The sequence below is a fragment of the [Clostridium] innocuum genome, assembly GCA_012317185.1.
Lineage (GTDB): Bacteria > Bacillota_I > Bacilli_A > Erysipelotrichales > Erysipelotrichaceae > Clostridium_AQ > Clostridium_AQ innocuum.
Window position 1 is genome coordinate 1730147 of record CP048838.1, and the last position, 230686, is coordinate 1960832.

The window sequence follows — 230686 nt, forward strand, 5'->3', positions numbered from 1 at the left end:
CTGTCTGGCCGTTACACCGTCTTTGAAGAAATTTGGTATTTCCGGAAGAGCAAGACTGTTTGAGGTTATTCAAAAGGTGAATGAAGTTAATGCACAGCGTAAGCAAAAGGCCCCCGGATGTCGTTTTACTGGAGAATCCTATGACGAAACAGAGCTGAGGAATAATCCGAATCTTGCCATGAGCTATCTGGCTGTACCTCCGCGAATGGCGTATTATTTGGAAAAAAGCACGAAGATTTATAATATATATCTGAACTATATATCTGCAGACGATATCCATGTGTATTCAATCGATGAGGTTTTTCTTGATGTGAGCGGTTATCTTAAAACCTATCAGACAACACCGCGGGAGCTTGCGAAAAGCATTATATCTGATATTCTGAAGGCAACAGGTATTACCGCCACTGCGGGAATCGGTACAAATTTATATCTCTGCAAGGTAGCGATGGATATCGTGGCCAAGCATATCAAGGCAGATCAGGATGGGGTGCGAATTGCGCAGCTTGATGAAATACGATATCGAAAGCTGTTGTGGAATCACAGGCCGATTACCGACTTCTGGCGGGTTGGAAAAGGGTACGCCAAAAAGCTGGAACAGATTGGTTTATATACAATGGGTGATATCGCGAAATGCTCGCTTGGTACGAGCGAGGATGCATATAATGAAGATCGCTTATATAAGCTGTTCGGGATAAATGCAGAGCTGCTGATTGATCATGCGTGGGGATATGAGCCCTGTACGATGGCAGATATCAAGGCCTATAAACCCGAGCATACCAGTATTGGTACGGGGCAGGTGCTGAGCTGTCCTTATGATTTTGAAAAAGCAAGGCTGATTGTCAAGGAAATGCTGGATCTGCTGGCACTGGCGCTGGTTGATAAAGGGCAGGTAACGGATCAGATTGTGCTGACAGTAGGCTATGATATAGAAAATCTGGAAAAGGCCGGTGCCTATCTGGAAGAAATCACAATCGACCGGTATGGTCGTAAGATACCGAAGCATGCCCACGGCACGGCGAACCTTAAAGGGTATACGTCATCTTCAAGACTGATGATCGAGGCTGTAATGAAGCTGTTCGACAGAATTGTGAATCCGCATTTAACAGTGAGAAGAATCAATATCTCTGCCGGTCACGTACTAGCTGAATCACAGGTTAAACGGAAAACGACAGTCGCACAGATGGATCTGTTCGTGGACTATGAGGCGTTAAAACAGCAGGAACAGAAAGAACGCGAGCTGCTTGAGAAGGAAAAAAAGCTGCAGCAGGCAACGCTAAAGATCAAAAAGAAATACGGCAAAAATGCGGTTTTAAAAGGAATGAATCTGGAGGAAGGTGCAAATACAATCAAGCGTAATCGCACCATCGGAGGGCATAAGGCATAGGAGGTACACACAGTGAATCAACAGAACATACACAGCTATGACGATATTATCCATCTTTCACGTCCGATATCAAAAAAGCATCCGCAAATGCCGATAAGAGATCGAGCTGCCCAGTTTGCGCCATTTGCTGCATTGACAGGACATAAGGAAGCAATCAGTGAAACAGAGCGGCTGACGGATGCAAAAAGAATTCTGGATGAAAACAGAAATATGCTGAACAATGAGCGTCTGCAGGAAATTCTGCTGCATATCAAGGAACAGCCTAAGATCAGGGTTACCTACTTCAAGGCGGATGAACGAAAAGAAGGTGGTGCATATCTTACTCTGATTATGAATCTGAAACGCATTGATGACTATAACCGCAGACTTATTTTCAGCGACCACTCCTGGATACCGCTGGATGATATCTATGAAATCGAGCTGATAGGCCGGTAGCTTGTACGATTGCTTCTTGTGAAAAAGGCTCTGCGTCCGTCGTATTGCATAGTGTTATATGTCTGTAAGAGCGTTTTGCTATCACATATTTCGTATATGCAATTACTTCTCATAGACTGCAGGAATCATGCAATGCGCAGGGGATAAGTCCATCTGTCCATGTACCTTATGCAAGCCTGTTGAGAGCAGTTGTATTTGCTTTTACAATATAAAAAACATGGAAGATACCTATAGTATCTTCCATGCATTACATAATATCCTTTTACGATATCCATGGCAGGAAACGGCCTGCTTTTTTTGTTGTGGAGGATATGCAGAACAGCTATTTCTGAAATCTCACATTGATATCGCCGTATGCCAGATTGATTTGCAGCTTGCGACCGGTTTTGTTTTCATATTTTGTTGGCAGCGTATTTTCTCCATGCTCTGCCTCGGAAAGAATACTGAAATCCTCAATACTGCCTTTTACAGCAGCTGTAAAGCTTCCGTGCTCACCCTCGGTAAAGATGCTTCCGGCATCTGCTTCTGAAAGCACGGTATCCCCATAAGCGGTTTCCATATGCAATTCCTTTGCTGAAAGCTTTTGCAGGGTGATATCGGAATGTTCAGTTGAAAATATCGCTTTTTCCGCAATTTCAAGCCTTGTGCTTCGGATATCCCCATAAGCGCTTTCTATCCGCAGTGCATGTGCCTTTAGATTTCCGAGATTGATAGGCGCATGTTCATGAAAAAGCTGAAAATCTTGTGCTATCACCGTATCATCCATGCTGATATCCGTATATGCGGAGGTGATCATCGCCTGCTTTGCCTGCAGCTTTTTGGTGATGAGGTCCCCGTGCTCACTCTCAATCTGCAGCATCTGCTGACAGCTTGTATCATCCAGTAACAAACTTCCATATGGAACATCCAGTGTCAATGCTTCTGTTTGCAGCTTTGCAAGGTTTACATTTCCGTGTGCGTTGCTGATGGTGATATCCTGAAACGACAGATCATGCACTGTCACATTGCCATAGGAAGTATCCACCTCCAGCTTGCTGAGAAGTTTTTTCGGCAGCTTTAAAGTGATAGGTACCATAATGTCCTGTTGAAAATCAAACCAGCGAAACTGAAAGGTGGGAGATTCCCTTTTCAGCCGCAGGACAGAGGAATCTGCAGTAGCACGGATTGGATAATCCTCATTTTCCTCGTATTGTACGTGTATTTCGCTGTCTTCGGAGGGAAGGATATTGATTTCACTGTAATGAGTGTCGATTTGAATATAGGCGAGGTTGTCCGCAGAAAAGGTCTTTTCTTTTTTGATAAATGGTTTCTGCTCTACAGTTCGCATGTTCTCCATTTTAAAATCAGCCATTGCAAAGCCTCCGCCAATCAGGAGTACCCCCAGCAGGATACACAAAACAGGAATGGCTTTCAGCAGCTGCTCTTTATTGTATTTCATTTACTTCACCGCCTTTGCAAATGTGTGCTTTATCATGCCGATCCAGATGATCGTCTTCTGCTTTAGCCAGATAATTGAAACCCTCAGAAGCCTCCAGCACAGCGGAAGCAATCCGATGCAAAGAAAGAGAGTGCCGAGCAGGACGAGTCCGGGTGCGGCGTTCGCTTTCCAGATTGGAATCAGATTCCAAATGCCTCCAAAGATAAAGCAGGCAAATGCCAGCATACTGCAAAACAATAAGGCAATCAGTGTCCAAAGCAGCAGATATATCATTGCGAAGACGCAAAGCAGTGTTGCCCAGAATGGAGATAGCAGCACGATCAGGACAATCCTCCATCTTTGCCGACTGTGTGCGGGCTTTTCTTCCTCTTTGAACGATACAGCGCGCTCGCTGTATATCTGCTTCACGATATCTTCAACGGAATCCAGACTTGCTACAGCCTCTGCTTCACTCATGCCGTCCTCGATGCGATCCTCAATCGTTTCATTGTAATAATTTAAAAGATGCTCCTTTTCCACCTGCGGAAGCTCAAATAATCGCTTTTCCAGCAGTGTTATAAATTCCTGTTTATTCAAATCCATCCCCTCCTTTGATAAATTCGTAAATATTCAGCATGGATTGCCATCCCGCCAGAAAATCCTGAATGCGGGCGATACCGATGTCTGTAATCCTATAATATTTTCTCAGACGTCCGCGGTGTTCAACGGAATAAATACTGAGGCATTTGCTGTTTTCCAGCCGTCTTAGTATGGGATACAAGGTTGATTCCGAGATTTCTATATATGGAGAAATATCCTTTACGATCTTATAGCCATAGGAATCCTCTTTCTTCAATGCAGCAAGGACGCAGATTTCCAGCAGCCCTTTTTTCAGCTGTGTATCCATCGTAACACCTCCTTATACGTTATACTATACAATACATAGTATAATGTGTCAACTGGTATTCCGGAATATATTTTATCATCAGAGCCTTAAAGGTGTTGACATAGTACACTAAGTATACTATCATAATATAGTAAATGAGATGTACTAAATGAAGGGAGAAGCTTATGGATGTTATGATGAACGCAATGGAGCAGGTATCATTATTTTGCCGACTGAATATGAACACCAGACGTGCGCTGCCCATTCGCTCCAGTGAAATGGGAATGCTGATCTATCTCGTGAAAACCGATGGTGAAAAAACAGCAAAGGGAATCGCTGATTTTTTCAAGGTGACAAAGGCGATGGCAACCAATATGAGCTCTGCACTGCTGAAAAACGGCTTTCTTGAAAAGCAGCAGCAGGAAAACGATAAGCGCAGCTTTCTTTTATTGCCGACAGCGAAAGCAGTGCAGCTGGTAAATGAAACATATGAGGAATATATGAAGGAAATGCATATTTTGAAAAAGAATATGGGAGGAGATGCATTTAACAGCTTGATCGCTCTACTGGAACTGGCAAATGACATATTACTGGAGGAAAAGAGCAATGGGTAAAATACTGGTAAGCGGAGCATCCGGGAATGTTGGCAGATATGTTGTGAAATATGCTCTGGCGGCAGGACAGGAGGTCAAAGCGGCCGGTACGGATGTAAAGCGTCTTGCGAAGCTGTTTCCGGATGTGGAAGCAGTGGAGTTTGATTTTATGAAGCCATCCACGTTTGTATCTGCCTTGCGGGATGTGGACAGGGTGTTTATTATGCGTCCACCGCATCTTGGCAATCCAAAGGATCTAAAGCCTTTCATTGATGCGTTGCAAAAGCAGAGGTCTATTCAGCTTGTAAGCTTTCTTTCCCTTATGGGAGTGGAGAAGAATCCCGTGCCGCCGCATCATAAGATTGAAAAGTATATCGAGCAGGCGGGACTGCCGTATTGTCATATACGCCCAAGCTTCTTTATGCAGAATATCAGTGGCGTTCATGCTTTTGAAATACAGCATTTCAACAGGATTGTTGTTCCCGTAAAGCATGCCGTAACAAGCTTTATTGATGCCGAGGATATCGGAGAGCTGACAGCAAGGGTGCTATGTGATGCGCCCAAGCATCAAAATACAAGCTATACCATAACAGGTGCTGAAGCGATAGATTATTGGGAGGTGGCCAGGATTTTATCGGAGGAGCTGGGAAGAAGAATCGTCTATACGAATCCAAAGCCGTCATTTGCTAAAAAGTACTGGATCAGCGTGCGAGGTCTGGAGAAAAAGTATTGCACGGTGATGGGGATGCTCTATATGATGACACGGTGTAAAGGTGCAAAAAAGGTCACTACTGATTTTGAAGAGGTTATGCAGAAAAAGCCGAAAAGCTTTCGTCAGTTTGTCAGAGATAATGCTGAAGCGTGGGAATAGTGGTGTAAGACATCTATTTGAAATAGGGGAAACGGGCGCAGAGAGCGTTAAATACATATGAAAACGGATAGGAATATTCTTGATTGGGTGTACACTTCAGATGCTATACTGAATTTATAAGGAGGAATGTATATGCATATAAGCGCAATCGTACACTGCAGCTTATCTACCAGTGAAATCGTTTTGGGCTGTGAAGGTTTTCATAAAGAGCAGATGGAGCTTTCCCGGCTATTGTCACTGGCTAAAAGTACGGAGTCAATCAATTGCTTTGTACTCGCAGAATCCTGATATGCAAAGATGATTAGGCGCAGCACTGATGAAGGGACAACCGGTTTTGCCATCCTGGAATCGAGGTGCCAACACCTTCCGTAAGCAATGAATGCTTGGACCCGGTACGTGATGAAGTGTATGGTAAATTGAAATGAGCTGAGTCTGTATCAGCATTTTAAATTGACATGGGATGCTTTCCTCGTTACAATATGCTTCGTAATTGCAAAGGAGAACGAAAATGGTAAAACCAAGAAAGATGCTGGGGGATGCTGCATCGCCTCAATGTCAAAAACTGATGCGATTGATTGAAACACAGAGTAAACCTACACTGGCGTTATGGGCGCTACAGCTAGCTGAGAAGAGATATCTGCCAATCTATACAGCAGCATATCCAAAGGATAAACGTGCTTTGCAGGCCATCCGTATTTGTAGGGAGTGTGCCAGAAACAGTGGTTCTGTGAAAGAGATAAAACCGCTGTTGAAGGAGCTGATACAGCTTGCCCGTGATGAACTTGCGGAACCGGCAGTAGTTTGTGCTGTACGTGCGATAGCGACGGCATGCAATGTTTTACAGACTCCGACCAATGCACTTGGCTTTCTGTTTTATGGTGCGGCGGCGGTGGCGTATACTGCGGTTGGAGTGACACAATCCAGAGCTGTTTATGAACATCTGGCTGAAGAGGAATTCGAGCATGCGCTTGCAGCCTTACAAGAGGCGGCCATTGCAGATGAACAGCATCCTGTGAAGGTGAACTGGAATTGCTGATATTCTGATAAAAGCAGTAATATAAGGCTTTCGAGCTGAATAGCACGAGGGAACATATAGGAAAAATGGGGGATACTGAATGGGAAAGGAAGCAGTGCGGATAAAAGCAGTCTGTATCTCAAAGGACGATAGTGCGATTCCAAGCGCTACGTAAACTTTAAACTAAGGGATTCAATCCGTTAAGCTCTGCTGTCAGTTTTTAATTGCGGAAGCATTCGAAGATAATGGATTGCTTGAATGCATTTGTATAAAGCTTACAGGAAAAGTCTTTTGGTAAAAAGAGCAGGCAATAGCGGATATTTGCGAAATTACGATAAAGATTCTATGCGGTAAAGAAGATAGAGTCAAAGGTTTATGGGGTTTTTCATATCAAATTGAAAAGTATAATAGAAAAATTGATATAATCCTATACGATTAAATAAACGAAGATTATCCGATGCTGATAATACGAATGTACTTCTATCCCTTATTTAATGAACTCTTATTTCATCTTTATTTAAGATATGTGTGAATAATTTGAATCCCATAGCTTTTTTACTCGACAGTTTAAAATTGTTTTATGAATTTTGAATGAAAGCGTTGACATAACACTGATTGTTTGCTATTATGTGAGTGGGTTGTTACTGATACCAGGCAATACCTAGACTGAATCATATACATTTTATGTATATGGGTGGTTTAGGTATTTTTTATTAGAAGGGAGGAGTTTTATGAAAATCACCCAGGTGTTTAATAACAATGTTGTTCTAGTCTGCGCAGACAAAGGGGAAATGGTTGTTTTAGGAACAGGCATTGGTTTTCGAAAAAAGGCTGGGGATGAAATTGACACTTCATTGATTAAAAAGAAATTCATTCTTGAAAAAACACAGCAGTTTAATGAAATAGCTAGCGTTTTTGAAATGCTGGATCAGGAGGAATTGGAAATAATCTTTGAAATCGTCAATGATGTAAAACAACGACTTGATCTGAAAATCAGTGACAGCATATATCCTGCTCTTGCAGATCACATTCATTATGTGATACAAAGAGCTCGATCCAACATGTCGTTGAAGTGTCCCTTAAGTAATGAGGTAAGATATTTATATCCACAGGAATATAAGGTATGCTTAGACTATGTTGTTTGGCTGAATCAAAAATTCGATGTTCATTTAAAAGAAGATGAAGCATGTTCCATAGTTTTACATCTCTTCAATGCAGAGCGTGACGATGTCACATTTGATCAAACAGTAAAAGAAACTAAGATTATGAAAGACATTGTTGATATTGTCCGTTTGAATTATGGGATGGAATTTGATGAACATAGCTTTGTATATCACCGTTTTATTCTACATCTTCAATATTTCGCAAAACGAATTTTACATCAGGAAACATTTGAATCAAATGATATTTCTCTTGTAGAACTCGTTAAAACAAATTATCAGAAGGCATTCAACTGTGTTGAGAAAATTGCGGATTATCTGATGGATACCTACAGTTATAAAATCAGTAATGATGAGTTTGTATATCTTACAATACATATTAAAAAAATTACAGAAAAATGAACCTTGGGGTGTCACTGGTAATGCAGGCAATACCTGAGCGATGTACGTTTGTGCATGGTTTAGGTATTTTTTTATGAAAGGAGCATATGTATGCACGATTTAGCAAAAGAAATTATTAAATTAGTAGGTGGTAAAGAAAACATAAACAGCTTAACACACTGTGCGACTAGATTGCGTTTTCGCCTTGTAGATACAAAGAAAGCGAATGGAACCGCGATAAAAAATCTGGATGGAGTACTTACTGTTGTTGAAAGCGGTGGACAATATCAGGTCGTGATTGGAGAAAAAGTTGCTGAAGTATATGATGCAATCATGAATGAACTAGGTTATTTGAATCCATTGGATGAAAGTCAGAAAAAGAAGTCAAAGAATATTTTTGGAGCATTTTTAGATTTGGCTTCCGGCGTATTCAATCCGACGCTTGGTGTTCTTGCGGCTGGTGGTATCATTCGTGGTATTCTCGCTTTAGTGGTAGCTTTAGGCTTATTAGATACAGCGTCCGGTACCTATGTGATATTAAATGCAACAGGCTATGCAGTATTCTATTTCTTTCCAATATTTCTGGGATACTCAGCCGCAAAGAAATTTAAAATTGATCCCTTACTTGGCATGGCTATAGGAGCTGCCTTGGTATATCCGGATATGGTTAACGGTACCTCATCAGATGCATTGTACCAATTGTTTACAGGATCTTTATTGCAATCTGATGTCCAAATGGAATTTCTGGGGATACCGGTTATTCTGATGGATTATACATCTACTGTGATTCCAATCATTGCTGCTACATATTTTGCAAGTAAACTACATGGCTGGTTGAATAAAATTTTGCCTACACTTGTCAAAAAGGTTTTTCTTCCCTGCTTTGTTTTGGTAATTACCGTCCCGCTGGCTTTAATTGTAATAGGACCGATTTCCACATGGGCATGCTCTGCTGTCGGGAATGCAGTTTCCTTCCTCTTTGAAATTAATGGTGTTATAACATCTGCGCTATTGGGCTTCTTCTGGCAGATTCTAGTTATGTTTGGTTTACACTGGGGCTTGCTGCCTGTCGCAATGAACAATTTAGCAGTAAACGGTTATGATTATATTTTTCCAGTAGCATCCATTGCCGCCTATGCTACAGGAGGAGCTGTACTGGCTGTTTTCTTCCTTTCAAAAAAGCCGGAAACAAAAGAGCTTAGTTTAACTTCATTCTTCCCGGTTTTATTCAGTGCTATTACAGAACCGGCTATCTATGGTGTAACCATCCCGTTAAAAAAACCTTTCATGGCTGCGAATATTGCAACAGCTTTAGGAGGGATTATCTTAGGATTATTTCACACGAAGACTTATTTTATGGCATCGGACAGTTTCTTCGGGGCTCCTTCCTATATTGAACCGGACGGAACGTTTGGAAGTGGATTCTGGGGACTGATTATTGCATGGATTGTTGTTATGGTTGCTGCATTTATTCTGACTTGCATCTTCGGTATCAAGGAAGATGAAGTGAGTGTTAAGGAACAGGGAAAAAAGAAAGAGAAGGAAAAAACAGCAGCATTGCAAAGGATTCAAGTTTTTGCACCGGTTAAAGGTAAGGTGATTCCATTACAGGAGATACATGACGAAGTATTTGCCAGTGGCTCTATGGGAGAGGGGATTGCCATCCTACCGGAAGATAACAAAATATGTTCCCCGGTTAAAGGAACTGTGAGTTTCCTGTTTCCAACCGCCCACGCTATTGGTATCCAATCGGAGGATGGTGCAGAAATCCTGATTCATATCGGTATTGATTCTGCTGAACTGCAGAATATATTTACAGCTTGCACAAGTGTTGGACAAGAGGTAGAACAGGGGGATGTGTTGATAACCTTTGATCTGGATAAGCTGAAAAAAGAATGCAAAGAAGCAGTTGTACCGGTTATAGTAACAAATTCAAAAAGTTATCTGGATATATTAAAAGAGCAACAGAATTGTGTAAATCAGGATGAGCTGATGTTTACACTTGTACGATAGGAGGATATACAGATGGGATTTCCAGAAGGTTTTTTATGGGGCGGAGCAACAGCCGCTAATCAATGTGAAGGTGCATGGAATGAGGATGGCAAAGGAATTAACTCTTCAGATGTTATGACAGCAGGGGATGTAAATAAAAAAAGAGAAATAACAGAAGAAATAAAAGAAGGTACATATTATCCAAGTCATAACGCGATTGATCACTATCACCATTATAAGGAAGATATTGCATTATTTGCTGAAATGGGGTTTACTTGTTATCGTTTTTCTATTAACTGGACCAGGGTATTTCCTAATGGGGATGACGCTGCTCCAAATGAGGCAGGCTTACAATTTTATGATCGAATAATTGATGAATGCCTTAAGTATAAGATTACACCGCTTATTACGATATCACATTATGAAACACCGCTTGGTTTACTGAAATACGATTCCTGGATAGGAAGAACAACCGTCGACTGTTTTCTTCGTTATTGTGAAACGATTTTCAAAAGATACAAAGGAAAAGTAAGGCATTGGCTGACTTTTAATGAAATCAATTGTATGTCTTCCACTCCCTGGACAGCTGGTGCGGTTCCTAAACAGGATGAAGCATCCGTCATGATTGCAGCTTATCATCAGTTGCTTGCCAGCGCAAAAGCTGTAAAGCTGGCTCATGAAATAGACCCTGAGAATAAGGTTGGAATGATGTATGGCGGTTTATTTTCCTATCCATATAGCTGTGATCCGGATGATGTTATACGTAATATGGAATATATGCATGAACAGTTGTTCTATTGCGACGTGCAATGCCGCGGCTATTATCCGGCATATAAAAAGAAAGACCTTGAAAAGAAGGGGATTAGTTTACCTATATGTGAAGGGGATGAGGAGGCTCTTAAAAAGGGAACGGTGGATTTCCTGTCTTATAGTTATTATTTCTCTCTTGTGAGTGGGAAAAATACAGAATTAAAGGATGCATTTGATACAGGATATAGAAATCCTTATTTAAAGGAAACACCTTGGGGCTGGTCTATGGATGAACAGGGTCTTCGTTATTCCTTAAATTTATTATATGATCGTTATCAGATTCCGTTAATGATAGTGGAAAATGGTATGGGAATGTATGATAAACTTGAAGAAGATAAAACAGTTCATGATCCTTACCGCATAGATTATTTAAAGCGGCATATCAAAGAGATGGAAAAAGCAATTGACCTTGATGGAGTAGATGTAATGGGTTATACAACATGGGGATGTATTGATCTGGTGAGTGCAGGAACGGGACAGATGGAAAAGCGTTACGGATTCATTTATGTAGATGTAGATGATCAGGGAAATGGATCGTTTGAGAGGTATCGCAAGGATTCCTTTTACTGGTATCAAAAGGTAATTGCAAGTAACGGTAAGGAATTGGATTGATAAAATGAAAGAATTTCAAATACTGGAAAGTAATCACGTCTACAATAGCTGGCAAATATTAGATCATACAGGTACACGATGTACCTCTTCCTTACGCACACATAAACAACGATCCATTCTGGATGATTTGCATGAGAAAAGAGTTTATGAAAAAGCAGGACATCCATTTGACATCATTTCAATTACGGGAAAGCGGTATAAGCATCTTCCTGTTCACGAAGCGATTCCAAAATCGTTTTCTGATGAAGTTTGTAAGTCACTGCAGGAAGAAAACCTGGTGCTAATACCACATGGTTATTGTGCATATGCACCGGCAGTTATTGGCGGTATGCAACGGGCATATGGTCCACAGGCAAGAATAGGAGTTATTTGGATAGATGCTCATTATGATAATGTAATACTGGAACATACAAAAGAATTTCCAGCGACATTTGTGAGTATACCTTTATCAGCAATCTGTGGATGTACGATGCAGGACTGGTGCAGAGATAGTTGTGGAATGAAAACATGGATACCCGGAGAAAGAATACTGGCAGCTGATGGCAGATTAAGTGATGAAGAAGCAGAACAGAACAAGGAAATTATGCAGATTCACAATGTAAATGCAAAGCAATTCGAAGATTCTGAAACATGGCTGAATGCAATAGACCAAATTTCAATGCAAACGGATTTTCTGTATGTCATGATAGATGCAGATATATTGGCAGAAGAGTATGTTGCCGGTTATTATGAATCTGAGCCAGGAGGGCATTCCCTGCGTAGGGTTGTACATAATTTGAAAGATGTTCTTCAGACTGGAAAAGTAAAGGTTTTATCATGCTTCTGCTTTGATTTTGATAAGTATGAGCAAGGTGGAAATGTTAACAGTCTGTCTGAGATAAAAATTATTGAAACTGCATTCAAAAACTGGAAATAAAATGGTTTTAATTGGATATGATTACTAAATTTTTTTTGCGGCATGGATGTTCTGTAAAGAAATTCCATTTGACTTGTGGATGGGGGTATGTAATAATTAGCCATGTATGACATCCTGCTGAACAGGCAGGTCGTCGGTGAATCAATGATAACAAACTGTGAATACATGATGCAGGTGATGCAAAGGCTTTCGACCTTCTTCTGGTTTTGTATGATACGTTTGAATAACATTCACAAGCAAGAAGGAGAACCATCATATTCATGAAAACCATATCCATTGTATTAACTAATTATCCGAGTCATCTTTCCAGCTTTATGGAAACGGTGTACGGATATGAATATACGCATGCATCCATCTGTCTGGATGCGATGAATGAGAAGATGTACAGCTTTAACTATAAGGGCTTTTGTATGGAAACGGTATCCAAATACAAACGCCACGGCGTGGAGAAAAGCATCAGCTTCCAGCTACAGGTAACGGATGCGGCCTTTGAGCGGCTGCAAAATAAAATCGAGCAGTTTGTGGAAAATCGCGAGGACTTCTGTTATTCCAGTATCGGAGTGGTATTCTGCTTTGTCCATATACCATTCAAACGAAAGAAGCATTATTTCTGTTCACAGTTTGTTGCAGAGATTCTTGCGGAATCCGGAGCATTGAAGCTGAAACGGCGTCCCTCCCTGTATCTGCCCAATCATTTTTACCGGGAATTAAAGGAAGCTGCGGAGCTGCAGGAAATTCAGTACGATATTTTGCCGGAGGCAGTTTAAACGAAGTAGAGCGAAGTCAGAGCAATTCCTTGTTCTGGCTTTTTTTAGAACATCATGCATTGAATACAAAGCTTTTTTACCTGACAGTCACCGCTATATACGCGTGGAATAGGAGGAAGTGCAATATGAAGGAAAACAGATATTTTCAAATGATTTATCTTTTATTGGATAAAGGACAAATGACTGCACCAGAGCTGGCAGATTATTTCGAGGTGTCGATCAGAACGATATACCGTGATATTGACATTCTGAGCGCAGCTGGGATTCCGATTTATGCTACACAGGGAAAGGGGGGAGGCATAGCGATTCAGGACAGCTATGTTTTGAAGAAATCACTTCTCAGCGAGCAGGAACAGAAGCAGATTCTCATGGCCCTGCAGGGCATCCGTGTGCTGGAGGATGAGCAGATAAATATGCTGTTATCCAAACTGAGCGGCGTATTTCAAAGACAGCAGGGAAACTGGCTGGAAATAGATTTTTCAACCTGGACAAAAAGTGGCGCGGGAAAACATAATTTTCAATTACTGCAAAGCGCCATATGGAAAAGCAGAATCGTTTCCTTTTCTTATTACAGCGGAAAAGGAGAACAAACCAAACGGATTATTGAACCACATAAGCTTGTTTTCAAGACCTCTGACTGGTATCTGTATGGTTACTGCACGCTGCGTAAGGATTTTCGATTCTTCAAATTAACACGGATAAGAGATCTAAAGCTGCAGGATGCGGAATATATGCGGGAAACACCGGAGCATATCTTTGAAAGATCGGACGAATTTGAGATGAAAACCGTGCAGGTTACCCTTTTGTTTGATGCGGGGATGTCCCATGAGGTATATGAAAAATTCGATGAGGAAGTAAGCGAGCAGGAGGATGGCAGCTTACTGGTGACTACGATTTTACCGGATAATGAGCTATTATACAGCTATGTCCTTTCCTGCCGGGAAAGGGTTGAAGTATTATCACCTCCGTATGTACGTGATAACGTTAGGAAAAGAGTTGGAAAAATGCTGGAAATATATAAAACATGACACCGTGTTGCAGGTTATGAATGGTATGATGATGGCAACATAGGGAGGCGAAATCATCTGCAGAGTCAGGGAACATACTGTGCCGCAGAAGCTGAAGGAGGAATGTATGTCAGGCCTTCCGCAGCAGGCCAGTTTGAGGATTTGTGCAGATTGAACAGCCGTATATGTTTGTTATCAGATACCTGTATGACGGGCATACGATAACTCGAAAGGAGTAACATATGGATAAAGCTTTGATTGTAATTGATATTCAAAATGATATCACCAAAAATTATAAGGAGATCATTGATAATATCAACAGCGCTATCGACTGGGCGGTGGCGCATGAAATTCCGGTTGTTTATATACGGCATGAGAATTTATCACAGGGAACAAGAACCTTTAAGCCCAATACGCGTGGTTCTGAATTGGCCTGTGATTTAAAGATTGTATCCGATCGTATTTTCACAAAATACAAGGGGAATGCATTAACCAGTGAAGCATTTTCTGACTTTGTGCGCAAGCATGGAATTACTGATTTTTATTTAACAGGGGCGGATGCCTGCGCGTGTGTAAAATCAACCTGCTATAATTTGCTGAAGGATCACTATAAGGTCACGGTTCTGTCGGATTGTATCACAAGCTATGATAAAAGAAAGCTGGATGAAATGCTGCAATATTACGAGAAAAAAGGCAGTACGATTGCCACACTGCAGGAGCTACAAAAAGCATAGGCAGATAAGTGCAGCTTTTCAGGTAGGATGTAAGCTTTCTGTAAAAAGGTAGCGGACAATAGCTTCTATGTACATTGCATTGCATGGGACAATAGCCATACAGCATACGGAGAGGGCGTGAAGCCATTCCTGAGCTGCATCAGGCAAAGCGGGTCTAACAGTCTGAATTTTTAAAAAGCAACGAGAAAAGAAAACGCATCATTCAGGAGCACGGCTCTCATGTGATGCGTTTTTATTTCAGCTTAGCGGTAATGTCCCCTTAACACAGCCTGCTGCAGGATATGTTGTTCCATAGCTGCCAGCAGATGCTTCTTTCTCGCAGTAGGTGGCAGTGTCAGGACAGTATCCAGAACATATACGGTGAATTGATAGGTATGCGACCAGTGGAACGGCGGCTTTGGCCCTCTATAGGCATGCCTGCCATATCCAATCCCCTGTCTTGCACCCGACAGGCTTGGCACCTGTGCCCCGCGGGGAATATTCCCCGGGATGATTGACATCACAGGAAGATTCCAGATTACCCAGTGATTATATGCCGGTATCGGATGATCCATATCATTCAGAATAACTGCCAGGGATACTGCCTCCTCGCAAAGTCCGTGCAGCACCAGCTCCGGCGATTGATCCGCGCCATATCCGGTATGTATAACAGGAATCAGCGCACCATCCGTAAAGCTGGGAGAAGATATTGTCAGTGTTTGCATAAAAGACCTCCATTTTTAATGATATAAGATTAACATAAACGCATTCTCAGTGCAACCGGTTGAATGACACATGAACGAAGATTAAAAAGATTCCCCGAAGCAGCGTGCAATTGCTTGGGAATTGCTACATTTTATCTTGAAATATATGAAGGAACCCTCTAAAATAGAAGAGCTGTATAATTAAGGGAGGATTTATTTGTGCAGAAAAACAGAGGAGAGTGGTCTAACCACCTCGGATTTATCCTGGCAGCTACCGGCTCGGCAGTAGGTCTGGGGAATATCTGGAAGTTTCCAGGAAAGCTTGGGGCAAACGGAGGCGGTTTGTTTCTGTTGATTTACATAGTGGTTGTAGCAGTGATCGGTCTGAGCATTATGCTGGCAGAGCTGGCGATTGGTAGAGCAACGCAGAAAAACGCTGTTGGAGCATTTCGCAAGCTTAATAAAAAGTGGATGTTTGCCGGTGTGATCGGCATGATCACCTTGTTTGTTATTTTATCCTATTACAGCATCGTTGGCGGCTGGATCATGAAATATATTGCCGTTTATTTCGGCGGTGCACATTTTTCCGGAGCTGCAACGCAGTATCAGGATTTCTTTACCGGCTTTATCACGGATCCGATAGAGCCAATTTTGTGGGGACTGCTGTTTCTTGGCTTGTGTATCTTCATTATTTTAAAGGGCGTTGCAGAGGGTATCGAGAAAATCAGTAAGGTTTTAATGCCGGCTCTCTTTCTTTTGCTGATTGCGACGGCGATTCGCTCGGTTACTTTGCCGGGCGCTATGGAGGGTGTGCGCTTCATGCTGCATATCGATTTCTCTACCTTCCATACAGATATGCTCGTTGCGGCAGTAGGACAGGCCTTTTTCTCGCTCTCCGTGGGAATGGGCATCCTTATCACCTATGGCTCGTATGTGGGGAAGAAGGAAAATCTGATGAAAAGTGCGGTCTGGATATGTGTGCTGGATACCCTGGTCGCCATTCTGGCAGCCTTTGCCATCATTCCGGCAGTCTTTGTGACCATGGGAGCTGAAGGACTTGGTATGGGCGGAGGATTTGCATTTATGGCACTGCCCAATGTGTTTGCTTCCATTCCCGGAGGTGTTATCTTCGGTGCGGTCTTCTTTATACTCTTGTTTCTGGCAGCATTGACAAGTGCCATCAGTATACTGGAGAGCATCATCGCCTGTATGAGTGAGGAATTTCATATCACGAGGAGAAAGGCTGTAGTCTGGCTGTTTCTGCCGCTCATGATTTTAGCCGCCGGCTATTCCCTGTCGCAGCTGGAGTCACGCGGATTGAACCTGCCCTGGTTTGATATGCGAAACGGGTTACAGCTGCTGTCCATGAATGCTGTGATGGAGAAATTTACAGATAATCTGATGATTCCCCTTGGCGCACTTTGTTTCTGTATATTCACGGGATGGGTCTGGGGAGTTCATGAAGCTACAGACGAATTCGAGAATGAAGGTACACTGCGGTTTCGCTGGAAAAAGCTATGGTCCCTTGCTATCCGCTATCTGGCACCGGCAGCGATTCTGATTATTCTCTATTTTACGATTTGTGAAGGAATGATTCTGTCCTGAAAATCAATTGCCTGTCTTAGTACAGGCTTTTTTTCTGCGAGTATTTAAATCAAATTTTCCTGGACAAACAGCATCTGCACAGCAGCACGGCATGGAGACTTATCAATATTTTTCAGCAAGGAGTGCAAAGTGATTACTTACCTTATGGCAAAGAACATCCATACTGGAAATATTTAACCTCTATTTCCTGAAAACAAGGAATGTTGCTTTTGATAAATAGATGGTATAATTGAATACGAATTGTGAGTGCTGCATGTAAATTATAAAATCAGTTTTTACAGCAGGCCTTTGCAGTTGGCTGTCCCTATGCGGTGCTGTACAGAAACTAAAATAGTAGAGAAATTCATATTGTGATGGAAAGTGATTCTGCAGGGATTATACAGGAGAATTCATCCTTTATTTTATATGTATTCCTCAGCCGGATGCTTATCAGGAGCTTACCACATGTTATTCTAGGAGGATATGGAGTGTAAGAAGAATGTATTGCAGGGTGAACAAATCAAGGAGGTATTCTGCTATTGATTGGAAAGGAGCGGCTATATGAAAAATAAACGTGTGCAAAAGCTGTCAGAACAAAAGCTGCTGCAGTATGGATGTAGTAAGGAAGGGATGACATACCGCTGTATCCGGAAGCTGAAGGCTCCGGATTTTTATGCGGTTATCACGTATGAAGGGCAGGAGCTGCATGCTGAAGTATACGATGCGCAGCTAAGGGAGCCCTATACACCATTTCACGTACCGGGGGCAAATGGCAGCTTTGTATCATCGATTCGTGAGGAGGTTGAGGAACTGCTGGAGGACATGGTGCAGCAGTGTATCGATGGAAATCCATATCGTACGCGCATTCTGGATTATGTTGCTGAGCGTTATCAGAGCTATCCCCAATTTCCCTGGAAGAGTGCTCCGGAGCATGGAACCTTAAAGACAGCTAAGGGAAAGTGGTACGGTGTTATCATGCATATTCCCTATCGAAGTCTGGGTATTGATGTCGATGGTATGACGGATGTCTGTAACTTGAAAAATCGTCCGGAATTCATTCAGGAGCTGATTGATTATAAGTGTTTTTATCCTGCGTATCATATGAATAAAACATACTGGTTTACGATTCTGCTTGATCAAAAGCTGTCCTGGATGCAGCTTCAGGAGCTCATTGATGAAAGCTATCGGCTGGTGAGTGCTGGTAAATAGCGTTGGAATCAGTGAAAAAAAAGAGAAGTCATAGAAAAGGAGCTGCTATCAAATGGAATGGATGGAACGATTGAATGAGGCAATCGCATATATGGAAGAGCATATGCAGGAGGAGATCAGCTTTGAGGAGGTCGCAAAAATTGCGTGTACATCCTCCTATAATTTTCAGCGGATGTTCTCTTATATGACCGGTATTTCCCTATCGGAGTACATACGCAGAAGAAGGATGAGTCTTGCAGCAGAGGAATTGCAGCAGGGGACGGATAAGATTATAGATATTGCATTGCGTTATCAATACGCATCTCCAACCGCTTTTAATCGGGCATTTCGCTCTGTCCATGGCATTGCACCATCTCAGGTGCGCAATGCACAGGCTGCCGTAAAGCTGTATCCGCCGCTTCACTTTCAGCTTTCTATCGCAGGAAGCAGGGAATTGAATTACAGAATTGTAAAGAAGGATGCCTTTCGCGTTGTCGGAGTTTGCCATGAGCTGGAAAAGGAGCTGGAGAAAAATTATGAGGTGGTTCCCAATCTCTGGCGGACAGCGGCAGAAGATGGAACGATTGCAGACCTTTCTGCACATATCGACGCAAAGGAGCCAAGCGGTCTGTTGGGAATCAGTATGTGTCAGGATTATAAGGACTGGAAGTTCTGGATTGGAGTGGCGAGCGAAGAACCGCTGAACGGATATGAAGAAATTCAGCTACCTAAGGCATCCTGGATCGTTTTTCAATGCGAAGGAACGCATGCGTCCATTCAGGAGCTGGAGCGCAGAATCTGGACGGAATGGTTTCCATCAACCGGCTATCAGTATGTAAACGGACCGGTGATGGAGGTCTATCTGGACCCTGATCCTAGCTCCTCAAGGCTTGAGATGTGGCTGATGATCACTGACATGTGAAAAGCACGCAGTATCGGACAGAGAAAGAGAGGATAGAAAGGACATAAATTTATATACTAATACCATACAAAGCAGGAGGAATCAAATATGAGCGAACCGTTTCATATCGTAGAAAGAGAAAGCTTTCGTGTTGCAGGCTATTGCATACATACGACAAATAAGAGAAAAGAAGGACAGAAAGCAATACCCCGGCAATGGGAGGAGCTTCAAACACAGGGACAGCAGAAGGAATTGATGTCCCATATGAATCAGGAGCCCTTTGGTCTGTTTGGTATCAGTGTTTATAATACAGCAGCAGATGACAGTCGTAAATTCGATCATTGGATTGCTGTTTCCAGCGATCATGCAGTTACAGGGGAGCTGGAAGAATATATCGTGCCCGCTGCAACCTGGGCAGTATTTCCCTGTACATTGGATACCATCGGAAAAACAGAGGTGCAGGCAATCATGAAATGGCTACCGAAATCTGATTACAAGCCGCTGAATTCCGGATACATCACCGGAAGGATGAAAGCAAAGGCGCCGGATATCACATATTACGGAGAAAATGATCTGGTTGAGGTATGGGTGGCAGTGGAAAAGAGATAAAAAAACTGACAACTAACAGCTTATCGATGCATGAGGAATTCTTACTTTATGCATCTTTTTATTTAAGCCGGGGGGACGTTAGAGTGTTAGGAACGGTTAAGTCTATCATAATTCATACTAAAAATTTCCAATGATTGACGATGGTTTCAGCATCCGCTATAATCAAACCATAGAGAAGGCAGTCAAAGCATAATTAAGCAAACAGATAAAAGCCAATCATCTTCTTGTTACTTCTCATTGCAGCAATAGAATCACAGCGCTATTTGTCTGTTCAGGCTTTATATTGTGTTAAAATGAAGTGTGCGACAATTATGAAGATAAAACAGCCGATGTGATATGAAGGAGGTACTAGGATGCATAAATTAGAAAAAAAGGTAATTCTGATCGATGTGGACGGAACGCTGGTGGATTATGAAAATCATCTTCCGCCTTCCGCAGTCAAAGCAATACGTATGGACAGAGCACTAGGACATCTGGTTTATATCTGTACGGGTAGAAGCCGCAGCGAGGTGTATGACGAAATTTGGAATATCGGTCTGGATGGTATGATTGGTGCAAATGGCGGATATATTGAGCATCACGGGGAGGTATTGTTTCATGCACATTTAAAAAAAGAACAGTGCAGTGCAATCGTAGACTGGCTGCATAGCCGCAATCTGGAATTTTATCTGGAAAGCAATACGGGTTTGTATGCCAGTGAACATTTTGAAGAAGCGGGAGAACCCGTTATGCAGAAATATATGCAGCGCAAGGGAAACGGGCAGGAGAATATCCATATATGCGCACAGTATCCGGATATGGTGTTTGGAGAAAATCTGTATCGGGAGGATGTGAATAAAATCAGCTTTATTCTAAATTCCTATGCAGATGTGACTGCCGCAGCGCAATGCTTTCCGGATCTAAAAATCAGCACCTGGGGTGGCAAGGGAGAAACAGCTCTTTTTGGTGATATCGGAATACAGGATATTGACAAGGCAACAGCGATCTCTCTTCTGCTGAAGTATCTTCATATGGGGCAAAAGGATACGATTGCTTTTGGAGATGCGGCGGTGGATATTCCTATGTTGGAATACTGCGCGTTGGGTATCGCAATGGCTAGTGGAGGTAAGGAAATTAAAGCCATGGCGGATGATATTACAGCTGCCGTGAATCAGGATGGACTATATAAGGCATTTTTAAAATACAATTTACTTTGATGCACTGATAATACGGAAAAGATATTGCACCCATCTGCTATCTGTTTGTTTACACTGGAAACAAATCACTACAGTCTCTTCTGCAGACAAAAACAGAATGTCAATTTTTATACAAAGAGCTGCGGGTTTCATCTGTGTAGAAAAATAATGGATAGTGATATGGAAATGGCAAGCTTTTATAGAATTGATCCTTTGAGGTCTCCTCTTTCCGCGCAACTTTGGCGGGAGATGGAGCCTTTTTACGTCAGCGTGGGCAAATGCATTGACAGCACTCCTTTACATGCATATACTGTTGTTAGTTAGATGAAGATAACTTTTAACATCAAAGGAGGAGTCACAAATGAAGCTTGTATTGATTCGTCACGGAGAGAGTGAATGGAATAAATTAAACCTGTTTACCGGGTGGACAGATGTTGATCTGAGTGAAAAAGGACATGAAGAGGCCAAAGCGGCAGGGAGACTGCTGAAGCAGGAGGGATTGGATTTTGATATCTGCTATACCTCCTATTTAAAAAGAGCTGTGCATACACTGGATCACATTCTGGATGAAATGGATCGCACATGGCTTCCTGTTGTAAAGTCCTGGAAGCTGAATGAGCGACATTACGGTGCTTTGCAGGGCTTAAATAAAGCGGAAACCGCTGAAAAATACGGAGAGGAGCAGGTCAGGGAGTGGCGGCGTTCCTACGATATCCTCCCACCGGCGCTGAACCAAAACGATGCGCGAAGTGCTGTTGCACAGAGTATGTATCGGGATGTGAATCCGAATGAGCTGCCGAGCAGTGAGAGCCTGGAAACGACGGTTGCACGAGTAGTGCCGTATTTCAACAAGGTCATTAAAAAGGATATGATGGCAGGAAAACGCGTCATCATCGCGGCACATGGAAATTCTCTGCGTGCATTGGTGAAATATTTTGATAAGCTCAGCGAGGAGGATATCGTAAATGTGAATATTCCAACAGGTGTTCCGCTCGTGTATGAATTTGATGCACAGGGCAATCCTTTGCACCATAGATACCTTGGTGATCCGCGGCTTTTAAAGCAGAAAATGGAGGCTGTTGCCAATCAGGGAAAAAAAGCAATCGGCGTGTAAAGGAAAACAACATGATCATATGCATAGGGAAAAGAGATCCGCTTAATACCGTAGGGGTACAGAACCAATCATTTCATGTATGTCTTCTTTTTACAATTCACATCCCCTGCCCTCTGGTATAATAACTGCATTCACAGGGAGGTAGCTGTATGAAATACATGGGAAGCTTATATGCAGTAGATGATAAAGAACGCACGATCGCTTTTTATAAGGAGGTGTGCGGTCTGCGCGTGATACAGGATTTTGGTACAAACTTCACGATGACGGGAGGTATATCCTTTCAGACGAGAGAAAGCTGGAGTGGTTTTCTGGAGAAGCAGCCCTCGGATATTCATTACGGCGGCAATGATGCGGAGATTTATCTGGAATGTGAGGATCTGGACGCTTTTGTAAAGCTGTTAAACAGTCGAACGGATACCAAACTGCTTCATCCTGTAAAGGAGCATGACTGGGGACAAAGAGGCATTCGCTTTTACGATCCGGACATGCATATCATCGAAGTCAGTGAACCACTGCCTGTTGTCGTCAGCCGCTTCACACAGCAGGGGATGAGCCCCTCGCAGATATCTGAGAAAATGGGGTTGTCTGAACGCATGGTGAACCGCATGCTGAAAAGGCACGAAAAAAATTCATAGTATGAAGGCTGTCCAGCGGCAGTCTTTTTTGCATAAGAAAATCAAAACTCGTTCGAAAGCTCAGGATTGCGTATTGCTGATAACCCGGATGCAGGAAATAAAGCACAGGACATAGTGAATAGCTGAATGAAAAAGGATACATAAACGCAGATACATAGGGGTCAGCTGCATGCGGGAAACAGAAGTGTATAAATAAATGAACGATGAAAATGACAAGAAAAGAAAACAAAAAGCCGATACCTGCAGGAAATATCACCTGCCGCACCGGCTTTTTCATAACCTCTATTACATAATCACAGGAATATAAGCGTTGGACCGCGGCAATCATTATCTGGCTAGAATATGCTTTTCCAGATACCAGGCTACACCGTCCTCTTCGTTGGAAATTGTCTGGGCATCCGCATGGGCAAAGGTATCCATGGTGCCGTTGCTCATCCATACGCCGTGTCCAACTTCCTTTAACATTTCGTTGTCATTGCTTGTATCACCAAAGGCAAGCACCTCATCCATGGTAATTCCGATATCCGCACACAGTTGACGAAGCCCGCTGGCCTTATTCACCCGCTTATCCACGAATTCAAACAGGGTGGGATCGGAACGAAAGGCTGCACAGGTTGAAAGATTAAGCTTTCTTGCACGCTGTTCCACCATATCCATATCCTCCGGCCGACATTCCACAATCAGCTTCTGTCTAGGCTGATTACAGAGCGCATACAAATCTGTGATCTGTTCATCCTCGTGATATAAGGCAGCCTTTGCACGGGTTGCTTCAGTTCCCTTGTTCACATAGCGCTTTTCCTTTTCAAAAATCCAGAAGCGCACCGGCATATCCCGATATTGATCCATAATATGCTTTAACAGTTCTCCGTCTATGGTATAAAAGTTTTTCTGTGCATCCTTTGCTTTATCATAAATGCACCCGCCGTTCATACCGAGTACATAATCCACAAGCTCCTCCATTTCCCATTGCTTGATGAGGGAGAGAATCGGATACAGCGGCCTTCCACTGGCAATCGCAAAGGACATTCCCTGTTCCTTTGCTTTGCGAATGGCGTCCTTATTTATATTGCTTACAAACTTCTGCCCATTTAACAGCGTTCCGTCCAAATCACTAACAATCAGTTTATATTTCATAATCATCACCTGCGGGAATCATACCATAAAATAAGATAAAGGAAAAGATGACAAAGCAGGTCTATTGTTATATCCGCATGATGACTGTGTATTCTTTGTTATGTTCGGTTGACAAATTGCTACCCTGCATGGATAGCATTTCCTCCTGCATTCCTGTTTAGTATAGTCATACGATGAGGTGATGAGGATGAAGGATATCGTGATAACAAATGCTATGCAGGGAAACCTGAAATGGGCTTGATGCGTAAGCAATGCTTTTGTGCTCTTTACAAATCAAAACGGATAAATAATTTTTTTAAGTCAGAAATGAAATGACAATGCTTAAGGGAAATGATATAATGACAAAAATATAATTGAAAATGAGAGGAATTTAGAAATGAAGTCAGTTTTACTAATAGGACAATCAAATATGGCAGGGCGTGGATTTTTAAACGAGGCTACGCCAATATATAATGAAAATATTTTCATGCTAAGAAATGGCAGATGGCAAATGATGGCAGAACCTATCCACTTTGACCGGTCAGTTTCCGGTGTTGGACCGGCGGCGTCATTTGCACAGGCATGGTGCAACGCAAATAAAAATGAACAAATCGGACTTATCCCTTGTGCGGAAGGAGGCAGTTCCATCGATGAATGGGATAAGGAAGGTGCTCTATTTCGCCATGCAGTCAGTGAGTCAAAATTCGCCATGGAAAACAGTGAGTTGATTGCAATTTTGTGGCATCAAGGAGAAAGCGACAGTCATAGCGGAAAATACAAAAATTATTATCAAAAACTTAATGTTTTAGTTAATTCGTTCAGAAAAGAACTGGAAGCTTTGGAAGTTCCGTTCATTGCTGGCGGTTTAGGAGATTATTTAGGTAAGTCTGGATTTGGAAGAAGCTGCGTAGAGTATGACTTGATTAACCAGGAATTACTCAAATACGCAGAATATAACAGAAATTGTTATTTTGTAACAGGGGAAAAATTATATCCTAATCCAGATGGTATCCATATCAATGCAGAGTCTCAGAGAATACTGGGTATTAGGTATTTCAAAGCTTACCAGACCAAATCAAATGTTGTAGAGCCGTTAGATAATGAAGCGAACATGGTAAAGGAATTGTGTGAAAGAGAATACACTATAGCAGAAAAAAGATATATAACACTAGAACAATTTACATTAGGAAAAAGTTCCATGGAAGAAGTGTTGAAATTTTTAAAGTAGAGACATAACTTCCAGTTTATGTAGGAAATAAGCTGAAAACCTCACAAACCCACGGTATGATCCGCCACGGAGGTGGCTGCAAGGCATTAGCTAAGCTGGCGTGAGGGGTGATTTCCTTTGTCGGTTCGGCGATTCCAGAAACAAAACGACTGAAACAGTTTAGCAGTCTTTGTGGTATTGGTGTAGAGTCTGCTGGGAGGAAGCGTATAGCCAATTGCACAGCAGCCCTTTGATACTGCCAGTGATCTGATTGACTGGACTTCTGCCTGTTAATTGTTAAAGGATATGCGGTATCACAGCTATCTAAAAAAATGAGAAAATAAAGCAGGCAGGTAAAAGAAGGCGTTTCCTCTTTGAGATTGTCAAGGAACAAGCTTACATGCTATTTTATCTTTTGCTTTTCATGATGGTGTATCCTGTTCATTTTTGAATAAGGGGCAAACAGCAGCTTTCAGCATTTTCCGGTTTGGAATACCGGAAAAGAAAAGAGCGATACAGATTTCTGATTCTAGTTGGATTGAACAGGCGGTGAAGGAATGAATTCAGCACTGCTGTTTATGAAGGAATGTATATAAAGGGAGGCTTATCGTGATGTGAAGAAACAATGTGGAAGGAAGGCGGTAACATTATGAAACGGCTATGGGAAGCAGGTGCATTGTTGAATAAACGGTATTTTCTATTCATTATCCTGCTGCATAGTGCTGTATGTGCGATCATCGTACAAAATGGCCTGGCTTTTGTCCTGAATCTCGGGCTTGCTTATTTTGTACGCGGTTTTCTGTCACTGCATTTCATCGTCAATGGTGTGGAGTCTTATAAACCCACGCGTAAAATTGGTCCCTTTTACATATTGGGTGATGATCATTATATTTTTTACGGTTATCCGTTTCGTCGCCGTATTTCTCCTGTAACCGGCTATCTTGTTAACTTTGGAATCGCGTTTCTCCTATATCTGTTCTCCATGAGTCAGCTGCTTTTACGCAAATATGAGAATATCTGGCTGGCCTGTGCAACAGGTGTTTTACTGGGGACTGTCCTTGGCTTTTTAAAGATTTCAATGCAGGCAAATCATGCATATCAGGAAAATATGAAAACGGCCAAACAGATGTTTATGGAGCATTATGGTAATCTGAAAGAATTATCTAAAATTGAAAAATACCGTCAGCTGAATCCCTCCACCTATTATGAAACAAAATGGATGAAGGAAATGCTGCATACAGATAGTGAGGAGGGCAGGGATGGCTAGCTTCTGCACACTGTCCTTTTTTTCTTAAGGCCCTGGATGTGTGAAACATTATACTCTGCTTTTTATAAGAAGGTATTATAAACGGTAAGCTGCTGTTTGGATTTCATAAAGATAAGTACCTGTTTCATAAATATGATATATATAGGCTAAAGTACCTCTGCAATCGCTGTTATACTGATACAGGGTGATGGCAATGAAACAGGGTAAATTGAAAATATTCTTCGGATATTGCGCAGGCGTGGGAAAAACCTATGCCATGCTGGAGGCTGCTCATGAGCGGAGGCGGGAAGGCATGGATGTGGTTATCGGCTACATCGAAAAGCATGATCGATTAGATACGATTGCATTGATGCAGGGACTGGAGTGTATAGCGTTAAAAGCGATTATGTATCATGGGATTACGCTGGAGGAATTTGATTTGGATCAGGCATTGCAGCGGCATCCGCAGCTGATACTGGTTGACGAGCTTGCGCATACGAATGTACAGGGGGCCCGGCATCCCAAGCGCTACAGCGATATACAGGAGCTGCTGCATGCAGGAATTGATGTGTATACGACTGTGAATGTACAGCATTTGGAAAGTCTGCAGGATGTGGTTGCAGGTATCACCAGAGTACAGGTACAGGAGCGTATTCCGGATGCTGTATTTGATGAAGCAGATCAGGTGGAGCTGGTGGATATTGAACCGGATGAGCTGCTTGAACGTCTGAAAAGGGGGAAAATCTACCATAAGACTGCCGCACAGAAGGCGATGCATAATTTTTTTGTAAGAGATAATCTTATCGCACTGCGTGAAATAGCCTTGCGCCGTTGTGCAGACCGGGTGAATAAGCGGGTCAGTTTAAAGGATCGCAAGTCCACACGGGAGCATATCCTTCTCTGTCTTAGCCCGTCCCGCAGCAATGCATTGGTCATCCGTACCGCCGCACGCATGGCAAGTGCTTTTTTCGCAGAGTTCACGGCACTGTATGTTGAAAATGTAAACGAGGAGCCGCTTTGTCGCGAGGATTTGGAACAGCTGGAACAAAACCGCCGTCTGGCGCAGCATTTTCATGCAAATATCGTATCTGTGGCAGGAGAGAATATTGCACAGCAAATCAGTGAATATGCCAAAATCAGCGGAGTTTCCAAGATTGTTATCGGCCGTTCCTCCCCCCGTCCGCACTCCCGTGCGAGAACCCTGATCGATCAGCTCACTCTGCTGGCTCCCGACCTTGAAATCTATATCATTCCGGACGCAAATGTGGAGCCTGTGAAAAGGAAACGGCATAGGCTTACACATGCACATGTATTCCGTCATCGCGACTTCATGCTTACGGTACTCCTGTTTCTGGGAGCGACCGGGATCAATTTGCTCATGTACCATTTTCAGCTTCCGGAAGCAAACATCATCATGGTCTATCTTTTGGCAATCGTTCTGATTTCCTATAACACCAGCTCCAGTGTTTACGGACTGGGTGTTTCTCTGCTGATTGTTGCCGTATTCAATTTCTTTTTCACAGCACCCCGCTTTTCCATGGAGGCATATGATCCGGCATATGCAATGACCTTCGCCGTCCTGTTTATCGTTTCCTTTATCATCAGTACCCTGACTCGGACAATGCGTATGCAGCTCAAGGTAAATGCCATGCAGGCACATCGCATGGAGCTGTTGCTGGAGACCTCCCAGCAGCTGCAGCTGGCAGAGAATATGGCACAGCTGGGTGAGGAGGCAGTCCGGCAGCTGTATAAGCTGCTGAACCGTACCATCATCATTTACAGTGTAAGGAATAAAACCCTGCAGGAGCCGATCATTTATCATGAACATTTAAATGAAGAAGAGGAACAGAAATATCTAACTGAGAATGAACGTGCAGTTGCACAATGGGTGTTAAAAAACAATCGCAAGGCCGGTGTTTCAACCAGTACGTTGCCGTATGCAAAGGCCCTGTATTATTCGATCCGGAAGAAAGATCGGATTTATGCTGTGGTCGGAATCGCCCTGCAGCAAAAGGAGGTATTGTCACCGTTTGAGCGCAGTATGCTGGCAACCATGCTGAATGAGATTGCTTTGGCAATGGATTCCATGCGCAAGCAGAATCACAGAAGAGTGAATCGCTAATATGTAATTAACAGGGCAACAGAACGAAAAATCGGTTGTCGGTTTATCGCTTTTGGAAGGCAGGAAAGAGGAGGTTTAAAAAAAACTTCCTTTTTTATATCCGGGATTTTGCTGAATTCCTGCACATAAGTCCTTGCTTTGCTTTGAACTTGCGGAAAGCATGGAAAACGCATGACGCAGCTTGCCTTGGATGATATAATAGGCATGGAATGCCGCTATATTGCATAGGAGGCGGTAGCTGTACATGTGATCCGTGTTGATACCGATGCGCATAATAAGGGGATGCAGTATATTTTACAGTGAGATGAATGTCTATATTGCGGCACTGTGATTTTCCAAAATGGTCCCAAGCTTGCCTAGGGGCTTATGTTTTCGGAAGATTGTATCTTACAGACATGACATTGCATGAAAAGCAGCAGGGGGGGCAGCTTATAGAATTGATGCGAAAGTATGTGAAAAAAAATCCGTAAGCTGTATGCTTGCGTTCGGGTGTGCTGAGCGCTGAATGAGTCAGGATTTGATACGCAAAGGTTTACAGGCAGTAGGGGTACTGTGGAGGTAATCACGAAGAAGTGTAAGGCAGGGTGAAGGATATTGAAAGAGAATTCGTTACGCATGATTTTGAAAAAAAGGGCAAGACAGCTGAAGCAGGATTTGCCGATTATCTATCTGGTATGGAAGGATAGGGATACGCCGGTGTTAGCGAAGGCACTTGCGGCTATGACGGCGGTATATGCACTTTCTCCGATTGATTTGATTCCTGATTTTATACCGGTGCTTGGCTTGCTGGATGATGTGATCCTGTTACCGGCACTGATTGTATTGACCTGTAAACTGATCCCCGATGAAATCTGGGAGCGAAATCGTTGGCTATGCGAAGACATACAGGAGAAGAAGCAAAGGAAATGGTATTATGCGGTTCCGATTGTCGTCATATGGCTGCTGATGATCTGCCTGATTGTTAAAGCGGTGCTCTAGGATGGCTTCTGGCCTTGATATAGAAATATATCGGTTACCTGTAAATGAAAAAGGAGAAGTGAAGGATGTACACTAGGTTTGAGGATACACAGGAAGCGGTGATCAACCCGTAGGATATTGTAAAAAGAAGAGCGGATTGTCCAAAGGTAGCTGTAACCTGCTTCGCACATAATCTGATTGCATATGCAATAGAAAAATACCAAGCGCAGGTTTATGATTATCTGCATACAACCAATGGTGATAAACCAATATATGTGTGCAAAATTGAAAGTCGTCGTATTGCTCTGTTTATGAGTGGAACTGGAGCCAGTGCTGCAGTGAATGAATATGAGGAATTATTTGCCCTCGGAATAGAAAGCATCGTTGTGTTTGGTACCTGTGGTGTGCTGGATTCATCAATCAAGGACTGTGCAATCCTCCTTCCAACGCTTGCTTATCGTGATGAAGGAACAAGCTTTCATTATGCACAGGCAAGTCAGACAATCGCAGTCAATGTAAATACGCATACTCAGATGAAGCAATTCTTTCAAACACATGCGATCGCTTATCGGGGAGCAAAGGTATGGACTACAGATGGATTTTATCGTGAAACGAGGAACAAGGTTGAACGAATGAAGGCGGCCGGTTATACCTGTGTGGATATGGAGTGCTCGGCATTGGCTGCCCTTGCTCAATTTCGCAGGAAAAGGATAGCACAGTTTTTTTATCTAAAAAGCAGGCAAAATACCCCCATCTCAGTGGCCGATGAACAGGTGGGGGATGAATGCAGCCATATTTCATCCTTGTTTTCTTTCTGTTTTTCACGAATCTTTCCTTAAATTTCTCTTGCGTTCGTGGTATAATGATGCCAACAAAAGGAGGGTTTCCAATATGAAATCATATCGTACATATTCTAGTATCCTATCTGCTAATCATCCCCAAAACCCCCGGCTTTTCTGCTCTTACGCATCGTGCTAAAAATCTGTACAACGTTGCTTCGTTCTATATAAGAAATGCGTACAGTGCTTCCATCAAATCAAATGAGGATCGCTTTCCACATGAGTTACAGGTCCTGGAAGAACTCAATGGTGTCGTTGATGAATTGAATGTCATACGGCAAAAGCATCATAGCACACCAATCCACATCATTGATCATGATCATCGCTTTGTTTCCATGCAGCATCTGGATGGTTTTTTTAAATTGCGTGACCAGATCGATTACCGTGCTCTTCCTGCGCAGGCAAATCAGAATGTTTTGCATATGCTGTATCGTGACTGGAAAAGCTTTTTTGCTGCTTTAGCTGATTACAAAGCACATCCAGACAAATATGAAGCAATCCCCCATATCCCTCGATATGCAGACAAAGACGGTTATAAACCCTTGATCTTTACCAATCAGATATGCAAACTGAGAAAAGACAAACATGGTTGGTATGTAAAGTTTCCTAAGGCAGTGCTGCAGGCAGGGTGTGTACGTGATCGATATGATCTTGGTAAGATGGATCTGCATGAACAGAAGCTGAAGGAAGTACGTCTGATTCCCAATGGAGATACTATCAAGCTTGAAATCGTATGCGAGATAGAAATCAAGGAACCGACGATTACAATCCATGAGGCAACCAGAGTAACCGGCATTGATATTGGTGTCGATAATCTGATGGCGATTGCGTTTACGAGTGGACACCACCCTGTGCTGATAAAAGGAAATGAAATAAAAGCAGTCAATCAATTCTACAACAAACAGATCGCACATTACCGTTCACTGCTAAGAACTGGAAAGAAGGATAGCAAAGGGATCCATCAAACAAAACGAATGAAACGTATCAGCGAAAAGCGAAATCGACGTGTAAAGGATATCCTGCACAAGGCATCAAGAAAAATAATAGATCTATGTGTGGAGGAAGGAATTGAAGTTATCGTCGTAGGGAATAATGCGGGTTGGAAGAAGCGTATCCATATGGGGAAGAAGAACAATCAGACATTTGTGCAGATACCGTTTCGTACGCTGATCGAAATGATCAAATACAAAGGAGAAGCGGCAGGGATCAGAGTAGTGGTCTGTGAAGAAGCAATACAATCGAAGGCTAGTTCCATTGACGAGGATCAAATACCAGTCTATGGAAATGATGTAACACACGCTTTCTCAGGTAAAAGAATCAAGCGAGGATTGTACAGAAGCAAAAACGGCATTCTAATGAATGCCGATATCAATGGGGCAAGCAATATCATACGAAAAGTATATCCATGTATGCCAGAGCGAGAGCGATGGAGTAGAGGTACGGTGAACGTACCAGTTACGTGTATCTGAACACGAACAAAAAGTTTTGATGAATGTGCAAGCATTTATTGGAAGCCGCTTGCTCTATAGCTGGCGGTAGTTCACTCAGCAGATAATCTCGATCAAAAGCAATGGGATAAACGAAGTCTGGGAAATGCTGAAAACATCGAAGTAAAGAAGAATATTGTCGATATCGCAATGCAGCTGTCTCTGTAGCTTGCAAGTGAGTAAACGTGGTTGTTAAATGGAATGTAATAATGACTAATTGCTGTACATCATATTTATATATCCTAGCGGTCAACACTCTTTCATAGCTTTCATCATTTAGCTGTCAGATAGATATGCAGTTATCTGTTTTTCCTTCGATTGATGATGTTTGTGAGAAAGGCGTGGCAAAGATAACTGCGGCGTCCTCCTTTTAAAGGCAGTAGCTGTTATTGATGTAGAATTCATAAAACACGTATACATAACACTGTTAATGAAGTAAAAACAGTATGAGAAAAAGGGTGGTCATTTTTACAATTTATGAAAAATGTTACAGAAAACTTTGTGATTCAGGAAGACTGAGCATGGAAACCTTTACCAAAAAGTGTTATAATGAAGCACATAAGGAGTGTGAATCATTATGAAGATTGGAATCCCTAAAGAAATAAAAAACAATGAAAATCGTGTATCCTGTACACCTGCGGGTGTATTTGCATTGTGCAAGGCTGGACATGAGGTGTATGTGGAAACAAATGCCGGAGCAGGAAGCGGCTTTTTGGATAAGGAATATGAAGAGGCCGGTGCACAGATCAAAGCGGCCGATGAAGTATTTGCTTTGGCTGATCTGATTGTGAAGGTCAAGGAATATCTGCCACAGGAATATCATTATCTGCGTGAGAATCAGCTGGTTTTCACGTATCTGCATATCGCGAATGATGAAGCCTTTGCGAACGCATTGCTGGAATCAAAGACAACCTCCATTGCCTATGAAACAGTACGTGACAGAAAAGGCGGACTTCCGCTGCTGACACCGATGAGTGAGGTAGCGGGGCGCATGGCGGTTCAGGTCGGAGCAACAATGCTGCAGAAAAACAACGGAGGACGCGGGTTGCTGCTGGGGGGAGTTCCCGGTGTATTCCCTGCCGAGGTTGTGGTGATCGGCGGAGGTACCGTTGGTCTCAATGCGGCAAAGATTGCCTGCGGCTTAGGCGCAATCGTAACAATCTTCGATATCAGTGCCGATCGTATGGGCTATATTGATGATATTTCCGGAGGAACGATTCATACAGCCTACAATAATGAATATAATCTGCGCAGAGCGCTGCGCACAGCGGACCTCGTTATCGGGGCAGTGCTTGTACCGGGCGCAAAGGCACCGAAAATTGTGACCGAGGATATGGTCAAAACAATGAAGCCTGGAAGTGCGATCGTCGATGTGGCGATTGATCAGGGTGGATGCATTGAAACAAGCGATCATATCACAACACACGATGATCCGTATTTTGAACGCTATGGTGTTATGCATTATTCTGTGGCTAATATGCCGGGTGCGGTACCTCGTACCTCAACGATGGCTCTTTCCAATGCAACGCTGCCGTATATCTTAAAGCTTGCGGAAAAGGGTGTGGATGCTTTGAAGGAGGATGCAGGCTTCCTTGCTGGATTGAATACATGCAAGGGGCATATCACCTGTCAGGGAGTCAGTGATGCTCTGCAGCTGCCGTATGCTGCTCCCATGGAGCTGCTGTAGGCACAGAAAGGATAAAACAAGTATCATGCATGTTGAGAATGGCTTTGCTTAAGGCTGTTCGTCAGCCTTCCTTATCAGATACAGATGGCATAAGAATTCAAATCAGGTGGGATTTGGATTCTTTTTTTATTTGGGGAGGAAAGGACAGTATGTATTGTTTCATGAATTTCTATCGTAAATTGCATTGCACTTCTTTAAAAAAGTTAACAATTTCCATATGTATGCTGTTCTCTATATGATTCCTTAACAGAAAAGCTGCAAAATCTTTATATTCTTAACGGAAATACCATCACTCTTAATGCAGTCTTTATACGTTCTTAACATTGGCTGCGGTTTGCTTACACTGTCTTTATATGCAACCTGTTACTATAGGGGTGGGAAGAAAAAGGTAAGAGGTGTTTATTATGTTTACAAGAAATCAATTAAGAAATCAGAAGGTGCTGGTTGCAGGCTGTGGAAGATTTGGAGCCTGCCTGGCTGCGGCATTGAGTGAGGCGGGGTATGATATACTGGTGATAGATAAACAAAAAAGTGCCTTCAGGCGTCTTTCTGACAGCTTTCAGGGCTTTGAAATCGAAGGGGATGCTGCGGATGTGAATGTGCTGGAAGCCTGTGATATCAGCCATTGCAATATTGTGCTGGTGGCAACGGACAATGACAATACCAACTGCATGATTGCCCAGATTGCCGCAACGATTTATCATATTGAGCAGGTGTATATCCGATTGAATGATCCCGACAAGGAAAAGCTGCTGGAGCAGACCTCCATTCGAGCAATTTATCCTGCACGGCTTTCCGTACAGGAATTTGAACAAATCAGCCATATCGCATTAAAAGGAGCTGCTGTTTTATGAAAATCGTTGTAGCCGGAGGACGCAGCAAGGCGGATTTTTTAATCGGATCTTTGCTGGAAAAGAAGCACGAGGTAACGGTAATCAACGATGAGGAAGCATATTGCCGGTATCTTTCTGAAAAATATAATATCCCGGTCGTTGTGGGAAATCCCTGCAAGCGGTATGTGCTGGAGGAGGCGGAAATCGATCATGCGGACATTCTCATAGCACTTCGCCCCGGTGATCCGGATAATCTGGCAATCTGTCAGACTGCAAAAAAAATATTCCATGTGAAACGGGCAGTGGCAACCGTTTCCAATCCCAGAAATGTTTCTGTCTTCAAAAAGCTCGGTGTAAATACGGCCATATCCGCAACGTATACGATTGCAAAGATTATTGAACAGGCAAGCACCATCGAGAATCTGGTCAATTCACTGTCCATAGAGCAGGAAAATATCGTGTTGAGCGAGCTGCTGCTGACCGGAAAGTGTGCGGTAGTAAACAAAAAGCTGAAGGAGCTGACCCTGCCAAAAAACGTTATCATCTGCTGTATCCTGCGCAATGTGGATATGATCGTACCAAATGGGGAAACCGTGCTGCAGGAGCATGACAAGCTGCTGCTTCTTTGCCCCACTGCTTTGCAGGAGCGTGTGCTCGATATGTTGACAGCGCAAGGGTTGGCATCATGAAAGAAAGGCTGCTACTGAAACAGCATGAGGTAACCGGATTTGGGCTGATGCTGGGCTATATCGGGGTTCTGCTGATGCTGATTGGAGGCATTGTACTGCTGCCGCTGCTCACGTTATTATGGTACCCAGAGGAGGCGTACGAGGCGAAGTACTTCATACTGCCCGGTATCGGAAGCATTCTGCTTGGCTATCTGCTATTCTATAATATCCGGGGAAGAGAAACAGGACGGCTGCAGCGCAATCAGGACGCCGTTATCGTTGTGACCTGCTGGATTCTGGCAATCATGATCTGTGCATTGCCCTTTCTGTTGAGTGGTAACTATACGTTCACGCAGGCGGTTTTTGAAACAACCAGTGCCTGGAGCACCACGGGATTGAGCGTTGTTGATGTGGAGCATACCTCCCACCTGTTTCTGATGCACCGCAGCACCATTCTGTTTTTCGGAGGTATCGGACTTGTGCTGGTCATGCTTTCCGTCTTATCCGACACGTATGGGATGCGCCTGTATGCGGCTGAGGGTCACAATGACCGCCTTCTTCCCAACCTGTTAAAATCTGCACGCATCATACTGACGATGTATCTGTGTTACATCCTGTCCGGAGTCGCATTGTATTGTCTGTTTGGTATGCCGCTGTTTGATGCACTGATTCATTCCATCGGAGCCTTATCAACGGGCGGCTTCTCCTCACATGCACAGAGTATCGGATATTATGATAATATCTGGATTGAAATGATTACAATCGTATTGATGCTGCTTGGCAATATCAATTTTCTGGCGCATTTGTTTCTGATTCGCGGTAAGCTGAGAAATTTCTTTCAGTATTGTGAAATTCGTTTTTCCTTTCTTGTGATTGCACTGGCTGTACCGGTTTTTGGATTCCTGTTATGCGCGGGTATGGGGACCGCCCTGCCGCATGCGCTGCGAACTGCATTGTTTCAAGTCGTATCCGCATTAACGACAACCGGCTTTCAAACGGTGGACACGTTTGTGACGCTGCCCTCCGCAGCCCTGCTTTTATTGATTGTACTGCAGCTGATCGGTGGAGGCATCGGATCAACTGCAGGCGGAATCAAGCAGTATCGCATCTATGCGCTATGCAAGGGCATCTGGTGGAATATAGAAAGTCAACTGCGTTGCGGAAATGTGATTCGTTCCCATAAAATCAACCGTGTTGATAAAAAGGAGGCTATCAGTCCTACCGAGCTTTCGCAAATGGGGCTGTATGTAGTGCTGTATTTCTGTTTGTTTCTTCTGGGAAGCTTTATCCTGTGCTGCTATGGTCATCCGCTTGCATACAGCATGTTTGAATTCTCCAGTGCACTTGGCACCGTTGGACTTTCCGCTGGCATCATGACCTGTGATGCACCTTCTCTTGTCCTGTGGACAGGAACGATTGGGATGTTTATCGGCAGGCTGGAAATCTATGTTGTACTGCTTGCGGCAGCAAGGCTGGGAAAAGATATCTGCAGCTATGTAAGGCGTAGGAAAACGGCATGAAATCTGCTATAATTGGAACGGAAAAGAGGGGTCTGATGAAAAACAGTCATATATGGAAAAATCTGTGTATTACGACAGTGATACTGTTTCTCTGCACACTGGTATCCTTTGTCTTTGATGATATAGAAATACGCACCGAAAACATCATGCTGATCTATCTGATCGGGGTACTGCTGATCGTTGTGGAAACCGGAAGCTTTCTGTGGGGCATCACCTCCAGCCTGCTGAGTATTCTTACCTTTAATTACCTGTTTACCAATCCGACATTTTCATTGCAAATTGACGATTTCAATTATATTATCACGATTATCGTGTTCCTGATCGTATCCTTTGTGACGGGCTCTCTTGTCAATAAGCTGCAGCAGCATGCCCATAAGGCCAGAAGCAGTGCACGTCAAACCAGTGCCTTATATGAAATTACGAGAGCCTATCTAACCCTGTCCGGTGTGGATACGATTCTGCAGCATACGATTCGCTCACTGTATACTGCCCAGCAGACCATCTGTACCGTTTACTATACAGATGGGGAAGCCTTAAAGAAAATACGGGAGCCAATGGATACAGCTGCTGAGCCGGATGACGGTATGGCGGCGTGGTGTATGGAAAAGGACTGCGACTGCGGCAGGGGAACCTCCTTTTATGAAGAACAGGCCTGGACCTATCATCCCATGCACTGCAACAACCAGCTGATGGGTGTGTATGCGCTGTATGAGGAAACCTCCCTGCGTGAGGAACAGCGTCTGTTTGTTCATACGCTGATTTCACAGATGATGATGGCAGTGGAACGGGAGATGCTGTATGCGGAGCAGGAGCAAAGCAGGGTCGAAATAGAAAAGGAAAAGCTTCGCAACAATCTTCTGCGCAGTATCTCCCATGATCTTCGCACCCCCCTGACCGGTATTGCAGGAAGCAGTACGCTAATCTGTGAAAATTATCAGGATCTGGATGATGATACCATCTATCATCTGGTGAAATCCATCAGCAGTGATGCCCTGTGGCTCAATCAGCTGGTGGAGAATCTATTGAATATGACAAGGATTCAGGATGGAAAGCTGCTGCTGAAACAGCAGGAGGAGGTTGTGGATGATATCATCTGTGAGGCCGTATCGCGATGTGAAAGCAGAAAGCGGGAGCATACGCTGAAGGTGACGCTGCCGGATGAGGTTTTGCTTGTGGAAATGGATGGACGGCTGATCATACAGGTGCTGGTCAATATGATTGATAATGCCATCAAGCATACACCGGATGCGACAATGATCGATATTCGCTGCTATAAGGACCACGGCTGGGCGGTGTTTGAAGTCATTGATCAGGGAGAAGGCATTGATGAATCCATCCGCGAGCATCTATTTGAAAGCTTTGTGACCACCAAGAGTGAGTGCAGCGATTCCAGACGCGGAGTGGGTCTTGGCTTGACCATATGCAAAAGCATTGTAGAGGCACACCACGGTGAAATCTTTGCCTATAACCGTAAGGATGTGCAGGGTGCAGTGTTCGGCTTTCAGCTGAAGCTGGCCACAGAAAGGAAGGAATACCATGCATGATAAAATATTGCTGATTGAGGATGATGCCAGCATTATCCGATTTCTAAGCCTGTCTCTGGATAAGAACGGATATAAGGTGATAGAGGCACGAAACGGCATTGAGGGAATTTCATTATTCATGAGCGATAATCCGGATTTGATTCTGCTGGATCTGGGACTGCCGGATATTGACGGCAGCGAGGTGCTGCGTCAGATTCGTTCCCAAAGTGAGGTGCCGATTCTGGTAGTATCTGCCAGAGGGCAGGAAAGGGAAAAGGTGGAGGCACTGGATCTGGGGGCGGATGATTATGTTACCAAGCCCTTTCATATCAATGAGCTGCTTGCCAGAGTACGGGTGGCACTGCGTAAGAAAACACCGCGTGTTGTTAAGGAAAAGGTGTTTGTGCTGGATGGTCTGCGGGTGGATTTTGAAAAATACAAGGTCTATGTGGAGGACCGGGAGGTGCATCTGACACCAATCGAGTTTAAGCTTCTGGTGTTACTGATTGAGCATGCGGGCAAGGTGCTGACCCACAGCTTTATCATCCGTAATATCTGGGGGTACAGCTCCTGTGAGGATTCACAATCCCTGCGTGTCTTTATGGCAAATATCCGCAGAAAAATTGAAAAGGACAGCTCACATCCCCGCTATATACTGACAGAGGTAGGCGTAGGATATCGTTTTGTCGATGAATGACCGGTACAAACCGGTTTTTTCATTTCATAAGCATCCCGCTAAAACAGATGGCAATGTGCCATATCAGAGGACGTTGTAAAACTCCATGCACATGTTCGAGCTGTGCAATTACCTATTGATGCAGGGACTATGCAAAACTCATAAAAAAACGTATTGTGCAATGAAATATGCAAAGCAATGACCATACGGAGGGCCGCACAAAGCTAACGCTGTATCATTATGCACCTTACAGCAGTATGCAGCACACGAAACTGCATGGCATATAAAGACCATTTCTAAACCGCCTTCTTATCCGTGAGGGTATTTCCCACACATCTTCCACATCATGAAGAGAGATTGCATTTACAGCAAGGTTCTTTCTCGATTGTGGGGAAACCTAACATAGGGAGACTTCCATACGATTGTAGTTATCAATAGAAGCTGAAGTCTCCCTTTTGCAAACACCCTAAAGTGAGAAAGAACCTACAGCAAGCAACCCTCTTTTTATCTATCTTTCTCCAATCGCATCCCCTCTTGTTCCTGCCCTTTTCATTTTGCTTGAGCGGATTGTCAGGCGCAATCGCTTTCATAAAAAATCCTTACAGCTTCTTAACATTCGCCCCTTGTTCTTTACACCTGCTTTATATGGGATTCGCTATAATGGAACTCGTTAAGAAAGGAAGGGTTTGGATATGGAAATGATCGTTATCTTGTTTTATGGCGTTGCCATTGTCCTGTTAGCATATTTGTTTTACATGCTGTTTAAGGGTGAATCCATATGAACAGCGCATTGATTTTGCAGGATGTCGTTTATGTCGTGGCACTGCTTGCCATCGGATATCCGCTTGGCTGTTATATCTACAAGATTTATAACGGGGAGCGTGTAGCTCTCATGCGGATTTTTGCACCGCTGGAGCAGCTGCTGTACCGTGTGATGGGAGTCGATGAAGAACAGCAGATGTATGCGAAAAAATACGCATCCAGCGTTCTGTGGTTTTCGCTTTTCGGTTTTCTGATCGTTATGGGGCTGCATCTGGTACAGGCATGGCTGCCGCTGAATCCGGAGCAGCTGGAAAACACTAGTGTGCATCTTGCCTACAACACAGCCGCAAGCTTTGTATCCAATACAAACTGGCAGGCATATTCGGGAGAAACCACACTGTCCTATCTGACGCAGATGGCAGGACTTACCGTACAGAACTTTGTATCTGCGGCTACTGGAATCGCTGTTTTGTTTGTCCTGTGCAGAGGCTTTGTGCGCAGGGAAACAAAAAATCTTGGAAACTTCTGGAGTGATCTTGTAAAGATTACACTGTACATTCTGCTGCCTCTGTCCGTCGTGGTATGTCTGATCCTGGTCAGTCAGGGGGTTGTACAGACACTGGATCCGTATGCATCCTATACGACACTGGAAGGAACACAGGGTGTGTTGCCGCTGGGACCTGCGGCCAGTCAGATTGCCATCAAGCAGCTGGGCACCAACGGCGGCGGCTTCTTCGGTGTCAATTCGGCATTCCCGTATGAAAATGCAACACCGCTGTCCAATATTATTGAAGCGCTCTGCTTACTGCTGATACCGGCTGCTCTGTGCTTCACCTTTGGAAAAGCGGTCAAGGATACCCGGCAGGGAAAGACGATTCTTATTGTTATGACGGTAATCTTTGTCGCTGCACTGGTGGGCCTGAGCTGTGCGGAAATCTTCGGTGCCCCATCGTGGGATAGCGTAGCATCTCTTGGCGGAAGCATGGAGGGAAAGGAAACCCGCTTCGGTGTCGGCGGAAGCTCTTTGTGGGCTGCGGCAACAACTGCCGCAAGCAATGGCTCGGTCAATGCAATGCATGATTCTCTGACTCCCCTTGGCGGCATGATCACCATGTTTCTAATGCAGCTGGGCGAGGTCGTTTTTGGCGGTGTGGGCTGCGGCTTGTACGGTATGCTGGCCTTTGCCCTGCTGACGGTATTCATGGCGGGGCTGATGGTCGGACGCACACCGGAATACATCGGCAAGAAGATCAATGCCTTCGACATGAAGATGGTCTGCATCATTATTCTGGTACCGCCGCTGTGTCTGCTGCTGGCAACCGCAATCACCACCCTTTTCCCGGCAGCACAGCAGCTGCAGGCTGACGGCGGGTGGCTGAGCAACACCGGAAGTCACGGCTTCTCTGAAATTCTGTATGCCTACACCTCCATGGCGGGGAACAACGGAAGTGCCTTTGCCGGCTTCCAAGCCAATACGGTGCTCACCAATGTGATGGGTGGTACGGTGATGCTGCTGGTACGCTTTCTTCCCATGGTTGCGGTTATCTATCTGGCGCAGAGTCTGGCCAGCAAGAAATATGTACCGGCCGGTTCGGGTACACTTGCGACAACATCCCCGCTGTTTGTCGGATTTCTGATTGTGATTGTGCTGATTGTCGGAGCGCTGACATTTTTACCGGTGCTGGCGCTTGGCCCGCTTGCGGAATTCTTTACGCAGCTGCATGTACTCGGTTGAAAGGGCAGGTGATATGCTATGAAGCAGGTAAATAAACAGGCAGTATACAGGGATTCCATACTGCAGGCATTAAAAAAGCTGGCACCCGCTGTTCAGGTGCATAATCCGGTTATGTTTATCGTATATATCGGGGCAATCTTTACTACCATATTGTTCATTGCCAATATCGCGGGGATAACGGATGAACCGTCCTGGTATGTATTCGTTATCGCGCTGATTTTATGGTTCACCGTGCTGTTTGCCAATTTTGCGGAGGCAATCGCAGAGGGCAGAGGACGGGCACAGGCGGAAAGCTTGAAAAAGTCAAGGAAGCAGGTAATTGCACATAAGCTCTCAAGCATTGCAGAGAAAGAAGCATATACCGATGTATCCTCCTCTGAATTGCAGGTGGGTGATATCTGCTATGTAAAAACAGGAGAAATAATACCGATGGACGGGGAAGTGATAGAGGGGATTGCTTCTGTCGACGAATCGGCAATTACCGGAGAAAGCGCACCGGTAATACGGGAATCCGGAGGTGATCGCAGTGCGGTGACAGGAGGCACTACCGTTGTCAGTGACTGGATCGTACTGCGGGTTACTGCCGCAAGCGGTGCGTCCTTTCTGGATAAGATGATTGCCATGGTTGAGGGAGCGGCACGAAAAAAGACGCCCAACGAAATCGCTTTGCAGATTCTGTTGATCACTTTGACCATCATCTTTCTGATGGTTTGCGCAACGCTGCTTCCGATTTCCCGGTATGTGAGAGATATGGTGGGACAGGGATCGGCAGTATCCCTGAGCAATGTGGTTGCCCTGCTGGTGTGTCTTGCCCCGACAACGATCGGTGCCCTGCTGTCCAGTATCGGCATTGCCGGCATGTCCAGACTGAATCAGGCAAATGTACTGGCAATGAGCGGACGTGCCATTGAAGCAGCCGGTGATGTGGATGTACTGCTGCTGGATAAAACCGGTACGATAACGCTGGGAAACCGGCAGGCAGTTGCCTTTCGGCCCGTACAGGGGGTGCAGGAGCAGGAGCTTGCGGAAGCAGCTCAGCTTTCCTCTCTGGCGGATGAAACTGCTGAGGGAAGAAGTATCGTTGTACTCGCAAAAAAGAAATTCAATATCCGTGAGCATTCCATGCAGCAGCTTCATGCCAGATTTATCGAATTCTCCGCAAGAACCCGCATGTCCGGCATTGATATGGACGGCGGTATGGAAATTCGCAAGGGTGCGGCAGATGCGATCAGAAGATACGTGGAGGCCGGTGGGAACACATATCCGAAGGAGTGTGAAGAAGCGGTTCAATCCATAGCCGAGCAGGGGGGAACACCGTTGGTTGTCGCTAAAAACCATAGGGTGCTCGGTGTTATCTATCTGAAGGATATCGTAAAGGACGGTATACAGGAAAATTTTGAAGCGCTGCGCAAAAGCGGTATCAAAACGATTATGATAACCGGGGATAATCCGATGACCGCCGCAGCCATTGCAGCGGAAGCAGGCGTGGACGATTTTGTCGCTGAGGCAACACCGGAAACCAAGCTGGAGCTGATTCGGGAATATCAAAGAAAGGGGCACTTAGTTGCTATGACCGGGGATGGGACAAATGATGCACCGGCCCTTGCACAGGCGGATGTCGCTGTGGCGATGAATTCCGGTACACAGGCAGCGAAGGAAGCAGGCAATATGGTGGATCTGGACTCCAGCCCGACCAAGCTGATTGAGGTTGTTCGCATCGGAAAACAGCTGCTGATGACACGCGGGGCACTGACCACATTTTCCATTGCCAATGATGTAGCGAAGTATTTCGCCATCATACCGGTGCTGTTTATGGGAATCTTTCCAAATCTGGCGGCTCTGAATATCATGCATCTGACAAGCACGACCACGGCTATTCTTTCCGCGGTTATCTACAATGCCTTTATCATTATCGCATTGATTCCCTTATCCCTGCGCGGCGTGAAATATCGGGAGCTTCCGGCGGATAAACAGCTGCGGCACAATCTGATGATATATGGTGTCGGAGGAATTATCCTGCCATTTATCGTTATCAAGCTGATTGACATGGCACTTACCATGTGCGGCATTGCTTAGGAGGTAGAAAGATGAAAAAAGGAAAAAAGACATGGATCGCAGCATTGCTCTGTATGTTGTCGATGACGCTCATTTGCGGATTGCTCTATCCGCTGGTCATGACTGTCTCGGCATCGCTGCTCTTTCCCGAACAGGCCAATGGCAGCCAGCTTACGGTGACAAGGAATGGCAAAACACAGAATGTGGGATCCGCCCTGATCGGACAGTCCTGGACAAAGCCGGAGTATCTGATCGGACGACCAAACAGCGGCGCACCGACAAACCGCAGTGCTGTTTCCGACGAGCAGCAGCAGGCGGTTGCTGATTCTGTGGCATGGTGGCATGCATTTGATCCTCAAACCAGGGGAAAGGATATACCGGAGGATCTGGTAACGGCATCCGGCAGCGGTGTCGATCCAGAAATCAGTCCGCAGGCTGCCTATTTTCAGGTGGAGCGCATTGCCCGTGTACGAAAGATATCACAACAGAGTGTTCGCAAGATTATCGACAAATACACCACAGGCAAAACCTTCGGATTTCTGGGAGAGGAACGCGTCAATGTGTTAAAGGTCAATCTGGAGCTGGATGGTTATACGATCAGTGAGTAAAGGTATTTGCATCATCTTAACATCACCTCCTATCTGCTAACGGCACATTAACCTGACCGCTGTTAGAATATAGGTGTAAGGAAGGTGATGGATATGTTGAGTACCATCGATATCGTAATCAGTGCGGGAGGTATTCTGCTTGCGGCTGGTCTGCTGTATGCAGCCTACCGTCTTATGAAATCTGCCGTTGATACCAAGCAGTGCCATATGCACTGAAGTAAGACATTTTAAACAAAGCAACAACGATGTAAAGGAACCCTGGCGGTACCTGTAAAAGTAGCGTGTAAGCACACAGTGTGCTACATGCTCTAGCAGGTACCTTTTTTTATAGAAATCTGCTGCAGCTGAAAAACAGCACGGATAAAAGAAAGCGCCCGCATCTTGTCGAGGAACAGAGAAAACCCTACTTGTTCATTTCATTTTATACTGAAAAAAGCACCTGATCGTATCGGTGCGTTCATTCACCGTACGTACAGGTGCTGATTGAAAACAGTGCTGCGGTTTCCCTGTTTTTTGGATGATCATCTGCCATGGCGGTATGCACGCTCCATCGCTGTATACGGTGCACCTTTCGCGCTGTACCTGCAAGCATGTAAATCACGATTACGATCACGATGCCCAATACAAGGCAGAACAACCGGTTTTCGATGGCTGTTTTGGTGTCCAGAATGACAAGGGATGCATTCAAGGCTGAAATGGCATTGATTACCTGCTTGTATTTGTATTCCGGTAGAAAGAAGCCGATATAACCCAGAAGCATGATGACCAGCATTGCATACTGCTGAGGAATCAGCAGCTGGAAAAAAACAAAGAACAGCACGATCCCGGCCAGTGTACCGATGAAACGGTGGCGTATCCTTTCCAGTGTTTCGGAAAATTCCAGCTGTGTCAGGGACATCACGACGATGCTGATCCATAACGGCTTGGAAAGCTGGAGGATGGAGGCAATGAGCATGGCAAGCGATATTCCCAGCGACATGCGAAGAATATAGCTGCGATGCACCCTACTGCGCTGAAACTGCTTTTTCAGGGTACAGCCGTTTCTGCCGATGCCCTTTCGTTTCCAGTTCAGGACGATACAGCCGCAGATCAGCAGTGCTCCAAAGCTCACGCATGCCAGGCGTGCAGGAAACTGCGTCCAGGGAACATAGGTGGATTGTGAAAATACAAAGCAGAGCAGAAAGGAGATGTTCGCCTTCATTTCCATTGGCTCACTGATGAGTGCCAGCAACAAAACGAGAAACCAGAAATTGATGAGGAAAGCGAGAGCGGGGTGCAGCAATGCACTCTGCGCAGCGATTCCCCCGCCGATATACAGCAGCAGAACAATGCAGCACATAGCGCCGGGGCGTATATGCAGCTCGCTGTTGGGTAGCATGGTGAAGCCTACGGACAGGGCTACGGCAGTCAGCGTATTCTCCGCATGAAACATCATTTGAAACAAAAAGATAAAGCCGACATTGATAACAAACCGAAAAGCATTGTAGAGCGCTTCTTTAGCAAAGGACATACTGATTCTGCGCATGATATCACTCCTTTTTCTACCTTTTCTTGCTTTTTTACAAAGTTTCCGTTATGATGTGCATATAGTAAATACCAATGAATAGTACATAATTATGTACTAAGTGTATTGTATCTGTTTTTGAAAATATGTCAATACCAAACGAAGGAGGATAACACCATGAACCACACGACTTCCATGCAGGAACTGATTCGATTGCTGCCGCACTGGCACTATAAAGTAGAGCGCAGCATCCGCCGGCAACAGAAATCAAGACAGATCAGCTATGAAACTTATTTCTGTCTGATGACGCTGAAAAACTGCGGACAAATGAAAATGGGAGAGCTCGCAAAGGCAATGCGTCTCAGCAAGCAGCAGGCTACCCACATGATCGACAGTCTGCATCGCTATGGTCTTGTGGAACGAAGTGAAAATCCCGGCGACCGGCGAAGCATCTATATAGGAATCACAGCACAGGGCTTTCGCTTTCTAAAGGAAAATGCGCTGGATGCCACAGCATTATATGAACAGATGCTGCAGAAGCTCAGCGACAGGGAAATCGCAGCTTTTGAACAAGCCGTCCATACCATGCTGGAGGTACTTACAAAGCTGGATTAGCAGGTAAGTGCTGAATACAAATAGTTGCAGCGCAGCATTTCCATATAGAATAGAAACCGGTTACTTTATGAAGCTATATCAAAATGGGGAAAGGAAGCTGATCACCGGTGTAAACCATCATTCGCTTCCTTCTGCATGGGCTGAGGCATTTCAAGCAAGAAGCCTTTAGCCACAATGAAAACAAAAGTTAAATGCTGTTTCAGAGCTGGAAAAAAAGCGTGTAAAACGCAGGCGATCGTTAAAGCAAAAGAAAAAAGACGCTTCATGATTTCAAGTTCTTTCTAATTTAGGGTGTTTGCGGACAGAGGAAATTCAGCTTCCATTGATAAAAGTGTTGAATCTCCTGTTTAAAGTTACCCAAATCGATTAAGAACCGATAGCAGATGAAACGCCTTTTTTTAATGCTGCTTGATAAATCGAAGTCCTACGAAATCCACCCGAATTTCAGGCATGCCTTATAGATACCGTCATCGACATTGCGCTCGGTAACGTAATCCGCCTTTTTCTTCAGCGCATCGCAGGCATTGCCCATAGCAATACTGAACCATGCATCATCAAACATAACCAGATCGTTATAATCATCCCCGAATACGACAACATCCTCCACAGGGCCGCCAAGGCGCTCCATCATATCCAGAATGCCTTCCTTCTTGCGGTCATGCTGAAACATCAGATACGTCTCGACAAAGCGAAGATTCCCCAGCGTATCCTTTTTCGTAAGTCTGTGCTCCTCCTCTTTGGGAACGGATATGTAAAGCTTATAAATATCCTTTACCTGATCAATGTCAAAGTCCGCATGGAATATGTAATTGGTTGGTTCCTTCCGCTCACCGCACTGCCGCAAGAAACGATCATCCACATCGTACACATCGATCGAATCATCCAGCATCACCAGTGCACCATAGCCCAGAGCGCGTGCTTCCTTATAAACTGCGATTGCCTTCTGCCGGTCTAGCGGTGTATTCATGATCAGCTCATCATTGATCACCAGACCATTCCCTCCGCAGCATACCATGTTATGCAAACCCGAAGCTTCCATAAAGCCCCTTGCTTTATAGTGTGCCCTTCCTGTGGCGATTGCGACAAAATGTCCGGCCTCCTGCAGACGATCCAGCGTCTTTTGGGCACTGGGAACGATTTTCTTCGTCTCATTATCCGTCAGCGTGCCGTCAATATCGAAAAACATATACTTCTTCTTCATGAATTCCATCCTCCTGTATCGTCTTTATCATAACGGCTATAAGGGAAATTGACAAGAAAAAACGATGCCGGGAAGCGATCGCATGCTGCAGGACTTCCCTTAATGGCAACTGCAGGCAGCCTGTTTTTCAGCGTCTGTTCATAATTATTCAGCTCATGCACAAGCTAAGTAAAGAGAAAAGGAGTTGTGTATATGAAAATCGGTTACGCCTGTATATGTCTTGACCCGCAATTTCATTTTGAAACCTGCATACAAAAATTCGCGACAGAAAGCCGGCTGCGCAATATTATCCGTGCAAATCTGGCAACGCTGCAAAAGCTGCTGGAATATAATGCAGGGCACAGCATCCGGATGTATCGTCTGTCCTCCGACCTGATTCCCTTTGGCTCCAGTCCGGTCAATACCATCCCCTGGCTGGAGGAATTCGCTGCGCAGTTTCAAAGCCTGGGGGACTATGTACGGGAGCACGGAATGCGTGTATCCCTGCATCCGGGTCAGTATTGCGTGATCAATTCACCGCGTGAGGAGGTTGTAACACGCAGTATCGATGAGCTACTGTATCATGCGTCCATTCTGGAAGCGATGGGATTGGATGCGACACACAAAATGATATTGCATGTCGGTGGCATCTATGGCGATAAGCAGCAGGCGATGCAGCGCTTTGCAAGGGTATACCGGCGTTTGGACCCCATCATTCAGAAGCATCTCATCATAGAAAATGATGATCGCTATTATACAATAGAGGATGTTTTGTATTTATCAGCGCAGCTTTCGATTCCTGTGGTATTCGATAATCTGCATCACGCCATACTTCCTCCTGCACTAGAGCGCTCACAGCTGGAATGGCTTTGGCTGGTAGCCGACACATGGAAAAAAGAGGACGGCATCATGAAAATACATTTTTGCCAGCAGGATGTGAAAAAGCGTAAGGGAGCTCATGCGATGCACATTGATGCCGATACATTTCTGGAATTTATCCGCGAGCGGGAAGGGCTGGATATGGATATCATGCTGGAGGTAAAGGATAAAAACATATCCGCAATCAAATGCAGGAATCTGTTAGAGAAAACGCTGCAGGATGCACAAGCGGAGTGGAAGCGATACCGGCTGTTGTTTTTACTCGACAGTACCCGCCTGTATGAGGTCTGGAATACGCTTATGCACAGCAGCTGTGGGATTCAAAGTCTTGATTTTTATCATGTATGCGAGGATATCGGCAGAAGAGTGCACACCGCTTCGGATGTTTTGCGTATGCTGCAGCATGTAATACAGAATATGGACTGGACACAGCGTACAGCCAATCTGCTGCTACGTGCTGTAACGGCATATGAAGCCCGGGAAAAAAGCCTGGAGCAGCTGCTGGACACCCTGCTTCGAGCGTGCGAGCGTGAACAACGGTATGACCTGTATGATGCGGTGCTGCTTCTGAAAACCTATGAGGTATAAAACCGTAAGGATGAGACATACTACCTATGACAGGAGGCTGGAATATGAATAAACTAGTACAGAAAGCAGCGTGTATCGCGCTTTTGGCTGCACTGATGGGCGGCTGCAGTATGAATGACAAGAAGGATGCAAATACGAAAACAAACGAGACCAAGGAAGCTGCGGAAAAAAGCGTAAAGGACGCCAAGAACAAGACGGAAGACAGCATTGATAATGTCATGAATTATTTCAAGGATAAAGGTCTGAAATATGAAAATTCCAAGGCGATCACCGATATTGACTTTGCGGCTTATGAGGGCAGAAGCTTTGATTACAACGGAAGCACCGGGTATTTGTATCGCGTGAAATCCAATGATGACAATATGAAAAAGGTCCTGAAGGAAGCAAAGGATAACGGCAAGGTGAAGGTCAGCATCAATAATAAGGAACAGGAATACGGTGCCAAGGTAAACGGTGATTTCCTATTCCTCTACGATACCAATGCAGACTGGAATGATGTTGTCACGGCATTCCCGAATTATACCTATGCAGGTACGGGGACAACCGGAACCAACGGAACAAATGGTGTAAGCGAGCCCTCCAATCCGGGGACTACGAAGAATGCGAATGAGCAGAACAGCAATGTCAATACACCAAATGATGCCAAAAACGGAATGGAAGACTAAACAGCTTACATAGAAAAGCGGATGCACCTCATTGTGAATCTGCTTTTTTTATACAGCCATCGTATGAATCTTTCAAAGATAGGGTAGGGAAGCTCACTTGCAGTAATAGCATGCATTTTTTTATATAGGACAGCGTATAGGGTAAGCCGCTATGCTGATGATATTGCTGTGTTCCCATATTTTTATAGATAAATTGCATTGTTACATGTATAATGTAACAATAGGGCATATCATAAAGACATCAAGAAAGGATGTGCCTTATGATGAGTGATAGAAAACTGGCAACAATGATGTTGAATGCTGTATGGAATGAGGATGTCAGAGGTCTGCGTCGCGTACTTCGCATGGGAGCGGATCCAAACTGGATATTCAATGGATATCCGATTCTGATTCATGCTGTTTTCACAAGAAATGAAAAAATTATGATGCTGCTGATCAAGGCAGGGGCCGTGCAGGTTGAGGAGGCACTGGGCTTTGCACTGGATCGCTGTGTGGGAGAGATGATATTTCCGCTGGCATTTCTGGGAATCGTGCCAAAGGAGGAAGAGGTCAAGGAGGAATTCGGACCTTACCCGTCCCGGTACTGTCCGCTCGATTATCCGCTGCCCGCACGAGCATAGACGGGAGGAATTATGAAACGATGTGCTGCCTGTATCCGTATGCTTCAGCTATTGCGTTCCCGCGGGTTTATGACACGCGAGGAGCTGGCACAGGAGCTGGATACCAATGTCAGAAATATTCTGGAATATCGCAAGGAGCTGGAGGAAGCGGGCTATGTGATCGAAGGGACCACTGGGAAATACGGCGGTTATCAGCTGAAATCGGGAACGCTTCTTCCGGTGGCGGGGCTGTATGAGGAGGAGCTGCGCTCCCTTCAGGAATCCAGACGCTATCTGGAAAGTCACCGTGACTTTCTGCCTTATGCAACATATTGCAGAGCAATTGATAAATTTCTGGCAACAACCACGCTGCAGGTGCGGGAAAGCGGCGTGTATGTGGAAGAGAGCGCGGATGTAACCGGTACAATGATATCGATGATACGCATCTGTGAGCAGGGAAGAGATGCCCTTTTTGCGGTGGAGCTGCAGTATAAAAGTCTTCATGCTTCTGATTTTGAAACCATCGTCATTCAGCCCTATGAGATCATTAATGTAAAGGGCAGCTATTATTGTCTTGCATATTCGCTGAAGGCCAGAGCTTATCGAAACTTCAAATTCAGTGAGGAGCGTATGCGGAATGTGCGGCTGACCAGACGTCCGTTTGTACGGGATGCGGACTTTCATATCCGTGATTATATCGGGAAGACAGGATTGATCCGTGATGAAATCATCGAGCTGAAGCTGTATGTCTATGGAGAAAGCGCCCGCCTGATCAGTGAAAAAAAGCCCGGTATTTCTCCGGTGCTGGAATGGGTGGATGAGCAGACACTGTATCTGACCACCATGATGGAGGGAAGAATCAGTGCGCGTAATTTTCTGCTGTCGCTGGGAAACCAGTGCCAACTTGTCAGTCCGCAGGACCTGAAGCAGGAAATCCATGCGATTGCAAAAGATATGCTCGCTTTATATTCCTAATTTCTCTTACATCTGGTATAATTTTACCTGGAGAGTGAGTTGATACGCAATGCTGCATCTTACAGATATAAAGAAATATGAGCGCTGTCCCAGAGCCTTCTGGCTGTCACGGCGCCAAAAAAAGGAATTTGTTCCCTTTGTAAATTATAATGAAAGCATGAGCGAGCTGGTAAAGCAGCTGCTGATGATCCGCGAAGAGGATGCGTTCGTCGGAAAGGCGAATGACAGTGGGGAACTTGCATTACAGGCGCTGCATGAGAAAAAAGTGCTCATCCACGCCCGCTTTGTCTATGAAGATTTAAGAATCAACGTACCGTTTCTGGTACAGGAGGATGGCAGGCGTATTCTTTATTTCACCTATCGCAGCTGTTTTCCCAAGGAGCATGAGGCTGTCCGTATGGCACAGTATCTGGCGGTGCTGGAAAAGCTGGGGGTCTCGATTGATGCAGTGTATGCCATTCATCTGAATGCGGCGTATGTCCGAGGAAAAGAGCTGGATGTCAGACAGCTGCTGATCGTTGATGAATATTTATACAACGGTAAGAACAAGGCGCACAAAACGATTCGGGAATTGCTGGATAAGCAGGAAATCGATTTGGATGCCATGCTGGAAAAGCTGCATGCCTGTGAGGCTATGGACGATATCCCCGTGAAGCGAAGTCATGTGTGTACACGCGGCGGCAAGTGTATGTATTATGACGACTGCTTCCCGGAAGAGCCGGCGGATGATTCCATTTTGAATCTGGTGCAGGCTGCTCAAAAATATGATATGCATGAGGAGGGGATCACCACCCTGCGGGATGCGGATATCGATCGAATCGAGGGAACACGTCATCAGTATGCGCAGATCATGGCGGCCCGCAATCACGGACTGTATGTGGATAAGGGAGCGCTGCGCTGCTGGAAGAAGGCACATATCCAGACACCGGTTTCCTATCTGGATTTTGAATGGGAAACCTATGCGTTTCCTCCGTATGAGGGTATGAAGCCCTTTGATGTCCTGGTTTTCCAGTATAGTCTGCATATTGAGGAGCAGCAGGAGCTGCGTCATGTCGGCTTTATCGGAGAGAGGGACTGCCGCAGGGCTTTCCTTGAGCATCTGCTTGCCCATATTCCGAAGACGGGAACGATTCTCGTCTATAATATGGAGGGGGCGGAAAAGCTGCGTCTGGTACAGCTGGCACAGCAGTTTCCGGAATATGAGGAGCGTTTGCGTGCTGTGTGGGAGCGTATGGTTGATCTGTCACTTCCGTTTTCAACCGGAAATGTCTATGATATCCGGATGGCAGGCTTTTACTCGCTGAAGAGGCTGGTACCTGTATTCTCTGATTACAGCTATCAGGATCTGGAAATTTCCTATGGTATGGATGCGGTTGAAAAATGGAGGGAATACTGTACGGCTGACGCAGAAAAAAAGCAGGAAATCTATGGGCAGCTGGAGCAATACTGTGCCATGGATACCTATGCTGAATATATCGTGTATCATGCCCTGGAGGATATGATGCGTGACTAAGCGACATATGGGAGCCTATTTGTGTGCCATGCTGTTATTTGGCACACTGGGCCTGTTTGTACGGCAGGCGCATGTCGCAGGTGATGTGCTGGCCTTTCTGCGAACGCTCATCGGTGCCGCGTTTCTGGGTGTTCTTCTTTTGCTTCAAAGACATCGCATACAGAAAATCGGTGGCAGGCAGCTGCTGTATGTACTGCTGTCTGCCGCCTTTCTGGGCTTTAACTGGGTCTTTCTGTTTGAAGCCTATGCCGCAGCTACGATTTCCATTGCAACGGTGATATATTATACAGCACCGCTGCTGGCGCTTCTGGCGGCGGTCTTCCTCTTTCATGAGTCTGTAACTTTGCGTATTGTATTGGGCATCGTACTGACGATGGGAGGCCTTTTGTGCATAACGCAGGTAACGGGCACTGCTGTGCAGCTCAAGGGAATACTGTTTGCGGCTGCCGCTGCACTGTGCTATGCGGGTGTGTTGCTTACAAATCAGTTCCTTCATGATATCGACGGTCTGTACTTTACCTTTTTGCAGCTGCTGTGCTCTGCAGGTATTCTGTTTGTTTATCTGCTGCTGGAAGGACGCATTCATCTGATACCAGAGCTTCCGGCAGCCTCATGGCCCTGGATCATGTGTATCGCCGTGGTGCATACCGGAGTTGCCTATGCGCTGTATTTTACTTCACTGCATCATCTTACCAGCTCGCAGGCAGCCGTTGGCAGCTACCTTGATCCCTGTATAGCGCTTCTATTGTCGATTTTTCTTCTGCGTGAGCCGTCCACCCTGATGCAGGGAATCGGAATTGCTGCCATAGTAGGCGGTATTATAATCAGTGATTCATCAGCATGAACCGTGTCTGGTGAATTTTTTTGTCAGCAGTCTTTCTGCCACTGCAGTTTCTTTGACAAAGGCTATACAGCGGGTGAAGACTGCCTGTGCTGTTCATAAGGGCTTTTCATCAAAGAGCTGCTGATACAGCTGCACAGTGAATACGGGCGGTACTGCCGTAACTTCAGGCAGATGTATCACCTGCAGAAGCAGGGACTTCCATGGACATAAGAGCCTTGTTTCCTATGAACGCTGTAATCCTCCGGACAAAGGCGGACAAGGGTCACAGGTATACTCTTTCAAATTCCGCCAAAGCTGTGGTACAATAAGCAAAAGGAAGTGAGCATATGCTGTATGATCTTTACCGGAAGCAAAAGACTTCCCCACAGAAAGCAATGGAAGGTCAGTTTCTGTTTGGCATATACAGGCTGGAGGAATGGAAGGGTCTTGTAGAAGCCTTCGGGTTTTCACCGGGGACCCTTGTGGAGCTGGATCACATGGATGAAAGCCGCACACTGCATAAGCTGGACAGCTATTACGGCTACTGCTTTGGCTTTGTACATCCGCTGAAAGTCCGCAAGGAAGCCGCAGCAGGTATAGGTTTATACTGCCGGCAAAGGGAAGTGATTCTAATCAGTGAGAATACGGATCAGCTGCTGGATTTTTTTCGACTGCTACAGCAGCTGCCGGCAGCACAGCTCAGTGCAGAGCATATTCTTTCGCTGTTTTTTGAATACCTTTTGAAGAAGCATAAGGAGGAGCACGATCAGCTCGAGGATTTGATTGAGGAGCTGGATAATGATATTCTGAATGATAATCTGCAAAATTTCAATCAGCGAATCACCGGAATCCGAAACAGGATTCGCTACCTGCTGCAATATGATGAGCAGTTCAGCGATGTATGCGAGGAGCTGCTGGAGGATGAAAACGACCTGTTTGCCCGAGAGCAGCTGCACCATCTTCGCATCTGTTCCGATCGGGTGGAACGACTGGGACAGCATACCCGCACCCTGCGCGATTACAGTGTGCAGGTTCGTGAATCCTATCAGGCGCAGGTGGATATCCGCTTGAATCGCATGATGTATATATTCACGATCGTTACAGTGATTTTCCTTCCGCTGACACTGATTGTCGGCTGGTACGGCATGAACTTCACAGGAATGCCGGAGCTGCATTGGAGGTATGGATATCCCTTTGTCATCATTCTTTCTCTTGTTTCCATCGGCATCTGTGTATGGTCTATTTACCGAAAACGGATACGAAAATAAGAGGGAGGCAGACATCACGGATAGCGTATGCGCGTCACTCTGGCTGTATTGCATAGGGGAAACGTATGAGGTGGGGCGGTATGTGTAAGGATTTAGACAGGCTTTGCAGGGGACAGGTCATGGATACTCATCGGTTGTCTGTTATAGGCCTTGTGGGACATCGGTAGAAACAACGATATAGAAATTACTGCCACTCATATATTTGTTTTCGCTCTTATCCAAGCTGTTTTAAAGATATAAAGCGGTGAAGGGTAACGAAACATAGGAAGGAATGTGTAAAAAATAGCGGAAATAAGTTGACAAAGGCTAACAAATTGCATATACTAAAGGAGAAGTTAGACAAATATAACAAGATTGTGGTACATTCCTTCTCACGTACTGTATTCTTTTTCCTCTATAACTTTACAACCCAATAATAATCAGCTCTGACTTCTATTTATAAAGGACGGTTCCTCGACCGTCCTTTTATCTGGAAGACGTGGAATTCAAATGGTGAATTCCACAATGCAACGCCCGATCAAATGCTTAACCAGACTCGTGAACTTTCTTTTGGACGCAGGACTCTATATTTCATTGTAAGATAGATACGCCTGCTTCCCGGAAGATATGGTGTAATTTTTAAAATAAAAGTTGACAAAGGCTAACACATGGTGTATTCTATAGGAGAAGTTAGATAAAACTAACAAGACTGCAGAGCGTTCCTTTCTCACGTGCTGCTGTATTGTATCCTCTATAACTTTACAACCAATACTATCATCTGACTTCTTTTCTGAAAGGCGGTTTCCTCGACCGTCTTTTTTTAGTCCCTTTAAGAAACCATGCAGGCAGCCAGACGGGATTAGCATCCTGTCTTATCTCTGGGACAGGCAAGTGTAAGGGCTATCTTAAAAAACATCATCAAAAACACGTAAAATCCGATGGGAGAAGCCGTAAAAGTATGGTAAGATTATAGCGCAAGTGAGGAGTGTGTATTGCTATGGCTTTTTTACCAACGACCAGAGAGGAAATGCTGGAGCAGGGATTCGAGAGTGTTGATTTTGTTTATGTGAGCGGAGATGCCTATGTGGATCATCCGTCCTTCGGCTGTGCAATTATAACGAGAACATTGCAGGCATACGGCTACAGCTGTGCTATTCTGCCGCAGCCCGACTGGCACAACGATGAGGAATTTACACAATTCGGTGAGCCGCGTCTGGGGTTTCTTGTATCTGCCGGAAATATTGATTCCATGGTGAATCATTATTCTGTCAATAAGCGAAGAAGAGATAAGGATTCCTACAGTGATGAGGGAGTTATGGGAAAGCGGCCGGATCGCCCGACCATTGTCTATACGCAGATATTAAAGCGTCTGTTTCCGCATAAGCCGGTTCTGATTGGCGGTATTGAGGCAAGTCTGCGGCGTCTTTCCCATTATGATTACTGGGATGATAAGGTGCGCAGAAGCATCCTCATCGATTCACAGGCTGATTTATTGATGTATGGGATGGGAGAAAACACCATCATCGAGGTTGCCGATGCATTAAACAGCGGATTGCGGGCAGAGGATCTCTGCTATATCCGGGGAACCTGCTGGAAAACCAAAGCTCTGGAATACCTGAGCGATTATGTGCTGCTGCCCTCCTATGAAGCGGTGTGTGCAGATAAGCATACGTATGCAAAGAGCTTTCACATACAGCATGAAAACATTGATGCCATCGCAGCCAGTGTGCTGGTGGAGCCGTATGACGGCTGGTATGTCGTACAGAATCAGCCTCCGCTGCCGCTGACGCAGGAGGAAATGGATTTCACCTATTCGCTGCCCTACGAGCGCACCTATCATCCTCGCTATACATATATTCCTGCGATTGAAGAGGTACAGTTTTCCATTGTCAGTAACCGCGGCTGTTTCGGCTCCTGCGCTTTCTGTGCCATTACGCATCATCAGGGACGCGTGATTTCCACAAGAAGCAGGGATTCCATCGTCGATGAAGCGAAGCGTATTACGGAAATGCCGAATTTCAAGGGCTATATTCATGATGTCGGAGGACCGACTGCCAATTTTTCAAGAGAAGCCTGCGATAAGCAGCGGGAATACGGCGCGTGTAAGAATCGGGAGTGTCTGTTTCCCAAGGGCTGTGCAAATCTGAAGGTGGATCACAGCCGCTATCTGGAAATTCTTCGGGCAGTGCGCGCACTTCCAAGAGTGAAAAAGGTGTTTATCCGTTCCGGTATCCGCTATGATTACCTGATGTATGATAAAAATGATGAGTTCTTCGATGAGCTTGTACAGCATCATATCAGCGGACAGCTGAAGGTGGCTCCTGAGCATATCAATGCGGCAGTGCTGGATAAAATGGGGAAGCCGAGAAAAGAGCTGTATCTGAAATTTGTGGATAAATTCAAGCAGAAGAATGAGCAGTTCAACAGGAATCAGTTCATTGTTCCCTATCTTATGAGCTCTCATCCCGGCAGTGATCTGCAGGCGGCGATCGAGCTTGCCTGCTATCTGAAAAAAATCCACTATACGCCGAAGCAGGTTCAGGATTTCTATCCGACTCCGGGGACACCGGCAACCTGTATGTATTATACCGGTCTGGATCCGAAGACGATGCGTCCGGTTTATGTTGCACGAAGCTATGAGGAAAAAGCGATGCAGCGGGCACTGATGCAGTTTACCTATCCGCAAAATTATGATCTTGTCTACAAGGCGCTGAAGACAGCCGGCCGTATGGATCTGGTGGGGAATTCACCGAAATGTCTGATACCGTATCGCAAGGGGCATACCGGAAATAAGTTTGCAGGAGGAAGACAGAAGGAGCAGCACAGAAAGCCCTATGCAAATAAAGCTTCGAAACCGCAGCGAGGGGGGAAACGCTCATGAAAATCTTTCGTGAGGTACTCGTGATCTTCGGACTGTATTATGTCGGAGAGCTGATCAGTACGACGTTGTCCCTGCCGCTTCCCGGAAGTCTGGTCGGTATGATTCTGCTGTTTGCGCTGCTGCAGCTGCATATTGTTGAGCTGGAACAGATCGCGACGGTTTCCGATTTTCTACTGGGACATCTGCCGTTTTTCTTCCTTCCTGCCGGTGTGGCGCTGATGGCCAGCTTTTCTGCAATGAAGGGCTTATGGATCTGGATGCTGGTCATCTGTCTTGTGACAACGATCATCACGATGGGCTGCAGCGGGCGTATCATCCAGCATATGATGGAAAGGAAATCAAAGCCATGAAAGAGCTGCTGAAAAATCCGATGTTCGGCATCCTGCTTTCGCTGGCAGCCTTTGAGGCAGGACTCTTGCTGCAAAAGAAGACAAAGCTGATTTTCCTCAATCCGCTGCTTACCGCCATCATGATGGTCATCGCCATGCTCATGATGAGTGGAATCGGGCTGGAAACGTATCAGCTGGGCGGTGATATCATTTCCTTGTTTCTTGGTCCTGCCACCGTGGTTCTGGCTGTTCCGCTGTATCAGCAGGTGCACAGCCTGAAAAACTATTTTGTTCCGATCATGGTAGGTATCGTCTGTGGAATTGCTGTCGGACTGGTATCCACGCTGCTGTGTGCCTGGCTTGTACGGATGGAGCCTGCCATCATTGCCAGTCTCGTGCCGAAATCCATTACAACGCCGATCGGCATGGAGCTGAGTGTTGAACTGGGCGGTATTCAGGCAATTACCGTACTTGCTATTCTGGTCACCGGAATCATCGGTGCCGTTGTGGCTGAATTTGTTTTCCGTGTTTTTCGCATCGAGCATCCGATTGCGCGGGGAATTGCACTGGGCTGCAGTGCCCATGCGATCGGAACCAGCAAGGCTTTGCAGCTGGGGCATGTGGAAGGCGCAATGAGCTCTCTTGCGATCGGTGTATGCGGAATTCTCACGGTTTTTCTCGCACCGCCGGTATGGCGTCTGGTATCCGCTTTACTATAATTCCATAACTGCATTGCATATGTATAAAAGGCAGGCACACGCATAGTTCGCGAGCCTGTCTTTTTCGTATCGGTATGCTTATATGGGAGGAATATTCAGCTCTTCACTGATTTCAAGCAGTAATCTGCAGTCACGATTATGCAGTGTGCCATCAATGGGAAGTGCAAGCAGCCTTTGGAATGCACATACATTTTCTGTAAAGGAGGCATTGCTTTGGCTCTTGTTATAGGCCTTCAATACCTTCCTTAGCAGCATCTCCATGTCCGATTCCTTCAGCTGTTCACATAAGGCAGGGGGCTCACGCTTCAGAATATCAGCATCCTGCAGGCTGTGGTACAGGTGTTTTGCTTCCTTTTTCAATACCTGCTGCCATTCCGCTTTGGAAGCAGCTGTCCTGCTGCTTTGGCACTGGGCGAGCCAGGCATACAGAAGCGATTTTCCAAGAAACAGCTTCAGTATTTCATAGCTGCCATTTGTCTCTTGCAGCAGCAGCTCCCATGCATCCCATGGCAGAAGCTGTGAAGGCTCCTTTGGCAAAGCATTTACAAGCGCCTGCAGTGCGCGCTTCCTGCTGTTGATTTTATCCTTGGCTGCGGCACTGTCTGCACCGCCGGCTTCTATATGAAGCTGGTTGTACAGCGCAGCTTCGCTTATCTCCTGCTCATCTGTTGCACATACGGGAACACAGGTCTGAAGAAAACGCTGCCACTGTTCTTGCTCGTGTGTCGTGGAAGAGGCTGTCCCGCAGGCAGCACTCGACATAGAGCAGGACATATGCTTCTCAAAAACCTCCTCAGCGATTTTATATACGCGCTGATGAAGGAGAAGCCAGGGCGGCAGGAACGCCGGATTCGTCTCCCTTGAAAGCTGCATCCAGATATCCTCCGCGCGCTGACGGAGCAGCTCCGCCGGCAAGGTAGGATTCAGATAGCGCAGAGCATACAGGAAGGCTTCAAAGGAAAACGACGGTTTGTTTTTTTCATGCAGCTTGTGCAATGATTGTAGCATTGGCTGAGTCTGTATATGCAGCTTTGGCATCATATAAACGATGAGCTCACTGTGTACACACGGATACAGGGGCAGGACGATATGAGCGGCATGGAAGTGCTTTGCACGGATATCGATTTCATATCCGGCAGTCTGTGTTTCGTCCACATACAATGGGATTTCAGGTGTTCTTCCATCCTCTTTTGTCATGAAGAAATCTTCATAGACAAGAACGCTGTTGTGCTTCATTGTAATGCGGAGCATGGCATTCGGTATATTGAAAAGTCCCAGACCACAGGTGGCATGGATCTGTAACGTACCTGTTGCGATAGTATCACCCCCTACTTTACGGTATGTGAATGCAAAGAAACGGCATGGTGGTTTCGCCTACATCTTTATGTGAATTATGGGATGATTGCATGGAATTATGGATTTCAAAGTACAGCTGTTGACCATCCAGGGCTTCCGTATTATAGTATGTGTAAATATTTCATGCAGGGAATATGAAAGGCAAAGGTACGTGCTTTTATAACAAATGAGGAAGTGATTGCTCATGTACTTCGCTGCAAAATAGCAGTCTCATGGATACGATAAATCCTTTGTGCACAAAGGAACTGCGCATGAAAGAAAAGGCGAAGCACAGGATGATGAAGCACTCGATCATCCGTTTTTATAAAGCGTATGGTGTTACACAGACTACATTTGAAGAAGACACAGCCGGCAGGCTGAGCGACTTGTTTATCGAGCAGACAGGAAGCTCCACCAGACTCTTTATTTCAAAAGCTCAAAGAACGCCGGATTACGGAATTGCGGATTCCTGGCGGCTGCCGGGGTCCTGCATCAGGAGGTGCAAACATGAATAAACAAAAGAAACCCTTATATTTTTATTATCTGCTGATACTGATTGTCATTGTTGCGGGAAACATGCTGTTTTCCGCAATGGAACAGAGTCGAATCAAGGATGTCAGCTACAATACCTTTATTAAACAGACAGAACAGAAAAAAATCGACAAGGTGGAAATCGGTGATCAAAGCATCAGCTATACGCTGAAAAAGGATGAGAAGACGATTTATCAGACGGAAACGATGGAAACGGATACCGCGCTGTCTCAGCGGCTGTATGATGCCGGGGCAACCTTTACAAGAGTACACACGAAGGAAATGAATCCCTGGCTGTCCTTCCTGATAACGGGTATCCTGCCGATTATTCTGCTGTTCTGGTTCGGTAACCACATGTTTAAGAAGATGCAGAAGAAAATGGGCGGTGATGCCATGAGCTTTGGGGGAGGCGGCTTAGGCGGCTTTGGAAAGAGCGATGCGAAAATATATGTAAAATCACAGACAGGGAAAACCTTTCTGGATGTGGCTGGACAGGAGGAAGCCAAGGCTGCGCTGCAGGAAATGGTGGAATTTCTCAAAAGTCCCCAACGCTATACCCAGATTGGTGCACAGATGCCAAAGGGAGCTCTGCTTGTCGGGCCTCCGGGTACCGGGAAGACACTGCTTGCGAAAGCGGTGGCAGGGGAAGCAAATGTACCGTTTTTCTCAATCAGCGGTTCGGAATTTGTCGAGATGTTTGTCGGGCGCGGAGCTGCCAGAGTCCGTGATCTGTTCAAACAAGCCAGAGAAAAGGCACCGTGTATCGTGTTTATTGATGAAATCGACACCATAGGAAAGAAGCGGGATGGTGCAGGTGTGGGTGGTAATGATGAACGGGAACAGACGCTGAATCAGCTGCTGGCGGAAATGGACGGCTTTGACGGAAGTACCGGCGTCATCCTTCTAGCTGCTACCAATCGCCCGGAATCTCTGGATCAGGCACTGCTTCGTCCGGGACGCTTTGACCGGCGCATACCGGTGGATTTACCGGATCTTGCCGGGCGTCAGGCCATTTTGCAGGTACACGCCAAGGATGTTCGCATGGGCAAGAATATTGACTTTCGTGCAATCGCAAGAGCGACTGCCGGTGCGAGCGGTGCGGAGCTGGCCAATATTATCAATGAAGCTGCCCTGCTTGCGGTCAAGGATAACCGGACACAGGTCATCCAAAAGGATTTGGAGGACAGCGTGGAAACGGTGATCGCCGGATATGAACGTAAAAACGCTGTCATATCAACCAAGGAAAAGCTGATTGTATCCTATCATGAAATCGGCCACGCACTGGTTGCGGCCAAAGCGAAAAACAGTATGCCGGTAACGAAAATCACGATCGTACCGCGAACAAGCGGTGCACTTGGCTATACCCTGCAGGTTCCGGAGGAGGAAAGTAACCTGATCACCAAGGAGGAGGCATTCACCAAAATCATGACCTGCTGCGGCGGACGTGCTGCAGAGGATCTGGTGTTCCATTCCATCACCAGTGGAGCCAGCAATGATATCGAGCAGGCAACCAAGATTGCCAGAAGCATGATCACGCGTCTGGGAATGAGTGAAACCTTCGGGATGACAGCACTGGAAACTGTGAATAATAAATATCTGGGCGGCGATACCTCGCTTGCCTGCAGCGATCAGACAGCAACCCGTGTCGATGAAGAGGTCGTCAGGCTGATACAGCAGGCCTATGAGGAAGCACGCCGTATTCTGGAGGAGAACAAGGAGAAGCTGCATGAGCTGGCAAAATTCCTGTATGAGCGTGAAACGATAACAGGAGAGCAGTTTATGGAAATCGTCAATCGCGTTCCTCAGCTCGAAACAGCACAGAATTTGTAGAAAGAAAGCGAAAAGCAGCGCTTTCTTTTGCGTTATGAAAGGCGTGCTGTGCTATAATAGAGTATGTAAATACATGAAGCAAGCACAAGGAGGGTTCTATGCCAAATATTATTACACATAAGATTTTTGCGGAAGAAGTGCTGAAGAGCATGACCAAGCACGATATCCGTTCCATGATAGAGCGTCATCCGCAGATATTCTATATCGGCAGCAATGGTCCTGATTTCCTGTTCTTTTCTCATATCAAACCATGGGAATCCTATAAAAGTCATGCGCTGAACAGGCTGGGCAGTGCCATGCATGCACATGGTATCAATGCGTTTTATGAAACAGCAATCGAATGCATCCGTGCACAGAAGCATGAGGATGTAAAGGAGCTGATGAGTGTTTATCTGTTTGGTCACCTGTGTCACTGGGCGCTGGATAAGACGACACATCCCTATATTTTCTATCGTACAGGGAACTGCCGGGGTGTCAGTGCAGGTCTGCATCACCGCTTTGAGTCTATGATGGATACCATGATGCTGGAAAAATACCGCGGCTTGAGTATCCGGGATTATCCGTGCTATGAAATCTGTGCATATGATGAGGATATTCTGAAGGCGATCGCCCGCATATACGTACCAGCTGCACGCAAGGTTTATCACCATGAGGTTAAGGTACACGATATCAGGGAAACCCTGAACTCCTGGTATGATGTACAGAAGCTGCTGTATGATCCTGCAAATATCAAATATCCGCTGTTAAAGGGCTTTGAGACGCTTGCACGCAAGCCCTGGGCTGTCAGCGGCAACGTTGTCCGTCCGTCTGTGGATGAGCGCTATGATGTATTGAACGAAGAGCATGCGATCTGGAAGCATCCGTGTGATGATACGATCACATCCAACGCTTCTTTTATTGATATGTTCAACGAGGCAATTGAAACGGCTGTTCGTGTAGTTGACAAGGCATACGGCTGTATAGAATACGGAGCTGACAGTCAATCTGTGCTCGAGCTTCTGCAGGATGCCGCCTACGATACCGGAATGGACGGCAAGCGGGATATGAAGTATTTCGATATTATCTATGACTGATGTAATTGCTGGTAAGGGGCATGTCCATGGTGCTATACATACGACATGCTCTTTTCTATAGGAGAGCTGTCAAAGATTGTGCATATACTGAAGGAAGAGAGGAGAATGTACTATGAAGCTGTTTGATTTGCATGCGGACATCGGATACGATGTCATGCAGAAGAAGCACACGGAAACAGATATACTGAACCGCTTTCATCTGCAGAAGTTTTTAGAGGGTGAGGTTTCTTATATCGGTATGGCATCCTTTTTTGAGGGAAGTGAAACGTGGGACTATATGCAGGATATGGTTTTGTCCCTGAAAAAGGAAATCGAGCATTGCGAGATGATCGATTTGGTGCTTTGTGGTGAGGATTTAATTGAAAACGGACATATCAAGGCAATACTGACTGTGGAGGGAATGTGCGGTATCAAGGAGCATGCCAGAGAAAAAATCGAGTGGCTGTATGCGCAGGGTGTACGCATTGCCTCCTTTTGCTGGAACGAGGAAAATCTGCTGGCAACCGGCGTAAAGGGGAATCCGGAGCATGGCCTTCATCCGCTTGGGGAAGAGGCACTGCAGGCAATGATTGACTGCAATATGCTGGTGGATGTATCCCATGCCAATGAGCGAACCTTCTGGGATATTATGGCACATCCCTCAGCACGAGTTATCGCCACGCATTCCAATGCGAGAGCGTTGTGTGATCATCCACGGAATCTTTGGGACGATCAGATTATCGCTATCGCAAAGCGGGGGGGAATCATCGGTATGAACAGTGCACCGGCGTTTGTTCATGAGCGTCCTGAAAAACGCGATATCCCTCATCTGGTTGCTCATATGCACTATATAAAGCAGCTGGCAGGAATCGAAGCACTGGCACTGGGGCTTGATTATATGGATTTCTATGAGGGCTGTGAGGAGCTGCATACAAAAAATCTGGAGGATTGTTCAAAGAGCCAGCGTTTGATTGAGGGAATGCTGACCCGGAATTTCAGTGAGGAAGAGGTAAGATTGATTGCCAGTGAGAATGCTCTGCGTAAGCTGAAAGAGGTTTTGTAAAGAAAGTAAAAAAAAGTTTTGGGCGCCCCTGAGCGCTTTTTTTTATCCTTTCAACTGCTTGAAGTCCTTTGTTTCTCATCGTATGCAAGGCTTGCGTCACATAAGAATAACACGATAAATACTATGCTTGCTCGTAATGGTACTTGTTTTTATATAAGAGAAAAAGTATAATAAACACGACTTTTGTAAAATATTGTATTTGCGGTTGGAATACCGTTTAACATTATGCAAAGGGAATGATGGAAATCGTGAAAATGGCGGGATAAGGGATTTCAGGAGGATGATGGTTATGGTTAGAGGTATGAAACGTCTGATGGCATTTTTCGTAGTATTTACACTTTTGTTTCAAATGACAGATATGCCGCTGCATGCGGAAAACAGCAGGGATGTCAGTGCTTTACTGACAGTTAAGGAAGCGTATATTGAACAAAATCATAAGGATGTTGTGGAAAACAGCATGTTGACAGATACCGATCCGGTATCTGTATCTGTTAATTTTAAGGTGCCCGTTTTAGGAGACGGATTGACAGAAGAGGATTCTTATGTAAGAAAAGGAGATACTGCTGTAATTGAGCTTGCAACGAAGTATAAGCTGGCAGATACAGCTTCTCCAAGCTTTGCTCTGACAAGAAAGGTTGAGGAAAACGGCGGCAGCAGAGAAGTTAAAATCGGATTGCTTCGCATTGTTACAGACACGGATGCGAATAAAGTATATGCCCATATCGTTTTTGACGGTGATGATGAGGTGTTTGATGGACAGCCCATAGCCGGGGGAGGCGCCTGGTCAAATGTCAATTGTAAATTCTCAACAACTCTGGAATATAACGGTACAGGAGATGGCGCCAAGCCTGGAGAACATGCTGTAACCATTTTGGGAAAAAGCTTTTCTGTAAAGGTGCCGGAACCGCCTGTTATTATGACTATGGAAAAAAGCGGAGCTGTTGAAGGAAAGTTTGTCAGCTGGAAGGTCAAAATAGATGCGCAACAGGCAGGAGCAGCTGCAGATTTTGGCGGCTATGTATTTCAGGATAATCTGAAAAGCGTTGGAAGCTATGTGGACAGATCCTTTAAAATCGGAACGGCAGAGGATGGCAGTGATGCTGTAGAAAGAGAGGTTTCCTATGAAGCTTCACTGCTGCAGCACACATTTCCGGAATCGGCAAAAGGGATTTGCTATGTGTTTTTCAAAACGGAAATCCCGGATGCAATTTATTATGCAAACAGCGAAAAAACGATAAGAAATACCGCTGTCATCCTAAAGGATGAGGGGCAGGTCAGTACATCCAGTGCCAGTGTGAACTATGATGGAACCTGGATAAAAAAGGAATTGAATGGAATTAACCATAAGGATGGAACGATATCATGGACGATTACAGCAAATCAGCCTGCTGCATCGTTAACGAATGCAGTCATTACGGACAAGCTGGATAGTAAATTGAACTGGCAGTCTGCAGCTTTGGAAATATATAATGGAACCTCCTGGGACGCAGGATCTGCTTCTTTTTCCAATGAACCGGCGGATGGAAAATATGAAATTGGTACTATAAATGCCAAGGTTCGACTGACAATCACGGCACAGCTCAAGGATAAATCGGAAATAGAGCATACCGTGGTATCGGTAAATAATAAAGCAACACTCAGCTGGGAAGGGAATACAGGAGTTGGCAGCAATTCTGTCTACAGCAGCATCGGATTCAATCCGATCACCAAGACGAAAGGAGCCTATGATGCGTCTGCACATACGGCGACCTGGAATGTGAACGTGGAGCAGTCCGATGTGAATGATGATTTACGTGTGCTGGAGCTGCTTGTGTATGATGCATCCTTTACCTGGGATGATGCTTATGAAATCACAGACAATACTGGAGCAGACTTAACGACAGTAAGCAAAGAGGTTGTAAAGAGCTTGACTCCCAGCTGTAATCAGCGGTATGTAAAGGATTCCTTTGCTACGGAAGCTGACAGTGCTGCTGTTCCTACACTTCATCATATCAAAAAGAATGGTACGGTGATTGCGGATGTTCTGGTCGTCACAGGGACAGATGTTAACGGGCTGGCTGTGGATAAACATAATCAGAGCTTCTCTTATAAATCACAGGTTACCAATCCGAATATTTATTTAAGTAATGATAATCAGAGCGGAAACAGTGTGAAAAATACAGCTTTTCTTTATAGTGGCAATAAACTTGTGAATCAGGCAAATGCAACTGTCAGCTGTCCGAATACCATACTGTTAAAGGATGCTTTGACAGCTGTGGATGGTGCAAAGGATTTGACGAATGCTGACAATGTTAATAAACAGGCCTCAGCTGCTGATAAGCTGTATAATTATAAAGATGGCTCTGCTGTTTTCCGCCTTCAGGTCAATGCAAGCGATTTGAAGGATATGACCAATGATGTAACAACTGTCGACGGCGAACAACTGGGAGATGTTACCGTGAAGGATATCCTTCCGAAGGGATGGGAGTTTCAGAATATCACAGCGGATAAAAAGTTTTTGATATATGAAGGGGTATCCGCGAACGGAAAAGTTACGGCGAAAACACTTGTTGAACCGGATTATATTACCAGTGATTTCACGAAAGCAGGAGAAGCTGCATTCACCTTTTCCTCATTGCAGAAGCCATATGTGATCCTGTTGAAGGCAGGACCGAATGAGCAGACGGCAAAGGGATATTTCGATAAGAATCAAAAGATTAGTCTTGAGAATGCTGCTTCCCTGACCGCAGAGCATATGACTGCGGAAAAGCATGTAAAGCAAAGCATACAGATAAAAAGCACCACAATATCCAAAACAAAGCAGCGACCTGACAATGGAATTCTGCAATGGAAAATCACCTACAATCCCTATATGCAGAAATATGGGAATGCGCTTATTCAGGATACCTTGTCTGAGGGAATCGAGCTGCGGATGAAATCTGATGGAGCTCTGGATATGGATGAACAAAACATAGCCATACAAGAGCTGGATATGGAAGCAGACGGTACCCTGAAGGCAGGGAAACCACTGAAGGATACAGCAAAATACATACGATATAATCCTGTAAACAGAACCTTGTATTTTACAATCCCTGATGAACAGAAAGTCTATCAGCTGATTTATCTGACCGATATAACAGGGGATTATCAAAGTACGCTATCCAATCACGCTATCCTTGCTTCCGGTCATACAGAAGAATCCGGAGTTACCGTGAATGACCAGGTTTATCGCTCAGATGCCCAATCTACAATGCAGCGCAGCGGCTGGCTGGAAATCACCAAGGTCAATGAGAAAAATATTCCTTTGGAAGGAGCGGAATTTACCGTATTCAGTAAGGAAAATGATGCTGTCATTCGAAAGGGAGTCACCCCGGTGAGTGGTGTTTTGACAATCCGGGGTCTGCCGATTGGAAGCTATTATATGAAAGAGACAAAAGCACCTGATAATTACCTGCTGTCACCGGTTGTTTATCAGATTGAGGTCATAAAGGAAGACGTATCCGTTCTTACAAAGATCAATGGAAGTAAAAACACGCTAACCCTGGTCAATACACAGGAGGGAACGAGCGGTGATTTAAAGATACGCAAGGAGCTGAAAGGAAATGATACTGATTCTGATTTGGAATTCAAATTCAGAATTCAGGCAGGTAAGCTAAACAAGGAAGTAGCCTATCTTGGAGAGGGAGGAAAAAAAGACGGCACGCTTGTCTTTACGGATGGTAAAGCGGAATTTACCTTATGCGGAGGGCAGAGTATACAGCTGGTGAATCTGCCAAAGGATACAGATTATACGATTGAGGAACAGGAATATCAGGAATTGGGGTATCAGATTGAAAAACAGAATGATAAAGGAACGATCAAAGCAGACGTGCTGCAGGAAGCGGTCTTTACCAATATTCGAAACAAGGTGTTATCGCCTGTATATTATCAGATGAATGTACATATTTCATTAGATGGACAAAAGCCGCAGAACGGGCAGTTCCGGTTTCAGCTGAAGGATGAGATGGGGGGAGTGCTGCAGACAGTGAAAAATGATGGCGGTGTGATTAAATTAAAGGAATTGAAATTCAGCAGTCCGGGTGTTTACACCTATCAAATTACACAGATGACCAATGCTGTGGATACGATTCGATACGATGAGGGCTTGTACACCGTTATCATCACCGTCATTGAGAAGGATGGTCTTCTTACAGTGGAGAGTGTTGTATGGGAAAAGGACGGGAAATCCTACGAATCAGATACACCGCTGTTTTCAAATACGACATCACAGGAGGAAACACCACAACAGCCGATTGCACCGGATGAATCACAGGAAGATGCAACATTGGATACAGAAGAGAAGGAAACACTTCCTGAGAAAGAGCCGGTAAAGACAAAGGAGCAGCAAACAGGGGATAAGAACAAAGGAGCAGTAAAGCATGAAAAGAAAAAGGCGACAGCTGAAACCTATGACAGCACGCATATGACATTATGGCTTTTGACTGCTTCTGTATCTTTTGCCTTGCTGGGAATCATCAAACTGTATGGGATGCGGAAAAAAAGCTAGATTATATCCTGCAACCACACGAACTATCACCAGCATCAAAAAAGAGGAAACTATGATACGGAATCAATCAACGCTGTTATAGTATTTAGATTGATGATTTCCACAGAGGAACGACGCAGCAATCTGCATATGACTGCTGCAAAATGATATAATTTAGATTCATGCATCTGAAACGAGCGATTGCAGTAGCTTCGGGAATGAAATGGATATGGTTATTCAGCGTTTCCTGCTTCAATGAAGCAGCAGACACCTCTCTTATAAAGGAAAACAGAGTATATGTCTGATGATGTAATCTTTACGGAAATATAAAAAAAGGGAGATTCTTCTGTTGATGTAAATCAACGGATGCGATATCTCCCTTTCCTTCCTGTTTGAATATTATACGTGCTGCTCTGCTTTCATGCTTTTCACCTTTGCATTAAGCAATCGCTGCGCAGCTGCCGGATCATTCACATCCATAACACACGCTTCCATCGGACACATACCGGTTTTGGTACGGTTGATGATATAGGGAACCTGTTCGTCATAGGTTACTGGTATGTTGTACAGCTGGAAAATTTCCAGGGCATGCGTGGAAATGACACAGGCATGTACCTGATGTACATCTCCGCGGACCATTAACAGCGCTGCTGCTTTGCCAATAACTTTGTCAACCAGCTGGGCACCCTGCAGATGTCCCTGATCCAGCAAATGCAGGATGGGAAGGATGCCGTTCGCATGTTCCTTGTACAGCCGCTGCTTCTGCAATACGACACAGGTAAGCTCCTCCGCTTTCAGAATTCTAATGAGTTCATCCATGATTTTCTCCTTTTGTTGTAAAAAAACAGGTCATTTTCCTTGCTTTTTCAATAAAATCGTGAAAATGAAACTGTATGAAAAAAGACGATATGCATCATCGCCCTTACAATACTAGTCTATCACAAATCCATGGAAAATGTAAGCCTGTTAAATCTAATTTTTTTGCGTATAATAAAGGTATACAAACAAGGAGGGATTTTATATGAAAGTCCAGATCTACGGAAAAAACATTACAGTAACTCCAGCGATTGCTGAAAAAATCGAGAAGAAATTAAACCATCTCGAAAAGTATTTCATAATTGATGAAAACGTAGTCGCTAATGTGGTGGTGCGGGTGTATCCGAATAAACAGAAAATCGAGGTTACGATCCCTACAAAATTTGCAGTATTGCGTGCAGAGGTTGTACAGGACGATTTATATGCAGCTATCGATTTGGCGATTGATAAATTAGAGGATCAGATTCGTCGTCAGAAAACAAGACTGACAAGAAAAAATAAAGAGAAACTGGCATATGCGTTCATTGAAGAAGAGGAAATTGAGGAAGAATTTGACGATACCGATAATGAACTGGTTCGTACAAAATCACTGGTTCCGGATACCATGGAGCTGGATGAGGCAATCATGCGTATGGAAATGCTGAACCACAGCTTCTTCATTTACCGTGATGATGAAACCAAGGAAATTGCGGTTGTCTATAAGCGTCATGACGGCGGTTACGGATTGATTGAAACAGAATAATAGAAATCAAAAGGCGATGTGCTACCGGCGCATCGCCTGTTTCTATGCTGAAGGAGATTATACACATAATTCACTGTTGTATCACAATGCATTTCACACGATGAGGCTTTCAATTGTAAACGTACCGGATCAGCGAGTGAGATGCTGATGGTGTTATCATTATCACTGGTCTGCGGTATTCATGGGAGGAACCGCTACCTACAGCTTTAAGAAAGAGACAATTACACGATAGAGAAAGTGTGTAACACATATTATGTACAGCGGATAGGGTAGATGTGAGCTCTGCATAAATCGATTGATAAGCTATGATACGCAACAAAAATATAAAATTAAGATGTAAGCCGGCTTTGACAGTTTGTGATAATGTTAACTCTTTTGCAACTTCGGGTTGATTTCATCCACTTTCTATCCATTGTTATCAACTGGCATTTTATTTATAATGGGAATGTAGAAAGGTTGTGATCATATGGAGATGACGCTTGGAGGCAGAATTCAGACACTGCGAAAGCAAAGAGGAATTACACAGGAGGAGCTGGCCAAGGCTATGCAGGTATCGACACAGGCAGTATCCAAATGCACCAAAGGCGCGCAGAGCGGGAATGCGGTGGAACACCGGATGCCATGCTGTTACCGCGGCTGGCAGATTATTTCAATGTTTCAGTTGATTATTTGTTTGGAAGAGGAAAACAGGAGCCGGAAAGACTAAGTGATCTTGTCTTTCAGAAGCTGAAGGGGCTAAAGCGAAGCAAGCAGCTGGAGCTTGCGTTTGAAATCTGCTATATGATGGAAAATGCAATCGGTAAGATTCCGCATCATGAGGCACTTCCCAATCAGGAAAACTTTATGATGCAGGAGGGCGCAGACCCCCTGCTGTATCAGGTTTTGCATGATGATGTATATTCCTGCATGCGTCTGAATGAGGAATTTCATTATTTTTTATATGTACCGCAGCCGTCCTGTGGTTTTTTACATGCACTTCCCGCACAGGAGGAATTCGAGGAGCTTCTGGCCTTTTTGAATAAACCGCATTGCTTTGCGATGCTGTATCAGCTATCAAAATGTCCGCAGGGAAGAGGCTTTCAGGTAAAAGGGCTTGCGAAAAAGCTGAGCATTGAAGAAGCCGATGCCGCACAGATTTTACAAGATTTAAAAAAACGGCAGATTGTTCATGAAATTCAGCTTGAGAAGGAAAAGGGCTTGGAGCCGATTTATGTACTCAGTGAAAAGCCGGGCTTTCTGCCCATGCTGCTGTTTATGGCCGCCTACATACAGTCAGGTATATTATACGGATACTTCGCCATGGATCGTGAGCTGCCTATATTGAATGGGGAGGTGTCTCATGAATAGCATCAAATCTGCGGTATACAAAAAGAATCGGCTGAATTTTATCCTTGCCTTGCTGGGCTCGATTGGCAATGCAGGGATTGCTGAAGGGGTTGCCTTTTTACTGCGTGAATTTGTTGATATATCAATCAGCGGTTCCATGGATGCTCTTTACCGTATGCTCAAAATGTTTGTTCTGCTTTTGCTTGCAATGGTGCTTGTGGATGTCATCAGCTTTATATTTACCAACCGCTTTATCTGTCGTGGAATGCGTCAGTACAAGCATATACTTTTTAAAGGGCTGCTGCAGCGTAGTATTTCGTCCTTTCAAAAGGAAGCAGTTGCACAATGCATGTCCGCATTGAGCAATGATGCGACGGTGATCGAAAAAAATAATCTCGAGGCGATTTTTGAAATCTGCACGTATGGGATGATGCTTGCTGCAGGTCTTGGCTCTATGCTGTATCTGGACAGCTATCTAACAATCTGTGTGATTCTGGCAAGTATGGTGCCGCTGCTGGTATCTGTATTCTTTTCCGGCGCTTTGCAAAGAGCAGAGTGTTGTACATCGAAGCACCATGTGGACTTCATTGCTCTGCTGAAGGATTTGTTCAGTGGTTTTACGGTAATCAAAAGCTTTCAGGCGGAAGCTGTAGTGCTCGATGCTTTTGAGCAGGAAAATACAGCGCTGGAGAAATCCAAAAAACGTCGCAGGGATCTGATTTCCATACTGATGCTGCTGTCGCAGATATCTGGGTTTCTAGTGAATCTGGTCGTTTTCGGTCTAGGTGCCTGGTTGTGTATCCAAGGCAGAATTACTGCAGGGACGGTGATTGCATTCGTCCAGCTGCTGAATTATATTACACTGCCGATTGAAAAGCTCCCTGCACTGTACTCAAAAAGAAAGGCCAGTGCCGCCCTCATGGAAAAAGGGGAAGCTGTTTTGCATGTGAAGGAGGAATCGCTTCCTGAGAAAACAGTAACAAAGTTTCGGCAGGCTGTAGCACTGGAGCATGTGAGTTTCTCATATGAGGAAGGGAAAAAGGTTTTGTCTGATATCAACATTCGTTTTGAAAAGGGAAAGCGATATGCTGTTGTTGGAGCGAGCGGAAGCGGGAAATCCACTCTGCTGCAGCTGTTGCTGGGATATGATCGAGGCTATGAGGGAAAAATTTTTCTGGATGAAGTAGAGCTCAATGCATTAAGCAGAGAAAGTCTCTATCGTCTGGTATCCATGGTGGAGCAGAATGTTTTTGTATTCAATGCAACACTGCTGGATAATATCACAATGTTTCAAAGCTTTCCTCCGGCAGTCTGTGAACATGCCCTAAAGCGCAGTGGTCTGGATACATTTGTACGTGAAAAGGGTGCCGAGTATCTGTGCGGAGAGAACGGCTGTCTACTATCCGGTGGGGAAAAGCAGCGCATCAGTATAGCACGCGGTTTCATTCGCAATGCACAAATCCTTATGATGGATGAAGCAACGGCGGCACTGGATACTGCAACCGCCCGTTATGTAGAGGAGTCAATCCTGCACCTTGACGATGTAACCGCAATCGTGGTTACCCATAAGCTGCATGCCGATATTCTGAAGCAATACGATGAGATTCTCGTTATGAAGGATGGACGAATTGAGGAAGCAGGAACATTTGAGGAGCTGTATACAAGAAAGGGATGCTTCTATTCCCTGTATCGTCTAAGTGTCTGATATGAAAAAGGATCTCTTATAGAAATTCTTTGTTACTGTTCACCGATAGAATAAAAGGTGTCAAGAGGAAAAAGCAAATAAACAAAAAAAATAATATGACATTAAAAGCAGTTTTAATGATGTTAATAAAAAGAGAGTAAAAAATGACTTGCAGCGAATATAACGATTGCTCAGAGCCTGCCAAAGCCTGATAGAAGGCTTTTAAGCAACAACGTTGATATGCAATACATATTATGATAAAAAGCTTTGAAGAAAGTTATCCACAGTAGTCGTATAAAATCATATGATATAATATCTTCAGAGAAAAGGAAGATATCAATATGATGACAAAGGATAGGATTACATTAAACAACATTTTACTGCATAAGGAACATTTTGATCATAAACTGATAGGGATCGTAGAATATCTCGAACATCAAAATGTACATTTGAACACGGAATATAAGAGAATCGTGGTCAGTAACCGGAACCTCGTAAAAAAGAATCAAGATGTGCAGGCAAAACTGAAGGATATGAAGGCGATCCAATATAATCTGAATCAAAAAATTGAAAGAAAAAAGATGAAGAGGCCAGTAATATCATCAAAGATTTTGAAGAAGAGATCAAAAAGCAGGAGAAGATTATAAAAGGCGAACTCCAGCATTCTTATAACGAAAACAATAAACTACATACTGAAAATGAAAAATTACGAAGAGAGATAGAAAAGCTGAGAAAAGAAAATAACCGATATAAAAGGATGAGCAAGAAAAACTCCTGTAATTCCAGTATTCCCCCATCAAAGGATGAATACAGAAAAGTCGCAAATTCAAGGACAAAGACTGGATTGAAAAAAGGTGGACAGAAAGGACATACGGTACATCGTATCAGCTTGAAAGATACTGCAGATAAGATCATATATAGAATCGTAAGACAAGCACCTGTAGGAGCAGAGGCTATTTTAAATGCGGAGAACGAGCTCCTATACTATAGAACACAGGAAATCGATGCAAGACTGAAAACGGAGATTACGGAAACAAGATATATAACAGCAGTACAAGGACAGGTGCTTCCGGAAAAAGAAATGCGCAGGTATCGAATCAGCAGTGTGTCCTATCATGATGATTTCAAAGCGATGATACTGTATCTGAACAGCAAAGGGACGATTCCGTTGAACAGACTGTGTACGATGATCAATGAAATGAGTATGGGGAAGATAAATCTCAGTGCATCAGTCATCGTGAAATGGGAAGAAGTATTACAACAAAAAAGTATAAACTATCAAAATGAGATTCTAAAAGAATTGCGAAAAGAAAGAATCCTGCATGTAGACGAAACAGGATGGAAAATCAATGGAACGCGTGCATGGTTACATGTGATCGTAAGTGAACAAAGAGCATTTTTTATTGTCACAGAGAAGCGGAAAGATACGGAGAAAGGACCGCTGGGAATACTGAATGATTATGAAGGATGTCTGATCCATGATCATTATAAGGCATATTATGATTTGAAAAGCTGCGACCATGGAGAATGTAATGCACATATTCTGAGATATTTAAAAGAAGGAGCAGAACTGGATAAGAATGAAGCGTGTGCAAAAAATGATGGAACTGATTCAGAACATGATCCATGAAAAAGAAAGAACTGGTTAGACATAGAATCATGAAGATGGATGAAAAAACAGATCAGCTCATACGAAGAAAGATATATGGAGATCCTGAATGATGAGTTAGAAAAGTATGCTTCAGAGCATCCAAAAAAAAGTAGCAGCCAAATATGTACCGGGATATATAAAATTGATGAAACGGATGGTGGAGTATAAAGAAGAACATCTGAGATTCATCAAGGATTTTACTGTTCCTTCTGATAATAATATAGCAGAGAGACAGATGCGGCCGACAAAAGCAAAGAAGAAGATCAGCGGACAGAGTCTCAGTCTAGAAACAGCTAATTATTTTGCGGCAATACATACAGTAGTGCAAACGTGTTCCTTACAGAAGAAAAATACACTGGAAGAAATCAAAGCCATCCTTCAATCATAAGAGGGATGGCTTTGATTTTTTATGAGTATCGGTGAATAGTAACTGTGGCCATGCAGGCTTCAACATTTTTCAAATGTAACCGTTGACAAACACGATATCCATCTGCTATACTTTGGGTAAAGTAAGGATAGTTATTGTGAAAACAAGCTCGACCTGCTAATCAATAGATCACGGATTTCGTGTTTTTTGATATGCAGGTCTTTTCTTATGAGGAGGCGAGAAGTATGATTTTCAAGAAACGGCTGAATAACAACGTGGTCATTGCTCTGGATGAAAACGGACAGGAGAAAATATTATGCGGGAAAGGCCTTGGCTTTCAGATGAAGGAACAGGGCACCGTAGAGGAAAGCCGTGTTGAAAAGGTGTTTGCATTAGCGGATCAGGTAATGAACCGCCGCCTGCAGGAGCTGCTGGAAACGATTCCCATGGAGCATTTGGAGCTGGCGGAGGAAATCATGAACTATGCCAGAATTCACATTGATGAAACTGTGAGTGAAAACGTAATTGTGGCGCTTTGTGATCATATGTATATGGCGGTGGAGCGGAAAAAACAGGGGATTGAAGTGAAGAATGTACTGCTTTGGGATATTCAGAAATTTTATCGGGATGAGTATAAGGTTGGACGGTATGCGATAGCACTTATCCGGGAGCGCTTCGGTGTGGAGCTGAGTGAGGATGAAGCAGGCTTTATTGCATTGCATATCGTCAACGGACAACTGCATCTGGAAACAAAATCCGTCAGGGAAATCACAACCCTGATGCAACAGATTGAAACGATCGTCCGCATGCGCTTCGCGATTACGCTGGACCCGGATTCTGTATATTATTATCGGTTCATCACACATTTGAAATTTTTTGCGGAACGGATTTTCTCGGAAAAGCAGATTCCAACAAAGGAAATGGACGGACTGCTGGAGCTGATCAGGGAAAAATATCCGCAGGATGTGGAATGTGTGTTGGATATCGCTGCCTTCTTAAAGCAGCGCTATGGCTATACGCTGAGTGAAGAGGAGATTCTGTATCTCAGTATTCACGTATCAAGGATACACCAGGTATCTGTGAAGGGCGGTGAGGCCGTTTAACAGGACGTTAAGAGCTTTAAAAAACAGGATAAAGGATAGTTACATTTAGTTGGCTTGACCTTTGTTTCACGTATGCATAAGCATCAGAAATGGAGGACGAAAACATGACTGTTTATGAAACTTTAGCAAAAGAAATACTGAACTATGTAGGTGGAAAGGATAATGTAAATTCGCTGACACACTGCATTACACGGCTTCGCTTCAAATTAAAGGAGGAATCCATAGCACAGGATGAGGCGCTGAAAAACCTGGAGGGTGTTGTTACGGTTATGAAGAGTGCCGGACAGTATCAGGTGGTTATCGGCAATCAGGTACAGGATGTATATGAGCAACTCGCGCCGTTATTACATGCAGAGCAGCCGCAGACGGTGCAGGATGCTGAGAAAGAGAAGCTGCTGGATCGCTTTGTGGATATCATATCCGGTATTTTCCAGCCGATTTTAGGTATCATGGCTGCGTGTGGTATGATCAAGGGATTGAACATGCTGTTTATGACACTGGGTCTGTACGCGGAAACCAGCGGCGGCTATATGATCATCAATGCGATCGGTGATGCATTGTTTACCTTCCTTCCCCTCTTTCTGGGATATACCTCTGCCAGGAAGTTTGGTTTGAAGCCGATGGTGGGACTGGTCATCGGCGGAATCATGTGTTATCCGGGCATTCAAAGCAGTGCGCTGTCCGGCAGTCTAAAACCCCTGTATACCATGTTTGAGGGAACGATGTTTGCATCGCCGGTATACATTGACTTCTTCGGTATTCCCGTGATATCCATGGACTACACCAGCACCGTAATTCCTGTGATCTTTATTGTATATTTTGCCAGCAAATGCGAGAAGCTGTTTTCAAAATTCGTACCGGATCTGGTGAAATTCTTCTTTGTGCCGATGCTGACGCTGCTTGTGGCACTTCCCATTGGCTTCCTGCTCATTGGACCTGTCGCAACCTTCGGCTCGAAAATAATCGCGGAAACCATCATCAGCATCCGGAATGTATCCCCGATGCTGGCGGGCGGTCTGGTTGGTCTGACATGGCAGATTCTGGTGATTTTCGGACTTCACTGGGGCTTTATTCCTGTCTATATCAATAACATTGTGACAAACGGCTATGATAATGTCATGATGCCGTTCTTCGCCTGTACCTTTGCGACCTCAGCGGTGATTCTGGTCATCATGTTGAAAACCAGAGACCGTAAAATGAAGGAGCTTTGTCTGCCGAATTTCATTTCCGGTATCTTCGGTGTGACGGAGCCCGGTATTTATGGAATTCTGCTGCCTTTGAAAAAACCATTCATCATCAGCTGTATCGCCGGGGGAATCGGCGGGGCATTTTATGGCTTCTGTAATTTCCGTAAATTCAGCATGGGAGGTATGGGAATCTTTGAATTTCCTGCCATGATGGAACCTGACGGCTCCTGGGGAAACCTGCTGGTAGCGGTATCCGGTGTTCTTTTAACCATGATTGCCGCGGTCATCTTAATGCTTCTGTTCTATAGGGAAAAGGAAGCAGGTCAATCGGACAAAACGATGTTGGATACAAAGGAACATGAAAAATCCGTTGAGGATACGCCTGCCCTGCTGGAGGACATTGCGATCTGCTCACCCCTGAAGGGCGATGTTCTGGAACTCGCACAGGTAGAGGATGCAGCATTTTCTGCCGGTATTCTTGGGAAGGGGTGTGCCATCGTACCTGCCGAGGGTGAGGTTTATGCACCGGCTGACGGTGTCCTGACTACGCTGTTTCCTACAAAGCATGCTCTTGGCATCACCTCGGATGACGGTGTGGAGGTACTGATTCACATCGGATTGAATACCGTGCAGCTGAACGGGGAGGGCTTTACAGCTTATGTTCAGCAGGGAGAGCGGGTAAGTCGTGGACAGCATCTGTTAAGCTTTGATCTGGCTGAATTAAAGGACAAGGGCTATTGTCTGCAGACACCGGTTATCATTACAAATACGAATGACTATCTGGAAATACTGAGTACCATGCAGAAAGAGGTCATGCCGGATGATGTGCTGCTGCATGTCATGAATTCCTAGGAGGCTCGCGCATATGAAATTTCCTGAAAACTTTTTATGGGGAGGCGCACTCGCGGCAAATCAGTGCGAGGGGGCCTGGCAGACAGCGGGAAGAGGGCTGGCCAATGTGGATGTGTGTCCGCGCGGTGATCACCGCAGTGCCATAATCACAGGGAGAGAAAGAAGGACGAGCTGCCTGCTTGATGAGGTATACCCATCTCATGAGGGAGTGGATTTCTATCATCATTATAAGGAAGACATCGCACTCTTTGCGGAAATGGGCTTCAAAATGCTTCGTATCAGCATTTCCTGGACACGTATCTATCCAAAGGGAGATGAGATGGAGCCCAACGCTGCAGGGCTGCAGTTCTATGACAATGTACTTACAGAATGTGAGCGGCATGGAATTGAAGTAATGATAACGATTGCACATTTTGACTGTCCGATGCATTTGATCCAAACGCTGGGCGGTTGGAGAAGCCGTGCTATGATTGAGCATTACCTGCGTTTGTGTAAAACCCTGTTTCTGCATTTTAAGGGACGTGTCCGCTGCTGGCTGCCGTTTAATGAAATCAATATGATACTGCATGCCCCCTTTCTCGGTGCAGGCATCTGCTTTGAGGCAGGTGAGAACAAGGAGCAGGTCATATATCAGGCAGCACATCATGAGTTGATTGCAGGCGCACTCGCAACAAAGCTGGCACATGAAATTGATCCGAAAAATCAAATTGGCTGCATGTTCGCTGCCGGCAGTGTCTATCCTTACAGCTGTCATCCGCAGGATGTATGGCAGGCACGTATGGAGGATCGCAAAAGCTATCTGTTCTGTGATGTACAGGTGCGGGGAGCCTATCCTTCCTATTTTCATCAGCTGCTGAAGGAGAAGCAAATCGACCTGCATATGGAAGAGGATGATGTGAATATTTTGAAGAATACCGTAGATTTCATCTCCTTTTCGTATTACAACAGCCGCTGTGTATCTTCTCAGCAGGAGGCGAAGAAGCAGAACAAGGGAAATCTGTTTGCTTCGATGAAAAATCCATATCTGACATGCAGTGACTGGGGCTGGCCGATTGATCCTCTTGGATTGCGCATTACTATGAATGATATATATGAACGCTATCAGAAACCGCTGTTCATCGTAGAGAACGGCTTGGGAATGGCGGATGAAATAGAAGAGGATGGAAGCATTCGTGATGATGAGCGGATTGCTTATCTGCATGATCATATCAAAGCGATGCAGCAGGCGGTATGTGAGGATGGAATCGAGCTGCTTGGATACCTGGCATGGAGTCCGATCGATCAGGTGAGTGCCTCCAGTGGAGAAATGAAAAAACGCTATGGCTTCATCTATGTTGACCGACAGGATGATGGCAGCGGCAGCTTTGTACGCAAAAAGAAGAAGTCCTTTTCCTGGTATGCCCATGTGATAAACACGAATGCTGTTGAATCATAGAATACCGCTGTGCGTTCATGTGTTCATCTCATCATATTGCAGGAGAATGTATGAAGCGGATACGCGCGAAGGCAAGGAAAGGCAAGTGTACAAATTATTCAGACAAGGTGGTATCATGTAGCAAGCAGGGCAGAGAATGCAGGTTCTCTGCTTTTCTTGTGCTGCCATACCTTGCATAGTAGAATCAGACAAATCGCTTTGCTGAAACAGGAGCAATACACCGATCCCTGTAAGCAGTGCTAACAGAAAGCTTAAGAAGAATGAACGATGTTCATTGACTGCAGCCGTGAAACTGTTATACTATACCTGTAGGTGATGTTATGGGACAAAGAATACGGACAAGGGTTGTGAAGGACCCGGCAGAAAGAAAACGGGAAATACTGGATGGCGCAATGGAGCTGTTCGCTACAAAAGGATACGAGCAGACATCCATGCGTGATATTGCCCGCCATCTTAATATTTCACTGGGCCTGTGCTATCGATATTATGACAGCAAGCAGAAGCTTTTTCAGGAGGCGATGCAGCAGTATGTAGAGGATATTTGCGCGGCGTATTTCATCATACTCCATGATGAAACAAGGGATTTGACGGAAAAGCTAGACCTGCTGTTTCACATGCTGGAAGAGGAGGAACAGCAGATGCGCTACCATGATTTCTTTCATCAACCGGAGAATATCGGCTTTCATGAAGAACTGGCAGTGAAGCTGTGCAAGTACATGCAGCCTCATCTGCAGCAGGAACTGCAACGGTATGCAAAACAGAATCATCTGAAGATACAGCATGAGGAATTGCTGCTCAGCTTTCTGACCTATGGACAGATTGGTATCCATGCATCTGTGAGCTCACCGGACACACAGCAGCTCCATCAGCTGCGGGTGTATATTGATTTGCTGCTGAAGCAGGAATGTATCCCTGATGATACCATTTGATCAGGGATTGCTTTTTAATATATGAATGAACATTGTTCATTAAGGAGGCCTTTTATGAATAAAACTGAACAATCAAGAATTGCATTTGATCAACAGGCGGATACCTATGATAGCGATTTTCATGGTAAGCATGCAAGGGAACTGTATCCGTTCATGCTGGAGCTGATGATACAGCTTCCTGTGCGGGATGTACTGGATCTTGGGTGCGGTACCTGCGCACTGATGAAGCAGCTGTATGATGAGGATTGCGGACGCCGGTTTACGGGAATCGATCTGAGTGAAGGCATGCTGCATATCGGAACACAGGTCATGAAGGAGCGAGCCACTCTGCTGTTGGGGGATGCGGCAAATCTGCCCTTTGCCGATGCGAGCTTTGATCTGGTGTACTGCAATGATTCCTTCCATCATTATCCGGATCCCTGCAGGGTATTGCAGGAAGTGGTGAGGGTATTGCGATACGGAGGCTATTTTGTAATTGGTGATTGTACACAGGGGACAGTGTCCCGGATGCTCATGAATCTGTTTTTCCATTTTCAAAAGGAGGGGGATGTGCATATGTACAGTGAAAAGGAGATTCGTATGCTGTTACAGAAGCAGCTGCATGATGTACATGTTCAAAAAGTGAATGAGCGCAGCTTGATTGCATGGGGTGTGAAATGATGCTTACTGTCTCGCAGCAGAAATATCTGCAGGTCATCGATATACTGGAACAGGAGCAGGGGGTCGTACGCCAGATTGATGTCGCTGTCTATCTTGGATATTCCCGTGCCAGTGTCTGCCGTGCGGTTAAAAGCCTGAAAGCAAAGGGGCTGATTATGCAAAGGGCGCATGAAATCGAGCTGAGTGCATATGGCAAGGCACTTGGAAGGCAGTTGAATGAAGTAAGAGCCCGTATGCAGGAGGCCCTGTATGCATCTGGATTTCCGAAAGGGCTTGATCCGGTGTCTGCTTTGCAGCTTCCCATCTGCTTCAAGGAGGAACTGTCAACGATTGCTGGTCAACTGCCTGCTGCTTCTGGTATAATAAAGCAAAAGAAATGAGGATGAGAAGATGGAGAAAAAACGCTGTTTCTGGGCAGAAAATGTCCCTGAAATTTATGTCCGTTATCATGATGAAGAGTGGGGAAGAGAGGTACATGATGACCATAAGCTGTTTGAAATGCTGCTTCTGGAATCGTTTCAGGCTGGTTTGTCATGGCTTACCATTCTGAAAAAGCGGGAGGCGTTTCGGGAAGCCTTTGATGCCTTTGATGTCGCGAAGGTCGCAGGCTATACCGAGGAAAAACAGAAAGAGCTTATGCAGAATCCCGGCATTATCCGCAACCGTCTCAAAATCAGGGCCGCAGTGAAAAATGCTGTTATTTTCCAGCAGATACAACGGGAATACGGCAGCTTTTCCGCTTATCTTTGGGGCTTCACCGAGGGTAAGGTGATATACAGAACACAAAAGGAGCTGCCAACCCACACCGCGCTTTCCGATGAAATCAGTGCAGACCTGTATAAGCGTGGAATGCGGTTTGTCGGAAGCGTTATTATCTATTCCTATCTGCAGGCAGTCGGTATTGTGAATGACCATGAGCCAGACTGTTTTCTGCATACCAGTTCAAAAGCATGCGGCTAAGAAAGAGCTAACCATACTCAGCACCGGCCGAGCTTGAGCTCCTGAAAAAGAAAAGCTGTATCGTCCGTGAAAATCTTACTTGTCTTTGGATTCATTCAGAAGCAAAATGATAAGAAGCATCAGCTTGCTCAACTTTCTTCTACGGATGATTCACCCTGTAAAAACCTTAGGAAGCTATACAGCTTTTTTTGTATTATTCGATGCGGTATACAGAGGTATGCAATGTAAAGATATCTGAAGGCCGGCAGGGCAAGATTGATAACGCAGAAATGCAGGAAACCTGCTATACTTTTGCAGAAAAGCTAGGAGGTAACGACATGAATGAAAAACAGGAGCTTGTCATAAGGACGCTTTCCTATCTGGAGGAGCATCTGCAGGAAACGCTTTCCCTGCAGGCAGTAGCTCAACTTATGCAATATTCCCCCTTTTATCTGCATCGCAGCTTTACACAGCTGTGCGGCATGCGGATGCATGATTATGTGAAGCGAAGAAGAATAAGTGAAGCAGCACGATGTCTGTGTGAAACAGATGCATCTGTACTGGAAATTGCCATATCCTACGGTTATGAAAGCTCACAGGCATTTTCTCAGGCCTTTAAGCAGCTGTATAAGATGACATGTACACAGTTTCGCAGGGAACAGCAGTATTATGCGCTACAGCATCCTCTGCAGCTGCATGAGCTGAATCAGACGGAATCTGCAATGCGGGAGCTGCAGATCGAACAGGCAGTACCAAGGGATATGGACACATGGATGCAGCTGATGCGTCAGGCTGTGGATTTCTTTCCTTACCTTGAGGAAGCAGCATATGAACAGCAGCTGCTGAAGTGTATGAAGCAGAAGGAAGCATTTCTGGCTTCCTTTGAAAAGACGGCGTTTGCGGCGATCCAGCTACAGCTTAAAAGCGGGCAGATTGATGTTCTGGCAATTCATCCGCAGCTGCGCTGTCTGGATGCTGTGAAACAGCTGGTCGAATGGATGCAATGTACCTGTGCTCCGCATACCGATCTGGTAATTACCTGTTTCCGCGCTGCTGATCGAGCAGATGCCGGATATCGCAGGCTTTTGCTGGAAGCCGGCTTTGTATGCGGTGAAGAGCTGGTGGAGCTAGGCTATCCAGTGCAGAGGCTGTATTACAGGAGAACACAGGATGCGTGAGAATACACTGGATACGACCCGTACGCTGCCGCAGCTTCTTCGCTTTGTGGCTCCATCTATTGTAATGATGCTTGCGATGGGTATTTACACGATAACCGATACCCTGTTTGTTTCGCGTCTGGTGAATACCGATGCGCTTTCCGCGATCAATATCGTCTGTCCCATGATCAATCTGATCATCGGTTTATCCTCGATGCTGGCAAGCGGCGGTGTTGCTGTGCTGTGCCGCGACATGGGGGCGGGTCTGCTGGAAAAGGTGCGCAAAAATGCGGCCTTGCTTTGTGTCTGTACGATCGGTCTTGGCTGTGTGCTTGCTATTGGCGGTCTACTGTTTACGGATGAACTGCTGCAGCTACTTCATGCCAAGGGTAGAATATTGCCATATGCAAGAGGATATCTGTCCATGCTTCTTCTTTTTACTCCCTTCTGCATGCTGCAGGTATTGTATCAAAGCATGTTTGTAGCGGCGGGACGTCCGCTGCTGGGAATGGTGCTGGCAATGTGTGCCGGGGGAGTCAATGTTGCTTTGGATCTGGCCTTCATGTCCGGCTTTCATATGGGAATCGAAGGCAGCGCCCTGGCAACCGGGATCGGCTATATGGTTCCGGCTATATATGGAACGCTCTTTTTCCTGCAGAGAAAGGAAAGGGAGCTGCATTTCGCACGGCCAGCTTGGGATGCTTCCATGCTGAAGGAAAGCTGTCTTAACGGCTCCAGTGAGATGGTGAGTCAGCTGGCATCAGCACTGACAACTCTGCTTTTGAACACGATTCTATTTCGCCTGCATCAAGAGGATGGTGTTGCGGCAGGAACGATTATCGTTTATACACAGTTTCTGCTCACCAGTTTGTATATCGGATTTTCCATGGGCGCTGCCCCGTTGATCAGCTATCAATATGGCAGAAAGGATACTGCGCGTTTATTGCAGCTTCTACGTAAATGCATCGGAATTGTGGTAATCAGCTCCCTTGCCATCTTTGTCACAACCATTCTGTTTCAAAGACCTCTTGTCACTTTGTTTACCGACAAGGATACCAGTGTATATAGGATTGCCCTGCAGGGCTTTGCCATATTTACCTTCAGCCTGCTGTTTAGCGGCTTCAATATATTCTCTTCGGCAATGTTTACCGCATTGTCACAGGGCAGATTATCCGCCTTGATCTCATTTTCCAGAACCTTTGGCTTTTATCTGCTGTTTCTGCTCATTCTGCCACGCTGGCTGGGAAGCAGAGGCGTGTGGCTGGCGATCGTGCTGGCAGAGGGCTGCTCCCTGCTTGTATCTCTGCTAAGCATACAGCGGCATACGCTTACCTGTCACCTGGCAGATAGAAAAAAGAACCGTCTGTATTAGACGGTTTTATGATGCATATCCGGATGCCTGTGCATCCTTTTTTGCAGGAGAGGATAGGCTGCCAGTGCAATGACATAGCCTGCTGCGGCCTGTACCAGATTCCCCGGGATACCGGTCAGTGAAAGCTGCCAGCTTTGATTGATATATGCATCCGCAAGAAAATATCCGCCAACCATCAGTAAACCGCCCAGTATATAGGCAACATAGCGAAATGAGGATCGTCCCCTGCAGACAAGCCAGGAAACAAGAACAGCCTCCATCCCTTTAATGAGCAGGGTGAAAAGGGCATACATGCCATATCCGCCGGTGATATCTGCCAGCGCACTGCCGACACCGCCCACCATAAAGGCAAGAAAGGGGTTCAGTACAGAGGCGAACAGCAGAAGAAAGCCGTCACCCAGATTGAAATATCCCTGTATGCCGTTTGGCACCTTAAGCAGCCATGTTGCCAGAAATACAAGGGCTATACCTAGTGCGGCTGTCACGATATCGTTTACCTTCATTGTTTTCATATGTGCTACTCCCTTCGTTTCTGCCGTTATTCTATCAGCTTTCTGTTCATTTAAAAATATACAGATTTATTATAAATTTAAGGTACAGTATGCTATACTGAGGATGGTGATAATAATGAAATTAAAAACGATAAATTTTGAACGAACCACGGGTAAGGCATTGTATCTGCAAATTTATGAAAAACTGCGCTCGGATATCCTTTCCGGCTATCTGGTAAAAGGTGACCAGCTGCCTAGCATACGGAAATGCGAGGCTTTGATAAAGGTATCCAAGACGAGCATTGAGCGTGCCTATGAAAAGCTGCTGGAGGAGGGCTATATCCTGTCAGTCCCGCAGAAGGGTTTTTTTGTGGATGTCGAGCCGGAGAATGTTCAACTGCGTAAGGCGGTGCTGGCGCAGGGGGCGGCGCTGCAGGATGAAAAAATCCGCTATGACTTCCGGTCGCAGACAATGGATGTCAGCTCATTTGATCTGACTTTGTGGAAGAAGTACCTCAAGGAGGTCCTGGACGGTCATTATGAGATAGCGACATACGGAGAGGCAAGAGGAGAGCTGCGGCTGCGGATGGCACTGCAGAAATACGCCTATACCGTGCGGGGTGTATTGTGTACAAGCGATCAGCTTCTCATCGGCTCCAGCTTTCAATCGCTGCTGTATGTATTGTGCGGCTTGCTGGATAAACCCGTCGTGATCGGGTTGGAGGAGAGTGGCTTTCCGCAGGCAGAAGCCGTCTTTCATGATTATGCATTTCCTGTACGCAGATTAAGCAGGGAAGCAGATGGTATCTGCATGCAGGAGCTACTGGCAAGTGATGTCAATCTGCTGTATGTAAACAGCGCGTCTGCGGGATACAATCATCAGCCTCTGGATAAGAAAAAACGCAGGGAGCTGCTGGCCTGGGCGGCACAGCGAAATGCCATGATCATCGAGGATGACCATAACGGGGAGCTGCGCTACCATACGCGTATGACGCCTGCCATGCAGGGCTTTGATACCGGGGGACATGTCGTATACATCGGCTCCTTTTCAAAAATTCTGTTGCCGTCTCTGCGAATCAGCTATATGGTGATTCCGCAGGCTTTGCAACACCGCTATGATCAGCGCGCAAACAGCTATTCACCAACCTCCAGCAAAATCGAACAGCTGGCTTTGGCAAGATATATTGCGGACGGGCATCTGGAGCGACATGTACGGCGTCTGCGCAGACACTATGAACAGAAGAGCAGTCATATGCGGACACTGCTGGAACAGTGGTTTCCACAGGCGGATATATTGCTGGAGGAGGCTGCTTTGCAGTTTATACTGCGCTTTCCGTATTTGCTGCCGCTGGAATCGCTTCTACAGGAAGCCAGAAAGCACAGCATGATGCTGCAGAGAAATGCGCAGGGAGAGCTTGTTCTTTCTTTTGCTGCAATCAAAATGGAGGATATGGAGGAGGCTGTGCGGCTGCTGCATTCCCTACTGGAAGCTGCGACGGGAAGGAATCACTGAAACAAAGAGCCGTACCGTAAGAAAATTGTAAGGTGCGCATAAGATTTCTTAAGATTCTTGGTACTGAGAGGGTGATATACTGGTGTAGTAAAAGATCATATTCTGAAGGGGGCTATGCCATGAAAAAGAAAATCGCCATTGCAGTCATCTTTGTTTGCGGAATCCTCGTTTTCTTTGTACCGTATTTCTTTTCCAATTCATGGAGAAATGTCGAACTCAAACGGGAAGTGATACAGTCTGATATCTATGAAAGAAAGGATGTTGAACACGCTATGACACTGGTGGAGCACACATTTTCTCAGGAAATGCAGGAGTGTAAAATGACAAGGATCAGCTATGATGAATCAGCATACAGGCAGTTTGCGGACGGCTTTAAGAAACAGAAATCCGATGAGGTAATGGTTATTTATACGGATTTTATTACGGTGTCCAATGTATTCCATGCGGGGGATCATACGCTGGAGCCCAATGCGGAGTATACTGCATATCCATGGGTATTGCGGCGCTCATCCGCTCAGAAGGAGTGGACTATCATCGGTTCGGGATATGGTTTTTTATATACCTGAGAGGCATCGAGAGATAGCCGTTGATAAAGCTTTTCGTTTGCCGTTTTTCTTGTGTCAGCATATACGATTCACACAAGGTGTTGTATAATATAAAGAAGGATACAGAAGAAAGAAGATGATAGTATGATGAACATCATGCAGCTTGAAACACAGATGGAATTTCTTGTTCGGATCCTGCTTGCGGGAATCTGCGGAGGTATCATCGGCTATGAACGGAAAAGCCGCAATAAGGAGGCTGGCATTCGCACGCACCTGATAGTGGCGAGTGGCGCTGCCTTGATTATGATCGTATCCAAGTACGGGTTTTCTGATATTCTGGGAGATAAAGGTATCGCACTGGATCCCTCCCGTATCGCGGCACAAATTGTGACCGGAGTCGGCTTTCTTGGAGCCGGTATGATTTTCATGCGGAAAAACACGATCAGCGGACTGACGACGGCGGCAGGCATATGGGCAACCAGTGCGATCGGAATGGCGATTGGCAGCGGCCTGTATGCACTTGGGATTCTTACAGCAGTGCTGATTGTATTTGTGCAGATCATCCTTCACCGGAATCATCGCTGGCTGCGGGAGTCATATAAGGAGGAGCTGTCCTTTGTGATTGACCAGAATAAGGAGGCCTTGCAGGATTTGCAGGAACGCTTGAAGCGTATGCAGATTGAGATACTGAATGTGAGTCTGACACAGGAGCATAGCTGCTATCAGGTGGATTTGATCGTTGTTCTGCCGGATACGTATCAGGCTGCCAAGCTGCTGGATATGTTTTATGATGTGGCATATATTCATGAAATTGATGCATAGGGTATTGCCAAATCCTGATTTTTATATTAGAATGATGTCAACAACCAAATAGGTTTGAATAACCTCCATTTTTTCTATTTTCATGTTTCCAAAATAGATGAATGGAGGTTTTTTGTGAGAAGAGGAGGTTTGTCATGCAAACAATTGAACAAAACAAAATGGGTTATAAGCCTGTTTTACCATTGCTGATGTCAATGGCTTTTCCTCCGATGCTGTCCATGCTGATACAGTCGCTGTACAACATTGTAGACAGTATGTTTGTGGCACAGATTGGAGAAGATGCACTTACGGCTGTTTCCCTGGCTTTTCCGATACAGACGCTGATAGTAGCCTGTTCCGTGGGAATCGGTGTAGGGGTGAATTCCTATATAGCAAGAAAGCTTGGAGAGCAAAATCAGAAGGAAGCAAACAGCGCTGTGGCCCATGGTCTGCTGCTGTCGCTGATCGGATATCTGCTGTTTGTCGCAATCGGCAGCTTTACGATTCGTCCGTTTTTTGAAATGTTTACAGATTCTGCGGCAATACTGGATGACGCCTGTATGTATACGTATGTCTGTGTATTTCTGTGCTTTGGCTGTTTCTTTCATATTTTGATTGAAAAGGTATTTCAGTCAATGGGAAAAATGATCTTCCCCATGGCGATACAGGCGGCAGGAGCAATCACAAACATCATCCTGGACCCCATCATGATTTTCGGTCTGCTGGGCTTTCCTGCAATGGGGGTAAAGGGAGCGGCAATCGCAACGGTTATCGGACAGATTTTCGCTATGTCGCTATCACTGTTTATATTCCTGACAAGAAAATTCGATGTGAAGCTGGATTTGAAGCAGTTTCATTTCTCCTGGGATACCATTCGCCGCATTCTTTCTGTGGGAATTCCCAATGCCTGCATGAATGCACTGGGCAGTGTTCTTGTGATTGGTTTAAATTCCATTCTGATTCAGTTTTCCAATACGGCTGTTTCCGTATATGGGATTTATTATAAGCTGCAGACCTTTGTATTTATGCCGGCGAGCGGTCTGACGCAGGGAGCGATGCCGATCATGGGCTACAATTACGGAGCAGGCAGCCATGAACGTCTTTTGCAGACATTGAAGTATGCCATCATGGTGACGCTTGCCATCATGGTTTGCGGCTGTGCGATTTTCCTGCTGTTTCCAACACAGCTGCTGATGCTGTTTCATGCCAGTGAGGATATGCTGCGTATCGGTGTTCCTGCCCTGCGTATCATCAGTATCAGCTTCCTTCCGGCAGCCCTTGGGTTTATTCTGCCGACATTATTTCAGGCAATGGGGCTTGGCTTGCAGTCCCTGATTGTTTTCCTGCTTCGTCAGCTTTGTATCACTCTGCCGTTATCCTGGCTGTTCGCGGCCTGGTTCGGTCTGGATGGTATATGGTATTCCTTCCTGATCGCAGAAAGCATCGCTGCCGGTGTGGCGGTTCTGCTGTTTATACGCATTCGCAAGAAGGATAAGGTACTATCCAGTACCTTTGTACAGCAGCCATCCGCTTCGCAGGAAGCAGTGTGCTGAAACAGACACCGTGGTTTGTAAAAATTGCGGTGTTTTCTTTCCGCGTGTAATTTTGTGCGTTTTTTGGTTAATATTTTCCATTTTTTTATGTTACTGAACAATGAAATATGTTACACTTGATTTGGATAAAAAGAGTAGAGGAGATTAGCGTATGAAACAAGATATGATTGTTATTCTGGATCTTGGCAGCAGTGAGAATACAACACTTGCCAGAGAAATTCGTGCATTGGGTGTATACAGCGAGATTTATCCGCATGATATCACAAAAGCGGAGCTGCAGAAGCTGCCGAATGTAAAGGGTGTCATCTTAAACGGTGGGGAACACCGCAATGTCGACGGTAAGGATATCGATGTCTTGCCGGAAATTTACGAAGCGGGATATCCGGTGATTGCGATTGACCATGCACCGGCATTATGTGAACAGAAGCTGGAGGAATGGCCGTCAGAGGAAGTGTTAAAAACGTTTGTTTTCACTGTCTGCAAGGCAGAGGCAAACTGGAATATGAAGAATTTTGTGGCGGATCAGGTGGAACTGATTCGCGGACAGGTGAAGGATCGCAAGGTGCTGCTGGCATTGTCCGGCGGTGTGGACAGCTCTGTAGTGGCAGCATTGCTGTTAAAGGCAATCGGCAAGCAGCTGTATTGTGTGCATGTCAATCATGGGCTGATGCGCAAAGGGGAGTCGGAAAGTGTAATTGAAGTGTTTAAGAATCAAATGGATGCGAATCTGATTTATGTGGATGCAAGCGAACGGTTTCTTGGAAAGCTGAAGGATGTGGCAGAGCCGGAACAGAAGCGGAAAATTATCGGTGCGGAGTTTATCCGTGTGTTTGAGGAAGAGGCTCGCAAGCTGGAGGGCATTGATTTTCTGGCACAGGGAACCATTTATCCGGATATCGTGGAGAGCGGTACAAAAACGGCAAAGGTTGTTAAGTCTCATCACAATGTCGGTGGATTGCCGGATGATTTGGCGTTTGAGCTGGTAGAGCCATTGCGTCAGTTGTTTAAGGATGAGGTGCGTGCGTGTGGACTGGAGCTGGGATTGCCTCATGATATGGTATTCCGTCAGCCGTTCCCGGGACCTGGTCTGGGTGTGCGCTGTCTTGGAGCAATTACAAAGGATCGTCTGGAGGCGGTGCGTGAGTCGGATGCGATTTTACGCGAAGAGTTTGCGACGGCGGGTCTGGATCAGAAGGTTTGGCAGTATTTCACCATCGTTCCGGATTTCAAGTCTGTCGGTGTGAAGAATAATGCGAGAAGCTTTGAGTATCCTGTGATTCTGCGTGCGGTGAATACGATTGATGCAATGACGGCGTCGATTGAGGATATTGACTGGCCGGTGCTGCATAGGATTACGGATCGTATTTTGAAGGAAGTTGCGAATGTGAATCGTGTGTGCTATGATTTGACACCGAAACCGTGCGGAACGATTGAGTGGGAATAAAACGATAGATGTTAGAAAGTGCCTATTTAACGGCACTTTTTGCATATTTGGAAGGCTAGTGCTTCTAAAATGCTTCTAATCGTTTTACTCCCACTTGTTTTTGAATTATCTTTGAAACAGTTCATCTAACTGTCTTGATACTTCTATTTGTTTATTAGGGTATAGATGACCATAGGTATCTAATGTTGTTTGTACTTTCTCATGACCTAATCGTTCAGCGATAAGCAAAGGTCCAAATCCCATTTCAATTAGTAGACTAGCGTGGCTATGACGCAAGTCATGAACTCGTATTGATTTCACTCCAGCTTTTTGTGCATTTACTTTTAATCTACGATTTACAGTAGATTTAGAAATTTGAAAGATACGTGTTTTATCATCTAATTCATATAAATGAGTGAAATAGTCACTAAGACATTTACATACAAAATCAGGGATTGTAACAACACGATTGCTTTTCGGTGTTTTAGGATCGGTAATAATATCTTCTTTGTTTAATCTTTGTAACGACTTATTGATACGAATTGTTTTTGTTTTAAAGTCAACAACTTCTTTTGTGAGTGCTAATGCTTCACCAATTCGCATACCTGTAAAATACAGGGTAGTGAAAATTGTTTTGTTTACAATGTTATCCTCACATACTTCAATAAATTGTTTAAATTCATCGGTTGTCCAAAATAACATTTCTTCAGCGTGTTTCTTTCCCATTGATCCTGCTTTGTGACATGGATTTTCTTTCAACTCATAAAAGCGAACTGCATAATTGAAAATAGAACATATTTGGTTGTTAAGTGTTTTTAAATATGTTTGAGAATAAGGTTCACCTTTTTTGTTGGTAGAAGACATCATTTTATTTTGCCAATTTCGTATATCAGTTGGTTTAATATCACACATGGATTTGTTTTCGAAATAAGGCAATAATTTGTCATTGATCATATAGCGTTTGTTTTTTAGTGTGCTTTCTCTTAAGCGATGACGCATATCTTCTAAATACAATTCGATGAAAGTACCAAACTTCATTGTCATATCAGCCTGTTTACTGAGAAGGAATTCACTTTTCCAAGCAAGTGCTTCTTTCTTGGTTGCAAATCCTCTCTTAAATTTTTTCTTACGCTTGCCATCATAATCGGTATAGTAGAATTGGCAAGTCCATTTCTTTGTTTTTAGATCTTTGTTTGCAGACATTTTATCATTCTCCTTTACTGCTATGTAAAGGCTGATATGATTGGAATCATTAAAGTTTTGTTCCGATTGTTTTCACAAGAGTTTTAAAATTCTCTAATAAAATGCTCTGTATTTCTTCGTTTTGTTCATAAATATCGTATGTTCTACCATCTACATTAACAAGGAGACCATTTTTTTCTTCATTGCCATCTAAATAAGTGATTTCATTTCCACCAAGATGACTATACATCAACCATTTAGCAAAGTAGTCAAGTGCATCTTCTTGAATACTTTTTTCATTTATTTCTGATATTGAAAGATCAGTAAATTCTGAAACTTGGCAATCTAATGCTTTTGCTAATTGAAAGAAGATAGAAAAAGGTGGTGTTCGATAACCTTGTTCATATTTGGAAATTGTTCCAACTTTGTAACCAATCATATCAGCTAATTGTTGCTGAGATAATCCTTTTTGTTTACGAAGTTGTTTAATCTTATTTCCTAGTGATTTTCTTTCTTCATCGTTCATTTCATACATGTTTGATTAACCTCCTAATAAAATACTATCACATATAGTGATATAAAACAATAGAAAAAATGTATTGACTAGTACAAAATGTAGTAATATAATACAAATAGAGTCAAACTATCACAAATTGTACTAGTTAGGAGTTGGTTGAATGAAAAAATTATATGTAGATGCACAAGAAGTATCACAAGCATTAGGAGTAAGTGTTGGAAAGGCATATCAAGTTATTCGTACTTTAAATGAAGAATTAAAGAAGAATGGATATATCACAGTTGCGGGAAAATGTAGCAGAGCATTCTTTGAACAGAAGTATTATGGATATAAAGGGATAGACCATGAAATCAATTCGTAATCAGTTAGAAGCATTACAAGTTGAACATAATGAGAAATATCAAAAAAATGAGATTGGTTTGGCTCAGTTATTTTATGATTTATATCAAGATAAAATATGTTTTGTAAAAGAAAGAAACCAATGGTTTGTATATGATGGAAGAAGGTGGTGTAGTGATTCTAATGCACTACAAGTCATGGAATATTGTAAAGATTTTGCGAATGAATTGATTAGTTATGCAATGGATAAAGATCATAGAGAATTCATTAATGTTGTAAAACGCTTAGCAGAAAGAAAAAGAAGAGTTTTTTTGATTAAAGATGCTAGATCAATTAGTCCTAAGTCATTTCAAGAGTTTGATAGAAATCCATTTTTATTTAACTGTAAGAATGGAACATATAATTTGAAAACATTTGAACTACAACCACATAATGAAAAAGACTACATTACACAGTTGGCTAATGTAGTTTATGACGAGTCAGTTATTTGTGATAGATGGTTAAGTTTTATCGAAGAAGTTACTTTAAATGATAAAGAACTAGGATTATATATACAACAAATGTTTGGATATTGTTTAACAGGAAGTACAATTATGGAATGTTTATTTATCTTATATGGTAAATTATCACGAAATGGAAAGAGCACCACAATAGAAACGGTTGGGAATTTATTGGGAGATTATTTTAAAAATGTACAACCTGAAACATTAAGCAAGTATAAACGGAATGGTTCATCACCAACACCTGATTTGGCTCGTTTAAAGGGTGCTAGATTGGTTAATGTTCCAGAACCAGAGAAAGACTTAAAACTGAATGAATCGTTGATTAAACAGCTCACAGGAGGCGATACAGTAACAGGTAGACATTTGCATGAGGATTTTATTGAATTCAAACCGGAGTTTAAAATTTTAATGAATACGAATCACTTACCTAGAGTAGAAGATGAAACAATATTTGCGAGCAATCGTATTCACATCATACCATTTGATCGTCATTTCAAAGAAGAAGAACGTGATAATACGTTAAAGTTTTATTTTCAAGAAGAAAGCAATAAAAGTGGTATCTTGAATTGGATGATTGAGGGTTATCGGCAGGTAGTATTAAATAAAATGAAACCAACCGACAGAATGGAAAAACTGGTTAAGTCTTATGCGAGAAAAACAAATGTATTTGAGTTATTTGCAGATGAATGTTTAGTGACTAGTATTAAAAATAGGATTCCTTTGAATGAATTATATTCAATTTATGTAACATGGTGTTTGAACAACGGATATTCTTATGTTGAAAGAAAAGATTTTAAAGGTATTGTTGAAAAGGATTATATAGTGAAACGAAATGGGAAAAGAGGTTTAGAACTTGTTGGTAAAACAGTAATAGAACTTACGGAAAGTGATAGTAGTGAATGAAGTGAACTGTAATTTAAATAAGTATATAAAGATAAGTGATAGAGAGATTACTACAAAATGATTAACACTTGTAGCACTTCTATCACTTTTATTATTTTTTTGGAAATGTTTTATATGTATTGTTGCATAGGTGAAAAGATGAGATAATATACTCAACAAACATGAATTTGTATGTTTATTATCAGTTATAGATATATTTATTAAATAATGGAGGAGAAAAGTATGCCATATAATTCTAAGGGAGATTTATATAAAAGAGAAATAGTTAAGAAATTACAAGACAAGGGGTGTGATGTAAAAAACGTAAATGCACTAAATAAGATTATGGAAAAAATGGGATTGCTAATTCATTATGGTAATGGTTGGGCTACTACTGATAAAGGAGCTAAATTTTCAATGTGGCATAAAGGAGTATTTAATTCTGATGCATGGCATCCTGATCTTATTAATGAGATTATTAAGTATTTGAATAATAAATAACATACATTGAAATAAATTATGATTTTGTGAGGTTGATTAAATGAGTAATTATACAATAAGTGGCATTAATGATAAATTGAAACTCCCTTTTGAACTTTTTAGTATTGACATAATAGTGAGCAGATTGGAAAAGTTAAAAGGAGCAGATAATAATCCTATCAGTAATTTTTATCAATTAGATGAAGCAACAAGATCAAAAATTCGGAAACATACTTATCAAGAAAATGCTCGTTTTTTTGCTTATATTAAATTTTGTAATGTTAATGGTGATAAATATGGGCTTGTTGGAGGAAAAACAAATTATACCTCCCCAGATTTAGATTTCAGCAAGAATTATGAAAATTCTTCGACATCTTTTGCAAGGAAGTATTTAAGTAATAATAACTTAGATTGGGACAAAACCGTTATTATTATTGAACACATTCCTACACATGATAAAGAAAGTGATGATGAAATGGCATTATTTATAGAATGTTTTTTACAACGAGAATTTAATTTATTTGAAAGTTAATCATTATATAAATTAAAATTAGTTGAAGCCACAAATCTCATTTTGTCGCTAAATATAAATTATTGATAGAGTCAATAACTAACAAAGTTGGCTCTTTTTTTATGTCGGAAGGAATAAATACTATGAATACATAACAACTAAAACAATAATTAAATGAAAAACTACAAAAGAAATATGATGATTTTATTGAAAGATTGAAGGCATTACCACCGGAAAAAATTATTGATAGTTCTTACGAAAAGGTGTTTAAAGAAGAATTTATGACAACTGTTAAAAATGAAAATTTATCAAGAACGGATATAAATACACACTACTTAAAATGGATTCCCCTCTTGATACTTTGTATTGAGAATGATTAAAAAATGATCTCAGTTATATCCCTTTAATAGAAAATACTGTTGATGATCATACAAAAGAAGTGGTAAAACTACAAAAAGAGATTCATTTGAGCGTTAATTATTATTAAATTATTAGGAAAGATGATAACAATTTGTTTTTCTTTTTTATTTGGTTGGTAAAAAAGAAAGGTTTTTTTATTGAAGAGCATACGAAAAGTTTTAAAAGAAATACAAAAATTAGAGAAAGAAAAAGGAATAAAGGTATCAATGGTTACTTCAATCCACCTAGTGAAAATGCAAAAAAATACTATGTCTCGTAGTGTAGCAAGCACTGACTTTTGCCGGCAAACCAAAAGTCGCTTGTTAGGACACAGTCCTAAGACCTACGAGAATAGTAGAAATTTATTCTACTTTTGGAATATGTATTGTAGACAATAAAGAAACATGAGATAATTATATTAATAATAAATTAACTTGGAGGTTGTTAGAACAATATGAGTAAGATAGATAGAGTTTTATTATCATGTGAAAAAGTAATAGATGGTATTGAAGACGAAACGATTACAACTGAATCTGCTTTACTTCAATGTTTGAAGATTGCAAGATTGCTAAATGATGAGGAATCGATAATATGGCTGCAATATGAATATGGAGGGTACCCTAGAAATGAAGAGGGTTATGTTTTATCAAATGCTTGGAATTTAGCATATAATAAAGGAAGAGGATTTATACAGGACGGAAAACAATGTATTTTTATAGAGTTGGCTTCAGAGTTAGAGGAAAAAATTTTAGTGCTCCAAAAAGCGGTTGGTAATTTTACAACTAATGGTGCATCGGTAGATGGTCAATATGCTTTGTCTGCAATGAATCGATTAACAGAACAAGTTCACAATTCAACTAACAAAATAGTTAATAGTATTACATTAGCTCAAAAGCGACTAGCTTCATTGAAAGCACAGTATTATGAGTATGCTCTTAAAAAACAAATTGAATTAACTTTTGGGAATATTGCAACTGATATATTTTCTAAATATAGGGAAAAAGTAGATAATGCATTTTCAAATTTATCAAAAGAAACATTATTGAAATTACAAGCAATTGAAGGAAAATTAAATACAGAAAATCCGGAATTATATTCGCAGGCTTTAACTACTTGTCGAAGATTATTTGAAAGCATAGCAGTAGAATTATTTAATAAGTATTTTCCTGATTATAAGGAAAAAATATATGTAACAAAATCAGGAAAAGAAATTGATGTAAGTGGAGATCATTACAAAAATAAACTTTCAGCAGTAATAGAAATATTAGAGGATAAATCGTCTACGAAGACATTAATTGGAAGTGATATAGTATATCTTCTTGATTGGATTAGTAACTTAATTGATTTACAATGCAAAGGCGTTCATTCAAATATAACAAGAGAGCATGCAGAAAGGTGCATTCTTCAAACTTATATGTGTTTAGGTGATATATTAAATATGCAAAATGATGCTCATTAAAATTATTTTAGTGTATTTACAATTATTAATAGAAAGGATTATGTGATTAGCATGAATAACAAAAAATATGATTGGATAGATTTTTATAAAGAGTTTGTTGAAAAACTTTTAGAATATAGGTATAGACCTAAAGAACTAATAGAAATTGTTAAGTCTGTATATAATGATACAGGGATTTCTATGCCAAAGTTAGATCGTAATAATAACTTAGTTGATATTGACCCTTTAACAGTAATGGGAACATTTAATAAAAAAATGAAAGATTCTAACCGCATTGCATTGTGTTCTGCATATGCAAGGAGATTAGATATATCTGCATCTGTTCCAAGCAACTTTGATAGTCTTCCTGTGCTTAATCCATTAAATTCAACCTTTTACCCATTTATTGAGGAACGTGGAGAAGATGATATTAGTGATTTGTGGAAGTTTTTTGAATATGCTATTAAATATGCTAAAAATCTGAAAAGAGAAGATAGAGATGAGTTAGAATTCTATTTTGATAAAGTTGTAAATATTAAATACAATGGTAATAGTAAAATTACAATGGCACTTTATTGGATTGCTCCGGAATCTTATATAAATTTAGATAGCAGAAATAGATGGTATATATATGAATCAGGAAAAATTCCAAGTGATGTAGTTGAAAATTTACCAGAAGTTGAATCAAAAATGTTAGCAAATGTTTATTTTGAGATTTTAGACAAACTACAATCTTATCTTAAAAGTGGTAGAAGTAAGTTGAAAAATTTTAATCAATTATCTTTCGAAGCATGGCAATATTCAGATGAAGTAAATAAATTAATAAGAGAAGAACAAGCAGTATATAAAACTACTGACAAAGGTGACGGTTTAGCAGATGAGGATGTAGATACGAATAGATATTGGATATATTCTGCTGGACCAAATTCGAACTTTTGGTCTGAATATTACGAAGCAGGAATTATGGCTATTGGATGGGGAGGAATTGGTGATTGCACCAACTTGTCAAAAAATGAAATTAAACAAATGATGAAAAAAACTTACAATCCAGAATTATCATATAGAAATGCAGCACACGCAGTTTGGCAATTTGCCCACGAAATGAAAATAGGAGATATTGTTATTGTAAAAAAAGGTTTTCATAAAATTGTGGGTAGGGGAATTGTCACTTCAGATTATATGTTTGATGAATCTATTGAAGATGATTATAAGAATACACGCTTGGTTAATTGGACTGACATTGGAGAATGGGAAACTGAAGGACAACAAGTTGTAAAGGTATTGACTGATATTACTCCATATACTGACTATGTAAAACAGCTAAATGCAATGTTTGAAGATGAGGATGTTATTGAAGATGAGAAAGAAATTATTTATCCTAAATATAGTGAAATAGATTTTTTAAATGAAGTATTTATGGATGAACAACAATATAAAACCATTAAGGGATTACTTTATAAAAAGAAAAATATAATTCTTCAAGGTGCACCTGGTGTAGGGAAAACATTTACGGCTAAAAGACTTGCTTATTCACTTATGGGAGTAAAAGATCAATCTAGAGTTATGGTTATACAGTTTCATCAAAGCTATTCATATGAGGACTTTATAGAAGGATTTAGACCAACAACTAACGGAAATGGTTTTGAAATAAAGAAAGGAGCTTTTTATAATTTCTGTAAAATTGCTGAAACTGATAAAGAGAATGAATACTTCTTTATTATAGATGAAATTAATAGAGGAAATCTTAGTAAGATATTTGGGGAACTTTTTATGTTAATTGAAAATGATAAAAGGGGTAATTCCTTAAGTTTATTATATTCAGATGAAAAGTTTAATGTTCCTTCTAATGTTTATATTATAGGGATGATGAATACTGCTGATAGAGGGCTTGCACTATTAGACTATGCTTTAAGAAGACGTTTTGCATTTTATGAAATGGTTGCAGGATTTGATTCTACAAAATTCATTGAATATAAGGATAAGCTAAATGATAATAAATTTAATAACTTAATAGATACTGTAAAGGAATTAAATCAAGCGATTAAAAATGATGATTCATTAGGAGAAGGTTTTTGTATAGGTCATAGTTATTTCTGCAATTTAGACAAAGTAACTGAATTTGAATTAGAGAATATTGTTGAATATGAGTTGATCCCATTGTTAAAAGAATATTGGTTTGATGAAAAATCTAAAGTAAATACTTGGACGAGTAAATTAAGAGGTGCAATTAAGTGATTCCGGTTAAAAATGTTTATTATATGCTATCTTATGCTTTTAGAATCTTAAATGAAGATGGATATAAGCAAATTTCTACAGAGGAATTCGATAATATCTTAGAATTATGTGCTTCAATTCTTTCAAGAGGATTATCAATTTTGATTAAACGAGGATTACTTAAAGAGTATATTTCACAAAGTGAAGAAATAGGTTCGGTTAAAGGAAAAATTGAAGTTTCTGAATCAACGAAGAAAAGCACATTAATAAGAAATCGATTAATATGTACCTATGATAATTTTTCTGTTAATTCATATCCAAACCGTATTATTAAAACAACAATGAATACTTTATTAAAATCGGATTTATCTAATGAAAGAAAAAAAGAACTTCGAAAAATATATTTTTACTTTCAAGATGTTGATATATTGAATATTCATGATATTAACTGGAAAATTCAATATAATAAAAATAATCAAAATTATAGATTATTAATTTCTGTTTGTTATTTAGTCATTCATGGTTTATTGCAGACAAAATCAAGTGGATCATTTAAACTGATGGATTTTATTGATGAACAAAGAATGTCAAAACTATATGAGAAGTTCATTTTAGAGTATTATAGAAAAGAATTTTCAGAATTAGATGTATCATCATCACAGATACAATGGAATTTAGATGATGGATTTGATTTGATGCTGCCAGTAATGCAAAGTGATATAATGATTTCAAATAATGAAAAAACTTTAATTATAGATGCAAAATATTATTCACATAGTACACAATCTCAATTTGATGTTCACACAATACATTCTCATAATTTATATCAAATATTTACGTATGTGAAAAACAAAGATAAAAATAATACAGGTAATATATCTGGAATGTTGTTGTATGCGAAAACCGATGAAGATATTCAACCAAATAAAGATTATAAAATGAGCGGGAATCAAATATCAGTAAAAAATTTGGATTTGAATTGTGATTTTACTCAAATAAAAAAACAATTAAATGAATTTGTGAAGAATATGATGAAATGAAAGGAATGGTAACAATGGATGATATATTAATTTCAGATTTCTTAAATTTAGGTAATTTGTTAAGTGATAATGGTGTATTTGATGCTCTAATGAACAGAGATAGTCCGTTTTATATTAATATTTTAAGATTAAGAAACGCAAAAACTGAAGAATTTGTTAATTCGTATGATAATATAAATAATTATTTTTCGAATATAATGTTATTGCTACAGAATTCTAAAAATAAAAATGATATTTTTTATAGAAAAGCATTAAAGAAATTTGATTTTCCTGAAGTGAATGGAATTAACTTTGGATTTTCAAAATCAGATAAAGGAGCTGGATTTGGAAAGACACTTTCTGCTCAAGTAATAAGTGATGCGTTTGATATTGTCAAAGCTGGAGTTAAAGAACCTGAGATTTTTCAGCTAATAGGATTATTCGAAGAAAATATTGCGGGTGATCGTTTGAGCGATATGATAGCAACTCTTATACTATGTGATATTAAGAATTACACAAGAAGAATAAATATGCAATTAGAAATAACGGCAGAAAACTATCCTGATTTAGAGTTTAATGATGGTATTGTTGTGAACCCTTATAAGAATTGTGACTTATTGTATGTTCCAGAAGAGATATTGCATGAATTACCAATTGCAAGAGATTGGGATGATATTGATAGAGTGATTTTTGAAAATAATGTAATTCGTGAAGAAGTTAATGATACTATTAGTGAAAATTGGAAAAAAATGTCTTCAGGTGAGAAAAAATACTATTTAAAAGAACATTTTTTTAAAGATTTAGATCTATGTTCACGATTAATTAGTAATTATAAAGAAGAAGAAATTGGTGAATTTTCATATAGTTCAAATGTCGATTATTACTCGCTGAAAATATTTAAATCCATGAAAGAAAGTCAGATGTTTAATTTTTTATGCCATGTAAATAATGATGGAATAAAAAGTATGGATGTAGCAATGATTATACTTAATGTATTTAAAGATTGGATAGAAAATAATAAGGGGTGGGAATTAATTTTAAATGCACCTAGTTCAAAACGAGAAAAAACTGTACAAAAATTGCTTCATTTATCTGGAAAGAAAATTTGTGAGGATAACAATTTCGATTTCTCATTTGAAGCTAATGAAGGGCCTGGCCCTGTAGATGTCAAAATTAGTAGAGGAGCAATAGATAAAACATTAATTGAGGTGAAATTAAATTCAAATAAGGATTACATACATGGATATGAAGAACAATTAAAAAAATATGCTTTATCTGAAAATACGAATAATTGTATTTACTTATATATAAAAACTGAGAATCACCCACAAAGAGATGAAAAAATAATGAAAATTGCTAATGATGCAAAAAATCATTCATCATTTAAACCTTATTTATATGTGATAGATTCTCAAGAACAGTTGTCGGCGAGCAAAAGAGATAAGTGCTAATGTTATAAGATAAAATGTAGCAAGCCCCTTAATTAGGACTTGCTATCATAACTATTGATAAATGAGGTCGTTCAATACAATTTCTTCTGCAATTTTATTAATCATATTCATTTGTTTTACCCAAAGCATTTGATTGGATTGCTTTAATTGTTCAGTTATATTGTATTGTAGAATAAGTTGTTTAATGAGATGGTCATACATTAGATTTGCTTGTGAATCAATATCTTGAAGATATTCATTTAATTGATTTTTAAGCAATAGGGAAGTGTATAGTCCTTGTTCATTTTGTTTTAGATAATTAAGTTTTGCTCTACCCCATTTTGATAAATAAGGTTGTTCGTTTGCTTGTAGATTTGGATAGTAATAATCTCCAACTTTTGAGTATGTAATTTTCTTCATATTGTTAGTTCCTTTCTATATTGGGAGGTGAATCAGTGCTTCTAAAATGCTTCTATTTATTTTGAAAACATAGTGGAATGAGTGAAATGAATAAAATATGATAAATAAAATGAAGAAAAGATAATGAAACAACTAGGAAATTAAACTTCGATGTTGAGTGGGAATAAGAAAATGAATCAAAAGGGACTGTAACGAATCGTCATGAAAATTGGGCTACAGAACGTTACAGCTCTTTTTTTCGTGTGTTTGCAGAGGTATTCATAAGATTCATGTTTCATCTCAGTGCTATCACATATTCTAATGATTATCGTGTACATAAAAACTATTCCACTGATTATGTGATAAAATTGCCTTCTGCTCACGCCTTTGGTAATTCTTCTTCTTTTTTACGCTGCTTGTGTTTATGGTATTTTCTGATATTATATCTGATTGCTGCCAGATATATCTCCTCTTTTACACCGATTTCTCCTCTTCGGCGTAATCTTGTATATCCATAGTCCTGTTTCAGATTCGCAAACACTTCCTCTGCCTGGATGCTTCTCTGCATCATAATCTTCTTTCCTTCCTCGCTTTCGAGATTCTTGCGCACCTCTTTATGATATTTTTCCATATCCCGGCTTCTGTTCAGCGTCCTGCCTTTCCTGGCTTTTGTGCATCTCGATCTCAAAGGGCAGTCTCCGCAATGCTCATTCACATATTTCTGATTTGTCTTTGGATACATACTTCTATGATCCAGCCTTGATGATACCAGCGTAAAAGCATGCCCTGCCGGACAGATGATCTCACCATTCTCATTCTCTTTCATTTGAAAGTATTTGAACTGATTCTTTTTCGTTTTCTTCTCTTTTTCCTTCTCATATCCAGGATATTTCAAATACTGCTCAATATGGTGGATACTGTTATAACCGTAATTATTATAGCAGCCATATCCAGCATCTGCTCTGATATAGATATGCCGGATAAATTCGCTGCTTACTCCCATCTGCACATTATATCCCGGTTTGAATACACCGGTATTGTTATAATAATCATATTTCATATGCATAAATGTTGCATCTGAATCTGCCTTAGAGAAACTGTTGCGTTCTGCAAGTATATCTATATGAAGCGTATATTTATACATCTTCAGTGCATATTCCTTTAATTCATCATAGTATCTCTGGATTTTATGCTTTCTTTGCCCCTTACCATGTTTGAACTCTATCCCGTGTCCATTCATGTATCGTTCGATCCAATCACAGACATCCAACAGATAATCAAGTCTGATTCCATGATAGACTGAAAAAATCATTGATAATTTAAGGTCCATTTTTAATATAACGGTTTAGACTCTTAATGCATTTCATTGTCTATTCCCAGCATCTGGCTCAATATTTCGTTGTAGCCTTCTTCCACACAAAGGTCATTTCGTTTGCATCCGCTTCAAATTTAGTGCCATCAAGATACAAACCAGATGTATTTCATTTAAAAACACTTTTTAAATTTGAAAAAAATCTTTTCAAATACAAAGAAAAGTGTTTTTTTATTATGCTGAAAGAAGTGTTTTCGATAGGATAGTAATTTAATATATATTTTTAATAAATATTCGTTATTGTATATAAAAAAGGATTTAACAAGATAATCAGAAATGAAATATAAATTTATTTCAAATAATTATTTGACAAACTATATTTGCAGTGATAAGATATCACTGACGAGAAATATAACAATATTGCAAAAAAGTTTTGAAAGGAGAAAGTGTTTTGGAAAAAAGAAAAATGCGTGAGTTTGTTAATTTTTTACCAGGTATTAACCCGACACGTGCTGAGAAGCAGTTTGGTACTAAAGAAATCGATTATTATGATCAAGCCGCTTTTGAAAGAGACTACAATCATGAAGAAGGGTTTATGGAGAATAATCCATTTGCATCTTTTGAAGAAGGCATCTCTCTTTCTGCTGGGGATGTTATAATTAGTAATTCTATGCAATTAGCTACAATTGTTGGGAATAGTAACGCTGGAAAGGTACCTTCATTGAATTTTACTAAAGTTGAGTTTACAAATAGCGAAATAGACAAAAGGTATTTTATTTATTTATTTAATGCTTATTCAGGAGTTAAAAGACAAAAAGAGAGAGAGTTACAAGGGACTGGACTAATTATGAGAATTCCTATAAAAGCCTTAAATGAACTTGTCATTCCAATTATCTCTATGGAAGAGCAACAGAAGATTGGTAAGGCTTATAACGAGATGTTGAAACTGCAAAGCAAGTTAACAAAGTATACAGAACTCATAGAAAAATTTGTGGGTACGGTTCTTGAAGAAAATTTAAAGGAGAGGTGATCGTATGAGCGACTATAAGAGTGTATCAGAATTGGCTTTTGAAAAAGAAGTCATCAATTATCTTACAACAATTGGTGGAGTAAAGCAGTGGGAGTATATGGATAATATCAAAACAACAGATCAATTGTGGGATAATTTTAAAGTTATCTTAGAACAGAATAATCGAGCTAGAATGGATGAATCACTAACGACAACTGAGTTTAATCAGGTCAAAAAAATTATTTCAAATATTGATTCACCATACCATGCTGGACAGTTTCTATATGGAGTGAATGGTGTTTCTGAAATTGAAGTAGATCTTGACAATGGTAAACACGTATTCTTGACTGTATTTGATCAGGCACAAGTAGGTGGAGGAAATACGGTTTACCAAGTTGTGAATCAAATTGAACGTCCTAAAGTAGTCGATGGTAAACCAAATCGCCGATTTGATGTAACACTTTTGATAAATGGTCTTCCAATTATTCAAATCGAGTTGAAGAAAGCGTTGCATACAACTACAGAATCATTAAACCAGATGGAACAATATATTGCTGAAAAACAATACAGCGGGATATTCTCAACTTTACAAATTTTAATTGCTATGACACCACATGATATTCGTTATATGGCAAATACTGAGATTGGAAATTTTAATCGCGCTTTTGCATTCAACTGGCAAAACGAGGATGATGCCAAACCTGTGCGCTCATGGAAAACATTTGCAGATAAAGTTCTCTCAATACCAATGGCTCATGACATGGCTACACGCTATATGATTCTTGATGGAACTAAAAATAAAGAAAGTATCAAAGTTATGCGTCCATATCAAGTGTACGCAACTAAACGTTTAATTGATAAAGTTAGAAAGTTTGACTTTAAATATGATAGTGGGAAACTAGGATATATTTGGCATACAACTGGTAGTGGAAAAACCATAACCAGTTTTAAAACCGCATGGCTTGCCAGCCGATTGTCTAATGTAGATAAAGTTGTTTTCTTGGTTGATCGTATTGCCCTTACAAATCAAACAGCAGATGCTTATCAGGCATACGACCCTGTTGCAGGTTTTGAAGGAAAAAGTGGCGTAGTGAATGATACTGCAAACATTTCAGATTTACACAGCAAATTAACGAAAAAAAGCGATAAAAATATTATAGTAACAAGCATTCAGAAGATGTCACGTTATGTTTCACATGCTAGTTTTAAACCTTTGAATGAAAATATTCTTTTCATTGTAGATGAGGCTCATCGCTCAACAGGAGATGGTGCTGAAAATGAAGGCATGCTTCAAAGTATTCGTAAGGCAATACCAAATTGTGGATGGGTAGGCTATACAGGAACACCTAAATTTCCAGAAACTCGTGAAATATTTGGTGATATTCTGCATGCATATACCATTAAAGAAGCAATTGCTGATAAGAATGTCCTTGGGTTTAATGTGGAATTCAAAGAAACTATCGAAGCACCAGAAAGTTCCTCAGAAGAGGATATTGATGATAATATAAAGGCAAGTGTTTATGATACAAGTCCAGAACATGTTGAACTAGTAGTGAAAGATATTTTCGAAAACTGGAAAAAACGCTCGAATAATGGAAAGTATAATGCTTTATTTACGGTACATGTTGGAGGCAATAAACCATCAACTCCTCGAGCGATGGAATATTTTGATAAATTTTCTGAAGTTAATGCGACAAAGTCTGACAATGATAAATTGAAGGTAGCAGTAAGTTTTTCTGCAGATACAACAAACAGCACTCGTCAACTGAAAACTAATGAAAATTTACATCGTGCTATCAAAGCATATAATGGATTATTTGGCACGCATTACGATATGACTTCGGTAAAAGCGTATACGGAAGATTTAGCACGCAGATTAAACAAAACAGCAGATGATGGGAAATTTCTTGATTTGGTGATTGTTGTAGATCAATTTTTAACAGGATTTGATGCACCTGAATTAAATACACTTTATATTGACCGTACTTTAAAAGGCGGAAATCTTATCCAAGCCTATTCTCGAACTAACCGTATGCAAAACTTAATTGATAAACCTTGGGGGAATGTGATCAATTATCGATGGCCTATTCAAAATGAACTTGAAATGAATAAAGCTTTTTATGTATATTCAAATCGAGATTCTGCTAATGAACAAATAAGTCTTGAACTGGATGAACTTAAAGAAGATAACAAGAACGCAGGTATTATTTCAAAGCCATTTAGTGAAGTCCAAGGTGAATTACAAAAAGTGGTTAGAGAACTTTCTAAACTAACAAATAACTTTATACAATTACCACCCAGCGAAAATGCACAAGATGAAGTTTTTGAAAACTTGAAAGAATACAATCGCTTGCTTAGTCAGTTAAAACAATATACTGAAGATGATGATAAGAATCCTGTTTCAGCATATGATGACCCAAAAGATTTCTACAAACGCATTGGTATTACAGAAGAAGAGGAAGTTATTTTAACTACCGTGATTGCTGGTGAACTGAAAGAAAGATTCGCAAAACGAGACGATATTGATATATATCAAGTAAATCTTTCGATGATTCATATCCATGACGTTACTATCAATTATGATTACTTGATTGATTTGATTGCTCAAATGGCTGATGAAGTTCATGCTCATGAAATGATGAAGGCTGAAAAAACAAGAGATGATATATATATTGAAATTGCTAAATCAGATAATGATAAAGAAAAATATAAAGTGCGAAATTTCGTATCTAGGATTTTTAATGGCCAATTTAAATTTGATCGTTATCCAGCGCCACGTGATGTTGAAATGATGAATAAAGCAATAGATAAAGATCAAAAAGATACGAATACACAATTACTAACTAATTTTGTACGAAAATGGGGATTGGATAATAGCGTTAAACCAAAAGATCTTGAAACCTTAATAAATAAACACCGTCCTGGTCAAGAAGATATGGACAAGCAAAATGAGTTAACACATATCATGAATGATGCAAGATCATATTATAAAGAAATTGCTTCAGCTGAAGTTTCACAGTTATCTTGGGTAAAATATCGTATTGAATTCCGTAGAGCTTTCTATGCTCTTGCTGACGAAATTAAAAAGGGAGAATAAAATGAGTGAACTAATAACAAAAGTACCTGCAATAAGGTTCAAAGGATTTACCGACCCTTGGGAGCAGCGTAAGATAGGAACAATAACAGAATCTTTCTCTGGTGGAACGCCAACCGCAGGAAAATCTGAATACTATGGTGGTGAAATCCCTTTCATTCGTTCAGGTGAAATTTCATCAGACTCAACCGAACTTTTTATCACAGATGCTGGGCTGAATAACTCGTCTGCAAAAATGGTTGAGCTTGGTGATATTCTTTATGCCCTTTATGGTGCTACAAGTGGCGAGGTGAGCATTTCAAGGATTAATGGGGCAATTAATCAAGCTATTCTTGCTCTCCGACCAATTCAAGGTGACGATTCCTACATGATTGTTCAGTGGTTAAAGAAGCAAAAAGAAACAATCATTTCAACTTACCTTCAAGGCGGCCAAGGAAATTTGTCTAGCTCAATCGTCAAAGAACTGCTGATAACTTTGCCAAAAGATAAAGATGAACAAGTAAAAGTGGGGTCATTCTTCAAGCAGATTGACCAAATCATGACCCTTCAACAGCGTGAGTTAGATTTGATGAAAAAGCAAAAACAAACCTTGCTTTCAAAAATGTTCCCAAAAACTGGTGAACAATTTCCAAAAATTCGATTTAAAGGTTTTACTGATCCTTGGGAACAGCGTAAGTTGGGAGAGTTTGGTAAAACTTTCACAGGTCTATCAGGAAAAACTAAAGATGATTTTGGACATGGTGATGCAAAATTTGTAACTTATATGAATGTATTTCAAAATGCTGTTGCAAGTATTGATCAACTTGATTCTATTGAGATTGATTCAAAGCAAAACGAAGTAAAAAAAGGAGATGTTTTTTTTACAACATCATCAGAAACCCCTGAAGAAGTTGGGATGTCGTCTGTATGGAAATACGACTGTAACAACGTTTATCTAAATAGTTTTACATTTGGCTATCGTCCGAATATAAATCTTGATTTAGATTATCTCGCTTTCATGCTTCGCTCGGTAGGAGTAAGAAATAAAATTATCTTTTTAGCACAAGGGATTTCAAGGTATAATATCTCAAAAACAAAAATGATGGATATTGAAGTTCCTATTCCAAGGTACGAAGAACAACTGAAGATTGGTAAGTTCCTTGCTAACATAGAAAAGACCATCACCCTTCAACAGCGAAAGCTAGATCAGATGAAAATAATGAAAAAATCGCTACTTAAAGCAATGTTTGTATAAAAATAAAAGGAGAAAAAAATATGAGTAATACTACAGAAATTACCACAAAATTATGGGCTATGGCAAACAAATTACGGGGAACGATGGATGCTAGCGAATATAAAAATTATATTTTACCATTTATGTTCTATCGTTATTTGTCTGAGAATCAAAATAAATTTTTGAAAGATAATCATTTAGAAGATTTTTATGCGTTAACTGATAGCAGTGAACGTGAAGAATATCTTGAAGAGATTAGTCGTGGCCTTGGTTATGCAATAATTCCAGAATACACTTGGGGAAATTTAGTATCTAAAATTGAAAATCATAAGATTAAGGCTAGTGATTTTCAAGATATGTTTGATTCTTTTAATACAAATGCTAAACGAAATCCTGTCGCTGAAGCAGATTTTGCTAATGTATTCTCAGATGTTAATTTAGGGGATACACGTCTTGGAATAAGTACAAATGAACGTGCTAAAGCTTTAAATGATATTGTTTTAATGATCAATGAGTTTACTTTCAAAGATGAAACTGGACACGATATTTTAGGTGATGTATATGAATATTTAATTGGACAATTTGCAGCTAGTGCAGGTAAAAAGGGTGGAGAATTTTATACACCACATGAAGTAAGCCAAATTTTAGCAAAAATCGTAACATTAAATGTAAAAGATACAGGAGATCAATTTCGTGTGTATGATCCGACGATGGGATCAGGATCACTTTTACTTACAGTTCAAAAGGAATTGCCAAACGGAGAGAAAGAGGGAAGTGTTGAATTCTATGGGCAAGAATTAAATACAACCACATATAATTTAGCTCGTATGAATTTAATGATGCATGGGGTTAATTATAGAAACATGGAATTAAAAAGAGCGGATACACTTGATGCTGATTGGCCATTTGCTGAAAAGAATGGTATTCAGACACCGTTGAAGTTTGATGCTGTTGTTGCAAATCCTCCATATTCACAAAATTGGGATATTCAAAATATTGATCGTGAGAAAGATACACGATTCAAAGGATTTGGCATTGCGCCAGCCTCAAAAGCTGACTATGCGTTTATTCTTCATGGAATATATCATTTGGATAAAACCGGTGCTATGGCTATTGTATTACCGCATGGTGTGCTTTTCCGTGGAGCATCAGAAGGGAAAATTCGTAAGAATATAATACAAGAAAATTTACTAGATGCAGTCATTGGGTTACCAGCGAACCTCTTCTATGGAACAAGCATTCCAACATGCGTACTAGTGTTCAAAGGGCGTGAGGCTCGTGGTAATAATAAAGATATTCTATTTATTGACGCATCCAATGAGTTTGAAAAAGGAAAAAATCAAAATAAACTAACAGAAGAAAATATAAAAAATATTATAAATGTTTATCAAAATCGTAAAGATGTTGATAAATACGCTCATGTGGCTTCTTTGGATGAAATAAAAGAAAATGATTTTAATCTAAATATCCCACGGTATGTAGATACTTTTGAAGAAGAAGTTGTTGTTCCACTTCCAGAAGTAGCTAAAGAGTTAGAAGAAGTCCGCAAGGAAATCGAAGCCACTTCAAAAGAATTGTTTAATTTATTAGGTGATTTAGAAGGTACTTCTGAGGAATCAAAACAAGAACTTAGTAAATTTATTGAATTGTTAAAACAATAGAAAGGCAAGAGTGGAGATGTGCTTATCTCCACTCTTAAACTTATTCTTGGGAACAGCGTAAGTTGGGAGAACTTGGTAAAACTTTCACTGGTCTATCCGGAGAAACTAAAGATGATTTTGGATATGGTGATGCAAAATTTGTAACTTATATGAATGTATTTCAAAATGTTGTTGCAAGTATTGATCAACTCGATTCTATTGAGATTGATTCAAAGCAAAACAAGTAAAAAAAGGAGATGTTTTTTTTACAACATCATCGGAAACCCCTGAAGAAGTTGGGATGTCATCTGTATGGAAATGCGACTGTAACAACGTTTATCTAAATAATTTTACATTTGGCTATCGTCCCGATATAAATTTTGATTTAGATTATCTCGCTTTCATGCTTCGCTCGGTAGGAGTAAGAAATAAAATTATCTTTTTAGCACAAGGAATTTCAAGGTACAGTATCTCAAAAACAAAAATGATGATATTGAAGTTCCTATTCCAAGGTACGAAGAACAACTGAAGATTGGTAAATTCCTTGCTAACATAGAAAAGACCATCACCCTTCAACAGTTGAGCCGATTTTGTAGTTAACTTAATCCCGATAGTGAGCGCATAACAAGATTGAGGTCTTGATTCACAAGTTCTTGAATGATATGAAGATAAGTTTTTTGAGTCGTGGTCATGCTAGCATGTCCAAGCCTGCGGGCAACACTTGCGATTGATACTCCGGCAAAGAGCAATAGAGAGGCATGGGTATGTCTAATATCATGAATTGTGATAATTGGAATATAAATAGCATTACAACGACGTTCAAGCAAATCGTTTATGGTTAAATTATAGATTTTGTTTTCTACGAAAATAGGTTCATATTTTGGAAGCATTTTGATCAATTCAGAAAATTGAATAACAGTTTGCCTATCTATTTGTGCTTTTCTAACAGAAGAATGGTTTTTTTGTTGGAAGAAATCCTCCATCACCCTTATAGTCCCATGTTTTGTTGATTGACAATAATTTGGTGTGTGAAGTCAAAGTCATTTGGTGTTATTCCTAATGCTTCCGAAAAACGAATGCCGGGTTTTGCAACTAGTATAATTAGCCAATCTAAATTGATATGATCTGCTAAATCGAGAGTTGACAAAAGTATGTGAAGTCCAAATTGATTTAAGTATTTGCTTTTTATGGAGCAGGATTTTTTTAATGTTAGGTTGGGTCACGATCGATGAGACCATTATCAACTGCATCCATGATAGCGCCTTTGACTTGGTGATGAAAGTCCATTGTGGTAACACTTTCGTGTTCAACTGCATAATCGTTTAGCAATTGCTGGTAAGTACGATTTCACTTCACAAAGTTTAAGATTTGGAGCAAGTTGTTCAATCCACTTTAATGCCATTATATATTTCTTCATTGTGAAATCACGAATTGCTCCTTCTTTATAGACAGTGATCCAATGCTTGTAGTAAGTGTGGAAATAGTTGTTGTTTGTTATTTCATTTAACATGATTTTTTCTCCTTTATATAATATTTTGGCTCACACTATTGAAGGTTGATAGCTTGGTCAAGTTGGATATAGAATTCACTAGTTTTATCTTGCTCATCACAACTAGGCAACATGACATCTTGATTATTAACTAATTCTGAATTCAGGTTGACTTCCAGGTTGCCCATTTTTTTGCTAATTTTGACGAAACGTTTAAAGCCACTGAAACATAAATTCCATGTTAAATTTGACATTCATAAAAATCAAAAATCCATCATGTATCCCAGTTTGAACATAATTAATGACAGTATATCCCACCGTTGCTGTAATACTCAATGGCAAATTAGGCTCTTTCAATACTCGTGCTTTCAAAATCTTATGTTCTAAGTGATTAATTCTTCCATCCTGTTCTGTAACATCAGTAATTCGTAACCAGCCAACTTCTGAATTTTCATCAAACCATTTAGGATTTTGAATAGGTCTTGGTTAAGCTCCACGGACAATATCTGTGAGCTGTTCCAACTTACACTGTTCCCAAGAAAAGGGTTTACTATAACATTATACATATAAGATAATATAAAGTGCTTTAAAAATTTATAATATAAAGATTGTTAGATCATTTTTTTGATTTAATTTGTGAAGGTAAATAGTTTAAGATAAAAAATAGAAAGTTACTAAATATTGGAAGCAATCTAATAATTAAGAAAGATTTCACTAAGAGGTACGCGTATGATACAGAAAGAAAGTCTTACAGATATCGGGAGAGAAAGCATACTTATGCATGGCAATGATTATGCCTATATACTACTCAATGTATCATTAAACGCCAATATCTCAAATTTTACAATATCCTTTCCCAATGTATCCATAATATTCAATGCATATACGATAATGCCCCATGGCAGTGTGACGCTTGTAATATTTGAATACGGAACCTTATTGCACAGCTTTCTGTTCGGACAGACAACAAAGCCAAAAAGAGTAGGAGATATTGCGAATACATGTAAATGTATTTTCACCAGCCGGTTTTTTCCCCTTTACAGGTATACAACAATAGGATTTAAAAAATAAAATCCTTCCATTCATGCGGCTCGATACAGCGTTGGATTGGACATTGCGCTATTGCTATCGTCACAGCAGTACAGCGAATGAATTGCTAATGAATGTGGAAGACCTCCTTCTGCATAGTATACAGTATCCATATTCCAAAGAACTCATGCTTGCCATGAGGTTAATCATCCAGTCAGAGGGCACCTTGCCCTCTCAGGAAGTTTCAGATCAGGTATGCTACTCCCTGCGCCATCTCAACCGGATGTTAGCAGTATGTTGGTACTGGTATAAAAGCTTTCTCCCGATTGGTACATATAATTAAAGCAATCCGGCTTCTGAATCAAGAAGGCACATCCACTGCGCTTGTATGCGATACACTGCAATATTATGATGTCTCTCATTTTGTGAAGGACTTCTGAAATGTCTGCGGCATCACGCCGCAGGAATACAAAGAAAATATGTCCGATTTTTACAGTGAAATCGCTAAATTTTAGAGTATGATAAAGGGGTAGCATAAAAGCAAAAGAGAGGATATAAAGAATGAAATTCAAGGAAACGACGATTCGTGTACTGGTACGGAAGAATTATGGAGAATGCTTTGATTTTTACACACAGAAGCTGGGACTGTATGTAGTTTGGGGAGACCGGAATGGTCCCTATACTTCCTTTGCGGCAGAACCGCAGGAGGAGCCCTGCTTTGCTATCTTTTTAGGTGATGCCATGCCGATGTTTCAGGGATATGTGCAGCCGGATACAGAGAAGCAGCCGGACACGGTAACCGCAGTCATACCTACAGATGATCTGGATCAGGATTACTGCCGTTTAAAGGAAGCTGGTGTGGTATTTCTTGGAGATCCGCAATTTATAGAAGCATGGGGCATGCGGTGTACATACTTCAGAGATCCGGAAGGAAATCTATTTGAACTAAACGATGCCAGCGTGTAATGTATGTCAGCTATACATAAGAAAATCTAATCAAAGTGGCAAACCGAAACATATATGCAGGAATACTTCAGTCTTTATGGAAGCTGGTTGTATGTATGAAAAATTCAGGAAGTAAAACAATATTTGAAAGTGAGGAAACAGTATGAACTGGGAACCATGGACAGGGTGCTATAAAATCAGCGAGGGCTGTACAAATTGCTATTTTTACGGCCCTCATGCAAAACGGTATGGTCAGAACACCATACAGAAGACGGATAAATTCGACTGGCCGATCCGAAAGAATGCAAAGGGTGAATACAATATCAAAGGAAACAAGATTCTTGCGACCTGCTTTGCCACGGATTTCTTTCTGCCGGAAGCCGATGCCTGGCGTGAGGAAATCTGGGCGATGATCAAGCAGCGGACTGATATAGAATTTTTGATTCTGACAAAGCGAATTGATCGTTTTCCTGTCGCCTTGCCTGATGACTGGGGAAGCGGATATGAGAACGTGAATATAGGATGTACCGTCGAAAATCAGGAAGCAGCCGATTACAGACTGCCCTTATTTCTATCCTATCCCATGAAGCGTCGGTTTATTGCCTGTGCCCCGTTGCTGGAAGCGATTGACTTAACACCATATCTCGATGGTGTTGATCATGTAACTGCGGGCGGAGAATCCGGAAGAGAGGCACGCATATGTGATTATGAGTGGGTGCTTGACCTTCACAGGCAGTGCGAGGAAGCCGGTAAAACCTTCTGGTTTAAAAATACGGGCTCTCTTTTCAGACATGACGGTATTATAGAACGAGTGAATCCATTCAAACAGACAGGAAGAGCGAAGCAATGCGGGATTGATATAACAGACGGAAGAAGATTGTTATGATCGATGGCTATGTATATTACCATGATAAACGATTAGAATTATGCAGTCTTCTTTGACTGAGTCTGATAATTATAAATGCGTAATTTGTACCGTCTATAATAAGATAAAGAAATGAGAGCAATCTCATTTTTATTTTACTAAAAAAATCTAACATTGTGAGGTAAGCCGATATGCATAGCGGTTGAACATAGCCCCTTTCTCATGATGAACATGGAAAAATAGTATCCATATTCATCAGGTACGCTGTTATATCTATTATTCAGTCTTATAAGGAGCTTGTAAATTCTAACTCTTGTATTGACAATCCTGTTAAGTGTATTATAATATATATGTACAACAAGTACATTAAAGTACAATGGAGGTGGCCTTGTGCAAATACTGATCAGTAATCATACCACAAAACCAATTTATGAACAGATAACCTCACAGATTAAGCATGCCATTATGAGCGGAGAATTAAAAAGCGGCGATCCGCTTCCATCCATGCGTGCATTGGCAAAGGATCTGCATATCAGCGTTATTACGACACAAAAAGCGTATGAGGACCTGCAGCGGGATGGCTTTATCGAAAGTGCTGCGGGCCGCGGAACCTTCGTATCCTCACAGAACAAGGAATTCATTCGTGAGGAACAACTGCGTCTGGCGGAAGCAAAGCTGCAGGAAGCTGCAGAAATCGGGCGGTCAAATGGGATATCGCTTGAGACATTAACAGAGCTGCTTACGATGTTTTACGATGAAGAATAGGGAAGGAGTATCATTATGGATGCACTCATGCTAAAAAATGTATCAAAAGCATATGAGAATTTTCAGCTGAAGAATATCAGCTTTACACTGCCGGAAGGAACCATTATGGGACTTATCGGTGAAAACGGCGCAGGCAAATCAACCATTATCAACTGCATTATGGATTTGGTAAAGCGGGATAGCGGCGAGATTACGGTTCTTGGACAGCAAATGAATAAAGACAATCTGGCACTGCGCGAAGATATCGGAATCGTTTTCGATGTCAGTGATTTCTATGACAGCTTCAGTATGGAGCATACGGAAAAAATTTTACAGGATGTTTATAAAAGCTGGGATCATGAAACCTTTCAAAAATACAAGCAACAGTTTGCATTACCGGATAAAAAGCGTATGAAAGAATTCAGTCGTGGTATGAAAATGAAAACAGCGATCGCTATTGCATTATCTCACAAGCCGCGACTTCTCATACTTGATGAGGCAACAAGCGGTTTGGATCCCGTCATGCGGGATGAAATCCTGGATGTATTCTTGGAGTTTGTACAGGATGAGCATCATTCTATCCTCCTATCCTCCCATATCTCTACCGATTTGGAAAAGGTGGCTGATTACATTACATTTGTTCATAATGGAGAGCTTGTACTGTCTGCTCTTAAGGATGAATTGATTTATCAATATGGTATCATGAAATGCCGTGAAGAAGATTTTAAACAGCTAAACCCGGATGATATTATTCGCTACCGCAAACAGCCTTATGAAACAGCGGTGCTTGTCGAAGATCGCGAGGCGGCTGCACATAACTATCCAAATTGCATTGTTGAGCGTGCAACACTGGATGATATCATGCTGCTGTATGTGAAAGGAGAACGGATATGATCGGGTTGATACGAAAGGATTTATATTATTTAGCCTCCAGCTGGAAGCCGTTGCTGCTGTCTGTCTTCATCATTGGCGGATTTTCTACATGGAAAGGCTTTGGAGCGATTCTAATCGTGATTTTGCCAACCTTTTTCGGACTGAGCATTATGGGATGCATTCAGATGGATGCACAGAACAAATGGTATGACTATTACCGGGTTCTTCCCATTTCCTTTCGAAATGTTGTGGCAGCTCGTTATTTCGCATATCTGGCTTTTACGGGCATTGGTTTTCTGATAACCGTTGTATATGGTTATGTGATTCAATTTACAATGGGAATTACTGCTCTGGGAACCCGGTTTGCTATGTGGCAGGGATTCTCAATGGGCATTGCACTGGCATTGAGCTTTGCAGCTGTCTTTATTCCTGCCACCTATTACAACAAGGGCGAGAAAATGGAGGTATCCATGATGATGAGCGGTTTTGTATCCTTTGGAGCTGTATATCTTGCCAGCAAGCTGCTGATGCTGTTTGGTATTCAGCTGATGGATTATGCAGATCTATTTCTTCAGATTCTGTTTGGGGCGTCTTTGTTATTGTTTGCAATCTCCTGGGCAGCATCAAATATCATAATTCAAAAACGGGCCTCGTAACAAGCGCACGTAAATAATGAAGCAGTAACCGTATAAAAAGGAAAAGCAATCACAGGAGGAGAAAATGAGGAACATGACGAAGGAGCAGCTGGAATCTGCGCATAAGGAAATCGTGGCGATTATCAGAAAATGTGAGCATATGGAAGGGAAATTCGCAGCAGGCATCTCGCAGCATACCTTACTGAAAAATCGGCTGTTTTCCATGCGTATGGCAAAGCAGCTGATCGAAGAAAAGCTGACAGCATTGCAAATGAGTGCTGCGATTGAAGAAGCAAATGTATTTCCCCTTCCGGAAGTAGCTTCTGCCATAGAACCGGTTCGCTCCATCATCAGAAAATGCAGAAAGGCACAAAGCAAATATGAAAAGGAAACGGTCAATTATAATCGCTATGAGCCAATGATTCATGCAATGCAAATTGCAGAGCAGCTGCTGCAGCAGGAAGCTGAAGCTCGCTAAAACAGACATACACCTATTATATAACGAAGCACATAAAGCGAAAAGAGGAATTCGAGTGTAGGAATCCTTTGCAGCCATATGTGTTTTTTGTTTTTTTTTCTGCAGGAAAAAATTCCTGTCAAAACCTGTTGACTCTCCCCCTACAGGAGCATGTAAGCTGATTACGAGGAGGAATGAATATGAAAAGCATTGAGGTTTCAAATATAACGAAAACATATAACGGAAGAGCAGTCGTAGACAGACTCAGCTTCTCCGTTGACAAAGGAGAGGTGTTCGGACTGCTGGGACATAACGGTGCCGGTAAGAGTACAACGATTGACTGTATACTGGGACTTACAAAGCCGGATAGCGGCAGTGCCCGTATTTTGGGACAGGATGCAGCCAAACACAGAAAAACATTGTTTGAGCATGTCGGAGTCCAGCTGCAGCATGAGGCACACGCAAACAATATTCGCGTTTGTGAGGTATGCGAAGAAACCGCGGCACTTTACCATGAGCCTGCGGACTATCATGCGCTTTTAAAGCAGTTTCAGCTGGAAGCATTCACCAATCAGAAGGTGGAACAGCTGTCGGGAGGTGAGCGGCAAAAGCTTTCCGTAGTCGTGGCACTGATTCCAAATCCGCAGGTGATTTTTCTGGATGAGCTGACGACCGGTCTGGATGTAGCCGCCCGCCGCGAGGTATGGCATATTCTGAAATCACTGAAGCAAAAGGGAATGACGATTTTTCTGACGACGCATTATATGGAGGAGGCTGAGAATTTGTGTGACCGTATTCTCATACTGAAGCATGGCAGAAAGCTGTGTGAGGGAAGTGTTGAAGAGCTTATCGGAAACAGTCCCTATGAAAATCTGGAAGAGGCATATCTATGGTACAGTGAGGAGGAAATGAGCATATGAAACGATTTCTGACATTTTTAAAGGTGGAAGGGAAGCTGAGTCTGCGCTGTCCGGACGGCATCATTTTCGGAATCGGTATGCCGGTCGGTGTACTGCTTCTGATTGCGGTCGTAGCCGGTTCACAATCCGCAGGAGGTGCTGACTATTCCTTTTTACAGAGTGCATTTGCGTCGCTGCTGACGGTCGGCATCTGTGCGACAGCCTTTATGGGACTGCCTCTCACGATTGCCGATTACCGTGATAAGAAAATCCTGAAGCATTTCTTTGCGACACCGATTCGCCCGTTTATGATTCTGTCGGTTCAGGTGGTGATCGGTATGCTGACGTCATTCTTCTCAGCTGCATTGGTTTCTCTGCTGGCAATTTTTGGCTTTGGATACCGTATGGAAGGGAATCCGATTCTGTTCATCGGTGCATTTCTGCTTGTCATGCTATCCATGTACAGCATCGGCATGATTCTGGCCAGCTTGTGCAAGACGGTGAAAATCGCGAACGTCGTCACAACCTTCGTTTATTTTCCCATGCTGTTCTTATCGGGTGCAACCATCCCCTTCGAGCTGTTTCCGGACACTGTGCAAAAGGTATGCAATGTCCTGCCGCTGACACATGGTATCAAGCTGTTAAAGGCGGCTTCTTTAAACATGTGGAGTCAGGAGATATGGATATCTGTCGCCCTTTTGATTGCTTTCGCAGTTGTCGGCTGTATCATTTCTGTTGTATCATTTAAATGGGATTAAGAAAGGTGGAAACCACTATGAACAAAGATTTTTTCTGTCATCAGGATGAACCTGAAAAGCTGTATCGGATCGGGGTATTTTCACAAATGAACCATATAACAGTGAAAACACTACGCCATTATGATGAAATCGGTTTACTGAAGCCCGCTTATGTGGATGAGGACAGCGGGTATCGCTACTATACCTCGAATCAGCTGCTGCCGCTGCATAAGATACTGGCTCTTCGGGATATGGGATTCTCTCTGGAGGAAATACGGCAGGTGTGTAATGGCGCTTCGCAGGAACAGCTGTTGAAGAAAAGAAAACAGCAGCTGCTGAAAATCATGGCGGAAACAGGCGAAAAGCTGGCGCGTGTGGAGGGCTATCTGAGTGGTGGACATCTGGATGATGAATATCGTGTCATTCTGAAATCACTGCCAGCGGTTACCATTGCGTCTATGCGGGTACATCTCGACAGCTATGCGGATCTGTTTTATAAAATGCCGGATATGGGGCTGGAAATGGAGAAGGCAGGCTGTGAATGTAAGGAGCCGGAATACTGCTTCACCATGTATTACGATGATGAGTACCGGGAGCAGGATGTGGATGCGGAAATCTGCGAGGCGGTTACTGAAATGAAAGCGGATCGCGGTGATTTGAAATTTCGTGAGCTGCCGGCTGTTGAACTTGCTGCATGCGTCATGCATAAGGGGGCGTATCGTACACTGCCGCTGGCATATCGTGCCATCGTTTCCTTTATTGAGGACAACGGCTACGAGATGATCGGACATCAAAGAGAAGCCTATATTGACGGTATCTGGAACAAGGACAGTGAGGATGACTGGCTCACAGAAATCCAGTTTCCTGTACGCAAAATTCAGCGAACCTAACTCATAGAACAGGATACAAAAAAGCATGGAATCTTTTCTAGGAATCCATGCCTTTTTGTATGGCGCTCTTTTTCATTCAGACTCTGCAACATCATAGCAGCATGCACGTAAGGCAAGCAGCTTCCAGATATCCTGATATACGCTGCCTTCATCCTCCACATCAATCATCAGCCAGCGCTGTCCATTCCCTTCTGCTGTTTCCTGAATGATTTCCTGCATTGCATTACCGAGGTGCGGCAGCAGTGCTTCCAAATACGGCGCTTCTTTCTTGCCGATGATGATCAGCAGGGTGAAATACTGCTCCCGTGCATACAGGGTACAAAGATTTCTGCCTCTTTTTTTGAACTTCATATTCCATCCGTATTCCCATGTGCATCTGCTGAATTCCATTTGCGGTTCACAGGAAAAGATGTCCTTCATTGCCTGCAGAAATTTTTCAAACAGCTTGTTATGGATGACGGCGTAAAAATCCTCAATCTGCGGGATGTGTGTGCTGTCCTGCTGTATATCCATATAGTACCTCCTCGTGCTTCATGTTTACAGTATACTAGGATTTCTTGCGTTTGTCTTGTCACAGAATGCGCAGGTTACAAGATTCGTACCGGATATGCAAGCAGGACTACATAGATGAATGTACGGTTTTATTCAGGGTATGGGCATGGTATAATGGGGGTAGAGATTTATGACGCACTATATTTCAATATATTGTAACGGGTGCTAGTAAGCTATTATGGAAATCGGCACAGAATTCCCTGTCATAGAGAGAAGGCGCTATGAGCCTTGATTATCTGTGATTCTGATGATGGCTGTAGGCTGTAAAGGAAGCGGCAATCCGGGAATCGAAAGGAGCATAGGATGAAATATTTTGGTGAAGGCTTAAGTGAACAGCATAAAAAGCTGCAGCATAGGATTCGAAAGGAGCAGGAGCTGGAGGCAGCGAAGGAGCTGTTTCTTTCCCTTCATGCGGCATTGCATGCGTCCGCGGTTTCCGAAATGCCCTGCAATGAGGTGGATGCTCTTTTACAGGATTTACAGGAATATGAGTATGCAATCATGCCGACAAGGGAAGCGGAAACAATTGCCTGGGTTATCTGGCATATCGCACGCATTGAGGATCTGACAATGAATATGCTGGTGGCAAGGCAGGAGCAGGTATGGAATCCCGATTGGAAGCAGCGATTGCAGACAGGGCTGGAGGATACAGGTAATGCCTTGACGGATGATGAAATCATGGATTTCAGTAAGACGGTCTGTATCCGAGAGCTGCTGGCATATCGAAATGCAGTCGGACGCAGGAGCAGACAGCTTGTACAGGAGCTTACGTTTGCAGATATAAAGCGTCACGTTTCACAGCAGGACCTCGCATGGATTCGTTTATGCGGTGGTGTAAGTGAGCATCCGGATTCCTTATGGCTTTTGGAATTCTGGGGAAAAAAGGATGTTGCCGGTATTCTTTTAATGCCGCTGACTCGTCATATGCTGCTGCATCTGAATGACTGCTGTCGCTGGAAGCTGGAAATCAGAAACAGAAAGCACCTGTATCGCAGCTGAGGAATTTGATTCCGTATACAAGGCAAGCGGAGTGCATAGAAAAAGCGGATAGCAAAAGGATACGGTGTTTTTCGATTTCGGGTGATAAATAATAAGAGAATTCAAGCCTGTTGTATTTTTCAATGGAAATTGAATTCTCATTTTTTTGTACTCTGAAGTAAGAATTAGTCAAGGACAGCTGCTATCTGTTTGTGATAAACAAAATCCGGGTAATCAATATCTATGGTATTGACAACATGATGCAGGGCTGCTGGTTACATGAAGGATGATGTGTGTTTCTACTTTCGTATAGAAAATTTTAAATGCCTTTACAGCGTGTTTCCTGTATGATTACCGTACAGCCCAGAAGGCTTTAAAGGTTGCTGTGGGACTGCTTCTGTATGTATGAATTGGAATGGATAAAACGGGAAGGATCTTTGTCATATCCCATAAAGCATCGCGGTTTACACAGCTTAATCGAAGAGGATATATTTTTTTAGCGGGTGTCTGCCTGCCTTTTTAGTTACTTATGGAAAGAAAATATTATAGAAAGCCTTCCATAGTATTGTGAGGATTTCCATGAGATGAAGAATTGCAGAGAGCTGTTCCAATCCTCAGGTACAGCAGCTTTAAAAACAGCAAGCAGAGCTTATGGCATCAAGTGAATTCAATTATGCTGCTTTTAAAGCCCCACTTAGCGGTTACCATAGCATAAAGGATGATTGAGCATGCGCTTTAGAACGTGTGTATAGGCGGATCAGCAATCCATTCCTTGGGCTTGTCCGGATTCTGATATCCCGATGCCGCAAGGCTGTAAAAAATGGAATAGAAAATATGTACAGCAGGTCAGATTGTGACAGTTTTGTCACAGACATAGACAGGGTGGTATTTATTTTTTATAATACAGAAAAGGAAAGGTAGCGGATGCTTATGAAATTACTGTTTGTTGAGGATGATCAGGCCATTGCGATGGGTCTTGTGTATACATTGAAAAAGGAAGGCTATGAAGTGGTGTGGTGCGACCATAAACGTTCGGCGCTGCAGCAGCTGGATCAGCAGACGTTTGATTTGCTGCTGCTGGATGTCGGACTTCCCGATGGCAGCGGATACGATATTTGTACATATGCAAAAAGCCGGCAGGATGTGCCGGTGCTGTTTTTGACTGCGCTGGATGATGAGGGAAATGTAGTGATGGGGCTGGACATGGGCGGTGACGATTACATTACAAAGCCGTTTCGAATCAATGAGCTGCTCAGCCGGATGCGAAGCGTACAGCGCCGCTATCACCGTCAGGAGGAGGATATTGTTCAGATACAATATCTGAGCATCTATCCTAAACAGGGAAAGGTATACAGGGAACAGGAGGAGGTGCTGCTTACTGCACTGGAATATCGTCTGCTCATGGTGTTTATCAATCATCCTCAGCAGGTGCTCAGCCGCTCTCAGCTGCTGGAGGGAATCTGGGATGCTGCCGGTGATTTTGTCAATGATAATACACTTACCGTGTATATTAAACGTCTTCGTGAAAAGCTGGAGCGCGATCCGCAGAATCCGTCGATCATTGTGACGGTGCGGGGGCTGGGCTACCGTCTGGAGCTGCATCATGCTGCGTAATACAGAGCTGCGTATCGCAATTTGGGCCAGCCTTGCGCTCATGCTGGTTACCGCCTGTCTTTTGCAGCCGATTTCAAACGCCGCCATGCTGATTACTTTTATTACACAGGGGATGCTTCTGACAATATATCTGCTGCTCAGCCGGTACCGCTATGCACAGCTGAAAAAGCTGTCGATGTATTTACAGCAGGTATATCAGGGCGATGGAGCATTTGATATTCCCCAATACAGGGAAGGAGAGCTCAGCATATTGCACAGTGATCTCTATAAAATCACGCGCACGCTGCAGCTGCAAAAGGAGAGTCTGCAGAAGGATAAGCTGTTTCTGGCAGATTCTCTTTCCGATATTTCCCATCAGCTGAAAACACCGCTGACCTCCATGATGATTATGAGTGAGCTGCTTCAGGATGAGGAATTACCCAGAAAGCAGCACAATCAGTTTGCGGATGCTTTGCGCCAGCAGCTGAAACGCATGGAGTGGCTGGTTTCCACACTGCTGAAGCTATCCCGCATTGATGCGCAGGTTTTACAGTTTCACCCGCAGCAGCTATCGGTGTATCAGCTTTTGCAGGAAAGTCTGGAGCCCCTGCATATCATGATGGAGCTGAAGGAGCAGACCTGTACACTCGTCTGTGATGAGGGGCTGAGTGTTACACTGGATATGAAATGGAGTGTGGAAGCATTGGGAAATATACTGAAAAACTGTGTGGAGCATACGCCGCAGCAGGGCAGTATTCATATTTCTGTACAGGATAATCCGCTGCATACCTGTATTCGAATCCAGGATAGCGGAAAGGGGATCCCGGCAGAGGAGCTGCCGCATATTTTTGAACGCTTTTACAGGGGAAGGAATGCCTCAATAGACAGCGCGGGAATCGGTCTTGCCATGAGTAAAGCGGTTTTTCAGCAGCAGAACGGCGATGTGGAGGCGATTGCCAGCGAACAGGGTGCCTGCTTTCTCATTCGCATATACAAGGATATGACAATATTGTAAGTGCGCCTTCACGAAGGAGTCATGAACGCGCGGTATGCTGTAGAGGAGGAGGTAGCTTATGGAAATTTTAAGAGTGGAGCATTTAACGAAACGGTACGGACAGGGGGAGGCGCAGGTGAGTGCGCTGGATGATGTGTCCTTCTGTGTGGAGCAGGGTGAATTTGTCGCCATTGTAGGGCCGAGCGGAAGCGGTAAATCCACGCTGCTGCATCTGCTGGGCGGTGTGGATCGGCCAACCGGCGGCAAGGTGTATGTGAGTGATAAGGATATGTATGCACTCGATGAAACCGCACTGGCGATTTTTCGCAGAAGACAGATTGGTCTGATCTATCAGTTTTACAACTTGATTCCGGTACTGAATGTGGAAGAAAACATCACACTTCCCCTGCTGCTGGATAATCGCAGCGTCAATACGCAGCAGCTGGACAGCATGGTAGAGGCACTGGGGCTGAAGAAGCGATTACAGCATCTGCCCAGCCAGCTCAGCGGCGGCCAGCAGCAGCGCGTTTCCATCGGTCGTGCACTGATGGCATCTCCGGCCATCGTACTGGCGGATGAGCCGACCGGAAATCTGGATCGGGCCAACAGCAGGGAAATCATCGACCTGCTGAAGCGCCTGCATGATGAGCTTCACCAGACACTGATCATCATCACACATGATGAAGGCATTGCTTTGCAGGCAGATCGGATTTTAAAAATAGAGGACGGTCACATTGTGCGTGATGAGGTGATTCGCCGATGAATATCATACAGAAGGTGACATGGAAATGCATGAAGGCCGCTAAGCGCAGAACGATGGTCACCATCTTTGGTGTTATCCTGTCTGTTGCCATGATTGCGGCCGTTTCAACCATCGCACAGTCCTTTCAGGATTTGATGCTGCGCAATGTCCGTTCCAATTTCGGAGATTTTGAAATGGAATTTTATGATGTTCCTGCCAAACAGGCAGAAAAGCTGGTAAAGGACTCCCGCATAAAGGAAAGTCTGATTTCCTATCACGATACCTATGCATTCTTGAAGGATGTAAAGGATGCGCAGCGACAATATATACAGCTTCAGGTCTATGATATGGAGCACCTGCATCTGAATGCCTTGCAGCTGGTGAAGGGAACGCTCCCGCGCCAAAAGAATGAAATTCTGTTGTCGGAAAGCTTTATGGAAACAAGCGGTACCGCCTGGAAAATCGGAGACAGTATAACTCTGCCTATCGGCTATACAGTACAAAAGGATGGAAGCCGGTCATATTCCCAATGGAATTCGGATGATGCGACAGGTGAAAGCTTTCATCAAACCGGGGAGCGTACCTTTCGTATCACCGGTATTATGGATGATGGAAAGGTGCATTTCGGAAGCCAGAACTATGCCTTTTATCTGCCGTTTCAGGGAAATGAGGGAACTTTGGACAACCGGTATGTCATTTCCTTTACGATGAAGGAGCGAGCTGCATCCATTTATGAGGATGCACAGCAGCTTGCAGAGGATTACGGTCTGCAGGATGTACAGATTAATCCCAACAATACGCTGCTGATGTTTTACGGTATCAATGACGATAACGGTTTTATGACGACAATTACGCTTGCGACAGGGATGGTGGCTCTCATTATTATGATCGGTTCGATTTCTCTGATTTACAATGCGTTCGCCATTTCGTTATCACAGCGAAGCCGCTATCTGGGAATGCTTGCCAGCATTGGTGCTACGCAGAAACAGAAGCGCTCCTCCGTTTTCTTTGAAGCGTTTGTGATTGGTGCCTTTGCAATTCCAATCGGTATTCTATGCGGCTATGCAGGGATCGGTATCACCTTTCTTTGCATCCAGCCGCTGATTCAGGGGATGTTTGAAACCATGGTGGAGCTGAGGCTTGTCATTACCTGGCAGAGTGTGCTGTTTTCCGTTCTGTTTTCCTTTATCGTCCTGCTGATCAGTGCCTGGCTGCCAGCACGCCGTGCTTCGCGTATCACACCGATCGATGCGCTGCGGCAGAATCAGGATGTCAGTATCCGCGTAAAGGATGTGCGTAGGACACGCTGGATCCGCAAGTGGTTCGGCTTTTCCGCTGCGCTTGGTGCAAAGAACATGAAGCGAAGCAGACACCGCTATTATGCCACATTATTTTCACTGATTATCAGTATGGTTCTCTTTATGACGGCTTACAGCTTTTCCACTTTTATTTCACAGGCCTTTTCAATGGCACAGGGGGAAATACCGGCTGATGTAACCGGAGGAATGAATGGATACAGCCAGCCGGAAGGGGATGCGATACGAGAACAGCTGTCCCGGCTTCCCTCTGCCGAAGAGTTTCTCTATATGGAAAGTGTGACGCTGCAGGATCATTCAACCGCAGCCTACAGCGATCAGCTGCAGCAGCTTTTGGATGAACAGGGACGGCATTTTGATGAACCGCAGCAGCGCTTGTCTTTTGAGATTATCGCTTTGAATGATCAGAGCTTTGCCCGCTATGCCGGGGAGGTCAATGCTTCTATGGAAGACTTTGCAGGCAGTGATGCTCAGGCGATTCTGCTGAATAAGCTGACCTGCAAAAAAGAGAATACCTTTACCGATTACCGGCTGCTGGAGAATGCGGAAAAAGGAATGACGCTGCAGGCCGCTATGGATAAGCGCTCCTATGAAACAGCGATACATATTGCGGCAGTCAGTGAAGTGCATCCATGGTTTCTGCCGGCCAATATTGATGATATTCATACGATTTATCTGATAACGAATGAGCAGTCCATGCGGATTTTAAAAAAACAGCTGCAGCTTACACAGGACATGCTTTCCATGAAGTTTCAGTATCGCTCCTCTCAGCCCTATGCACTGGAAAATGAGCTGACACAGCTGCAGTCCCAGCATCCGGCAGGAACGATTTTCAAAAGCAATATCCGGGCATTGAAGGATCGGCAGAATCAGCTATCGCTGTTTCTGAATGTCTTCCTGTATGGCTTTGTGGCACTGATCCTGCTGGTCAGCGCAGCCAATATTTATAACACGATTTCCACAGGAATCGCCTTGCGCAGACGGGAATTTGCCATGCTGAAATCCATAGAAATCACACCGCGTGCCTTTCGAGCAATGATACGTATGGAGATAATGCAATATCTGGGCAGGACCATGCTGTTTGGCATACCGCTTACGCTGCTTGTCATCTATGGTGTGTACGCTGTTCTGCAGCGTAATTTCGCCTTTGCCTTTGCATTTCCGTGGCAGGGACTGCTGTTTATCATCCTTCTGCTGGCGGCTTTGCTGTTTGCGAGCATGCGGATGGCACTGCATGCGATGAAGCAGGATAATCTGATGGAAACGATTCGACAGGAGAGCATATAGATGCTCTTCTTTTACACACGGCAAGTAATGCAGCAGGCAACTTTTTTTGCGTATGAAGCTGTTGACTTGTTGGGGTTTGGCTGAAGAAAGACGCATTGATAATGTGATTGCAAAAAGAGATGATGGAGTCTGGAAAAGCTGTGTAAACCGCTATCATTCTATGGTATAATGTAGGAAAATAACGAAGGAGGAGGCTTATATGACATCCTATATTATGGCGATCGATCAGGGGACGACAAGTACCCGTGCCATTCTGTTTGATAAAGCCAGCAATATTGTGGGAGTAGCACAAAAGGAGCTGGAAAATTATTATCCGTACCCCGGCTGGGTGGAACAAAATGCAAACGACATATGGGCAAGCACGATTGGTGTTATGTTTGAGGTACTGGCAAAAACCGGTGTAAAGGATACACAGATAGCTGCCATCGGCATTACCAATCAAAGGGAGACGACGGTTGTCTGGGATAAGGAAAGCGGTCAGCCGATTTATTTTGCGATCGTCTGGCAGTCCCGGCAATCGGACACCTATTGCCAAAAGCTGAAGAAGGAAGGACTGGAGGAAATGATTCGTGAGAAAACCGGTCTGCTTCTGGATCCGTATTTCTCCGCAAGCAAAATCCGCTGGATACTGGATCATGTAGAGGGTGCTCAGGAACGCGCGGAAAAAGGAGAGCTGTTGTTTGGTACGATGGATACCTGGCTGCTGTGGAAGCTGACAAAGGGAGCCAAGCATATCAGCGATGTATCCAATGCGTCCCGAACGATGCTGATGAATCTGAAAACGCTGCAATATGATGATGAGCTGCTGCGGCTTTGGAATATTCCCCGCTGCATGCTTCCGGAAATTCGGGATTCCAGTGAGGTATATGGAGTGACCTCGGGTGTGTTTGATCACCCGGTTCCGATTGCGGCGTTGATCGGTGACCAGCAGGCAGCGTTATTCGGTCAGACCTGCTTTGATGCGGGAAATGTGAAAAACACGTATGGAACCGGCTGTTTTCTGTTGATGAATACAAAGGAGCGTCCGATTCACTCCGCACACGGACTTGTCAGCTGCGTCGGCTGGCGAATCAAGGGGGAAACGGATTACGTTCTGGAGGGCAGTGTGTTTGTTGCAGGAGCTGCCATACAATGGCTCCGGGATGGCTTGAAAATTCTGCACAGCAGCACAGAAAGCGAGCAGCGTGCCCTGCAGGTTGCGGACAGTGACGGTGTCTATGTTGTACCGAGCTTTACCGGTCTGGGCGCTCCGTATTGGAAGCCGCAGGTGAAAGGCGGTATGTTTGGACTGACCAGAGGAACGACACAGGAGCATATCATACGCGCTACGCTGGAATCTCTGGCCTATCAGACCAATGATGTGCTGCAGGCGATGAAGCAGGACAGCGGTCTGGATATTGCCCAGATGCAGGTGGACGGCGGTGCCAGCCGTAATGATTATCTTCTGCAGTTTCAAAGTGATATTACCGATACATGCATTGTACGCTCCACTATCAGTGAAACAACTGCGCTGGGGGCAGCCTATCTATCCGGGCTTGCCATGGGCTTCTGGAAATCCAAGGAGGAAATCCGTTCCCAGTTCCAAGTATCACGGCGCTTTACACCACAGATGGATGCACAGCAAAGAGCAGCCTGTCTGCATGGCTGGAACAAAGCAATTCATGCGATTCTTGACTTTTGATGGTTACTGGAAAATATTAACTTGTGAAATCATGAGCAAAACGGTTGACGACACTTTATCATTTCTGTTACCATAGAATTGCCAGCATCATATCATACGATGAGGGACAATGAAAATGCTGTAATCATACAGCCACATGGAGGAGAATATTACGATGAAAAAACTCACAGTACTACTAGCAATGACAGTGTTACTAGCAGCCTGCGGCGGTAACTCCGAGCCTGAGAAAAAAGGAAACGGTGAATCCGCAAAAGACAAGAACGGAGACTACGCAACTGCTGAAATCACAGTACAGGGTGATGATGTCGTTGCCATCAATCTTGACGAAACAAAAGAGGGAAAATCCAAAAAAGAGCTTGGCGACAAATATGGAATGAAGGGCGCAAGCAAGAAAGCGAAAAAGGAATGGGATGAGCAGGTGGAATTCCTGGAGAATTACATTAAGAAAAACGGTCTGGACAAGGTCGAAATGAACGAAGCAGGATATCCTGTGAACGATGATGTTCTGGCTGGCTGCACCATCAATGTGAAAAGTCTGATGGATGCGGCAAAGAACGCAAAGGACAACGCAAAATAAAAATCGTATGGAAAAAGACGGAGATACCGGTTATCTTCGTCTTTTTATCACCCATGCGAATCGTGTATACTGTATGTAATTTGATTCATCACAGTTTGCTATCTGCACATAAGCAAGGGAGTCTGTGCAAATAGTGAATAAAGATGTTCACAAAGGAGTATCGCTTAGCTGTGCTTCTTTGTGAGCACATATGCTTTTGACGCTGCCTGCTCGGCGCATTACTTCTAAATAGGACAATACCTGTAGGTCATGCATGTCTTACCATTATAAAACAGGTTTTTAAACGGCTGGATTCCTGGTGTTTCTATGCCCTTACTCTTAACAGGTCCTCTCTTTTATACTATAATGTACAAATAAAAGGGAAAGGGAATATCTGAATGAAAAAAATACTTATACTGTGCTGTACAGCAGTTATGCTGCTTGGCGGCTGCAGGAAACAGGAACAGACGCCGCAGCCAAAGCCGAAAAAGGAACATCCGATTCGCAGTGTATCCCTGAGCTTTACCGGAGATATCCTGATTGAGGATGCATTATACAACTGGATGGGGAAGGGATATGATTTTAAAAACTATTTCGACAAGGTGACACCGTATCTGAAAGCCGATCTTGTCATCGGGAATCAGGAGGTTGTGCTGGGCGGCGAAACGCTGGGAATTACAGGGAGTGATTATACCTTCAATGCACCTGAGGAAATCGCTAAGCAGCTTCCGGAAATCGGCTTTGATGTTTTGACCTTTGCCAATAATCACAGCTATGACCGCGGCATGCAGGGAATTGTGAATACCCGTAAAAATCTAAAGGCTGCCGGTATTCAGACAACAGGAGCCTATGAGAAGAAGGAACAGCGGGATGATATTCTTGTAGTGGAACGAAACGGGATACGCTTTGCGATTCTTGCCTATACCTACGATACCAATCAGTGGATCGATGCTGAGAACAGCTTTGCAATCAATCATTTTCTCAATGAGGAGCATATGTTTGATGACCGCTGTAAAAAGCAGCTGGCAAGGGATGTGCAGAAAGCAAAAGAGCAGGCGGATGTGGTGATTGCGGCGATGCACTGGGGAACCGAATTCACCTATGAGATTGATGCTGCACAGCGTGATGCAGCCGGCTTTCTCAACGAGCAGGGGGTGGATATCATCATTGGCAACCACCCGCATTGTCTGCAAAGGGTGGAAACCTTAACGAATGCACAGGGAAAGGAAACCTTTGTAATGTATTCTCTCGGTAATTTTGTGTCGGCTGCTATGGGGGTAGATCGTGCCAGTGAACAATTCACCAATATGTATGAAATCGGCGGAATCGTGCAATGTGACGTAGAATTGAATACGAAAACAGGGGAAACGACAGTGAAAAATAAAAAAATGATACCGATTGTCAATCACTTCGATGCCTCCTATGACGGCTTCCGGCTGCTGCCGTTTTCCTCCTATACGGAGGAGCTGGCGGCAGCGCATGGTCAGCGTACCGTCAGCTCTGATTTTACCTATGCATGGCTCAGGGAACAGCTGAAGCAGCTGTATGACGGTGAAATTGCATGGCAGTAGTATAAACGGGTGAAATGATCGCATACTAACAGCAGCGAAAGGATGATATGCATAAAAAAGCAGGTAATGATGCTGGGCCTTTCCGTACTGCTGTGCGGCTGCGGCGGAAAGAGCGTGGAAAAGGAAGGTACGGGAACCTTTACAAATGATAACGGAGAAAAGACGACAGCCAGAGTCAAGTTGAAAAATGATAAAATCGCCGAGGTTGAAATTGATGAAACCGCAAAGGGGAAGGATAAGACCAAAAAAGAGCTTGGTGAAGAATATGGAATGAAGCAGGCCAGTCCGATCAAAAAGGAATGGAATGAGCAGGTTGCCTTTTTTGAAAAATATGTCGAAAAGCACGGCATCGATAAAATAAAGCTCAATCAGGATGGCAAGGCAGAAAACAATGATGTCAGAAGCGGCTGTACTATCAGCGTAGACGGATTTATAAAAGCCATACAGGATGCAGAGAAAAATGCAAAATAGGTAATACGATATCTGCAGGGCAGTGAAATCGCCGCTGCAGGTATCTTTTTTTCTCTCAAACCGTATCAGCTTCTGCATTCTTTCACGAAAAGGGTTTGCAAAGCGTTTTCTCTCGGGTATAATATAAGAATGTTGGAGGATCTATGAATAAAGCAGATAAACTATTTATTATGATCGTCGCAATCTGTGCCTGTCTGCTGTATGTTCCCCTTGTCTGGAGTGCATACCGTGATGCAGGACGGGATAAGGAAGTTGTTGTCAGCTATAAGGATCGTGAAATACTCAGAAAGAGTCTGGCGCTCAACGATGTGTATACCGTGAAGGGAACGCTCGGTGACGTACAGGTGGAGGTAAAGGATAAAAGGGTTCGTGTGGAAAAGGAAAACAGTCCCTATCATCTCTGTTCCATTCAGGGATGGGTGGAGGATGCCAATCGTCCGATTGTGTGTCTGCCCAACAATATCGTCGTCCAGATTGAGGCGAGCGATACTGACAGTGATGATGTGGACACGGTGATACAGTGATGAGCCGTACACAGAGGATGACAACGATTACGATGCTGACGGCTATCAGTATTCTCTTTCATATGATCGAATCCATGATTCCCGTGCCGGTTCCGGTGCCGGGATTCAAGCTGGGTCTGGCCAATATTGTCGCTCTGATCGCATATTATCTGTTTGATGCCAAGGTGATGCTCTCTGTCAACCTCATGCGGGTCGTGCTGGCCTCTTTGCTGAGAGGGATGCTGTTTGGCACCGGCTTCTGGCTTTCCATGTGCGGTGTACTGCTGTCGACACTTGCCTGTATCCTTGCCAGAAGAACACCGATGAGTATTTACGGTGTCAGTGTGGCGGGAAGCAGTGCGCATGCCATTGGACAGGTGATTGCAGTAACGCTGATTTATCAGCAATTCTTTATGCAGGCGATCCTGCCGGTATTGATTCTGCTGGGCATCCCGACGGGACTGTTTGTGGCACATGTCGCAAAAGCAGTTCTGAAACGAATACACATAGAATGATTGCGATTATTTTAGGAGGAATTTAATTATGGAAACATTTGTATATAGACCAAAGGGCGTATGCTCAAGAGAAATGCGTTTTGAAATGGACGGCGATATCATTCGCAATGTAACCATCGTTGGCGGCTGTGCCGGTAATCTATTGGGCATTTCCAGAATTATAAAAGATAAAAAGATAAGTGAAGTACTGGATGCATTTCGTGGGGTTCGCTGCGGAGCGAAGCCGACATCCTGCCCGGATCAGATTGCGGAGGCGCTGAGCGAATACGCAAGAAAGCTGGGATAAGCAGGATTCCTGTGCCCGTGACACAGGGCTTGTGAAAGCATGACGGGAAATAGGCTTACCGCCTATTTTTTTCGTATATAGAGAGGAAGGGGATTATGAAAAAAATACGATTTGTATGGAGATATGTACGGCCGTACCGTTATCAGTTTGTACTGATTTTACTGGATGTGGCAATATATTCCCTATTTATGCTGGCTGCACCGCTGATCATTTCCTGGATGATCGACAATATCATTAAGGGGGTACCGTTTGAAAATGCTTTTTTGCAGCAGCTGGTGGATATGGCAGGCGGTATGCAGGCTCTACAGTCCCATTTGTGGATCGGCTCCGTTCTGGTAGTGGCAAGCTATCTTATGGTTGCCTTTGCTATCAACCGCAGAAGTATGCATGCCGGTAATGTTGCGGAAACATTGGCGCTGAATGTGCGGAATGATTTATATGACCATTTGCAGAAGCTGCCGTTTTCCTATCATAAAAGCAGGGACAGCGGGGATTTGATTCAGCGAAGCACCTCAGATATCGAAACAGTGCGCAGATTTCTGGCCAATCAGTTTTCCGAGATGCTGTTTGCGATGTTAAATGTCACTCTGGCAGCGCTGATTTTATTCAGCCGCAGTGTGAAGCTGACGCTGGTATCCATTGCACTGATTCCGCTGATTCTGATAGCGAGCTATGTGTTTTTCTCCAAGGCGAAGAAGATTTTTCTGGAATGCGATCTTGCGGAAAGCTCCATGACAACCGTGCTGCAGGAAAATCTGAATGCTATGCGCGTAGTAAAGGCGTTTCATCAGGAGCAGCATGAAATTGATAAATTCGAAGAGGCGAATGATGCATATCGCAAGAAATATTTTGATTTGATGCATGCTTTGGCACTGTTTTGGAGCGGTACGGATTTTCTGGGACAGATGCAGATTCTGGTCATGATTGTTTTCGGTATCGGTATGGCGCTGCAGGGAGAGCTGAGTGTCGGTACATTCTTTGTATTTGTGATGTATGAGAGTACCATTGTGTGGCCGCTGCGTCAGCTTGGAAGGATTTTGTCCGATCTTGGCAAGGTCAGCGTTTCCATCACACGAATCGAGGAGGTGCTGAATGAGGAGGCGGAGGATCTGGAGAGTGGACTGCGACCGGACATCAGCGGAAATATCTGCTTCGATCATGTAAGCTTTCGTTATGAGGATGGAAGTTGGCATACGCTGCATGATCTGTCGTTTACCATTCGTGAGGGAGAACGTATTGCCATCATGGGGCCGACGGGGAGCGGAAAATCCAGTCTGGTGCATCTGCTGAGCGGCATCTATGACTATGATCGGGGCAGCATAACCATCAACGGCGTGGAGCTGCGCAATATTGCCAAATCGTGGCTGCGCCGTCATGTGCAGATCGTTTTGCAGGAGCCGTTTCTGTTTTCTAAGACGATTTATGAGAATATCCATCTGTCCGACCATCATGCGATGAAGGAGGATGTCGTGGAGGCTGCCCGAATGTCCTGTATTCACAATGATATCGAGGATTTTGATCAGGGCTATGAAACGATGGTGGGGGAAAAGGGTGTTACCCTGTCCGGGGGACAGAAGCAGCGTGTGGCAATCGCACGTTCCCTGCTGGCGAAAAGTCCGATCATGGTGTTTGATGATTCTCTGTCTGCACTGGATATGAAAACGGATGCGATGATACAGGAAGCCCTGCAGGATATCCGCTATTCCATGACGATGCTCATGATCACTCATCGTGTGGCTTCCGCACAGAATGCCGATCGTATCCTTGTTTTAGAGCATGGACGACTGGTACAGGAAGGAACGCACGAGGAGCTGATCAAACAGGACGGCTTATATCGCAGAATTTATGAAATTCAGAAGGAGGGAGGTGAGGCATATGGCACAGCGCATCATGAAGGAACAGGAGTTTGAGAGTGATGTATTTGACCGCGGTACCTGGCAGAAGGTTTTCCAGCTGCTGTGGGAGCATAAAAAAAGTGTGATACCACTGATTTTCTTTAATACCATTCTGGCGGTTACCGATGTCATCATGCCTTTGCTGAACCGCTATGCCCTGAATACGTATGTCGATGATCGAACAGGCGCAGATACACTAACGGTATTCATCCTTGTTTATGTCATGATGATACTGGCACAGTGTCTGCTGGTATATCTGTTTTTCCGTCTGGCCGCAAGAGTAGAGAGCGATTTCGGAAAAAATCTGAGGGAGAAATGCTTTCGTAAGCTGCAGGAGCAGACCTTTTCCTACTTTGACCGTACGGCAAACGGCTGGCTAATGGCCAGAATCACCTCGGATACGGCACGTCTAGCAGAAACGCTGGCATGGGCCTTTGTCGATGTGGTATGGGGAATCTTCGTCATGCTGGGAATCAGTGTAGTCATGCTGCTTGTTAATTGGCAGATGGCGTTATGTGTATTGGTGGTAGTTCCGCTGCTCTGGTTTGTTTCCCTGTATTTTCAGCGTCGCATTCTGTCTGCACAGCGGCAGTCAAGGAAAGCCAATTCCCGTATTACCGCTTCCTTTGCGGAAGGCATCAACGGTGCCAAGACAACGAAAACACTGGGAATCGAGCAACAGAATTATGATGAATTCGAAAAGAAAACCGATGCCATGAAGCGCTACAGCATGCGAGCCTTGCGAATCAATGCCATCTTTCAGCCAATCGTATATCTGCTGTCTGCTGTTGTCATCGCCCTGCTGCTGTATGTTGGCGGGGAACAGGTGCTTTTGAAAACCATCCAGTTCGGAACACTGGCGATGTTTATCAACTATGCCCAGCTGTTCTTTGATCCGCTGAAGCAGATTGCCCGTGTGCTGGCGGAGATACAAATGGCGCAGGCAAGTGCGGAGCGTGTGGTTGCATTGCTGGAGGAGGAAATTGAAATCACGGATTATCCGGATGTCATCGAGCGCTATGGAACCCTGTTAGAGGAACATAGCGAAGCCTATGAACCTCTTCAGGGAGATGTCGTATTTGACCATGTGAATTTCTATTATTATGAAAATGAGCCGGTTCTGCGCGATTTCTGCTTGCACGTGGCAAAAGGACAGACGGTAGCGCTGGTGGGGGAAACCGGTTCCGGAAAAAGCACCATTGTCAATCTGCTCTGTCGCTTCTATGAGCCATGCTCGGGACGTATCCTTATGGATGGCAAAAATTTAAGAGAACGCAGTGTGGGATGGCTACATTCCCATATCGGTTATGTATTGCAGACGCCGAATCTGTTCAGTGGAACCATACGGGATAATATCCGCTATGGCCGCCGTGATGCCAGTGATGAAGAGGTGGAGCAGGTAGCCCGCCTGATTCAGGCACATGATTTTATCAGCCGCATGGAAAAAGGCTATGACAGTGAAGTCGGCGAGGGTGGCGATCGTTTGTCAACCGGACAAAAGCAGCTCATTTCCTTTGCAAGAGCCATGCTATGTGATCCTGCCATCGTGATTTTGGATGAGGCGACAAGCTCCATCGATACGGAAAGTGAAAAGGCGATCCAGTATGCCATGGATCAGCTGCTGCACGGTCGTACAAGCTTTGTTGTTGCGCACCGTCTGAGTACGATTGTTTCAGCTGATATTATTGTAGTGCTGCAGCACGGTGTAATCATCGAGCAGGGAACACATGAGGAGCTGATGGCGAAGCAGGGCTATTATTATGAACTGTTCACTTCTCAGTATCGTCAGGAGCGCATACAGCGCAGTATGAAATAATCAGCATACACTAAAAGCGGCATACTATGTGGTATACAGGCGCAAATCAATGGTTTGCGCCTGTTTTAAATGCAGGGAATCGGTATGCGCAAGCACAGTTGCGGCGGGGAGATTTTTACTGCTTGCCTTGAGTAGTGATTAAAGACAAGGACTGCTCTGTGCAGACCGCAGGATTATTTATAGGGATAGAGTCAAACGCCTATGGGATTTTCTTTTTGAAATTGAAAAGTATAATGAAATTTGAAAGCTGATATCAACGGCGACGTTTAAATAAACAAAGAATGCTCACTGGTGATTATAGGAATGCACTTCTATCCCTTATTTCATCTGTGCTTGATATATGCGAATGATTTACATACCTTTTTTACTCTATTATTTATGAGTGTATCAGGGACAGCGGCGTAGTTTTTATGGTAGAATAAAAAGGAGTGTAAGGAGGTCGTATACATGGAGAGAATAGCAAAATTTCATAAGGTGAGCATGCAGCAGTTTGAGAAGGACTGGAGTGCAGCATTTCCCGAAGTGACGGCGACAGAAATACAGCGGATATACGAGGAGTTAAGGCTTCCTGTACGTGCGACTCGAGGCTCGGCAGGCTACGATTTTTTCGCGCCGGCGGCATTTACGCTGAAACCGAGGGAAACATTGAAAATACCCACCGGAATTCGTGCGGAAATTCAGGAGGGCTGGGTGCTGCAGCTGTTTCCACGCAGTTCACTGGGCTTTACCTATCGTTTGCAGTTTAACAACACAGTAGGAATTATCGACAGCGACTATTTTGAAAGCGACAACGAAGGGCATATTTTCATTAAGCTGATGAATGATTCAACGCAGGGGAAAATCGTACAGCTTCGCGCAAACGACGGCTTTGCACAGGGGATTTTTCTTCCGTTTGGAATCTGTGAGGATGATGCTGCACAGGAACAGCGTAACGGCGGCTTTGGGAGTACGAATAAATAAAACAGCCCTGTACGATGCAGAAGACAAGCGGCAATTTCAAAAAAAGCTCCTTGCTTATAAGGCTTGCATCACAGGCAGATAAGTAAGCAATCATAACATGCATCCTGTAAAACAAACCCTGGAAAACGAATACAATGCGACAGGAATTGGATTTCGTTTTATCAGGGTATTTTTATTATGCCGAAAAATGGAGAATACAGTATCTATAGCATACCTTGTTTCTGTATGTTTTTCTCATTTATGTTATATACAGTATTACTTTTATTTTAGTACTTGACAATACAAAGTACTAGATGTATTATAATAGTGGAGGTGATGCTGGTGAACACACAATTCAAGAAGGGTGTTCTGGAACTGATTGTGCTGCTTTGCGTATATAAAAAGGATATGTACGGATATGAGCTGGTGTCCGAGGTCAGTAAGGTGATCAATGTGAATGAGGGAACCATCTACCCGCTGCTGAAGCGTCTGACCAATGAGCACTATTTTGAAACCTACCTCAGTGAATCCACAGAGGGACCTCCGCGAAAATATTATCGCATAACCGGGAATGGAAAAACGAGGACAACGGAGCTGCTGCAGGAATGGAATGAATTCCATGAACAGGTCAGCAGATTTATAAAGGAGAGTGAAATCGATGACGAAAGATGAATTTCTGCGATTGCTGGATCGCAAGCTGGATGTTATCAATGAAAGGGAACGACGAGATATCATTGATGAGTACCGCACACATATTGAAATGAAAATGAAGGAAGGAAAAACGGAGGAAGAGGCAATCGAGGATTTCGGTAATATCGATGAGCTGGTGGATGATATTCTGGATGCTTATAAAATCAATACGGACCGTGTCAACCGATCCTTTGATACCAAGCTGAACCGCTTTATGGATGATCTGTTCAACGGCTTTCAGCGGTTTCTGGGCTCTTTCACCTCCCTGCAGATGGATGATGTCGTACGCCTTGTATTCGAAATCCTTGTGATACTGATTCTGCTGGCTGTTCTGCATATTCCCTTCCGCATGATTTCCTCTTTGGGAAGCAGTCTGCTGCATTCCGTGGCAGGCTTTGGAATCGGAAGTCTGCTGGCTGCTATTTGGAAATTTATTATCGGTGTCGCCTATGTGGCAATCTTTGTTGTAGTGCTGGTTAACCTGTGCACAAAACGACTGAACCGTTATCGCAGTCATTCGAAAAACGGAGACGGTGCCAGTGTGTTTGAAGACTTTAAAGAAAGCTTTGATTTTGATTTTGATCACGCCAAAAAGACGGTGCATTTCTTTACAAATGATCGCAGCACGCGTCGGGAAACGGTATATGATGAGCATGATGATGTGAAGTATCAGGAAAGAGCTGCACAGCGTGAGGAAACAGATGATTCATTTGATGAATATGAGGATGAGAGCATGTATGAGGAGCCGCGCAGAAGAGAGTATCGCCGTTCCTATGAAGGGGAGCATATCGAACGCGGTGTGACAAGTGTTGCGACGATTCTGATGCGAATCTTCTTCTGTCTGATGATGATTCCTTTTGTCGGTATCATCGTGGCATTGTGCTGTGCGCTGGGTGCGATGATTGTGCTCAGCTTTGAAGGACTGACCCTGTTTGGTGCCTACTTTATCGTTATTGGCGCATTGGTGGCAACCGGAGGCTTTCTATCACTGCTGTACAGCGTTTTATGGAGAAGGGGGTAGGCATATGAAAAAATTTCTGATATCCCTGATAGTCGGTATTACGATGATGGCGATTGGAACAACCATGCTGGTATTTGAAATTAAGGAATTTGAATTTGTGGACGGAAGAAGCGCCTATTACGGCTCTGATACCGTAAAGACACAAACCTTCCGTGTGAAGAATCAGGATTTGAATATTGTGTTTGAGGATGATTACTATACGGGTTATGAGTGGAAATATGATGAGAGCATGAAGGATGAGGTTCGTGTTGAGTATGCTTCGGATGTGCGGGTGAAAACGAGCGGGAATACGATCGTTATCGAAGAGCGCTATGACCATGAATGGGGTGTCAATGACGGCATGGATTTCCTGAATACCTTTCTTGACGGCTTGAAGCATCGCAAGGTCTATACAATGGATTACAGAGAAAATGTTGTTATTGTATCCTCCTCACAGGCAAGAGATCGTGTACATGTGACCTACGAATAGGATTGTAATAGAAAAAACGCGGAACATAGAATGCCGCGTTTTTTTTAGCTCTTATATGAAATTTAAACCCTCATATGGTGCTCTGTGCTTCTTTTAATTGTCGGATATCACCACGTTGTAAGGCCGTCATATTGCTTTGGATAAGCTCGACAGGCCAGTCCCACCATTTCAGGGCAAGCAGCTCTGCTATGGTTTCCTCGGGAAAGCGCCGCCGTATTTCTCTGGCAGGCACACCGCCGACGATGGTATAGGGCGCAACATCCCTTGTGACAAGCGCCCGTGTTCCGATAATGGCGCCGTCACCGATCGTAACACCGGCCAGTATCACTGCTTCGTATCCGATCCATACATCATTGCCAATTACGATATCTCCCTTATTATCCCATGCATCTTGCACATTCTCCGGCTTTAGCTGCCACTCTTCGAAAAAAATGGGGAAGGGATAGGTTGACAGGGACTGCAGTGCATGATTCGCACTATTAAATAAAAATTTTGCACCGCAGGCGATGGAACAGAATTTACCGATGATCAGGCGATCGCGGTTGACAGGGTACTGGTATAAAACGTTATGCTTTTCAAAATCACGGGGATCTCGTGCATGGTCATTGTACATCGAAAAATCACCTGCCGTAATTCCCGGTCGGGTTATGACATTTTTGATATAGACGGTATTTGGATCACCGCTGCGTGGATAAATCAGATGTTTATTCATGTTTGTTCTCCTTCTTACCTGTTCATTGTACGGGAAGAGGTGCGGATGCGGCAAGCCACAAAACCGTACAGACCTGTTTTGTAGAAAAAAAGAATGCCGCAGCATTCTTATGATTTTTGATAAATGATTTTCTTAATAGCATGTGCCGATAATGCATACTGAGTGGAAAGCTCCTCAATCGTGCAGCCGGACACATAGCGTTGCCGGATGCCTTCATTTCGCAGATGCAGCTCGGTTCGATAGCCGCTGCGCTCTCCCCAGCGTTTTTTCTTTCCGGCAGCAGGAATATAAATGTATCCTGCCTGTATATACTTCTGTAGCTCCTCCACCAGGTCAATTGGTAAAATAGTACGGGCATTTACATATTTCATGCAGGCTCCTCCTTTACAATTCTGTTCAGGATGCAAAGCCGGCAAATGCTGCGACTTGTTTACTCCATGCAGGTGTCGCAGCATTCCGGCGTTGCATGGAGTCTTGCTTCATTTAGCTTCATGTTATCACACTTCCTTGTGGCTTCAGTATAGCATGCTTTCGTATAATCTACAATGCAGCTGCCGTAAAAAGAAAGCTATGCAAGGTAGCGCACAATGTATAAAATTAGAAAGCAGACCTCCAAAATGCCAAAGGGGATGATTCACAGGTAGGCAGCCCCGACATGAACAGATGCAGGAGAAACATGCTGTGTGCGGATGGGAATTCCTGCTTCCTCCTGTGCAATCAGCTTTTGTTCCTGCTGTACAAGCTGCTCCTTTTGTTCCAGCAGGGAAGCCCTGCTGTTCAGGACGAAGTAGCATGTGGTGAGAAGCAGGGCAAGCATGATGGACAGCATCCATTTGCCGGGTATGCTTTTAAGTTTTTTCATAGGTGTTCTCCTTTTCATCATGTTGTGTTAAACGTAGTATAGCATGGCTGCTGCAGCGTGACAAGTTACGGAAGGATGGTTCGACCTGCGGCATGTACAAAGCACAGCAGTGTAGGAGATAAAGCAAGTACAGCTGCTTATATAAGAAATCTATGTTGAAGCTTGTTGCTTCGCCGTTATCAAAATCCAAGCTCGATGGAAGCGTCTGAAGCTGAGACCTTCGCGAGTTTCAAAGTTATCTGTTTAGTTCCGTTCACATGCTGAAAAGCAACGCTTTCTACCTCTGTAATTTTCTAATCGTATTGACAATATCGTTAAACGATAATATAATGGTAACAGAGATATATCGTTAAACGATATTGGAGGTGGTGCTGTGCCGAAGAAACAGCTGGAAACATTGACAGAGCCAATGTACTATACGCTGATTGCGCTGCTTCAGGCACGCTGCGGGATGGAGATTACAGAGTTTGTTCTGAAGCTGACCAGGGGAAGAGTACACCTGGTACCGGGAACCCTATATACCATGCTGTCGAAGTTTGAAAATGAAGATATGATTCGGGAAACGGAATCGGATGGCAGGAAACGGTTCTATCTGATTACAGAAAAAGGAAAGGAAATGCTGATGCAGGAATACAGGCGCTTGAAAACCATGCTGCAGGATGGGGAAGTATGGATTGAAAAGCAAAGCAGTGAAAAGGAGGCGGCTTCATGAAACGAAGGAAGAAACATGTATGGCTGATTGTATATCCGTTTGAATACCCGGCTTTACAGGCATATCTGAATGACATGGCGGAGAAGGGCTGGAAGCTGGTAAGCTTAAAAGGGGACCGCTCCTGCTGGCTCACATTTGAAGCGGATGCTTCACAGAAGGAGTATTACCTTGTGGACTATACAAAGGATTACTCCATGATTATACCGGATTCAGAAACAGCGGATGCCCATAAGTATCGCACCTTTGTTGAAGAATTCGGGTATACGTTTGTCGGATCAAATGGCCCGCTCATGGTGTATCGCTGCGATGATCCTAACCTTACCTTGCGAGAGGGAACACAGGAGGATCGCCGTATCATGAATGTGAGTATGCACAAGACAGCTGTATGGCTTTTCATATCATGGGCGCTGTATGTACTGCTGTTGCTGCAAAGCTATCACGGACTTCTTTGGAGCATGTACGCCGATGGTTCCCAGTTTCAGAATTTTCTTTTGATGGCCGCATTGAATATTACATGGCTGATCCATCTTCTCCCTTACTTTATATGGCTTGTGCGCAGAAGGAATATGACCTCTTCAAAAATGCTGCTTCGGCAGTCAAGAATCGTGTATGGCAGTGTAGTGCTGCTGATCTGTATGCTGATCGGCTCTTTGTTCACAGTCAATGTTCTTTATGTGATCGCATTCACTGTGATCTTTCTGGTCTTCGGCTGGCTCATTTACCGTTTTTTGAAAACCAGATATCCAATGGGATTCAAGGTGATTGGCAGTATAGCACTGCTTTGGGTAACCTTTGCGATAGGCGTGAATATCACACTTACCAGCACCTATGATTCGCTTTCGTTTCAAAAGCCGATGGAACAGACAAGGTTATCGGATTTTGTCCTGCAGCATGTAAATACCGCAGGTCTGACTCTGGACAGCTACAGCGAATCTTCCATACTGAGCGAGCATATGTCCTTCAGTGCCTACAGCGAGAAAGAGGATGCAGCGGATAAGAATTTGTATATTGATTGGTATCGCATCCGCGATGGGTTTTTCAGGGATTGGACGAAGCGCCGTTATCAAAGTGAGGATGGAATGGAGCAGATGTGCAGGGGATATGGTGAGCCGATAAAGACACAGGGGGTCACCATGTATAAGGGAGAGTATGAGGTGTTGTTCATCCGTGATGATACCTATGTATGTATCAATGACGATTTTTTGCTGGATGATGACGGATGGAAGCTCATACATGAATTGTTGAATCTGTGAAAATATTTTCAGAAATAAAATGAATAAAAATTGAAAAATGTGTTGAAAGTATGGTTTCTTCGTGGTATACTGTAAGCAGATTTCATAAGAATCTGCCAATGGACTTTTTATTCAGAATCTTTGTATGAACGTGTCGAGTTCATCCTCCTTATTTATAAACTTTCCTAATTACCGTGATTCGAAATAAAAAGTACACATAAAAATCGCCAATGGCGGTTTTTTTTGTTATAATATGATACGATACTGTTTTGTGTGCTTTTTAAAGGATAGCCCACAGAACATATAAGGAAAGGTGAATCGCATGAAGGCTAAGCATATTCTGATGATGGCGGCAGTACTACTGCTGGATCAGCTGAGCAAGTGGGGCGTGCAGACGTCCATGCAAATAGATGAGAGCTTTGACGTAATTCCGGGATTTTTCAGAATTACGTATCTGCACAATACAGGGGCAGCCTGGAGCATGCTGGAAGGAAAGATGGTTTTCTTTTATCTGATTTCCATTGTTTTTCTGATTGGCATGCTGTATTTTTACCGTACTACAGATCACAGGGACAGACTGACACGCATTGGTGTGGTATTGATGATGGCCGGTACACTGGGAAATTTTATTGATCGTCTTATTTTCCAGTATGTTCGTGATTTTCTGGATTTCATTATCTTCGGATATGATTTTCCGGTATTCAACGTCGCTGACATATCACTTTGTGTCGGTGTAGGGCTCATTGTTTTATCAATGGTTCTGGAAACATATGGAGGTCGTAGGATATGCGCGAAATAAAGATTATCGCCGCTGCAGAGGATGCAGGGGCTCGCATTGATAAATACATCAGTGAACAGGAGGATTTATCCCGCAGCCGGGTGCAGGCGCTGCTGGCTGAGGGAAGCATTCTGGTCAATCAGAATGCGGTGAAGGCAAATTATAAGGTGAAGGCAGACGATTGCATTACGGCCGTATTCAATGATGAAATGGAAATGGAAGCCCGTCCGGAAAAAATGGAGCTGGACGTGCGATATGAGGATGAAGATGTGATCGTCATCAATAAGCCAAAAAATATTGTCGTGCATCCTGCTGCAGGAAATCAAAGCGGGACACTTGTCAACGGACTGCTGTATCACTGTAAGGATCTTTCCGGAATCAATGGTACACTGCGTCCGGGAATCGTGCATCGCATTGATAAGGATACAACGGGACTGCTGATTGTCGCTAAAAATGATCTCGCCCATGCGTCATTGTCCAAACAGCTGCAAAGCAAGACAGTGAACCGTTTGTATTATGCGCTGGTACACGGTGTGATTCAGCATGATTTCGGTACCATTGACGCGCCGATAGGACGGGATGTGAAGGATCGCCAGAAGATGGCGGTAACGGCAACCAACTCAAAGGATGCGCGTACACATTTCCAGGTGATTGAGCGATTTGAAAATTATACCCTGGTGGAATGTCGTCTGGAAACCGGACGAACGCATCAGATTCGTGTTCATATGCAGTATATCGGACATCCGGTAGTGGGGGATGAGAAATACAGCTATCGCAAGACCATGCAGACAAACGGACAACTCCTGCATGCGCACCAGCTTACCTTTCAGCATCCGAGAACGGGGGAAGTGATGACAGTGGAAGCAGAGCTGCCGAAGCAGTTTGCGGACATACTGGAAGAACTGCGACAGGAATCGAGGTGACTGGATGCAGATTAGTGAATATGATTTGTTTGCCTATCAGCTGCTGCATTACCTGGTCGTACAACAGCATTATCGCATTGTAAGGGTTCAGCAGCACAAGGATGATCTGTGGCTGATGAATGAAAATCATCAGGTATATCCGGTGATCCGCATTTCATCCAGCGGCAATGCCGGAACCTTTGCGGACACGGATTATGTGCGCAACGTTCACCGCATCATACTCAATCTGATGCACAGAGAGGGACCGATGCTGATTTTGAATACCAATCCGCAATCCAGTCCGGTGCACAATGCGTTTCTGACACAGATTTGCATCACTCCTTCAGCCCTCAGTGAACCGCAGCTGACCAGCGTCTTTCATGGCATTGACCGTGTCGTGCATCGCGTGGCAGATCCGGATAAGGAAAGCAGTACACTCATGGCTCAGGTGGAAGAGGCAGAGCTGAAGCAGCAGCAGGATTTCATAAAAAAAGCGCGTAAGAAAAGTATTCCACGCTGCACAATTGCTATTATGGCGATTTGTACGATATTTCTCGTACTAGAATATCTACTGGCCTATCTGGACGGTAATATGGAAAGTGCCACCGTGGCTGTCGGCGGTTACTATAAGATGAGTATTGTTGCGGCGCATGAATACTGGCGTATTCTCAGCGGCGGCTTTGTACATAACGGTGTTGTTCATTTCGTCATCAGCCTGTATGCCCTGTATGCGACCGGAAAGCTGTGTGAACAGCGTTTGGGAAGAGGCTGGTATCTGGCGGTTTTTCTTTCCTCTGTGATATTGGGGAATGCTGCACAGCTGATTGCGGCACCTAACGGGATTGCGACTGGTATGAGCGCCGGGATCTTTGGTGTGGCGGCAGCCTTTCTCACCAGTCAGCTGCTGTCGCATACACTGCGACATCCACTACTGCGTATTCCGTTGTATAACTGTATGGCAATTCTGGCCGTACTGGCACTGGTGCCCTCGGTGTCCTTTATCGCCTGTATTGCGGGGATTCTGTGCGGAATTCTGTACGGCTTATGGATGCATGGCAGACAGAGTGAATCCGGTATGAAGCAGCATGCCTGTCTGGCGCTTGTTCTGTATGCGGCAAGTCTGTTTGCCTATGGTGCTGCTGTGGATACGGTTGCACCGCTGGATCGGCATTTGGATGAAGCCATAATCCGTGTTTACCGTCATACACCGCTCAATGCCTATGCAGAATATCTGCAGGAGCATTTTCATCAGCAGTATGAAAAAACAGGAGGTATTTAATGAAACGGGAAGATGTACTAACTTGGGATGAATATTTCATGGGACTGGCGCACCTGAGTGCCAAACGGAGCAAGGATCCTTCCACACAGGTGGGGGCTGTCATTGTCAGCAGTGAGCATCGTGTTGTCAGTATCGGCTATAACGGATTTCCAAACGGCTGCAGCGATGATGAGTTTCCATGGGATCGGGAAGGGGATTTCGGTAACACCAAATATCCCTATGTCGTGCATGCGGAGCTGAATGCGATTTTAAACAGCAAGCATGATTTAAAAGGATGCAGTATTTATGTGTCGCTGTTTCCATGCAATGAGTGCGCAAAGGCGATCATACAGAGCGGAATCAGCCGTATTGTGTATGAGTCCGATAAGTATGCACATACAGAAGGGACGATTGCCAGCAAGCGGATGCTGCGCAGTGCGGGGGTAGAGCTGGTACAGCTTCCCTATGCCATTGATTTGCAGGTATCCAGAAAAATTAATCCGACAATACGATAAGAAGGTTCAGGCAATCATAGGACCAGCATTCCTTGTGTGAATACCAATTGTTCGCTGTGCATTTATGCGATTGTTATGAATGCTCGTACTTATAGAATCCTTCAGTATGAAGAAAAGCTATTTCACGATAAAAGTTTAAGTGAAATAGCTTTTTTGTTATATGCTGGTATTCATATGATATCAGAATTTATGATTGCTGCATTTTCGCAAATGCAAATACACCGTGTTTTTTGAAATGTTCAAAAGCTTAGCGATAACTGTAACAGCGTCCTTGATTTGGAAAATTCCTTTATTATACAGGTCATAAATAATTTCTTTGTTTTTATTTGACGAGCTTATAGCAGGGTCATTGTATATCCTCTCTTTTACGGTATTTAATGTTGATGTAATCATATCATCTACATTACTGGCAAAGGTTTCTGTTGCGGAATCGTTTTCTGCTGTGAGAGTTTCTTTTTGTACGAACGTATGAATGAAATCATAAAAACTGATATTCATATAAAAATTCATACACAATAAACCGATAATGCGGTCATTTTCTCCTTTGATGGCAATCGTTGTGCTTTTCAGAGGTTCTCCCTTTGCATTGACCGAATAATAGGTTTCCTGTTTCGAGCTGTTCTCACTGAACTTGATGAGAAAGTCTAATGCCTTATCTGTAATCGGGGCACCGACCTTTCTGCCGGTATGCTCACCATGGTTGATATAAATGACGGAGTGCTGAAAGTCCTCCAGACTATGAAGCACGATTTCATAGGCCTCTCCTAAATAGTTGCCCAGACCTTCAACCATTGAGCGGTAGCTTTGCAGAATCATCTTATCAATCAGGGTTAATTGAACTTCTTGTGGTTTCATGGTATCCTCCACTCCCTTCGCTGTCTATTATAGCGTACTAATTTCATTTATTCAAAACAATTTCAAAAAAATTCATTAAGTAAACTAAATAAATGCGAAAATTGCTTAATACTGCTAAAGTTTTGTAATCTTAAAATATAATTCATCTAACAAATGATAATTATTTTATTGACTAAAATAAAATAATGTATTATAGTATAGGAGTAAAAAATATTTCATTAGAAAGGAGAAAGGAATGAACAAAATTATTGATGCCGATAGCGCACCTGCTGCAATCGGCCCCTATTCACAGGCAGTCACGAATGGCAATTTGTTGTTTGTATCCGGACAGCTTCCGATAGAACCCGGGCAGGGGGTGATCGTGAGCGGGGATATTGCTGAACAGGCAAGACAATCACTTGAAAATGTGAAGGCGATTTTGGAAAAGGCCGGCTATGAAATGAGGGATGTTGTAAAGACGACATGCTACTTGACAGAAATGGAGAATTTTGCTGTGGTAAATGAAATTTATGCTGAGTATTTTGTAGGAAATTATCCGGCAAGATCCTGTGTATCCGTGAAGGAGCTTCCGAAACAGGCATTGTTTGAATTAGAAGTTATTGCGTGTAAATAACAAGGAGAGAACTTATGAAAATTTTGTTAATGTGCGGAGCAGGTGCGTCCAGTGGTTTTATGGCGCAGGCAATGCGAAAAGCCGCAAAAGAACAGGGAATTGAAAATTTTGAAATAATTGCACGAAGTGAAGCAGAAATGATGAACAATTTACAGGGGACAGATCTTGTCATGTTTGGTCCTCATCTAGCGTTTAAAAGGGAAGCGCTCGAAAAGGATTTAAAAAAGTTTAATATTCCGTTTGCCTTTATTGACAAGGATGCGTATGGAAGTATTGATGGAGCTGCTACGCTGAAGCAGGCATTGGATGCGTTGCGGGAAGTAAAAAAGCCTGTCGAAGAAATCTCTGTAAAAGAGGAAAAAACAACGCAGAGCAGTGAGGCCTCGGAGGAATCGGCGAAGGGCTTTATGGGATGGATTACCAAATCACTGGCTCCTAAACTGGATAAGCTTACACAGAATATTTATATATCCGCAATACAACAATCCATCATGAGTATACTGCCAATGATTATGATCGGTTCAGTTTCCTCAATTGTCGGTGTATTCCGTAACTTTGAGGTGATGAGCTGGATTCCGGATATCTCCATGCTGAATACATATTCCTTTGGCTTGATTGCAGTATTTCTGGCTATTCTGGTACCGATGAAGGTACTGGAAAAAAGAGGGAATGAGAAATTGAAAATTTCTGCGATGCTGACCAGTCTTGCTCTCTTCTTTATCATCACACTTCCGGTCATAGATGGAGAAACCGGTACGATGAATTTCATCATGGATAAAATTGGAACAGGGGGTATGCTGACAGCAGTTGTGACATCCGTTTTTACAGCATGGATTTTTAATTTTGCTTCTAGGCACTCTATGTTTAAGGAGGATACGGTTATGCCGGATATGGTTGTGGCATGGATGGATGCACTTGTTCCTGTAACAATCACACTGGCCATCGGTTTATTTATTATGAGCACCGGATTTGATTTACCACTGTTTATCCGTGGCTTGTTTGCACCGATTTCTTCCTTTGGACAGACCTGGCTTGGTCTTGTTATGATTTGTTTCTTCACCTGCTTCCTGTATTCCTTTGGCTTTACCTGGATTCTGTTCCCCATCGCATGGGCAATCTGGATGGAGGGTATGGATGCCAATATGGCTGCGGTTGCGGCAGGACAGGCGGCGTCAAGTATTAACCTTATGGAAACGGTAATGGGAATCACCTATATCGGTGGACAGGGGTGTACACTTGCATTGGTTCTGATGTGTATGCGTTCAAAAGTAAAAAAACTGAAATCCATCGGGCGCGTTTGTATCTTCCCTGCAATCTTCAATATCAATGAGCCAATTGTGTTTGGTGCTCCTGTTGTATGGAATCCGATCCTTATGATTCCACTGTGCCTTAATTCAATTATTATTCCAAGTCTTATGTATCTTGTTATGCGCATCGGCCTTGTTCCTATTCCGAGTGCACCTATGCAGATGTGGTATCTTCCAAATATCGTACAAGGCTATCTGACAACGAACAGTATGTCCGGGGTTATTCTGGTAATTGCATTGTTTGCTGTATCCTGGCTGATTTGGATGCCATTCTTTAGGGTATTTGAAAAACAGCAGTACAAAGAAGAGCTTGAAAACAGAAAGGAAAGGGAGATCATATGAAATTAGAAAATGCGCAGGCGGCAATGCAGATCATCCTGCATGCCGGCGATGCCCGCTTAAAAACAGCAGAGGCATTAAAGTCTTTAAAAACCTTTGATATAGAACGTGCAAAGCAGCAGCTTTTGGATGCAAATGAAGATATTGTGGCTGCGCACCAATCACAGACAGCCTCTCTGCAGGCGGAATCAAATGGAGAAGAAATTGAGTATTCGATTTTATTCACACATGCCCAGGATACGTGTATGACCGTATGCAGTGAAATCAACATCGCACAGCAGCTCGTGGATATCTGCGAAGCAATTGATGAGCGGTTTAAGAAATTGGAAAAATAGAACCGGAATTTTTGGCAGAGTTTTCTGCCAAAAATTTTAGGATTGGAGGAACGATATGAATTACTTTGATAACAGCAACATTAAGCTCGATATATTAAAAAAGAAAGCATACAATCTGCGCTGGGCGGAGGTAGCGGATGGAACTATCCCACTCACTGCTGCCGATATGGATTACCCATGTGCTCCGGCGATTAAACAGGCATTGCTTGCGTACGTGGAGGAAGGCTATTTCTCCTATACACCGAAACTGGGCCTGCCTGCGTTTAATCAGGCATTTTCAAATTATGTGAAGGAAACAAAGGGGGAGGAAATCAAAGCGGAGCAGGTACTGGCGGTAGACAGTGCAGCAAGAGCGATGTTCATCGTGGCGAAGGCTTTTTTGAAGCCTGGAGATGAAATGATTGTCTTTGATCCCTGCGATTTCCTTTTCCGGGAATCCTGTTTAGCGGCTGGAGCAACTCCAATCAGCTACGCAGCAAAGCTTGTTACGGAGAATAGGAAAATGGATCTTTCAAGACTGGAGGAGTGCATAAGCGAGAGAACCAAAATGATTGGATTGTGTAATCCGCATAACCCATACGGTCTTGTCTATACGAAGGAGGAGCTGGAGGCAATCATGCGATTGTGTGAGAAACATGATCTACTGATTATGAACGATGAAATATGGTCGGATATCCTGTATCCCGATGCACAGTTCAACAGCATTTATTGTTTAGGCGAGGAGCGCTGTAAACGCGTATTGTCTGTATTTGGGTTCTCTAAGAGCTTTGGTCTTGCCGGATTGAGAATTGGCTGCGTTTATGCGAACGATGATGAAAAATTCCAGAAGCTGGTTGATGCTTCCGATGTGCTGTCTACTGCGGGTGGTGCTACCTCACTATCGCAGATTGCCGCGATTGCGGCTATGGAAGAAACGCAAGAATGGCGTGCGGCATTTTTAAAGCATATCACAAAAAACCGGGATTATGCAGTGGCGTTTATCAATGAACATATTCCGGGCTTACATGCCTACAAACCACAGGCGACATTCCTGCTGTATGTAGATATTCAGGAGCTGCATGTTACAGGAGCTGAATTTGTCGAATTTCTGAAAGAGGAAGTGCAGCTGGCGATTGTACCGGGAGGACACCAATATTTCGGTGATGAGTCGGAGGGGCATGTTCGTATTTGTCTTGCCACCAGTATGGAAATTCTCAGCGAAGGTCTGAATCGATTAAAAAAGGGTGTTAAAATGCTAATAGAAAGGAGAACACAGCATGCATAAGATACAGTTTCCGGAAAATTTTTTGTGGGGAGGGGCAACTTCCGCCTATCAGTGTGAGGGAGCCTGGAAAGAGGATGGAAAAGGCTTTGCGGTCACTGATTTGCTGACAGCGGGAAGTCGAGAAATCCCAAGAGAATTTACACCGGTTGAAAAGGATTGTTATTATCCGGCAGCGACAGCTATTGATCATTATCATCATTACAAGGAAGATATCGCGTTGTTTGCGGAAATGGGATTTAAGGTATACCGCATGTCGATTTCCTGGGTAAGAATCTTTCCCAACGGTGATGATGAGGTGCCGAATCCTGCTGGTCTTGCATTCTATCATAAAATATTTCAGGAGTGCAAAAAATATGATATCGAGCCGTTGGTTACCATTTCTCATCACGATGTACCGCTGGCACTGGCATTGAAACAGGATGGATGGCTAAGCAGAAAGACGATTCCTGCCTTTGTCACGTACTGTAAAACGATTTTCAAAGAGTATCAGGATGAAGTGAAGTATTGGATCACGTTTAATGAAATCAATATGATGACAAATTATTTTGGCGATATATATACCGGTGGGATTCTTTCTAACGGAACCCGATATTTGGATATTGCACATGCGAGTGAGGAGTCTTTGTCTGCAGATAAAATGACGAAACGCTTTACGGCTCTGCATCATCAGTTTATCGCCAGTGCGCTGGCTGTACAGGTAGGTCATGACATCAATCCAGACTTTCAAATCGGTTCCATGGTTGCGGGGGATGCGCATTATCCATATTCCTGTAATCCCGTGAATGTCATTGAAGCACAGCAAAGCATGAACCGTCTATGGTATTGTGGGGACGTGATGGTACGCGGAGAATATTCCTATGCCAGCAGACATTATCTGAAAGGCAAGGGTGTCGATATAGAAGCACTTGGAATCACCGAGGAGGACAAGTGTATTTTGAAAAAAGGGACGATCGATTTTCTGGCATTCAGCTACTATACATCCGGCTGTCATGCAGTGGATGAGCATCATGAAACAACTGCAGGTAATTTCTCTTTGGGGGTCGCCAATCCGTATCTGAAAAAATCTGACTGGGGCTGGGTGTTTGATCCGCAGGGGCTTCGCTGGATGCTGAATGAGTTGTATGGAAGATATCATATTCCGGTGTTTATCGCTGAAAACGGCTTAGGCGCAATTGATGAGGTAAGTGAGGATGGAAAGGTTCATGATCCTTATCGTATCCAGTATCTGAATGAACATGTGTCCGCAATGCGGGATGCTTTGGAGGATGGTGTTGATTTGCTTGGGTATACGTGGTGGGGACCCATTGATCTGGTTAGTGCATCTACCGGTGAAATGAAAAAGCGCTATGGGTTTATTTATGTAGATATGGATGATCAGGGGAAGGGAAGCCTGAAAAGAATCAGAAAGGATTCCTTCTATCATTATCAGAAAATCATTCAGACAAACGGTAGCTGCATTGAGTAGTGCATCTGTAGGGGAGAGGGATATGCAGAAAATTGTTTTTACAACGGTTGAAACGCATACATTGGGAGAACCTACCCGCATTATCACTTCTGGCTTTCCAGATATACCGGGCATTACAATGATGGAGAAAAAGGAGATCCTTGAACAACGGTATGACCATCTGCGCCGTGCCTTGATGTGTGAGCCAAGGGGACATAAGGATATGGTTGGGGCGCTTATTCTACCTGCAGAGCAGACAGCATCTGCATTCGGTGTTGTTTTTATGGATGCGAAGAGATGGGTGAATATGTGCGGGCATGCGTCCATCGGTTGTGCTATGTATGCGGTGGAGGCAGGGCTTGTACCTGTGTGCGAACCGTATACAGAGGTTGTGATGGATACGCCATCAGGAACTATATGCGCAAGTGTAAGGGTGGAGAATAAAAAAGCGCAGGAGGTTACCTTGCGTAATGTTCCTTCATTTCTGTTTGCTGATGAGGTAAAGGTAAGGGTAGATGGCAAGGAATATAGGGTTGCGATTTCTTTTGGCGGTACGTTCTTTGCTTTGATTGATGCTGCACAGCTTTCATTGCAGCTGGATGCAAAGGATATTGAGTTTCTGATACCCTTTACAAGGAAACTGCTGGCTCAGCTGAATAAGCAATATGAGATAAAGCATCCCTCACTTGCAATCACACGCGTTGTAAATGCTGAATATTATGTAGCTACTGGAGAAAAGAAACAGAAGAATATCGTTATTGCCGAGGAAGGTCAGGTCGATCGCTCACCATGTGGGACAGGAACAAGTGCAAAGCTGGCATATTTGCATGCGAAAGGAAACTTATCTGCAAACGAAATTTTTGTGAATGAAAGCTTTACCGGAGCAAAATTTTATGGACGGTATGAAGCGGAGGATGTTATCGGACACTATCGTGGTATTCAACCGATGATTACAGGCAGTGCCTATATCACGGGGAAGGCAGTATATGTGATCGATGAGAATGACCCTTTGACCTATGGCTTTACGATTTGAGTCTGCTTTTGCATCATGATTTATAAAAAGATACAGAGGGCCTTCGAGTTTTGCTGGCCTTCTGCCCTTTTATTGATTCTGTTTTTCTATTTCATTTGTGCTTTGGCAGATGAAGGCATACGAAAAACCCGTTTTCTGTTTAAGCAGGAAACGGGTTTGTTTTAGCCTAAGGCTTTTTTTGTGTTTGCAAAATGCAGCTTGGCAACCTGGAGCAGTGCCTCTTTTCCGTGCATTGCCACAAACTCACGAATATTCTGATCCACCTTGCTGCCGGCACCCTTCAGAAAGGTGAAGTCGTACTGCTCACACATCGCATCGAAGGCCTTCAAAAACGCATACCGGGCAATGATTGATCCGGCTGCAACCGACAGATACTTATTTTCCGCCTTGGTTTCAAAATGAATATCATAGACGACCTCGCGCTCATGTTTCAGATAGCGGTAATAGGAAGTCTTCTGCACGAACTGGTCAATGATGCAGAACTGCGGCAGTGATCCCATCTTTTTACGCAGATGTACGTAGGCCTGGTTATGCATACGGGATTTAATAGCAACCATATTATTTTCACCGTGAATTCGATTATAGGTGGCATTGTCCAAAATCAAAAGACTGTGAGGCAGTCGTTCCATCAGCTTGGGAGCCATGCGCCGTATGGCGGTATCATCAATGGCCTTGGAGTCTTGTATCCCAAGACTGCGTAAAAACTCTACATCCTCATGACGGACACAGGTTGCACAAACGGTCACGGGACCGAAATAATCACCGGTCCCCACCTCATCGCTGCCGGCCTGCGGATAGATTGCTTTCGGCTGTCCCTGTGTTTTTTTTGCTGTTGTCCCGCTCTGCGTTTTCTGTATGGCAGACGGGGCAATCAGCGCTGCACATTCCTCGGCGCCGTTTCCCTGAAATACGAGCTTGCCGGACTCATAAGCGGTAATGACACAATCACTCGTCTTGATCTGATAAATCGCATAGGGCGGTGTCTTACGGATTTCCGCAGTTTTCAACCGCTGCTTCAGCGCCATCATGCTGGATCGATCTGTCTGTATGGTACATGTTCCCATGGTATTCCTCCTCATAACTTTTCCATTTTAGCATAAAATGAGACAACAGGATACAGAAATCGGGTGTTCCCATTCATTTTTTTATGCGTTCATGGTAAAATAATGAGACGGACAAAAGAAAGTAGGTGATGCCTGTGTCCCTGATTATGCTAGTAAATATGGTCATCCTGTGTGTGCTTTGTGCACTCGTATTCGGCGGATACCGCGACGGCTTCCTATTAAAGCTGCTGAGCATACTGTCTTTCTTTGTATGCGGCTTTCTGGCATGGTGGGCATCCTCCTATGTCGGCGGCTTTATCCACCTGTATCCCAAGCATGCGCTCCCCTTGCAGGATACACCGCTGGAGGCTGTTCTGTATGACAACCTGAATCGCCTGCTCATTTTCGTGATTCTCTTTGTCCTGCTGCAGCTGGCGGTGCTGGTTATAAAGCCGTTTACAAAGGCGGCCAATCATGTACCGGTCGTATCCGGTATCAACCGGCTTCTGGGAGCTGCGCTGGGGGCACTGCAGGCCGTGCTGCTGATGGTGCTGGCTGCCATGGTCTGCCGTCTGCCATTCTGGAAAACCGGGAATGAGATTGCATCCGCATCTCTTTTGCGATACAGCGATGGAATGATGGATGCCCTGACCTTTTATGCCAGGGAACCGCTGCAGGAGTTATCCAGACTGACATCGGCATTGGATGAAAAACAAACGCTCAGTACAGCAGAAAAGGAGAATATCCGCAGCTGGCTGCTGGAGCAGAATATGAAGAAAGAAGACGTGGACACGCTGCTGTCTGCGCTGCAATAGAGGTAAGAATATGAAAGATATGTATGAGCCGTTGGAGCTGCATGAGGTAAAGGAGCAGGTTGCGAAACACGCGTCCTTTTCCCTGGGAAAACAGCTGATTCGACAAATGATGCCGCGCTTTGATGCCCTTTGGGTCAGGCGTGAGCTGGCAAGAGTAAAAGAGGCCTATGCCCTCGTCGTGCGATTTGGGAACATGCCGTTTGGCGGTATCCATGATACGCGGGACAGCATAGAGGCAGCCATGAAGGACATGACACTGACACCGCATGAGCTGCGCGGCATTGCGGATAGTACACGCGGTGTGGAGCAGGTTCGCAAATATATGAAAGCAAGTGATCTGGAAACACCACTGATCAAGGAGCTGTGTGATTCCTTTGCGGAGCATCAGCAGCTGGCTTCCTCGATCGATCGCTGCATTTCCTTAAATGCGGAGGTTCTGGATTCCGCAAGCCCGGCATTGAAAAGCATCCGGAAATCCATTTTGTCCTGCAATGCGGATATCAGCAGCGAGGTACAGCGGTTTCTCTCACGCAATGCAAGCAAGCTGATGGATACGATCACGACGATGCGCAACAACCGTACCTGCGTGCTTGTGAAAATCAGTGAGAAAAACAGTGTGGACGGCTTTGTTCACGGAGAGAGTGCTTCCGGTCAGACGGCCTATGTTGAGCCACGCAGTCTGCTGGTGCTCAATAACCGTCTGCAAACGCTGAAAAGTCAGGAGCAGGAGGAAATCACACGCATCCTGTTTGAATTAAGTCAGCAGGTCAAGTCGGTTGGTCATGAGCTGCTGTCCAATCTGGAAACCTTCGCTCTGCTGGACAGTATCTTTGCCCGCGGGCTATGGACGAAGGAAATGGACGGCTGCATTGCCGAGCTGAATACAAAGGATGACCATCTGTATCTGAAGACAGCCAGACATCCGCTGATCGATCCGCAGAAGGTTGTCGCAAATACATACGAAATCCGCTCACCGCATCACAGCCTTCTGATTACCGGAAGCAATACCGGAGGAAAGACGGTGACACTGAAAACCATCGGTCTGTTTGTCGCCCTGACGATGAGCGGTCTGCCGCTGAGTGCGGAGCAGGCCGTCGTACCGCTGTTTGACGCCCTGTATGTGGATATCGGTGACGATCAGTCCATTCAGGAATCCCTGTCCACCTTTTCATCCCATATATCCAAAATGGCGGATATTTGTGATCATGCGACGGCACGCTCTCTCGTCCTTCTGGATGAGCTTGGAAGCGGGACGGACCCGAAGGAGGGGGAACCGCTGGCGGTTGCTGTACTGGATCATCTGCGTGCCATCGGTGCCATGGTGATTGCCACAACCCATTACTCCGCATTGAAAACCTATGGTGCGGATAATGAGGACATCCTGTTGTCCAGTGTGGAATTCGATATGGAAAAAATGCTGCCGACCTACCGGTATATCGAGGGAATCAGCGGACAGTCCAATGCATTTGAAATCGCCCGCCGTTATGGCTTGAAGGAAAGCATCATTCGATTTGCGAGGGAACGCAAGGAAGCGGACCGCAGCAAGGCGGACATCGCGATGGAAAAGCTGGAACAATCCCTGATGGAAAATTACGAGCTGAAGGAAAAGCTGGCTGCCAGACTAAAGGATGTCAGGCAGCTGCAGGCAGATCTGGAGCAGGAGAAAAAACAGCTGGCGCAGCGGCGGGAGGAAATTCTGGAAACGGTCAGAGAGGATGCCAGAAGACAGCTGGAGTCCTCTCTGGAGGAAGCACAGGATATCATTGATGAGCTGAAGCATATGCACAGTGAAGCCAAGCCGCATGAAATCAGTGACCGCAAGGCCAGATTAAAGCAGCTGTCTTCGATGGACGATGCGGAAACAGACGATACACCGCAAAGGCTGCCTTCCTATCAGGTGGGGGATTATGTAAAAATCAGCAAGCTGAGCTATTATGGAGAAATCATTTCCATGAATAAGGATAAGGTTTGCGTGCTGGCAAACGGTATGAAAATGAATACAACGCTGCAGGAAATCGAGCCGGCTGTAAAGCAGGTTCAGAAAACAAAGAAAAAAGGCTTTGCCAAAGCAAGCGTGCGCTCCTTCTCCATGGAATGCAACGTCATCGGTATGCGGGTGGCGGAAGCCCTGCCGATCATCGACAAATATCTGGATAATGCCGTGCTGGCAAAGGCGAACAATGTCCGCATCATTCACGGTATGGGAACCGGAGCCCTGCGCAAGGGGGTTCATGACTTCCTGAAACGCAATCCGCGTGTGGAGAGCTTTCGCATGGGGGGACAGGGAGAAGGCGGTCTGGGAGCGACCGTTGTCGTTTTAAAGCAGAAGGGAAGCGGTAAGTAATGGCAAATATGGCAAAAATAGAGGATAAGCTGAAAATCCTTCCTGCTCTGCCTGGCTGCTATTTAATGAAAAACAAGGATGGGGATATCATCTATGTCGGAAAAGCCAAAAAGCTGAAAAACCGTGTCCGGCAGTATTTTGTCGGTGCCCATGATTTTAAAACAACCCGCCTTGTCAGTAATATCGACGATTTTGAATATATCGTAACGTCCAGTGAAAAAGAGGCACTGCTGCTGGAAATCAATCTGATCAAAAAGCATACGCCGCCGTACAACATCATGTTTATGGATGATAAATCCTATCCGTACCTGAAGCTTACAAAGGAAAATGCCCCGGTATTAAAGGTGGTGCGCAATACGAAGGATCGTAAGGCCCATTACTTCGGACCGTTTCCGGATTCCGGGGCGGCCTGGGAAACGGCAAAGTTGCTGAACCGCATCTATCCGCTGCGAAAATGCCGGCGGATGCCGAAAAAGGAATGCCTGTACTATCACATGGGGCAATGTCTGGCACCCTGCATCAGGGACATTGATGAGCGTGTGTATGCGGACATGGTCAGCGGCATTCAGAAATTCATGCGGGGAGATGTCCGGGATATGCTGGATACCCTGCATCGGGAAATGGAACAGGCAAGCGAGGAGCTGCTGTTTGAAAAGGCACAAGAAAAGCTGAGCCTGATTCATGCGATTGAGCATGTGACGGCAAAGCAGCAGATTGACTTTAAGGATCGCAAGGACCGGGATGTGTTCGGCTATTATGTTGATAAGGGCTATATATCCATTCAGGGCTTTTTCCTGCGCGGAGGTAAGCTGCTGGAGCGTACGCTTTCCATTGAGCCGCTGTATGAGAATGAAGCGGATGCCTTTGTATCCTTTATTCTGCAGTATTATGCGAATAATCCGCTGCCGCAGGAAATTCTAATACCAAAGGAATATGATATTACGCATCTGGAGGAAATTCTGGACACGAAGATATTGCAGCCGCTTCGCGGAGATAAGCTGAAGCTGGTGGACATGGTGCTTGCCAATGCCAAAAATGCGCATGAACAGAAGTTCGAGCTGGTAGAGCGCAAGGAAAGCCGGCGCTATGAGGGGATGGAGCAGCTTTGCAATCTTCTGCAGAAGGAGATTCATCGTATTGAGCTGTTTGATAACTCGCATATCTCCGGTACGCATAATGTCAGTGGTATGGTGGTATATCGGGACGGCGAGCCCAGCAAGAAGGATTATCGAACCTTCCGTCTGGGCGAATACATAAGTGACCTTGACTCTATGAAGGAGGTCATCTATCGGCGGTACTTCCGGTTGCTGAAGGAGGGGGCGCGCTTTCCCGACCTGCTGATTGTCGATGGAGGTTATCTTCAAATCGAGGCAGCCAGAGAGATTATTGAGGCACTGGACATTCCCCTGACGATCTGCGGACTGGTGAAGGATGATAATCACAGGACAAGCAATCTGATGGATGTAAATGGAAATATTTTACCGGTGAAGCGTGACAGCTCTCTGTTTTTCCTGCTCACCCAGATGCAGGATGAGGTGCACCGCTTCGCCATCTCCTATCATCGCAAGCTGAGGGGAAAAGCCATGACGAAGTCCATTCTGGACGAGGTGGAAGGCATCGGAGAAGTTCGTAAAAAGGAAATCTGGAAGCATTTTAAATCCCTGAAACGCCTGAAAGAGGCCACGATTGAGGAAATACGTCAGGTGGTTCCCGAGAAAGTAGCACAAAATATCTACAATATCCTGCATAATACAGACCAAAAATCGGAAGATGCATAAGATAAAGGTAGGTAGGAACGTTAGGGGGTAAGTGCTACGCAAAAAATACTGACGCAACGTGAAAAAGAGGTTTTTGAATTACTGATTGCCAATTACAGCACCAAGGAAATAGCGAAACTGATGAACATATCCGATAAAACGGTTAGAAACCATATATCCAATGTTATGTTGAAGCTTGGAGTAAAAGGAAGAGCCCAGGCGGTCGTGGAGCTGCTGAAATTGGAGGAATTAACGCTTGAATAGGCAGGACGTGAAAACGTTCTGCTTTTCTTCTGCAATACTGCCTGGTATAGCGAACAGGTGAGAGCATACAGGATGCAATGCTCCAATGCAAGGGTATGAAGCAGCAGTATGGGAACGTAAATCAATCCGTGTATGAATGCGAACAAAGGAAAAGCTCCTGTCGGACATGTGTCTTCCTATAGGGAAAGAACAGCTTCTGAAAATTTCCAAATATTGTAAAAAACTATAGTTTTTTGGATTCTTTTGCCGTAAGGATTGATTCTGCCATACAGATGGTGTAGAATGACGTAAGACGATGACTCACCGGACAGTCATGCTGTTTACTGACTGCGGGTGACAAAGAAAAATGGAATAGGAAGGAAATACGCATATGAATTATTTTTATACTTATGTGGAGGATGAGCAGGAGGTGTCCAGCCTGCAGCAAATACAAACGGAAATGCAAAGGAAAAACGCGGCCGTCTGCTTTTTTGATTATGGCAGTACAGCGCAGTGGGAACAGCTGCAAGCCGTATGGAAGCAATCGGATATCCTGTACATTCAGGATATTGCACACCTTGCCAGTGAGGTACAGGAGCTGAAGCACAGACTGAGCACTCTGCAAAAAAGCGGCGTTTGTGTCAGGCTGTGCGATGAGCGCAGTGTCGATCTGGAACAGATGCTACAGCTGATTGACTTTGTGACAGGAACGATTCGCAAGCGCAACTATGCCCTGCAGCTGGAGGGCATTCAAAAGGCACTGGAGAAGAAAAGGAACGGGGAAGGCAGCTACGGCAGACCGAAAATGGTATTACCCCAGGATTTTGAAGAAAATATACGGAAGATCATGCGTAAGGAAATGAAGCATGAGGACTATCAGAAGCAGCTGGGCTTTAAGCGCTCCACCTATTTCAAGATGGTGAAGGAGCTTCGGGACGGCTGGAAAGCACAGGACGAGGAGAATGAAACCGCAACGCTGACCCAAGAGTGAGTATCTTGCTCTTTTTTTTGTTTTGAAAGTCGTGTATAATAAAGAACGAGGTGAGCCTATGCTACTGAAACGAAGTGTGTTTGTCATCCTGCTGATCGCACTGTTCAGCGGATGCTTTTATATCATGAACCAGCATTATGATGAACTGGCCAGATATCCGCATGAGCTGAGTGAGGAGGAACGAAAGCTGGTGCTGTCTCATCTCAGCACCGAGCAGATCAATTATCTGGTATCACAAAAGATAGAACCGAAGCAGTTTCTGCCATTTATCGAAATCAAGGACTTTGAGCTGAATAATACACTCTGGTATGATGTGGCATATCAGACACAGAAGCCGTCGCATACGGAGAGTGACCAGGAGGTTAAGGAATACATCGTGAGCTTTATCAACCGCTACCGTGCGCGTATGGAGTATCAGGAGCTGCATGACCTGCTGATGAACTATACCTATAATGTCCTGACTCGCTTTTTTGATGAGGGGGATCCGAATATTGAAAACGCTCATCTGATTGCGAAGCCCAATGATCCGTATCTGGTGCTGGGTGGTAAAAATACGCTGTATACCTATGAACCGAAGGATCTGGTATCCATCAATGATCTTCCCCACGCCTCCCTTGTTCCGCAGGCCAATGACATCACAATCAAGAAAGAGGTCGTTAAGCCGCTGAAGGAGCTGATGGCGGCTGCAGGGGAAGTCAACCAGAAGGAAAACGGGGATATGAAGGTGATAGCCGGCTATATTTCCTATGAGGATCAGATGAAGCTGTTTGAAAAAGCAAAGCTCGTTTATGGGGAGGAAGTGCTGCAGCATTGGGATTATCCGGGACAGAGTGAATTTCAGCTCGGCTATACGGTACGCCTGCTGCCAAACGGCCTGACGACGGAATTTGATGAGAAAAAGGAAAGCGACAAGGATAAAGATGCAGGAAAGAAGGAGGAAGCGAAGAGCTCGGATAAAAAGGAAAAGAAAAATCCGAGTGAGGAGGAGCGCGATCAGGAAATCTGGCTGAAGGACAACGCCTATAAATTCGGCTTCATTATCCGCTATCCTAAGCAGAAGGAGGATGCGACAGGAAAACGCTATCAGCCCTACACCCTGCGCTATGTCGGTAAGGAAATCGCGAAAAAGCTGCATGATGAGGGCTATGTACTGGATGAAGTGAATATCAGTGATTTGAAGGAGTAAGAACAGGTCGGACCTGTTCTTTTTTCTGTTCCTGCCACATACATTGAACTAGAGGTGAACAACGTATGAAGAAAACCTTCAAGAAACAGATGGCCGTGGTATTCGGGGCCATCGCCATGATCGGATATCTGTCGGTACGCTTTTTCCCGGCACAGGAACAAAGTGCATCCCCGGTGATTTCCACAAAGGATGAAACAAAGCATATGCAGATTTATATGATGGACAGCGATAAGACACTGGTTCCGTTATCCATACCGGTCAGTGAGGAGATGAGCGAGGAGGATAAGCTGGCACTCATGTTTTCCTATATGAGCGGGAAGCAGGAAATCAAGGGCTTTGCGCCATTGTTTACAAAGGAGTGCACCCTGCAGTCCTCTTCTATCAAAAACGGCATTGTATCCCTGTATTTTGATGATTCTCTGAAAAACTATGATAAGGAGAATGAGCTGCGTATTCTGGAGGCAATCACATGGGGAGCTACGCAGTTTCATGATATCGAGCAGGTAAAGCTCTATCTGAATGATAAACAGCTGACCAGTATGCCGAATGCACAGACACCGATTCCGGAAATCCTCAACCGCAGTATCGGTATCAATCATTTCGAAACCTCAACAACCACATTGCATGACTCTGCCTCCTTGACGGTATTCTATACAAAAAAGGTACAGGGGAATGAATACATGGTTCCCAAAAGTAAGCGGGTTGCACAGAGTCAGGGGGATGCCTTGAAGGCGAGTGTTGAAAACATTCTTTCCGATATCAGTGTCTCCAGTGCGCTTGATCAGCCGCTGTATGCCGATGATATCAAGGTCAGCAGCTTTGATGTTTATGACGGCTCCCTGATTGTGAATCTGAATAAGAATATCCTTGCCAGCAACCGCACGGTGAAGCAGAATGTGTACAATGCCCTGGTGCTATCTCTGGCTGCACTGCCCGGCATTGAAAAGGTCGAGGTACGCGTGGACGGGGTCACGATTTCACCGAAGGATCAGAAGGAGGATATGGTATCGGTGTATGCTTTGACGTATAATGAGGTACAGTTCTAGCGTATTTAAAAAAAACACTTCTAAATGTCTGCATTTTTTGGTATGATAATAGCGGTGGTAAAAATGAAGATAGTAGTAGTCAGTGACAGTCACGGCCGTGATGATGCGCTGGAATATGTTCTGCAGCAGCATGGGGATGCCTATGCATATATTCACTGCGGAGATATCGATGCGGATCCGGGGGCATTTCCCCGTTTTGTGACGGTTGGCGGTAACAATGATATATTTTATGATTATCCGGATGAGCAGATTTTGAGTATCGGGACTCATCGTATCTTTATTGTACATTCCCATCAGTTTATGTATTCACGCAGAAGCCAGCAGCTGGCGGATGCCGCAAAGGAGCGCAGCTGTGATATTGTCTGTTATGGACATACGCATATCGCGGCGGATGAAACAGTGGATGGTATCCGTTTGATCAATCCCGGATCGCTGTGGCGAAGCAGGGATGGCAGAGGTCCTAGCTATGCGCTGTTAAACATAGATGGTGACACAGTGGATGTACAATTTGAATTTCTGCCGCAAAAGCAGAAGAAAAGCAAGTTTTTCTGGTAGGACAAACCGTACATGATGCGGTTTTTCTTGCGTTATCAGGGTTTCAAATCACAAGGGTGATTGAAATAGATGGAAGATACACAAAGTAAAGAAAGGTGTTAGAGATTATGGAAAGAAAAATAGGAACGGTATCCAGAGGTGTGCGCTGTCCGATTATCCGTGAAGGAGATGATCTGGCTGCCATCGTTTCACAAAGCGTATTGTCAGCTGCAGAAGCGGAGGGCTTTGAACTGCGTGACCGTGATGTTATTGCGGTAACGGAGTCCATCGTTGCCAGAGCACAGGGAAATTATGCGTCAGTGGATGCAATTGCCGCTGATGTTAAGGAAAAGCTGGGAGGAGAAACCATTGGTGTTATGTTCCCGATCCTGAGCCGTAACCGGTTTGCAATCTGTCTGAAGGGAATTGCAAAGGGGGCGAAAAAGGTCGTTCTGATGCTGAGCTACCCAAGCGATGAGGTCGGAAACGAGCTGGTATCCATCGATAAGCTGGATGAAGCCGGAATCAATCCGTACAGCGATGTCCTGAGTCTGGAAACATATCGGAAGCTCTTTGGTGAAAACCGTCATGAATTTACCGGAATTGACTATGTGAGCTACTATGGTGATCTGATCCGATCCTGCGGTGCCGAGGTGGAAATCATTTTCGCCAACCATCCAAAGGAAATTCTTAAGTATACAAAAAATGTTCTAACCTGTGATATTCACACAAGAGCTAGAACAAAACGCATCCTGAAAGCAAACGGGGCCGAGCGTGTCTGCGGCCTGGATGATATTATGACGGCATCCGTTGACGGGTCCGGATACAATGAAGCCTTTGGTCTTTTGGGATCCAACAAATCTACAGAGGACATGGTGAAGCTGTTTCCGAGAAACTGCCAGCCGCTGGTACAGGATATTCAGAAGCAGATACTGCAGGCGTGCGGGAAGCATGTGGAGGTTATGGTGTACGGTGACGGTGCCTTTAAGGATCCTGTCGGGAAAATCTGGGAGCTTGCGGACCCTTGTGTTTCTCCTGCATACACCCCAGGTCTGGAGGGGACTCCGAATGAACTGAAGCTGAAATATCTGGCAGACAATGATTTTGCACAGCTGAAGGGTGAGGAGCTGCAGAAGGCAATCGAGGCGAAAATCCGTGAAAAGGAAGACAACCTGGTCGGAAACATGGCTTCTCAGGGAACAACTCCAAGACGTTTGACAGACTTGATCGGCTCTCTCTGTGATCTGACGAGCGGTTCCGGAGACAAGGGAACACCGATCGTACTCGTTCAGGGATATTTCGATAATTTCACAAACTAAAGGTTGAACAGCTGATACACAAAGCACCATTGCGCGGCAATGGTGTTTTGCTGTACACGCATTAAGGATGATAATCGAAGCAGCTGCCTGTGCTGATGACTTTATCAGAAGGGGACGTTTACGATAGATGTCATCAGCATCGTGAAGAAAATCTGAAAGGGACAGGATAGGCGTATAAAAGTCCGCAATTGTTCTGAACATCGCAATAAACACAGACTTTCTAAAAAGAAACGGCGCAAGGTGGTATGCATGATACGTGCGGATGCGTGAAGGAAGCTCTTCTTTATAATGAAATATCATAGCTTTGTACAGCTAGGAAACAGGTACATGATTGAATATTGTATGGGAATGCTCAGCAGGCAGGGGTCTGCTGTTTTTAATTTATGATTAGAAAACAGTCGTTTCAGTCTGCAATTTGTAGTTGACCTCATAATCCTGTAAGGCATCAATAAAGGAATAAGCGCGGTTCTATTTCTGACAGGCCTGCATACCATAGGATAGAGGTGATGCTATGTCGTTTTTATCGTTTCAGGAGTTTCTCACGTATTTTTCAAAGGATATGACCATGCTTGCTCATAGCGGACAGCTGGAAGGGTATCTGAAGCAGTATGTGGATTTCTGCAGTAAGCATCATATCCAGCCCAATCTGCTTGAATTGCACAGGGAGTATGCGAACATGCATGTCTGAGTGTCGAAGCCTGCCGGTTTTTATCGGTTTGCGTATGGCGAATATCGACAGATTCATAACATAGCCAGGTGTATACTGTGCCATGAAGGAGGGATGTTTGTATGGAGAGCTATGTAGAGGTCAGTATGCTGCATAACACCGCAACCATTCTGCTGTCATTTTTAATGGCATCCTATGCCTGTGTACAACCGCTGCCGATACGGAAAATGCTGGTTTATGCACTTGCTCTCAGCATACCGGGCTGTCTGCTGTTCTTTCCCGGCTCCTGGCTGTTTCTGGTGCTGGAGGAAGTCGTCTTTTTTTTCTGGCAGTTTCGTTTCTGTGCCAAAAGCTGGATGATGATGCAGGGGATCCGCATACTCTGGTACATGACATCCTTTGCGTTTTATCAGGGTGGTTTTCATAACTTTCTCTGGTTCGTCCCCCTTCATGCAGCTGTGTACTGGCTGTGGCTGGTCTATGTACTTTTGTTTGTGCTGCTGCATGTAAAATGGAAGGATATGCTGGCACGCATGAATTACCTGTACCGACTACAGATTGAGCTTGCGGATACGACGCTGCATTTGAAGGGATGGCTAGACAGTGGAAATCTGCTGAGCTATGAAGGAATACCGGTCCTGTTTATTTCTTCCTCCTATGAGACATATTTTAAGAAACAGGACATAGAATTGGTAGTAATGAATACCGTTGACGATACCTCTGTCATACGCTGCTATGCATGCTTGGCGGCGATAGAGGGATGCCATAAGCACAGGGTGCTGGTCTGCTGCAGAAACCATGTAAGCCTTCCGCTGAACTGCGAAGTATTGCTGAACATGAATATGATGACACTGGGGTGATGATGATGAAAAAACTGCTGCAACTCATTCGCTTTTTATTTATTAAACAGGATGTCATGGAGGTCTATTACATCCAGGGAAATGATGTACTTCCCAAGCCGCTGGACAAGGAAGAGGAGCTGGCTGCACTGATTGCTCTGGAAAACGGAGATGAGGAGGCCCGCAACACACTGATTGAACATAATCTTCGCCTTGTCGTATACATCGCAAAGCGCTATGAAACTAATCCGATTTTTATGGAGGATCTGATCAGTATCGGAAGCATCGGGCTGATCAAGGCGGTCAATACCTTTAAACGGGATAAGAATATCAAGCTGGTGACCTATGCGTCACGCTGTATTGAAAATGAAATCCTGATGTTTCTGCGCAAGAAAAGCCGCCGCAAGGTGGAGGTCAGCTTTGATGAACCACTCAATATCGATTATGACGGAAATGAGCTTCTGCTCTCGGATATTCTGGGAACCGATGATGATGTCGTGACCAAGGAGTTTGAAAAAAAGGAAAACAAGCGGGAGCTGCTGGAGGCGATGTCGACGCTGAAGGAGCGGGAACGCCAGATATTGCAGATGCGCTACGGCATTCAGCATGAAGAGCTGACCCAGAAGGATATCGCCAAGCGTCTGGGAATCTCCCAGTCCTATATATCCCGTTTGGAAAAGCGCATTATCGCCAAGCTGAAGGTACAGATGAAGAACTCACAGTAAAACAACGGCTCAACTGCAGCAACGGATTATGAAATTTGAAAAATACGAGGAACCATGCACTGAAAAAAACCTTATAAGCAGTCGGACAGACGTTTGATCCGGCTGTTTTTATCTTACTATTGTCAAGACTGTTTTCCTTCCAATTACTTACAGGAAAAGCTGCCTGCTTTTACGCATAACAAAGAAACGGCTCGGGCACACTGCTAGTACAGACACTAGGAGGCAAAGAGCATATGAGTCGTTATAAAGTAGAAATCAGCGGTATCAATACCGCACAGTTAAAGGTCTTGACAAATGCAGAAATGAAGGAGCTGTTTGTGAAGCTCCAGCAGGGCGATGAAAGTGCCAAGGAAACACTGATCAATGGAAATCTGAAGCTGGTGCTGTCCATTGTGCAGCGCTTTTCCAATCGCTGTGAAAATATGGATGATCTGTTTCAGGTTGGCTGCATCGGGCTTGTGAAGTCCATCGACAATTTTGATCTGAAGCATGAAGTGCGCTTTTCCACCTATGCGGTACCGATGATCATGGGTGAAATCAAACGCTATCTGCGCGATAATCAGGTAATCCGGGTATCCCGCCATTTAAAGGATCTGGCGTATCGGGCCTTCAAGCTGAAGGAGGAGTATGTACATAAGCATCAAAAGGAACCAAGTGTTTCCTGGCTTGCCCAGCAGCTTGAGGTTAAGGAAAAGGATATCGTGGATGCCCTGGATTCCACACAGAGTGTGCTTTCCATCTTTGAACCGGTATACAATTCGGACGGAGATGAGCTGTTTTTGCTGGATCAGATCAAGGATGACAAGGATGAAATCGAGCATCTGAACAATTTGATGGCGTTAAAGCGCAGTCTGACACGCTTAAAGGGGAAGGAGCTGGATATCATACAGAAACGCTATTATCAGGATATGACGCAGACAGAGATTGCCGGAGAGCTGGGCATCTCGCAGGCACAGGTGTCACGTCTGGAAAAAAACGCCATTGCAGTTTTGAAAAAAGAATTTGATTCCTAGGCAACACCTGCGGGTGAAGGGCATATACTGAAACAGGTGATAGAATTGAAATATACGGATATTTGCGGAAGACAGGTCATCAATGTGATGGATGGCAGTATGATCGGACTCGTCAATGATGTGGAATTTGATCCATGCACGTATGTGATTCATTCCATATTTGTCCATCCCACGCAGTCCTTTGTGAAAAAGCTGTTTCCCTGGTTCTTCCCGTGTGATGAAATCGAGATTCCCACGCAGGAAATCGAAAATATCGCGGGTGATGTTATTCTTGTGAAATTTCGATGCTGAAGTTTTTTTTACAAAAAGGAGGGCTTTTGAAACAGTTTGCGGCACTTGTATAAATTTCATGAAAAATCCCTTTTTATAAAGGGATTTTTGTGCTAGAATATACATAATGTATAGGAGGGACGCGTAAATGAGCATCAGTCAGAAATTCAAAGAATTTATAGCGCCAATGGATGAAGATGACGTTTTAGAAGTAGAACAGGAAGAGGATACTCCTTCTATTTCCGAATATGAAAGACCGAAATCAAAAGTAAATCACTTGCCAACCGATACGAAAATGGTTCTGTTTGAGCCTCGTTCCTTTGATGAGTCCGAAGAAATCGCAAAACGCCTGAAGGAAAACAAGGCGGCTGTTGTCAATCTGCACAAGCTGCAGCGTGACTATGCACAGCGTACCATTGATTTTTTAACCGGTGTAATCTTCGCTCTGGATGGAAGCATTCAGAAAATCGGGCATAATGTGATTCTGTGTACGCCGCGCAGCGTGGCGGTACATGGGGAAATCAGCCTTGACGCAAGCGAGGAAGACTAACCATTGTCTGTCGCAATAGAGCATTATCGGGGTAACGAGGAATTCGTCCGGCGCCTGCAGGATCAGATTGATCGCATGGAACGCTGGAACCGGGTTGTTGTTACACCCTTTTTTTCGCCTGATCAGATACAGATAGCCGAACGCTTTTGCGGACATCGGATTTTGTATCGCAAAGATGGCGGCTATGCGCAGGCCGAACGCTGCCGGCTTGCCTTTCTGCCCTGGGAGGAAGAGGTACAGATTCCTGTGCTTCATCTAAAGGCGAAGATTTCTTACAGCTTTGGAAAGCTGGCACACCGTGATGTGCTCGGGGCGTTGATGAATCTGGGGATTGAGCGGGATAAAACCGGGGATCTTATCGTTGAACAGGATGCGGTGCATATGTTTGTGGATCCGGATATCGGCAATTATCTGATTGCCAATCTGACGCAAATCAAACGCTGTGCCGTCCATCTGGAGCCGAGTGAGGAGTCTGTCAGCTATGAACCGGATATTGCCTACAAATCACTGATAGTATCCTCTCTTCGACTTGATACGCTGGTCGCTGCGCTCGCCAGACTCAGCAGGGCAAAGGCTGCAGATCTCATACGGAGCAAACAGGTAAAAGTTGATCATGTAATACTTGAACAAACGTCCTATTTGTGCGATAATACTTGTGTTATTTCCATTCGCGGACATGGAAGATTCCAGCTGAAAGAGGTTGTGAAGGAAACAAAAAAGGGAAATCTTGTCATTGAGGTTGGCATGTATCAGTGAATAGGAGAGGGATTATGGACAGATACGCATTTGATACAATGAAAAATGGATATAATCGCTATCAGGTGGAGGATTACATTCAGACACAGAAGCTGCAGATGGAAAGCCTTCAGAAAAAACTGGAAAAAGCCAACTTACTGAAAGAAGAACTAACCAGAGAATATCAGGAGCTGGAAACACGCTACCGGGATGTCAGTGAGAATCTCGAGGTCAAGGAAAAAGCTGCGGACGAAATGACACGCATGGCGATGAAGGAAGCAAATATGATCGTCGATACGGCACACCGCAATGCCGATGCCATTGTAAAGGAATCCTTAATGATGGCGCGTGGAATTTTGATGGAGGTGGCCCGCCTTGGAGATGAGGCGAACGATCTGAAGGGCAGTATGCGTAAGGAGCTGCAGAAAATCACGCAGGCACTGGATGATTTTGAAGCCCCTGAAATACCGGATCTTGATTTATTGAAAAAAGAAATATAAATGCTGAGATAAAGACATGCTTCTATATGTGGACTTGAAGAGAGCTGACGGTTGGTGAGAGTCGGCAGGAAGGATATAGAAGATATCACTTTGGAGCAGATTTCCTGAAAGCAGTAGGGAAATACGATACGCTTGTCGTTATAAGCTGAGGGCACATGAGCTTCATGTGAACTAAGGTGGTACCGCGTTACAAGACGTCCTTAGATAGAAGGCGTCTTTTTTTCATAAAAGGAGGAAATGATATGGAATACAAGGATACACTGTTAATGCCGAAGACAAGGTTTGAAATGCGTGGGAAATTACCGACAAAGGAGCCAAACTTTCAGAAACGCTGGAAGGAAAGCGAAATCTATGAAAAAATGCTGGAGAACCGTGAGGGCTGTGAAGCGTTTGTTTTGCATGACGGGCCACCGTATGCGAACGGGGATATCCATCTGGGACATGCCCTGAATAAGATTTTGAAGGATGTCATTGTCCGTAACCGCTATATGGCCGGTTACAAGGTGCCGTATGTGCCGGGCTGGGATACGCATGGCTTGCCGATTGAAACTGCAATTCAGAAGCTGGGACATAACCGCAAGGAGATGGAATTATCCGATTTCCGCAAGCTGTGCTATGACTATGCGCTGGAACAGGTGGACCGTCAGAAAAAGGGATTTTTATCACTGGGTGTTGTCGGCGATTACGATCATCCGTATATCACACTGACCAAGGATTTTGAAGCACATCAGATTGAAATTTTTGCCTCCATGGCGATGGACGGTCTGATTTATAAGGGATTGAAGCCGGTTTACTGGAGTCCTTCCAGTGAAACCGCACTGGCGGAAGCGGAAATTGAATACAAGGATATCAAAAGCCCGACGATTTTCGTGAAATTTGCGGTGAAGGATGGCAAGGGTGTTCTGGACAGCGATACTTCCTTTGTCATCTGGACAACGACACCATGGACCATTCCTGCCAATCTGGGAATCTGTCTGAATAAGGACTACACCTATGCGCTTGTGGAAAGCGAAAAGGGCAAGCTGATCGTTCTGGAAGAGCTGGTGGATGCGTTGTGGGAGAAGTTTGGTCTGGAAACAAAGAAGAAGCTGGCAACCTATAAGGGAAGCGAGCTGGAAATGATCACCTGTCAGCATCCGCTGTATGATCGCGAATCCCTGGTAATTCTGGGGGATCATGTAACGGCAGATGCAGGTACCGGCTGTGTACATACGGCACCGGGCTTTGGTGCCGATGACTTCTTCATCGGACAGAAATACGGTCTGCCTGCGTATTGCAATGTGGATGAGCACGGCTGCATGATGGAGGATGCCGGTGACTGGCTGAAGGGACAGTATGTCGATGATGCCAACAAGACGGTAACACAGAGACTGGATGCAATGGGCGCATTGTTAAAGCTGGAGTTCATTACGCACTCCTATCCGCATGACTGGAGAACAAAGAAGCCGATTATCTTCCGTGCAACAACGCAGTGGTTTGCGTCCATTGATAAGATTCGTGAAAAGCTGCTGACAGAGATTGCGAATGTTGACTGGATTCCGAAGTGGGGACAGCAGCGTATGCACAATATGATTGCTGATCGCGGTGACTGGTGTATTTCCCGGCAGCGTGCATGGGGTGTTCCGATTCCGATTTTCTATGCGGAGGATGATACGCCGATTATGGATGAGGCTGTATTTGCCCATGTGGCAGAGCTGTTCCGTGAGCATGGCAGCAATATCTGGTTTGAAAAGGAAGCGAAGGAGCTGTTGCCGCAGGGCTATACACATACAGGCTCCCCAAATGGAGAATTCCGCAAGGAAACCGATACGATGGATGTATGGTTTGACTCCGGAAGCTCTCATACCGGAGCCATGATGGAACGCGGACTGGGCTATCCTGCCGATCTGTATTTCGAGGGCAGCGATCAGTATCGCGGATGGTTCAATTCCTCCTTGATCATCGGTACAGCTGTGCATGGACACTCTCCTTACAAGCAGGTACTGAGCCACGGCTTCGTTATGGATGGCAAGGGTGTGAAAATGAGCAAATCACAGTGGAATGCGGTAGCACCGGGAGAAATCACGAAGAAATACGGTGCGGATATCCTGCGTCTGTGGGCGACAAGTGTCGATTATCAAGCGGACTGCAGTATGTCGGATGAGATTTTAAAGCAGATCAGCGAGCAGTACCGCAAGGTGCGCAATACGTTCCGCTTCATGCTTGCCAATGTCAATCCGGAAGAGGATTTCACAAAAGAGGATCTTGTGGATATCAACGAGCTGCCGGAGCTGGACAAATATATTCTGGTCCTGTTGAATGAAGTGAATGAAAAAGCAATGAAGGCATATAAGGAATACCGTTTTGCGGATATCACCAATATGCTGAGCAATCTGATGACGAACGAGCTGTCTGCCTATTACATGGATTATACGAAGGATATCCTGTATATTGAGAAAAAGGATGCGCCTAGACGTCGTCAGGTACAGACGGTGCTGTGGCATGCGGTCAACACGCTGGTTCGCCTGTGGGCACCCATCCTCGTGCACACCTGTGAGGAGGTCAACGACTTCTTCCATACCGAAGCAGAAAGTATCCATCTGGGAAGCTTTGCACAGGCACTGGATGTACAGGGTGCTGATACAATCAAAGCGGATATGGAACGCATGATGGCAATTCGCCAGGATATTTTCAAGGCCCTGGAGGAAGCACGTGCGGAAAAGGTGATTGGTAAGTCTCTGGAAGCACATGTGATGATCAATGTGAGCGATGAAGACCGTGCACTGATTGAGAAGCTGTGCGGAAATCATTTCAACCAGTGGCTGATCGTTTCCAAGGTCAGCTTCTCCGTGGATGAATTGAAGCAGTATGAAGTGTGTCAGGTAGAAGTTGAGAAGTGTGAAGGCAAGGTTTGTCCAAGATGCTGGAATATTACGGATTCCCATGCGGAGGATGGCTTGTGTGAGCGCTGTGCAGAGGTGCTGGAGCAGAAGTAAGCGGCAATTGCAAATCATGCGTGGTTGCCGGACTTAAGGTATAAATGCGCCTGGATAAATCAAAGATTGCTATCTGCTGTAAGGCAAAGGAGTGCCGGATAAACGTATGGATGTCCGCACTTCTTTTTCATTCGTATGCAAACTACGTATCCGGGTGGTAAAAAGATAACACTGCCGGAATTGAATTTGTGTGCTTCACAAAACAGGATAGCAAACGTGCTGCTTTTCCGTATGCATTTTCATTTTTCGAATTGGACTTTCATCAGAGGATACTCCATCGCTCATGAATTATGAGGATATTCTTTATTGAGAAAGCTGCATGATATCATCAGGCGATGTAAGGATGAATACAACTTTTATCTGTTTTGGGTAGAACATAATATTTTTCTGGCAATGCCATTGGAAATAAAGTACAATGGATTTAAAAGGAATGATGCTATGATACGTAAAAAACGAATGTTTACTACGGTAGAGGAATGGAGCAGCGCATATGACAGCTATTACGGAGTGATCCGGCAGATCAATCAGAAGCTCCACGAAATCTCTCTTACAAAAGGTAAGGCGTTTGAAACATGGCTTCAGGATTATAAAAAGTATTCCAAGCAAATGCGTCAAATGTATCAGAAGGAAACGGATTTCATACAGGAATATTTACAATATTACATCGATCATCCATCCCGCTGGCAAAAGGAGGAGGCTGCTTCCCTACTGACGTACCTGTTTATCAACTGTATGCGTCTGGAGGACACGCATATGATTTACGCAGCTGCGCTTTCTCTGCTTGAGTATTACTCATCAAGGCAAAACAGAGTAGCTGAGATGAAATGCTATTATATTCTTGCAATCTGTCTGCACGATCTGGATGTTTTCCATTTTCATAAAGAAATTCTTCAGTACTGTGAAATGGTGATTGTACGGTATGAAGAGCTTTATGTTACCTTAAGTGATATGGAAAAGAGTTATGGGTTGAGCATCTATGACCTTCTGAGCGTATGCCGTTATGAAATGCTTCATGCGGATGAGCAGTTTTCGTCATTTCTCAAAGAGGTTATCCTGCAGGAGCAGGAGCATGCCATTGCGATGGTGGAACGGTTTATGCGTGAGGCAGATATGACGAAGCCGTATAATGCTGTATTGCCACTGATTCGTTCCAATATGCTGTCCAGCTTTTCTGATCTGGCAATAAAGCTGCAGAAGAAAGCTTATACCTCGGATATTGCGGATTACATGTATGAAAAAAGTAAGAGGCTTTGCGGCTCTTATACAGCTAAGGGTACGCCGGAGGAAATACATGAAAGAATCAGCTATTTGATGTCAATTCGTGTCCATGAGCAGTTGCCGGAGGATATGCTGTTTGCGGTAATGAAACAGGAAATGGAACGACTCCCTTCCAGCATCACAGGGAAGAATTTTAATTATGATAATTCTTTAATAGAGGTATGGATCTGTATCCTGAACAGTCTGCGGACACTGATACAGGAAGGGCATGAGGAATATCGTGCTTTCTTTGAAGAACAGCTGGATCGCTTTGCTCAAGTGCTGGCCTCCATTCCCTTTGGCAAAAAGCTGGAGCATATCGCAGATACAGCAATATATGATTTTGTCTGTTCCCAGTTATCCTATTTCCATGATGATGAAAAGGTGCTGGCTTATGTTTTGCGGCTGCTTGTTTTCCGGCAGGTACAGACAGGAATTCACTCCCTTATGGTCAGCGATGCAGCCAGTCTGATAACGCAAGCCATGTTGCGAAGCCGGGCGGACTTGCTGATCGGACAGCTGAATTGCATGAGCGAGGAGGAGGTACAGCATAAAGCTGCACAATTTCTGGAATATATTCGTATCGGTGCTTTGCTTCATGATATTGGAAAGGTGTGCTGCAGCAGTGTTGTGAATATGCAGTACCGCCGATTAAGTGCTGTTGAGTATAAAACCATTCAGTTTCATCCGCAAAGCAGTGCGGAAATTCTATTGCGGATACCGCAGCTGGCCTGCTTTTATGATATGGCAGTCGGACATCATAAGAGTTATGACGGAAAGTCCGGATATCCAAAGGATTTTCATATAGAAGCTTCGCCGCAGAAGATATTTATTGATATGATAGCAATTTGTGATTCACTAGATGCTGCCACGGACAGCTATGGCAGAAATTATGCAAAGGCAAAGAAGTTTGAAACGGTGGTTCGAGAGCTTCGCAGCAGAGCGGGAACACAGTATTCCGGAGTCATCGTAGATTTGATTTGTGAGGATGAAGCCTTAAGAAGCCAGCTGAAGGATTTGCTGGAAAACCGCAGAGATGAAGCTTGCAGAAAGACATTCTGGATTTTAAATGCAGATATAAAGGATATTGCTGCTGCAATTAGGAAGACTTCATGCTGGCGAAACGGTTAATAAAAAAGGAGAGCTTTATGAAGATTACATCACTGACCAATGCAAAGGTAAAACAATGGGCAAAATATAAGGAAAAGAAATATCGTGAAAAGGATCAGCGATTTCTGGTAGAAGGGGAACATCTGATTGAAGAAGCTGCGAGAGCCGGCTTGGTCGAGGCTGTACTTGTGGAGATTGGAAAAGCACATGCATTTGTGGAATATCCGGTGTATGAGGTCACGAAGGACATTCTGCGGAAGCTGGAAAGCAGTGTATCCGGTACCTGGATTATGGCCGTATGCCATATGCCGCAATACCATGATGCAGAATTTGGTAAACGGGTTATCGTACTGGATGATGTGCAGGATCCGGGGAATGTCGGAACCATCATTCGAACTGCCGTATCCTTTGGATATGATGCAGTCCTGTTGTCTGCACACAGCTGTGATGTATACAATGAAAAGGTGATACGTTCCACACAGGGAGCCTTGTTTCACATTCCGGTGATTCGAGGTGATGTGCAGGCTATGCTGATGAGTTTGAAGCAGAAGGGTACCAGAATTCTTGCGACTTCTCTGCACAATGCCTCGGCACTTCGTGAAATTGCAGTGCCTGATGCATTTGCACTTGTGTTTGGCAATGAAGGAAAGGGTGTCAGCGAGGAGGTTCTGCGGTTGGCGGATACTCATGTGTTTATCGAGATGCATACCTTTGAATCCCTGAATGTTGCTGTTGCGGCAGGAATCTGCATGTATGCGTTTAAAAAATGAGGAACGCAGCTAAAATAATCGTTTTGGAATCGTAAGAGGTGTATGGCGATTATCACATCAGTATCACACGAAGTTTTAGTTTGAATGCTTATAGCTGAAAAATAATATAAAAATATGACAAAAAAAACTTTCCCTGTTTTTTCTATGTTATAATATAAACGTTAAGATTTTGGCAATGCAGAAGGGCTTTTGTGGAAATTTGGCTGACTTTTCATACCTTAAATGTCTATGAACCTGAACTATTATGGAATGGGGAATTAGCATAATTCACAGGTGAGAATGGAGTTTTCTGCATATCCTGCATAGAGAACAGCTGATTATGAAAATTACCTGTTTCATAAAGTATAACTTGTGAAGCATTGCCTGCTGAAAAAAGGAGAAGAGAAAAATGAATGTTAAGAAATTGAAGAAGAACAAGAAGGGATTTACGCTGGTTGAGATCATCGTGGTTCTGGTAATCATCGGTATCCTGATGGCGCTGGCAGTACCGGCTGTTATGAAGTATATCAATGAGGCAGCAGATACGAAGGTGCAGTCTCAGGTAAGAGCAGGTTATGTTGCAGCTCAGTCTTATGCCACAAGCCAGATTGGTGAAAATCCAGGTATTTCTAATGATGATTTGACAACAAAAGTTAATAATGTTGATGCCATTAATGGTGAATTAGGTCTTTCTAAAACCGGTGATGACGGCGATGCTAAATATCCGGAAGGTGCTGTTAAGTCGATTACATGCACGCTGACAGAAAAGAAGATAGATAAGTGTGAGATTCAAGTTGAAGGATCTGATGATACGTACACAGCAACGCAAACAGAAATTAAGAAAAACCAATAGATTTGATTAAATATAAAGCCTCTTCCAAGAGGCTTTATATTTACACTTTTAATTAAAGAAGGATGGTGAGTAAATGGACTCTTTACTATTACTGCTATATCTATATGCATTCCTTATTGGAATTTGTATCACTAGTTTTTTGAACGTGGTAATATGGAGACTTCCTCAGGGCTTATCCTTTGTAAAGGGGAGATCCTTCTGTCCTTCATGTCATCATCAGCTGCAGTGGTATGATTTATTCCCGGTGTTCAGCTATCTGTTTCTGAAAGGGAAATGCCGATACTGTGGTAATAAGATTTCAGCACGTGAAACTGTACTGGAGTTTCTTGGAGGCTGTATCGGGATGTTTTGCTTTTATACCTATGGGTTTTCCTGGGATACTGTTCTTGTGTTTGCAGTATTCATGATTCTTTTCACAATCACCATGATTGATTTTGATACTATGACAATACCAAATGGTTTAATTATATCTTTAATTGTTCCTGTTGGCATTTTCACAGTATTGCATCCGGAAACAGCGTTAATGACAAGAGCTATCGGCTTTTTCATTGTCAGTCTTCCGATGTATCTGTTGACGCTTCTGATTCCGGACTGCTTTGGCGGCGGGGATATCAAGCTGATTGCTGTAGCCGGCTTTCTGCTGGGATGGAAGCTGACACTCCTTGCGTTTTTTATCTCCGTACTGATAGGAGGAAGCTATGCAGTATATCTGCTTTTGTCAAGAAAAACACAAAAGGGAGCGCATATTGCCTTTGGACCGTATCTGTGTGCAGGGATTATGATATCATTACTTTATGGTGAAACTCTGATACAGAGGTATCTATCGTTATTTGGATTATAAAACAGGCTTGGAGGGAATACAGATATGGCGGTTTATAAATATACGGCGAAAGATATAAATGCCAAAAGGATAACCGGAAAAATGGAAGTGAACAGCAGGAGTGAGCTTGCTGCTTTTCTGCGTTCCAGGGATCAGTATCTGATTGACTGTAAGGATGTGACAAACACACAGCAGAATACATATAAACTGACTCTGAAGGAGCTGTCTGATTTCTCTCGACAGCTGGGAGCGATGATTGGCTCCGGTGTCAGTCTGATACGTGCAATGTCTATTCTTGTACAACGAGAAAGCAAACCGAAAATCAAAAGTATTTATACGGATATGTACCGTAAGCTGCAGCAGGGACAGACACTGTCAATGGCTATGGAATCTGAAGGAAAGGCGTTTCCGGAGCTTATGATCAATATGTATCGAACCGGAGAAAGCAGCGGACAGATGGAAAAGGTTGCTATGACGATGGCTTTGCAGTATGAGAAGGATGATCATATCAAGCGAAAGATACGCAATGCCATGATTTATCCGATTATTCTGTTATGTGTAACCGTTTTTGTTATCATTGTTGTATTTACTTGGATTATTCCAAGCTTCTCGAGTGTGTTTGAAGGAATGGAGCTTCCGTTGATTACGAAAATTGTAAATGGTCTTTCGCAGATTATGATACATTATTGGTACTGGCTTCTGATTGGCATCTTATGTATATTTGCGTTCATCACAACGCTGCTTCGCATAGAGAAGGTTCGGTATCGGTTTGATAAACTGAAGCTGAATGTTCCGAAAATCGGTAAGCTGCTGTGTATCATTTATACAGCGCGCTTTGCCAGAAATATGTGCTCGCTTTATACAAGTGGTATTTCCATCATCAACGGTATGCAGATCATACGCAATACGATCGGGAATAAGTATATAGAATCTCAGTTTGACGGAGTCGTGAATATGGTGAGAAACGGAACCTCACTGTCACAGAGCATACAGAAAATTGACGGCTTTGATCCAAAGCTCGCAAGCTCCATTTACATTGGAGAAGAAAGCGGACGTCTGGAAACAATGCTGACATCTCTGGCAGATGATTTTGATTATGAATCCGAGGCTGCATCTCAGCGTATGGTCACACTATTGGAGCCGGTAATGATTATAATTCTGGCATTGATCGTATTGTGTGTCATGCTGGCGGTATTGCTGCCAATCTATCAGATGTATCAAAATCCAACGAGTCTAAAGTAAAGGGAGAAGCTTATGGCAAAAGAATATGTATTATTTATATCATCACATGCCGTACAGATGATTTACGGGTCATGTGATAAAAAAGATATGGTAAAGGTAGAAGCCTTTCATGAATATCCTCTGGAAGAAGGCGCAATGATCAATGGTGTGATTACCGATGACTCCTCCATCCTTGACATTTTGAAGGAGCTGCAGGAAAACGGCTTAAAGGAAGCCCGGCTTGTAATCGACAGCGGGCAGATTCTTGTGAAAAACATACGGGTTCCCCAGCTTTCAAAAAAGGAGCTGCTGAAGGTCGCAAAGGATGAATTAGCTGATATTGATGGCAGCTATGAGGATCTGATTTACGATTACAGTGTATTGCAGTCATCGTTTGAAGAGGAAGAGAAAAAGGGCGGAGAGATTTTATGCTGTGCTGTTGAAAGAAAATTGCTTACCAGCTATATTGAACTGTTTGATGCCACAGGTATCAGGCTGAAAAGTGTTGATATCTCCATTAATGCCTTGCATAAGCTAACGCAGGAGCTGGCAGATTTGAATGGAAAAACCTATATTGTATCGGTTCTGGACGGTAATAATGTATCCTCTTATCTGTTTGAGAAAAACCACTATACCTTTTCTAACAGAACAAGGCTGTTCTCAGAGCGGGGAACGCAGGCTTTTATTTCTGAAATGAACAGTAATATATCCCAGCTGATCCAGTTCAGCAAATCCAAGCAGAGTCCGTACCCTATTGAGAGAGCATATTTCTGCGGTCTGGATGATGCGGAGGAGCTGATGGTTTTTGAAAGTATACGTAGCAATCTGAATTTGCAGGCGGAACAATTTCCGGATTCCAAGATTGTCTATGTAACCGGGGATCACTATAAGGATTTCCATTTGCATGATTATGTGTTCCCCGTAGGGTGTCTGATCAGAAAGTGAGGTGCAGGAGATGTTTCAAAATGGATTGAAAAATAAAGATATTGATTTACTGAAGGTCTATAAACAGAAAAAAGAAGCCTCTCCATATGTCGGCACCTTGAAATATTTGGTGTTTCCCATCAGTGCAGCTGTTATCTTGATATCCTGGTTTGGTATTGTGACCTATCAGAACCATGCATTGGACTCTGATATTGCAGCAGCAAAAGCAGAATTGAAGCAGGTGCAGAAGCAGATTGCAGAGGATCCCAATTTAGAGAAATACCAGTCCTTGCAAAAGGCGATGAATGATGTAGAAAAGTATAAGACGCTGCATAAGGACATTCAGTCTTATCCGCAGCTGAGTCAGAATACATTCGATCAGATATTGATTGCTTCCGATGTGAATACTTCCATTGTATCATTATCTTATCAAAGAGAAACACAGGTGGTGACATTACAGGTGGAATCGCTTACAGCGGAGGATACGGAGCAGTTTGTCAGAAGACTGAAAAAGAGCAAGACCTTTGAAACCGTTGATTATGCAGGATATGCGCAAACAGAGAAGACAACAAAGACTGCGGAAGCAAATGAAAAAGCTGCAGAAAATGTAAAAGATAATACAGAAAAGAATACGGATACAAAAACAGATACAGAATCCGCAGCACAGCAGCTGCTGGATTTATTGAATAAGACAAATGAAACGAATACACAGGCGGATAAGCAGACAACGACAGTATATTCGGCTACGGTCCTTTGTAAACTGAAGTAGGTGAAAGTATGCAGACATTAACGAAGAGAGAAAAAATATTGCTGTATGTATTATTGTGTATTGTTGTTTTTGCCGGAGGGCTGTTCTGGATGCTATTGCCGGCATTGGAAAAGCATAACACACTGAAGGCGGAATATGATACTGCCCAGCTGGAGCTGCAGTCAGTGAAGGCATCGATGATTGACTATGGTGATTTGGATAAGCAGCTGAAGGAGACTTCGGAGGAGCTAAAGAATATCAAGAATAAATTTTATGAAGAAATGAATAAGGAAGATGTTGATAATCTTATCACCTCCATGACGATTGAGCATGGACTGACGCCTGTCAGCCTGAGTATCGCCGAGGCTGATCAGGAAGACATTCTGAGCTATACCGAATATCAGCTGCAGCAGAAAAAAGGTTCTTCCTCCAAGAACAAGGATGGAAAACTGAAGGTTTATAATGTGAATCTGAGTGTGTCCGGTGCAATTACGGATGTTCAGACACTTGTAGATGATGTGAGAACGACAAAGTCATTAAAAGTATCCGGTATTACATATTCGGAAGAGGATGATGAAAAAACAACAACGATTACATTTAAGCTGTTCATGATATAAAGATAGAGAGGTGAGAATATGAGAAGAAATCAGAAGGGATCGGCTTTGCTGTGGGCCATCACCGTCATCATGGTTTTGATGATAACCGTTGCAGCTGCACTGGGTATTTCATATTCTTACTATAACAGAAGTGTAAACAATAACAGCAAGCGCCAGGCTTATCTGACCGCAAAGGGTGTTATTCAGAATATTGTAGAGAAAATCGAGCTGGACAACAGTGATTATATCGCTATGATACCAGAAGAGGAAAACCAGTCAACACCATTGAATATAGATATTCCGGAAGCGTCCAATATCGGAAAGGTGACGGAAGCGAAAATTTCCCGTGTTGCGGTGGATAAGGATAAAGATATACGTGGCAAAATTACGATATCGGTTACTGTGGATTATGCAGAGCAGACAGAGACTGTGAATGCCGATATGCAGCTGGGAAGAACCGGAGATTTGAAAAAATGGCAGTTGTTAAAATACTATAAAGGACAGGGTGCTGAGGTACAGGAAAATATCAATATCAAGAATGCGAAGATTATGATGTCGCATTTAACACCTTTATATGAAGCAGCGTGCACAGGTAATAAAGTCATGCAGGAATATGTGAAAAGCGATGCTGAAATATATGAAAGAATGATTGCAGAGTATGGAGAAACATGGGAAAAATATGCCAACAATGGATATTATAGCAACGATCGTATGAGAGAATATCTTTACACAGGTGTTTATAACAGCAGCATACCGAAATTCGATAATAGTGCAGCATCAAATTTTCCGGAAAAATTTGAGGGTAAAACATTTTATATGAAAACCTATTGCTCGGATGGCAAGAAATTGTCATTTGTATATGCGAATGAAAAAAGCACTATGAATAATGGCGATTGGGAAGCTTCTATGATATTTAATGTTGAGGATGGGCATTGGTATGATGTAACGGAACTCAATGGCAATAAAATTATACCGCTTAAAATTTTAGGTGAGCTGGTAGATGGTAAAGAACCTGAAAATGAATTGCTTAAATGGGAAGCGTTTAAAAAGAAGTATTTTATACCGGAACGATGTGTTGATTAAAGATAGAGGTGATGGAAATGAATAAAAGGGGTATGACTTTAATTGAAATGATTGCAGCTCTAGCGATTCTTTCCATAGCCAGTTTAACGCTATTTGGAGGATTTTCTGCAGTATTAAAAATTATGGGGAATTCAAGCACAATTAAAAACAACAGTGATATGCTTCTTTCTTATGCAGAAGAAACAATGAACAATGATGTGCGAGATAATATTCAAATAGATACAGATAAAGTAACCTATACGATTTCATCTGATCGTGTAAGTGTACCTGTCGCTAGAAATATAGCAATACTGAATGTAAAGGACGATGACAGAGTACATCTAAAGGCACTGGAAGAACCGGGTAATCAGGAAAAAGTAAAGAATACTTCCGTTTATAAAGAATTTAAATCAAATCTTGATGAATTTTATAAGTCAATTAAGAAAGCAAGAGAAGCACATGAAGAAATGGAAAACGGGGATTCCTATAACGCTTCTTTGAAAAATGTGCATATTCTGATGTCATCTAATTGGATACAGTTTCCAAAAGAGCTTCTTCCGGGAAGTTATCGCTCAAAGCTTGGAGCACAGGATGTTTACGTCTTTCCATATTATCCATGGGAGATAAAAAAAGGCGATTTACAGCACGACCATGGTGGTCTTATAATCATGTTAAATCCAAGGAATGAATTAGTAGATACAGATATAGATTTCGATGATTATCTTTATATGATTTATGATTATGATAATGAACGCTGGTATTATTGTGATCAGGACACTTGTAGAATCAAGGTTGTTTTTTCCTCTTCAGATGGAAAAGTGCTGTATGATGTGAAAAATAATGGCTATATCAAATCTTGGACAGATATGAAAGACATTGTTAAGAATCCGAAAAATGGATGGAAAGTATTGGATATCGATGCAGAATATAATACGAATACAGATTCTATGTGGAAGAGTGTAAGCTGATGATGGAAGGAGGCGGCAGGTATGCACTTGAATAAAAAGGGAATGACGTTGATTGAAGTAATTGTAGTTCTGCTGCTGTCCTCCATTTTAATGGTAATTGCGGGTGGTCTGCTTTTGAATAGTATGGGGTATTTTAATCGTACGGCACAAAGCAATTATGAGAAGCAGGCTGTGGATGCTATTTCATCCTATGTAAGGGGGCAATTGGTTTATGCCAGTGAAGTACAGATTGCCACGCAGAAACCGGATAAATCTGATGACTGGCATTGGATTTCAGTAAATGACGATAATCGCCTGATGAAGGATGATACGGCAGTATACAATGCTGATTTTTATAGAGGAAGGAATTTGAAAATCACTGCAAAATGCTATAGTGATAATTATCGTTTGGATTTATCTTTCGCGTTTACTGATAATGAGAAGCAGGTTTATAAAACAGCTTCTACGCTGGAACTGGTGAATATTAAAGCAAAGGATAAAAAAGGAGAAGCTATTGCTAATGCAGGAATAAAAGGAAAACAGGTGGATATTTCAGATCACGATCAGGCAGAAGCAGGCTATAAAATCTATTATAAAATAAATGGGGCATTGAAGATCGTGGATGATCCGGATTATCAATATCCGGATATCGATTATGATGATCCTGTATTTGAAGGTACCGTATACGATGAGCTGATGTGTAGAGATGCTTCCATTACCAAGCCGAATGAGGCAGGGAACAATAAGGGAACATGGCTTGCAAATCATGATTATAAAAAAGGGGAATTTGTTGATTATCTGGGTATGACATATCGTGCAGTAAAGGATGTTAGAAATGGAAATGATCCCTTGACGAATCATGGAAATGCATGGAAGCCGGTAAATCCTCCATATTGGGTGAAGGGTGCCAGCTATGAAGCAGGGGATGTTGTTATATACCAAATCACAAACACATATTATCAAGCAACAGTGCAGATTCATAATAGCGTGGAGTCACCGGATAACGATAAGCAGAAATGGCATAGGTTAAATACGGCGGAATTGAATGAGATTATAGAAGAACATAAGAGTAAAGATTTTTGTGATATAGATAATAAAGATGAAGGCGATTGGACTGTCGGGGGAGAGAAAGCAAGATGCGATGCACCAGAAAAACAATGGAATGTTGGGCAGGTAATTGAGCCTGGAGATTATGTAGAAGACCCAATGAATCCAGGTCAGTGGTATCGTTATGTATATTCATCACCTTTACAGCCTAATGCTCAAGAAGATAACGCTTGGGCTCCAGGAGGCGTTGCCAGAAATTATTGGAAGAAAATTGATGAAGCTTGGAATACGAATGGAACATATTTTAAAGGAGATATAGTTTCATACACCGTGAATGGAAAAAAGTTATTTTATCAAGCTCTTCAACGAATAGATGGTGTTTGGAATCCTTCTACTATAAATGCTGGATGGTCCAAAGGTTTTGAAAGTATTGAAGAGTTGCTTGGAAATACTAATATATCTGTGACTTGTCAGACATATAGTTAATTTAAAAAGGATGTGTAGAAAATATGAAAAATATACCAATAGGTGAAGTGCTGAAGGATTACGGTTATATCAATGAAGAACAGCTGCAGAGGGCACTTGCAGAACAGAAAAAGGATCGTTCCAAACGGCTTGGACAGCATTTGATTGATTTAGGCTTTATCAGTGAGAATCAGATGCTGAAGGCACTGAGTGATAAACTGAATGAGCCGATGGTTGATTTGAACGAAGAAAAAATCGAAGTAGATGCTGTTGCGAAGATACCGAAAGCACTGGCGCAGAAATATAATTTGATTGCCATCAGCGAAAACAACGGGCGCCTGACGGTAGTAACAAGTGATCCTTTGAATTTCTACGGAATCGAGGATGTACGTCTGGTGACCGGCATGAATATTTCCGTATGTCTGTGTGAAAAGGCGGCAATCGACCGTGCCATTGATTACTACTATGCGGAAATCAAAGCCAGAGAAGCAGCCAATGTGGCAAATGAAAACGTTGTATCCTTTGAATTCGATGATACCGAGCTTTATAACTCGGAGGAGGATGACACACCGGTTGTTAAGCTGTTCAACAGTCTTCTGACAAGAGGCTACAATGCCAATGCCAGTGATATACACATAGAGCCGTTTGAGGATAAGACAATGGTTCGTATGCGTATTGACGGTATGATCGTGGATTATGTGCAGCTTGCGAAAAATCTGCACCAGTCGCTGATTGTCCGAATCAAAATTGTAAGCAATATGGATATTGCTGAAAAGCGTGTTCCTCAGGATGGACACTTTCTAACCACGATTGAGGGAATTCGTATGAACCTTCGTGTCTCTGTGATTCCAACTGTATATGGTGAAAAAGCTGTTCTGCGTTTTCTGAACAGCAATACGCCGATTCTGAATGAAAAGCAGTACGGCATGAATGCGGATAATTATGCGAAAATGTGTCGTATGATGGAGATGCCGCATGGAATCATCTATATTACAGGACCTACCGGAAGCGGTAAAACAACAACACTGTATATGATTCTGGAAACGCTGGCAAAACGGCAGGTGAATATAGCAACCATTGAGGATCCCGTGGAGAAGAATATCGAACGCGTGAATCAGATGCAGATCAATACCATGGCGGGACTGACCTTTGAGCGCGGACTGCGGGCATTGCTGCGGCAGGATCCGGATATTATTCTGGTCGGTGAAACACGTGATGCGGAGACGGCATCCATTTCTGTACGAGCTGCCATTACCGGACATCTGGTATTGAGCTCTCTGCATACCAATGATGCAATCAGCTCGATTGTCCGTCTGGAGGATATGGGAATTGAACCATATCTGATTGCGAATTCACTGGTTGGAAGTGTTTCACAGCGACTGGTGCGTACGATTTGTCCGCATTGCAGAGAAAAGCTGAAGGCGACAGAGCTGGAACGTCAGGTGCTGGGAAAAGAAATAGAATATGTATATCGCGGTGCAGGCTGTCATCATTGTAACCAGACAGGCTACAAGGGAAGAACGGCTGTGCATGAAATCATACTGATAGATAAGGAAATGCGGAGAATGATTTCTTCTCACAGAGATATTGATGATATCTATGCCTATGTGAAGAAATCACAGCAGCTGCATACCCTGAAGGATGAGGCTGTGGAGCTTGTAATCAATGGACAGACAACGATGGATGAACTGTATAAGATTACGGCTTACAGCGATTAGGAGGTCTGTTTATGAACGATTTACTGGAAGGTATGATTGCCTATGCCAGAGAGCATAGCTGCAGTGATATCCATTTGAATGTCGGTGGTCCCGCCATGATTCGGGCAAATGGCGTGCTGCGGGAATATCCCGCATTCATCAAGGATACACAGACGACAGAGATGATCCTTTCTATGGTGGATGAGCGGTTGATGGAGGATTTTAAACAGGGGAAGGATCTGGACTTTACCTATGTCAGCAAGGGAGAGAACCGGCAGAGAGTGAATGTATACCGCCAGCAGGATAAGCTCTGTGCAGCGATTCGTATCATCAATAATACGATTCTGACACTGGATGAGCTGCTGATGCCGGATATTTTGAAGCAGCTCGCTATGGAGCCGCGCGGTCTTGTACTGGTGACCGGACCTACCGGCAGTGGTAAATCCACGACGCTGGCAGCTGTTATGGACTATATCAATGAACGCAGAAACTGTCATATACTTACGATTGAGGATCCGGTGGAATACGTGTATCAGCGTAAGCAGGCGCTTATTCATCAACGGGAAATCGGTCGGGATGTGGACAGCTTTGATACAGCGCTTCGCAGTGCCATGCGTGAGGATCCGGATGTCATTCTGGTGGGAGAGATGCGTGACTATGAAACAATTGCAGCTGTCGTTACACTGGCAGAGACCGGACACCTGGTGTTTTCCACTCTGCACACCATCGGGGCAGCAAAGACAATTGACCGTATCATCGACGTATTTCCACCTCACCGTCAGGAGCAGATCCGTATGCAGGTTTCCGGTATACTGAAAGCTGTAATTACGCAGCAGCTGCTTCCAAAACGTGATGGCAGCGGACGAATTGCCGCGCTGGAGGTTATGATTGGAACAGATGCGATCAGCAGCATGATTCGAGAGAATAAGGTCCATCAGATCAATTCCATTATACAGACAGGGATGCGTGAGGGAATGCAGTCTTTGAACTTTGCTTTGGCACGTCTGGTGCGAAACGGCATGGTGACAAGGGAAGTGGCAGAGAAATACAGCGATGATCCGCAGGAGCTGAAGCAGTATCTGCAATAGAATCCGGTTTCAGCAGTGCACAAAATAAAAATCAGACTTGTAAACAACGTGCAAGTTCTGTATAATAATAAAAGAAAACGTTGAGCAGGAGTAGTAATTTGGACACCGCAGGACAGGGAGAGCTGATGACGCACTGAGAGTCGGCACACTGCAGGACCTTATGAATTCACCTGTGAGTGGGATTAATGCACCCCCGTTCCATGACGGTTATCCATGACAGAAAGTAAGTGTGTCGCATGACGAAACAGGATGGTACCGCCCGCAAGGGTTCCTGTGTCTTGTGGCTTTTTTTATAAGCAGAAAGGAAGTTGAATATGGAAAAGCTAACGAGTATCAAAGAAGAAGGTCTTTCCCAAATCGAAGCATGTGAGGACCTTGCCCAGCTGCAGCAGCTGCGTGTGCTGTATCTTGGTAAAAAAGGGCCGATTCAGGAAGTGATGAAATCCATGAAGGATTTGCCGAAGGAGGAGCGCCCGGCATTTGGTCAGCAGGTAAATGAGGTTAAGACCCTGTTTGCGAATGCGATTGAAGAACGCAGGGCAGTTTTGGAAGTCGCAGAAATGGAAAAGAGGATTGCGGAAGAAAAAATTGATATCACCCTGTCCGGTCAGAAGCCGAATCTGGGCAATGCACATCCGCTGATGATCGTACAGCAGGAAATGGAGGATTTATTCATCGGTCTGGGCTACACGGTAGAGGAAGGCCCGGAAGTAGAGATGGATCTCTATAACTTTGAGCGTGCCAACATACCAAAGGATCACCCGGCCCGGGATATGCAGGATACCTTTTACATAAATGCGGAAGAGCTTCTGCGTACACATACCACGGCAATTCAGACAAGACAGCTTGAAAAATTTGCTCAGGAGGGCAAGGAGCTGATCAAGGTCATCTGTCCCGGGAAGGTATATCGCCGTGACGATGACGATGCAACCCATTCCCATCAGTTTATGCAGTGTGAGGGGCTGGTTGTCGGTGAACACATCACGCTGTCCGATTTAAAGGGGACGCTGCAGTTTCTGGCACAGAAGATGTTTGGGGAAGAACGTGTGATACGGTTCCGTCCAAGCTATTTCCAGTTTACAGAACCAAGTGTGGAGGTTGATGTCAGCTGTCATGTATGTGGTGGCAAGGGCTGTCCGGTCTGCAAGGGAACCGGCTGGATTGAAATTCTGGGTGCCGGCATGGTACATCCGAATGTTCTTTCCATGGCAGGATATGATGCGGAAAAGCTGAGCGGTTTTGCTTTCGGTATCGGAATTGAACGAGTGGCAATGCTGAAATACGGAATTACGGATATCCGTAATTTCTATACCAATGACATTCGTTTCTTGAAGACATTCAACCGGTTTGAGTAGGAGGACGCTGACATGAAAATAAGTAAGAAATGGCTAAGCCAGTATATGGACTTATCCGATATGAGCATAGAGGAAATTGCGGATAAAATAACGTCTGCCGGTCTTGAGGTAGAGGGCATTGAAAAAATGAGTCAGGGAAGCAATCTGGTCATCGGTAAGGTGATAAGCTGTGAGGATCATTCGGATTCCGATCATCTGCATGTATGCCAGGTTGACCTTGGAGATAAAATTGAACAAATCGTATGCGGTGCGCCAAATGTGGCAGCCGGACAAAAGGTAATTGTGGCTCGTGTCGGAGCGAAGCTTCTGGGTGGTGACATCAAGGCAGGTGTTATCCGTGGACAGGAGTCCAATGGAATGATCTGTTCCCTGCTGGAGCTGGGCGTTGATCCGCATCAGCTGAGTGAGGAAAGCAAAAACGGCATTGAGGTGCTGGATGAGGATGCACCGGTGGGGAATGAAAATCCGCTGGGCTACCTCGCTCTGGATGATGAAATTCTGGATGTGGGATTAACACCGAATCGAAATGACTGTATGGCTGCGTGGTCCATGGCACTGGAAACAGGTGCGATTCTGCATAAGGAAGTGAATATCCCATATGTAGAGGGTGCTGCCAATGTAGGGGAAGCAAGCAGGCTGATCGTTCGCAGTGAAACAGAGAAATGTCCGCTCTTTTTGGGAAAGGTCATCAATTCCGTAACCATTAAGCCTTCACCGAAATGGATGCAGGAGCTGTTGATGGCAGCCGGAATGAAGTCAATCAACAATGTTGTTGATATCAGTAATATTGTTATGCTGGAAACAGGGCAGCCGCTGCATTTCTATGATCTTGATGCTATTCCGGCACAGGAAATCACAGTGAAGGATCAACAGCGGTTTGATTACACAGCACTGGATGGAGAAAGCTATCACATTGAAGAGGATGATATCGTCATTACGACAGAGGGGAAACCAATCGGTATTGCCGGTATCATGGGAGGTGATGATTCCAAGATTGAGGAAACGACAAAGGGAATCATTATCGAGGCAGCAATCTTCCATCACGTATCCATCCGAAACACCAGCCGCCGTTTGAATCTTGGCACGGATGCCAGTGTCCGCTATCAGAAGGGTATCGAGCCGATGGCCACCTTCAAGGCTGTGGATCGTGCAGTGCAGCTGCTGATTGAATATGCAGATGCAAGTGGATTGGAAGAAACCAAGCAGTATGGCAGCAACGGCTATACACCGTTGGAATTTGATGTGAATCTGGATCGCATCAATGTTCTACTTGGCACGGATTTCCAGCAGGAAGAGGTTATGAAGGTACTGGATGATCTGCATCTGGAGCCGTCTGTTAACAATTCGGATATTCATGTGAAAATCCCAAGCTATCGAATGGATCTGGCAATCGAGGCCGATATCGCAGAGGAAATCATCCGCATTCTGGGATATGACCGTCTGCCAAGTACAATGCCGAAGATGCCTTCCACTGTCGGAGCGCTGAACAGACGCCAGCAGCTGCGCAGAAAATACAGAAATATGCTTTCTGATCTGGGCTACAATGAAGCGGTTACCTATTCTCTGGTTGGGAAAAAGGAAATCGAGGATGCAGTCATGCCGCACAAGGACATTGTCGAGCTGGCAGCTCCGATGAGTGAGGATCACAAATATGTACGGGATTCCATTCTGCCGAGTCTGCTGGAGTGTGTGGCTTATAATCAGGCGCGTTCCATCAAGGATATTGCATTGTTTGAAATCAGCAATGTCTATGGATTGGGACACGTGGAGGAACGTCTGGCTGTGGCAGCAAGCGGTGCTCTGCAGGAAAACCGCTGGCAGAAATTCCGCATGGAGGTGGATTTCTATACCGTGAAGGGACTGGTCGAGGCACTTCTGGAGAGTATCGGTTATCAGGGAAGCCGTGTAGTGTTTAAGGAAAATCATACCGATATTGTACATTTCCATCCATATCGCAGTGCAGAGGTGTATCTTGGAAGAGAGCTTCTTGGACTGGTTGGTCAGATTCATCCGAAAATGGCGCAGGCCTATGATATTACAGAAACACTTGCTCTGGAAATCAATCTGGAGGTTCTCTTGAAGAACAAGCCGGGAAAGGTGAAGTTCACCGAGGTAAGCAAATATCCATCCATCAGCCGCGACCTTGCATTTGTCGTGAAGGAGGATGTTAAGGTAGCGGATATCATTAGCAGCATTAAGAAAAACGGCAAGCTGGAGAAAGAGAATATTATCCAGAATGTGGAGGTGTTTGATGTTTACACCGGAGAACATGTGGAGAAGGGAAGCAAGTCTATCGCGTTGAGCATTGTTTTCCAATCTGCACAGCGTACGCTGAAGGATGCGGATATCAATGAAATCCACAACAGGATTCTGGAAACACTGGAGAAGGATCTGCACGCACAGCTGCGAGCATAACCACCTGTTTCAGGAATACCGATAATTTATAGAAAGAGATGACAGGCATTTCGCACATGTCATCCTTTTTTTATATCTGCTTTCAGAAATCAGGATGCCATGTAGAATCCAATGGCAGCGTACATAAAAAACATGGAACGGTTGCGAAAGAAACAACAGAAACAGCCTTATTCTTTTGATTTCCCTGTTATAAGGAAGGCAATAAATGAAGCTGATATGCAAAAGGGCTGTACCGGTTTGATTGCGCATATAATCCCTATCATGCCGCAATTCTATATGCCTGTAAAGGAAATAAAAAAACGCGCCTTTAACTCTACATTATATAGAGAAAATGCGTGTTTATGCTGAGACGGCTGTTTCCCATCCTCTTTACTTCTTTCCGGACTCATGCTGGAGACGGAATACAAGAATTTGCGGAGGAGCCAGCAGGCGCATGTCGATATCCTTGGTTCCAAGACCATTGGATACATACAGACTGGTACCATTGATATCATAGGAGCCGTGATTATAGGTTGCAGCTCCTTCCATGGTATGCAGCGGTCCTAATAGCGGCAGATAGATCTGTCCGCCCAAAGAATGCCCCGCGATGATCAGATTGAGATATTTTGTATTGATTCCGCTTGTTTTTACAATATCGGGACAGTGCGTCACCAGAATATTAAATTCGTCCTCACTGACCTTTTTCATAGCCCTGTCCGGCTGCGGATCGCCGTTCAGCATATTGTTTAAACCGATCAGTGATATGCTGGAATCGCCCTTGTTTCTGAGCCGTATACTGGTATCACTCAGAATTTCAAAATCGCTGTCATATAAAATCTGAGAAACGATCTTCTTTGTCTTGTCATTCGCCAGATCCTCATCACCGAGAACGGCGAACTTGCCAAGTGGTGCATCGATGCTTTTCAGGATGGTTGTCAAATCCTTGCTCATCTGAGAATCCGGAGCCTTTGTCTGCGGGTTGGAGAACATGTCACCACCGAAAATCACAACATCGGCACCGGTTGTATTCAGCTTGCTGATCATACTCGTAAGACGTTCTTTGTTCATGTATTCATTGTATTTGATATCGCTGATGAATGCGATTTTCAAATCGTTCATATCTTCCGGTATCTTGCTGGAGGAAATCGTCTGATAGGAGAGGTTCACACGGTCTACGGAAATATAGATGGAGTAGAAGAAGACTCCGGCGACGATCAGAGCAAGAAGTATCAGGACAGAAACGATTTTAAGTAGTTTTTTTACCATTGCCGACACCTCATATTCCTTACTATTCTATCATAAATTGCGGTGCATTGCCATAAGAAAAGACAGTCGTTTGACTGTCTAGGATTGTGCGTTCTGCGGTTCCTTCTTTTTCGCCGGACGCTTGGTTGCTCTGGCAGCTCTGGCCTGTGCCATGGCAGCCATTGCCGTCTTGGAATTGATAATGACAGGGATGACGATCGGATTACGATGCGTCTTGTTATACAGGAACGGCTCCAGTGTCGAGCGCACACAGTTCTTCAGCTCGGAGAAGGTGGTGCGTTCCTTCATTTTCTCATTTAAAGCCGCATACACGATCTGCTCAGCTTCGCGCAGCAGACCCTGTGAATCCTTGATGAAGACAAAGCCCCGGGAAACGATGACCGGCTTGCACAGCACCTTGTTTTCCTTGGAATCTATCGCAATGATAGCGGCAACCAGACCGTTGTCAGCCAGAATGGTTCGGTCCTTTAGGACGGCTGTGGATACACCGCTGATGTCATTGCCGTCAACATATATATCATCCGCCTGAATTCGCCAGCTGCTTTCAAACACCTGATGATTGCGCAGTATCAGAACATCACCGTTTGCACAGGTGAAGATGTGATCATCCGCCAGTCCGGTTTCCTTTCCGGTTTCCTTATGCTGCACCAGCATTTTGTATTCGCCGTGAATCGGCATAAAGTATTTCGGCTTGATCAGCTGCAGCATCAGCTTCTGTTCCTCCTGAGAGGCATGTCCTGTTGTATGCAGATTGCTCAGGATGGATTTTGTCAGTACATTGGCACCGGCGCGAAACAGCTTGTTGACCACCTGATTGACGCTTGCTCCGTTGCCCGGAATCGGACTGGAGGAAAAGACAACCGTATCGCCTGGAATCAGCTTGATGTAGCGGTGAGTTCCATTCGCAATCCGTGACAGGGCGGCCAAAGGCTCTCCCTGACTTCCGGTACATACAATACAGGTTTTGTTTGCCGGTGTGCGTCCCAGCTGATCCGGACTAAGGAAATGCTGCTCGCCAACCTTGATTTTACCCATTTTGCGTCCGATCGTCACAACATTTTCCATGCTTCGTCCAAAGATGATCACCTTTCTTCCGCAGGCAACTGCAGCCTCCAGAATCTGGGATACACGGTATACATTGGAAGCGAAGGTTGCGACGATGAGCCGTCCGCTTGTTTTTTTCATCGTATCGAGAATTTCCGCTGCCACCTTTTTCTCGGAAATGGAGAAATCCTCCACACCGGAATTGGTGGAATCGCTCAGCAGCAGATCGACACCGATCTGTCCCATATACGCCATGACCTGATAATCGGAATTGGTGCCGACCGGGGTTAGGTCAAATTTGAAATCGCCGGTATGAACGATGCGTCCGTTCGGCGTGTTGATCAAAATTCCCAGAGAATCGGGAATGGAGTGAGTCGTATTGAAGAAGCCGCATGTGAAATGCTGCATCTTAACCGAGCTGCGATCATTGATTTCAATGATTTTCACACTGCGCAGCATTCTGCGCTCCTCCAGCTTTTTGTTGATCAGTGCCACTGCAAAGGCAGGGGCATAGATTGCCTCAATATCCACGCTTTTTAACAAAAACGGGATCCCGCCGATGTGATCCTCGTGACCATGGGTGATGATCAGAACCTTTCGCTTGCGGTTATTTTTTACCAGATAGTTGTAATCCGGAATGACATAGTCAACACCGAGAAGGTTTTCCTCAGGAAAACGAACACCAGAATCGATAATCAGTATCTCATTCTCGTGTTCAAAGCAGTACATATTTTTACCGACCTCGCCCAGTCCTCCCATAGCATAGATGAGAGTGTCTCCGCGTTCCGTATTGATTTTATTATAACTGTTCTTTGTATTCTCCTGATTGTTTCTCGGTGCAGTGTTGCGATTATTTCGATGATTGTTATTCATAAATAACTCCTTTCTTATCATACCTTAGTTGAATCTGCACCTGATATCTTTTACTATTATAGCATACTTTGAAAAAAATAAACGTGTTTTCCCGCTAATTTTCCTATGTAAGCGCATGTCTTTTACTGACTGCGCCGTTCAGCCATAAGAAAATGCTCATTTCTGAGCATTATTCAATGACGATTGCTGTTGGATCCTCCCGCCATGGATCCTGTTTGTTTATGCGGTCATAAAACAACGTTCCTGAAAAATGATCGATTTCATGCTGAAGGACAATGGCCAGATAATTTTTAGCCTTTATCGTTATTTCCTGCTTCTGCAGCAGATCATATCCCTTCACGGTGATTCGCGCAGCTCTGGGCACGATACCCTCATGCTCATTCTCAACGGACAGGCAGCCCTCTCCGTTTTTCAGATAGGCGCGCTGCACGGACTCGGATACGATTCGCGGATTGACAAGCGCATATTCATCAACCCCCTCCTCATTAGGGACAACCACGGCCAGCATTCTTTTCGGAACGCCAAGCTGTATAGCGGCGATTCCCACCGCAGGACGAAGATTCTCTTTCTCTGCAATTTCTGCATCCTGTGAGTCTTTGACATAGGTCAGCATGTCATGCAGCAGCGTTTCATCCTCAGCACAGAGGGGAAGCGTGACAGGTTCACTTTTCGTACGAACGATTGCATCTGTATCTTTTACAATATCATCATAGTTCAAACTCATATGCAAACTCCTTTTCTTACGATACTATTTTAAACGCTTTTCTCCGAGAATGGAAGTGTTTTGCGAAATTATTGTGAAAAAACATGGAATCTATGATATTATAAAAGATACATGAGAAATGAAAAAGGGAGGAATGCGCATGCGGATAAAAAATATAGTCCTAACGCTGAAGATGCCGAAAAAATTTGATTTTCTAATGCAGTTTGCCGTGCTGATTCTAATCCTGTTCGGTACTCTGATGATCGTATCCACCAATGTTGGAAATACGACCAAGGATCCCTATATCATACCCAAGGTTCTGGCAAAGCAGCTGTTTTTTATCATCGTATCCTATGTGCTGATGACCTTTTTTGCGAATAATTTTACAATGAAGCGCGCACAAAAGCTGTTTCCTATCTTTGGTATCGGCATCATCATCGCATTGTTTTCCACACAGCTGTTTGAAGGTGTGCTGGGAAGTAAGGCATGGATTCGTATTCCGATACCCGGTCTTGGCGAAATGACGATTCAGCCGTCAGAGTTCGCAAAGGTTTATATGGTTGTCGTGATGGCGGTATTTGTAGAGCTGACGGCCCGAAGGCGCAAGTTTAAGTTTTGGACGATTGTCCGTATTCCGGTATATTTTTTCATGGTAATCGCAGCCGCTATCCTGCTGCAGAAGGACTTGGGAACTCTTTTTGTTCTGGTTCTGCTGTGTGCCATCTGTTTTCTGATACCTTCGCATATCAGCTTGCGCAAGCAGCAGCGATGGGTGCGTCTCGGATTGATCATCGGATGTATCAGCATTGTATTTATCATGAGTGAGCCTGTTATTGATTTCCTGAACGGCATCGGACCTTTACAGCATGTTGCCGTCCGTATTGAAAATGCGCTGAATCCGTTTACGGACCCGCATAACAACGGGTATCAGCTGATCAACGGTCTGTATGGCTTTGCCCGCAGCGGCTTTACGGGAGTCGGACTGGGAAATTCCATTCAGAAATACGGTTATCTGACACAGTCGGACAATGACTTTATCCTGTCGATCATCGTTGAGGAGCTGGGGATTTTCGGACTTATGGTCGTTGTGCTTGGCTATGTGGTCATTTTGCAGCGGCTGTTCTATTATGCCTTTCACACGAAGAGTGAGGGCTATAAGGTCATACTGGTAGGAACCGCCATGTATATTTTCATTCACTTTGCACTGAATGTCGGCGGAGTGAGCGGCCTGATTCCGCTGACCGGGGTACCGCTGCTGTTTATTTCCAGCGGAGGGTCCTCCCTGATGTCCATTATGACGGCAATCGGTATTTCCCAGTCTGTCATTTCCAGAATACGAAGACAGGGCAGTGTGGCAGTCAGTGCGGCAGCCAAGCAGCTGCCACATACATAAAAAAGAGCCCTAAGGGGTAAAGGGCTCTTTAAGAAAGGGAAGAGGAGAAACAAAGATTGGGGGGTAACAGCCGTTTTACCGGCTGCACTATTATACTTCCCCTATGCATTTGCTTTATACATGAGGAGTTGAAAAAAATGAGAATTGTTGCAGGTGAATTTCGATCCCGTGTGATTTCAGCGGTCGAAGGCAATACGACACGGCCTACAACGGATAAAATCAAGGAAGCTGTTTTCTCCCGTATCGGGCCCTATTTTGACGGAGGAAACATGCTCGATCTATTTGGCGGCAGCGGGAATATGTCTTTGGAGGCGATTTCCCGCGGTATGGAGCATGCGCTTGTTTGTGATGTCAGTTATGCAGCTGTATCAACCATTCGTAAAAATGTGAAGACGCTGGATGTTGCCTCACGGGTGACCATCTGGAAAATGGATTATCGTCAGGTGCTTGCCAAGGCTTCACAGGAACAAAGAACCTTTGATCTGGTCTATCTGGATCCCCCGTACAAGAAGCAGCAGATTTTGCATATACTGCAGTATCTCGATACGCATGATCTGGTGAATGAGCTGGGAGATATCATCTGTGAGAGTCTGAAGGAGGATGAATTTCCTGATCAGGTAGGTGCTTTGCATAAGGTAAAGGATGTCACCTATGGAATTACCCGCATAACGTATTATCGAAAGGAGTGCATGGAATGAAAACAGCAATCTTTCCCGGAAGCTTCGATCCTGTTACACTGGGGCATCTGGATATCATTGAGCGCGCCAGCAGATTGTTTGATCGCCTGATTGTCGTTATCCTGGAAAATTCAGAAAAACATGCCACCTTTTCCATGGAGGAGCGTTTGACATTCCTGCGCAGCAACACAGCGCATCTTTCCAATGTCGAGGTAGCCGCTGATCACGGCCTGACGGTTGATTTTGCCAGAAAGCAGGAGGCGGTTGCTATCGTGCGCGGTGTGCGGAGTGTGAAGGATTATGAATATGAGCTGGATATCGCCAGTGTGAATCAGCATATTGCGCCTGAGGTGGAAACTGTACTGTTGTACGCATCCCCGGAATTTTCCTATGTGTCCAGCTCTATCATACGGGAGCTGGTGAAATACGGACAGGATATTTCTGCTTATGTACCGAAGGATGTAACGGAGGCCTTTGTGAATAGATAAAAAGCAGGGAAGGGAAAAGCAGCGGATAGGTATATCATTCCTAACGCTTGAATACCGGTATAAGCTGTTTTAAATTAAAGAATGAAATTCCTAATATACCGATATCAGGGAGAGACGTTTAACAGTAACGGAAATATTGAAAATGAATGAAGAAAAGGAAGATGACGCGGCCTAAATGCCTGATCATCTTCCTTTTCATGCTTCTCAATCAGCTCCGCAACCTGCGTGTGGCTCTTTTTTTATGGCAACATGAATATCAGTATCTGCTGGAGCTTAACAGCGTCTGCTTAATCGAACGATCTCTGCCGTAAGAGAAAGAAATCCATGTCTCGTAACGCTGCCACACCCATGTCATGTAGTTCTTTGATAGCTGCAGGGCTTCTATATGAGCTTTGAGACATCATTGGCTTGTGCCCGGTACCGCCTGTGCATCCTCTTCAACAGTGTCCGGAAGATAGTATTCATATTGTTCCAGTATCTGTGATTGCGTTAGCCTTCGATATTTTATAAAACGATAGCATAGAAGAATCACTCTTGCGGCTTCCACTGATAAGATCAGGATCAACAGCTGACACAGGGCAGTCAGAAAGCCTCTTTTTATCATTTTTATCAGTGTTGAAATCAGGTAAAGCAGAAATGCAGCAACAAAATAATTGTGTGTTTTATGCTCGGCTTCTTGAATTGCAGCTTCCAGCTTTCGCATATAGACAGGGAAGTGAAACAGCTCAATAAAGAAAAACAAGGCGCTGATCAGCCACAGAGTGGAGATGCTTTGCTGCATGAGCTGTGCGACAGCTGTCTGCAGACTGGAAGAGCATAACTTGAAAATCGAAGAGGCGGTAATGAAAAGCATGTGCAGAAGTGTTTGTATATTCAAAAAGGTGAAGGCATGATAGGTGATCACCATGCTGTTTTGGACATCCAGTTGATTGGCCGATACAGATTAGCCGGAAACAGCATACAAAGGATAAGACCTAAAATGGAGAAATCCGACAGACGTCTACGCTGCGCTGCACTTTCATACACGATTGCGCGTCTATGAATATCTGCCGGTGGAATGCCTGCATAGTCTTCCTGCGAATACGGCTCCCAGCTGCCTCGGCGAAACCGTTCTACCTGAAAGGGAACAGCTTCAAACTTCAGGCGCTGCAGAAGAATATGCAGCAGCTTAGGGTCTTGATAACATCCTGCAGAGAAGGTGGCGATGCTTCTGTTAGCCAGAATTGCATCGAGTACCGCTTTTCGATCAAAGCCGAATTCCTCCAGGATGTCTGCGGCAGTCATCGTGGCTGCTGTATTCCGTATGGTAAGCCGCTCTTTCCGCATCATCCGTAAAGGCATCCTCGTCATAGACCATTTGCTCAAATTCTACAAATTCTTCCCTTCTGCGGTAAAACAGTCGGTAAGCGGTTAGAAAGCGACATCCAAAACCGGTAAGGGTAAATGCCGGAACAGCAAGCAGCACCATATACAGCAATGGCTGCAGTCGCTCGGGTAACAGCAGCTGGAGGAGGAGCATGCACAGAATAAAGATGCCCAGAGCGCGTAGGAATGTTTTCTGCAGAAGGTTCGCCGGATGATAGCTTTCCTTTTTTATTCGATTCATAAGAAAGCATCGCATGCATGCATAGCAGGGAATACAGGCAAGCAGCACGAGCATACAGATATCCATGAGGTCTGTGGACGATGCCACATACATCAATATCATATACCCGGGTATCATCGTCAGAAAAAGGATGCCCCAATATAAACTCCTTTGTATGAGCGCTGCATGCGTATGCCATTGCAGAAGGTAATACTGTATCATGACTACAATGGATATCAAAGCGGCCAGTGTGCAGCAGCCATACATGAACAGGGTGGACAGATAGGAGGTTCTTTGCTCAGCTGCAATATATTGCAGTGTGGCAAGAAACCATGAAAGGTTTGTAACAACAAAAAAGTGGACATTGCGGTGCATACGGCTGCCAGCAGCAGAATCGCATTTGCAGCCTGGCTGCTTTTGGTAACGGTGATATGATGTTTTACATAGGCAGTAATAGGATCGTACATGTGAAACACTCCATTCCTTTTATAGTTTATCATACATTTGAGAAAGAGCCAACGATGCCTGATGGTTATGTAGAAAATTCGATAAACTGAAAAAGAAGCTATACGGTATTCCGGAAGAGAAGCATGATTCCTGGACATACATGCACCTTATAGGATGATATTTTGCATACCCCGAAATATGCGATGCTGTACAGCTTTTGTTATCGTACTTTCAAGATTCGCAGAGCCTTCTTAATTTTGTAAGTAAATATTCAGATTGGGCACATAGCATTTCAGGTCAAAGCATGGTATAATTACAAGGATATTGCAGAAAGGATGAACCGTATGAGTTCGATGCATTTTCAGCCGCCGAGTCAGGATGCGGTTAAAAATAAATTTATTACGTCCATGAGCATGCTGCTCATTGTTGTCAGTCTTTATGTTACCTGCTATATGCTGTTCTTTCGCACCGTAGAGGTGGATGTGACAAAGGATGCAGGTATCGAATACAGGGGAGAGGATGGTTCCGCCAGTGTGCGGGTAATCAATCGAAACCAGAATTACAATCAGCGTATACAGGAGTTTATGGATTCCATCACCTATGAGGTGAAGCCGGCGAAAAAGCTGAAAAACGGTGATGAGCTGACCATAACCGCCCGATATGATGAAACGCTTGCCAGCCGTTACCATGTAAATCCGATTCAGACTGTTCGCAGAGTGAAGGTGAAAGATCTTCCGGAGCGGTTTGCGGATGTAAATGAAATCCCTGCTTCGTTTCTTTCTACGCTGGATGATCGAACCAGGAGCTATCTCAATAAAAATATGGAACAGATATTAAATGAGGATTTCACCTCATTCTTCATCCGTTCCCAGCCGGAGCTGGTCAATCAGAAGCAGATGTATCGTGTCTTTCTGGATGGAAAGAAATCCAGTGCAAAGGATAAAATCATCGATATTTATGCAATAACGGCAAAGGGTGAGGTCAACACCTCCAGCAAGAAGGAGACACTGGAGATGAAGGAGGATACCATTTATTATATGATTACATATAATGAAATCAATACATCCTTACGTATACTGGATGAGAACGTGTATGGAGAAAAGCTGATTATCTCAGAATCTAACGATTTGACGAAGGAAACGCAGTTTACCAGCTTTATGGAGAGCAAGTACAAGAGCGCATATGAGGTTCAAATCATGAAATCCGAAGCAAACAGCTGATATACCGGATATGGATTATATAAGGAAGTATAGTTCTTTAAACACACACAACGAAAGGCTGTCTGCACTGTTAGACAGCCTTTCGTTGTGTGAAAAGCAGGGCTATTTCAGTAAGGTGCCAATTGCATCCAGATCCTGCGGGTCACTCTTGTCAAAGCGGATCACGCAGGCGTCCTGCTCGCTGTAGCGGGGAATCAGGTGTACATGAAAATGCATGACACTTTGTCCGGCCACCTCATGGATATTGCTTAATACATTCATTCCCTCGGCATGGGTACGCTCCATAATGCGTTTTGCGAGCATCTGTGCAACCTCCATGACATGCTTCATCAGCTCCGGCTCACAGCTCATGAAATTCTCTGTATGCTGCTTGGGGATTACGAGCGTATGTCCCTTTGTCACCTGTGAAATATCAAGAATGGCAAGCACGGTATCATCCTCATAGATGCGGGTTGCGGGAATTTCACCTTTTACGATACTGCAGAATATACACATAAAAATCCTTCCTTTCCTTTTTACGTATTATAGCAGAAACAGGCAAAAAGAAAAAGAGCACGAAGCTCTTAATCCTGAACGATATAGGATTCATTGGTGGATTTGATACCGTCATAAATATCCTTATCGTAAACTGTGAAATCATATTTTTTCAGATAATAAGCGGTTGCGGCCGGCTCGATATCGGTAGATGCTTTCTCAACGATGCTGTTGATGGCATCCTCTTCAAAATCCTTCGGTGTTGCGTTTGTGACCTTCACAACATAGTATTTCTTGCTGGATGTATCCTCCATCACACTTTCAATCAGACCCTTTTTATTTGTGGATTTGATCTTGTCAAACACCGTTGTCGGCAGTCCGCTTTTGGAGTTATAGATTTCCTCTGATCCCTTGTAGGTGGTTGTTGATCCGTATTCCTTCACAACAGCCTTGAAATCCTTGCCGTCCTTGAGTGCCTTCAATGCATTTTCCGCTTTCTTCTTGGAATCAGCCTCCAGAATCTGTGCCTTAACAGGATAATAGCTGTCAAACATGGCTTTTTCCTTAGCTTTTACATACTTTTTGTTTAATTCCTTCTGCTGCAGTCCCGGATAGATGCTTTTTTCCTTATACTGCTCCAGATTATCAAAGCCGTACTGCTTCAGTGTGTCCTGCAGACTGTCACCATACATGCTCTTCAAGGATTTTACAGATTCCTCTGCTTCTTTTTTCATGGCGTCTGAGACCTTGATATTTTCCTTCTTGTAGATCTGTGTCTTGATCAGGCTCAGCGTTTCGTTTGCTCCTGCGCTGGTTTTGATCAGACCGTAAATATCACCGTTGGTTATTTTGTTGCCTTCGATGGTGATCAGTGCTTCGCTTCCGTTTGAAATTCCTGCCGTGGCATCCTTACAGCCTGCCAGAGTGAACAGCATCATAGCGGCGAGCAGTGTACAAAGCTTTTTCATATCTCTCGTCCTCCTATTCCTTTACGTCCAGGATGTCCATGATCTGTTTTTTGACATCATCATTCGCATATTTGATATCCAGCTTCTTTGCAGCTTCCCACAAATACGTGTTGGACAGGTTTTCCGTACCGCTGGCAATCGCCTTGTACAGGGAATCCTTTGCCTTCTTGTCTTTTTCCAATTTTGCTTTATCCGTTTCTTCCACCTTGATCAAGTGCCAGCCGTTGTAGCTGTCATTGCTTTCCTTGACCCAGTCACTGGTTTCTTTGGCCTTCAGCTTGAAGGCGGCATTCTTGAAGCTGTCCACATAAGAGGTGTCGGAATCCATATAGCCCAGATAGCCGCCATCACTCGCACTGCCATCATCACTGTATTTCTTGGCAACATCCGCAAAGCTGTCACCCTTCTTTAATGCATCCTCAACCTTCTGCACCTTTTCCAGTTCCTTCTTGGTCGGCTTGTTTGCATCCTCCATCTTAATCAGGATATGGGAAACCGTACGGGATTTCTTTTCCTTGTAGATTGGTGTAAACAGCTCATCCAGATGCTTGGAAATGTAGTCATTCTGCATTTTTTCCATTTTTGCCACGGTCATGCAGTAGTCATACAGCTGGTCGGAGGTAAATCCGTATTGTGCGATGTTCTGCGAAATCAGAGCCTCTGCATCGGTACCGCTGCTGGCTGCCTGACTTTCCGCACTCTGCTTGATATTGGATTCATACTCCTCCGCCGTCTTTTTCAATTCATCCGTAGTCTTGATGCTGCTGTTGATAACCTCTGCCTGAAATTTCATGAACAGCATACTTTTTCCATACGTTTTACTCAGATTCTTATACAGCTCATCGGCAGTGATATTGACATCACCCTTCAGTCCTGCAACCACATCTTTGCCATCGACACTTTTTCCGGGAAGCTTCCCCTTGTTGGTGTCATAGACGCTGAATATCGCAAAGCCGATAAAAATCAGCGCAATCAGTACGACAAACCATTGCTTTTTCAGTATCTTGATCATAATGTCCTCCTAAATGAATACCGTAATATTATAGTGTATTTGCCTTTCAAATGCAATTTTTTGGAAGTCTTTCCTGTAATTTCACACAAAAGTTCAGAAAGAAATCACATGGCATTCGGTATATGTCACAGAAAGGTTGAGTTTTGTAAAATCAGGGTTTTGCGGCTGTTTTTTATACAATTCCTATTTCTTTTGTATGAAATACAGCGAAATCAATCGTTTGAATTGTGAATTGCAGGAAAATTTGGTATGATAATAACCGGACGAAAGGATGATAATGATGAGTTGTTTACGTATTAAGGATCTGCACGTCAGTGTAGATGGAAAAGAAATTTTAAAGGGGCTGTCCCTTGATATACATAGCGGAGAAACCCATGCACTGATGGGACCTAACGGGAATGGAAAATCCACCCTGCTTGCGGCCATTATGGGCAATCCCAAGTTTCAGGTGACCGGTGGAAGCATTACACTGGATGATCAGGATGTTTTAGCCATGGAGGTGGATGAGCGCAGCAAGGCCGGACTGTTTCTGGGAATGCAATACCCAAGTGAGGTCAGCGGTGTTACCAATTCCGATTTCCTGCGTGCTGCCATCAATGCCCGCAGGGAGCGGCCGATCCCATTGTTTTCCTTTATTCGTGAAATGGAAAAGACAATCAGAGATTTACAGATGAAGGAGGATCTTGCGCACCGCTTTCTCAATGAGGGCTTCTCCGGTGGAGAAAAGAAGCGCAATGAAATCGTCCAGATGAAGCTGTTGAAGCCGTCGATCGCCATGCTGGATGAAATTGATTCCGGACTGGATGTGGATGCTTTGAAAATCGTAGCCGAGGCTGTTGCGGCTATGCAGAGGGAACAGAATATGGGGCTTGTGATCGTATCCCATTATGCCCGCTTTTATGAATTGCTGAAGCCGACCCATGCGCATGTTCTCGTGGATGGACGCATCGTTGTCAGCGGGGGAAGCGAGCTGGTGGAGAAAATTGATCAGCAGGGCTATGACTGGATCGAACAGGAATACGATGTGCAGGTTGTCAGAGAGGAAGAAAAGAAAGTCGAGCTGCTTGGCTCCTGCGGCGCAAGCAGGGGTGCATAATATGGAATATAGCGTACACAGCGGCTTTGAAACGCTGGCTCTTTCACCCCGGAATACGGAAAAGCTGAAGCTTGTGGTGGACGAACGCATAAACGCTTCTCTGCTTGTGACATACAGTGGAACGTGGGAGTCTTTACAGGTGGAGGTCATCGCTTCTCCATACAGCTCATTAACGCTCATGCTGAAAAACGATGGCAGTGAGGATGTGGTGCTGCAGGTAAGCGGCAGTGTCTACCGTGACGCCTCCCTGACACTGGCTCTGTGTGAGCTGAATGCAGGCAATACACAGGCAAGGGTTACCCTTGATTTATGTGAAGAGGGGGCTTTTGCCATGCTGCGCAGCGCATGCATTGCCGCAAGCCGCAAGCAGTTTCACATGCAGTGCAATCATTTGCAGGCACATACGGAGGGTCTCATGGAAAACTATGCCGTCGTGGAAGAAGGCGGACAGTATCGCATGGAGGCCACCGGAAAAATCATCAAGGGTGCCAGGGAAAGCAATTCCCATCAGAAGACAAGAGTGCTGACGATGAGTGAGCGGCACAGCAGTGAAGTGGTGCCTGTGCTGCTGATTGATGAAAATGATGTGAAGGCAAGCCATGCGACAACGCTTGGACAGCCGGATGAAAATCAGCTGTATTACCTGCAGACACGCGGGCTTTCCCGCCGGCAGGCTCTCGGTCTGCTGACCGTCGGCTATATCATGCCGATCACAGAGCTGTTTGATCAGGAAGAAGTACGTACTGCATTGAAGGACGAAATCGAAATGAAGGTGGGTCTACATGCTTGACAATGCAAATATCAGAAAAGATTTTCCTATGCTGCAGAAAACCATGCAGTCACATCCGCTCGTTTATCTGGATAGCGGGGCAACGACCTTAAAGCCCCGGCAGGTAATCGATGCGGTCGTCAACTATTATGAGAATTACGGTGCCAATGCGCACCGCGGAGATTATGATCTGAGCTATTTTGTGGATCAGGAATATGAACAGACCCGCAAGGATGTCGCAGCCTTTCTGCATGCGGCGGATGCACGGGAAATCGTTTATACAAGCGGAGCCAGCTCTGCTTTGAATCTGGTGGCATACGGCTATGGCCGCAAGTTTCTGCAACGGGGCGATATCATTTTGACCAGTGTGGCGGAGCATGCTTCGTGTGTGCTGCCGTGGATGCGTGTTGCACAGGAATGCGGAGCTGTTGTTCAGTATGTGCCGCTGGATGCGCAGGGACGCATCACCCTGGAGGCAGTTGCTTCCATGATGAATGAGCGCGTGCGTGTGGTTGCACTTGCACACATCAGCAATGTGCTTGGCTATCTGGCACCGATGCGTGAAATATGCGAGCTTGCACACCGCTATGGAGCCGTGGTTGTCGTGGACGGTGCGCAGAGTGTGCCGCATATCCCGCTGGATGTTGTCGCTATGGACTGTGATTTTCTGGCGTTCTCCGCGCACAAGATGTGCGGACCGACCGGAATCGGAATACTCTATGGCAAGCTGGAGCTGTTAGATGCCATGGATCCGCTGTATCTGGGCGGGGACAGCAATGCACGCTTTGACATGTGCGGAAATATTCAGCTGAAAAACGCACCCTATAAATTTGAGAGCGGCACACAGCCGATTGAAGGCATCTTCGGTCTGCATGCAGCCTTACAGTATATCCAAAGCATCGGACGAAAGAATATCCACGCATGGGAAATGGAGCTGCATGACTATGCGATCCGTGAGCTGCGCAGGCTGGATAATATTGAGGTATACAATCCGGATGCAGACACGGGCATCATTACCTTTAATGTAAAAAATGTATTTGCACAGGATGCGGCGACCTTCTTCAATGCGAACGGGATTGCCGTGCGCAGCGGACAGCACTGTGCCAAGCTGTTAAACAATATGCTGGATACGTCCGCAACCATCCGGGCAAGCTTTTATCTGTATACATCCTATGCGGATGTCGATCGGTTTCTGGATGTATGCCGCAGAGCAACCATGGAAGCCTGTCTGGATGTCTTTTTTTAGGAGGTCGTAAAAATGAGTGACTTAATGAAGGATCCGATGATTTTGCGTTCGATCATCATGGATCATTATGAATATCCGAGGAATCATGAGCTGACAAAGGAGGATGGCTATGTGCAGAAGCATATGGCCAGTGAATCCTGCATTGATGATATTTATGTACAAAGCAGAATACGGGACGGTGTTGTGGAGGACGTGCGCTTTGACGGTGTGGCATGCACGATCTCCACAGCCTCCACCTCCATCATGAGTGAGCTGCTGAAGGGAAAACGCGTGGAAGAGGCAAAGGACATCATCGCCAATTATTTTCACATGATCGATCAGCGGGACTATGATGAGGAGAAGCTGGAGGAGGCGGTGGCATTCCACAATGTGGGAAGTCAGGCCAACCGGATCAAATGCGCCACCATCGGCTGGAAGGCGATGGAGGAAATGATCGAGGAAAGCGAGGAGCGTCATGAGTGAAACCAGAATTCCGGTAAATGAAGAATATAAATACGGCTTCCATGACGAGGATGTCAGTATTTACAATACGGGAAAGGGACTGACCAGAGATACAATTCTGGCAATCTCTCATAAAAAAAAGGAGCCGCAGTGGATGCTGGATTTCCGTCTGCGTGCCTTTGAACAGTTTGAAAGCATGGATATCCAGACCTGGGGTCCGGATGTGACCAATCTGGATTTTGATGATTATACATACTACATCAAGCCAAGTGATAAAACGGAGAAAAGCTGGGAGGATGTTCCGGATACGATCAAGGATACCTTTGACAAGCTGGGGATACCCGAAGCGGAAAAGGAGTTTCTGGCCGGCGTAACCACGCAGTATGATTCCGAGGCGGTGTATCACAATATGCTGGAGGAGGTGGAATCCAAGGGCGTCATTTTTCTGGATACCGATACAGCCTTAAAGCAGCATCCGGATCTGTTTCAGAAATATTTCGGCAGGCTGGTACCGTATACCGACAATAAATTCGCAGCCTTAAACAGCTGTGTGTGGAGCGGGGGAAGCTTTATCTATGTGCCGAAAGGGGTAAAGCTGGAAAAACCGCTGCAGTCCTATTTCCGTATCAACACGGAGCGGATGGGGCAGTTTGAGCGTACGCTGATTATCGTGGATGAAGGCGCAGATGTGCATTATGTCGAGGGCTGTACGGCACCGACCTATTCCAAGGATTCGCTGCATGCGGCTGTCGTGGAAATCTTCGTGCATAAAAATGCACGCTGCCGCTATTCCACCGTACAGAACTGGAGCGATAACATCATCAATCTGGTGACCAAGCGCGCCAAGGTGTTTGAAAACGGAAGTATGGAGTGGATCGATGGAAACATCGGTTCTCAGACGAATATGAAATATCCGGCCTGTATTCTGGCAGAGCCGTATGCAAAGGGAACGTGCATTTCCATTGCCGTTGCGGGGAAGCATCAGATACAGGATGCCGGAGCCAAGATGATTCATCTGGCAGACCATACCTACAGCAATATCGTATCCAAATCCGTTTCCCGAAACGGTGGAGAGGTCAACTATCGTGGGCTGGTGCTGCATGGTCCCAATGCCGCCTTCGCGAAAAGCAAGGTGGAGTGTGATACGCTGATTTTGGACAAGCAGTCCCGCAGCGACACCATACCGACCAATATTTCCAAAAATATGACATCGCAGATTGAACATGAGGCAACCGTTTCCAATATCAGTGAGGAACAGCTGTTTTATCTGATGAGCAGGGGACTGAGCCGCAGTGCTGCGACCGAGATGATCGTAATGGGCTTTCTGGAGCCCTTTACCAGAGAGCTGCCGATGGAATATGCGGTGGAGCTGAACCAGCTTCTGAAGCTGGATATGAGTGACTCCATTGGATGATGTCAGAGCGCGTGCGCTGAAGCGCAGGAATGCACTGAGCAGGGAAGAACGCATACAATACAGCCGCAGAATCTGTGAACGTGTACAGCCATTGCTGCACGGTATCGTTGCACTGTATCGTGCTGTGGGCAGTGAGGCTGATCTTTCCTATCTGGATAAAAGCGGTCTGCATCTTTGTCTTCCGGCATGCAGCAAAGCGGATATGCGCTTTTATCACATTGATGAATCAACTGAATATCGGAAGAGCAGGTTTGGTATCTGGGAGCCGATCCATGCACTGCCTGCCGAAGCATCGCAACTGGACATTGTTCTGGTGCCGCTGGTAGCCTTTGATGAAGCCTGTAACCGCATGGGACATGGCTGTGGCTATTATGACCGCTATCTGCCGGCGTGCAGAGCAACAACAATCGGTATCGCCTTTGAATGTCAGAAGGACATCCTGCAGCTTCATGCGCATGACGTGCCTCTGGATATGATTGTGAGTGAACAGCAGATGTATCGTAGAACGTGAACCGAATGTGTGTCCTGCACATTCGGTTTTTCTTTCGATTATACAAATGGTAACATTATAAGAAAATAAGTTTGGGCATATGATAAACTTTTTTAGACTGACCTTCGTCTAAAGAATGTAAGAATTCAGGATTTCTTCAAAAACGCTGCTTTTTTGGCGGAAGCCTTTTGATATCCTGTATAATTCTAACGGAATACACAAAAGCTTGTTGAAGATGGGAGAGATTATATGAAGTACAAAACACCAGTTTCCCTTGTGCTTGCGGCCTTGGCCTTGCTTATGCTGGACGCTCTGCTGCCCTCGGTGGCAGCTGATGGACAAAGCACACAGGTCAAGAAGGGACATGCGGTCATGGAAAAGCTCGCCAAGCAGAGCGTGGCTTCCGTGGATAAGAAGATAGCTGCCCAGGAGCAGAAGGAGCGTCTGCAGAAGCTTTCCTCGCAGCCGCTGTCGCTCCGGTTTCAAAATGCATTGATCATGGGAGATTCTCTGGCTGAGGCATTTGGTGATTATCAGCTTGTGAGCAGCAGTAATCTTCTTGCCACACGGGGGCGGCGTACGGATAATATCGATCAGGAAATAGCAACTGCGATATCACTGGCACCGCGTACGATCTTTCTGTCCTACGGCATGAACGATCTGGAATACTGCCGGGGAAATGCACAGCGGTTTATCCGACAATATAAGAAACAGATCTATAAGCTGAAAGAGGCCTTGCCGGATACGAAAATTTTTATCAATTCACTCATACCGATGGATGCGGCAGCAATTGCCCAAGTACCCGTATATGCCAGGTATAAGGAGTTTAACGAGGCCTTAAAACAGATGTGTGAGGAAGAACATATCACCTATATCGATAATACAGCTTTGATGGACTGGTCACCTGCCGTGTATGAAATCGACGGTGTGCATCCCCAATATTCCTACTATCCGATCTGGCTGGCACATATGGCAAGTGAGGCCGGAATATGAAACGCAATATGATATACGTACTCTGCATGCTGCTGGCTGCTTTCGCATTTGCATTACCCTTCGCCAGAGGCAGCAGGGAAATCAATCTGGATACATTGAAGAAGCCGCTTGCCCCCTATGTGACAGATATGGAGAAGAAGGATGCCGCATGGTTACGCAAGCAGTACCATCTGGATAGTGCCGCATATGAGCAGGCGCTGGTTTACGGTGCAGCCTCTGCGATGGAGGTCAATGAAATCGCAGTATTTAAGCAAGCGGACAAGACGAAGCGGGAAGCGCTTCAAAAGCTTTGTCAGGAGCGTACAAACCGGCAGCTGAAAAGCTTTCAGGGTTATGCGCCCAGACAGAGTGCACTATTGGAAAAAGCCGCCGTTTACGAGGATGGGCGTTATGTCGTTGTCCTGATTCATCCGCAGCAGTCCCGGCTGCGGCAGCTGTTGAAGAAGGCCTGGTAACCGTGCTATGACATTTCCATCCCTGATATTCCTGTTTCTGTTTCTACCCTGTGCACTGGGACTGTACATCGTGGTGAAGCCGAAGGTCAGGAAGGTATTGCTTTTGCTGTTCAGCCTATTCTTTTATGCATGGGGCGGGATTGGCAATGCCTGCTTATTACTGCTGTTTGTCTGCATGGTTTACGCTCTTGGCCGCTATATCGGGGCGGTTGAGAAAAAGCGGCGTGCACGACGGTTAACAGAAAGCATACTGCTGCTGGTAGTGCTTCTGTTTTATTATAAATATTACGGCTTTTTTCTGGATACTCTGTTTGCGGTCTTATCCGTACCCATATCCTATGAGGTGCTGCCTATGCCGCCCGGGATATCCTTTATCACCTTTACAGCAATGGCATATCTCATCGATATCCGTCGCGAAGTCATACGGCCTGCCTCCTTTTTACAGGTTGCGGTCTATCTGACGTTTTTTCCTAAGCTGATCATGGGACCGATTGAACGCTATGATGTATGGGGAGGGCAGCTGAAAAACACCTGGCAGCCTGCCATGCTGGAGGAAGGGGCCATCCGCTTTCTGATGGGGCTTTCTCAAAAGCTGCTGCTGGCAGATGCACTGGCACCGCTTTGGTCCTATACAAGCACGCACAGCGTATCCATGGCCAGCGCCTGGCTGGGCCTGCTTGCATACACCTTTCAGATCTATTTTGATTTTCAGGGCTATATGAATATGGCAATCGGACTGGGAAGGATGTTCGGTATTCGTCTGCAGGAAAACTTTGATCATCCCTATACATCGACCAGCATCACGGACTTCTGGCGCCGCTGGCATAGGACTCTGGGAAGCTGGTTTCGCGATTATGTGTACATTCCACTGGGAGGCAATCGAAAGGGCTTGTGGCGTACCCTGCGAAATCTGATGCTTGTATGGGGGCTTACCGGATTCTGGCACGGTGCAAGCTGGACCTTTCTGCTCTGGGGACTGTATTACGGCATATTGCTCATACTGGAAAAATTCGTGCTTCATCCCTACCTGAAGCGGCTGCCGTCGGCTGCTCGCATGATGCTTACCTTCGCTATGGTGATGCTGGGCTGGGTGCTCTTTGCGAGTGACGGACTGTCCCAGGCGGTCGTGTACTACAGACAGCTGTTTACGACAACCCATGGAGTCGTCGATAGGCAGACACTTTCCCTGCTTGTGAATTACGGCTTCTGGCTGTGTGCGGCAGCGGTGTTCTCCACCCGTGCTCCGCTTGTAGTAAGCAGTAATCTCATGTATGCCCTGCGTGATCAGCAGTGGTTTTTGAAGCCGGTGCTGACCGTTGTCGTGTTTGTCATTCTGCTGTCCTGTCTGATGTCTGCAGGATACCAGTCATTTCTGTATGTGCAGTTTTAAGGAGGTATCGCTATGAAAATCAGGAATGCTCTTCGCAGCTATGGTGTCATCTCGACGATGCTGCTTTGTATGATCGGCTTTATCCTGCTGCATCTTGGACATCGGGACCTTGCCTTTTCAGAAAAGGAAAACCGTGTTTTACAGCAGCGCCCCGCTGCGGATATGGCAGCCGTATTCCATGGCAGCTTTCAGAAGGAGAGTGAAGCATGGCTCCGGGATCAGTTTGATCAGCGCTTTGCACTTGTACAGCTTCACGCCAACCTGAATTATATACTTGGGAAGCGAGAGCTGCAGGATGTTATTATCGGCCAGGACGGTATTCTGTTTCAAAAGCAGGAAAGGCCAAATCAAGAACGGCTTCAGACAAAAGCAGGGCAGCTGCGGTCTTTCGCAAAGCGGCATGGGGATAAGAAGCTGTCCATGCTGCTTATCCCCAATAAGTCGGCAATCTGGAAAGAGAAGCTGCCGGTGTACGAGCAGGGGGAGGACCAGCTGGAAACGTTAAAGGATTTTCATAAAAAGCTGCCGGCTGCCATTACCTGGATCGATGCGGCAGCACCGCTTTGGCAGCACCGGGGTGAGGAGCTGTATTATGCCAGTGATCATCACTGGACAACGCGGGGGGCAGCCGTTGCCTTTGATGCATGGTGTGCAGCGGAAAAGAAGAAGAGAAAAACAGACTATGAGGTATATACGGTAAACGATCAGTTTTACGGTACACTGGCAAATGCCAGCGGCTATTATCGCGGTAAAAAAGATCATGTGGATATTTATGTGCCAGAGAAATCGCAGGAGCTTGTGGTCACCTATGTACAGGAGCAGCGAAGGACTGCGACTGTATTTGAACGAGACAAGGCGGCATCCGCAAATCCGTATGATGTATTCTTCGGCGGCAATCACGGTCTGATGCAGCTGGATACAGCGCAGAGTGGCAAACGGCTGCTCGTTATCAAGGATTCCTACGCCAACTGCTTTCTGCCGTTTCTGATACCGTATTACAAAAGTATCACCGTTGTTGATCCGCGTTATTACTATGATGATCTGGACAAGCTGATCGAAGAGCAGGGAATACAGGAAATTCTGTTTCTATATAATGCAAATACCTTTTTCAGTGATGATTCCCTCAATGAGATACTGAAAAAAGAAGTGAAGTAAAAAAGAGTACCCAAACAGCGGCAGGTGCGGTATACTGTAGCTGTTGGAGGGTGATCGCATGGAACAGGAAGCAACATTATATCGGCAGATCAGTCGTCAGCTTCTGCAGGATATTTATAAAGGAACCTACCCCTATGGTACAAAGCTGCCTTCTTTGCAGGCACTGTGTGAGCAGTTCGGAGTCGGAAGAAATACGATTCGCGCAGCTCTAGCACTGCTGGAGAAGGATGGGGCACTGCAGCGGGAAAAGGGGAGCTGTGCCCGGGTAAGTCTGGATATACATCATCTCGAGAAGAATCGGTATTTTCTGTATCGTATGGCCTGTTCACGGGATGGGGTTGCTCATGTGTATGATGCTCTGGGGATGTTAATGCCGACAGCAATCCATGCAGCCTTACAGCATGCCGATGCACAGCATTTGGAGGAGCTGCAGTTCGGGATTCGTCAGCTGACGCAGAAGGAGCATACCCTGTATGAGCTGAACGAGGCTCTGCAGCAGCTGTATCTGAAGGTTTTAGGCTTTCTTGGAAACGCCTATCTTCTGGATTTGACAAAGCAGCTTCTTGATTTTCTGTATCTGCCCTATGCAAAGAAAGAGAATTCCGAGGAAGCGCTTGCGGATAATAAGGTGAAGCTCAGTGAAACACTTGCCAAGATTCTGCTCTTTGTCATGCAGAATAATCCATTCATGATGAAAAAGACGATACGCTATTTCTGCGAGACTACAAAAAAGGACAGCATGCGTTATCTGGAGCGGATCTGTAAGGGAATCCATCCGCAAGAGGGAATTGAATTTGAATGGTATACGGGGCGTGAGGTGTCCTTTCTGTATATGAAGACGGCGGGAAGCATCGTAAAGGATATTGCGGAAAACCGCTATCCGGATGGTCATCTGCTGAACCTAGAGCAGCTGAGCGAGCGTTATGCGGTATCCCTGCGTACAATGCGCAGGACAATGAAGTTTCTGAATGATCTGCAGCTTGTGGAAACACGCAACGGGCTGGGCAGCCGCATTGTATATTCTTCACAGCAGAAGATATCCGCTCAGCAGCAGGAACAGCTGCATCCCCTGCTGGATTATTACATCTGTATGCTGGAGCTGACAGAGCTCCTCGCCAAGGCAACCCTTTCCGTATGTATGGAGCGCTGTACATGGAAGGAGCTGGAAGGTCTTGCAAAGGAGATACAGGAGAAAAAGAGGTTGTCGCCGGAATCGGTTCTGTTCATTATAAAGCATCATGAGAATCCGTGTATCTGCAATATCGCAGAGCAGCTCGAGGAAGCGGTATGCGGCAGTATGCTGATCCGAACGCTGTTTGGACATGAAGCCGATGAACAGACACAGCAGGATATGAAAAGTCTGTGCCAAACACTGCGCAACAGAGAACGACGCAGGGCGATACAGCTTATGCAGTCCCTACTGCATAATGAAACGGGCAGCTGGAAAATGAAGAGGTGCTAAAGGCGCTGTCATATTGCTGTCACGCTCTTTGCATACATGAGAAATGCAGCATACTACTACTTATCAGGAAAGATATTGCCTGGTAAGTTTTTTTATTTGGGCAGGCCTGTATACCGGATAAAAATAAAAGAAAGCTCATAAGCATACCTCTTTTATCTGTAGGAAATCTGGGGCAATCGAAGCAGAGCTTCGTGTAACTGCCTTTTCTCATTGCCTTTTTGCAGATAGCGGAAGTGAGCAAAAGCAGAAGATATGAATGCGGTATTTTTGCAGTTAAAGCATATGTGATATAACAAGCAGAAAAGCAGCCGATAGGACAAATATCATCCTGATATGCAGGCGAAAAGGCTTTGTGGGTTAGCTGTGGCAGCCCTTGCTTTCATAATGACAGACATAGAAAAAATATAGCACCGGCTGAGTTCGCATCGCATATACATCTGATGAAATCCGCTCTGATGAAATCCGTTGCTCTTACTGTTGAAATTATCACACATGCATCATATAATGATAAGTGGTACTACTACGGGCAAGGATCGTGTATAAAGGATTATGGAAATCCGAGGTGGATAGAATGATGACAAAATCAGATGCAGATGGACAAAAAACAAGACGCTACCGGATTTCAAAAAAGAAGCAGACACAGCCGATTTACGAGATGGTGCCCTGCTATGAGGAAGCAGTGATTATGGGGGATTCACTGGCAGAATCCATACTGGATTTCCGCCTGCTTCGAAAACATAATGTTGTGGCAAAGCGGAACCGCTGCATCGACAGTATTCAGGGCGATTTGCTGTTTGCTATTTCCATGCAGCCCTCGGTGATTTTCATGGAATATGGAAAAAATGATATGCTCCGTTCCGGGAAAGATCTCAATGCCTTTATTGCCTGCTACCGAAGACAGATACAGATGCTGCAGAGTGCTTTGCCACAGACGGCAGTTTATATAAATTCCATTCTTCCGTTGAGAAGAGATGTCATGCGGCGCAATGGCGGGGAGCACAGGTATCATAGCTACAACCGGGCGCTTAAGGACATGTGCGATGCGCTTCAGCTCACCTTTATCGATAACAGCTCGCTGATGGATGGGAGGATGAGGTCTATGAGTATGATGGCATACACCCGAAGTATCCCTATTATCCGAAATGGCTCCGGTATATGGCTGCCTGTGCGGGTCTGTTACCGAAAGAATCAGATTGACAGGGGCTTCTATGCATCATATATCAAAGAGAGTGCGGAAGCGAAAAAGAAAAGGTGCAGATGAACCTGCACCCTACAAACAGTGGTGACAGAAATACTCAGGATGAAGCTAAGCATTTCCATACTGTCGGATTCTTATTTCAAATATGTATTCAGAATGGCATCCAGCTGTTCTTTTTCTTTTTCCAGCCAGGTGTTGAAATCCATACCCGCTGCGGTTACGGCATCGGCAATGGCCGCTAAAAACAGACACATGTCCTCTTCCAGAACAACACCGGCAACATTTCCAAAGCGTTCGTGATACAAAGAATCACTGCCGGATACACTGAGGGTGAAGGCCGGATACGGCTTGCGGTCAATGACCTTTACCGTTCCCTGAAAGCCCAGCTGTCCAATTTGATTGGTTCCGCAGGAGCTTGGACATCCGGAAATAAATATTTTCGGCAATACATGATCTGCATAATTTTTTTCTCTGAGATAGAGGATGACATCCTTCAGCACACCCTGAGAATCGCGCAGCCCCACCTGACATGTGGAGGCTCCGATACACGCCGTACTTTCTTCAAAGGTATTGCGGGCACCATCCCCTGTGACAGCCAGTACACATTTGGCCTCGCCAGCGGTACAGTTGATGATGTAAACACCCTGCTGGGGAGTCAGACGCAGCTCTACAGCTTCCATATCCCGAATGCAGTCATAGATTTCCTGCAGCTTCTGCGGTGTCAGACTTCCGCCGATCGGGTGATAATAGACAGCATACAGCCCATGCTGCTTCTGGGCAAAGACTCTGCGATCGCTCAGCACTTGTGCATCACCTGTTTTCGTGATTGCTTCCTCACGGACAGCTATGGTAAGGCTTTGTCCCTGCAAAGCGCGTTTTAGACGCTCACGATAAGCATCCACAAAGCCCTCACTGCCAAGCGTTTCCTGCATATAACGGGTTCTTGCCTTGGCGCGGTTTTCATAATTTCCAAATTCCATGAACATCAATACCATCGTGGATACATAATATAGAATTGTTTCCGGTGCGACATGCTCACCCACACGTACACCCATGCGCGGATTGTTACCAAGTCCTCCTGCACAATATACATCAAAGGTATGATCCGGATTGGCAACAAAGCCCAGATCACGGAAGGTCGCATGTGCCTCGTTGCGCGAAGAGTTTGTAAACGCAACCTTCAGCTTGCGTGGCAGGGTGTACTTGTTTACGATGGACAGCAGGTATTCGCCGACACGCGCCGCATAGGGAAGGACATCGAAAGCCTCCTGCGGATCCACACCGCTCAGTGGGGAACACATGACATTACGCGGGAAATCACCGCCGCCCCCACGGCAGACAATGCCGTGATCCAGAGCATTTGACATGATAATGGGAATCTCCATACCGCTTAAATCATGCAGCTGGATCGTCTGGCAGGTCGTAAAATGCGCTCTGCTTACCCCATGCTCCTTACAGGTATCACATATGAATTTCAGCTTGTCCTTTGTCATGACCCCCTGATTCATACGAAGCCGCAGCATGAAGCTGGTGGCACCCCGCTGGGCATAGCTTCCAAAGCCTCCGGAATAGCCTTTAAATTCCTTTACATTCAGTTCCTTGTCCAGAAACCGTTTGGTCTGTGTACGGAAATCCTCTATTTCCGAACGCAGTTCTTCTCTCAGATCGTCGTTCATAAATTCCTCCTTGTTAAAATTGCACTCATGTATCATAGTAGCACGAATTTGGCACATCGACAAATTGTTCTGTGTTATAGGGGTATAAGGAATTCTTATACGGTTTCTATCCTGCCTGCTTGTATCTGCATCCTACAGCCTTTATAATATATCTGGTTGGATTTTTAGGAAGAGGTGAAGGCATGGAGTTCGGGATATACGGTGTGTCTTATAAGGAAGCCGATGCGGATGTGAGAGATTGTACTGCATTTTCCGATACACAGAAAATGGAGCTGTATAATCAATTGCTGGATGTGGATATCACACAGGCTGTGATTCTATCCACCTGCAACCGCAGCGAGCTGTATTTCATATATGAAAAGGAGGAACAGCTGGATCAGATAAGGGAGCTGTTTCTGGCGGCTGCCGGAAAGGCTGTTCCGCTGTTTTTGAAAACAGGCGTGACTGCTGCCTGTTATCTGTTTGAGGTTGCTGCCGGATATCATTCCATGGTGCTTGGCGAGGATCAGATTCTGGGGCAGGTACAGAGCTGCTATCAAATGGCCAATCAGTGTCAGGCGTGTGGAAAACAGCTGCATCGCATGTTTCAAAGCTGCTTTGCGGCGGTTAAACAGCTGAAAACAGCATATAAAATCAGTGAGCATCCGATATCAATTGCCTATCTGGCTGTGAAAAATATCCGCAATGCCATGTCTTTGCGCAATGCGAGTGTTCTGGTTATCGGGAGTGGAGAAATGGCTGCACTGATGCTGCAGTACCTGCAGGAAGAGGAGCTGTCCGCATTGTATGTGTGCAGCCGCAGCCGATACAAGGCCCGGCAGGTGATGTCAGCTGCTATGGAATACATTCCCTTTTCAAAGCGCTATGAGGTTCTTCCATACTGTGATGTGATCTGTTCCATGACAGCCTCCCCGCATCGGATTCTGCGCAGGGAGGACATGCCGCCGATTGATCGAAAACAGCTGTATGTGGATTTGGCGATGCCAAGAGACATCGATCCGCAGCTGGCACAAAGGGGGCGTGTGGTGATTGATATCGATCATTTGCAGCGGGAGGCCGATGAGCAGCTGGAGCAGCGAAGAGCCCTGCTGCAGAAGGCTCACGCCATGCTGGAGGCTGCGGCACAGGAAGCGTATGCCAGCCTGCATTCACAGGAGGTGGATCATCTGATTCAGTCTCTGCAGCAGCGTAGTGAGCAGATGGCTGCTGATACCTATGCCCTGCTCCAAACAAGGCTGCAGCTCAGCCCGCATGAGCAGCAGGTGCTGAAAAAGGTTTTGCACACCTCCTTTCTGCGAATGGTCAAGGAGCCGATGCTGGCCTTGAAAAAAGCGAAGGGGCAGGATCAGCAGCTGTATGCGCGGCTGCTGGAAACGATGCTGAAAGGAGACTGATCATGCATATACGAATGGGAACCAGAGGAAGTGCGCTGGCGCTGGCTCAATGCAAAGAGGTAAAGGCACTGCTGGAAAAGGCGTATCCCCAGCATAGCTTTGAAATCTGTGTGATTACCACAAAGGGGGACCGTATCCAGCATGTGGCATTGGACCAGATGAAGGATAAGGGAATCTTTGTAAAGGAAATAGAGCAGCAGCTGCTGGAGCATACGATTGATCTTGCTGTACACAGCATGAAGGATATGCCTTCGGTGCTGGATGGGCGTCTGTGCTTTACCGAAACGCTTTTACGAGAGGATGCACGCGATGTCCTCGTACTGCGTAATGCAACATCTCTGGAGTCACTGCCCCTGCATGCCCGCATCGCAACAGGAAGCAAGCGACGCAGGTTTCAGCTTTTGCGGCAGCGTGAGGATTTGGAAATCGTCGGCATACGCGGAAATATCGAAACACGGCTGAAAAAGCTGGAGAATCAGCAGCTGGATGGTATCGTTCTGGCAGCTGCCGGATTAAAGCGGCTGCAGCTTGCACAGTATATAACTCAAACCCTGCCGGAGCATATCATGGTACCGGCGGTTGCACAGGGGGCGATTGCCATAGAGGTGCACAAAAAGAGGAATGACCTTGTGGAGCTTGTCAATGCACTGTGTACAAAGCGTGTGGATGAGGAGGTCTGTGCCGAGCGTGCCTTTCTACAGGAGCTCAACGGTGGCTGTCATACACCGCTGGGCGCCAGATGCATACTACATGAGGCTGATGCAGAGCTGTTTGCGGTCTATGGCAGTGAGGATGGAGCCAGGCTGTTTGATCTGCATGTGAGCGGACCAAGAGCACAGGCACAGGCGATGGCCATTGAAGCGGCGCAGCGCCTACGGAAAAAAGTGGAGGAAGGTCTATGATTTATCTTACCGGAGCCGGCTGCGGCAATTGGGAGCTGCTGACACTGCGTGCGATGCGGATGATTCAAAAAGCGGACTGCATTTTGTATGATCGTCTGCTGGATCCTGAAATCCTGACATTTGCACCAAAGCACTGTGACTGCATTTATGTTGGCAAAAAGGCAGGGAAGCATGCCATGGCACAGGAGGAGATTCAGCGTCTGATGATTGAGAAGGCGGCCCGGGTTGATACGGTTGTAAGGCTCAAGGGAGGGGACCCCTGTGTGTTCGGTCGTGTCGGGGAAGAAGCACAGGCATTGGCGCAGGCCCATGTACCATTTGAAATCATACCCGGTATATCCAGCGGAATCGGTGGTCTGGCATTTGCCGGTATTCCGATTACGCATCGCGATTATGCCAGTGGTGCCCGCCTGATGAGTGCACATGGCAAAGCGGGCACCATGAGCGACCTTGATTACGCAGGCATGGCACATACCCGGGATACGCTGATTTTCTATATGGGGCTGCAACAGCTGTCCGCAATCGTATCCGGACTTATGCAGGCAGGGCGTAATCCAAATACACCGATTGCACTTGTCAGCAATGCCGGCCGAGCGACACAGACGATGGTGACGGCAACGCTAAAGGATATCGAAGACAGAGATCTTTCCGCAATTGTTTCTCCCGCACTGATTGTTATAGGCGGGGTAATCAATTTGCAGGAGGAATTGAATTTCATGAAACGGCGTCCCTTGTTTCAAAAACGCTACCTGCTTCCTCAGTTTTCCGATGCGAAGCGAGAGCTGCAGCTTGAGCTGCAGGATTTGGGTGCTGCCGTTGATTGCATAACAACAGGAAGGATTTGTGCAAACCCGGCTCTGTTGAATGATGTCAATCTGCAGGAAACAGATATTCTTGTATTTTCAAGCCGCAATGCCATTGAGATTTTCTTTACACAGCTGGTGCAGCGCAGACAGGATGTACGTCAGCTTTCTACTGTTAAAATCGCCGTGGTGGGTGAGAAAAGCAGGCAGGTGCTGGCCCGCTATGGCATACAGGCGGACATACAGCCGCAGCAGGAGGACAGCGAGCATCTGGCACTGGAGCTGCAAAAGCATATTTCAAAAAATGACCGTCTCGTGCTTGTGAAGGCGGACAATGATAATCGTGTGCTGTTTGAGCAGCTGCAGGAGCATGCACATGTATCACTTTGCAAGGCCTATACGGTGCAAGAGCTGCCCTTTGACCTGCCGCAGCACGTCTATGACGGAGCGCTGTTCACATGCAGCTTCCATGTGCATGCCTGTCTTGGAAGGCTCATGGAGTGTCAGGATGTTACTGAGCTGAAGGTCTATTCCATGGGAGCACATACTACAAGAGCATTACGCAGCTATGGCTGTAAACATATTATCGAGCTGCCGAAAGCGGATAAAGGGCTGTTCGGCACCTGTATCATAGAGGAGGAAGCGCATGTATAGAGGAAGAAGACTGCGAAAAAACCAGGTTATCCGTTCCATGATGAAGGAAACGGTACTGACGAAAAGAGATTTGATATATCCACTATTTGTTGTGGAAGGCGAAAATATATGCCGGGAAATTGAAACACTGCCCGGGGTTTATCATTATTCCATTGATCGTCTGTGTGAGGCTCTGGATGAAATGAGAGAAGCGCAGGTTCTGTCCTGTATCCTGTTCGGTATTCCGAATCATAAGGATGCCTGCGGCACTCAGGCGTATGCACAGGAGGGTATCGTACAGAGGGCGATTCGCTTTATCAAGTCGTATGCACCGGAAATCTATGTGATTGGGGATGTGTGCATGTGTGAATATACCGACCACGGTCATTGCGGCATTCTCAATGCCGAGGGAGATGTGATGAATGATGAAACGCTGTCCTATCTGAACCGCATTGCACTCAGCTATGCACAGGCAGGCATCGATATGGTTGCGCCAAGTGATATGATGGATGGTCATATAGCATCCATTCGACAGACACTGGACAGTGCAGGCTTTCAGAATGTTGCCATTATGGGCTATAGCGCAAAGTATGCCTCCAGCTTCTACGGACCGTTTCGAGCTGCTGCCAATTCTGCACCGAGCTTTGGGGATCGAAAGGGCTATCAGATGGATTATGCAAACAGGGAAGAGGCATTGCGGGAGCTGCAGGCGGATGTGGATGAGGGCGCTGATGTTTTGATGGTGAAGCCGGCGCTTGCCTATCTGGATATTGTCAGAGAAGCGAAGGAGCAGTTCTCCCTGCCGCTGGCAGTTTATAATGTCAGCGGAGAATATGCCATGCTGAAAATGGCGGTGGATCAGGGCCTGGTTCGTGAGGAAGCAATCTTTGAAAGCATTCTGGCAATGAAGCGCGCAGGTGCCGATTTGATCATCACCTATTTTGCTTTGTATCTCGCCCGTAAAATTGATGAGGGGGTACAGTGATATGAAGCATACATCGAGTCTTGCCCTGTTTCATGAGGCCTGTGCGCTGATGCCCGGGGGTGTGAATTCACCGGTACGCTCCTTTTCCAGCGCTCATGCGGATTGTCTGTTTGCGGATCATGCCTATGGATCCCATATCGTCGATGTGGATGGCAACACTTATCTGGATTATATCGGCTCCTGGGGACCGATGATTCTGGGACATGCCCATCCGCTGCTTAGCAGGCATCTGGAGGAGGTTATTCAAAAGGGCATCAGCTTCGGCCTTTGCACAGCGCAGGAGGTGGAGCTTGCCCGGCTGATCACGGATGCATATCCCGGTCTTGCCATGGTACGTATGGTGAATTCCGGCACAGAAGCAACCATGTCTGCCATACGGGCTGCCCGCGGTTTTACAGGAAGAGATAAAATAATCAAATTTGAAGGCTGTTATCACGGGCACAGTGATGGCTTGCTGGTGAAAAGCGGTTCCGGAGCATTGACATTTGCAACGCCTACCAGCCCGGGTGTTCCGGCGGATGTTGTAAAGCATACCCTTGTATGCAGCTACAATGATCTGGAGAATGTGGAGGCAGTAATCAAAGCGAATGAACAGGAGATTGCGGCAGTTATACTGGAGCCGATTGCAGGGAATATGGGTGTGGTGAAAGCAGAACCTCAATTTCTTCAGGGATTGCGTAGACTATGTGACGTACATGGCATCGTATTGATTTTTGATGAGGTGATCAGCGGCTTTCGTGTACGGTATGGCGGAGCTGCAGAGCTGTATGGAATCGTACCGGATATGGCCTGCTTCGGAAAAATCATCGGAGCCGGACTTCCGGTTGGTGCGTATGGCGGCAGAGCGGACATTATGCAATCGGTAAGTCCCAGCGGACCGGTGTATCAGGCAGGTACGCTGTCCGGTAATCCGCTGGCGATGCACCTGGGCTGCCGTCTTTTGCGATATCTGAAGGAGCATCCCGAAACTTATACTGAGCTGGAGGAGAAGGGGGCGTATTTGAAAGAAGGTATGCAGACAATTCTACAGGAGCTGAAGCTGCCGTATCAGCTTCATCAGGCGGTAAGTCTGCTGACCCTGTTTTTTACCCGACAGAGCGTTCACAGCTTTGCGGATGTGCAGACCTGCGATGGGACGTTGTTCGAGCGCTATTTCCGCTATCTCTATGATCATGGCATTTTAATTGCACCATCGCCATATGAAGCAATGTTTCTTTCTACTGCCCATACGTATGAAGAGCTGGATCATACCCTGCAAATCATGCGGGAAGCATTAAAGCAGCTTATATGAGTCTGTGTGTACAGCTGTCGCTGCAGGGTGTGCCGGTACTGGTCATCGGAGGCGGTCGCATCGCCTATCGCAAGTGCTGTCAGCTGGAGCAGGAGGGGGCAGAGCTTGTCGTTATCGCAAAGCAGTTTGATGCATGCTTTCAAGGGGCTGCTTATCCCTGCATAACCGATTCCTATCGCCCGCAGCAGCTGCAGGGGAAGATGCTGGTCATTGCCTGCTGTGATGATTTGATCACCAATAGGCAGATATGCGCGGATGCCAAGCAGGCAGGTATCTTTGCGATGAGTGTCCAGCAGAATTGTGGTGCCAGCATGCATGCTCTGGCTGTGGAGGAAGCAGCAGAGTATGTGCTTGCGGCAGGGACAAAAGGGGCAAGTCCGCTGCTTGCCCGTCAGATTCTGAAGGAAATGAATGCTGTTGTGAAGGAGACCTACGCTTCCCGTATCGCCATGCTGCGCAAGCTGCGTCCATATATCCTGCAGCATATCCAGAAGGTGGAACGCCCGCAGCTGCTTTCCCGTCTGGTAAGAATGTCTCAGCGTGATCTGTATTGTATAGAGCAGGCCCTGCAGGGGAAAGGCCTGCAGCTGGTATGCTTTCATGGAGTGAAGGAGGATGTGTCTCAGGAACTGGAGAACTTTTGTGCCGCCATAGAGCACAGGAAAACAAATCTTGTAGCTGCAGCGGCATTTCTCTTCGAAGGTGTCAGTGATACATCAGCACAGCCGGTTGCGCAATGGCTGCAAATCGTTAAGTCCCTGCATATTCCGGTCACCCTGGTGCCGATGCTGTTTCAAAACGGCCGCTATTACAGCCGTCTTCTTTCCATAAAGAGTGAGAATGTACGGGTAAAGCCGCTTATGTTTCAAGAACGCTCAGAGGTTTGGCAATGTCTGCAGGAGGTACGCAGGGAAAGCGGCTGTGCCAATCTGCTTGTTATCTATCATTCGTGTGTAGACGGAGCATTCAGTGAACTGCTGCAGGGACTTATGAAAGAGGATGTCCATTTCCATGCCGTTCATGAAAAGCAGACAATGGATTGCATACTGTCTTGGAGAGAGGAAAGCGTGGCAATTCTTCCCATGTACATGCTGCGGGGAAGTCATTACCGTAAGGATAGTGATGGCGGCTCTGCTTTGGTACAGAGCCTTCAGAAACAAAATTGCAGTGTGCATGTGCTGCAGGCATCCTGCATTGAGTTGAGAGCTTTTCAGGAGTTTATCATACAAAAAATGGAATGATACAGGCATTTCATTTTTTTGTATCTTTTGATAACATAGAAAAGAAAAGCATAGAAAACAGGAGCAGGGCGTTCATTAAAGAAACGGCATATACCAAAGCATGCAGGAGGTACCGGCCTATTTTAATGATTACAGATGATATGTGAATCCAGTGTATAAGCAGTGAATCAGAAATTTGGAACTGTGAAGCATGTATAAAGCGGCTTATAATGGATATTAGAAAATTTTATACGGGAAGCACAGGTAAATAAAGCGCTTTCGTAGTATAATGAAGATAAAGAAAATACAATGGAGATGGAGAAAACTATGACGACACAATTTCGGATTGAAAAAGATTCCTTGGGGGAGGGGCAGGTACCCTGTGATGCATTATATGGAGTACAGACGGTGCGTGCAGCACAGAATTTCCCCATCACACATCTACGGACACATCCGGCGATGATTCGTTCGCTGGGCATGATCAAGAAGGCCTGTGCCATGGCCAATCACGAATGCGGGCATCTGGATGATGAGAGGACAGGGTATATCATAGCGGCCTGTGATGAAATCATTCAGGGAAAGCTCGATTGCTGGTTTATCACGGATGTCATACAGGGTGGTGCAGGAACAAGCACCAACATGAATGCCAACGAGGTTGTGGCAAACCATGCCGCTCAGCTGGCAGGGAAGGCGCTGGGTGTCTATGATTACATACATCCCAATGATCATGTGAATTTCGGTCAGTCTACCAATGATGTATTTCCGACTGCCGGAAAGCTGACAGCCTTATTTCTGGTTGAAGACCTGTTGGAGGAGCTGATGCTGCTGCAGGAGGCACTGCTGGACAAAAGTATTGAATTTAATGATGTCATCAAGCTGGGACGTACACATCTGCAGGATGCGGTACCGATACGCATGGGACAGGAGTTTCATGCCTTTGCGACGGCAATTGTGCGTGACATCCGAAGAATTAAAATGGCCTTTTCCAATTTGAAATCCGTAAATATGGGAGCAACTGCTGTCGGTACAGGCATCAATACGGATGAACGCTACAAACGCATCTGTGTAAAGCATCTGTGTGATATTACGCAGATTGAGCTGACGAGTGCACGTGATCTTATCGATGGCACCAGAAATGTAGACCCCTTTGTTTTTGCGCATGCTTCCCTGAAAACGCTCTGTGTTTCCTTATCAAAGATGTGCAATGATCTTCGTCTGATGGCCAGCGGTCCCAAAACGGGACTTGCGGAAATCGTTCTGCCGGCAAGGCAGCCGGGAAGCAGCATTATGCCGGGTAAGGTAAATCCCGTCATTCCCGAGGTATGCAATCAGGTCTGCTTTCAGGTATTCGGTAACGATGTAACAATTACGAAGGCTGCGGAGGCCGGACAGATGGAGCTGAATGTTTTCGAACCGGTTCTGTTTTTTAATCTGTTTCAATCCATAGACCTGCTGCGCAATGCCTGTCATACTCTGCGTATACATGCCGTTATGGGCATACAGGCCAATACGGAACATTGCAAAGAGGTCATGGAGAACTCCCTCGGTACAGCAACAGCACTGGCTCCTCATATTGGGTACGCACAGGCAAGCAGAATGGCAAAGCTGGCCCTGAAGGAAAATCGGAAGCTGAAGGAGCTGATTCTGGAAAATGGTCTGATGAGTAAGGATAAGCTGGAGGAAGTGCTTAATATTCGGGAAATGACGCGTGCCGGTATACCGGGCATGCATAAAAAAAGCAAGAAGCAGACCGGGCGTTAGCATACAGCTGCGAAACATCATTCACAAGAAAAGACGTGAATCGTATCCGTATATTCTGAAAAGGATGGCGATGCGTCTTTTTTTGTCTGGTTGTGCTGTCATCAAAATGAAATATGCGTGCTGTCACTGTTATAGAAAGCAGATCCTTCCTTTTTTCCTGTTCTTTTGACATAAGCCATCACTTTCCCCATATACTTTAGTGAGGTAGATGCAAATGAAAAAACTTATTGTACTGTGTCTGAGTATATGTCTTTGCATGGGTCTGCTTCCCCAGCAGATTCACGCACAGGATGACAAAACAAAACAGGATCCTGCTCAGAATGCGCAGGATCTCGCACCGAGTGCCAAAGCGGCATATCTGGTCGAGAACACAACCGGCAAAGTGATCTATGCCAAGCATGAAACGGATAAGCTGTATCCAGCCAGCATGACGAAGATGATGGGGCTGCTGCTTATCTTTGAAGCACTCCATGACAAGAAAATCAGCTGGGATGAATCTGTATCGGCAAGCGAGTATGCTGCAAGTATGGGAGGCAGTCAGGTGTTTCTGGAGCCTGGGGAATCCATGAGTGTGCGCGATATGGTGAAATCCATCTGTATCGCCAGTGCAAATGATGCCATGGTGGCTATGGCGGAAAAAGTAGGCGGCAGCAATGATCATTTCGTGGCGATGATGAATGACAAGGCAAAGGAGCTGAAGCTGAGCAATTCCCACTTCATGAATGCGACAGGATTGCACGATCCCGAGCATTATACCTGTGCAAAGGATATGTCGATTATCGCCCGTGCTCTGATTGCCGAGGGCGGGGAGGAGCTGTTGCGTATCACCTCCACCTATGATGCCTACATCCGCGAGAATACGGACAAGAAATTCTGGCTGGTCAATACCAATAAGCTGCTGAAGCAGTATGAGGGTGTGGACGGGCTGAAAACAGGCTTTACGACAGAGGCTATGTCCTGTATAACCGTAACGGCAAAGAAAAAGGACCTGCGTCTGGTGGCTGTAGCCATGGGTGAACCCAGCAGCAAGCAGCGCAATGCGGAAATCAAGCAGATGCTGGACTATGGCTTTTCTCAGTATGCACAGGGACTGCTGTATCCGAAGGGAACAAAGCTGAAGACTTATACGATGGAAAACGGCAAGCCCTCCAGTGTCAATCTGGTCACCCTGAAGGATCTTGTCTATGTATTTGAAAAGGGAAGCGAACCAAAAGAGCAAAAGAAGGAGATCACGATTACCAAAGACACGCCTCCCTATAAGGCTATGGAAGCTATCGGAACGGTGAAAATCACGATGAGTGACGGCTATACGATGGAGGCTCCAGTCGGTGTTGATCAGGACGTGGAGCAGCTGAATTATCTGGATATCTTTATGAAGGCGTTTAGCGATACACTTGCCTGATTGCCAGAACTTGGCGTGTAAACGAACGCATGACTTCTGCATAGACACATACAATAGAAGCAGAAAAGAGGGATATGATGACAAGTGTACTATGGATCGTAGGCATTGCAGCTGTCTTCTTCCTGTTCGTTCTGCTGTATGCCTTGTGCAGAGTCAGTGCAGACGCCGATGAACAGGCAGGCTATATGGAAGAATACAGCAGTGATCTGGATGAAGGATTTGATGAGGAAGAGTTTTAGCCAATGTCATTAAGTTAAAGGAATAAAAAAGATGCATTTATACAAAAAGTGGTTCTTAATCGATTGTTCGTAAATTAGAAGTTGAAAATTTGCAAGCTTAAGTAAGAATCCAAAAAGTATAAATGTCTTTTTTTCTCAGGATTGACAAAATTTGAATCATCGTGCGCTCCATTACCCTTCGTGCTTTAAAGGGGTAGGTGACCGTATATGAACCTTCGTAATAAATCCAACGCTTGCCCTACGTTCATATTTTATAAAAAAGTTTGCTCTAGGTGATTTAGGTAAATATTTTTGGATAAGGATTTAAAATATAAAGATATGAACAGAATTAGGAAATTGGGACAAGTATGTAAAAAATGATAGAATGAGTATATTAAATCAGTACTCTTATCAATTCAACGATTTAAACGGCTCCAACTAGAGAAATATTGAGGAAAATATTGCAAATGCTATACATTTTGTGATCAATCAAATCAGCATCAAGGCAACACGAGGTAAAAAATGAGAGTTCAGGATAGAGAAGAAGGCGTTCAAGCTCGGTGTATTTTATAAATGAAAACAGAAAGGTAAAATTGTGAAGTCAATGAGTTTGTAGAAACAACTTAGATCTTCTGAATATTGTTTTTGCTTTTTATTTATCCCTGCTTATGTTTAAAGTTGATATATTCCATAGGAATGCGCATTATCACATTAAGGATAAGAATAATGTATTGAATCCGTCGATTAGGATGGTATAGTAAAAAAGTCCAATAGTAAGAAAATCACTATACTTTGGACTTTGTTGATCTAAGAGTAGGTTTTAATGATAACCTCTGCAATGCTTCTTTTTGTTATACATTGATCCATCGCCTGTTTTTCTATGTACCGATGAGCATCTGATTCGCTCATTTTCAATTCGCTGATTAATAGCCATTTTGCTTTATTGACAATACGTATTTCTGCCATTTTTTCCTCAATAGAGACTGATTTCTTCTCAAATTGTCTTAGACGTTCACGCATACTTTCCATCCAGTAAAGTGCTTGTATTAAAATCGCTTTGGAGGTTGGTTTTGGTAATGTAAACACACCGTGTTCAGCAACTTTATCGTGAATTGTGGCATGTATATCGGCCTTTACTAAGAGCAATACAGCGGTATGCTTTAGAGTGCATGTGTCAATTGCAAAACGTGTCCCAATATCATCTGATAATGGAGAATTGATAATAACAAAATCGTAGGATCGCTCAGCAATCATTCTTTTCGCCACATTGATAGTGGTTGCGTTATGTATAGGAGTATATCTGGATTCAGGAAGCAACACGCCGATGGCAGAAGTAAAACTATCTGTTGCTGATACGATAAGTATGCTATAGCAACGCTCTTTTAGACTCATGCTGCATTCCTCCTTCCACTTATTGATATTATCTATTACAGTATATTTCTAATATTTCATTGGGAATATGTTGTTTAATGAAATCACTGTTAAGGGCTGATTCACAGGCATCTTTTAATGAAGATGGTAACATTTTGAATTTTGAAAGTACATCTGCATTAGCTTTGTAAAGATTGATATCTGTAGGTTCTGCTAATTGCAAGTGATTCTGAATACCATAGAGTCCGGCATATATCATTAATGCAAATGCTAAATAACTATTGGCTGTCGGATCGGGGGAACGAAGTTCAGCTCGACGATATTTTCCTACTGCAGCGGGAATTCGTATCAGTTGCGAACGGTTTTCACTAGACCAAGAAATATACTGTGGTGCTTTATCGTTACCGAATCTTTGATAAGA

General features: G+C 44.2%; 208 protein-coding genes, 6 pseudogenes and 1 other annotated feature (2 of these 215 cut by a window edge). Of the genes and pseudogenes, 181 read left to right on the top strand and 33 right to left on the bottom strand.

The features are described from left to right. On the top strand, positions 1–1384 hold the 3' portion of the coding sequence (locus tag G4D54_08310; GenBank protein QJA02421.1) for a DNA methylase. The gene continues 137 nt to the left of window position 1, outside the view; the window shows 1384 of its 1521 coding nt (coding positions 138–1521); the start codon falls outside the window, past its left edge; the stop codon is at positions 1382–1384. Positions 1385–1396: 12 nt separating this feature from the next. Further along, positions 1397–1819 (top strand): YolD-like family protein, encoded by a 423-nt coding sequence (locus tag G4D54_08315; GenBank protein ID QJA02422.1) that lies wholly within the window; start codon positions 1397–1399, stop codon positions 1817–1819. A gap of 322 nt (positions 1820–2141) precedes the next feature. Here the strand turns inward: G4D54_08315 and G4D54_08320 are convergent, their stop codons facing one another. Genes G4D54_08320 through G4D54_08330 form a run of 3 tightly spaced genes read right to left on the bottom strand, consistent with a single transcriptional unit; the run spans position 2142 to position 4143 of the window. Next, positions 2142–3257 (bottom strand): DUF4097 domain-containing protein, encoded by a 1116-nt coding sequence (locus tag G4D54_08320; protein ID QJA02423.1) that lies wholly within the window; start codon positions 3255–3257, stop codon positions 2142–2144. Next, complete coding sequence (locus G4D54_08325; protein QJA02424.1) at positions 3258–3833, bottom strand: DUF1700 domain-containing protein; 576 nt, start codon at positions 3831–3833, stop codon at positions 3258–3260. Beyond that, positions 3826–4143: a PadR family transcriptional regulator gene (locus tag G4D54_08330; protein ID QJA02425.1), complete on the bottom strand. Its 318-nt coding sequence runs from the start codon at positions 4141–4143 to the stop codon at positions 3826–3828. The genes G4D54_08325 and G4D54_08330 overlap by 8 nt, the downstream gene beginning before the upstream one ends. A 164-nt stretch (positions 4144–4307) precedes the next feature. On the opposite strand from G4D54_08330, the gene G4D54_08335 reads away from it, so the two are divergent. The 11 genes from G4D54_08335 (at position 4308) to G4D54_08385 (ending at position 14980) form a co-directional block, all read left to right on the top strand. Then, entirely contained in the window at positions 4308–4736 is a 429-nt protein-coding gene (locus G4D54_08335) for a MarR family transcriptional regulator (GenBank protein QJA02426.1), read from the top strand. Further along, the gene (locus G4D54_08340) at positions 4729–5586 is read left to right on the top strand and encodes an NmrA family NAD(P)-binding protein (GenBank protein ID QJA02427.1); all 858 of its coding nucleotides are present in this window, start codon (positions 4729–4731) and stop codon (positions 5584–5586) included. Before G4D54_08335 ends, G4D54_08340 begins: the two co-directional genes overlap by 8 nt. 132 nt (positions 5587–5718) lie before the next feature. Continuing rightward, on the top strand, positions 5719–5874 hold the full coding sequence (locus G4D54_08345; GenBank protein QJA02428.1) for a hypothetical protein: 156 nt from the start codon (positions 5719–5721) through the stop codon (positions 5872–5874). 220 nt (positions 5875–6094) lie between these two features. Beyond that, a complete protein-coding gene (locus G4D54_08350; GenBank protein ID QJA02429.1) occupies positions 6095–6622 on the top strand; it encodes a hypothetical protein in 528 nt (175 codons plus the stop codon). 710 nt (positions 6623–7332) lie between these two features. Continuing rightward, on the top strand, positions 7333–8163 hold the full coding sequence (locus G4D54_08355) for a PRD domain-containing protein (protein ID QJA02430.1): 831 nt from the start codon (positions 7333–7335) through the stop codon (positions 8161–8163). Between the two features lie 90 nt (positions 8164–8253). Next, positions 8254–10155: a PTS transporter subunit EIIC gene (locus tag G4D54_08360; protein QJA02431.1), complete on the top strand. Its 1902-nt coding sequence runs from the start codon at positions 8254–8256 to the stop codon at positions 10153–10155. Between the two features lie 12 nt (positions 10156–10167). After that, a complete protein-coding gene (locus tag G4D54_08365; protein ID QJA02432.1) occupies positions 10168–11556 on the top strand; it encodes a family 1 glycosylhydrolase in 1389 nt (462 codons plus the stop codon). 4 nt (positions 11557–11560) lie between these two features. Further along, positions 11561–12472 (top strand): hypothetical protein, encoded by a 912-nt coding sequence (locus G4D54_08370; protein ID QJA02433.1) that lies wholly within the window; start codon positions 11561–11563, stop codon positions 12470–12472. A gap of 260 nt (positions 12473–12732) precedes the next feature. Beyond that, a complete protein-coding gene (locus G4D54_08375; GenBank protein QJA02434.1) occupies positions 12733–13239 on the top strand; it encodes a hypothetical protein in 507 nt (168 codons plus the stop codon). Positions 13240–13364: 125 nt separating this feature from the next. After that, positions 13365–14267, top strand: coding sequence for a YafY family transcriptional regulator (locus G4D54_08380; GenBank protein ID QJA02435.1), 903 nt, complete (start codon positions 13365–13367; stop codon positions 14265–14267). A gap of 221 nt (positions 14268–14488) precedes the next feature. Then, entirely contained in the window at positions 14489–14980 is a 492-nt protein-coding gene (locus G4D54_08385) for a cysteine hydrolase (GenBank protein ID QJA02436.1), read from the top strand. 242 nt (positions 14981–15222) lie between these two features. Here the strand turns inward: G4D54_08385 and G4D54_08390 are convergent, their stop codons facing one another. Further along, entirely contained in the window at positions 15223–15684 is a 462-nt protein-coding gene (locus G4D54_08390) for a YbhB/YbcL family Raf kinase inhibitor-like protein (GenBank protein QJA02437.1), read from the bottom strand. 198 nt (positions 15685–15882) lie between these two features. Here G4D54_08390 and G4D54_08395 point away from each other — a divergent pair, with 198 nt between their 5' ends. The 7 genes from G4D54_08395 (at position 15883) to G4D54_08425 (ending at position 22869) form a co-directional block, all read left to right on the top strand. Continuing rightward, a complete protein-coding gene (locus tag G4D54_08395; protein ID QJA02438.1) occupies positions 15883–17268 on the top strand; it encodes a sodium-dependent transporter in 1386 nt (461 codons plus the stop codon). Between the two features lie 540 nt (positions 17269–17808). Then, positions 17809–18456, top strand: a complete 648-nt coding sequence (locus G4D54_08400; protein ID QJA02439.1) for a hypothetical protein — start codon at positions 17809–17811, stop codon at positions 18454–18456. A gap of 52 nt (positions 18457–18508) precedes the next feature. Next, positions 18509–19357: an AraC family transcriptional regulator gene (locus G4D54_08405; GenBank protein ID QJA02440.1), complete on the top strand. Its 849-nt coding sequence runs from the start codon at positions 18509–18511 to the stop codon at positions 19355–19357. Positions 19358–19444: 87 nt separating this feature from the next. Beyond that, a complete protein-coding gene (locus G4D54_08410) occupies positions 19445–19945 on the top strand; it encodes an AraC family transcriptional regulator (protein ID QJA02441.1) in 501 nt (166 codons plus the stop codon). Positions 19946–20298: 353 nt separating this feature from the next. Beyond that, positions 20299–21141 (top strand): Cof-type HAD-IIB family hydrolase, encoded by an 843-nt coding sequence (locus G4D54_08415; protein QJA02442.1) that lies wholly within the window; start codon positions 20299–20301, stop codon positions 21139–21141. Between the two features lie 340 nt (positions 21142–21481). Then, entirely contained in the window at positions 21482–22234 is a 753-nt protein-coding gene (gene gpmA / locus G4D54_08420; protein QJA02443.1) for a 2,3-diphosphoglycerate-dependent phosphoglycerate mutase, read from the top strand. Positions 22235–22383: 149 nt separating this feature from the next. After that, positions 22384–22869 carry a glyoxalase gene (locus G4D54_08425; protein QJA02444.1) on the top strand — a complete coding sequence of 162 codons (486 nt, stop codon included), beginning with the start codon at positions 22384–22386 and terminating at the stop codon, positions 22867–22869. Positions 22870–23196: 327 nt separating this feature from the next. Here the strand turns inward: G4D54_08425 and G4D54_08430 are convergent, their stop codons facing one another. Further along, positions 23197–24003 carry a Cof-type HAD-IIB family hydrolase gene (locus G4D54_08430; protein ID QJA02445.1) on the bottom strand — a complete coding sequence of 269 codons (807 nt, stop codon included), beginning with the start codon at positions 24001–24003 and terminating at the stop codon, positions 23197–23199. 376 nt (positions 24004–24379) lie between these two features. Here G4D54_08430 and G4D54_08435 point away from each other — a divergent pair, with 376 nt between their 5' ends. The 5 genes from G4D54_08435 (at position 24380) to G4D54_08455 (ending at position 30353) form a co-directional block, all read left to right on the top strand. Next, positions 24380–25210, top strand: a complete 831-nt coding sequence (locus tag G4D54_08435) for a sialate O-acetylesterase (protein ID QJA02446.1) — start codon at positions 24380–24382, stop codon at positions 25208–25210. 628 nt (positions 25211–25838) lie between these two features. Continuing rightward, positions 25839–26456, top strand: a complete 618-nt coding sequence (locus G4D54_08440; protein ID QJA02447.1) for a hypothetical protein — start codon at positions 25839–25841, stop codon at positions 26454–26456. 193 nt (positions 26457–26649) lie between these two features. Further along, a complete protein-coding gene (locus tag G4D54_08445; protein ID QJA02448.1) occupies positions 26650–28557 on the top strand; it encodes a sensor histidine kinase KdpD in 1908 nt (635 codons plus the stop codon). Positions 28558–29172: 615 nt separating this feature from the next. After that, positions 29173–29535: a DUF1232 domain-containing protein gene (locus G4D54_08450; protein ID QJA02449.1), complete on the top strand. Its 363-nt coding sequence runs from the start codon at positions 29173–29175 to the stop codon at positions 29533–29535. A 254-nt stretch (positions 29536–29789) separates the two neighbouring features. After that, positions 29790–30353 carry a nucleoside phosphorylase gene (locus tag G4D54_08455; GenBank protein QJA02450.1) on the top strand — a complete coding sequence of 188 codons (564 nt, stop codon included), beginning with the start codon at positions 29790–29792 and terminating at the stop codon, positions 30351–30353. 224 nt (positions 30354–30577) lie between these two features. On the opposite strand, the gene G4D54_08460 is transcribed toward G4D54_08455, so the two are convergent. Beyond that, entirely contained in the window at positions 30578–30775 is a 198-nt protein-coding gene (locus G4D54_08460) for a hypothetical protein (GenBank protein QJA00895.1), read from the bottom strand. Here G4D54_08460 and tnpB point away from each other — a divergent pair. From tnpB to G4D54_08510, 10 genes are all read left to right on the top strand, one after another. Continuing rightward, positions 30689–31822, top strand: a complete 1134-nt coding sequence (gene tnpB, locus G4D54_08465) for an IS200/IS605 family element transposase accessory protein TnpB (protein QJA05178.1) — start codon at positions 30689–30691, stop codon at positions 31820–31822. The genes G4D54_08460 and tnpB overlap by 87 nt on opposite strands. Positions 31823–32417: 595 nt before the next feature. Further along, positions 32418–33527, top strand: coding sequence for an alanine dehydrogenase (gene ald / locus G4D54_08470; protein ID QJA02451.1), 1110 nt, complete (start codon positions 32418–32420; stop codon positions 33525–33527). A gap of 404 nt (positions 33528–33931) precedes the next feature. Next, entirely contained in the window at positions 33932–34381 is a 450-nt protein-coding gene (locus G4D54_08475) for a TrkA family potassium uptake protein (GenBank protein ID QJA02452.1), read from the top strand. Continuing rightward, the gene (locus tag G4D54_08480) at positions 34378–35049 is read left to right on the top strand and encodes a TrkA family potassium uptake protein (GenBank protein ID QJA02453.1); all 672 of its coding nucleotides are present in this window, start codon (positions 34378–34380) and stop codon (positions 35047–35049) included. The genes G4D54_08475 and G4D54_08480 overlap by 4 nt, the downstream gene beginning before the upstream one ends. Continuing rightward, positions 35046–36548: a TrkH family potassium uptake protein gene (locus tag G4D54_08485; protein ID QJA02454.1), complete on the top strand. Its 1503-nt coding sequence runs from the start codon at positions 35046–35048 to the stop codon at positions 36546–36548. The genes G4D54_08480 and G4D54_08485 overlap by 4 nt, the downstream gene beginning before the upstream one ends. Next, positions 36545–38092, top strand: a complete 1548-nt coding sequence (locus G4D54_08490; GenBank protein QJA02455.1) for a DUF4118 domain-containing protein — start codon at positions 36545–36547, stop codon at positions 38090–38092. Before G4D54_08485 ends, G4D54_08490 begins: the two co-directional genes overlap by 4 nt. Next, complete coding sequence (locus tag G4D54_08495; GenBank protein ID QJA02456.1) at positions 38085–38768, top strand: response regulator transcription factor; 684 nt, start codon at positions 38085–38087, stop codon at positions 38766–38768. Before G4D54_08490 ends, G4D54_08495 begins: the two co-directional genes overlap by 8 nt. A 757-nt stretch (positions 38769–39525) precedes the next feature. Continuing rightward, positions 39526–41244, top strand: coding sequence for a potassium-transporting ATPase subunit KdpA (gene kdpA, locus G4D54_08500; GenBank protein ID QJA02457.1), 1719 nt, complete (start codon positions 39526–39528; stop codon positions 41242–41244). An 18-nt stretch (positions 41245–41262) separates the two neighbouring features. Next, positions 41263–43320 (top strand): potassium-transporting ATPase subunit KdpB, encoded by a 2058-nt coding sequence (gene kdpB, locus G4D54_08505; protein ID QJA02458.1) that lies wholly within the window; start codon positions 41263–41265, stop codon positions 43318–43320. A gap of 11 nt (positions 43321–43331) precedes the next feature. After that, complete coding sequence (locus G4D54_08510) at positions 43332–43907, top strand: potassium-transporting ATPase subunit C (protein QJA02459.1); 576 nt, start codon at positions 43332–43334, stop codon at positions 43905–43907. 457 nt (positions 43908–44364) lie between these two features. On the opposite strand, the gene G4D54_08515 is transcribed toward G4D54_08510, so the two are convergent. After that, positions 44365–45432 (bottom strand): FUSC family protein, encoded by a 1068-nt coding sequence (locus tag G4D54_08515; protein ID QJA02460.1) that lies wholly within the window; start codon positions 45430–45432, stop codon positions 44365–44367. 156 nt (positions 45433–45588) lie between these two features. On the opposite strand from G4D54_08515, the gene G4D54_08520 reads away from it, so the two are divergent. Then, positions 45589–46026 carry a MarR family transcriptional regulator gene (locus G4D54_08520; GenBank protein ID QJA02461.1) on the top strand — a complete coding sequence of 146 codons (438 nt, stop codon included), beginning with the start codon at positions 45589–45591 and terminating at the stop codon, positions 46024–46026. 424 nt (positions 46027–46450) lie between these two features. Here G4D54_08520 and G4D54_08525 read toward each other — a convergent pair whose 3' ends face one another. Further along, the gene (locus G4D54_08525) at positions 46451–47227 is read right to left on the bottom strand and encodes an HAD family phosphatase (GenBank protein ID QJA02462.1); all 777 of its coding nucleotides are present in this window, start codon (positions 47225–47227) and stop codon (positions 46451–46453) included. Positions 47228–47419: 192 nt separating this feature from the next. On the opposite strand from G4D54_08525, the gene uvsE reads away from it, so the two are divergent. From uvsE to G4D54_08575, 10 genes are all read left to right on the top strand, one after another. Next, positions 47420–48673 carry a UV DNA damage repair endonuclease UvsE gene (gene uvsE / locus G4D54_08530; protein ID QJA02463.1) on the top strand — a complete coding sequence of 418 codons (1254 nt, stop codon included), beginning with the start codon at positions 47420–47422 and terminating at the stop codon, positions 48671–48673. A gap of 44 nt (positions 48674–48717) precedes the next feature. Next, complete coding sequence (locus G4D54_08535) at positions 48718–49338, top strand: hypothetical protein (protein ID QJA02464.1); 621 nt, start codon at positions 48718–48720, stop codon at positions 49336–49338. A 260-nt stretch (positions 49339–49598) separates the two neighbouring features. Then, positions 49599–49958 carry a hypothetical protein gene (locus G4D54_08540; GenBank protein QJA02465.1) on the top strand — a complete coding sequence of 120 codons (360 nt, stop codon included), beginning with the start codon at positions 49599–49601 and terminating at the stop codon, positions 49956–49958. 12 nt (positions 49959–49970) lie between these two features. Next, on the top strand, positions 49971–50912 hold the full coding sequence (locus G4D54_08545) for a transcriptional regulator (GenBank protein ID QJA02466.1): 942 nt from the start codon (positions 49971–49973) through the stop codon (positions 50910–50912). 49 nt (positions 50913–50961) lie between these two features. Beyond that, positions 50962–52425, top strand: coding sequence for a DUF2779 domain-containing protein (locus G4D54_08550; GenBank protein ID QJA02467.1), 1464 nt, complete (start codon positions 50962–50964; stop codon positions 52423–52425). Further along, positions 52418–53269 (top strand): DMT family transporter, encoded by an 852-nt coding sequence (locus G4D54_08555; GenBank protein ID QJA02468.1) that lies wholly within the window; start codon positions 52418–52420, stop codon positions 53267–53269. The genes G4D54_08550 and G4D54_08555 overlap by 8 nt, the downstream gene beginning before the upstream one ends. A gap of 326 nt (positions 53270–53595) precedes the next feature. Next, positions 53596–54516 (top strand): magnesium transporter, encoded by a 921-nt coding sequence (locus G4D54_08560; protein ID QJA02469.1) that lies wholly within the window; start codon positions 53596–53598, stop codon positions 54514–54516. Between the two features lie 976 nt (positions 54517–55492). Next, entirely contained in the window at positions 55493–57376 is a 1884-nt protein-coding gene (locus tag G4D54_08565) for a YgiQ family radical SAM protein (protein QJA02470.1), read from the top strand. Further along, positions 57373–57726, top strand: coding sequence for a CidA/LrgA family protein (locus G4D54_08570; protein QJA02471.1), 354 nt, complete (start codon positions 57373–57375; stop codon positions 57724–57726). The genes G4D54_08565 and G4D54_08570 overlap by 4 nt, the downstream gene beginning before the upstream one ends. Then, the gene (locus G4D54_08575) at positions 57723–58424 is read left to right on the top strand and encodes an LrgB family protein (GenBank protein ID QJA02472.1); all 702 of its coding nucleotides are present in this window, start codon (positions 57723–57725) and stop codon (positions 58422–58424) included. The genes G4D54_08570 and G4D54_08575 overlap by 4 nt, the downstream gene beginning before the upstream one ends. 78 nt (positions 58425–58502) lie before the next feature. On the opposite strand, the gene G4D54_08580 is transcribed toward G4D54_08575, so the two are convergent. Next, on the bottom strand, positions 58503–59660 hold the full coding sequence (locus G4D54_08580; GenBank protein ID QJA02473.1) for a hypothetical protein: 1158 nt from the start codon (positions 59658–59660) through the stop codon (positions 58503–58505). A gap of 371 nt (positions 59661–60031) precedes the next feature. Here G4D54_08580 and G4D54_08585 point away from each other — a divergent pair, with 371 nt between their 5' ends. The 5 genes from G4D54_08585 (at position 60032) to G4D54_08605 (ending at position 68760) form a co-directional block, all read left to right on the top strand. Further along, complete coding sequence (locus G4D54_08585) at positions 60032–60274, top strand: hypothetical protein (protein QJA02474.1); 243 nt, start codon at positions 60032–60034, stop codon at positions 60272–60274. Next, positions 60267–62120, top strand: coding sequence for an ATP-dependent zinc metalloprotease FtsH (hflB, locus tag G4D54_08590; GenBank protein ID QJA02475.1), 1854 nt, complete (start codon positions 60267–60269; stop codon positions 62118–62120). The genes G4D54_08585 and hflB overlap by 8 nt, the downstream gene beginning before the upstream one ends. 98 nt (positions 62121–62218) lie before the next feature. Beyond that, the gene (locus G4D54_08595) at positions 62219–63193 is read left to right on the top strand and encodes a zinc dependent phospholipase C family protein (GenBank protein QJA02476.1); all 975 of its coding nucleotides are present in this window, start codon (positions 62219–62221) and stop codon (positions 63191–63193) included. A 112-nt stretch (positions 63194–63305) separates the two neighbouring features. Beyond that, complete coding sequence (locus G4D54_08600) at positions 63306–64235, top strand: peptidase (protein QJA02477.1); 930 nt, start codon at positions 63306–63308, stop codon at positions 64233–64235. Between the two features lie 289 nt (positions 64236–64524). Continuing rightward, the gene (locus G4D54_08605) at positions 64525–68760 is read left to right on the top strand and encodes a pilus assembly protein (protein QJA02478.1); all 4236 of its coding nucleotides are present in this window, start codon (positions 64525–64527) and stop codon (positions 68758–68760) included. Positions 68761–69138: 378 nt separating this feature from the next. On the opposite strand, the gene G4D54_08610 is transcribed toward G4D54_08605, so the two are convergent. Next, complete coding sequence (locus tag G4D54_08610; GenBank protein QJA02479.1) at positions 69139–69558, bottom strand: DUF1893 domain-containing protein; 420 nt, start codon at positions 69556–69558, stop codon at positions 69139–69141. A gap of 202 nt (positions 69559–69760) precedes the next feature. Here G4D54_08610 and raiA point away from each other — a divergent pair, with 202 nt between their 5' ends. From raiA to G4D54_08675, 13 genes and pseudogenes are all read left to right on the top strand, one after another. Further along, positions 69761–70297, top strand: coding sequence for a ribosome-associated translation inhibitor RaiA (gene raiA, locus G4D54_08615; GenBank protein ID QJA02480.1), 537 nt, complete (start codon positions 69761–69763; stop codon positions 70295–70297). A gap of 472 nt (positions 70298–70769) precedes the next feature. After that, on the top strand, positions 70770–71003 hold the full coding sequence (locus tag G4D54_08620; protein QJA05179.1) for a helix-turn-helix transcriptional regulator: 234 nt from the start codon (positions 70770–70772) through the stop codon (positions 71001–71003). Positions 71004–71636: 633 nt separating this feature from the next. After that, on the top strand, positions 71637–73328 hold the full coding sequence (locus G4D54_08625) for an ABC transporter ATP-binding protein (GenBank protein ID QJA02481.1): 1692 nt from the start codon (positions 71637–71639) through the stop codon (positions 73326–73328). A 320-nt stretch (positions 73329–73648) separates the two neighbouring features. Further along, positions 73649–75346 (top strand): annotated as a pseudogene (locus tag G4D54_08630) (IS66 family transposase). A 224-nt stretch (positions 75347–75570) separates the two neighbouring features. Then, positions 75571–76428, top strand: coding sequence for a PRD domain-containing protein (locus G4D54_08635; protein ID QJA02482.1), 858 nt, complete (start codon positions 75571–75573; stop codon positions 76426–76428). A gap of 104 nt (positions 76429–76532) precedes the next feature. Next, entirely contained in the window at positions 76533–78467 is a 1935-nt protein-coding gene (locus G4D54_08640; GenBank protein ID QJA02483.1) for a PTS transporter subunit EIIC, read from the top strand. A 13-nt stretch (positions 78468–78480) separates the two neighbouring features. Continuing rightward, complete coding sequence (ascB, locus tag G4D54_08645; protein ID QJA02484.1) at positions 78481–79902, top strand: 6-phospho-beta-glucosidase; 1422 nt, start codon at positions 78481–78483, stop codon at positions 79900–79902. Positions 79903–80222: 320 nt separating this feature from the next. Next, positions 80223–80831 carry a TetR/AcrR family transcriptional regulator gene (locus G4D54_08650; GenBank protein ID QJA02485.1) on the top strand — a complete coding sequence of 203 codons (609 nt, stop codon included), beginning with the start codon at positions 80223–80225 and terminating at the stop codon, positions 80829–80831. 54 nt (positions 80832–80885) lie between these two features. Next, positions 80886–81491 (top strand): class I SAM-dependent methyltransferase, encoded by a 606-nt coding sequence (locus G4D54_08655; protein ID QJA02486.1) that lies wholly within the window; start codon positions 80886–80888, stop codon positions 81489–81491. Next, positions 81488–81871 carry a MarR family transcriptional regulator gene (locus G4D54_08660; protein ID QJA02487.1) on the top strand — a complete coding sequence of 128 codons (384 nt, stop codon included), beginning with the start codon at positions 81488–81490 and terminating at the stop codon, positions 81869–81871. Before G4D54_08655 ends, G4D54_08660 begins: the two co-directional genes overlap by 4 nt. Before the next feature lie 10 nt (positions 81872–81881). Next, a complete protein-coding gene (locus G4D54_08665) occupies positions 81882–82451 on the top strand; it encodes a DNA-3-methyladenine glycosylase I (protein ID QJA02488.1) in 570 nt (189 codons plus the stop codon). Positions 82452–82768: 317 nt separating this feature from the next. Next, positions 82769–83608, top strand: a complete 840-nt coding sequence (locus tag G4D54_08670; GenBank protein ID QJA02489.1) for a helix-turn-helix transcriptional regulator — start codon at positions 82769–82771, stop codon at positions 83606–83608. Beyond that, positions 83601–84959 carry an MATE family efflux transporter gene (locus G4D54_08675; GenBank protein ID QJA02490.1) on the top strand — a complete coding sequence of 453 codons (1359 nt, stop codon included), beginning with the start codon at positions 83601–83603 and terminating at the stop codon, positions 84957–84959. Before G4D54_08670 ends, G4D54_08675 begins: the two co-directional genes overlap by 8 nt. Here G4D54_08675 and G4D54_08680 read toward each other — a convergent pair. Then, complete coding sequence (locus G4D54_08680; GenBank protein QJA02491.1) at positions 84956–85471, bottom strand: ECF transporter S component; 516 nt, start codon at positions 85469–85471, stop codon at positions 84956–84958. The genes G4D54_08675 and G4D54_08680 overlap by 4 nt on opposite strands. Before the next feature lie 115 nt (positions 85472–85586). Between G4D54_08680 and G4D54_08685 the strand changes: the two genes are divergently transcribed. The 5 genes from G4D54_08685 to guaA all read left to right on the top strand — a co-directional run bounded on the left by G4D54_08685 (position 85587) and on the right by guaA (position 91306). Then, positions 85587–86963, top strand: coding sequence for a PLP-dependent aminotransferase family protein (locus G4D54_08685; protein QJA02492.1), 1377 nt, complete (start codon positions 85587–85589; stop codon positions 86961–86963). Positions 86964–87082: 119 nt separating this feature from the next. Next, positions 87083–87529, top strand: coding sequence for a hypothetical protein (locus tag G4D54_08690; protein ID QJA02493.1), 447 nt, complete (start codon positions 87083–87085; stop codon positions 87527–87529). 123 nt (positions 87530–87652) lie between these two features. Continuing rightward, a complete protein-coding gene (locus G4D54_08695; protein ID QJA02494.1) occupies positions 87653–88330 on the top strand; it encodes an MgtC/SapB family protein in 678 nt (225 codons plus the stop codon). A gap of 134 nt (positions 88331–88464) precedes the next feature. Then, positions 88465–89862 carry an MATE family efflux transporter gene (locus tag G4D54_08700; GenBank protein QJA02495.1) on the top strand — a complete coding sequence of 466 codons (1398 nt, stop codon included), beginning with the start codon at positions 88465–88467 and terminating at the stop codon, positions 89860–89862. Positions 89863–90013: 151 nt separating this feature from the next. Beyond that, positions 90014–91306: a glutamine-hydrolyzing GMP synthase gene (guaA, locus tag G4D54_08705; protein QJA02496.1), complete on the top strand. Its 1293-nt coding sequence runs from the start codon at positions 90014–90016 to the stop codon at positions 91304–91306. A gap of 105 nt (positions 91307–91411) precedes the next feature. Here the strand turns inward: guaA and G4D54_08710 are convergent, their stop codons facing one another. After that, a complete protein-coding gene (locus tag G4D54_08710) occupies positions 91412–92488 on the bottom strand; it encodes a site-specific integrase (protein ID QJA02497.1) in 1077 nt (358 codons plus the stop codon). A gap of 49 nt (positions 92489–92537) precedes the next feature. Continuing rightward, the gene (locus G4D54_08715) at positions 92538–93002 is read right to left on the bottom strand and encodes a helix-turn-helix transcriptional regulator (GenBank protein QJA02498.1); all 465 of its coding nucleotides are present in this window, start codon (positions 93000–93002) and stop codon (positions 92538–92540) included. 142 nt (positions 93003–93144) lie between these two features. Here G4D54_08715 and G4D54_08720 point away from each other — a divergent pair, with 142 nt between their 5' ends. From G4D54_08720 to G4D54_08760, 9 genes are all read left to right on the top strand, one after another. Continuing rightward, positions 93145–93345 carry an ICEBs1 excisionase gene (locus tag G4D54_08720; GenBank protein ID QJA02499.1) on the top strand — a complete coding sequence of 67 codons (201 nt, stop codon included), beginning with the start codon at positions 93145–93147 and terminating at the stop codon, positions 93343–93345. Beyond that, positions 93329–94729, top strand: a complete 1401-nt coding sequence (locus G4D54_08725; protein QJA02500.1) for a hypothetical protein — start codon at positions 93329–93331, stop codon at positions 94727–94729. The genes G4D54_08720 and G4D54_08725 overlap by 17 nt, the downstream gene beginning before the upstream one ends. Positions 94730–94951: 222 nt before the next feature. Further along, entirely contained in the window at positions 94952–95209 is a 258-nt protein-coding gene (locus tag G4D54_08730) for a hypothetical protein (protein ID QJA02501.1), read from the top strand. A gap of 40 nt (positions 95210–95249) precedes the next feature. Then, complete coding sequence (locus tag G4D54_08735; protein ID QJA02502.1) at positions 95250–95720, top strand: hypothetical protein; 471 nt, start codon at positions 95250–95252, stop codon at positions 95718–95720. A gap of 194 nt (positions 95721–95914) precedes the next feature. Continuing rightward, positions 95915–96079 carry a hypothetical protein gene (locus G4D54_08740; protein ID QJA02503.1) on the top strand — a complete coding sequence of 55 codons (165 nt, stop codon included), beginning with the start codon at positions 95915–95917 and terminating at the stop codon, positions 96077–96079. A gap of 473 nt (positions 96080–96552) precedes the next feature. Next, on the top strand, positions 96553–97557 hold the full coding sequence (locus G4D54_08745; GenBank protein QJA02504.1) for a hypothetical protein: 1005 nt from the start codon (positions 96553–96555) through the stop codon (positions 97555–97557). Between the two features lie 51 nt (positions 97558–97608). Beyond that, positions 97609–99771 carry an AAA domain-containing protein gene (locus G4D54_08750; protein ID QJA02505.1) on the top strand — a complete coding sequence of 721 codons (2163 nt, stop codon included), beginning with the start codon at positions 97609–97611 and terminating at the stop codon, positions 99769–99771. Then, entirely contained in the window at positions 99768–100790 is a 1023-nt protein-coding gene (gene mcrC, locus G4D54_08755; GenBank protein QJA02506.1) for a 5-methylcytosine-specific restriction endonuclease system specificity protein McrC, read from the top strand. Before G4D54_08750 ends, mcrC begins: the two co-directional genes overlap by 4 nt. A 14-nt stretch (positions 100791–100804) precedes the next feature. Next, positions 100805–102220: a hypothetical protein gene (locus G4D54_08760; protein ID QJA02507.1), complete on the top strand. Its 1416-nt coding sequence runs from the start codon at positions 100805–100807 to the stop codon at positions 102218–102220. 51 nt (positions 102221–102271) lie between these two features. Here G4D54_08760 and G4D54_08765 read toward each other — a convergent pair whose 3' ends face one another. The 3 genes and pseudogenes from G4D54_08765 to G4D54_08775 all read right to left on the bottom strand — a co-directional run bounded on the left by G4D54_08765 (position 102272) and on the right by G4D54_08775 (position 104079). Next, on the bottom strand, positions 102272–102619 hold the full coding sequence (locus tag G4D54_08765) for a TnpV protein (protein QJA02508.1): 348 nt from the start codon (positions 102617–102619) through the stop codon (positions 102272–102274). Positions 102620–102977: 358 nt separating this feature from the next. Beyond that, positions 102978–103664: a transposase gene (locus tag G4D54_08770; protein ID QJA02509.1), complete on the bottom strand. Its 687-nt coding sequence runs from the start codon at positions 103662–103664 to the stop codon at positions 102978–102980. A 253-nt stretch (positions 103665–103917) separates the two neighbouring features. Next, positions 103918–104079: pseudogene (locus G4D54_08775) on the bottom strand (transposase). A 282-nt stretch (positions 104080–104361) separates the two neighbouring features. Between G4D54_08775 and G4D54_08780 the strand changes: the two are divergent. From G4D54_08780 to G4D54_08800, 5 genes and pseudogenes are all read left to right on the top strand, one after another. Then, positions 104362–104940, top strand: coding sequence for a restriction endonuclease subunit S (locus tag G4D54_08780; protein QJA02510.1), 579 nt, complete (start codon positions 104362–104364; stop codon positions 104938–104940). 4 nt (positions 104941–104944) lie between these two features. Then, on the top strand, positions 104945–108016 hold the full coding sequence (locus G4D54_08785; GenBank protein ID QJA02511.1) for a type I restriction endonuclease subunit R: 3072 nt from the start codon (positions 104945–104947) through the stop codon (positions 108014–108016). Between the two features lies 1 nt (position 108017). Next, positions 108018–109247 carry a restriction endonuclease subunit S gene (locus G4D54_08790; protein QJA02512.1) on the top strand — a complete coding sequence of 410 codons (1230 nt, stop codon included), beginning with the start codon at positions 108018–108020 and terminating at the stop codon, positions 109245–109247. A 20-nt stretch (positions 109248–109267) separates the two neighbouring features. Next, positions 109268–110887, top strand: a complete 1620-nt coding sequence (locus tag G4D54_08795) for a type I restriction-modification system subunit M (protein QJA02513.1) — start codon at positions 109268–109270, stop codon at positions 110885–110887. Between the two features lie 62 nt (positions 110888–110949). Continuing rightward, a pseudogene (locus G4D54_08800) lies at positions 110950–111466 on the top strand (restriction endonuclease subunit S). Here G4D54_08800 and G4D54_08805 read toward each other — a convergent pair. Next, positions 111463–112376, bottom strand: a pseudogene (locus tag G4D54_08805) (site-specific integrase). The pseudogenes G4D54_08800 and G4D54_08805 overlap by 4 nt on opposite strands. Before the next feature lie 708 nt (positions 112377–113084). On the opposite strand from G4D54_08805, the gene G4D54_08810 reads away from it, so the two are divergent. The 10 genes from G4D54_08810 (at position 113085) to G4D54_08855 (ending at position 120429) form a co-directional block, all read left to right on the top strand. After that, entirely contained in the window at positions 113085–113426 is a 342-nt protein-coding gene (locus G4D54_08810) for a hypothetical protein (GenBank protein ID QJA02514.1), read from the top strand. Positions 113427–113945: 519 nt separating this feature from the next. After that, entirely contained in the window at positions 113946–114350 is a 405-nt protein-coding gene (locus G4D54_08815) for a glyoxalase/bleomycin resistance/dioxygenase family protein (GenBank protein QJA02515.1), read from the top strand. Between the two features lie 142 nt (positions 114351–114492). Continuing rightward, positions 114493–115215 carry a DUF5131 family protein gene (locus tag G4D54_08820; GenBank protein QJA02516.1) on the top strand — a complete coding sequence of 241 codons (723 nt, stop codon included), beginning with the start codon at positions 114493–114495 and terminating at the stop codon, positions 115213–115215. 369 nt (positions 115216–115584) lie between these two features. Then, the gene (locus G4D54_08825) at positions 115585–115959 is read left to right on the top strand and encodes a GntR family transcriptional regulator (GenBank protein ID QJA02517.1); all 375 of its coding nucleotides are present in this window, start codon (positions 115585–115587) and stop codon (positions 115957–115959) included. Positions 115960–115974: 15 nt separating this feature from the next. Further along, a complete protein-coding gene (locus G4D54_08830) occupies positions 115975–116832 on the top strand; it encodes an ABC transporter ATP-binding protein (protein ID QJA02518.1) in 858 nt (285 codons plus the stop codon). Next, positions 116829–117467, top strand: coding sequence for an ABC-2 transporter permease (locus G4D54_08835; protein QJA02519.1), 639 nt, complete (start codon positions 116829–116831; stop codon positions 117465–117467). The genes G4D54_08830 and G4D54_08835 overlap by 4 nt, the downstream gene beginning before the upstream one ends. Before the next feature lie 64 nt (positions 117468–117531). Further along, complete coding sequence (locus G4D54_08840) at positions 117532–117924, top strand: hypothetical protein (GenBank protein ID QJA02520.1); 393 nt, start codon at positions 117532–117534, stop codon at positions 117922–117924. Positions 117925–118103: 179 nt separating this feature from the next. Beyond that, positions 118104–118823, top strand: coding sequence for an ABC transporter ATP-binding protein (locus tag G4D54_08845; GenBank protein QJA02521.1), 720 nt, complete (start codon positions 118104–118106; stop codon positions 118821–118823). Beyond that, positions 118820–119560 (top strand): ABC transporter permease, encoded by a 741-nt coding sequence (locus G4D54_08850; protein QJA02522.1) that lies wholly within the window; start codon positions 118820–118822, stop codon positions 119558–119560. Before G4D54_08845 ends, G4D54_08850 begins: the two co-directional genes overlap by 4 nt. Positions 119561–119577: 17 nt before the next feature. Continuing rightward, complete coding sequence (locus G4D54_08855; GenBank protein QJA02523.1) at positions 119578–120429, top strand: MerR family transcriptional regulator; 852 nt, start codon at positions 119578–119580, stop codon at positions 120427–120429. Positions 120430–120501: 72 nt separating this feature from the next. Here the strand turns inward: G4D54_08855 and G4D54_08860 are convergent, their stop codons facing one another. Next, positions 120502–120942, bottom strand: a complete 441-nt coding sequence (locus tag G4D54_08860; protein ID QJA02524.1) for a DUF3788 domain-containing protein — start codon at positions 120940–120942, stop codon at positions 120502–120504. A gap of 342 nt (positions 120943–121284) precedes the next feature. Between G4D54_08860 and G4D54_08865 the strand changes: the two genes are divergently transcribed. The 18 genes from G4D54_08865 (at position 121285) to G4D54_08950 (ending at position 140304) form a co-directional block, all read left to right on the top strand. Continuing rightward, on the top strand, positions 121285–121980 hold the full coding sequence (locus tag G4D54_08865; protein ID QJA02525.1) for a DinB family protein: 696 nt from the start codon (positions 121285–121287) through the stop codon (positions 121978–121980). 909 nt (positions 121981–122889) lie between these two features. Next, complete coding sequence (locus tag G4D54_08870) at positions 122890–123573, top strand: response regulator transcription factor (GenBank protein QJA02526.1); 684 nt, start codon at positions 122890–122892, stop codon at positions 123571–123573. Continuing rightward, a complete protein-coding gene (locus tag G4D54_08875; GenBank protein ID QJA02527.1) occupies positions 123563–124567 on the top strand; it encodes a HAMP domain-containing histidine kinase in 1005 nt (334 codons plus the stop codon). The genes G4D54_08870 and G4D54_08875 overlap by 11 nt, the downstream gene beginning before the upstream one ends. A gap of 58 nt (positions 124568–124625) precedes the next feature. Further along, positions 124626–125309 carry an ABC transporter ATP-binding protein gene (locus G4D54_08880; GenBank protein ID QJA02528.1) on the top strand — a complete coding sequence of 228 codons (684 nt, stop codon included), beginning with the start codon at positions 124626–124628 and terminating at the stop codon, positions 125307–125309. Next, a complete protein-coding gene (locus G4D54_08885) occupies positions 125306–127891 on the top strand; it encodes an ABC transporter permease (protein QJA02529.1) in 2586 nt (861 codons plus the stop codon). The genes G4D54_08880 and G4D54_08885 overlap by 4 nt, the downstream gene beginning before the upstream one ends. A gap of 199 nt (positions 127892–128090) precedes the next feature. After that, positions 128091–129572 (top strand): glycerol kinase GlpK, encoded by a 1482-nt coding sequence (gene glpK / locus G4D54_08890; GenBank protein ID QJA02530.1) that lies wholly within the window; start codon positions 128091–128093, stop codon positions 129570–129572. A gap of 154 nt (positions 129573–129726) precedes the next feature. Continuing rightward, positions 129727–130149 (top strand): hypothetical protein, encoded by a 423-nt coding sequence (locus G4D54_08895; GenBank protein QJA02531.1) that lies wholly within the window; start codon positions 129727–129729, stop codon positions 130147–130149. 377 nt (positions 130150–130526) lie between these two features. Beyond that, the gene (locus G4D54_08900; protein ID QJA02532.1) at positions 130527–131699 is read left to right on the top strand and encodes a CapA family protein; all 1173 of its coding nucleotides are present in this window, start codon (positions 130527–130529) and stop codon (positions 131697–131699) included. A gap of 51 nt (positions 131700–131750) precedes the next feature. After that, on the top strand, positions 131751–132170 hold the full coding sequence (locus G4D54_08905; protein QJA05180.1) for an FMN-binding protein: 420 nt from the start codon (positions 131751–131753) through the stop codon (positions 132168–132170). 143 nt (positions 132171–132313) lie between these two features. Further along, entirely contained in the window at positions 132314–132694 is a 381-nt protein-coding gene (locus G4D54_08910; protein ID QJA02533.1) for a NusG domain II-containing protein, read from the top strand. Continuing rightward, on the top strand, positions 132694–133188 hold the full coding sequence (locus G4D54_08915) for a Gx transporter family protein (GenBank protein ID QJA02534.1): 495 nt from the start codon (positions 132694–132696) through the stop codon (positions 133186–133188). Before G4D54_08910 ends, G4D54_08915 begins: the two co-directional genes overlap by 1 nt. A 28-nt stretch (positions 133189–133216) precedes the next feature. After that, positions 133217–133474, top strand: a complete 258-nt coding sequence (locus tag G4D54_08920; protein ID QJA02535.1) for a TIGR03905 family TSCPD domain-containing protein — start codon at positions 133217–133219, stop codon at positions 133472–133474. A 95-nt stretch (positions 133475–133569) separates the two neighbouring features. Beyond that, positions 133570–135384: an ABC transporter ATP-binding protein gene (locus G4D54_08925; protein ID QJA02536.1), complete on the top strand. Its 1815-nt coding sequence runs from the start codon at positions 133570–133572 to the stop codon at positions 135382–135384. Further along, positions 135350–137185, top strand: coding sequence for an ABC transporter ATP-binding protein (locus G4D54_08930; protein QJA02537.1), 1836 nt, complete (start codon positions 135350–135352; stop codon positions 137183–137185). The genes G4D54_08925 and G4D54_08930 overlap by 35 nt, the downstream gene beginning before the upstream one ends. 447 nt (positions 137186–137632) lie before the next feature. Then, complete coding sequence (locus G4D54_08935; GenBank protein ID QJA02538.1) at positions 137633–138145, top strand: deoxyuridine 5'-triphosphate nucleotidohydrolase; 513 nt, start codon at positions 137633–137635, stop codon at positions 138143–138145. A gap of 321 nt (positions 138146–138466) precedes the next feature. Then, a complete protein-coding gene (locus G4D54_08940; GenBank protein ID QJA02539.1) occupies positions 138467–138796 on the top strand; it encodes a PadR family transcriptional regulator in 330 nt (109 codons plus the stop codon). After that, positions 138783–139835 (top strand): DUF1700 domain-containing protein, encoded by a 1053-nt coding sequence (locus G4D54_08945; GenBank protein ID QJA02540.1) that lies wholly within the window; start codon positions 138783–138785, stop codon positions 139833–139835. Before G4D54_08940 ends, G4D54_08945 begins: the two co-directional genes overlap by 14 nt. Positions 139836–139839: 4 nt before the next feature. Continuing rightward, positions 139840–140304 carry a hypothetical protein gene (locus tag G4D54_08950; protein QJA02541.1) on the top strand — a complete coding sequence of 155 codons (465 nt, stop codon included), beginning with the start codon at positions 139840–139842 and terminating at the stop codon, positions 140302–140304. A gap of 70 nt (positions 140305–140374) precedes the next feature. Here G4D54_08950 and G4D54_08955 read toward each other — a convergent pair whose 3' ends face one another. The 3 genes from G4D54_08955 to G4D54_08965 form a co-directional block, all read right to left on the bottom strand. Beyond that, the gene (locus G4D54_08955) at positions 140375–141016 is read right to left on the bottom strand and encodes a CatB-related O-acetyltransferase (GenBank protein QJA02542.1); all 642 of its coding nucleotides are present in this window, start codon (positions 141014–141016) and stop codon (positions 140375–140377) included. A gap of 107 nt (positions 141017–141123) precedes the next feature. Next, on the bottom strand, positions 141124–141387 hold the full coding sequence (locus tag G4D54_08960; GenBank protein QJA02543.1) for a hypothetical protein: 264 nt from the start codon (positions 141385–141387) through the stop codon (positions 141124–141126). 263 nt (positions 141388–141650) lie between these two features. After that, complete coding sequence (locus G4D54_08965; GenBank protein ID QJA02544.1) at positions 141651–141878, bottom strand: hypothetical protein; 228 nt, start codon at positions 141876–141878, stop codon at positions 141651–141653. Positions 141879–142251: 373 nt separating this feature from the next. Here G4D54_08965 and G4D54_08970 point away from each other — a divergent pair, with 373 nt between their 5' ends. From G4D54_08970 to G4D54_08995, 6 genes are all read left to right on the top strand, one after another. Next, the gene (locus G4D54_08970; protein ID QJA02545.1) at positions 142252–142590 is read left to right on the top strand and encodes a PadR family transcriptional regulator; all 339 of its coding nucleotides are present in this window, start codon (positions 142252–142254) and stop codon (positions 142588–142590) included. Next, positions 142587–143843 carry a DUF2812 domain-containing protein gene (locus tag G4D54_08975; protein ID QJA02546.1) on the top strand — a complete coding sequence of 419 codons (1257 nt, stop codon included), beginning with the start codon at positions 142587–142589 and terminating at the stop codon, positions 143841–143843. Before G4D54_08970 ends, G4D54_08975 begins: the two co-directional genes overlap by 4 nt. A gap of 301 nt (positions 143844–144144) precedes the next feature. Next, complete coding sequence (lspA, locus tag G4D54_08980; GenBank protein ID QJA02547.1) at positions 144145–144621, top strand: lipoprotein signal peptidase; 477 nt, start codon at positions 144145–144147, stop codon at positions 144619–144621. Next, a complete protein-coding gene (locus G4D54_08985; GenBank protein ID QJA02548.1) occupies positions 144609–145523 on the top strand; it encodes an RluA family pseudouridine synthase in 915 nt (304 codons plus the stop codon). Before lspA ends, G4D54_08985 begins: the two co-directional genes overlap by 13 nt. A gap of 4 nt (positions 145524–145527) precedes the next feature. Continuing rightward, on the top strand, positions 145528–146781 hold the full coding sequence (locus tag G4D54_08990; GenBank protein QJA02549.1) for a rhomboid family intramembrane serine protease: 1254 nt from the start codon (positions 145528–145530) through the stop codon (positions 146779–146781). After that, positions 146781–147275, top strand: coding sequence for a dCMP deaminase family protein (locus G4D54_08995; GenBank protein ID QJA02550.1), 495 nt, complete (start codon positions 146781–146783; stop codon positions 147273–147275). The genes G4D54_08990 and G4D54_08995 overlap by 1 nt, the downstream gene beginning before the upstream one ends. 180 nt (positions 147276–147455) lie before the next feature. On the opposite strand, the gene G4D54_09000 is transcribed toward G4D54_08995, so the two are convergent. After that, positions 147456–148130: a hypothetical protein gene (locus G4D54_09000; GenBank protein ID QJA02551.1), complete on the bottom strand. Its 675-nt coding sequence runs from the start codon at positions 148128–148130 to the stop codon at positions 147456–147458. Positions 148131–148365: 235 nt separating this feature from the next. Between G4D54_09000 and G4D54_09005 the strand changes: the two genes are divergently transcribed. From G4D54_09005 to G4D54_09030, 6 genes are read left to right on the top strand one after another with little or no spacing between them, the layout of a single operon-like run. After that, a complete protein-coding gene (locus G4D54_09005; GenBank protein ID QJA02552.1) occupies positions 148366–148743 on the top strand; it encodes a RidA family protein in 378 nt (125 codons plus the stop codon). Between the two features lie 14 nt (positions 148744–148757). After that, positions 148758–150392, top strand: coding sequence for a PTS transporter subunit EIIC (locus G4D54_09010; GenBank protein ID QJA02553.1), 1635 nt, complete (start codon positions 148758–148760; stop codon positions 150390–150392). After that, on the top strand, positions 150389–150724 hold the full coding sequence (locus tag G4D54_09015) for a PTS lactose/cellobiose transporter subunit IIA (protein ID QJA02554.1): 336 nt from the start codon (positions 150389–150391) through the stop codon (positions 150722–150724). The genes G4D54_09010 and G4D54_09015 overlap by 4 nt, the downstream gene beginning before the upstream one ends. Before the next feature lie 55 nt (positions 150725–150779). After that, positions 150780–151988: a pyridoxal phosphate-dependent aminotransferase gene (locus tag G4D54_09020; protein QJA02555.1), complete on the top strand. Its 1209-nt coding sequence runs from the start codon at positions 150780–150782 to the stop codon at positions 151986–151988. Then, a complete protein-coding gene (locus G4D54_09025) occupies positions 151981–153453 on the top strand; it encodes a glycoside hydrolase family 1 protein (GenBank protein ID QJA02556.1) in 1473 nt (490 codons plus the stop codon). Before G4D54_09020 ends, G4D54_09025 begins: the two co-directional genes overlap by 8 nt. Positions 153454–153475: 22 nt before the next feature. Next, positions 153476–154465: a proline racemase gene (locus G4D54_09030; GenBank protein ID QJA02557.1), complete on the top strand. Its 990-nt coding sequence runs from the start codon at positions 153476–153478 to the stop codon at positions 154463–154465. Between the two features lie 161 nt (positions 154466–154626). Here G4D54_09030 and rnhC read toward each other — a convergent pair whose 3' ends face one another. Continuing rightward, a complete protein-coding gene (gene rnhC / locus G4D54_09035; protein QJA02558.1) occupies positions 154627–155529 on the bottom strand; it encodes a ribonuclease HIII in 903 nt (300 codons plus the stop codon). Between the two features lie 134 nt (positions 155530–155663). On the opposite strand from rnhC, the gene G4D54_09040 reads away from it, so the two are divergent. From G4D54_09040 to pheT, 33 genes are all read left to right on the top strand, one after another. Continuing rightward, positions 155664–156323, top strand: coding sequence for a CvpA family protein (locus tag G4D54_09040; GenBank protein QJA02559.1), 660 nt, complete (start codon positions 155664–155666; stop codon positions 156321–156323). 10 nt (positions 156324–156333) lie between these two features. Continuing rightward, positions 156334–158667 carry an endonuclease MutS2 gene (locus tag G4D54_09045; GenBank protein QJA02560.1) on the top strand — a complete coding sequence of 778 codons (2334 nt, stop codon included), beginning with the start codon at positions 156334–156336 and terminating at the stop codon, positions 158665–158667. Then, positions 158667–160445 carry an excinuclease ABC subunit UvrC gene (uvrC, locus tag G4D54_09050; protein ID QJA02561.1) on the top strand — a complete coding sequence of 593 codons (1779 nt, stop codon included), beginning with the start codon at positions 158667–158669 and terminating at the stop codon, positions 160443–160445. Before G4D54_09045 ends, uvrC begins: the two co-directional genes overlap by 1 nt. Before the next feature lie 48 nt (positions 160446–160493). After that, a complete protein-coding gene (locus tag G4D54_09055; GenBank protein QJA05181.1) occupies positions 160494–160688 on the top strand; it encodes a helix-turn-helix transcriptional regulator in 195 nt (64 codons plus the stop codon). Between the two features lie 370 nt (positions 160689–161058). Next, on the top strand, positions 161059–161658 hold the full coding sequence (locus G4D54_09060; protein ID QJA02562.1) for a resolvase: 600 nt from the start codon (positions 161059–161061) through the stop codon (positions 161656–161658). Positions 161659–161716: 58 nt separating this feature from the next. After that, the gene (locus G4D54_09065) at positions 161717–162844 is read left to right on the top strand and encodes a M15 family metallopeptidase (protein ID QJA02563.1); all 1128 of its coding nucleotides are present in this window, start codon (positions 161717–161719) and stop codon (positions 162842–162844) included. Positions 162845–162909: 65 nt separating this feature from the next. Beyond that, positions 162910–163890, top strand: a complete 981-nt coding sequence (locus G4D54_09070; GenBank protein ID QJA02564.1) for a GerMN domain-containing protein — start codon at positions 162910–162912, stop codon at positions 163888–163890. Positions 163891–163953: 63 nt separating this feature from the next. Next, on the top strand, positions 163954–164445 hold the full coding sequence (locus G4D54_09075; protein QJA02565.1) for a metallophosphoesterase: 492 nt from the start codon (positions 163954–163956) through the stop codon (positions 164443–164445). A gap of 107 nt (positions 164446–164552) precedes the next feature. Then, the gene (locus tag G4D54_09080) at positions 164553–165743 is read left to right on the top strand and encodes a F420-0--gamma-glutamyl ligase (protein QJA02566.1); all 1191 of its coding nucleotides are present in this window, start codon (positions 164553–164555) and stop codon (positions 165741–165743) included. A 511-nt stretch (positions 165744–166254) separates the two neighbouring features. Continuing rightward, positions 166255–166431, top strand: a complete 177-nt coding sequence (locus G4D54_09085; GenBank protein QJA02567.1) for a hypothetical protein — start codon at positions 166255–166257, stop codon at positions 166429–166431. 101 nt (positions 166432–166532) lie between these two features. Next, a complete protein-coding gene (locus tag G4D54_09090) occupies positions 166533–167270 on the top strand; it encodes a hypothetical protein (GenBank protein ID QJA02568.1) in 738 nt (245 codons plus the stop codon). Positions 167271–167275: 5 nt separating this feature from the next. After that, positions 167276–167974, top strand: a complete 699-nt coding sequence (locus G4D54_09095) for a sigma-70 family RNA polymerase sigma factor (GenBank protein ID QJA02569.1) — start codon at positions 167276–167278, stop codon at positions 167972–167974. A gap of 233 nt (positions 167975–168207) precedes the next feature. Further along, on the top strand, positions 168208–168987 hold the full coding sequence (locus G4D54_09100; GenBank protein QJA02570.1) for a SigB/SigF/SigG family RNA polymerase sigma factor: 780 nt from the start codon (positions 168208–168210) through the stop codon (positions 168985–168987). Between the two features lie 45 nt (positions 168988–169032). Next, on the top strand, positions 169033–169278 hold the full coding sequence (locus tag G4D54_09105) for a sporulation protein (GenBank protein ID QJA02571.1): 246 nt from the start codon (positions 169033–169035) through the stop codon (positions 169276–169278). 127 nt (positions 169279–169405) lie between these two features. After that, positions 169406–169807, top strand: a complete 402-nt coding sequence (gene sepF, locus G4D54_09110) for a cell division protein SepF (GenBank protein ID QJA02572.1) — start codon at positions 169406–169408, stop codon at positions 169805–169807. Positions 169808–169810: 3 nt separating this feature from the next. Then, complete coding sequence (locus G4D54_09115) at positions 169811–170563, top strand: hypothetical protein (GenBank protein ID QJA02573.1); 753 nt, start codon at positions 169811–169813, stop codon at positions 170561–170563. A 14-nt stretch (positions 170564–170577) separates the two neighbouring features. Further along, a complete protein-coding gene (locus tag G4D54_09120) occupies positions 170578–171042 on the top strand; it encodes a cell division protein DivIVA (GenBank protein ID QJA02574.1) in 465 nt (154 codons plus the stop codon). Further along, positions 171039–171247, top strand: a binding site (T-box leader). (Overlaps the previous gene by 4 nt.) A 37-nt stretch (positions 171248–171284) precedes the next feature. Beyond that, positions 171285–174017 (top strand): isoleucine--tRNA ligase, encoded by a 2733-nt coding sequence (ileS, locus tag G4D54_09125; protein QJA02575.1) that lies wholly within the window; start codon positions 171285–171287, stop codon positions 174015–174017. A gap of 306 nt (positions 174018–174323) precedes the next feature. Then, complete coding sequence (locus tag G4D54_09130; protein QJA02576.1) at positions 174324–176405, top strand: HD domain-containing protein; 2082 nt, start codon at positions 174324–174326, stop codon at positions 176403–176405. A gap of 17 nt (positions 176406–176422) precedes the next feature. Beyond that, on the top strand, positions 176423–177154 hold the full coding sequence (locus G4D54_09135) for an RNA methyltransferase (GenBank protein QJA02577.1): 732 nt from the start codon (positions 176423–176425) through the stop codon (positions 177152–177154). Between the two features lie 388 nt (positions 177155–177542). Beyond that, positions 177543–177986, top strand: coding sequence for a prepilin-type N-terminal cleavage/methylation domain-containing protein (locus G4D54_09140; GenBank protein QJA02578.1), 444 nt, complete (start codon positions 177543–177545; stop codon positions 177984–177986). A gap of 73 nt (positions 177987–178059) precedes the next feature. Continuing rightward, positions 178060–178827 carry a prepilin peptidase gene (locus G4D54_09145; GenBank protein ID QJA02579.1) on the top strand — a complete coding sequence of 256 codons (768 nt, stop codon included), beginning with the start codon at positions 178060–178062 and terminating at the stop codon, positions 178825–178827. Between the two features lie 24 nt (positions 178828–178851). Next, positions 178852–180048 carry a type II secretion system F family protein gene (locus tag G4D54_09150; GenBank protein ID QJA02580.1) on the top strand — a complete coding sequence of 399 codons (1197 nt, stop codon included), beginning with the start codon at positions 178852–178854 and terminating at the stop codon, positions 180046–180048. A gap of 12 nt (positions 180049–180060) precedes the next feature. After that, positions 180061–180972, top strand: coding sequence for a pilus assembly protein PilM (locus G4D54_09155; protein ID QJA02581.1), 912 nt, complete (start codon positions 180061–180063; stop codon positions 180970–180972). A 10-nt stretch (positions 180973–180982) separates the two neighbouring features. Further along, positions 180983–181720 carry a hypothetical protein gene (locus G4D54_09160; GenBank protein ID QJA02582.1) on the top strand — a complete coding sequence of 246 codons (738 nt, stop codon included), beginning with the start codon at positions 180983–180985 and terminating at the stop codon, positions 181718–181720. Between the two features lie 8 nt (positions 181721–181728). Next, positions 181729–182316, top strand: coding sequence for a hypothetical protein (locus tag G4D54_09165; GenBank protein ID QJA02583.1), 588 nt, complete (start codon positions 181729–181731; stop codon positions 182314–182316). 18 nt (positions 182317–182334) lie between these two features. Then, complete coding sequence (locus tag G4D54_09170; GenBank protein ID QJA02584.1) at positions 182335–183378, top strand: hypothetical protein; 1044 nt, start codon at positions 182335–182337, stop codon at positions 183376–183378. A 17-nt stretch (positions 183379–183395) separates the two neighbouring features. Next, positions 183396–184325, top strand: a complete 930-nt coding sequence (locus G4D54_09175; protein QJA02585.1) for a prepilin-type N-terminal cleavage/methylation domain-containing protein — start codon at positions 183396–183398, stop codon at positions 184323–184325. A gap of 21 nt (positions 184326–184346) precedes the next feature. Then, positions 184347–185837 (top strand): type II secretion system protein, encoded by a 1491-nt coding sequence (locus G4D54_09180; GenBank protein ID QJA02586.1) that lies wholly within the window; start codon positions 184347–184349, stop codon positions 185835–185837. Positions 185838–185860: 23 nt separating this feature from the next. Then, positions 185861–187534, top strand: coding sequence for a Flp pilus assembly complex ATPase component TadA (gene tadA / locus G4D54_09185; protein QJA02587.1), 1674 nt, complete (start codon positions 185861–185863; stop codon positions 187532–187534). 11 nt (positions 187535–187545) lie between these two features. Then, positions 187546–188601 carry a type IV pilus twitching motility protein PilT gene (locus G4D54_09190; GenBank protein QJA02588.1) on the top strand — a complete coding sequence of 352 codons (1056 nt, stop codon included), beginning with the start codon at positions 187546–187548 and terminating at the stop codon, positions 188599–188601. Positions 188602–188915: 314 nt separating this feature from the next. Beyond that, complete coding sequence (gene pheS / locus G4D54_09195) at positions 188916–189956, top strand: phenylalanine--tRNA ligase subunit alpha (protein ID QJA02589.1); 1041 nt, start codon at positions 188916–188918, stop codon at positions 189954–189956. A gap of 12 nt (positions 189957–189968) precedes the next feature. Beyond that, positions 189969–192371 carry a phenylalanine--tRNA ligase subunit beta gene (gene pheT, locus G4D54_09200; GenBank protein QJA02590.1) on the top strand — a complete coding sequence of 801 codons (2403 nt, stop codon included), beginning with the start codon at positions 189969–189971 and terminating at the stop codon, positions 192369–192371. A gap of 369 nt (positions 192372–192740) precedes the next feature. Here pheT and G4D54_09205 read toward each other — a convergent pair whose 3' ends face one another. The 3 genes from G4D54_09205 to G4D54_09215 all read right to left on the bottom strand — a co-directional run bounded on the left by G4D54_09205 (position 192741) and on the right by G4D54_09215 (position 196257). Further along, the gene (locus G4D54_09205; GenBank protein ID QJA02591.1) at positions 192741–193616 is read right to left on the bottom strand and encodes a metallophosphoesterase; all 876 of its coding nucleotides are present in this window, start codon (positions 193614–193616) and stop codon (positions 192741–192743) included. Positions 193617–193694: 78 nt separating this feature from the next. Beyond that, positions 193695–195533: a ribonuclease J gene (locus G4D54_09210; GenBank protein ID QJA02592.1), complete on the bottom strand. Its 1839-nt coding sequence runs from the start codon at positions 195531–195533 to the stop codon at positions 193695–193697. Between the two features lie 169 nt (positions 195534–195702). Further along, positions 195703–196257 (bottom strand): peptide deformylase, encoded by a 555-nt coding sequence (locus G4D54_09215; GenBank protein QJA02593.1) that lies wholly within the window; start codon positions 196255–196257, stop codon positions 195703–195705. 139 nt (positions 196258–196396) lie between these two features. Here G4D54_09215 and G4D54_09220 point away from each other — a divergent pair, with 139 nt between their 5' ends. The 3 genes from G4D54_09220 to coaD all read left to right on the top strand — a co-directional run bounded on the left by G4D54_09220 (position 196397) and on the right by coaD (position 198794). Next, on the top strand, positions 196397–197629 hold the full coding sequence (locus G4D54_09220; GenBank protein QJA02594.1) for an FtsW/RodA/SpoVE family cell cycle protein: 1233 nt from the start codon (positions 196397–196399) through the stop codon (positions 197627–197629). 137 nt (positions 197630–197766) lie between these two features. Next, positions 197767–198327: a 16S rRNA (guanine(966)-N(2))-methyltransferase RsmD gene (rsmD, locus tag G4D54_09225; GenBank protein ID QJA02595.1), complete on the top strand. Its 561-nt coding sequence runs from the start codon at positions 197767–197769 to the stop codon at positions 198325–198327. Further along, complete coding sequence (gene coaD, locus G4D54_09230; protein QJA02596.1) at positions 198324–198794, top strand: pantetheine-phosphate adenylyltransferase; 471 nt, start codon at positions 198324–198326, stop codon at positions 198792–198794. The genes rsmD and coaD overlap by 4 nt, the downstream gene beginning before the upstream one ends. 400 nt (positions 198795–199194) lie before the next feature. Here the strand turns inward: coaD and G4D54_09235 are convergent. Then, positions 199195–200846 (bottom strand): annotated as a pseudogene (locus G4D54_09235) (hypothetical protein). A 324-nt stretch (positions 200847–201170) separates the two neighbouring features. Between G4D54_09235 and G4D54_09240 the strand changes: the two are divergent. After that, on the top strand, positions 201171–202046 hold the full coding sequence (locus G4D54_09240; protein QJA02597.1) for a hypothetical protein: 876 nt from the start codon (positions 201171–201173) through the stop codon (positions 202044–202046). Between the two features lie 102 nt (positions 202047–202148). On the opposite strand, the gene G4D54_09245 is transcribed toward G4D54_09240, so the two are convergent. From G4D54_09245 to G4D54_09255, 3 genes are all read right to left on the bottom strand, one after another. Next, the gene (locus G4D54_09245; GenBank protein QJA02598.1) at positions 202149–202541 is read right to left on the bottom strand and encodes an HIT family protein; all 393 of its coding nucleotides are present in this window, start codon (positions 202539–202541) and stop codon (positions 202149–202151) included. A 68-nt stretch (positions 202542–202609) separates the two neighbouring features. Further along, the gene (locus G4D54_09250; protein ID QJA02599.1) at positions 202610–203488 is read right to left on the bottom strand and encodes a hypothetical protein; all 879 of its coding nucleotides are present in this window, start codon (positions 203486–203488) and stop codon (positions 202610–202612) included. 13 nt (positions 203489–203501) lie between these two features. Next, positions 203502–204500, bottom strand: coding sequence for a foldase (locus G4D54_09255; protein ID QJA02600.1), 999 nt, complete (start codon positions 204498–204500; stop codon positions 203502–203504). Positions 204501–204777: 277 nt separating this feature from the next. On the opposite strand from G4D54_09255, the gene sufC reads away from it, so the two are divergent. The 12 genes and pseudogenes from sufC (at position 204778) to G4D54_09315 (ending at position 216608) form a co-directional block, all read left to right on the top strand. Further along, positions 204778–205596: a Fe-S cluster assembly ATPase SufC gene (gene sufC, locus G4D54_09260; GenBank protein QJA02601.1), complete on the top strand. Its 819-nt coding sequence runs from the start codon at positions 204778–204780 to the stop codon at positions 205594–205596. 1 nt (position 205597) lies between these two features. Continuing rightward, a complete protein-coding gene (locus G4D54_09265) occupies positions 205598–206386 on the top strand; it encodes a SufD family Fe-S cluster assembly protein (GenBank protein QJA02602.1) in 789 nt (262 codons plus the stop codon). After that, the gene (sufS, locus tag G4D54_09270) at positions 206379–207611 is read left to right on the top strand and encodes a SufS family cysteine desulfurase (GenBank protein QJA02603.1); all 1233 of its coding nucleotides are present in this window, start codon (positions 206379–206381) and stop codon (positions 207609–207611) included. Before G4D54_09265 ends, sufS begins: the two co-directional genes overlap by 8 nt. A gap of 12 nt (positions 207612–207623) precedes the next feature. Further along, on the top strand, positions 207624–208073 hold the full coding sequence (locus tag G4D54_09275; GenBank protein ID QJA02604.1) for an SUF system NifU family Fe-S cluster assembly protein: 450 nt from the start codon (positions 207624–207626) through the stop codon (positions 208071–208073). Next, positions 208066–209466, top strand: a complete 1401-nt coding sequence (sufB, locus tag G4D54_09280) for a Fe-S cluster assembly protein SufB (GenBank protein QJA02605.1) — start codon at positions 208066–208068, stop codon at positions 209464–209466. Before G4D54_09275 ends, sufB begins: the two co-directional genes overlap by 8 nt. Continuing rightward, positions 209450–209977: a 5-formyltetrahydrofolate cyclo-ligase gene (locus tag G4D54_09285; GenBank protein ID QJA02606.1), complete on the top strand. Its 528-nt coding sequence runs from the start codon at positions 209450–209452 to the stop codon at positions 209975–209977. The genes sufB and G4D54_09285 overlap by 17 nt, the downstream gene beginning before the upstream one ends. A 228-nt stretch (positions 209978–210205) precedes the next feature. Beyond that, positions 210206–210949: a GDSL family lipase gene (locus G4D54_09290; GenBank protein ID QJA02607.1), complete on the top strand. Its 744-nt coding sequence runs from the start codon at positions 210206–210208 to the stop codon at positions 210947–210949. Next, entirely contained in the window at positions 210946–211404 is a 459-nt protein-coding gene (locus G4D54_09295) for a DUF4358 domain-containing protein (protein ID QJA02608.1), read from the top strand. Before G4D54_09290 ends, G4D54_09295 begins: the two co-directional genes overlap by 4 nt. A gap of 7 nt (positions 211405–211411) precedes the next feature. Next, complete coding sequence (locus G4D54_09300; GenBank protein QJA02609.1) at positions 211412–212794, top strand: MBOAT family protein; 1383 nt, start codon at positions 211412–211414, stop codon at positions 212792–212794. A gap of 12 nt (positions 212795–212806) precedes the next feature. Further along, entirely contained in the window at positions 212807–213949 is a 1143-nt protein-coding gene (locus tag G4D54_09305; protein QJA02610.1) for a hypothetical protein, read from the top strand. Positions 213950–214007: 58 nt separating this feature from the next. Then, a complete protein-coding gene (locus tag G4D54_09310) occupies positions 214008–215411 on the top strand; it encodes a GntR family transcriptional regulator (protein ID QJA02611.1) in 1404 nt (467 codons plus the stop codon). Positions 215412–215982: 571 nt separating this feature from the next. Continuing rightward, positions 215983–216608, top strand: a pseudogene (locus tag G4D54_09315) (acetylhydrolase). 135 nt (positions 216609–216743) lie between these two features. Here G4D54_09315 and G4D54_09320 read toward each other — a convergent pair. Next, positions 216744–218285, bottom strand: coding sequence for a nitrite/sulfite reductase (locus G4D54_09320; GenBank protein QJA02612.1), 1542 nt, complete (start codon positions 218283–218285; stop codon positions 216744–216746). Positions 218286–218467: 182 nt separating this feature from the next. On the opposite strand from G4D54_09320, the gene hemA reads away from it, so the two are divergent. The 9 genes from hemA (at position 218468) to G4D54_09365 (ending at position 228915) form a co-directional block, all read left to right on the top strand. Continuing rightward, the gene (gene hemA / locus G4D54_09325; GenBank protein QJA02613.1) at positions 218468–219679 is read left to right on the top strand and encodes a glutamyl-tRNA reductase; all 1212 of its coding nucleotides are present in this window, start codon (positions 218468–218470) and stop codon (positions 219677–219679) included. A gap of 2 nt (positions 219680–219681) precedes the next feature. Next, positions 219682–220581 carry a hydroxymethylbilane synthase gene (gene hemC / locus G4D54_09330; GenBank protein ID QJA02614.1) on the top strand — a complete coding sequence of 300 codons (900 nt, stop codon included), beginning with the start codon at positions 219682–219684 and terminating at the stop codon, positions 220579–220581. Continuing rightward, the gene (gene cobA, locus G4D54_09335) at positions 220578–222038 is read left to right on the top strand and encodes a uroporphyrinogen-III C-methyltransferase (protein QJA02615.1); all 1461 of its coding nucleotides are present in this window, start codon (positions 220578–220580) and stop codon (positions 222036–222038) included. Before hemC ends, cobA begins: the two co-directional genes overlap by 4 nt. After that, positions 222031–223002, top strand: coding sequence for a porphobilinogen synthase (hemB, locus tag G4D54_09340; protein ID QJA02616.1), 972 nt, complete (start codon positions 222031–222033; stop codon positions 223000–223002). Before cobA ends, hemB begins: the two co-directional genes overlap by 8 nt. Position 223003: 1 nt before the next feature. Next, complete coding sequence (hemL, locus tag G4D54_09345; GenBank protein ID QJA02617.1) at positions 223004–224293, top strand: glutamate-1-semialdehyde 2,1-aminomutase; 1290 nt, start codon at positions 223004–223006, stop codon at positions 224291–224293. Next, positions 224290–225534 carry a siroheme synthase gene (locus tag G4D54_09350; protein ID QJA02618.1) on the top strand — a complete coding sequence of 415 codons (1245 nt, stop codon included), beginning with the start codon at positions 224290–224292 and terminating at the stop codon, positions 225532–225534. Before hemL ends, G4D54_09350 begins: the two co-directional genes overlap by 4 nt. Before the next feature lie 306 nt (positions 225535–225840). Next, the gene (locus G4D54_09355; GenBank protein QJA02619.1) at positions 225841–227274 is read left to right on the top strand and encodes an aspartate ammonia-lyase; all 1434 of its coding nucleotides are present in this window, start codon (positions 225841–225843) and stop codon (positions 227272–227274) included. A gap of 214 nt (positions 227275–227488) precedes the next feature. After that, complete coding sequence (locus G4D54_09360) at positions 227489–228676, top strand: D-alanyl-D-alanine carboxypeptidase (protein QJA02620.1); 1188 nt, start codon at positions 227489–227491, stop codon at positions 228674–228676. A 77-nt stretch (positions 228677–228753) separates the two neighbouring features. Next, positions 228754–228915: a hypothetical protein gene (locus G4D54_09365; protein ID QJA02621.1), complete on the top strand. Its 162-nt coding sequence runs from the start codon at positions 228754–228756 to the stop codon at positions 228913–228915. Positions 228916–229701: 786 nt separating this feature from the next. Here G4D54_09365 and G4D54_09370 read toward each other — a convergent pair. Together G4D54_09370 and G4D54_09375 are read right to left on the bottom strand one after the other, a co-directional pair. After that, positions 229702–230286: an ANTAR domain-containing protein gene (locus G4D54_09370; GenBank protein ID QJA02622.1), complete on the bottom strand. Its 585-nt coding sequence runs from the start codon at positions 230284–230286 to the stop codon at positions 229702–229704. 28 nt (positions 230287–230314) lie between these two features. Beyond that, positions 230315–230686, bottom strand: partial view of a glutamine synthetase gene (locus tag G4D54_09375; protein ID QJA02623.1) — the 3' portion only. It continues 840 nt past the right edge of the window; only the last 372 of its 1212 coding nucleotides appear in the window; the start codon falls outside the window, past its right edge; its stop codon occupies positions 230315–230317.

Bases quoted from the DNA above. Each gene is read 5' to 3' on its own strand.
- hemA (QJA02613.1), top strand. From the start codon at position 218,468: ATGGAGTTCGGGATATACGGTGTGTCTTATAAGGAAGCCGATGCGGAT.
- G4D54_08440 (QJA02447.1), top strand. From the start codon at position 25,839: ATGAAACGGCTATGGGAAGCAGGTGCATTGTTGAATAAACGGTATTTT.
- G4D54_08385 (QJA02436.1), top strand. From the start codon at position 14,489: ATGGATAAAGCTTTGATTGTAATTGATATTCAAAATGATATCACCAAA.
- G4D54_09170 (QJA02584.1), top strand. From the start codon at position 182,335: ATGAGAAGAAATCAGAAGGGATCGGCTTTGCTGTGGGCCATCACCGTC.
- G4D54_08625 (QJA02481.1), top strand. From the start codon at position 71,637: ATGAATAGCATCAAATCTGCGGTATACAAAAAGAATCGGCTGAATTTT.
- G4D54_08335 (QJA02426.1), top strand. From the start codon at position 4,308: ATGGATGTTATGATGAACGCAATGGAGCAGGTATCATTATTTTGCCGA.
- G4D54_08550 (QJA02467.1), top strand. From the start codon at position 50,962: ATGCTGCATCTTACAGATATAAAGAAATATGAGCGCTGTCCCAGAGCC.
- G4D54_08610 (QJA02479.1), bottom strand. From the start codon at position 69,558: ATGGATGAACTCATTAGAATTCTGAAAGCGGAGGAGCTTACCTGTGTC.
- G4D54_09025 (QJA02556.1), top strand. From the start codon at position 151,981: ATGCATAAGATACAGTTTCCGGAAAATTTTTTGTGGGGAGGGGCAACT.
- G4D54_08655 (QJA02486.1), top strand. From the start codon at position 80,886: ATGAATAAAACTGAACAATCAAGAATTGCATTTGATCAACAGGCGGAT.
- G4D54_08460 (QJA00895.1), bottom strand. From the start codon at position 30,775: ATGCAAAACATTCTGATTTGCCTGCGCAGGAAGAGCACGGTAATCGAT.
- kdpB (QJA02458.1), top strand. From the start codon at position 41,263: ATGAAGCAGGTAAATAAACAGGCAGTATACAGGGATTCCATACTGCAG.
- G4D54_08685 (QJA02492.1), top strand. From the start codon at position 85,587: ATGAAATTAAAAACGATAAATTTTGAACGAACCACGGGTAAGGCATTG.
- G4D54_08350 (QJA02429.1), top strand. From the start codon at position 6,095: ATGGTAAAACCAAGAAAGATGCTGGGGGATGCTGCATCGCCTCAATGT.
- G4D54_08410 (QJA02441.1), top strand. From the start codon at position 19,445: ATGAGCGAACCGTTTCATATCGTAGAAAGAGAAAGCTTTCGTGTTGCA.
- G4D54_08815 (QJA02515.1), top strand. From the start codon at position 113,946: ATGAAATTCAAGGAAACGACGATTCGTGTACTGGTACGGAAGAATTAT.
- G4D54_08925 (QJA02536.1), top strand. From the start codon at position 133,570: ATGAAAAAAATACGATTTGTATGGAGATATGTACGGCCGTACCGTTAT.
- G4D54_09145 (QJA02579.1), top strand. From the start codon at position 178,060: ATGGACTCTTTACTATTACTGCTATATCTATATGCATTCCTTATTGGA.
- G4D54_08930 (QJA02537.1), top strand. From the start codon at position 135,350: ATGGCACAGCGCATCATGAAGGAACAGGAGTTTGAGAGTGATGTATTT.
- G4D54_08840 (QJA02520.1), top strand. From the start codon at position 117,532: ATGAGGAACATGACGAAGGAGCAGCTGGAATCTGCGCATAAGGAAATC.
- G4D54_08580 (QJA02473.1), bottom strand. From the start codon at position 59,660: ATGAAGCACAACAGCGTTCTTGTCTATGAAGATTTCTTCATGACAAAA.
- G4D54_08595 (QJA02476.1), top strand. From the start codon at position 62,219: ATGCCAAATATTATTACACATAAGATTTTTGCGGAAGAAGTGCTGAAG.
- G4D54_09295 (QJA02608.1), top strand. From the start codon at position 210,946: ATGAAACGCAATATGATATACGTACTCTGCATGCTGCTGGCTGCTTTC.
- G4D54_08475 (QJA02452.1), top strand. From the start codon at position 33,932: ATGTTTACAAGAAATCAATTAAGAAATCAGAAGGTGCTGGTTGCAGGC.
- G4D54_09065 (QJA02563.1), top strand. From the start codon at position 161,717: ATGCTACTGAAACGAAGTGTGTTTGTCATCCTGCTGATCGCACTGTTC.
- G4D54_09245 (QJA02598.1), bottom strand. From the start codon at position 202,541: ATGTGTATATTCTGCAGTATCGTAAAAGGTGAAATTCCCGCAACCCGC.
- G4D54_09060 (QJA02562.1), top strand. From the start codon at position 161,059: ATGAATTATTTTTATACTTATGTGGAGGATGAGCAGGAGGTGTCCAGC.
- G4D54_08735 (QJA02502.1), top strand. From the start codon at position 95,250: ATGAGTAATTATACAATAAGTGGCATTAATGATAAATTGAAACTCCCT.
- guaA (QJA02496.1), top strand. From the start codon at position 90,014: ATGAAACAAGATATGATTGTTATTCTGGATCTTGGCAGCAGTGAGAAT.
- kdpA (QJA02457.1), top strand. From the start codon at position 39,526: ATGAACAGCGCATTGATTTTGCAGGATGTCGTTTATGTCGTGGCACTG.
- G4D54_08425 (QJA02444.1), top strand. From the start codon at position 22,384: ATGAAATACATGGGAAGCTTATATGCAGTAGATGATAAAGAACGCACG.
- G4D54_08700 (QJA02495.1), top strand. From the start codon at position 88,465: ATGCAAACAATTGAACAAAACAAAATGGGTTATAAGCCTGTTTTACCA.
- G4D54_09045 (QJA02560.1), top strand. From the start codon at position 156,334: ATGAAAGATATGTATGAGCCGTTGGAGCTGCATGAGGTAAAGGAGCAG.
- G4D54_08720 (QJA02499.1), top strand. From the start codon at position 93,145: ATGAAAAAATTATATGTAGATGCACAAGAAGTATCACAAGCATTAGGA.
- G4D54_08820 (QJA02516.1), top strand. From the start codon at position 114,493: ATGAACTGGGAACCATGGACAGGGTGCTATAAAATCAGCGAGGGCTGT.
- G4D54_09190 (QJA02588.1), top strand. From the start codon at position 187,546: ATGAACGATTTACTGGAAGGTATGATTGCCTATGCCAGAGAGCATAGC.
- G4D54_08495 (QJA02456.1), top strand. From the start codon at position 38,085: ATGCATGATAAAATATTGCTGATTGAGGATGATGCCAGCATTATCCGA.
- G4D54_08360 (QJA02431.1), top strand. From the start codon at position 8,254: ATGCACGATTTAGCAAAAGAAATTATTAAATTAGTAGGTGGTAAAGAA.
- G4D54_08605 (QJA02478.1), top strand. From the start codon at position 64,525: ATGGTTAGAGGTATGAAACGTCTGATGGCATTTTTCGTAGTATTTACA.
- G4D54_08620 (QJA05179.1), top strand. From the start codon at position 70,770: ATGACGCTTGGAGGCAGAATTCAGACACTGCGAAAGCAAAGAGGAATT.
- G4D54_08855 (QJA02523.1), top strand. From the start codon at position 119,578: ATGAACAAAGATTTTTTCTGTCATCAGGATGAACCTGAAAAGCTGTAT.
- sufS (QJA02603.1), top strand. From the start codon at position 206,379: ATGCTTGACAATGCAAATATCAGAAAAGATTTTCCTATGCTGCAGAAA.
- G4D54_09180 (QJA02586.1), top strand. From the start codon at position 184,347: ATGCACTTGAATAAAAAGGGAATGACGTTGATTGAAGTAATTGTAGTT.
- G4D54_09175 (QJA02585.1), top strand. From the start codon at position 183,396: ATGAATAAAAGGGGTATGACTTTAATTGAAATGATTGCAGCTCTAGCG.
- G4D54_09005 (QJA02552.1), top strand. From the start codon at position 148,366: ATGAACAAAATTATTGATGCCGATAGCGCACCTGCTGCAATCGGCCCC.
- G4D54_08790 (QJA02512.1), top strand. From the start codon at position 108,018: ATGAGTGAACTAATAACAAAAGTACCTGCAATAAGGTTCAAAGGATTT.
- G4D54_09010 (QJA02553.1), top strand. From the start codon at position 148,758: ATGAAAATTTTGTTAATGTGCGGAGCAGGTGCGTCCAGTGGTTTTATG.
- G4D54_08730 (QJA02501.1), top strand. From the start codon at position 94,952: ATGCCATATAATTCTAAGGGAGATTTATATAAAAGAGAAATAGTTAAG.
- G4D54_08765 (QJA02508.1), bottom strand. From the start codon at position 102,619: ATGAAGAAAATTACATACTCAAAAGTTGGAGATTATTACTATCCAAAT.
- G4D54_09135 (QJA02577.1), top strand. From the start codon at position 176,423: ATGAAGATTACATCACTGACCAATGCAAAGGTAAAACAATGGGCAAAA.
- G4D54_08520 (QJA02461.1), top strand. From the start codon at position 45,589: ATGAACCACACGACTTCCATGCAGGAACTGATTCGATTGCTGCCGCAC.
- G4D54_08480 (QJA02453.1), top strand. From the start codon at position 34,378: ATGAAAATCGTTGTAGCCGGAGGACGCAGCAAGGCGGATTTTTTAATC.
- pheT (QJA02590.1), top strand. From the start codon at position 189,969: ATGAAAATAAGTAAGAAATGGCTAAGCCAGTATATGGACTTATCCGAT.
- G4D54_09240 (QJA02597.1), top strand. From the start codon at position 201,171: ATGAGTTCGATGCATTTTCAGCCGCCGAGTCAGGATGCGGTTAAAAAT.
- G4D54_08380 (QJA02435.1), top strand. From the start codon at position 13,365: ATGAAGGAAAACAGATATTTTCAAATGATTTATCTTTTATTGGATAAA.
- G4D54_08435 (QJA02446.1), top strand. From the start codon at position 24,380: ATGAAGTCAGTTTTACTAATAGGACAATCAAATATGGCAGGGCGTGGA.
- G4D54_09160 (QJA02582.1), top strand. From the start codon at position 180,983: ATGTTTCAAAATGGATTGAAAAATAAAGATATTGATTTACTGAAGGTC.
- G4D54_08835 (QJA02519.1), top strand. From the start codon at position 116,829: ATGATCGGGTTGATACGAAAGGATTTATATTATTTAGCCTCCAGCTGG.
- coaD (QJA02596.1), top strand. From the start codon at position 198,324: ATGAAAACAGCAATCTTTCCCGGAAGCTTCGATCCTGTTACACTGGGG.
- G4D54_08430 (QJA02445.1), bottom strand. From the start codon at position 24,003: ATGAAATATAAACTGATTGTTAGTGATTTGGACGGAACGCTGTTAAAT.
- G4D54_08725 (QJA02500.1), top strand. From the start codon at position 93,329: ATGAAATCAATTCGTAATCAGTTAGAAGCATTACAAGTTGAACATAAT.
- G4D54_08540 (QJA02465.1), top strand. From the start codon at position 49,599: ATGATGAGTGATAGAAAACTGGCAACAATGATGTTGAATGCTGTATGG.
- G4D54_08870 (QJA02526.1), top strand. From the start codon at position 122,890: ATGAAATTACTGTTTGTTGAGGATGATCAGGCCATTGCGATGGGTCTT.
- G4D54_08995 (QJA02550.1), top strand. From the start codon at position 146,781: ATGAAACGGGAAGATGTACTAACTTGGGATGAATATTTCATGGGACTG.
- G4D54_08570 (QJA02471.1), top strand. From the start codon at position 57,373: ATGAAAATCTTTCGTGAGGTACTCGTGATCTTCGGACTGTATTATGTC.
- G4D54_09085 (QJA02567.1), top strand. From the start codon at position 166,255: ATGTCGTTTTTATCGTTTCAGGAGTTTCTCACGTATTTTTCAAAGGAT.
- G4D54_08785 (QJA02511.1), top strand. From the start codon at position 104,945: ATGAGCGACTATAAGAGTGTATCAGAATTGGCTTTTGAAAAAGAAGTC.
- G4D54_09265 (QJA02602.1), top strand. From the start codon at position 205,598: ATGGAATATAGCGTACACAGCGGCTTTGAAACGCTGGCTCTTTCACCC.
- G4D54_09250 (QJA02599.1), bottom strand. From the start codon at position 203,488: ATGAAAAAGCTTTGTACACTGCTCGCCGCTATGATGCTGTTCACTCTG.
- G4D54_08575 (QJA02472.1), top strand. From the start codon at position 57,723: ATGAAAGAGCTGCTGAAAAATCCGATGTTCGGCATCCTGCTTTCGCTG.
- G4D54_09370 (QJA02622.1), bottom strand. From the start codon at position 230,286: ATGAGTCTAAAAGAGCGTTGCTATAGCATACTTATCGTATCAGCAACA.
- G4D54_08375 (QJA02434.1), top strand. From the start codon at position 12,733: ATGAAAACCATATCCATTGTATTAACTAATTATCCGAGTCATCTTTCC.
- tadA (QJA02587.1), top strand. From the start codon at position 185,861: ATGAAAAATATACCAATAGGTGAAGTGCTGAAGGATTACGGTTATATC.
- G4D54_08845 (QJA02521.1), top strand. From the start codon at position 118,104: ATGAAAAGCATTGAGGTTTCAAATATAACGAAAACATATAACGGAAGA.
- G4D54_08990 (QJA02549.1), top strand. From the start codon at position 145,528: ATGCAGATTAGTGAATATGATTTGTTTGCCTATCAGCTGCTGCATTAC.
- G4D54_09310 (QJA02611.1), top strand. From the start codon at position 214,008: ATGGAACAGGAAGCAACATTATATCGGCAGATCAGTCGTCAGCTTCTG.
- G4D54_08860 (QJA02524.1), bottom strand. From the start codon at position 120,942: ATGGATATACAGCAGGACAGCACACACATCCCGCAGATTGAGGATTTT.
- ileS (QJA02575.1), top strand. From the start codon at position 171,285: ATGGAATACAAGGATACACTGTTAATGCCGAAGACAAGGTTTGAAATG.
- G4D54_08415 (QJA02442.1), top strand. From the start codon at position 20,299: ATGCATAAATTAGAAAAAAAGGTAATTCTGATCGATGTGGACGGAACG.
- ascB (QJA02484.1), top strand. From the start codon at position 78,481: ATGAAATTTCCTGAAAACTTTTTATGGGGAGGCGCACTCGCGGCAAAT.
- sufB (QJA02605.1), top strand. From the start codon at position 208,066: ATGAGTGAAACCAGAATTCCGGTAAATGAAGAATATAAATACGGCTTC.
- G4D54_09015 (QJA02554.1), top strand. From the start codon at position 150,389: ATGAAATTAGAAAATGCGCAGGCGGCAATGCAGATCATCCTGCATGCC.
- cobA (QJA02615.1), top strand. From the start codon at position 220,578: ATGATTTATCTTACCGGAGCCGGCTGCGGCAATTGGGAGCTGCTGACA.
- G4D54_09215 (QJA02593.1), bottom strand. From the start codon at position 196,257: ATGAGTTTGAACTATGATGATATTGTAAAAGATACAGATGCAATCGTT.
- G4D54_08510 (QJA02459.1), top strand. From the start codon at position 43,332: ATGAAAAAAGGAAAAAAGACATGGATCGCAGCATTGCTCTGTATGTTG.
- G4D54_09140 (QJA02578.1), top strand. From the start codon at position 177,543: ATGAATGTTAAGAAATTGAAGAAGAACAAGAAGGGATTTACGCTGGTT.
- G4D54_08750 (QJA02505.1), top strand. From the start codon at position 97,609: ATGAATAACAAAAAATATGATTGGATAGATTTTTATAAAGAGTTTGTT.
- G4D54_09155 (QJA02581.1), top strand. From the start codon at position 180,061: ATGGCAAAAGAATATGTATTATTTATATCATCACATGCCGTACAGATG.
- ald (QJA02451.1), top strand. From the start codon at position 32,418: ATGAAGATTGGAATCCCTAAAGAAATAAAAAACAATGAAAATCGTGTA.
- rsmD (QJA02595.1), top strand. From the start codon at position 197,767: ATGAGAATTGTTGCAGGTGAATTTCGATCCCGTGTGATTTCAGCGGTC.
- rnhC (QJA02558.1), bottom strand. From the start codon at position 155,529: ATGGGAACATGTACCATACAGACAGATCGATCCAGCATGATGGCGCTG.
- G4D54_08690 (QJA02493.1), top strand. From the start codon at position 87,083: ATGAAAAAGAAAATCGCCATTGCAGTCATCTTTGTTTGCGGAATCCTC.
- G4D54_08665 (QJA02488.1), top strand. From the start codon at position 81,882: ATGGAGAAAAAACGCTGTTTCTGGGCAGAAAATGTCCCTGAAATTTAT.
- G4D54_08875 (QJA02527.1), top strand. From the start codon at position 123,563: ATGCTGCGTAATACAGAGCTGCGTATCGCAATTTGGGCCAGCCTTGCG.
- G4D54_09030 (QJA02557.1), top strand. From the start codon at position 153,476: ATGCAGAAAATTGTTTTTACAACGGTTGAAACGCATACATTGGGAGAA.
- G4D54_09300 (QJA02609.1), top strand. From the start codon at position 211,412: ATGACATTTCCATCCCTGATATTCCTGTTTCTGTTTCTACCCTGTGCA.
- G4D54_08670 (QJA02489.1), top strand. From the start codon at position 82,769: ATGAATGAAAAACAGGAGCTTGTCATAAGGACGCTTTCCTATCTGGAG.
- G4D54_08390 (QJA02437.1), bottom strand. From the start codon at position 15,684: ATGCAAACACTGACAATATCTTCTCCCAGCTTTACGGATGGTGCGCTG.
- raiA (QJA02480.1), top strand. From the start codon at position 69,761: ATGAAAGTCCAGATCTACGGAAAAAACATTACAGTAACTCCAGCGATT.
- G4D54_08895 (QJA02531.1), top strand. From the start codon at position 129,727: ATGAAAAAACTCACAGTACTACTAGCAATGACAGTGTTACTAGCAGCC.
- G4D54_08955 (QJA02542.1), bottom strand. From the start codon at position 141,016: ATGAATAAACATCTGATTTATCCACGCAGCGGTGATCCAAATACCGTC.
- G4D54_08345 (QJA02428.1), top strand. From the start codon at position 5,719: ATGCATATAAGCGCAATCGTACACTGCAGCTTATCTACCAGTGAAATC.
- G4D54_09070 (QJA02564.1), top strand. From the start codon at position 162,910: ATGAAGAAAACCTTCAAGAAACAGATGGCCGTGGTATTCGGGGCCATC.
- G4D54_08485 (QJA02454.1), top strand. From the start codon at position 35,046: ATGAAAGAAAGGCTGCTACTGAAACAGCATGAGGTAACCGGATTTGGG.
- G4D54_08535 (QJA02464.1), top strand. From the start codon at position 48,718: ATGAATAAACTAGTACAGAAAGCAGCGTGTATCGCGCTTTTGGCTGCA.
- G4D54_08935 (QJA02538.1), top strand. From the start codon at position 137,633: ATGGAGAGAATAGCAAAATTTCATAAGGTGAGCATGCAGCAGTTTGAG.
- G4D54_08400 (QJA02439.1), top strand. From the start codon at position 17,809: ATGAAAAATAAACGTGTGCAAAAGCTGTCAGAACAAAAGCTGCTGCAG.
- G4D54_08565 (QJA02470.1), top strand. From the start codon at position 55,493: ATGGCTTTTTTACCAACGACCAGAGAGGAAATGCTGGAGCAGGGATTC.
- G4D54_08945 (QJA02540.1), top strand. From the start codon at position 138,783: ATGACGAAAGATGAATTTCTGCGATTGCTGGATCGCAAGCTGGATGTT.
- G4D54_08450 (QJA02449.1), top strand. From the start codon at position 29,173: ATGATTTTGAAAAAAAGGGCAAGACAGCTGAAGCAGGATTTGCCGATT.
- G4D54_08340 (QJA02427.1), top strand. From the start codon at position 4,729: ATGGGTAAAATACTGGTAAGCGGAGCATCCGGGAATGTTGGCAGATAT.
- G4D54_08910 (QJA02533.1), top strand. From the start codon at position 132,314: ATGAATAAAGCAGATAAACTATTTATTATGATCGTCGCAATCTGTGCC.
- uvsE (QJA02463.1), top strand. From the start codon at position 47,420: ATGAAAATCGGTTACGCCTGTATATGTCTTGACCCGCAATTTCATTTT.
- hemB (QJA02616.1), top strand. From the start codon at position 222,031: ATGTATAGAGGAAGAAGACTGCGAAAAAACCAGGTTATCCGTTCCATG.
- G4D54_08920 (QJA02535.1), top strand. From the start codon at position 133,217: ATGGAAACATTTGTATATAGACCAAAGGGCGTATGCTCAAGAGAAATG.
- G4D54_08715 (QJA02498.1), bottom strand. From the start codon at position 93,002: ATGTATGAAATGAACGATGAAGAAAGAAAATCACTAGGAAATAAGATT.
- G4D54_09290 (QJA02607.1), top strand. From the start codon at position 210,206: ATGAAGTACAAAACACCAGTTTCCCTTGTGCTTGCGGCCTTGGCCTTG.
- G4D54_08320 (QJA02423.1), bottom strand. From the start codon at position 3,257: ATGAAATACAATAAAGAGCAGCTGCTGAAAGCCATTCCTGTTTTGTGT.
- G4D54_08850 (QJA02522.1), top strand. From the start codon at position 118,820: ATGAAACGATTTCTGACATTTTTAAAGGTGGAAGGGAAGCTGAGTCTG.
- G4D54_08545 (QJA02466.1), top strand. From the start codon at position 49,971: ATGAAACGATGTGCTGCCTGTATCCGTATGCTTCAGCTATTGCGTTCC.
- lspA (QJA02547.1), top strand. From the start codon at position 144,145: ATGAAGGCTAAGCATATTCTGATGATGGCGGCAGTACTACTGCTGGAT.
- G4D54_09220 (QJA02594.1), top strand. From the start codon at position 196,397: ATGCGGATAAAAAATATAGTCCTAACGCTGAAGATGCCGAAAAAATTT.
- hemC (QJA02614.1), top strand. From the start codon at position 219,682: ATGCATATACGAATGGGAACCAGAGGAAGTGCGCTGGCGCTGGCTCAA.
- G4D54_08960 (QJA02543.1), bottom strand. From the start codon at position 141,387: ATGAAATATGTAAATGCCCGTACTATTTTACCAATTGACCTGGTGGAG.
- G4D54_08975 (QJA02546.1), top strand. From the start codon at position 142,587: ATGAAACGAAGGAAGAAACATGTATGGCTGATTGTATATCCGTTTGAA.
- G4D54_08710 (QJA02497.1), bottom strand. From the start codon at position 92,488: ATGTCTGCAAACAAAGATCTAAAAACAAAGAAATGGACTTGCCAATTC.
- G4D54_09075 (QJA02565.1), top strand. From the start codon at position 163,954: ATGAAGATAGTAGTAGTCAGTGACAGTCACGGCCGTGATGATGCGCTG.
- G4D54_08330 (QJA02425.1), bottom strand. From the start codon at position 4,143: ATGGATACACAGCTGAAAAAAGGGCTGCTGGAAATCTGCGTCCTTGCT.
- G4D54_08695 (QJA02494.1), top strand. From the start codon at position 87,653: ATGATGAACATCATGCAGCTTGAAACACAGATGGAATTTCTTGTTCGG.
- G4D54_08635 (QJA02482.1), top strand. From the start codon at position 75,571: ATGATTTTCAAGAAACGGCTGAATAACAACGTGGTCATTGCTCTGGAT.
- G4D54_08490 (QJA02455.1), top strand. From the start codon at position 36,545: ATGAAATCTGCTATAATTGGAACGGAAAAGAGGGGTCTGATGAAAAAC.
- G4D54_08675 (QJA02490.1), top strand. From the start codon at position 83,601: ATGCGTGAGAATACACTGGATACGACCCGTACGCTGCCGCAGCTTCTT.
- G4D54_08355 (QJA02430.1), top strand. From the start codon at position 7,333: ATGAAAATCACCCAGGTGTTTAATAACAATGTTGTTCTAGTCTGCGCA.
- G4D54_09100 (QJA02570.1), top strand. From the start codon at position 168,208: ATGAGTCGTTATAAAGTAGAAATCAGCGGTATCAATACCGCACAGTTA.
- G4D54_08965 (QJA02544.1), bottom strand. From the start codon at position 141,878: ATGAAAAAACTTAAAAGCATACCCGGCAAATGGATGCTGTCCATCATG.
- G4D54_09210 (QJA02592.1), bottom strand. From the start codon at position 195,533: ATGAATAACAATCATCGAAATAATCGCAACACTGCACCGAGAAACAAT.
- G4D54_09275 (QJA02604.1), top strand. From the start codon at position 207,624: ATGAGTGACTTAATGAAGGATCCGATGATTTTGCGTTCGATCATCATG.
- G4D54_08900 (QJA02532.1), top strand. From the start codon at position 130,527: ATGAAAAAAATACTTATACTGTGCTGTACAGCAGTTATGCTGCTTGGC.
- G4D54_08680 (QJA02491.1), bottom strand. From the start codon at position 85,471: ATGAAAACAATGAAGGTAAACGATATCGTGACAGCCGCACTAGGTATA.
- G4D54_08770 (QJA02509.1), bottom strand. From the start codon at position 103,664: ATGCATATGAAATATGATTATTATAACAATACCGGTGTATTCAAACCG.
- G4D54_08745 (QJA02504.1), top strand. From the start codon at position 96,553: ATGAGTAAGATAGATAGAGTTTTATTATCATGTGAAAAAGTAATAGAT.
- G4D54_08560 (QJA02469.1), top strand. From the start codon at position 53,596: ATGCTGTATGATCTTTACCGGAAGCAAAAGACTTCCCCACAGAAAGCA.
- G4D54_09095 (QJA02569.1), top strand. From the start codon at position 167,276: ATGAAAAAACTGCTGCAACTCATTCGCTTTTTATTTATTAAACAGGAT.
- G4D54_09090 (QJA02568.1), top strand. From the start codon at position 166,533: ATGGAGAGCTATGTAGAGGTCAGTATGCTGCATAACACCGCAACCATT.
- hemL (QJA02617.1), top strand. From the start codon at position 223,004: ATGAAGCATACATCGAGTCTTGCCCTGTTTCATGAGGCCTGTGCGCTG.
- G4D54_08810 (QJA02514.1), top strand. From the start codon at position 113,085: ATGATACAGAAAGAAAGTCTTACAGATATCGGGAGAGAAAGCATACTT.
- G4D54_08865 (QJA02525.1), top strand. From the start codon at position 121,285: ATGAAATATTTTGGTGAAGGCTTAAGTGAACAGCATAAAAAGCTGCAG.
- G4D54_09360 (QJA02620.1), top strand. From the start codon at position 227,489: ATGAAAAAACTTATTGTACTGTGTCTGAGTATATGTCTTTGCATGGGT.
- G4D54_09150 (QJA02580.1), top strand. From the start codon at position 178,852: ATGGCGGTTTATAAATATACGGCGAAAGATATAAATGCCAAAAGGATA.
- hflB (QJA02475.1), top strand. From the start codon at position 60,267: ATGAATAAACAAAAGAAACCCTTATATTTTTATTATCTGCTGATACTG.
- G4D54_08445 (QJA02448.1), top strand. From the start codon at position 26,650: ATGAAACAGGGTAAATTGAAAATATTCTTCGGATATTGCGCAGGCGTG.
- uvrC (QJA02561.1), top strand. From the start codon at position 158,667: ATGGCAAATATGGCAAAAATAGAGGATAAGCTGAAAATCCTTCCTGCT.
- G4D54_08915 (QJA02534.1), top strand. From the start codon at position 132,694: ATGAGCCGTACACAGAGGATGACAACGATTACGATGCTGACGGCTATC.
- G4D54_09305 (QJA02610.1), top strand. From the start codon at position 212,807: ATGAAAATCAGGAATGCTCTTCGCAGCTATGGTGTCATCTCGACGATG.
- G4D54_09320 (QJA02612.1), bottom strand. From the start codon at position 218,285: ATGAACGACGATCTGAGAGAAGAACTGCGTTCGGAAATAGAGGATTTC.
- G4D54_08585 (QJA02474.1), top strand. From the start codon at position 60,032: ATGAAAGAAAAGGCGAAGCACAGGATGATGAAGCACTCGATCATCCGT.
- G4D54_08760 (QJA02507.1), top strand. From the start codon at position 100,805: ATGGATGATATATTAATTTCAGATTTCTTAAATTTAGGTAATTTGTTA.
- G4D54_09355 (QJA02619.1), top strand. From the start codon at position 225,841: ATGACGACACAATTTCGGATTGAAAAAGATTCCTTGGGGGAGGGGCAG.
- G4D54_08365 (QJA02432.1), top strand. From the start codon at position 10,168: ATGGGATTTCCAGAAGGTTTTTTATGGGGCGGAGCAACAGCCGCTAAT.
- G4D54_08830 (QJA02518.1), top strand. From the start codon at position 115,975: ATGGATGCACTCATGCTAAAAAATGTATCAAAAGCATATGAGAATTTT.
- G4D54_08370 (QJA02433.1), top strand. From the start codon at position 11,561: ATGAAAGAATTTCAAATACTGGAAAGTAATCACGTCTACAATAGCTGG.
- G4D54_08795 (QJA02513.1), top strand. From the start codon at position 109,268: ATGAGTAATACTACAGAAATTACCACAAAATTATGGGCTATGGCAAAC.
- G4D54_09080 (QJA02566.1), top strand. From the start codon at position 164,553: ATGGAAAGAAAAATAGGAACGGTATCCAGAGGTGTGCGCTGTCCGATT.
- glpK (QJA02530.1), top strand. From the start codon at position 128,091: ATGACATCCTATATTATGGCGATCGATCAGGGGACGACAAGTACCCGT.
- tnpB (QJA05178.1), top strand. From the start codon at position 30,689: ATGCAGCATCTGGATGGTTTTTTTAAATTGCGTGACCAGATCGATTAC.
- G4D54_09350 (QJA02618.1), top strand. From the start codon at position 224,290: ATGAGTCTGTGTGTACAGCTGTCGCTGCAGGGTGTGCCGGTACTGGTC.
- G4D54_09020 (QJA02555.1), top strand. From the start codon at position 150,780: ATGAATTACTTTGATAACAGCAACATTAAGCTCGATATATTAAAAAAG.
- G4D54_09120 (QJA02574.1), top strand. From the start codon at position 170,578: ATGGACAGATACGCATTTGATACAATGAAAAATGGATATAATCGCTAT.
- G4D54_08525 (QJA02462.1), bottom strand. From the start codon at position 47,227: ATGAAGAAGAAGTATATGTTTTTCGATATTGACGGCACGCTGACGGAT.
- G4D54_08885 (QJA02529.1), top strand. From the start codon at position 125,306: ATGAATATCATACAGAAGGTGACATGGAAATGCATGAAGGCCGCTAAG.
- sepF (QJA02572.1), top strand. From the start codon at position 169,406: ATGAGCATCAGTCAGAAATTCAAAGAATTTATAGCGCCAATGGATGAA.
- G4D54_08640 (QJA02483.1), top strand. From the start codon at position 76,533: ATGACTGTTTATGAAACTTTAGCAAAAGAAATACTGAACTATGTAGGT.
- G4D54_09165 (QJA02583.1), top strand. From the start codon at position 181,729: ATGCAGACATTAACGAAGAGAGAAAAAATATTGCTGTATGTATTATTG.
- G4D54_08950 (QJA02541.1), top strand. From the start codon at position 139,840: ATGAAAAAATTTCTGATATCCCTGATAGTCGGTATTACGATGATGGCG.
- G4D54_08660 (QJA02487.1), top strand. From the start codon at position 81,488: ATGATGCTTACTGTCTCGCAGCAGAAATATCTGCAGGTCATCGATATA.
- pheS (QJA02589.1), top strand. From the start codon at position 188,916: ATGGAAAAGCTAACGAGTATCAAAGAAGAAGGTCTTTCCCAAATCGAA.
- G4D54_08985 (QJA02548.1), top strand. From the start codon at position 144,609: ATGCGCGAAATAAAGATTATCGCCGCTGCAGAGGATGCAGGGGCTCGC.
- G4D54_08600 (QJA02477.1), top strand. From the start codon at position 63,306: ATGAAGCTGTTTGATTTGCATGCGGACATCGGATACGATGTCATGCAG.
- G4D54_08405 (QJA02440.1), top strand. From the start codon at position 18,509: ATGGAATGGATGGAACGATTGAATGAGGCAATCGCATATATGGAAGAG.
- gpmA (QJA02443.1), top strand. From the start codon at position 21,482: ATGAAGCTTGTATTGATTCGTCACGGAGAGAGTGAATGGAATAAATTA.
- G4D54_08515 (QJA02460.1), bottom strand. From the start codon at position 45,432: ATGCGCAGAATCAGTATGTCCTTTGCTAAAGAAGCGCTCTACAATGCT.
- G4D54_09000 (QJA02551.1), bottom strand. From the start codon at position 148,130: ATGAAACCACAAGAAGTTCAATTAACCCTGATTGATAAGATGATTCTG.
- G4D54_08880 (QJA02528.1), top strand. From the start codon at position 124,626: ATGGAAATTTTAAGAGTGGAGCATTTAACGAAACGGTACGGACAGGGG.
- G4D54_09205 (QJA02591.1), bottom strand. From the start codon at position 193,616: ATGGTAAAAAAACTACTTAAAATCGTTTCTGTCCTGATACTTCTTGCT.
- sufC (QJA02601.1), top strand. From the start codon at position 204,778: ATGATGAGTTGTTTACGTATTAAGGATCTGCACGTCAGTGTAGATGGA.
- G4D54_09255 (QJA02600.1), bottom strand. From the start codon at position 204,500: ATGATCAAGATACTGAAAAAGCAATGGTTTGTCGTACTGATTGCGCTG.
- G4D54_08650 (QJA02485.1), top strand. From the start codon at position 80,223: ATGGGACAAAGAATACGGACAAGGGTTGTGAAGGACCCGGCAGAAAGA.
- G4D54_09365 (QJA02621.1), top strand. From the start codon at position 228,754: ATGACAAGTGTACTATGGATCGTAGGCATTGCAGCTGTCTTCTTCCTG.